Raw genomic sequence first — 217682 nt, forward strand, 5'->3', positions numbered from 1 at the left:
GGACCTTCGCCGACCTCGGAGCGGAAGCCGAGATCGCGTGGTTCGCCGTCGAGGAGCCGACCTCGTGGGAGGGGCTCATCACCCTCGTCGAACCCGACCCCGCCCGTTTCCCCGGTCGTGTGCCGCCGTTCGTCGTGACCCTGCAACCGGGACGCGGGGCTCTGCTGCCCGACGCGCATCTGCTGTTCTCCACCCTCGCCACGGATGCCTGGACGGTGCTCGCCGCCGTGTCCGAACGCTGCCGCACGCCGCCTCCACGGGCGTCCTTCCTGTGCGGCTGGGAGGACCACCGCAGCGTGCGCATCGGGCGGGGCGGCCTCGGGGTCTCCACCATGCGCGCGGACGACGGCACCGAGCGGATCGGGGAGATCCACGTGTTCCGCGGCACGGGCTGGGGCGGCAACCCCGGGCTGAGGCTGCGGCTGGACGGGATCGATCTGCTGGACGAGCCCGCCCGGGACGTCGCCGAGCTTCTGCGCGGCCTCGGCCACGAGGTCGTCCCGTACGGCAGGAACGGCATCAAGATCACCGAGCTGGGGTGATCCTGCACGCCCCCGGCCCGGGTTTCGTCACGCAGACGGCCGAGACGGCCCCTGAGACAAGCGGAGAGCGCTTCACAGACGCCACCCTGGCCCTTCCCCCCACCCTCGGCCCCTGGCGCCGCCACGGCTGATCTGCGGCCCAGCGGGCCGTCCCGGGACCGCGCCACAAACCGGCCGGAACCAGCGAACTCCATCGGCGTCCAAGTAGTCGTAAACTGCGCCGCAAGCGATGCGCTTGAGGCGAACCCCACAAGCGGACTCCGAGAGGAAACGCACCATGGCCTACGGGCCTCCCCCGTCGCCAGGTCACGGCCCAGGCTGGCAGCAGCCCGCCTGGCAGCAGCCCGCGCCGAGCCACTACGGGCCCACAAGCGGCGAAGACACCACCTGGGCGCTGATGGCGTACATCGGCCAGTTCTTGGTGGGCGCCATCGCACCGGTGGTCGTGTTCTTCGGGAAGGGCCGCTCGCCCTTCGTCCGCCGCCACGCCGCCCAGGGCCTCAACATGGGCGTGGCCGCCATCGCGGTCTGGCTGGTGGGCGGCCTGCTCTCCCTGGTCGTCCCCGAGCTCATCTGGGTGCCCCTGGGCTTCACCGCCGCCGTCATGTTCTACCTGGTCTACGCGGGCCGGGCGGCCAACCGCGGCGAGTTCAGAAGGGTGCCCAAGTTCGTGGCCTGGCCCCTCCTCAAAGCCCGCTGAGCCTCAAAGCCCGCTGAGCCTCAAGGCCCGCTGAGCCTCAAGGCCCGCTGAACCGGGCCGAGGGCCGGCTCACTTCGACGTGGGACTCAGCTCACTTTGACGTGGGACTTCGAGGCTCGCGCGTCATGACCGGTCGCCGCCTCCGCGTCCTGCCCGGCATCCCGCTCGGCGCGTTCCGCGGTGTCCGCGGGGCGGGTGGCGCGGAGGGCGCGGCGCGCCGGGTCCGGTCCGGGCAGGACGGTCATGGTGCCCGGCTCCCCCGGCTCCTGGTCGAGGCGGACGACGCGTCCCGGGTACGCGCGGGAGGCGATCTCGATGTCGCGTTCGTCCCAGGCGCCGTAGAAGACCGGGCAGCCGTCCCAGAGCTCGACCTTCTCCGCGCCGGTCGGCCAGCGCCGGCCGAAGGCGTCGATCAGGATCGGCTCCTCGCTGTGCGGAAGGTCCGGCCCCAGCTCCTGGACGCGGGACGGGTCGGATGCGTGGTCGGGCACGGAGATCGTCCTCCTGGGCGCGGGTAGGGGCCGCCTGGGCAGCCGGGCGAAGACCTGGTCGGCCTCGAGCTCGATCGGGAACGGGCGGGCCAGCGTGGCCGTCCGGCCCCGCGGCAGCCGCGCGCGCTCGGTGTAGCGGCCGGCGTCGCCGAGCTCGTACACCCTGATCTCCGACAGGTCGCCCCGGCTGTCCACCACCCAGTACGCGGGGACGCCGTACCGCTCGTACAGGGCCTTCTTGGCGCCGAGGTCGGCGGCGCGGGAGACCGCGGAGGTCACCTCCACGACCAGCAGCGGCGGCCCGTCCACCGAGGCGCGCGGATCGCCGGGGCGGCCCGGGTGGCGCCTCGTGTCGCGGTGGCACACCACGAGGTCGCAGCGGAGCCAGGTGTCATCGCCGAGCCGGACCCCGGTGGAGGTCGCCGACCACTGCTCCGCGGTCTCGGCCAGCCCGACCGGCACCACCAGCCCGGAGACCAGAACCTGATGCAGCAACGAATGACTCACGACGCCCAGTGTCCTCCCGCGGACGCTGCGTCACCGTGACTTTACCGATTCGAGAACAACGCCCGCGAGGCGGCCCGTTCCCGCTGAGGTGCGGGGACTTGGGACGGCTGTTACCGCTTGCCCTTGTCGGCGGAGGATTCGCCGGTCGACAGGGCCGCGACGAACGCCTCCTGCGGCACGTCCACCCGCCCGATCGTCTTCATCCGCTTCTTGCCTTCCTTTTGCCTCTCCAGCAGTTTGCGCTTGCGGGAGATGTCGCCGCCGTAGCACTTGGCCAGGACGTCCTTGCGGATGGCGCGGATGTTCTCGCGGGCGATGATGCGCGCGCCGATCGCGGCCTGGATCGGCACCTCGAACTGCTGCCGCGGGATGAGCTCCTTGAGCTTGGCCGTCATCATCAGCCCGTACTCGCGCGACTTGTCGCGGTGCACGATCTGGCTGAACGCGTCCACCGACTCGCCCTGCAGCAGGATGTCCACCTTGACCAGGTCGGACTCCTGCTCGCCGCTCGGCTCGTAGTCGAGCGAGGCATAGCCGCGGGTCCGCGACTTCAGCTGGTCGAAGAAATCGAAGATGATCTCCGCCAGCGGCAGCGTGTAGCGGATCTCCACCCGGTCGGCCGACAGGTAGTCCATGCCGAGCAGCACCCCGCGCCGCCCCTGGCACAGCTCCATGATCGCGCCGATGTGCTCGCTCGGGGACAGCAGCGTGGCCTTCACCACCGGCTCGAACACCGCCGCGATCTTGCCCTCAGGAAACTCGCTGGGGTTGGTGACGGTGTGCTCGGTGCCGTCCTCCATCACCACCCGGTAGATCACGTTCGGCGCGGTGGAGATCAGCGACAGGTTCGACTCGCGCTCCAGCCGTTCCCGGACGATCTCCATGTGCAGCAGCCCGAGGAAGCCGCAGCGGAACCCGAAGCCCAGCGCCGCCGAGGTCTCCGGCTCGTAGACGAGCGCGGCGTCGTTGAGCCGCAGCTTGTCCAGGGCGTCCCGCAGCTCGGGGTACTGGTCGCCGTCCACCGGATACAGCCCCGAGTACACCATCGGCTTGGGGTCCTGGTAGCCGCCCAGCGGCTCCTGCGCGGGCCTGGACGCGCTGGTCACGGTGTCGCCGACGCGCGCCTGCCGCACGTCCTTCACGCCCGTGATCAGGTACCCGACCTCGCCGACGCCCAGCCCGTCCACCGGCTTGGGCTCAGGCGAGATCACGCCGACCTCCAGCGTGTCGTGCGCGGTGCCGGTCGACATCATCAGGCTCTTCTCGCGCCGGGACAGGTGCCCGTCCACGATCCGGACGTAGGTCACCACGCCTCGGTAGGTGTCGTACACCGAGTCGAAGATCAGCGCCCGTGCCGGGCCCGAGGGGTCGCCGACCGGGGCCGGCACCGTCTCGACGATCCGGTTGAGCAGCTCCGGCACGCCCTCGCCGGTCTTGCCCGACACCCGCAGCACGTCGGACGGCTCACAGCCGATGACCCCGGCGAGCTCCTCGGCGTACCGGTCCGGCTGCGCGGCGGGCAGGTCGATCTTGTTGAGCACGGGGATCAGGTGCAGGTCCGCCTCGATCGCCAGGTAGAGGTTGGCCAGCGTCTGCGCCTCGATGCCCTGCGCCGCGTCCACCAGCAGCACCGCGCCCTCGCACGCCGCCAGCGACCGGGACACCTCGTAGGAGAAGTCCACGTGCCCCGGGGTGTCGATCAGGTTGAGGACGTGGTCGGTGCCGTCCGGGCCCGTCCAGGGCAGCCGCACGGCCTGGCTCTTGATCGTGATGCCGCGCTCGCGCTCGATGTCCATCCGGTCGAGGTACTGCGCGCGCATCTGGCGTTCCTCGACCACCCCGGTCAGCTGCAGCATCCGGTCGGCGAGCGTCGACTTGCCATGGTCGATGTGCGCGATGATGCAGAAGTTCCTGATGATCGCGGGATCGGTCGTGTTCGGCTCAGTCGGAGGCACCGGGGTCCGTTCGCAAACTCGCTGGTGGGCAGTTGTCTACTGGCATGGACTGCCGTCTCCATGGTCCCATGCCCGGCCGGATGCTCTGTACTTGGCGGTTCTGTCCTCCGTCGTCGAGTGCAAGTCGGGTGCAGCCGAGTGCGCCCGTGCGACCGGGTTTGGGGCCGGGGCCGGTGATTGGTAGGCTGTGCGACTGCGTGTGGCGTACCGTCGTGCCTCGGGGCACCGTCGCCCCGTCTACCACCGAACGTTATGGGCCTGCCGCCCGCTGCGCGGCAGGCGAGGATCGCGAACCAAGGCTGAGGCACTACGACGTGGCTAACATCAAGTCCCAGATCAAGCGCAACAAGCAGAACGAGAAGGCCCGGCTGCGCAACAAGGCCGTCAAGTCCGAGCTGAAGACGGCGATCCGCAAGTTCCGCGAGGCCGCCGAGGCCGGCGAGGTCGACAAGGCGATCGAGCTGCAGCGCGCCGCGGCCCGCAAGCTGGACAAGGCCGCCAGCAAGGGCGTCATCCACAAGAACCAGGCCGCCAACCGCAAGTCGGCCATCGCCAAGCGCGCGGCCGCTCTGCAGAGCACCAAGTAAGCCCGCGCTCAGGTAAACGCGACCGAAGACAACGGCCGGGCCTCCTTCGTCACGGCCCGGCCGTTTCCCGTTGCCCGGAACCCGCCACGGCGTGCATCGCGGGCACATCAGTACTCTCCCCGGCGACCGCCCCGGTACCGTGACTTTTCATGAACGAGCGCCGCATGGTGAAGGTCTCCAAGTACCTCGCCAGGCATCTGCGGCACCAGCCCGAGCGGATCGGCCTGACCCTCGACCCGGCCGGCTGGGTCGAGGTCGATGAACTACTGAAGGCGGCCGCGGCGCACGGCTTCCCCATCACCCGCGACGAGCTCGACCAGGTCGTGGCGGCCAACGACAAGAAGCGCTACGCGTACGACGAATCGGGCAAGCGGATCCGCGCCAGCCAGGGCCACTCCATCCCGGTCGACCTCGGCCTGCCGGTGACTCCTTCGCCCGAGGTCCTCTACCACGGCACCGTCGGCCGCTTTCTGCCCATGATCTGGCGGGAGGGCCTGAAGCCGATGACCCGGCACGCCGTCCACCTGTCCCCCGACCGCGAGACCGCCACCAGGGTCGGGACGCGCCGCGGCAAGCCGGTCATCCTCGCCGTCGACGCGGCGGGCATGGCCGCCGCCGGCCACGAGTTCCGCGTCAGCGCCAACGGGGTCTGGCTCGTGGACGCGGTCCCCCCAAGCTTCCTCACCATCACGTGATCTTCGAGGGACGAACCGGTATGCGCTTCGTGACCACCATCGACATCGACGCCGCCGCCGACAAGGTCTGGTCCGTCCTCGTCGACGTCGGGCGCTGGCCGGAGATGACGCCGTCCGTCACCCGTGTCGAACGGCTGGACGACGACTTCGGCGACGGCTCCCGGACCCGTCTCCACCAGCCCAGGCTCCGCCCCGCCATCTGGACGGTCACCGAGTTCGACCCGGGACGCTCCTTCGTCTGGGAGTCACGCGCACCCGGTGTGGTGACGACGGCCGGTCACCACCTGACCCCCGGCGACGGCAAGGTCACCGTCCGCCTCACCCTCGACCAGCGGGGCCCGGCCGCTCCGCTGATCGGCCTCCTGTACGGCCGCCTGACCCGCCGCTACATGACCCAGGAGGCGGAGGGCCTGAAACGCCTCTCCGAGTCCTGACCCCGCTCAGCGCACCTGACGGGCCGCCACGACCTCCGCGACCGCCTTCTCCAAGGCGTAGGCGGCATCGGCCGCGCCGCCCTTGACCTGCTCGTCCGCCTCCGCCACAGCGGTCAGGGCCCGCGCCACGCCCTCCCCGGACCAGCCCCGAAGCTGCCGTTGCACACGGTCGATCTTCCAGGACGGCATACCGAGCTCCTTGGCCAGGGCCGCGCCCCTCGCCCCGCGCGGGGCCGCCCCCACCTTCGCCAGGCTCCGCACGCCCTGCGCCAGCGCGCTCACGATGAGCACGGGCGCGACCCCCGTGGCGAGGGCCCACCGCAACTGCTCCAGCGCGTCCGCGAGCTGCCCTTCGATCGCCTTGTCGGCCACGGTGAAGCCGCTCACCTCCGCGCGTCCCCGGTAGTACCGGGCGACCGCCGCGTCGTCGATCCGGCCTCCCGTGTCTGCCACGAGCTGGCTGCACGCACCGGCCAGTTCGCGCAGGTCGTTGCCCACCGCGTCGAGCAGCACGCGCGCGCCGTCCGGCGAGATCCTGCCGCCCGCCCGCCGGACCTCGTTCCGGACGAAGTCGATCCGCTCCCCCACCTTCGTGACCTTGGGGCAGGCCACCTTCCGCGCCCCGGCCTTGGCCAGCCCGTCCACGAGCGCCTTCCCCTTGGCACCGCCGTGGTGGACGGCTACCAGCGCCACGTCATCGGCCGGGTCCTTCGCGTACGCCAGCACCTCGGCCGTCAGGTCCTTCCCGAGATCCTGAACCGACCGCAGCACCAGCACCTTCCCACCGCCGAACAGCGAGGGCGAGGTCAGCTCCGCCAGCCTCCCCGGCTCCAGTCCCCCCGGAACCAGATCGATCACCTCGGTCTCCGGGTCGTCCGCCCGCGCCGAGGCCACCACCTCCCCGATGGCCCGCTCCACGAGCAGCTCTTCGTCCCCCACGATCAGCGTGATCCCGTCCCCAGCCACCCCAGCAGCATGCCACGCCCGCACCCCCCATGCCGCACCGCCCTCTCACCGAGCGCATCCGCCATCCAGAGATGCCCGACAGGACTGTGTCCGGCGACATCGTCATTGGCGGAAGATATGCGATCATCAGCGCATGTACCGCCGCAGGCTGACCTTCCGCATCGGGTTCCTCCGCTTTATGGGACCTCTGGTCGCTCTGGGAATCGGTGCCGCGCTGGTCATCGTCTGGGCCTATGTCATCGCCTACGACATAGGCCACGGATTGAACTGGGTTCTCTTCCTGGTGCTGTTCTTTCCGGTCGCCGGGCTGTGCGGGCTTTTGTTCTTCTGGTCGAGCTGGCCTTGGGCCGGAATGGTGGCGGCGGCGCTGCTCTTCCTGAGCGTGTGGCCCGCGCAGTCCGCCATCCAGAACGCGGCTCTCGACCTGCACGGGCAGTCCGGAGTCTGCCAGGTACTGGACGTCTTCAAGCGCACCTACCAGGAATACGTGAGCGACGGCGACAGTGGTGGCCACTGGGAAACCCGCACCGTGTACCGGCATTCCCTGCGCTGCCCCGAAGGAGGGCCGAGCCAGCTGTCCCGGGGACGCGCTCTCGCGTACAAAGGCGAGACACTCGAGGTGGTGTGGGATCGCAAGGGCCGAGTCGCCCCCCTCGCCACCTCGGAACGGCGCACCGCGTGGTCGGCATGGAAACTCTTCCTCGCCATGCAGGCCATCGCCCTCCTCGCCCTGTGGGTCGAGGCATGCGTCGATCTGTTCCGCTATCCCCGGCGCTCCTCATGGGACATGGGAACGAACTTCATGGGACTAGCCGAAGCCCCGATCCCCCTACTCCGCAACCGAAAAAGCTTATGGAGGTGATAGCCGAATCTCTCCTGCCGCAGAGGCCACATCCGGCCCTCGACACCGGTTCTTAACGATCAGGCGCGTTTCACCGTTCATGTGCGATCGCTGAGGGCGCCCGATACCCCGCGGAACTGCTCGAGCGGCGTGTGCGCGTGGTGGCCGCGCGGGGGGCAAGAACCACCACTACTGGGCGAATGTCCAGATCGCCATCGACGCCGACACCCGCCTGGTGGCCGCGACCGGCGATCCACCGCCGGGTAACCGCAGCGACTGCCAGGCCCACCGGACTCGGGCATCGACCAGGCCCTGGCCGGAGGGCACGTCATGGCCGATGGCGCCTACCAGGGCAACCCCGGCGTGATCACCCGTACCGCAGGCCCCGCGGCGGCGAGTGCCTGTGGCGCCCCAGACCTCGCCCATCCCGCCTTCGCCGAGTGAAAGGCGCCCAGTTCGTCATGGCCCGCGATGGTGGTCACCGGCTCACATCCGTTCGAGGGTCCCGTTCGCGCACAGTGCGTCGAAATGCTCTGCGGCTCGTTCGGGTGCGGGACCACCGCGCACCAGCAGCCCTGCCTCGATGTTGTTCTCCACGCCCGGCTGAGTGAGGTCGGCGCTGGACACCAGCAGTTCCCGGCGGTCCGCCACCACGATCCTGGCGTGCATCACCCCCCGCCGGTCGGGACGCCGCGTCATCGGCCAATGCCACAGCTCGAAGCCCAGTTCGCGAAAGGCGGCGGGTTCCTCACCGGAAGGCACGCTCCCCGCTCCCTGGTACGTCTCGACGGCGATGTGGACACGTACCCCGCGTTCGACGGCCGCGACAAGCGCCGCCCGCAACGGCGGGTACAGCCCTGCCGAGTACGTCATCAGGAGCAGTTCACGACCTGCCCGCTCGACGACACCGGTGAGCGCCTGAGCGGTCGAGCGCACGGGCACCGCTTGGCTGGTGGGCCCGCTCCACACCGACTCGACGTGGACCGTGGACCCCTGCTGTTCGAGCGCCGTCGCGGCGCCGTTCAGGTACGCGGCCACGGCGACCAACGGAAGGTCGTCCTCGTGGAACGCGGCATCGCGGATGGCGTCGACTTCGGCGCGGAAGTCCTGCTCGAGATCCCCGTAGCTGACGTAAGCCCCGCCCTCGAAGCGTTGGGCGAGCCTCCGCAGCCGCGCCGGTCCCAGTACTGCGGAGGGCGCGGCGGCGGCCCGCTCGAACCGCTCAAGTGGGGTGCTCACGGCACCTCCGGGCACAGCGCCGGGTCCGCGTCGCCGATGGGGACGACGAACCGCCGGTCGGGAACTTGTCGCCTCGCTCGCACGTGGTCTCCTCTTTTCTCGTGGACGACTACAGGTGGAAGATAAACCGAATCTACGACTCTTCTCACGAGTATCCAAAAACTGCGAAGAGTCGCGAATTTAATCTTCCATGTCGACCCCACTAGGGGCCGTCGACATGGGCCGAGACATCACATCCGCGCCTCACATTTCCGAAATGTTCAAACCGTTCTCCCATTCTGGACGATTCACCGCTGATCGCCGCAGAGCTCCTGTCGAACGCCACCACAGCGACGCCTGACCAGGGGATCATTTTCTAGCTTGTCGGGACGTCTACGGATTCGTGATCGCCATCTGGGATTTCAGCCCTTGTATGCCTGAAACCTGTCAGCCGTCGAAATCACCCTCGAAGACCTCGACCTCTCCGAGGAGAACTTCGACGACTACGGCGACCGGGGTCCCGACCTCATCCGCTACCCCAGACGCTCATCCTGGGACATGGGAACAAACTTCATGGAAGTAGCCGAAGCTCCGATCCCCCTACTCCACAACCAAAAAGGCTTATGGAGGTGATAGCCGAAATCTCTCCTACCGCTGGCCACATCCGGCCCTCGACACCGGCTCTTAACGATCAGGCGCGTTTCACCGTTCATGTGCGAGCGCTGAAAACGCCCAACACCCCGCGGCACTGCTCGAGCGCCTTGAACGCCAGCGTGTCTGAAGGCTGTCCCGTAACACCGACCGTGGTGGCCGCGCGGGAGGCAAGAACCACCACACTGGGCAAATGTGGAGATCGCCATCGACGCCGGTACCCGCATGGTGGCCGCGACCGGCGATCCACCGCCGGGTAACGCAGCGACCGCCCGGCCCACAGGGATTCGGGCATCAACCAGGCCCCGGCCGGAGGGCACGTCATGGCCGATGGCGCCTACGGGGGCGACCCCGGCGTGATCACCCCGTACCGCAAGCCCCGCGGCGGCGAGTGCCGGTGGCGCCCAGACCTCGCCCATCCCGTCTTTGCCGAGTGAAAGGCGTTCAGTGCCCAACGGCCCGCGATGGGGGTCACCGGCTCACATCCGTTCGAGGGTCCCGTCCGCGCACAGCGCATCGAAATGCTCGGCGGCCCGTTCGGGTGCGGAGCCACCGCGCACCAGCAGGCCTGCCTCGATGTTGTTCTCCACGCCTGACTGCGTCAGGTTGGCGCTGGACACCAGCAGCTCCCGGCGGTCCGCCACCGCGATCTTGGCATGCATCCGGCCCTGCTGGTCGGGACGCCGCGTCACCGGCCAGTGCCACAGCTCCACGCGCAACCCGCGGAAGGCGGCGGCGGGCTCCTCACCGGAGATCGCGCTTCCCGCTCCCTGAAGGGTTTCGACGACGACGCGGACGCGTACCCCGCGTTCGACGGCCGCGCCGAGCGCCGCCCGCAACGGCGGGTAGGGCCTGGCCGAGTACGTCATCAGCAGCAGTTCACGACCGGCACGCTCGACGACACCGGTGAGCACCTGGGCGGTCGAGCGCACGGGCACCGCGTGGCTGGTGGGCCCGCTCCAGACGGACTCGACGTGCACCGCGGACTCCTGGTGCGCGAGCGCCGCCGCCGCGCCGCGCAGGTATGCGGCCACGGCCACCCCTGGAAGGTCGTCCTCGGCGAACGCGGCCTCGCGGATGGCCTCGACTTCGGCAGGGAACTCTTGCTCGAGATCCCCGTAACTGACGTAGACCCCGCGTGCGAATCGATCGGCGAGCGTCCGCAATCGTGCCGGTCCCAGCCGGGCGGCGTGCGCGGCGGCGGCGGTCTCGAACCGCTCCAGCGGGGTGGTCACGGCACCTCCGGGTAGAGCGCCAGGTCCGGGTCGCCGATGGGGACGACGAACCGCCGGTCGAGGAACTTGTTGCCGCGTTCGCAGGTGGTCTCCGAGACGAACAGGCAGATGTGGCAGGCCGCGCCGTGCAGGAAGTCGGCGGGCGCCTGCGGGAGCCGGTCCGCGCACAACGGGTCGGACGAGCAGTGCCGGGCGTCGGCCAGCGCCCGCCGGGTGAGCCGGACGAGTTGGTCCGGTTCGGCCAGCGAGACCAGCCCGCCGAGAGTGCCCTCGGCGTCGGGGACGGCCGTGTAAATCAGGATCCCGCCGCGGTGCGGATCGTCATCGGTGGAGGAGTAGATCCGTTCGGACAGGCTGGCCGAGCTGTAGCCGCATTCCAGTGAGATCGTGCGGATCAGCAGGTGGGACAGGGTGTGGAGGGCGATGAAGCGGGCCCCCGGCCAGTGCGCCATGGGGTCGAAGTCCGACATCGTGGCGATGCGGTCGGAGTAGCGGTTCTTCCGGTGACGCGCGTACGCCTCCTGATGCAGCCGTAGCGCCTCCGAATCGGCAACCCTTTTCTCCCAGGCGATCAGCAGGTCCTCGGGCGGCCGCAGGAAGATCCCTTCTCCGCGTACCTCGCTGGCCGGCACCCAGGTCGGCCGGTCGCGGGCGAGCTGGACGATGCGGACCAGCTCGGGGTCCTCGGGGTCGGGGGCGTCCAGCCGGGTGAAGCCGATCAGCGCACGTACCTCGCGCAGCCGCTCCGCCTGCACCACGTCGCCGTAGATTCCGGTGAGGGGTTCGGGCACGCCATCGATGTCGCGCCGGAGGGCGAAATCCAGGTCGGGGTCGGGTAGCCGCTGGGCGGAGAACACTTCCCACTCGGGGGTGCGCAGGTCGATGTGCCCGCTCGGCCGTTCGCCGCCGCCCGCTCCGGCCAGCTTGTCCTTGCGCCGTTCGACCGCCTCGGCGATCTCCTCGTCGCTCCACTGGTCGAGCTCCCGGAAGGCGGGCGCGTTCTCGCGTGCCCACGGATACATCGCCGGCGGGAGCGACTCGATGATCCCCCAGTGCTGCTCGATCTTGGCGTCCAGGGCGCTGGCCCCGGACCGCGGGACGGCCAGCGCCGAGAGCGTCTTGGCGAACCACTGATTCGACGCGCCGACCACCAGCAGTTTCGGCGCTCTGTCGCAGCCCTGCGGGTCGAAGACGGCCAGATGCGGGTGGCGTCCGCGACAGCGCGGCAGGTTCTCCTCGCCGCGCCTGCCCTGCGCCTGGCGGATGTTGCGGTGCTCACCGCAATTGACGCACTTGATGTTGACGTTGGCGCCGAGGTTGCCGCCGTGGTCCTCCATGCGCAGCCGAGGGTGGGTCGCCTTCGTACAGGCCTCACCGCGGTGCACGAAGTGGCTGTAGGGGAACTCGTCAAGGTGCCCGTTCGTGCAGGTCAGGACGAAGCGCGCGGCCACCGCCAGCGGCTTGTTGCGCTTGCACCTGTCGTGGAAGAACCGGGCCTCGTGCGGCTTGCGGGGCTTGGAGTTCTCGAACTTGAAGATCCCCGAGTCGAGCGCGCCCAGCTCGTTGCAGGCCGTGCAGCGGAACCAGCTCGGGAACGGCACGACGGGCACGCCGACCCTGGACGCCGGGCCGGTGGCGTCCTGGTCGAGCCCCTCCATCCATGGAGCGGGCATGAGCTTCTGCACGCTCTTGCCCACGCTGCGCTGGACCTCCTCCAGCAGGCGCGGCTCGGCGATCGGCATGGCGTCGGGCAGGCCCCGGTGGCTCCAGTCGTCCAGCCCCTTGATCAGGACCGAGAAGTTGGGCAGGTCGACCAGCGCCGCCACGCCGCTGGTGAACATCAGGTGGCTGGGCCGGACGCTGCCGACGCGGCGGCGGAAGGGTGCGGTCTCGGCCATGGGTCAGGCTCCCTTCGCCTCGGTCGTGCCGTCGTTCCCGGCTTCGTTCGTATCGTCGAAGGCGGACTGGCCGAGCTCGTCGCCCGCCGGTTCCTCCTCCTCCGGGTCGGCGGGCGGGCCGAACGACCACTCCGGCTCGTGATGCGGCGGGGCGAAGATCTGGTCCCCGCCCGGGAACAGCAGGTTGATCTCGTTCTCGGTCTCCCGCATGGACATCCCGGTGGTCATGGTCTCCCACCGGCCGTCCCCGGCATGCTTGAGCAGCCCGACGACCCGCTGCCGGTTCCAGGTGCCGTCCTCGTAACCAAGCCGGGCGGTGCCCGCGGACCTGCGCTCCTGCCACTTGTCCAGGACGACCTTGAGCCGTTCCTCCAGATAGCTGCGGCCGCGCTCGTGGGCGACGGCCTCGGCCCGCGCCAGCATCCGCTCGGTGATCTTCTGGACGTGGGCGCCGCCCAGGTCGACGGTGTAGGCGTCCGGATTGCGCGAGTACTCCTCCTCGGCGTGCCGGACGGCGGCGACCAGCGTGCCCGCCGTGCCCCGGTCCAGCGACCTGCGGGTGAACGGGGTGACCGACAGCGCCTCGACCTGCCGGTAGAAGGTGGCGTGGTAGTGCTCGAAGTCCTCGTAGTGGGCGAGGTCGCGTGGCCGGGACCAGTTGTAGAGGGTCACGACCAGGCCCGGCCGTCCGGCGTCACGACCGACACGAGAGGACGCCTGAATGTACTCGGCGGTGTTCTTCGGCTGGCCCACCACCATCATCAGCCCGAACCGGGGCACGTCCACACCGACCTGGAGCATCGAGGTCGCCAGCACCGCGTCCACGGGCTGTAGCCCGGCACGCGCCCGGTCGCTGAACCGCTGCGCGATCGGATGCGCGGGGACGACCTTGTCGCCGGACCTGGCCTTCCTGCGTTCCTTGATGAACCTGGCCATCTCCGCCGGTGCGTCGTAGCGCCGCCGGGAGGTGTCCAGCTCGGGGTCGAAGCCGTGGTCCAGCCGTTTCAGCACATCGCTGATGTCACCGGAGGAGATCCTGGACGTCAGCTCCTGGATGACGAGCATGCCGCTGCGGGTGACGATCCGGTCGGACATGCCGCGTGCCCTGCCGTGCCTGCGGACACGGGTCGTGACGTCGTCGTCGAGATAGCGGCGCATCCCCGCGAGCTCACGGGTGGCGTTGAAGTAGCCGACCAGCGTCATGTACGGATCGGCGGCCTCCCCATAGGAGTCGAAGAGGGTCTGCCCGGCCAGCAGCAGGATCTCGGCCACCCGTATCTCCGCTGACTTGATCCGCACACCGTGCGCGCAGACGCCCAGGTAGCGACGACCCGGAGTGGCCGGGGTGACCGGCTCCTGCCGGGAGAAGAACGTGTCGGCGACATCGGTGACCTGCGGCGGGAACACCGCGAGCCCGCGGCCGAAGACGCCGAGGACCTGCTGGCGGGCCCGCTTGGTGGTGGCGGTGGACGCGACGATCTTCGGGCCGGTGAGCCCGTCCCGGTACGGCCAGGTGGACAGCTCTTCGACGGCCGTCTCGAACAGGCCCACCGTGGTGCCCAGCGCGCCGGAGATGAGGTGCAGCTCGTCCTGGATGATCAGGTCCGGGGGGCGCAGCCGGACGACGGGATACGCCGTCACCGCCGGAAGCACGCCCTTCTTGTTGTGGCGGGTCGCGCACCCGGTCCGCTCGTCCAGGTCGTCGTGGCGGAAGCCGTGCCGGTCGCAACGGCTGCGGGCGCGGCCGAACAGGATGCCCGCGTACCCCTTCCAGGGGAGCTGGGCCAGCTTGTCGACGGTGGCGATGACCAGGCTGGGCGCGTACCTGTAGATCTCCTCGTCCACGGTGAGGATGGGCAGGCCCTCGTTCCGGGCGACCCGCCGGGAGAAGCGGCAGGCGTCCTGGCCCTCGCCGCGCGGGCAGTAGAGCAGGATGCGGCGCCGGTCCTCGTCGATGTGCAGGTCGAATTCGGCGCGCAACGGCTCCCCGCACCAGGGGCAGGCCAGGGTCTGCAGGACGTTGGCCCGGTCGCCGCGGCCGGCGTCGTGCGCCTCGATGACCTGGTTCTTGGCTTCCGTGAACCAGTTGGGCGACACCTTCGCGCCCACCCACAGGCCGATCCGGAACGGCTCGTCCCCCCAAAGGTCGGGGTCGTCCTGACGCAGTACCTCGGCCGCGCAGACGAGCGCGGCGGCGCGCTGGAACTGCTGGGCGGTGAGCAGCCGCAGCGTGTACCGCATGAGCACGGCCACACCCGCGAGTCCGTCCCGTGCGTTCTCTCCCGTTCCGAGGGTGCCCTGCAACCGGCGGATCGCGAACGTGTACGCGGTCAGGCCCAGGTACGCCTCGGTCTTGCCTCCTCCGGTCGGGAAAAACAACAGGTCGACGAGCGCGGTGTGGTCGGCGGCGCGCTCGGGGTGGCCCGGGTCGGTGAGGGACGGCATGTTCAGCAGGACGAACGCGAGCTGGAACGGCCGCCAGCTCGCGGCCGCCGCTCCCCTGGCGTCCACCTGCGCCATGGCCTCCTCGTAACTTTTGCCGTCCTGTCGAAGCGGCGCGAGCGCGGTACGGCGGCGTTGCAGGGCCATCGCCTCGTTGGTGAAGTGGAACGCCTTCAACGCGTCCGCGTGGAAGGGAGCAGACGGGTCGGTGAGCAGCCTGACCCCGGCGGCGATGCGCTCGGCCGCCCGCCTCGCCTCGCGGACGGCTTTGGACGCGACCGGCTGGAGCGGCCCCGGCAAGGAAGGGATCTCCGCCTCTCGCTCGGCCAGCCAGGCGCGGTAGCCATCGACGAGCGGTTGCAACCCTTCCTTGAGGCGTTCAGGGGAGGCGGCGGCAAGGACGTCCATCGAAAGCTCGACGTGTTCCAACGGCGTGCCCGGCCCGGTCGGGGCGACGGTGGCCGGGACGTTGTGGATGGGAAGCCATGTGGTGGTGAGCCGGTGCGCGACCCGCTCCCCGTCCGCGACGTCGGCGTGCACGGCCACGTTCCGGCCCGCGGCGTAACGGCGCTCGTTGCGGTAGAGCAGCCGAAGATGCAGTTCCTCCTCGTCGTCGCCGACGGCGGCCAGATCGTCGACGGGGTCGTCCACCGGCAGGAACACCGCTTTCGCCCCGTCGAGCGCCGTCACGACCAGCTCCGGCTGGAACAGCCAGGCGGTGTCCTTGCTGCTCACCGGTTCCTGCTGCTGATTGACCAGCGCGACCTCCACGACGCGCCGCCCGGACCGCGTCCGGACGTTCACCGCGAGCAGGACACCGGGCGCGTCCACGGGCTCCCCCGTCAACGGGAGCCTGTACGACCCCTCGGCGTCCAGCCGCACCTCGACGTCCTTGCTGATCGGCTCGCGTTTCCAGACCCGCACTTTCCTGCCGGTCTCGGTTTCCTCCTCGTGCTGCCTGTACTGGCCCCAGGACACGCGCACCGACACGGCGTCCACATGCTCGGGTACGCAGAAGGACAGCCCCATAGAGGACGCCCACATCCGTCCCAGCGCCTGCGGGCTCATGACATCCGGCAGCTCCGCCTCGGAGGCGTCCCCGCCGACGCCGCTCTCGGTGTCGGGCACCTCCCCCGCCGCCTGGATCACCGACTCCGGATCGTGCTTGGGCCCGAGCATGCCGACGAGGTACCGCTCGCGAGGCCCCATCGCCTTCGGCGCGAAAACCTCCTCGGGCCCGTCCCAGGGGCCGAGCAGGTCGCGCCGGATGAACTCCTCCAGCTCCTCACGCACCTGGAAGGACGTCGCAGCGGCGAACGTCTGCGGCACATCCAGCGGCGCCGGCCGGGGTACGGAGTTCGCCGTCACGCCCAAAGCAAGCTGCTCGCCATCAAGATCCGGGAACAGCCCATCGGCACTCTCGGACACAGGTGCGCCTCCCCGTACGTCATGTTGGCTGCGTATCGAGTACACGACCATAGACGTCTGACAGAACGGACCCCGAGACCACAAGCGGCAACGGCACTCCAGGCTATGGGCGCCCCTTCCTCTTCTTGTCGTGCAGTCCGGCCGCCACCTCGGCCGCGTATCGCTCATGGTTCAGCTCAAGCAGCCGGTCGACCAGCTCCCGCTGGACAGCCGGACCCACCGTGTAGCGCGTCTCCCGCCCGACGCGATGGTGCCCGTGGTCGAGCTGGGGGATCAGATCATCCCACTGATAGGCCCGGCACACGGCCTCGTCGATCCTCCTGTGGATATCCCGCAACTCCACGACGCCCCAGTCGGTGCAGTTCGGATCATGCACCATGTTGTACGTCTTGGTCAGCCCAGCTTGGCGGGCCAGCATGAACCCTCGCCGAAACTCATCCAGCCGTTGTCCGAGCTCCCGCATCTCCGGTGTCATCGCCGGCAACGGCAACGTCTCAAAGACGTCTGAAGGCGTGTAGCGGAGGTCGGCCTTCATAGAGGAGGCTCGTGAGAGTGCCCACCAGTAATGGTGCGCACTGCTGAGCAGAGCCAGCTTCGACCTGTCCTCTGTTGGGAACACGGCCAGCATGTGGGAGAATACTTGACCAGTCGGGACCGTTACAGGCATGACGGTTTTACTCACGAGCGCTATCACTATGACCTCGTCCAGCCCCGTGAGCGCTAGGAGTAATTCGGGACGCCGAGCCTCAAATTGCCACCAAACATCCCGAGCTCGCTGACTATATGATACTAGCGACCGTTCGGGCTTTACCAATCGCGTCACTTGATCATAGCACCTACCATAGCCCTTTGCCCGACCCTCCGACCAATCATGAAAGTTGATTACCCAACGACTAGCAGAGCAGTCAGGCCTAGCATTTACATCCTGTCCAATTAGGTAGGGCTGCAGGACATCGCCGTTTCGAGCATCCTCAGCTATAAGTTCTTTAGCTTCCGAAGGCGTAAGAGTAAACCCCCGCCCCCAAATCTTTGTTCCATGAATACACATACCAAAATTAGTAGCGAGCCGATAGGGATTGCCACTTACGCGAGACAGCCCATCCAGGGACGGCGTGATACCAGGAACCACGATACGACCGAGCTGGAAAATAGAATTTTTCCCCAAGGTAGCCCGGCTGATCCAGACTGCACAGAACTCCAAGACAGCACTTCGCGACGGCCATGGCTCACTCTTGATAGCTCGACGAATGACCGCATCGTCGGAAACGATCTGGTCCAGTCCAACACGGCGACTATCACCTTGCGCAAGAGTGTTTGTTGCAAGGATACCCGTCTGGCCAGAGTCACCCAGCAGCGCCACAATACGTAGCAAGAAATAGGCGACCAGGTCAGCAGTACCGCGCGTACCTCGGACGCCACGACCAATATATTTCACCAAGTAGTCACGATAAGCCTGGCCAACAGCGGGCCCAAGTTTGGTACCCCCCAGGAAAGGTGGGTTACCGAAGATCGCATCGAAGCCACCCTTATGGAAGACTTCCGGGAAGGCGAGAGGCCAGTGAACAAGTCGGCGAAGAGAAAGAGACTCTTCATGGGGAAGGTCAGTGCGAACCCAGCGAGCGAGCTTCTCTCGGGCGGACGATCCACCATCCGACATCCATTGGGCAGCCGCTTGCACGGCATGGCCGGAGGCTCGGTCCAGGCCGGTCCTGCCTTGCTTGGCGTAGTGCAAGGCCGCGCCAACGGTAAGGTTTGCAAGGAAGCGGGCAGCCTCGGTTTCCTGCTCGATCTCGGCGAGTCTTTTGCGCTTAGCTTCCAGTTTCGCGAGGTCGGTCCCGTCGACGCGTGACAGGTCCCGGCGCATAGCCGCGATGGTTGGAAGCATGCCACGCAGGCGGTGGACCAAATCACGGATGGGTGCGGAGAGGTCGAAGAGGGCTCGCTCGTCGCTGTGCAGTTGACGGCCGCGTTCGGCGTCCATGTGCATGACTTCGAGCTGGTCGAGGGACGTGATGCCGAGAAGCGAGTCTCCGCAGATAAGGCGGTCGTCGAGAAACGCGAAGGGGCGGTTCGGGTCCATGGAGATCAGCCAGAGCGACAGCTTGGCCATCTCCACGGCCATATCGTTGATGTCCACCCCGTAGAGGCAGTTCTCAATGATGTGGCGACGGGCGTTGATGACGACCGGGTCCAGGTCAGCGTCGGTCTGCGGATCGATGGATTCGGCACGGTGGCCGGTGGCGCGTTCGTCGCCCTCGACAAGCCATGCGTTGACCAGGTGGTTGGCGAGATAGCGGCATGCGGCCACCAGGAACGCTCCTGAGCCCATGGCTATGTCGGCGACCTTCAGCGACAGGATTTCAGCGGACGATCTCGGCTTCCATTCGTTCCTGTCGGCCGTTTGGAGCGGTCCCGGTGAATAGACGAGTGGTTCCAGGGCACCTTCGACGACCTTCTCGGCGAGGTTCCTTGGTGTGTAGTGGGTGCCGGTGTTCTTACGGAGGGGTGATTCGGTGACGAAGAGTTCATCCGTCAGGATGACCACGGGCAGGTTGCGGAGGTCGCGGCGGATGAGGTTGAAGAACGGAAGCAGCCGCTCGGTCAGCGGGTAATCGCCGCGGGTGACGGCGAGGAGCTTGCGGCGTGCCTCCTGCTTGTCCGCGTCCTTGAGTGGTGCCAGTCGCTTTTCAAGGGCCTTGGGAGAGCCGATCCGGGAGTCTTTGAACTCGACGGCGAGCCGGTCGGACAGCGACTGGACGTCCGAGGCGGACGCGGCGAACTCCTCAAGCTTGCTGAGCGGGACCTCCGCCTCGTGGCCGGCCTTGCCGACGAGCCCGACGTAGGTCTCTTCCGCGTGGAAGCCTGAGTAGCTGAGTAGCCCCTCGTACACATAGCCGATCTGCTCGACGTCGAGAGTCCGGAATGAGAGCTTGCGGCGCTCGCGGGACTTGCCGGTCCCGGTCTCTACGTATTGCACCGCCTGGAGGATGTGCAGGATCGTGCGGTCGTCTATTTCATGGGGTAGCCACGGGAAGCGGTCGGCTTGGAAGATTGAGCCGTCCTGGCCCCGCATCCGCATATCGGGGTGGTCGACGCCGTCGTGGACGGCGTTGAACAGGGCGAGCAGGCGGTGCCAGCCGTCGTAGGTGTGCTCCAGGTCCTCTTCGCTGCCGATCCGTGCGCGCCGTTCCAGTTCCGTGCACAGCAGCCCCGCGGAGTAGGCCGTCCGGTACAGCACCTTGTCGGAGGGCAGCAGGCGCCGTTCCTCGGCGTAGAGAATGAAGATGATGCGCATCAGTACGGTGACGGCACCGCGGTAGACGTCGTGGGCTTTGACGTCCCCGATGCCGGGGCCGTCTCGGTCCTTGTCGGCGGTGTGGGCGCGTCCGATCGCGGCGACCAGCAGTTCCACGGCCTGCCGGACCTGGACGCCCAGCGCCTCGGTGATCTCCTCGCCGTTGTCGGCGCTCGCCTCGAAAAGGCGGGGCAGCGTCTCGTCCTCTGGGACGGCGAAGAAGCGAGATCGGCCGAGAAGGGACATGAACGCGCGCACCACGTCTCGTTCGGCGGCCTCGTGCCAGCCGAGCGAGTCGAACATCGCGGTGGCGGTCGGGCGTTCTCGTGGCGCCCACACCAGGACGAACCAGCGTCCGTCCGTGGCCAGGCCGAGCGGAACGTCATGGTGGCGGCACAGCCTGGCGAGACGGTCGACGGGGGTGGCCGGCCAGATGGAGCCCTTGATGCGCCGTGTCGGAGCGTCATCGCTGATCAGGCCGAGGAGCCTGATGGCCTTCGTGTCCAGCTCGTCCTCGGTCCCCGGGTCGCGCAGGACGAAGGACGGCTCGATGGTGGTCTGGTGCTCGGGCACCTCAATCGCCAGAGAGGCGCCGTCGAATCGAACGAGGTCGTCCCAGCCGAGCAGATCGCGGAGTACCCAGTCGCACCAGGACCGTCCGGGAAGTTCGGTGTGTTCCAGGCGGAGCCGTTCACGGGTCCGAGTATCGATCGTCTCCAGTGTCGGCCAGGTCCGGCGGATGACGGGAAGGCTGAGGAAGGGCCCCGAGAATTCGATCAGCTCCAGCCATCGAGTGTGGTCGAAACCGTCTCTGCGTCTCGGAACTCGCGCCATTCGCCGACCCCTCTCGGCTCGCCGCCCATGAAGGCGGTCGTCGGCGGAGGAAGCACGGCTCGCGTACCCTCACCACAGAGAAAGGTGATCTTCTGGCATGGAACGTCGGGTCGGACTTCGCTCTACCGGTGGCCGATCCGTCCGCCCGGGGCATCGGTGGTGCCGTCCGCATGCGCGATGGTGGTTCCGCGCGAAACGTTCGCAGATCATGGTCACCAGCACGGGCGACACTCCAGGGGAAGGATCTGTCGTTTCCCTGTTGAATCGTCAATCCCTGTTCGATCCAAACATCCTGACTCTGTCCGTAACCGGCCGCACGGATCGGCGCAACTCGTGGCTTCCCGAGGGGGCGCTCAGGATTCCGCCGCCCGGTCCCTCGCCATATCCGCTGCGAGCGTCCTGGGCGTTACGGTGTACGCGGTGTCGTCCACGCGACCGGAGGCTTCGTGCATAGGTTCGAATGGGGGGAGTGCCTTCGTGACGTGGCGCGGCTTGCGCGGCTCGTCCTGGCGGGCGGGCATGAGATCGATCTGATCGTGGCGGTGGCGCGTGGTGTCTGGTTCCGGGCCGGTTGCTGTCGGGGTATCTCGGAGTCACCAAGGTGACCAGTGTGGGCATCGCCTATGCCGACGCCGATCGGAGCCTGCACGACTTCTATGCGTTTCCGGAGCCCATCCGGGCGGGGGTGCGGGTGCTTCTGGTCGAGGATCTGCTGGAGTCCGGCAATAGACTGCTCGCGGCGACGCGGAGGCTGGAAGGCAGGAGAGCCCAGGTCGTCACGGCCGCGCTGTATTACCAGAGCCGGTCGCAGATGATACCAGATGTCACGCTTGGGGTGTTGGACGAACCGGTGACCTTCCCCTGGGAGGTCCGGCCGATCCATAGCCGCTCATCTGGAGGGGAAGTCGAAGCCTGAGTTTCGCGATGGCGAGCAGGTGGTCGGAGAAGTTGTGCACGAAATCGACCTTGGGCCTGGCCGCGGGAGGGACGCTCAGGGCGATGTCGTCCAAGGCCAGCCCGGAGAGGGTGGTCTTCTTCCCCGGTATGCAGAAATGCCAGTCCCGTGCGCTCCACAGTCTGCCGCCTCGACCCGCGTCTCATGGTTGAAGTCACCGGCGGGGACGATCACGCGGTCGTCGGAGAGGCCGTCGGCGCGGTGCCAGAACTCCTTCCACATTGCGTCGACCCTGGCGTCCTCCTCGCCGATAACAAATTCGTGGAACGGGAAAAGTTGCAGCGAGTAGATCGAGACACGGTGGCCGTCCGGGGTGATGAGATCGCAAAACCGATCATGCCTTTGTCATGGAGGACCCAGTTCTGCCCGCGCACCACCGCCCTGACTCCCGGATTTGTCAATCTGATCTCATCACGACCGTCGATGGGCAGGCGCGAGGCGATGGCGATGCCCAGTTCAGCGGCATCGTCCAGATGCGATCTGGACAGCGGCAACCCGATGAACTGGGAGAGCCCGGCCTTCCTCAGTTCTTTCAATAGTTGCTCATCGGGTACACCGTCGTAGAAGTGGACTTCCTGGAGACAGAGTACATCGATATTTTGATTGACGAGCAACATTGGGACCGCGTTCCGGCCGACCGGACGGTGCGTCCGGTAACCACGCCGACCCAAAATATCTCACGTCGCGATCGTGATCTCACTGAGAACGCTTACGGCATCCTATCCAATTCTCTCCGGTATATCGCCATGCAGGACTTCTCGTCCTCACCGCGTCTGATGGCGCTGATCAACCGGTAGGACGGCGGGGCATCGAGGGTCGGTTTCAGTGCGCCGTCGGCGCCGGATCCGACAGGTCGAGGAAATTCAACCTGTTGCATCAACAGGACCTCTGCCAACGATTATCAGATGATTAGAATCGATCAAGCGCGACGCTCGATTTCCTCGAAGATGTCGGCGTCGGTCTGTTGCTGCCAGTCTGGAAGCGCATCCCAGTCGGCGATATAGGATGGTTTCGGTTCAGCAATATGCTTGTGAATCTGAGCAATCCAGCATAGTGCAACGAAACGCCCCTTCTGCTCCCGGGTCAGCTTGGCGGTGGCTCCGGCGGACACCTCTACGAAGTCTGCCACTTGGCGGTAGACAGCGCCTGCGGCCTGCCGTTCCCATTCTGGAGTGTCATCCCAGGAGGCGACGTATCCCGGCTTGGGGTCGCCCGGGTAGTGCCGGCGTACTCCGGTAATCCACGCCTCCCGGAAAATGCGGCCGGGTTCGCTTTGCCGAGTGTCCGGCTCTGTCTGCATATCGTCTCCTCAGAGTTGGGCTATTCGGTCACTGAGTTGGGCCGCCCGGCTGTCGGAGATCAACGGGGCAAGCTGGGTACGCAATCGAAGGAGCTTACGCCCGACGTACCCCGACGATCGGGTCTGTTCTGCCAGTTCGACGGCTTGCCCGCCGTATTCGACAACCCGATCAAGGTCCTTGGTCTGGACGCCCAGGGCGGCGAGATCGGTCAGGATGCTTCCGCGTCGGCGCGGCGATGCGGTGGCGCCGAGAGCCTTGGTCAGTGCTTCCGAAGCCAGGTCGGCCCGTCCCAGCACGGCGTAACAGCTACCGCGCTCTTCGGCCAGTCGTGAGCCGTCGAAGCGGAGCCAACCACCCGGCATCACGGGTCCGCTCAGGGTCTTTACTTTTTCGGCCTCGTCCAGTGCACGCTCGCACGCGTCATAATCCCCCAGTCCGGCGTATGCCTCTGCCCGCACTGCAGCGACCCAATGCCGGGTGGCCAGTTGCCCGTCGCCACGCCCGGCGACCTGGGCCGCTCCGTCCAGGATCGGGATCACGTACTCGAAGCGGCGTTCGTACATGCCGATGTAGGCGTGCCGGGTCAAGGCGCACGCCCACATGTCGAACGCGCCAGCCTCTTTGCCCGCGTCGGCGGCGAGCTTGTAACAGTGTGCGGCGTCGGTGTACCGGTCGACGTCAAAGAAGATCTCTCCGGCGAGTTGAAGGAGATCGGCGGTCGCGACGCAGAGACGTTTATGCACGGCGGAAGAGCGTGCCCGATGGAGGCTTCCGGTGAGCAGGTCGAGTTGCCGCCGGACGACGGGGTAGACGGTCCGCTTGGACTCTGCCAGCGCGTACACCCGCCAGAGGTAGGAGTTCAACTGTTCGTGCTGGCTGATGTGTTCGAAGTCGGCAGCGTACGCATCGGCGGTGAGGTCGGGCACGGAGAGGGCCGTTCCCGCGATGCTCAACAGGCGAAGCAACTCCCGGCGATTCATGTCCTCCAGTTCACCAGAGGAGACATCGGGAATGACCACCGTGGGGCCGATGACGCGGCCCTGCGGCACCCGCCCCGGGCCGGGCGATTCGCCGCCCCATGTGATAGCCGCGTCAGCCTCCAGCAACCCGTCCAGTTCGTCCGGGCCGACCCGGAGAAGCTCGCAGAGCTTGGATCTGTGGTAAGGCTGCGGGGCGCATTGACCGCGTTCCCAGCGGGCGACCGTTGAGCGGTCGGCCCCCAAGGCATCGGCAAGAGACTCCTGGGTGAACCCGAGCGTTCTCCGGCGCCTGGCCAACCCGGGCCGTCGCCCAGCCGTCATCGAAGATCCTCCGCAATGAGGCGCCCCGCCATCGTCGGGCTATGCCAACGTCAGCGTACGGCGTCAACGCGCAATGCAGCGCGAACACACCAGAGATGCGCCACGAGTGCACCAACACCGCTTCACAGATGCCCTGGGGTGCAGGCGTCCGCCCGGCTTCCCTGAAAGGGACCGCACCTGAGAAGGGAGACCGGCGACATGACCGCCACAACCGACAGCACCGACCTCCGAAGCCTGATCACCCCGGACTTGTTCGGCAGGCTCACCGAACGGATCACCAGTGATCACGGCATCGAAGCACCCATGGCCGAACGCATCGTGCATCAGGCACTCGCGTTCCTGGTCACCTGTGCCCGCACCCCCGGGGCCGGACTCGCTCCCAGCACGAGCGTGGACACCGGCTGGCACGTGTTCTTGATGTATACGCGTGAGTACGCCGAATTCTGCCACCGCGTAGCGGGCCGGTTCATCCACCACCGCCCAAACGATCGCAAGGACTCCGGCGAGGCAGGCAGCGGACCTGAACGCATCGGAGCTACGGTCGCCGCCATGCGCGCGGCGGGAATGCCCGTCGACACCGGCCTATGGATACCCGCCACAAAGTGCAGTCAGTGCTACGCCGGTTGCGCTGACGACCCCAGAACCACCGACCACCCGAGCGGAGTGTGACCCATGCCCGCCCTTGCCTGGGAAGACCTTCACGCCGACATCCAGCACGGCATACAGGAGCACGCCGGACAAGTCGTCAAGGCCGAACCGCTCACCCAGGGGCTCATGCCCGGGATCGCCGCACGGCTGCACACGACCAACGGCGACGCCTTCGTCAAGGCCGTCCCCGTCGGCAGCCCGGCCGCCGGCCTGTACCGGCGGGAGCTGGAAGCCAACGGCGCTCTCCCGGCCGACGCCCCCGCTCCGCGGCTGCGGTGGGGAGCCGAGACGGCCGGATGGGTCGTGATGCTTTTCGACTACCTTCCCGGCCGCGACGCCGACCTGTCACCCGGCTCCCCCAATCTTCCCGCCGTGCTCACCACCCTGGGACGGCTGGGGGACACCCTCACCCCGTCCCCGTGGCCGGACGCCCCCACCGTCGCGGACAACGTGGCCGCTCTTCAGGAAAAGGCGCACCGACTACTGTCCCATCCGTCCGCGACGGTGCCCGCCCGGGAGCGCTACGCCCGAGCCCTGGAGTCCTTCGACCTCGCCCTCCTGGCCGGGAACGCGATGCTCCATTACGACCTGCACCCCGGCAACCTCCGCATGTCCGGCAGGTGCGTCCACGTCCTCGACTGGTCGTTCGCCTGCCAGGGGGCCGCATGGGTGGACGCGGCGATGCTCGCTCCCCGGCTGATCGAAGCCGGACACACCCCACAGCAGGCCGAAGACCTGATCTCCCAGCTTCCCGCCTGGGAACACGCCCCCGAAGCCGCCGTGACCGGACTCGCGGCGCTGTGGACCATGTTCCGCGAATACAAATCGCTGTACGGGCCGGAAAACGTCCGGGATCACCGGGCCCAAGCCGCGAACGCGGGCCGCGCCTGGATGGACCACCGGGCCGCATGACAGCCCACGCCCACGGCCCCCGGGAATCCACACCCGGGGGCCAGGCGCCGGATCGGGAGTGCCCGTGGCGGTCGTGGGGGTGGAGGGACGTCCGAGCCCTTCGCGCGCGCCGCCTCCCGCTTTGAAGCAGCGGCTACGTGAGGGCGTGATCTTCGCGGACGTGCCAAGCCGGTGTAGAAATCGGCACTCCCAGCGATGAAAGATCGCATCCGTGGGCGCGAGGCCCCACCCGTTGATCAGAATGGACGGTATGCGTAGGTCAAACCGCTGATCGTTCACCGTCCTGGGCGTCGGTATCGTCGCGACCTGCGGCGGCATCCGGTTGACGGCCATGCTGGGCGAGACACCCCCGGCGCTGGAGCCGAGGAGCGAATGCTGCCCCGACCGTCCCGGCGGGGTGGCGCGGCCCGACACCCATTACAGGGAGCTGTCGGAGCCCTATCGAGGCGACGGGCCGCACCGAATGGAACTCAATGCGAGGCATGCCCCGGACGGTCTCGTGGACCTCCCCGCCCAGTGGAAGGCGGACACAGCAGCCGGCGGTCCCAGGTCCCGGTTGGTGGCCTGCGTCTACCAGGAAAGCGTGGGCACGCGGCGGAGAGTCAAAGACCGCCTGTACACCCATCAATCCCTGAACGTCCGGGCCGACCCCGCCGACGCAACGAAGGTCGCGCTGTTGAAGGCCACGCACATCTTCGAGCTGTACGAGGCCAAGACCGGCAAACCGGTAGGCCGGGTCCGGGTACCAGGGGACGTGCCGTGCCCGGCCCACTACAAGGAGAACTCTGGCGTCTCCATCTTCCAAGAGCCCGACGTCGAGAAACTGCGTGCCGCCCTCCGCCCCTACGTTGAGCGCTCGGTCGGCGCGTAGCGTCTGGTCGGTCTGTGCTGTCGTCCGCTCAGGCGGTGAGGGTCATCGGGCGCCGCTGGACGGACGACGCTACCGCTCCGGGTGTCGCTTGATCCAGCTCACCAGGGCACCGAACTCGGCGGACGTGAAGCTGAGGTGCCCACCGTCCGGGTTCTTGGAGTCCCGCACCCAGATTCCCTGCTCAAGACGCCCAAGCTCAACGCAGACCTTGTCATCCCCGACGCCGCTGCGGGAACTCTTCCGCCACTGAACGGTCATGAGCATCTCTCCGGGTGTCGCTTGATCCAGCTCACCAGGGCACCGAACTCGGCGGACGTGAAGCTGAGGTGCCCACCGTCCGGGTTCTTGGAGTCCCGCACCCAGATTCCCTGCTCATGAGGTGCCAGCTCAACGCAGTGCTCGTCGTTCGCTCCACCCGTGTGGGAACTTTTGCGCCACTGGACGATCATGCGTACCGCTCCAAGTACTGCTTGAGGATCTCGCGGGAGGCGTCCACGGAGGCAGCCTTCGCGCTGATGCGATCGAACGTAACCGACATCTCGCGGACCTCGCCAGGAGTCTCGATCAAGCGTCCGCCGTTCTGGGCGCCAGAGTAGGCGACATCGCGGGCCTCTAGGCTGAGGACCCAAAGCGCCCCGTCCACTCCGACATGCGCACCCGAATCGAATGGGACGACGCGCACGCTCACCTGCGAGGTATCCGTCATCTTGATCAGGTGCTCGATCTGCGCCCTCATGATCTCACGACTGCCTACCACACGTGCGAGAACGCTCTCATCGATCACGGCCCACATCTCGACATCGCAGCCCCGGTCGAGGAAGGACTGCTTGCGGGCGACTCGTCGAGCCAATGCCAGATCGGGGTCCTTCGCGTGGCCAGCCTGGACGTACGCCCAGGTGTAGTCGTCGGTCTGAAGCGCGAGCGGAACGACCTGACCATGGTACGCCTTGATCAGGGTCGCCTCTTCCTCGTACTTGATGAGCTGACGCCCCCAGTCCGGGTCGTGCGCCATTCGGGCGAACCACAACAAGACCTGAAAAAGTATTCCGGTCTCGTAGTGGTTGTCCAGCAGCCGCATGTGCTCATCATGGGGTCGCCGCCGTCCCGCCTCGAAGTTGGAAACAGTGGACCTCTGACACCCGATGATCTGACCGCACTGGGTGAGCGACAGCCCCGCCCTCTCCCTGAAGAACCGCATGACGTGCGCGAGGAAGTGCCACATCGAGAGCTTGGGATCGAGGGGGTCGCGGACGATAGGCATCGTACCTCCCGCTGTTTTCGCTTTGGCTGACTACAGGCGGAAGGTAGAGCGCATCGGTGATCCTCCTCAATGGTATTCGAAATCTGTAGCGAGGAGGTTACGGTGACAATCGCGAAGAAACGCGAATACACCTTCCCCATGCTCGCCTCACCAGCGGCTGTTGGCGTGGCGCGAGACCTCTGCGATGCCCATCTTCGAAAATGGGACTGTTTTCCCATTTTGGACGACTCACTGCTAATCGTCACTGAGCTCCTGACGAACGCCATGGCCGCAACGCCCCACAAGGAGATCGTCTTCCAGCTGGCTCGTGACACTCACGGGGTCGTGATCGCCGTCTGGGATTCCAGCCCCCGTATGCCTGAGCCTCAGCCGGTCGTCGAACTTACCCTCGAAGACCTCGACCTCTCAGAGGAAAACTTTGACAACAACGGCGGCTGGGGCCTCAGCCTCGTCCGAACGCTGGCCACAACGAGCGGCGCCACCCGCGACCCCAAGAAGGGTGGAAAGTGGGTCTGGGCTCAGATGACCCCGTGACGCGGCCCACTTCCCCAAGGTCAGAAGAGCCCGTCCTGCTCACCAGCTTTTCGGCGCTTCTTCCCCTTCTTGTCATGCAGGCCAGCGGCGACCTCGGCCGCATACCGCTCATGATTCAGCTCAAGCAGCCGGTCAACCAGCTCCCGCTGAACAGCCGGCCCCACGGTGTACCGAGTCTCCCGCCCAACAGGGTGATGCCCATGGCCAAGCTGCGGGATCAGGTCGTCCCATCCATACGCCCGGCACACGGCCTCGTCGATCGCCCGGTGGATCTCCCGCAACTCAACGATGTCCGCATCGCTACACTCCGGGTCGTTCACCATGTTGTACGTCTTGGTGAGCCCAGCCTGCCGCGCCAACATGAGATCCCGCCGGAAGCCGTCCAGCCGCTCCCCCAGATCCCGCACCTCTTGTGTCATCTCCGGCAATACCAAAGTCTCGAACACGTCTGATGGTGTGTAACGCAGATCCGTCTTCATTGAAGACGCTCGCGACACTGCCCACCAATAGTGCGGCGCACTGCTCAGAAAGGCAAGCATAGCGGTATCATCGGTAGCAAACACTCCAAGCATATGAGAGAAGACCTGGCCAGTTGGCACCATCACCGGCATTACGGTCTTACTGACCGATGCAATGATGACGACTCGTTTCAGGTCACGTATGGCTCTACGCATTGTCATTTGGTTCTCGGCGTATTGCCACCAACGCTCGCGATATACTTTTCGCGCAACTTTATCGCGAACGGGTTTAACCAGGCGAAGTACTATATCGAAGCATTCCGGATATTCTCGAGCCTTATCAAGTGACCAGTCTCTGAAGTCGATGATCCATCGACTGGCGGATAGTTCCGGATGAGAGTTTACATCCTGCCCATTGAGATAGGGATATAGCACTTCTCCATTGCGAGGATTAGCGGCGACCAATTGCCGGGCACGCTCGGGCTCCATAGTAAAGCCCTTTCCATTAACGAGCGAGCCAATGTGAGCAATCCCCCGACTAGCGTGAATCCTACGAGCCTTCCCCGTAACTCGAGACTTAGGCTCAAGGGACGAGGTTATTCCTTTAACTACCACACCATCAGCGATATATGCGGCATTCTCATTCAAAGGTTGTTTGCTGACCCAAATTGCACAATACTCGAGAACTGCCCCTTTGGACGGCCACGGCTGCGTCTTGACCGACTGCCGGATCGTTACACCAGCGTTGACGAGCTGATCCAGTCCGACTTCGCGCGTATCACCTTGCGCTAGGGTGTTTGTGGCGATGAGGCCACCCTGCCCGACAGGGTTGAGGAGGGCATTAGCACGCAGCACGAAGTAGGCCACAAGATCCGCCACACCCTTTTCATTGCTAGCGATAATCGCTACAAGATGCTCACGATAAGAAGAGCCAATTGAGCCGCTTATCTTCTTACCACCAAGGAAAGGAGGGTTGCCGATGATGGCGTCGAAGCCGCCCTTTTCGAAGACCTCCGGGAAGATCAAGGGCCAGTGGAGGGGCTTGCGAGGGAAGCCTCCGTCCGGCAGGTCCGTCCTGAGCCAGAGGGCGAGCTGGTCGCGGGCGGCGAGTTCGTCTTCGGGCTTGCCGGACATGACGCGTCCGGCGACCTGTACGGCCTGGCCGGAGGCCAGGTCCAGGCCCGTCTCTCCCCGCTTGGCGTAGGCCAGGGCCGCGCCGGTCGCCAGGTCGGCCAGCAGGCGGGCGCGTTCGGTCTCGTGCTCGACCTCGTTAAGGATCTTGCGTTTGGCGGCCAGGCCGTCCAGGCCCGTTCCGTCGACCTCCACCAGTTCGCGGCGCTTGTCGGCGACGCGGCCCACCAATTCTCGGATGCCGGTGGTCAGGTCGAAGATGGCGCCTTCGTCCTCGTGGAGTTTTCGGCCGCGCTTGGCGTTCATGTGCATGACTTCGAGCTGGTCCAGGCTCGTGATGCCCAGGAGGGAGTCGCCGACGACGAGGCGGTCGTCCAGGAAGGTGAAGGGGCGGTGCGGGTCCATGGAGACGAGCCAGAGCGACAGCTTGGCCATTTCCACGGCCATCTCGTTGATGTCCGCGCCATAGAGGCAGTGCTCGATGATGTGGCGGCGGGCGTTGATGATGACGGGGTCCGCGTCGGCGTCGGCCGCCTCGTCGGTGGAACTCGCCTTGTAGCCATGGGCTCGTTCGTCGCCTTCGCGGATCCAGGCGGCGACGAGATGGTCCGCCAGGTAGCGGCATGCGGCCACCAGGAACGCGCCTGAGCCCATGGCTATGTCGGCGACTTTCAGCGACAGGATTTCGTCCGAGGATCTGGGCTTCCACTCGTTCTTGTCGGCCGTCTGGAGTGGGCCGGGCGAGTACACGAGGGGTTCCAGCGCGCCTTCGACGACCTGTTCCGCGAGGAACTTCGGCGTGTAGTGGGTGCCGGTGTTCTTGCGGAGCGACGACTCGGTGACGTACAGCGAGTCCGTCAGGATGACCACCGGCAGGTCGCGGAGGTCGCGGCGGATGAGGTTGAAGAAGGGCAGCAGGCGCTCGGTCAGTGGGTAGTCGCCCCGGGTGACGGCGAGAAGTTTGCGGCGGGCTTCCTGCTTGTCCGCTTCCTTCAACGGCGCGAGGTGCTTTTCGAGTGCTCTGGGGGAGCCGATCCGGGAGTCCTTGTATTCGGCGGCGAGCTTGGCCGCCAGGGACGGGACGTCCGGGCAGGACGCGGCGAATTCCTCAAGGGTGCTGAGGGTTACCTCTTTCTCCAGGCCGGCTTTGCCGATGAGGCCCACATAGGTCTCGTCCGCGTAGAAGCCCTCGAAGGACAGCAGGCCCTCGTAGACGTAGCCGATCTGTTCCACGTCCAGGGCGCGGAAGGACAGCTTGCGGCGTTCGCGGGACTTTCCGGTGCCGATCTGCACGTACTGCACGGCTTTAAGCATGTGCAGGACGGTGCGGTCGTCGATGGAGTGCGGCAGCCACGCGAACTCGTCCGGGTTGAAGATCGAGCCGTCGTGGGCGTGGATCGGCATGTCGGGGTGGTCGACGCCGTAGTACACGGCGTTGAACAAGGCCAGGAGGCGATGCCAGCCCGTGTAGGTGTGCTCCAGGTTCTCCTCGCTGCCGTCGCGGGCGCGTTCCTCCAGTTCGGCGCACAGGAGGCCGACGGAGTAGGCCGTCCGGTACAGCTCGCGGTCGGCGGGGAGAAGGCCGCGTTCCTCGGCGAACAGCAGGAACACCACGCGCATCATGACGGCGACCGCCCCGCGATACACCTCGTGGGGGTGGACGTCGCCGATGCCGGGGCCGCCGCGGTCGAGGTCCGCGGTGTGGGCGCGTCCGATGGCGGCCACCAGCAGCTCGACGGCCTGGCGGACCTGGACGCCCAGGGCCTCGGTGATGTCCTCCTGGTTGTCCAGGCTGGCCTTCAGCAGCGCGGGCAGGGTCTCTTCGTCGGGGACACCGAAGAACCGCGTCCGGCAGAGAATGGACACGAACGCGCGGACCACGTCCCGTTCGGCGGCCTCGTGCCAGTTGACCGAGTCGAACGTGGCGGTGGTGGTGACGCCTCCGCGGGGCGCCCACACCAGCGTCCACCAGCGCCCGTCGGTGGCCAGGCCGAGCTGGACGTCGTGATGGCGGCAGAGTTGCGCGAGCCGGTCGACGGGCGTGGCGGCCCAGGCGGAGTCCTTGATCCGCTGGTTCGGGTGGTCGTCGCTGATGATGCCGAGGAGCCGGACGGACTTGGCGTCGCCGTCGTGCCCCGCGCCGGGCTCGCGCAGGACGAACGACGGCATGATGGTGGTGTCGTGTTCGGGGACGTCCAGGCTCAGGCCCTCGACGCCGCCCTCGAACTGCACCAGCTCGTCCCAGCCGAGCAGGTCGCACAGGACGTAGTCGATCCATGCGCGTCCGGGCATGGCCGCGTGCTCCTGGCGGAGGCGTTCCCGTGTGGGCTTGTCGATCGCGTCCAGCGCGGGCCAGGTACGGCGCAGGACGGGAACGCTGAGGAACGGTCCCGACACGTCGATGAGGGCGAGCCAGTCGTTGTGGTCGTAGCCGTCCCGGTTCTGGGGACGGCGGCGGGTGCTCGGTGCGGCCATCTCAGATCGCCTCCCGCTTCGGCACGACGAAGATCACGGCAACCGGGAAGGAATGCGGCTGTGGGTTCGCGTAGCGGGCCTCAATCTGTGCGAGTTCCAGGTCGCGCTCCTCGTCCAGGCGTCGCAGGCGTTCCTCCCAGGATCTGCGGTCGCTGTGGTACTGGCGGATCTCGTCGCGGCTGCGCACCTCGAACTCGGAGAACAGCGCGTCCTCCTCATCTCCCTTGTCGAGCTGGCGGCGCAGCGTGTCCGCGAACTGCTCGATGTTGGCGCTGATGCGCCGGGACTCGGCCTCGCGGCGCTGGGCGAGCTGGCGTTCCAGCGAGTCGCGGCGGGTGTTGGAGCGCCATGCGATGGCGCCTTCGAGTCCCGGGCGCAGCGACTCGAAGCGTCCGGCCAGGCGTGCCTGGATACGCGGTGTCGCCGGTGTCCCCTGGGTGAGGGCACGGTCGAGCGCGTTCCCAAGGTTATGGAGGTGCTCCCAGCGGCGGAACCTACCGCCCTCGGGTGCCCAGCCGCCGGCGTGCAGGACCTCCTCATGCAGCCGGACGCCGTCCGCGCCGACCAGGACGAAGCGGGAGAACGCGGCGACCAGCGTCGTCTCCAGGGCGGGGTCGTCGCTGACGACGGCGGCGACCCGGTTCAACTCGATGCGGTCGTTGGAGACGGCGGCGCGCAGCAGCCTGGTGGACATCGCGACGAGCGGGTGCCCCAGGTGGGCGAGAACGACGTCGTCCCTGTGCTTGGCGATGCTCTGGTCGAAGGTCACCGGAAGTTGCCGGGGCTCCTGGCCCTCCTGCGGCAGCTTCTCCAGGAGCCCGGCGGAGGCTCGTTCCCACGAACCGGTCAGGACGGGCACCTCGAAGACACCGTCGTCCGAGGTGTCCCGGAGGCCCTGCTGGCGGGCCAGCTCGAGGGCGGTGTCGACGACGCGCTTGACGCCGGCCGGGGTGATACGAAGCGCCTCGATGGTCTGGTTCACGGAGTCGCGGAGTCTGCGGACCTGCTCGCCGACATTGCTCTCGGACGGAACCCGCTCCTTGGTGGCGACCTTGGCGGTCTCGGCGTCAAGGGAGATCCGGTCGCCCAGCAGCCTGCGCTTGACCGCGTCGGCGATGACGGCGTTGACTGCCCCGAGGTCCTCCTCCATCTGCTCGACCTTCCGCGCCACCCGGGAGAGAAATTCCAGGTCGGCCTCGTAGCCGTCCACCTGCTTGTCCCAGCCCGTGCCGACGAAGTGGCGGATCTCGGGGGTGTGCTTCTGGCCGTAGCGGTCGATGCGGCCGATCCGCTGCTCCAGCTTGTTCGGGTTGAACGGGATGTCGTAGTTGACCAGCCGGTGGCAGTGGTTCTGCAGGTCGATGCCCTCACTGGCGGCGTCGGTGGCGAGCAGGATCCGCACCGGATGCTCGGCCGGGGACTTCTGAAAGGCGAGGCGTAGTTTTTCGCGGTCCTGGGCGTTCATGCCGCCGTCCAGCTCGGCCACGCGGTCGGCGGTGAAGCCTTGGTCGCGCAGAAGGCCGCGCAGCCAGTCCTTGGTGTCGCGGTACTCGGTGAAGACGATGACGCGTTCGTCCGTCCAGTCGCCGTCAGGGCGGCAAATGCCGGTGAGGTATTCGATGAGCTTGGCCGCCTTGGCGTCCGGCTGCGCCTCGTGCGCCGCCGCCCAGTCGTGCATGCGCTGCAGCAGCGCCAGTTCGTCGCTGTGCGGGACGTCGGGAGCGGAGTCGTCGTCGCGGACAAGCGGCTCGGTACGGACCAGGGCGTCGGTCTCGGCCTCGTCCAGCGCCTCGTCGTCGAGGGTGGCGGTGTCGTTGAAGAAGTCCTCAAGCCACGCGTCCTCGGGCGGCAGGACGTACGACCTGCCGCTTCTGGACTGGAGCGTCTGCATGTAGACGTCCACGGTGTGCGCGAACGCGGCAGGGCTGGAGAACAAACGCTTCTTGAGCAGGAGGGTGACGAGGTCGGCTGCCTTGCGTCCCTTCGCCTTGGTGAGACGCTTGCGGCGGATCTCCGCGAATCGCTGGAGGAGCCCGTGGACCTCCCGCTCGTCCTCGGGATACCGAACGGGAATCTCGCGGGCGTCGCGGGCGGTGAAGCGGCGCTCGCCGTCCCGCGTGAGGATCTGGCGCTTGAGGCGGCGGACGACGGTGTCCTTGACGGCCTGCTTGTCCGGTGGGACGCCTCGCGCGAAGCGCTGGTCGTCCAGAATTTCCAGCAGCGCGGTGAAACTGGCCTGGTAGCCGTTGTGCGGGGTGGCCGACAGAAACAGCCGGTGCGTGAAGTGCGGGGCGAGGCGGCGGATGAGGCGTGTCTGCTGCGAGTCGACGGCGTACACCTGCTTGGGCGCGGCCGGGGCGACATGGTGCGCCTCGTCCAGGATGAGCAGGTCGAAGGTGCGAGGGTAGGTGGGGCCGCCGGGCGGAAGCACCTCGTCCAGAAGGCGCTGGGCCTTGGGGCCGCGCAGCCAGGGCAGCGACACGATGGCGAGGGGGTGCACCTCGAACGGGTTGGCTGCGCTGCCGTGTGTTCTTCTGACCTCGGCGCAGCGTTCGGAGTCGATGACGGTGAAGTCCAGGCCGAACTTCTCGGCCATCTCGTCGCGCCACTTCACGGTCAGGCCCGCCGGACAGATGATCATGATTTTGCGGCTGCGCTGGCGGAGGATGAGCTCCTGCGCCACCAGCCCGGCCTCGATCGTCTTCCCCAGGCCCACGTCGTCGGCGAGAAGGAGGTTGACGCGGGGGGCGTCCAGTGCGCGGGCGACGGGTTCGAGCTGGTAGTCCTCGATCGCCACACCGGAACGGAACGGCGCCTGGAGGGTCTTCACGTCGGCGGAAGCGACGGCGCCCCAGCGGACCGCGTCCAGGAACGCCGCCAACTTCTCCGGAGCGTCGAAGCAGCCGGGCGCCACGTCCGGCAGGGAACTGGACGGAAGCAGTCTGCGCGCCGGCTCGATCTCCCAGATGACGTCGAGCGTGTCGCCGTACCGGCCGTCCTCGACGCTCTGCAGGGTGACCCGTGTGCTCGCGCCCTGCTCGTCCACGGATCCCACGACCCACCGCTGTCCCCGCACCTGTACGAGCGCCCCGGTGACAGGACGCTCCGCGGTCGCGCTCTCCGGCACGTCTCTCCTCATGTGGATCGGTCTTGCTGGGTCCTTGAGAGCCGTTGCGGGGACACGGCCTGCGGTCACTTCGTAGCACACTGACCGGCGACGTGAGTACTCATGGCGTGCGGCGGCCCGATCCGGCCTAGCCTCCACACGGGAAGACTCTACGACATCCCGAATTTATGGTTGACACCATCGCTATAGGTCCGAATTTGATTTACAATCCGCTGGCCGATCTTGCCTTCCCGCGTTCCGCGTACGGAGATGTGCGAGAAACCGTGCGCGGTCGAAGGAGGACACTCGTGAGCATGGCCGTCACCGCGAGGGAGGCGTCCGACGGACGTCGCCTTGTCCAGTACGACGGGCAGGCCTTCGAGCTGACGCCATCACCGCTTTGAATTCGGGACCCACGCTCACCGCCAAGGCCATCTCCTGCTACTTCCCCGACGCGATCATCCTGATCAACGCCCGGGACCACGTCCGCGCCTTCCTGTTCCACCTCACCGGTGAGGACGCCTCGTCCCTGGGGACGTTCGCCGCCCACGAACGCTGAAGCGCACGATCGAAGCCGACGAGCGGTTTGCGGGTGGCGTCCCCACGAGGTCATGATCTTCCTTTCTGGATGGGTCGACCCCCGGCCGGGCACCGCCACCATCCTCAAGGTCGCCCCCGGGGACGGAGCCAGGTACTGGGGGGACTGCCTTGCGGGCGGCTCCATCTTCGTCGGCTCTTCCAGCTCGTACCAGGTGACCTGGTCGTGGCAGCGCGGCGGCTCAGCGACGGGCCACCACGGATAGGCCGGTGGCGGTTCTGGTTATGGCGATGTCTCCCTGCTGGTCGGTGCGGTGGACGCGGGTGCCCTGGTGGTTCAGGAGGGCGAGGGTGGCCGGGGACGGGTGGCCGTAGTCGTTCTCCTTGCCCACGGAGATGATCGAAATGGCGGGGCGGGCGGCGGCGAAGAAGGGGGCGGACTGGGAGCGTGAGCCGTGGTGGGGGACCTTGAGGACGTGGACGGGCGGGATGTTCGGGGAGAGCGCACGTTGGGCCTCCTCCTCGACGTCTCCGGCCAGGAGCGCGCTGAAGCCGGGCGCTCGGGCCACCAGGACGATGCTTGCGTTGTTGAGCAAGGTTCCGTCGTCGGACGCGGACAGGCGTGGGGCTGTTGGGGGCGGGGCCAGGACGGTGAGGGTGAGACTTCCGATGCTCCAGCGCTGGCCTGTCACCGCTGTGCGAACGGTGAGACCGAGCGTGTGCCGGGCCTCCCGGCCGAAGCTCGACGGCGTGACCAGCACGGTATGAATGACGCGGCCCTGTCGGACACCGGCGGTGCCTTCGATGTGGTCCGCGTGCGAGTGGGTCAGGACCAGCAAGGGGACCTTGCGTACGCCAAGGCGGTCCAGGCAGGCGTCGACGAGGGCGGGTTCGGGGCCGGCATCGACCACGACAGCGGACGCTCGCCCGGTGGCGAGAACCAGGGCGTCGCCCTGGCCGACGTCGCAGGCGACCATGGCCCAGTTCGGTGGTGGCCATCCGGGAGCGAACACGCGCAAGGCCACCACGGCGATGAGCACACCTGCCATGGCGGCGATGGCGATGAGACGCAGCCGGCGGGAGCGCAGGATGAGCACCGCCACGGCCGCCGCCAAGAGCAGGCTCACCGCGCCCAAGGCACCGCCCCGCCACGGGATGGTGGCGTATGGGAGGTCCGCTGCGGTGCGGGCGATGGCCGCGATCCAGCCCACGCAGAGTCCGGCAGGCCACGCCAGGAGCCGGGCCGGCGGCAGGGCCACCAGTGCGACCAGGGTGGCGAGCGCACCGAGCAGGGTGGCCGGGGCGACGACCGGCGCCGCGAGGAGGTTCGCCGCGATGGCCACTACTCCCAACTCGCCCGACAGCATGACCAGCACCGGGGCGACGGCGACCTGGGCCGCCGCGGTGACGGCGAGCGCATCGGCCAGGGGGCCGGGCATCCGGCGGCGCCACCTGTCTCTCCAGATGGGTGCCAGGACGAGCAATCCGGCTGTGGCCAGCACGGAGAGCACGAACCCGTACGAGCGGGCCAGCGAGGGATCGATCAGCACCAGGGCCAGGACGGCGGCGGCGAGGGCGGGCAGGCCCTGGCGTTGCCGTCCGGTGACCAGTGCCAGCAGGCCGATCAGGCCCATGACCGCCGCCCGCAGCACGCTGGGCTCGGGCCGCGCCACCACCACGAACGCCAGCACGGCGGGGACCGCGACGAGGGGAGCCCGTACCCGACCGAGGCCGGCGAGCCGGCACAGCCCCAGCACCGCGCCGATGACGATCGCCAGGTTGGCTCCCGAGACCACCAGCAGATGCGTGAGGCCCGCCGTCTTGAAGTCCTCCGACAGGTCGGGGGTGAGGCGCGAGGTGTCCCCCACGACCATGCCGGGAAGCACACCGCGCTGGTCGGGCGGCAGATGGTCGGTCGCCAGCCGAAGCCGGGCACGCACGGTCTCGGCCGCCCGCTGGACCGCCGACGGGCGGCCAAGGGAGAGCGGCGGGCCACGCACGAAGAGCACGGCCGCCAGTAGATTGGCCCGGCGAGGCGGAGCGAGACGGCCGCTCACCCGGGCCTTCTGGCTTGGCAGCAGTCCCAGCCACCGCCGGTCGTCCGCTATCAACAGGACGGGCACGCGCACCTGGAGGCGGCGTCCGCGCAGCAGGACGGCTTCGGCCCTCGCCCGTGCCAGGATGGTCGACCGTCCGGGCCGGACCACGGGCTGTGGGTCAGTGGTGAGAACGACCTCGACGACCGCGCGTTCCCGCGCCTCGGCGAGGTCGCGCACCGGCCCGGTATCGACGGCGGAGACCCGCAAACCCGCGGCAAGGGATGTCGCCGCCACGCAAGCCAGCACCACGCCGACGAGCATCCGCCCCGAACGTCCCCGCTCGCTGTGGGATCGACCTTTGCGGGGGTTGAGGAGGAGCAGGGCGGCGGCCGTGGTGGTGGCGGCGATGGTGTAGGTGAGGGGTGGTGGGAGGCCGATGGTCAGGTAGGCGGACAGCCAGGTCGCCAGGGCTGGGGGGATGAGGCGGAGGTCGTGGCGCGGCGGTGGGTTTTGGTTCATACGCGGACCATCGATTTCAGGTCGTTGTAGCGCCGGGAGCCGATGCCGGAAACCTCCTGGAGTTGCTCTACGGAGCGGAAGGGGCCGTGCTGGGTGCGGTAGTCGATGATGCGCTGGGCCAGGACGGGGCCTACGCCGGGTAGCCGGTCCAGGTGGTCGGCCGTTGCCGTGTTGAGGTCCAAGGGGCCTGCCGTGCTCGTGGAGCCTGAGACGGACGGGGCCGAGGCTCCCCTGACGCCGACGGAGATCTGTTCGCCGTCGATGAGCTTGCGGGCCAGGTTGAGGGGGCCGGTACCGGTGCCGGGACGGGCTCCGCCGGCGGCTTTGATCGCGTCCGCGACACGGGAGCCGGTGGGGAGGGTGACGATGCCGGGGCGTCTGACCTTGCCGTGGACGTGGACGACCACCGTGCCGCCCTGTGAGGGGGAAGGGGGCGCGGAGGAGGTGAGGGACGGGACTCCGGCTGGTGCCGGGACGGGCTGGGGGTCGGGGCGGGCCGCCCAGAAGTAGGCGCCGGCCATGAGTGATGCCACCAGGCCGAAAAGGACGAGGACTCGGCCGCCCGCGATTCCCGGGTCGAGGCGTTCACGCAGGTGGGAGAGCTTGGGGTGATCTGCGAAGGTCCGTCCGGCGGGACGGTCGGAGTCTGCTCTGATATGGGCGTCAGAAGGAGATTTTTCAGTGTTTCTCGAAAAGAGCGGAGTGGGGGGTGAATGGCCGTTCTCCGCGGCCGGGCGCGGCCGTGCGGAAAGCACGCGGAGCCGGTCGGTCTCCCTGCCGTAACGCTTCATGCGTCCGACGTTAGGAAGGTGGATGTCCGGACGGTAGGCGCTTCCGGGACTGTGGATAACGTGCCGGTCAGAGGCGTGGGGCTACCACGACGCCTAGCATGCCGGGGCCTACGTGGGCGCCGATGACCGGGCCGACCTCGCCGATGTGGAGGTCCCTGACGTTGGGGATGCGGTCGCGCAGTTCGTCGGCCAGGGCCTCGGCGCGGGCGGCCGCGGCCAGGTGCTGGACTCCCAGGTCGACCTCGCGGTCGGCCGCCTCCGAGACGGCGAGGTCGGCGAGCCTGGCCAGGGCGCGGGACGTGGTGCGCACCTTCTCGACCGGCGCGATCGCCCCGTCCTGGATGCCGAGCAGGGGCTTGACCATGAGCGCGGATCCCAGCAGCGTCGCGGCGGCGCCGATGCGCCCGCCGCGACGCAGGTGTTCCAGGGTGTGGACGTAGAACAGCGAGCGCGAGAGCTCGGCACGGCGTTCCGCGGCGGCGACGACGTCCTCAGGGGAGGCGCCGTCGAGTGCCGCCTCGGCGGCGGAGAGCGCGGCGAAGCCCAGGCCGAGGCCGATGGTGCCGGAGTCGACGACGTGCACCGGTACGGGCGCGTCCTCCGCGGCGAGCCGGGCCGCCTCCAGCGTGCCGGAGATGGCCGCGGAGAGGTGGACGGAGACGACGGCGGGCGCGCCCGCTCCAGCGGCCGCCTTGAACGCGTGCGCGAACCGTTCGGGGGACGGGCGGGACGTGGTGACGGGGCGCCATTCCTTCAGCGCCTGCGCCGCCTGCTCGGTGGTGACGTCGCCCTCGTCCCGTGTCTCACCGCCGATGGCGATCTGCAGGGGGACGATCGTGAGCCCGTGCCGTTCGACGAGGCTTGGGGGGAGGTACGCGCTGGAATCCGTGACAACCGCGACCGTGCTTCCCATAGCAGGAGACTACTCCGGCGCCGGGCCGCGAGGGTGACCATGATGTATCGCTGTGTAACAAGCCTGTGTAACGACCGGGTCCGGTCATCCCGAGGGGCGGGTCAGGGCTGGACGGGGACTCCGCCGCGCCACACCCGCAGGGCGCGCAGGCCGAACGCCCAGGCGAAGGCGCCCTCGTGGTCGGCGTCCCACAGGACGATGTCGGCGAGCATGCCGGGTGCGAGCGAGCCGCGGTCGCCGACGCGCAGGGCGGAGGCGCCGCCGAGGGTGGCGGCGCGCAGCGCCTCGGTGACGCTGAGGCCGAACATGGCGACCGACAGGCCGATCACGAGCGGCATGGACGTGATGCCGCACTGACCCGGGTTGTGGTCGGTGCCGAGCGCGACGGGCACGCCGCGGTCGAGCATGGCGCGGACCGGTGCGGGCGGACGGGCGCTGTTAAGCGCGCTGCCTGGGCACACGGTCGCGGTGACGCCGGCGTGCGCGAGCGCCTTGATGTCGTCCTCGTTGGCCTGGGTGAGCAGGTCGGCGGACGCGCAGCCCACTTCGGCGGCGACCTGGGCGGCGCCGATGCGCTCGTTGGCGCAGGCGTGCATGCGGGCCTTGAGCCCGGCGCGCTTGCCCGCCAGGAGGAGGGCGCGGGCCTCCTCGGCGGTGAAGTGGCCCTCGTCGCAGTAGACGTCGATGCTGTCGGCGCCCGCGACGGCCGCGTCACCGGCCCACTGGCGGACGGCCTCGATGTAGTCGCGGCGGCGTCCGAAGAACTCGGGCGGCAGGATGTGCGCGGCCAGGAACGTGGCGTGGATCCTGGGCATGGACGGCTCGCCCTCGAGGGAGCGCAGCATGCGGATGTCGGCCAGCTCGCCGTCGCGGGTGAGGTGGTAGCCGGTCTTGGCCTCGACCGTGGTGGTGCCCGCGAGGATCCACTGCCGGAGCCGTTCGCGGACGCCGTTGCACAGCGTCCAGGGGTCGGTGCCCCGGGTGACGGTCACCGTGGAGTTGACGCCGCCACCGGCCGCGGCGATCGCGGAGTGGGACGAGCCGCTGGTGCGCATCGCCAGCTCGGCCCAGCGGTTGCCCGCGTACACCGGGTGCGAGTGCGCGTCGATCAGGCCGGGCGTGACGAGCCCGCCGCCGAGGTTCTCCACGTGGTCGACGTCGACGATGTCGTCGATGATGCCGGGCACGCTCTGCGGCAGGTCGGAGGCGGGACCGGCCCACACGATCCGGTCGTCGTGGATGAGCACGGCGGCGTTGCTGCAGACGTCGGTGCCCGTCCAGAGCCTGCCGATGTTCGTCAACAGCCGTACGGTCATAGGGTCACCGGCCCGGGACGGTCGGCGCGCCCCAGGGCGCGGCACCGGACGGGACGGGAGTCGACGCGGGGGTGGCGTTCGTGGGCGTCACTGGGGCGGCGGGCGTCCACGCGGCAGGCGGGGTGGCACTTCCGGTGCTCCGCGGGGCGGTGGCCTGCGCCGATGCGGAGTGGAACGGGCCATTCATCGACCGGTGGGGCGGCGCGCTCGTGGTCGAGCGGCGGGGCGGGCCGGCCTCTCCCGGACCCGGACAAGCCATGGCGTGCGGGGGCGAGCCACCTGCGCTGGTGTACGGGTCTGCCATGACGTGGGCCACCTGCTCTCGTTCCGGAACGCCGACTGGGTGCCGGCGATTCACCGATGGAGGGTCTGGTGATCGCGTGATCACCAGGAGCAACGAGACCGGAGATATCGGTTTCGTCACGGTAGTGCACTGGCGGCCCGGCCGACAACCTCTGCTCGGCGAACGCGACCGCCACGGGAAAGGTTCCAGGGAGCCGATGGCGGGAGGCGGCCCGCGGTCGCACGTCCACGCTGGTCACCGAACTCCGGCAACCGGACAATGCCCGCACAATGCCAAATACTCCATGCAACAACCGGTCACCGTGCATCGCCGCCCTCGCCCCGCCCTGGTCCTATGACCGTACGGATTCCACGGGCGGCGTCAAGCGGAATGCAGAAGCTGTCACCGTTCGGCGACCACCATTCGCCATTTCCCCCGCCCGCTTACCCGTATTTGGGCGAGACGTAGGGCAGCCGTTGGCCAGCCCGAAAAGAGTCCGAGCACGCCGGGGCGAGTGTCCGATTCGCCCATATTGCCCTAGCACCATCACGCACAGTCACGACCAGCCGAGGGGAAGGACATGAGAAGGGGCGCCTTCCCGGCATTCCCGCCATGACGACGGGCCTGCCCAGGGAAGGCGCCCCTGCCCCGAAGCGAAGACCTGCGCAACCGGCTCACGCCCCCTCAAGGCGTGAGCGCGGCATCAAGACGTCGAGGCCAGGCTTTCGTAGCGCTGGAGTTCCCCAGCCAGGTCATCCGGAACGCGGGCGTGCAGCAGGGTGCCCTCCGGCGTGTGCTCCTGCTTGAGGACCTCGCCGCGGTCGTGGACCTTGGCGACCAGATCGCCACGGTCGTACGGGACAAGGGCACGCAGTTCGCGCTGCAGCACGGGCAGGTCGGCCTCGATGGCGGCGCGGAGCCGCTCGATGCCGAAGCCCGTCCGGGCCGAGACGACCACGCTGTGCGGTTCGCGGAGCTGGAGCCGGGCGAGGGTGAGCTCGTCCGCCGCGTCCGCCTTGTTGATCACGATGATCTCGGGGATCGTGTCCGCGCCGATCTCGCGCAGGACCTCCCGCACGGCGTCGATCTGCGCCTCGGGGTCGGGGTCGGAGCCGTCCACCACGTGCAGGATCAGGCCGGCGTCGCTGACCTCCTCCAGCGTGGACCGGAACGCCTCCACCAGCTGGTGCGGCAGGTGCCGGACGAATCCGACGGTGTCGGCCAGCGTGTAGGTGCGGCCGCCCGGCGTCTCGGCCCGCCGTACGGTCGGGTCGAGGGTGGCGAACAGCGCGTCCTCCACCAGGACGCCGGCGCCGGTGAGCCGGTTGAGCAGGGACGACTTGCCCGCGTTGGTGTAGCCGGCGATGGCCACGGCCGGGACCTGGTGGCGGCGGCGCTCGCCGCGCTTGGTGTCGCGGGCCTTGGACATCCCGTCGATCTGGCGGCGCAGCTTGGCCATCCGGGTGCGGATCCGGCGCCGGTCCAGCTCGATCTTGGTCTCGCCGGGGCCGCGCCCGCCGATGCCGACGCCGCCCGCGGCGCGCCCGCCGACCTGGCGGGACAGGTTGCCGCCCCAGCCGCGCAGCCTCGGCAGCAGGTAGTCGAGCTGGGCCAGCTCGACCTGGGCCTTGCCCTCGCGACTCTTGGCGTGCTGGGCGAAGATGTCGAGGATCAGCGCGGTCCGGTCGATCACCTTGACCTTGACGGTCTCCTCCAGGTGCCGGAGCTGGCTCGGGGTCAGCTCGCCGTCGCAGATGACGGTGTCGGCGCCGGTGGCGATGACGACGTCGCGCAGCTCCTCGACCTTGCCCGAGCCGATGTAGGTGGCCGGGTCGGGACGGCCGCGCCGCTGCACGAGGCCCTCCAGGACCTGCGAGCCGGCCGTCTCGGCGAGCAGGGCCAGCTCGCGCAGGGAGTTCTCGGCCATCTCGGCCGTGCCGTCGGTCCAGACGCCGACCAGGACGACGCGCTCCAGCCGGAGCGCGCGGTACTCGACCTCGGTGACGTCGGTCAGCTCGGTGGACAGCCCCGCGACGCGGCGCAGGGCCCGGCGGTCCTCCAGGTCGAGTTCGCCGGTCAGCGGCTCGCGATCGGTGTCCGTGCCGGTGTCGATGTCGGTGTCGTACACCTCGGCGGCCAGGGGTCCGTCCTCGGCCCTGTCGGTCATTCGAGGTTCGTGGTCTGCGGAAGAAGGATGAGTCATATGTCCTCGGTAGAACGCCGCGGCGCCGCCGTGTCTTCCCCGAGATCGTCTCATGGCGGGCCCCGGAGGTCATGTGGGTTCTCCCTGAGACCTGCCCGGTGGCCCGCCCCGCCCGCCCTCGGCCGCCCGCCCCCGCGTGATCGAACGCGCCGTGAGGCCCATGACCTGCGTAATGGTTGCGGGACGGCGCGTGGGAAGACCTGGCCCGGGGGTGCTTTGACCGGCATCACGGGCGGCAAGTAGCGTTCTTCACACAACAGAAGTGGAATTTCGCGATACGAAAGGGCAGGCGGATGGCTGCACAGGTCGAGGTCACCGGCACTCCCGGCGATCGGTACGACGAGATCCTGACGCCCGAGGCGCTTGACCTGCTGGCGACGCTCCAGCGCGAGCTGGGCGGGCGCCGCGAGGAACTGCTGCGGGCCAGGGCGGAGCGGCAGGAGCGGCTCTCGGCGGGCGGCACGCTGGACTTCCTGCCCGAGACCGCCTCCGTCCGGGCGGACGAGAGCTGGCGGGTGGCGCCCCCGGCGCCCGGCCTGGAGGACAGGCGGGTGGAGATCACCGGCCCGACGGACCGGAAGATGACCATCAACGCGCTGAACTCGGGCGCCAAGGTGTGGCTGGCCGACTTCGAGGACGCCAACACCCCGCTGTGGGAGAACATGGTCGAGGGCCACCTCAACCTGATGGACGCGCTCGACCGCACCATCGACTTCACCGACCCCAGGACCGGCAAGTCCTACGCGCTCAAGGACGACGAGGAGCTGGCGACCATCGTGGTCCGGCCGCGCGGCTGGCACATGGAGGAGAAGCACGTCCTGGTGGACGGCAAGCCCATGTCGGGGTCGCTGTTCGACTTCGGCCTGTACCTCTTCCACGGGGCGCGGCGGCAGATCGCCAAGGGCAAGGGCCCGTACTACTACCTGCCGAAGATCGAGAGCCATCTGGAGGCGCGGCTCTGGAACGACGCGTTCAACCTGGCCCAGGACGCGCTGGGCATCCCGCGCGGCACCATCCGCGCCACCGTGCTGATCGAGACGATCCCGGCGGCGTTCGAGATGGAGGAGATCCTGTACGAGCTGCGCGAGCACTCCGCCGGGCTGAACGCGGGACGCTGGGACTACCTGTTCTCGGTGATCAAGAAGTTCCGGGACCGCGGCGCCGACTTCGTCCTGCCCGAGCGCAACGCGATCACGATGACGGCGCCGTTCATGCGCGCGTACACCGAGCTGCTGGTGCGGACGTGCCACAAGCGGGCCGCGCACGCGATCGGGGGGATGGCGGCGTTCATCCCGTCCCGCAGGGACCCGGAGGTCAACAAGGTCGCGCTGGAGAAGGTGCGGGCGGACAAGACGCGTGAGTCGAACGACGGGTTCGACGGGTCCTGGGTGGCGCATCCCGACCTGGTCCCGGTGTGCCGGGAGGTCTTCGACGGCGTCCTGGGCGACCGGCCCAACCAGCTCGACCGGCTCCGCGAGGACGTCTCGGTGTCGGCCGCCGACCTGCTGAACGTGTCCGCGACGCCCGGCGAGATCACCGAGGCCGGGCTGCGCAACAACATCGACGTGGCGCTGCGCTACCTGGCGACCTGGCTGGACGGGGCGGGCGCCGTCGCGATCCACAACCTGATGGAGGACGCGGCGACCGCGGAGATCTCCCGTTCCCAGGTGTGGCAGTGGATCTACAACGGGGTGGCGCTGAAGGAGGGCGAGAAGGTCACCAAGGAACTGGTGGAGCGCCTGATGGACGAGGAACTGGCCAAGATCCGCGCGGAGCTGGGCGGGGCGTTCAACGAGCGGCGCTACGACCAGGCGGTGGCGCTGTTCAAGGAGGTCACCCTGGCGGACGAGTACTCGGAGTTCCTGACCACCCCGGCGTACGAGCGGATGCCCTGAGAGGTGCGGGCGGCCGGCGCAATCTTGCGGTAGGGGGTGCGCGGGAGCATGGTGGACGCGATGGAACCGATATCCGAGTCCGAACCCCTGCGGGCGCTGGCCGAGCGCTGTGCGCGGCTGCTCGGGGACGATGCCGTGATCTCCGATCCGGTGCGGCTGCGCACGTACGAGTGCGACGGGCTGACCACGCACCGCGCCACCCCCGGCCTGGTCGTGCTGCCCGGCACGGCCGAGGAGATCGCCGAGATCGTCCGTTTCTGCGGGGCGGCGGGGATCCCGTACGTGGCGCGCGGGTCGGGCACCGGGCTGTCCGGCGGCGCGCTGCCGCGCACCGACGGCGTGCTGATCGTCACCTCCCGGATGCGCCGGATCCTGGAGATCGACATCGAGAACCAGCGCGCCGTCGTCGAGCCCGGCGTGATCAACCTGGACGTGAGCCGCGCGGTGCGCCCGTACGGGTACCATTTCGCGCCCGACCCGTCCAGCCAGCAGATCTGCTCGGTGGGCGGGAACGTCGCGGAGAACTCCGGCGGCGCGCACTGCCTGAAGTACGGGTTCACCGCGCATCACGTCCTGGCCTGCGAGATCGTCACCCCCGACGGGGAGATCACGGAGCTGGCCGCGGACGGGGCGGGCTACGACCTGCTCGGCGTGTTCGTCGGTGCGGAGGGCACGCTCGGCATCGCCACCAAGATCACGGTACGGCTCACCAGGACGCCCGAGGCGGTGCAGACGCTGCTGGCGGCGTTCGGGTCGATCGAGGCGGGCGGCGCCGCGGTCTCGGCGATCATCGGCGCGGGCGTGGTGCCGGCGGCGATCGAGATGATGGACGCGCTGTCGATCGAGGCGGCCGAGGCGGCGGTGTCCTGCGGCTATCCGCCGGGCGCCGGCGCGGTGCTGATCGTGGAGCTGGACGGGCCGGCCGCCGAGGTGGAGCACCAGTTCGCGCAGGTCCAGGAGATCTGCCGGGACGCGGGCGCGTTCGAGATCCGGGTGGCGGCCGACGACGCGGAACGGGCGCTGATCTGGAAGGGCCGCAAGTCGGCGTTCGCGGCGGTCGGCCGGATCAGCCCGTCGTACCTGGTGCAGGACGGCGTCATCCCGCGCACGTCCCTGCCGAGCGTGCTGGCGGGGATCGACGCGCTGTCGGCGGAGTCGGGGGTGCGGGTGGCGAACGTGTTCCACGCGGGCGACGGCAACCTGCACCCGCTGGTGCTGTTCGACGACGCGGTCGAGGGGGCGGAGGAGCGCGCCGAGGAGGTCTCCGGCAAGATCCTCGACCTGTGCATCGAGCATGGCGGTTCCATCACCGGGGAGCACGGGGTGGGTGTCGACAAGTCCCGCTATATGCCGCGCATGTTCACCGACACCGACCTGGACACCATGCAGATGGTGCGCTGCGGCTTCGATCCGGCGGGGCTGTGCAACCCGGGCAAGGTCTTCCCCACCCCGCGGTTGTGCGGCGAGGTACCGGGTGTGCGGAAAGGCGTGCATCCCCTGGTGGAGCAGGGGAAGGCGGAACTGTTCTGATGCCGCCGAAGCAGCAGGCCCGGCGCGGCAAGGCCGCGAACGACGCCGCGTTGAAGGCTCTCGCGAAGGTCTGTGACGACGTCCGTCCGGGGGAACCCGAGGAGGGTGTGCTCGGCGTCGTTCCCGGCGTGGTGGCGGCGCCCGCGACGGTGGCCGAGGCCGCCGAGGTGATGCGGGTGGCCGCTGAGCACGACCTGGCGGTGGTGCCGCGCGGCGCGGAGACCCGGCTGGACTGGGGGACGCCGCCGCACCGCTGCGACCTCCTCCTGGACACCGCCCGGCTGGACCGGGTCGTCGAGCACGCCGCCGGTGACCTGGTGGTCACTGTCGAGGCGGGCCTGGGGACGGACCGGCTCGCCGAGGTCCTCGCCGAGAAGGGGCAGCGGCTCGCGCTCGACGCGCCGCTCCCGGGCTCCACCGTGGGCGGGACGATCGCGACGGCCGCCGCCGGGCCGCTCCGCCTCCGGTACGGGTCGCCGCGCGATCTGGTGATCGGCCTGACCGTGGTCCGCGCGGACGGACGGGTGGCCCGCTCCGGCGGCAAGGTGGTCAAGAACGTGGCGGGATACGACCTGGGCCGGCTGTTCAGCGGGTCCTACGGGACGCTCGGGCTGATCGTCGAGGCGACGTTCCGGCTGCATCCCGTCCCGGCGGCGCGGGCGTACCTGACGTGCGCCGTTCCGGACGGGACGCGCGCCCACGAGGTCGTCCAGGCGGTGCTGCACTCCCCCGCCGCCCCGAGCGCGGTCGAATGCGCCGCGAGGGACGGCGCGCTCACGCTGGGCGTGCTGCTGGAAGGCGTGGACGCGGGCGTGGCGGCGCGCATCGAGCAGGTGTCCGCGCTGATGGGGGACGGGACGACGGTCAGCGAGACCGCCCCTGACGGCTGGGGCGCCTACCCGGACGGCACGACGCTGATCGACATCACGGCGCCGCCCGCCGCGTTCCCCGCCCTGCTGTCCACGGTCGGCGCCGGCGCGTCCCTCACGTGGTCGGCGGCGGGACGCGGGCACCTCGGCCTGCCCGGCGACAGGGCGCCCGAGCAGGTCGCGCAGACTCTGAGCGCCCTGCGGAGCCTGCTCGACGGGAGGCCCCACCGCGGCGGCGCCGTCGTGCGTTACGCGCCCGAGGCGGTTCGGGCGGAGGTCGACGTCTGGGGGCCCGTTCCGGCGCTGTCCCTGATGCGCCGGGTCAAGGAGCAGTTCGACCCCGGCTACCGCATGTCCCCCGGCCGCTTCGCCGGGGGGCTCTGAGTGGAGGACGACCACGTGGAGAACGGCGAGTTCCGCAACCTGCTCGACGACTGCGTGCATTGCGGGTTCTGCCTGCCCACCTGCCCCACGTACGTGCTGTGGGGTGAGGAGATGGACTCCCCGCGCGGGCGTATCCACCTGATGCAGCAGCATTCGCAGGGCGCCCCCATGTCCGGGGCGATGGTGGAGCATTTCGACCGTTGCCTTGGATGCATGGCCTGCGTGACGTCATGCCCGTCCGGTGTCCAGTACGACCGGCTCATCGAACTGACGCGAGCGGAGGTGGAACGCGAGCATCCGCGGCCGACCCCTGAGCGGATGCTGCGCGAGGCGGTCTTCCGGCTGTTCCCGTACCCGAACCGGCTGCGCGCCCTGCGCGGGCCGCTCCGCGCGTACCAGAAGAGCGGGCTGGGCCGCCTGATTCGCCGCACCGGTCTGCTGGAACGCATGTCGCCGTCCCTCGCGGCGATGGAACGCCTCGCGCCGCCGCTCTCCCGCGCCACCAGGCTTCCCGAGCGCGTGGCGGCGCGCGGGGAACGGCGCGCGACCGTGGCGATGCTCACAGGCTGCGTCCAGCGGGAGTTCTTCCCCGGTGTGAACGCGGCCACGGCGCGCGTGCTGGCGATGGAGGGCTGCGACGTCCTGATCCCCCGCGGCCAGGGCTGCTGCGGGGCGCTGTCGCTGCATTCGGGACGCGAGGACGAGGCCAGGGAGTTCGCCCGCCGCACCGTCGTCGCGTTCGAGGCGGCCGACGTGATCGTGGTGAACGCGGCGGGCTGCGGCTCGGCGATGAAGGAGTACCGGCGGCTGCTGGCCGACGAACCCGGATGGGCGGGACGCGCGGAGGCGCTGTCGGCCAAGACCAGGGACCTCGCCGAGTTCCTCGCCGAACTGGGGCCGCGTGCGGAACGGCGTCCGCTTCCGTTCACGGTCGCCTATCACGACGCCTGCCATCTGGCGCACGCGCAGGGCGTCCGCGCCCAGCCCCGCGCGCTGCTCGCCGGGATTCCGGAGCTGACCGTGAAGGAGATCGCCGACCCGGAGATCTGCTGCGGTTCGGCGGGCACGTACAACCTGCTCCAGCCGGAGGCCGCCGCCGAGCTCGGCGACCGGAAGGCGGCCGGGGTACGGGCGACCGGGGCCGACCTGCTGGTCGCGGCCAACCCCGGGTGCTCCATGCAGATCGCGACGGCGCTGGAGCGGCAGGGGGTACGGCTCCCGGTGGCGCACACCGCCGAGGTCCTGGACGCCTCGCTGCGCGGGCTGGGGACGTCCGCGCTGCTCAGAGCCACCGTCTGAGGCGGTGGGCGGGGCCGCCCCGCCCCCCAAGATCCACTCGTTGGCGTGGTGACTCTGTATCGTGGACTTACCGCCAAGGGAGCCATTCCTTACTATCTGGAAAGGGCGCCCGGTCAGATCACCACGGGAACAGCGATGTACGACAGGCAGATGCAGCCACGGCCGATGTCACCGAGGCCGTCGCCGGGAGCCCGCCGTCCGCCGCCCCGGAACCAGCGGCGAAGAAAACGCAGAGCGGCCAGGCTCGGCCTTGCCGGCGCCCTGACGGGCGTGCTCGGCATCGCCCTCATCGCCGCCGCCATCGTCGTCCTCCGTCCCGACTCGCTGGGCGGAAACGCCGGGACGGGCGGGTCCAACGCCAACGGCCCGGGTTCCATCCCGTCGCCCAAGGCGGGCCCCGTGCTCAGCGTCACCACTCCGGAGGGCTACGGGTACGGCCTGGCGGCGGTCAAGGCGGGCACCAGCCTGGCGCCCCTGGGCCAGTCCAAGAACCCGGGCCAGGGCCTGACCTACGCCTACGCCGACTACATCATCACCAACACCCAGCGCCGCCCCGCCCTCCTGGACTACCCGGCGGACCTGTTCATGCCGCGGGCCCAGGTGCCGGCGTCCGCCCGCTCCCGCTGCATGCCCCAGCCGGGCGTCCCCGAGGACATGTGCACGCTGCCGAACCGCAGCCAGATCACCGCCCGCATCGGCGACTCCGAGCCCCCCGTCATCGAGGGCGCCGACAAGATGATCCCGCCCGGCGCCTCCTACCTGGTGCGCGTCGCCACGGACCTGCCGGTCACGGAGGGCGTCCAGGACGAGGACCTCAAGCTGTACGTGTGGGACGCCCGGTTCACCAGCGACCGTAAGGGCATCGAGGTCGCGTTCCCGTAGACACCCGCGCGACCGGCCGGTGACCCCCTGCGGGGCGGCGTCACCGGCCGGAACGGGAGAGGCGGTCAGGAGGCGATGGCGGGCTCCCGTTCCGCCTCCGCGAGGTTCTCGGTCCTGGTGCGGGAGCGCAGGCCCCCGACTCCGAACAGGACGAGCCCCGCCGCCGCCCAGGCGAGCAGCGTGATGAGCGGCGCCGACGCGCCCGCGCCGTCGAAGTACGTCACCGAGCGCACCAGCGTGATCGCCGCGCCGGGCGGGAGGAGCTGGCCCAGCTCGCCCCATGGTTGCGGCAGCAGCTCGGGCGCCGAGGTGGCGGCCGACAGCGGGTTGCCCAGCAACAGGAAGGTCAGCGCGCCCAGGCCGAGGCCCGCCCGTCCGATGGCCGCGGCGAGCCCGGCGACGGTGCCGGCGACCGCGAGCACGGCCAGTCCCATGACGGAGGCGAGGGTCGGGTAGGAGCCGGGCAGCAGCGACAGCCAGCCCTGGGCCAGCCACGCCGCGCCGAGACCGCCCAGGATCGAGAAGATCACCAGGCCGAGGGCGCGTGCGGCCAGGGCCGGGATCGCGAAGGTCAGCAGCACGGCCGCGGCGATGCCGGACATGATCAGCGGCAGCGCCAGGGCGCCGAACCCGGCCCCGCGCGGGTCGTCGGCGTCGGCGGCCACCACGTCCTGGACGGCGGCGGACGGCGCGCCCGACAACTGCTGCGCGACCTGGGTGAGCAGCTGGGCCACCATCGGGGACGCCGCGGAGGCGACCAGCACCTTGGGCCCGGACGGCGTGGTGACGATCGCGCCGTAAGCCTCGTAGTCGGCCAGGACGGCGCGCGCCGCGGCCTCGTCGGCCACCGTGGTCACCTCGAACGCCCCAGGCCGCTCCCGGTCCAGCCGCCCGGCCACGGCGGCGGCCTGCGGGCCGGCGGTCACGATGGGAACGTCGCGCGGGGCGATCCGGGCGGCCGGCCAGGAGAACGCGACGATCATGAGAAGTTGCAGGATGACGGCGCCGAGCGCGACGCCCGCGGCACGCTGGATCAGGGAGGACCGCATCGTCCGCCTCCAGAAAAGCGAATGTCCGTTCTTTTTGACTCCCCCAGGGTCGCATCGGAGCGCCGTCTCGTCAAGAACGAACATTCGTTTTATATTGGGACCATGCCACGAGTGAGCGAGGAGTACCTGGAGCGGCGCCGTCGGCAGATCGTCGAGGCCGCCCGCCGGTGCTTCATCCGCAAGGGCGTGCACGCCACGTCCATGCAGGACATCTTCGCCGAGTCCGGCCTGTCGGCCGGGGCGGTCTACCGGTACTTCAAGAGCAAGAACGAGCTCATCGAGGCCATCACCGGCCAGGTGATCAGCGACCTCCACCTGTACCTGGAGGAGCTGGTGACCCACGAGCCGCTGCTGCCGCTCGACGAGGTCGTCGTGCGGATGACCCGGCGCATCCAGGCCCGGTCGGCGGACGACGGCTTCGTACGCCTCGCTCCGCAGGCATGGGCGCTGGCGATGTACGAGCCGGAGCTACGCGTCTACATCCAGGACAACCTCACGGGACTGCGCCGGCACTGGATCACCTACGCCCGGCGCTGTGCCGAGAACGGCCTGCTCGCCCAGGGCGCCGATGCCGAGTCCACGGGCAAGGCCCTCTTCGGCCTGCTGCCCGGGTTCCTGCTCCAGTGCCTCATCACCGAGGACGCCGAACCCGAAGAGATCGCGGCGGGCGTGCGCGCCCTGGCCAGGACCGCCCTGATCGACCCCGTCGTCCCCACGGGCACCTGACGCTCCCCCGAAGACGACCGGGAACGGCACCCGGCGGCGGTCGCCGAACCCGCCCCCGCCGGGGTTCCGTGACCGCCGCCGGCGGCATTTCCCCCGCTGAGAGGGTTGCCTTGGCGGGGGTGGGTCGTGGTACCTCTTTCTCGTCATCCCACGACATTCCGGGCACTCCCCGCCCGTGCCCGGAGCCCCCGACCTGGACGCCTCCCGCGTCCCCTCCTCCCGTGAGATGTCCTGCATGAAGCCGTCTCTCCACCTCCGCGGGCCCACCCAGCCGACGATCAGGCGATGCGCCGTCCCGTCGCCTCGGCACGCCCGTGTGAGCGAAGGCACCGCCGGTGACCGGAGATGTCCGGAACATCCGGCGTGGCCAGTGTGGCCGGACGGCCGTCCCGGTGTCCTGAGGCGGACGCCCCGCGGACGGCGGGACGGCCATCAGGACGCTTTAACATTCCATTACCTTTGAGGGCCGGGAGCGCGCATGGAGAGCGTGGATCGCGAGGGCAGGGGCGTCCCGTGGGCGTTGATCCTCGCGTTGGGCGCCGTCCTCGCCGTGTTCGGGTCGCTGCTGGCGGGTCTCTGGCTGCCGGCGCCGCGGCGGATGGTGTGGTGGCATCCCGAGATCGTGACCGCGCTGTTCTTCGCGCCGGTGGGGGCCCTGCTCCTGCGTTACCGTCCCGGGCTGCGGGTCGGGCAGGTGATGCTGTTCTGCGGCTTCAGCGCCTCGGTGTACGTGCTGTCGCTCAACCTGGGGCCGCTGTTCGAGACGCGCGGCTGGCCCGGGGCCGGGTTGTGGAACTGGCTCGGCGTGTGGCTGTGGGCGGTCGACACCTTCGGCCTCACCCTGATCCTGCCGCTGATCTTCCCGGACGGGCGGCTGGTGTCGTCGCTGTTCCGGCCGGTGCTGGCGGTGGCCTGCGCGGTGCCGCTGATCGTCTGCGTGCATCTGACCATCGACCCCGGCGCCCGCCGCTTCCACAACGGCGTCTCGGTCTACCCGTTCCAGGACATCCCGCCGCTCATCAGCGTGGTCATCCTGGGGACGCTGGCGCTGTCCATCTGGTCGATGGTCCTGCGCTTCGTCCGGGCCACGCCGGACGTGCGGCGGCAGATCGGCTGGGTGGTGTATCCCGGGGTGTTCGCCCAGACGATCGTCTACGTGGGCGAGACCACCCCGGCGATCGGGGATCCGCTGCGCAGCCTCGCCATCGCCGCCGTTCCGGTGTGCATCGCCATCGCGATCACCCGGTACCGGCTGTACGACATCGACCTGGTGGTCAGCAGGACGCTGGTCTACGCCGGCCTGGTCGTCGTGATCACCGGCGTGTACTTCGCGCTGGTCGCGCTGGCCAGCGGCGTGTTCGCGGGGCAGGGGACCCTGGCGGGGCTGATCGGGGCGATCGCGGCCGGGGCGGTGTTCGAGCCGGCGCGGCGCCGCCTGCAGCGCGCCACCGACCGGCTGATCCACGGCGAGCGGGACCCGTACCGGATCGCCGACCGGCTCAACCGCCGGCTCCAGACCACCTCCGACCCGTCCGCGGCGCTGGCGACCGCGGCCTCGGTGGTGCGGGAGGCGCTGCGCGCGACCGGCGTGCTGATCGAGGTGCTGGACAAGGACGGCCGGGTCACCGCCACCAGCGAGGACGGCACGCTGGGCGAGCGCCCGCAGCTGATCCCGCTGGTCTGGCACGGGGAGCCGGTGGGGCGGCTGCTGTTCGGCGTCACCCGGCGTCCCGACCCCCGGCTGGCCTCGGTGCTGGCGCGCAACCTGGCCGAGCTGACCAGCGCCGCCCGCCTTACCGCGGAGGTGCAACGCTCCAAGGAACGCATCCTGCGCACCCGTGAGGAGGAACGCCGCCGGCTGCGCCGTGACCTGCACGACGGCCTGGGCCCGACGTTGGCGAGCCTGGCCATGACGGTGGACGCGGCGCGCATCACGCTGAAGACCGACCCGGAGGCGGCTGACGAGCTCCTTGAGGAACTGCGCACCACCATGGGTCGCACGATCGGCGACATCCGGGAGCTGGTGTACGGGCTGCGCCCGCCCGCGCTGGACGACCTGGGCCTGGCCGGTGCCGTCCGCGCTCTGGGCGGCGTGGTCGCGACCGAGGACGGCCCGGAGGTGGACGTGCAGGTCGAGGGGGACCTGGACAACCTTCCGGCCGCCGCCGAGGTCGCCGCGTACCGGATCGTGCAGGAGGCGCTCACCAACGTGTACCGCCATGCGAAGGCGGGCAGCGCGGTGGTGCGGCTCGCACTGAACGGCGATCTGCACGTGACGGTCCGTGACGACGGCATCGGCGTGCCACCGGACGCACGCTCGGGGGTGGGCATGTCCTCGATGCGCGAACGGGCCACCGAGATCGGCGGCTCCTGCACGGTCGCCCCGGCCCCGGAAGGCGGCACCCTGGTCAAGGCCAGACTCCCGGTGAACGGAACCGGCACCCCACCCCCCAACTAACGAAAGGGGTGGGCGGGCGGGGGCCGGCGGCATCACCGGGGGGCTCGGGGGGTCGCCCCCCCGATAGATACGGGGGGTTCGGGGGGTCGCGCCCCCGATAGATACGGGGGGTTCGGGGGGTCGCGCCCCCGATAGATACGACGGAATCCCCAAAAAGGAAAGGCGCCCCGACAGGGCGCCGACCGCACCACCCCCAGGGATGGAGTGGAGGGCCGGTGGCCGCCCCCCGCCAAGAAGGAGCCACCGGCCCTCGGCGCCGCTCGGATCGGGGCTCCCATCCCGGTCCGAGCGGGCCTTCACCAGAGGGTGTGCACTACTGAAGGTAGCGCCTTTCGGTCCCAAAGGTGAGGGACACCCGTCCCGAACTTCTCGGGACCTTCCGGGTAGACCCCTCCAGGTCATCGGGTAGACCAGCTACGTCTGGACCGTATGGGCAGATCAGGGGGCCTTGACGCGGCCGGGGCGGCCGTGTCAGGGACCGGTGATGCGGTCCAAAAAAATTTCGCCCTCGGCGACGAGGACGGCGGGTCCGCGGAGGTGCCCGGTGGTTCCGTCGAGGGTGACGTGGACACGGCCGCCCGGAACGTCCACCGTCCACTCTTCGACCTGCCCGGGTCGCGCCGTCCGGGAGGTCCCGCGTGCCTGGTGGGACGCGGCGGCGACGGCGGCGACGGTGCCGGTGCCGCAGGAACGGGTCTCGCCGGAGCCGCGCTCGTAGACCCGCATCTCCAGGTGGCGTTCGCCGATGGCCCGGTAGAACTCGACGTTCACGCCGTCGGGGAACTGGGCGGGGTCGTAGGAGGGGGGCCGGGTGAGGTCGAGCCCGGACAGCGGCTCGTCGATCGCGCACGCCAGGTGCGGGTTGCCCATGGAGATCCGCTCGCCGGTGTACTGGTGTCCTGAGATGCTCGCATGGCCCGTTCCCAGGTATTCGGGCGGTCCCATGTCCACGCTGACGTCACCGGAGGACCCCAGCGTGACGCGCCGCGGCCCGGCGCGGGTGGCGAGGTCCCATTCGCCGGGTGCCGCGAGGCCGGAGTCGACGAGGTAGCGGGCGAACACCCGGGCGCCGTTGCCGCACATCTCGGCGATGCCGCCGTCGGCGTTGCGGTAGTCCATGAACCATTCGGCCCGGCCCGCCATCGCCTCGATGGCGGGGTCGCCGGCGGCCTTGGTGCGGACGACGCGGAGCACGCCGTCGGCGCCGATCCCGGCGCGGCGGTCGCACAGCCGCGCGACGGCCCGCGGCGTCAGGTCGAGGACGCCGTCCGGATCCGGGAGGATCACGAAGTCGTTCTCGGTGCCGTGCCCCTTGACGAACCGCATGTCCCGATCATAGGCGCGCGGTCCGGCGCACCGTTGCGAGGGCCCGTTCGACGAGGTCGGGGGCGTCGTAGGGGAGCCAGCGCACCCGGGGGTCGCGCCGGAACCAGGACTCCTGCCTGCGGGCGAAGCGCCGGGTCGCCCTGACCGTCTCCTCCTTGGCCCGTTCCTCCGTCCACTCTCCGGACAGGAACCGCAGCACCTGGGCGTATCCGAGCGCGCGCCCGGCGGTCAGGCCGTCCCTGAGGCCGGCCCTCTCCAGTTCGCGCACCTCGTCGACGAGCCCGGCCTCCCACATGCGTTCGACGCGCAGCGCGATGCGGGCGTCCAGTTCGGGTCTGGGGACCGACAGCCCGATCTGGACGGCGCCGGCGTACCGGTACTCGTGGGCGGGCATGGACGCGCTGAACGGGCGGCCGGTGATCTCTATGACCTCCAGGGCGCGGACGATCCGCCGCCCGTTGCTGGGGAGGATCGCGGCGGCCGAGGCGGGGTCGCGGGCGCGCAGGCGCTCGTGCAGCGCCGCGGGGCCGTCGGCGGCCAGTTCCGCTTCCAGCCGGGCCCGGACGGCGGGGTCGGTGCCGGGGAACTCCAGGTGGTCGAGTGCGGCCCGAACGTACAGGCCGGAGCCGCCGACCAGCACGGGCACCCGCCCCCTGGCGCGGATCCCGGCGATGGCGGCGTCGCTGAGCCGCTGGTATTCGGCGACGCTGGCGGTGACGGTGACGTCCCAGATGTCCAGGAGATGGTGGGGCACACCGCGCATCTCGTCCGGGGTCAGCTTGGCGGTGCCGATGGACATGCCCCGGTACAGCTGCATGGAGTCGGCGTTGATCGCCTCGCCGTCCAGGCGCAGCGCGAGCTCCACCGCGAGGTCGGATTTGCCCGCCGCGGTGGGCCCCACCACGGCGATCACGAGATCGTCGGTGTCCATCGGGGTCACGGAAGTGCCTGCTCGTTCAGGGCGGTCGTCATGGGCGAAGGGGCAATGGGTAGATATGCGGGGGTAAGGGCGTCGCGGCGGGTTCGCCGCGAACCGGGGGCCGCCGCCCCGCGGCGCCACGGAACACCACGAGACGAGGGATCCGGGGGGAAACCACATGTCCATCGTCGACAGGGTGAAGGAAATGCTCGGCCAGCACGGCGACAAGGCCAAACAGGGCGTCGAGAAGGCCGGTGACATGGTCGACCGGAAGACGGGCGGCAAGTACTCCGAGCAGATCGACAAGGCGCAGCAGAAGGGCTCGGAGTACATCGACCGGCAGCAGGGCCAGGGACAGCAGGGACAGGGACAGCAGGGACAGGAGGAGCGCCGCCGTGACGAGGGCGACGGCGCCTAGCCGCCACCGGGGATGGGGCGCCGGGTCGTTCCCCGCGCGGGGCGCCGGGCGCGGTCATGGCCGCGCCTGGGGGGACGTGTCCGCCGGCGCCGGGGCCGCCGCGAGCCGCCAGGTGGCCACGAGATAGCCGACGCCGTAGGGCGCCTCGTAGGCGAGCAGTTCCGCGTTGGCGACCCGCGCCGGTTCCGTGGGCGTGGTGGCGCCCGCCAGGACTTGCCACGCCGCCCGCCCGGCGGCCTGGAGCTCCAGGGACGTCCGGGGGTCCAGGCCGGCCAGGGCGGCGGTGTCGGCGTGCTTGAACGCCTCGGCCACGGCCGCGTCGTACGCCTCGGCGCGCGGGTCGAGGTAGCCGGGGGCCTTCGTGCTCAGGCAGGCCGAGCCGTCCCCCATCACCAGCAGCGCCACACGTTCGGCTGTACGCGACAGGTCGCGGCCTAGGTCGAGGCAGTCCCGCGTGGCCGCGTCGTAGGCGACCGACTGGAAGAACGCGGGCTGGACGCCGCTTCCGTACTCGTCCAGGAGCCAGCGGCCGATGGTCAGCGACAGCGGCAGCGGCTCCCCGCCTCCGCCGAAAACGAGGTCGAGCCCAAAGGGACGCAGGCTCCCGGCGGAATCGGGAGGGAAGGTCCGCGTGGCCGTATCGCCGCCCACCACGACCAGTTTCGCTCCCCCGCCGTCCGCCGACAGCCCCTTGGTCAGCTCTTGCACGGCCAAGCGGCAGGCCGCCCGCACACCGTCCAGTTCGGGAGCGGCCTCACCGGCCATCTCCGGTACGAGCAAGGGCGGATGCGGACAGACGGCCGCGAAGGTCAACATGCGCGCGACGGCCTACCCGCAGGTGGAGCAACCGGAGGCCGCGGCCTCCAGCGCGACCGGGGTCGTGGGACGTCCGATGGTGGGCATGCCCAGCGAAACGCCCTTCGGCGCACCGCCGCCCTGCCGTGCCTCCCAGGCGTCCCCTGCGCGCGTGCGCCGTACCGACCGGGCGGGCTTGTCGGCGACCAGGTGGTGCGGCGCCGCGTAGGTGACCTCGACCGTGACCATGTCGCCTGGGCGGACGGGCTCGTCCGGCACGCGGAAGTGGACGAGGCGGTTGTCCCGCGCGCGCCCGGACAGGCGGCGGGTGGCGCCGTCCTTCCGGCCCTCGCCCTCGGCCACCAGTACCTCCACGGTGCGGCCGATCTGCTTCTTGTTCTCCTCCCAGGAGATCTCCTCCTGGAGGGCGACCAGCCGCTCGTACCGTTCCTGGACGACCTCCTTGGGCACCTGGTCGTCCATGGTGGCCGCCGGTGTGCCGGGACGCTTGGAGTACTGGAACGTGAACGCCCCGGAGAACCGCGCCTCGCGCACCACGTGCAGGGTCTGCTCGAAGTCCGCCTCGGTCTCGCCGGGGAAGCCCACGATGATGTCGGTGGTGATCGCGGCGTCCGGGATGGCGGCACGCACCTTCTCGATGATGCTTAGATAGCGCTCCTGCCGGTACGAGCGGCGCATGGCCCGCAGCACCGGATCCGCGCCCGACTGCAAGGGCATGTGCAGGGACGGCATGACGTTCGGCGTCTCCGCCATGGCGGCGATGACGTCGTCCGTGAAGTCCCTGGGGTGAGGGGAGGTGAACCGCACCCGCTCAAGGCCGTCCACTTCACCGCACGCGCGCAGCAGTCCCGCGAAGGCGGACTGGCCGCCCGCGGTCATGTCGCGCACCTCCTGCGGCGCGGACGCCAGGGCGCCGAAGCCCGATCCGTAGGCGTTGACGTTCTGGCCGAGCAGCGTCACCTCCAGGACGCCCTCGGCGACCAGCGCCTCCACCTCGGCCAGGATCTCCCCCGGACGGCGGTCCCGCTCCTTGCCGCGCAGCGCCGGGACGATGCAGAACGTGCAGGTGTTGTTACAGCCCACCGAGATCGACACCCACGCGGCGTACGGGGACTCCCGGCGCGTCGGCAGGGTCGAGGGGAAGGTCACCAGGGACTCTTCGATCTCGACCTGCGCCTCGTCCCGGATCCGGGCGCGCTCCAGCAGCGCGGGAAGCGACCCGATGTTGTGCGTACCGAAGACCACATCGACCCAGGGGGCGCGCTTGACGATGGCGTCCCTGTCCTTCTGCGCCAGGCAGCCGCCCACCGCGATCTGCATGCCGGGACGGCCGTCCTTGACGGGACGCAGATGGCCGAGATTGCCGTAGAGGCGGTTGTCGGCGTTCTCCCGTACCGCGCAGGTGTTGAAGACGACGACGTCGGGCTCGGTGTCCTCGGCCCTGACGTACCCCGCGTCCTCCAGCAGGCCCGCCAGCCGCTCGGAATCGTGGACGTTCATCTGGCACCCGTAGGTACGGATCTCGTACGTGCGGGCGGTCTCCATAGGCGCATTCATGACAGTCACCAAGGTTACGCGCCACGGCCCCTATGCGCGCACGCGCCGAAACCCGCCGGGCGCCCGGCGTCGGCCGTTCCGGGCGGAGAAGTGATCAAGCTGGTCAACGGCCGGTTACCCGGCGATCAAGTGTTCACAACGAGCTTCGCGGCCCCTCCCGCCCGGCCGATCACCTTCCGTCCGGAAACCCCGATCGTGGCGCCGACGTGGGGATTCGTGATCGGATCGGTACCGCGCCGAAAGCGGAGGGCAGGAAATGATGACGTAAAGTCCGGCTGCATGACCGACAGCGGAGACGGACCCGAGCTCACCAAGGACGGCGGGTCCCGGGACGACAGCGCGAACGGCGCGCCCCTGGTCGTGATGAAGCATGTCAACAAGCACTTCGGTGATCTGCACGTGCTCAAGGACATCAACCTCACGGTCGACCGGGGCGAGGTGGTGGTGGTCATCGGCCCCTCCGGCGGCGGGAAGTCGACCCTGTGCCGGTCGATCAACCGGCTGGAGCCGATCGACGACGGCGTGATCATGGTGGACGGCAAGGAACTCCCCCGGGAGGGCGGCGAGCTGGCCAAGCTGCGCGCCGACGTGGGGATGGTGTTCCAGTCGTTCAACCTGTTCGCCCACAAGACCATCCTCGACAACGTCACGCTGGGCCCGATCAAGGTCCGCAAGGTCGCCAAGCAGGAGGCCGAGCAGCACGCCATGGAGCTGCTGGAGCGGGTCGGGATCGCCAACCAGGCGCAGAAGTACCCGGCCCAGCTTTCGGGCGGCCAGCAGCAGCGCGCGGCGATCGCCCGCTCGCTGGCGATGAAGCCCAAGCTCATGCTGTTCGACGAGCCGACCTCGGCGCTGGACCCGGAGATGGTCAACGAGGTGCTGGACGTCATGACCGGGCTGGCCGGGGAGGGCATGACGATGATCGTGGTGACCCACGAAATGGGCTTCGCCCGGCGGGCCGCCCAGAAGGTCGTGTTCATGGCCGACGGCCAGATCGTCGAAGAGAACACCCCCGACGAGTTCTTCACCAACGCGCGCACCGACCGCGCCAAGGACTTCCTGTCCAAAATCCTTACCCATTGATCATCTTTATCGATCGGTCGGCTCGAGTGACGTGATGACCCCCGTACGTCGAATACGTCGAAGGATCACCCCGAGCCGCGGCCCAGGCAGTAGGCACCGGCAGAAGCAGAGGGAGAACGAGCAAATGCGAGTACGTCGTTTCGGCGCCGTCATCGGCGCGGCGACCGCGCTGGCGATGGCCCTGACCGCGTGTGGGAGCGACACCGAGAGCACCCAGGCCACGACCGTCGTCCAGAAGGCCAAGGACTCGAAGAAGCTGGTCGTGGGCATCAAATACGACCAGCCGGCGCTCGGCCTGAAGAAGCCCGACGGCACCTTCGAGGGCTTCGACGTCGACGTCGCCAAGTACATCGCCAAGGAGCTGGGCGTCCCCGAGAGCGGCATCACCTTCAAGGAGACGACCTCCGCCAACCGCGAGTCGTTCCTCGGCGGAGGCCAGGTCGACCTGGTGGTCGCCACCTACTCCATCACCGACGCCCGCAAGAAGCAGGTCACCTTCGCCGGCCCGTACTACGTGGCCGCGCAGGACACGATGGTCCTGGCCGACAACGACGACATCAAGACCGCCCAGGACCTCAAGGGCAAGCGGCTGTGCAAGGCCGCCGGGTCCAACTCGTTCCGCCGCGTCACCGAGGGCCCGCCGGACGGCAAGCTGGCCATCTCCGGGGTCAAGCTGGTCGACGCCTCCAGCTACTCCGAGTGCGTCGCCAAGCTCAAGGCCGGCGCGCTGGACGCGGTGAGCACCGACGACCTGATCCTGGCCGGGTTCGCCAACACCCAGAAGGGCCAGTTCAAGGTCATCAACAACCCGATCAGCGAGGAGAAGTACGGCGTCGGGATCAAGAAGGGTGACACCGAGACCTGCGAGGCGGTCAACAAGGCGCTCACCAAGATGTACCAGGACGGCACGGCCAAGACCCTCCTGGAGAAGCACTTCGCCGGCACCGGCCTGCAACTGAAGACCACCGTCCCGCAGTTCGAGGGCTGCGCCTGATCCAGGCCCGTTCCCGGCCGGGCCGTCGTGCCCGCCGCCCGCCCGCAAGCGTCCCGCGGCGGCGCGCACCGGCCGGGACCCGTGCCTGGCGCAGGCGAGGTCCGCCGTTCCGGAGCGCTCCCCGGACGACCCGACCGGGGAGCGCTCCGGGCATCCCGACCCCCGCTGGAACCCCATGGATCAGCTACTCGACCTGTTCAACTTCAGCTCGGTCTTCGACGAGCGCGACCAGCTCCTCGACGGCTTCTGGGCGACCATCCGCCTGGCGGCCCTCTCGGCGGTGCTGTCCCTCATCATCGGCACGATCCTGGCGTCCTTCCGGGTCTCGCCCGTGCCGGTGCTGCGGACGGTCGGCACCGCCTACGTCAACGTCCTGCGCAACACCCCGCTGACCCTGGTGCTGCTGATGTGCAGCCTCGGCCTGAACGACATCCTCGCGCTGACGTTCTCCGACAGCACCTCCACCAGCTACTACTGGTGGGCGGTCCTGGGGTTGTCGGGGTACACCGGCGCGTTCGTCTGCGAGGCGCTGCGCTCGGGCATCAACACGGTGCCGCTCGGCCAGGCGGAGGCGGCGCGCTCGATCGGCCTGTCCTTCTTCCAGTCGCTGCGGCTGATCATCCTGCCCCAGGCGTTCCGCTCGGTGATCGCGCCGCTGGGCAGCATCCTGATCGCGATGATCAAGAACACCACGGTGGCGAGCGCCGCCAGCTACGCCGAGGCCGCCTCGGTGATGAAGACCCTGCTCGACCAGCCGTCCTTCCAGGGCGGGGCGCTCCCGCTGTTCATCGGCGTCGCGATCGCCTTCATGGTCCTGACCCTGCCGACCGGCTTCTTCTTCGGCTGGCTGGCCAAGCGGATGGCGGTGGCGCGATGAACCGCGAGGCGAACGTTCTGTTCGACATCCCGGGCCCGCGGGCGCGGGCCCGCAACCAGGTCCTGACCGTGGTGTCCGGGGTGATCCTGGTCGCCGTGATCGTCGCGCTGGCATGGCGGCTGAACACCCGCGGCCAGTGGGAGGGCTCGCTGTGGAGCCCGTTCCTGGAAGGCGACGTCTGGACGAACCTGATCCTGCCCGGCCTGTGGAACACGGTGAAGGCCGCGGCCGTGGCCTCGGTCCTGGCCCTGCTGTTCGGCGTGGTGTTCGGGCTGGCCAGGCTGTCGGACCACTGGTGGATCCGGATCCCGGCGGGCGCGGTCGTGGAGTTCTTCCGCGCCATCCCGCTGCTGATCCTGATCTTCCTGGCGTTCTTCATCCCGAACAAGATCAGCCCGGTGATCGCCCAGTCCCCCTTCGGCACCTTCCAGCGGGTCATGGTGGACACCTTCGGCTGGATCTTCGGCATCGAGATCACCGCCGGTGTGATCACCGTGCCGGCGTTCGCCGCCGTGGTGTTCGGCCTGGTGCTCTACAACGGGTCGGTGCTGGCCGAGGTGTTCCGGGCCGGGATCAACTCGATCCCCAAGGGCCAGTCCGAGGCGGCCTACTCCATCGGGCTCCGCAAGAACGGCGTGCTGCGGCTGGTGCTGCTCCCGCAGGCCGTCACGGTCATGATGCCGGCGATCGTCAGCCAGCTCGTGGTGCTGCTCAAGGACACCGCGCTCGGCTTCATCATCGCCTACTCCGAGCTGCTCCAGGCCGGGTTCAAGCAGATCCCGCCCAACTACGGCAACAACGTGCTGCAGGCGGGCATCGTGGTCGCGGTCATCTACATCACGATGAACATGCTGATCAGCATGCTGGCGAACCGGCTCGAGGCGCGCAGCCGGCGCAGCCGCAGGACCGCCGCCAAGACGATCGGCACCGGCACCGGGGCGCCGCCCGCCGCCGGCATGTCCGTCGCCGGTCAGACCCCGAGCACCTGATCGGCGCCCGTACGGAACGGCCGGAAGGGGCCACCGCGTGACGCGGTGGCCCCTTCCGTATCCGCGGCCCCCGGGGCCGGTCGTGGCACCGGTCTCTCCCGGTCGCTGAGAAGGCCGCTGGGACGGCGTGGGAAGGGACCTCGGCTCCTCACCCGGCGAGCCGACGGCGAGGCGCCCTGGCCGCCGCTCACCCTGTGAACGGCTTGTATCTTTCCAAGGTCAACTGCCCAGTCATGGCCCCAACGGATCCCCGTATGCGGGACGATTCGCATATGACCGCTCGTGCGACCCTTCCCTACGGCTCCTGGCCCTCCCCCATATCCGCCGCCGACGTCGCTCGCGCCCGGCTGCGCCTCAGTTTTCCCACCGTCCATAACAGCGATGTGTGGTGGCAGGAGACCCGACCAGAGGAAGGCGGCCGGACCACGGTCATCCACCTGCAGGGCGGTCACCGCACCGAGCTCCTGCAGGCGCCGTGGGACGCCCGCACCCGGGTCCATGAGTACGGGGGACGGTCCTATCTGCCCGTCCGCACCGGCGAGGGCTTTGCGATCGTGTTCTCCAACTACGAGGACCAGCGGTTGCATCGCCTTGACCCGGGCGACCCCAAGCCGCGCCCGCTGACCCCCGAGCCGGCTCTTCCCGGCGGGCTTCGCTATGCCGACTACACGCTTTCCCCGGACGGCTCCGAGGTGTGGTGCGTATGCGAGGGGCACACGCCTGACGGGATTCGCCGCGCCATTGTCGCCGTCCCCCTGGACGGCAGCGCCGCCGCTGACGCGTCCGCGATCCGTGAGCTCGTCACCGGCGCCGATTTCTACGCCTCCCCCACCCCGTCCCCCAGCGGCGGGCATCTGGCCTGGGTCCAGTGGAACCACCCGAGGATGCCCTGGGACGGCACGGAGATCCGTGTGGCCGCGCTGGAGAACGGGCAGGCCGTGGCGCCCCGCACCGTCAAGGGCGGTCTCAACGAGTCGGCCCTGGCGCCCCTGTGGCGGGACGACAGCTCGCTTTACGTCATCTCCGACTGGCCCGGCTGGTGGAACATCTACCAGGTCGGTCTCCACGGGGAGTCGCCGCAGGCCCTCTACCCGGCGGAGGAGGAGTTCGCCGGGCCGCTGTGGCAGTTGGGCGGCATGCCCTACGCGCTCCTTGAGGACGGCCGGCTCGCCGTGCTGCACGGGGAGGGCGACCAGCGCCTGGGCATCTACGACCCGGACACCCTGGAGCTGGTCGACCTGGAGGTCCCCTACGACGACTGGCAGTTGTCGTTGTCGGCGCACGGCTCCACCATCGTCGGCATAGCGGGGGGCATGACCGTCCCGCCGTCGGTTGTGCGCATCGACACCACCACGGGACGCGTGGAGGGGCTGCGGCGTGAGCTGGCGGAGCTGCCCGACATCGCCTACCTGCCCAAGGCACGCGCGGAGCAGATCGAAGGCCCCTTCGGACGTCCCGTCCACGCCAACATCTACCCGCCGTCCAACCCGGAGTACGCGGGGCGGGAAGGGGAGCTTCCTCCCTACGTGGTGTTCATCCACGGGGGGCCGACGAGCCGCGCGTCGCGCACGTTGAGCTTGGAGCGTGCCTTCTTCACCAGCCGCGGCATCGGCGTCATCGACGTCAACTACGGCGGCTCCACCGGATACGGCCGCGCGTACCGGGAACGCCTGCGCCGCCAGTGGGGCGTGGTGGACGTCGAGGACGCCGTGGCCGCCGCCAAGGCGCTCGTCGACGGCGGCATCGCCGACCCTGAGCGGCTCGCCATCCGCGGCGGCAGCGCGGGCGGATGGACGACCCTGGCGGCCATCACCACCACCGACGTGTTCAAGGCCGCCACGTCCTACTACGGCATCAGCGACCTGAAGGGCTTCGCCGAGGCCACGCACGACTTCGAGTCGCGTTACCTGTTCGGGCTGATCGGCCCCCTGCCCGGGTTCGAGCGCGCCTATGAGGAGCGTTCGCCGCTCAACCGCGCCGATGACACGTCCTGCCCCGTGCTGCTGTTGCAGGGCCTGGACGACCCGGTCGTCCCGCCGGACCAGTCCGAGCGGTTTGCGCTCGCGCTGGCGTCGAAGAAGACGCCGTACGCGTACCTGACGTTCCAGGGCGAAAGCCATGGGTTCCGGCGCGCCGACACCGTCATCGCCTGCCTGGAGGCGGAGCTCGCCTTCTACGGCCAGACGCTGGGCTTCAAGCCGCAGGGAGTGGACCCCATCGACCTCATCGTGGGCTGATCTCTCGCAGGGGCCTTCACGCGGTCGCGGAAGGCCGTGTGTCAGCCTAGGTTGACGCACCCGCCATGTCAGCCTAGGCTGACAGCATGACGACGATGACCGAACTCGCCCAGGCCGTGGACAGCCGCGATCCGGCCACGGGCCTGGGCGCCGTGGCCGCCCTGCGCCGGCTCGCCGACGAACTGGAAGCGCTCCACGTCGCGAACGCGCGTGCCCAAGGCTGGTCCTGGCAGGCCATAGCGTCCGCGCTGGGCGTGCGGCGCCAGTCCGTCCACAAGAAGCACGCGAGGCGCCTGGCATGATGACGCTCGCCTCGTTCGACCCGTCCGCGCGCCACGCCCTCATCCGCGCGGGCCTGCTCACCGAAGGCCCGACCCTGGGCACCCGCCCTCTGCTGCACGCACTACTCGAAGACGGCCCCATAGCCGGGCTCGACCTCACCCCCGACTTCGCGGGGCGGTCCCAAAGGGACCTTCTCGCGACCCTGGGCATCGACGTCGACGACGTCCACCGGCGTGCGTCCGAGGCGACCTCCCTTCGCCTGGACGACCCGTCCCTGTGGAGACTGAGGCGTTCCCCCTTCCTCCCCTTGCGGGTGACGCTCACGGGCCCTGGGACACAGGTGACCCTCAACGAGGCCGCCCGCAAGACCCTGGAAGTCGCGCTGTGGGCCGCTCGCCGCCGTGGCCATCCCTCGGCGTCCCGTGAAGACCTTCTCTGGGGGCTGCTGGCCGACCGCGGCAACAAGGCGGTCCAGATTCTGCGCAGCCGCAACATCGACCTCCGCACGCTCTGGACCGCCCTCGGCGCCGCTTAGGAGACCATGTAGGAGTTGATGTCGAGCAGGGCGTGGTCGGGGCCGAAGTAGGAGATGGTGTCGCCCCCGGTGTTGTTGAGGAAGCCCGCCGTACGGCCGTTGTAGTAGGCGCCGGGACGGTTCGTCCCAGGACCCACGTACACCCGCAGCAGGCTGCCCGGCGGGATCGTGTAGCCGGCACCGATGGTGAGCAGGTTGCCCGCCTGGTCCCGCAGGTAGCCCCCGCCCACGGCGACCGTGCGGGACGTCGTGTTGCGCAGAACGACGTGTTCCCCCGTCTCGGGCTGCACGTCATCGCCGCCGGGGTCGGGGAACACGATCATTCCTCCGCTCATATCGGAATGATCTTGACGTGCTCCGATGACCCGTTTCGGACGCGCACATGAACATCACAGGACACACCCGCAACATCCCGGGCGGGTCGGCGACGGCGGGATCAGCGGGCGAACTCGATCGCGCGGGACTCGCGGACGACGGTGACGCGGATCTGGCCCGGGTAGGTGAGCTCGCTCTCCACCTGCTTGGCGATGTCCCGGGCGATCACCTGGGCCTGGATGTCGTCCACCGCGTCCGGCTTCACCATGACGCGGATCTCACGGCCGGCCTGCATCGCGAAGACCTTCTCGACGCCCTCGTGCTTCTCCCGGGCGATCTCCTCAAGCCGTTCCAGCCGTTTGACGTACGCCTCCAGCGACTCGCGGCGCGCCCCGGGACGGCTGCCGCTGATCGCGTCGGCGGCCTGGGTGAGCACAGCCTCGACCGTGCGGACCTCGACCTCGTTGTGATGCGCCTCGATGGCGTGCACCACGTCCTCATGCTCGCCGTACCGCCGGGCGATCTCCGCGCCGATCAGCGCGTGGCTGCCCTCCACCTCGTGGGTGAGCGCCTTGCCGATGTCGTGCAGCAGCGTGCAGCGCTTGGCGAGCTCGGCGGGCAGCCGCAGCTCGGCCGCCATGATCCCGGCGATATGGGCGGACTCGATCAGGTGCTTGAGCACGTTCTGCCCGTAGGACGTGCGGTAGCGGAGCTGCCCCAGCAGGGTGATCAGCTCCGGGTGCATCTCGGTGATGCCCAGCTCGACCAGGGCGTCCTCACCGGCCCGCACGCACAGCTGCTCGACGTCCGCGCGGCTGCGCTCGTAGACCTCCTCGATCCGCTGGGGATGGATCCGGCCGTCCAGGACCAGCTTCTCCAGCGTCAGCCGGCCGACCTCGCGGCGCACCGGGTCGAAGCAGCTGAGCAGCACCGCCTCGGGCGTGTCGTCGATGATCAGGTTGACCCCGGTGGTGGACTCGAACGCGCGGATGTTGCGCCCCTCGCGGCCGATGATCCGGCCCTTCATCTCGTCGCCGGGCAGGTGCAGCACCGACACCACCGACTCGGCGGTCTGCTCGCTGGCCACCCGCTGGATGGCCAGGGTGACGATCTTGCGGGCGCGCTTCTCGCCCTCCGCCCTGGCCGCGTTCTCGATCTCCCGGGTGATCGGGATGGCCTCCCGCTTGGCCTGGTTCTCCATGGCGGCGACCAGCTCGGCCTTGGCCTCCTCGGCGGTCAGCCCGGCGGCGCGTTCGAGCACCCGGCGGCGCTCCTCCTCCATCTGGCCGAGTTCGCTCTTGCGGGCCTCCAGCGCCTTCTTGGACTCCACGAGCCGCGCGGACCACTCCTCCAGACGGCGGACCTCGTCGTCCAGCCGCTGCTCGCGCTCGGCGAGCCTGGCCTCCCGGCGTTCCAGGTCCTCGCGGAGGACGCGCAGATCCTCCCGCAGCGCGCGGGCCTCCTTCTCCACCTCGCCGCGCGCGTCGCTGTCGATCCGCCGGGCCTGCGCCTCCGCCTTGGCGAGGATCTCCTGCGCCTGCGACCGGGCGTCCGACCTGATCTCGTCGGCGTCCCGCTGCGCTCGGCCGAGCTCCTCCGGATCGAACCCGGCGGGCGTGCCGGGACGCCGCAACACGACGATGACGAGAGCGACCAGGGTCACCAGAAGCGCGGCACCCAGCAGGACGCTCTCCATGAGGCAGACCCTTCCTCGCCCGCGGGCCCCGCCGAGATCGGAGCCCTGCTCTGCGAGGATTTACCCGCGTTCGGCCGGACCGCCGCACGCCTGACAACGCCCCGCGGCGGGTACGCCACAGCGCCAGGACGGCGGTGAGCCGTACCCGGAGCCCGCGGCCCGTCCTCCACCGAGGTCGGCCAACGTCTGTCCTCTATGCCTCTCAGCTGCGCGAACGTGTTCGGTCGTATGGCAATCCGCAGTGCGCGGAGTAATTCCTCACTGCCGTAACGGTAAGCGGCACGGAGGTAATGAGCAAGCAAACCCCGGGCAATCCGGACTAACCCAACGGACGCGTGAGGAATCGCTTACCGCGCCCCAGGACGCCCCGACCTGGGACGTCCCACGGTCAGAAGCACCACCGCCCCCCGTCGGACACCCCGTCACCTCCCGGCGTGTCGGCTCCCCGCCACGGGCTCACTCCAGATCGACCGCGTCGGGCAGACCCTCCACGTCATCCCCCTCCGCCTCCAAGACCTCCCGGACGACCCGGTACGCCAGCCCGGGCGGGTAACCCTTGCGCGCCAGGACACCGACCAGCCGCCGCATCCGCTTGGCCGGCTCCACCCCCCGCGTCGATGCCGCCCTCCGCTCGATCAGCCGCCGCGCGGTCCGTTCCTCCTCGTCGGCGTCCAGACCCTCCACCGCGTCCCGGACGGTCTCCTCGGCCACCCCGCGCCGCCGCAGCTCCCCCGCCAGCGCCCGCCGCGCCAGCCCGCGCCCGGTGTGCCGCGACCGCACCCACGCCCGCGCGAACGCCTCGTCGTCGATCAGCCCGACATCGCTGAACCTGCCCAGCACCCGCTCGGCGACCTCGTCCGAGATCCCTTTCCGTCGCAGCGCGTCCTCCAACTGAGCCCGGGTACGCGGCGCCGCCCCGAGCAACCGCAGGCAGATCTCCCGAGCCCGCCCCTCCACGTCCCCGTCCGCCACCGCCCCACCCCGGCGCCGCGTCCGCCCGCCACTTCCCGCAACGCCTCCCGCTCCGCCATCCTTCGCGCCACGGCCGTCCCCCGAGGAAACGCCCTGGTCACCTTCCCAAGCACTCCCCGCACCCACCCCAGCCTGCGGAACGCCCTCAGAGCGCCTCGCCCGCGAGCCGGGCGCGCCCGAACCCTCACCTGCCGACTCCCGCTCGTCCCCCGCCGTCCGACCACCGGACACGCGTCCCGAACGCTCGCCCCGCGAACGAACCCCTGGCGACGCACCACCCGCACGATCCTCAGAGGCGCCTGCCTCCGTCACGGAAGCGGGCTCACCCGTCCACGCCTTCCGAGCCCACTCAGCCCCGAAAGGACCACCCCGACCCGCCCCCTCCAACCCGTCCCAAGGAAACCCCCGTTCCCCCACCGACCCACTCTCCCCGGCATCGCTTGCACTGGCGCCCTCACCCGACCCGAACGGTCGCCCCCAAGCCGGCAGCACCTCCGCTCCGGACGACCCGGCCTCGCCGAGCCCGGCACCTCCCCCCAACCACGGGTTCGATGCCACCTCCCCAAACGCACCTGTTCCGCCCTCCGCCGACGACCCACCACGCACGGATGCCTCATCGACCACGGGTCGTTCACCCGGCACCGGAGACCACCGCACCCCGGCTCCCGGCTCCTTCCGCTCCTCTTCTTCCATGGACATCTCCTGAGGCATCTCCCTAGGTGTCTGGCCCGAGGCACTTCGGCGGCGAAGCCCACGGCACGGACATCCTGCGCTCGTTAAGCCTGTTCCATCGGGTGCGGCGCCTGCGATGCGCCCGGGCGAGGTCGGGCAGCCGGGAGCGGCGTGGGGACTCGGGTGGGCGCTGGTTGTCCGGGCGGGTCATGTGGGGCACGTGCCTGGACGGGGGCGCCGCCCGTGGGAGCGGCGGCGGCGCCAAAGGGGAAGGTCCGTGCACCGACCGGCCGGTGCCGGGTAGGGCGCCGCCGCCCTGCACACGAGATCATTCCCCAACCTCCGTCAAGAATCACCCTGATCGGGGGAATCCTCGTCAGGGAGTGACGTCACATGTAGGTTGCCGATCGGCCTCGGTCGCATCCACCTCCGGTGGTGGGTCGCCGTCGTGCCCTTCCCTGGCAACGCCCACACCCTTTGGACCGGGCGCCGTGGGCGAGGCCCGCCCCGGCTTTTGGGGTCGATGCGCTGCGGCCCTTGGACGGACCTGCCCCCCGCGCCTCAGGCATGGACAGTGCGTCTTGGCCCGGATAGACCACCGCTGACCTCCGGGTGCCCGACCTTGCGTGGAAGGGTTGCAGCACCGCACCCGGTGGAACGGGCTGCCCAAGCGTAGACGGGCCGTCCGCGCGCCCCCGGCTTCGGAGACCTGTGTGCCTCCGGGCTCGACACCCGCCTCCTCGGACGCTCCTCGCTCCTGGGCTTCGTCGGCCCACGGGAGGGACGGGCCTGCGATCCCGGGGGCGGCCGGTCCGCGTCCTGGGCGGGTGTGCGGTTGCCGCCGGGGTGGTCGTCAGTCGCCGGGCTTGGGGGTCTTGCCCTTGCGGGTGGGGGCGGGCGCCGGCGGGGTGGCGGCCTCGGCGGGGGCGGGGTCGGCCTCCTTGTCGACGCGGGGGCCGATGCCCAGCTTCTCCTTGATCTTCTTCTCGATCTCGTCGGCCATGTCGGCGTTGGCCTTGAGGAAGTTGCGGGCGTTCTCCTTGCCCTGGCCGAGCTGGTCGCCGTCGTAGGTGTACCAGGCGCCGGACTTGCGCACGAAGCCGTGCTCGACGCCCAGGTCGATCAGGCCGCCCTCGCGGGAGATGCCCTGGCCGTAGAGCAGGTCGAAGTCGGCGACCCGGAAGGGCGGGGCCATCTTGTTCTTGACGACCTTGACCCGGACCCGGTTGCCGACCGCCTCGGTGCCGTCCTTGAGGGTCTCGATCCGGCGCACGTCCAGCCGGACGGAGGCGTAGAACTTCAGCGCGCGGCCGCCGGTGGTGGTCTCGGGCGAGCCGAACATGACGCCGACCTTCTCGCGGAGCTGGTTGATGAAGATGGCGGTGGTCTTGGTCTGGTTGATCGCGCCGGTGAGCTTGCGGAGGGCCTGCGACATGAGGCGGGCCTGGAGGCCGACGTGGCTGTCGCCCATCTCGCCCTCGATCTCGGCGCGCGGCACCAGCGCCGCCACCGAGTCGATCACGACGAGGTCGATCGCGCCGGAGCGGATGAGCATGTCGGTGATCTCGAGGGCCTGCTCGCCGGTGTCGGGCTGGGACACCAGCAGGCTGTCGATGTCGACGCCGAGCTTGCGGGCGTACTCGGGGTCGAGGGCGTGCTCGGCGTCGACGAACGCCGCGATGCCGCCCTTCTTCTGGACGTTGGCCACCGCGTGCAGGGCGAGGGAGGACTTGCCGGAGCCCTCGGGGCCGTAGATCTCCACGACCCGGCCGCGCGGCAGGCCGCCGATGCCGAGGGCGATGTCGAGCGAGATGGACCCGGTGGGGATCACCTCGACCGGTGCCCGCGCCTCGTCGCCCATCCGCATGACCGAGCCCTTGCCGAACTGGCGCTCGATCTGGGCCAGTGCGGTTTCGAGGGCCTTCTCCCGATCGTTCGCTGCCATGAGGTGATCGCCCCTTTGTCGTCTGTCCTTCGGTGTCGGAGGCGACGTTACGGGGCGCCACCGACAGTTCCCGACCCGACTTTACCGAACATCCGTTCGATCATGGTCCGGGACACCGGATCCGCCGCGGATCCGGCCGCCGAATCTCCGTGCGCTCGGCATGGCGGACCCCGTAACCTGGCGCCGTCGACGGAGGGTTCCATCATGACGCTGACCGTCCTTTTCTGCGTCGATCCGCTCAGCCCCCGGCGCGTTGACCCCCATTTCGCCCGCGAGGCCGCCGCCGTACGGGATCATTACGGTGAGATCGCCCTGATCGACCACGAGGCGCTGCGGCGCGGTGACGCCGAGGCGGCGGTACGGGCCGTGCCCAGGGACCTCGGGCCCGTCTGGTACCGCGGCTGGATGCTCACCAGCGCGGAGTACGCGGCGATGGCCGCTCTCCTGAAGAAGCGGGGCACGCTGCTGATGACGCATCCGGACGACTATCGGCGGGCGCACGAGCTGCCCGGCTGGCATGACACGTTCGCGGGTCTGACACCGCAGAGCGTGTGGCGGCCTCTGTCCCCCGGCCAGGACCCGGGTGACTTAGGGGAACTGGTGCGTCCCCTGCGCGGCGGCCCCGGGGTGGTCAAGGACTACGTGAAGTCCCGCAAGCACGAGTGGGACGAGGCGTGCTTCGTCCCGGACGTGAAGAACCTGGCGTTACTGCGGGGCGTCGTGGCCAAGATGCTCGCGTTGCAGGACGAGTTCCTGGCCGGTGGCGTGGTCGTACGGGAGTACGAGCCGTACGACGGGGAGGGCGAGGCGCGCGTGTGGTGGGTGGACGGGGAGCCCGCTCTCATAGGTCCGCACCCCGACAGCCCTGAGGTCGAGCCCGAGCCCCGTGTGGACGCCGTGGCCCCCGCGGTGCGCACGCTCGGGTGCCGGTTCATCACCACCGACCTGGCGCGCAGGGACGACGGCGAGTGGCGCGTGGTCGAGGTGGGTGACGGCCAGGTCAGCGATCTGCCGTCCACGGTCGATCCCATGGACCTGTACGCGCATCTTCCGGTGCCCGATTGAGCCACCGGACGTCGATCACCATCATCGGGACGGGACTGCGCCCACGAAGCCCTTTCGGCATGGGATGATCCAGAAGTTCGTCATTGGCGGGAACGAGGTCTTGGTCCCTTCCGTCCGAGGATCGACCACCTCTAAGCTATGGCTTCGCAACCGACCGTTCTCATTCCGTGAGCGCGCGGCGCCGCCCAGGGGCGATCGGCTGCCAGTGGCCTCGTTGCACAAAAGGACGTGTTCCCCTTGCCCCCTCAGCAGGACAAGCGCCGGCTCAGCTCGCGGGCTGTGAAGATCGGGATGGTCAGCGCCCTGTCGCTGACGGTGGCCGCATGCGGTTCCAAGACCACCACGGCGTGGTGCGTCGACCGGTACGCGCCGGCGGTAGGCAGGACCGCGGGCGGTTACAAGGTCGTCTCCGATGTGTTCTGCGACTCGCGAGACATCGAACGAGGCACCGTGTCCTATGGACGGTACTTCTGGTACTACGGCGGCAAGCGCGACTCCGACGGCTACGTCAGCGGTGGCAGCCGCTTCGGGCCGAGCAAGGGCAAGATCAAGTCGTCCAGCGGGAGGACGCTGAGCCGCGGCGGGTTCGGCGGCAGCGGCAGAAGCGGGAGCTGAGCCGTGCGGCGAGAACGTTCCGCACCGCGTCCTGACTGGCCGCAAAAGGTGGAGATGCACGGCCTGGCCTTCCACCGCGACGCGCACCCCGAGCACCTGACCCGCCCCTATTGGGACGAGTCGGTGCACTACGTGTTCGAGATGGACGAGGTGCTGGCGCTCGAAGAGGTCGTCGAAGAACTGCACCGCATGTGCCTGGACGTCGTCGAGCATGTCGTGAGCACCGGCCGTTACCACGTGCTGGGCATTCCCGACTGGGTGGCGCCCCTCATCGAGGAGTCGTGGCGGCGCCGCGACCCGCATCTGTACGGGCGTTTCGACCTGCGCTACGACGGCACGGGCCCGGCCAAGCTGCTGGAGTACAACGCCGACACCCCCACCGCCCTGGTGGAGAGCGCGATCGTCCAGTGGTACTGGCTGCAGGAGGTCTTTCCCGGAGACGACCAGTGGAACTCCATCCATGAGCGCCTGGTCGACCGGTGGAAGGAGATCGCCGCGCAGCGCCTCGACAAAGGCCCGGCCCATTTCGCGTGGACGCACGGCGACGAGACCGGCGAAGAGGTCATGACGATCGCGTACATGCAGGAGACCGCCGAGGAGGCGGGCCTGCCCGGGATCGCCATCGCCATGGAGGACATCGGCTGGGATTCGCGGCGCGGGCGTTTCGTGGACCTCAAGGAAGACGAGATCCGCACGCTGTGCAAGCTCTACCCCTGGGAATGGATCGTCAACGAGCCGTTCGGCAAGAACATCCCGGGCACTCCCACCCGGTGGATCGAGCCGATCTGGAAGATGATCCTGTCCAACAAGGCGCTGCTGGTCCTGCTGTGGGAGCTGTTTCCGGGGCACCCCAATCTGCTTCCCACCTATCTCAACACGCCGTCCGACCTGACCTCGTACGTGCAGAAGCCGTTGCTGGGACGGGAGGGCGCGAGCATGCGCATCGTCACCCCTGACGGCGACGAGCAGCGCACCGAGGGCGGTTATGGGAGCGAGGGCTTCGTCTTCCAGGAGTTCTGCCCGCTGCCCGACTTCGATGGTGAACACCCGGTGCTGGGGGCCTGGGTGGTCCACGACGAGTCCGCGGGGCTCGGCATCCGTGAGACCTCGGGTCTCATCACCGATGACACGTCGTCATTCGTCCCGCACCGCATTCCCCTGTCAACCCCCTAGTGACGCGTCCGGCGAACCCCTGACCCCTAGAGGACGCGCCTCCCGCTAAGGAGATCAATGAACGACGACAGCCTCGCCCAGATCCTGCTGGACGGGACGGGCGCGATCCTCGCCTACGCCTTGGTCGGCCTGGTGCTGTTCGTGGTCGGCTTCTACATGACCGACCTGGCCACCCCGGGACGGCTGATCACGGTCATCCGTACCCACCGCAACCCGAACGCGACGCTGCTGGCGTGCGCGTCCACCGTCGGGGTGGGCCTGATCGTGGCCGTCTCGATCTTCGCTTCGGGCGGCGATCTGATGGAGGGCCTGACCAGGACGCTGGTGTTCGGCCTCGTGGGCATCGTGGCGATGACCATCGCCACCCTGGTCTTCGACAAGGTGGTGGGTATCAGCATCAGGCACCTGGCCGACGACTCCGAGGACAAGCTGGAGCCCGCCGCGATCCTGCTGGGCGTCGCCAACCTGATGATCGGCTTCGTCACGGCCGTCGCGGTCTACTGAGGCGGTCCGCTCAAGCGGGTCTGCTCAAGCGGGTCTGGCTGAAGGCGCCCGCCGGCACGCCCCCCGTCCCGCCCAGGGGGGCGGGGGATGCTCGCCTGGACGGTCGTTCAGTGGAGGCGCTGGGGGACGTCGAAGGTGTCGACGACCGCCTTCCAGACCTTCTTGGCCGGCTCGCCGTCCGCGAGGGCCTGCTCGATGGTGCGGCCGCCCAGTTCGGCCAGGACGTGGTCCTTGGCGACGCTCTCGGCGTAGCCCTCCCCGAACTGCTCGTTCATCCGTTCCCAGAACTCTGTCAACCGCACCCGTCCACGCTATCCGAGGCCACCGCGACCCGGTCCGGAAGCGCTCGATCACGATGTGACGAGCGCCACCCCGGCGCGTTTTGTCGGTGGCGGGATGCAGGATGGGGACATGAGCGGTGACGTGCTCGAACGCTTCTCCCCCGCCACCCGGGAGTGGTTCAGGGGGGCGTTCGCGGCGCCCACCCCGGCGCAGGCGGGAGCGTGGGAGTCGATCTCCAGCGGCGACAACACCCTGGTCGTCGCGCCGACCGGCTCCGGCAAGACGCTGGCCGCGTTCCTGTGGTCGCTCGACCGCCTCACCGCCTCGCAGCAGGACCCTGAGGCGGAGCCCGCCGACGAGGCCGATCCCAGGCGGCGCTGCCGCGTCCTGTACGTCTCGCCGCTCAAGGCCCTGGCCGTGGACGTCGAGCGCAACCTGCGGGCCCCGCTCACCGGCATCCGCCAGGCCGCCCGCAGGCTCGGCCTCGCCGAGCCGGACGTGCGGGTCGGGATCCGCTCCGGCGACACGCCCGCCGACGAGCGGCGGCGGCTGGCCACCCGGCCGCCGGACATCCTGATCACCACCCCCGAGTCGCTGTTCCTGATCCTCACCTCGCAGGCCCGCGAGTCGCTGCGCGGTGTGCGGACGGTGATCGTGGACGAGGTGCACGCGGTGGCGGGCACCAAGCGCGGCGCGCACCTGGCGCTCAGCCTGGAACGGCTGGACGCGCTGCTGGAGCGTCCCGCGCAGCGGATCGGCCTGTCGGCGACGGTGCGCCCGGTGGACGAGATCGCCGCGTTCCTCGGCGGCACCCGTCCCGCCACGGTGGTGCAGCCGCCGTCGGACAAGGTGTTCGACCTCGACATCGTCGTACCCGTCGAGGATCTCGGGGAGATCGCCCGGTACACCGACGACTCCGGGGCGGCCGACCCCCGGCAGCGCAGCATCTGGCCGCACGTCGAGGACCGCCTGCTCGACCTGATCGGGCGGCACCGGTCCACGCTGGTCTTCGCCAATTCCCGCCGCCTGGCCGAACGGCTGTGCGGGCGGCTCAACGAGCTCGCGTACGAACGCACCACGGGAGCGCTGCCCGAGAACCATGCCCCTGCGGAGACGATGGCGCAGGCCGGCGCGTCCAGGGGCGCTCCGGTCGAGATAGCGCGTGCCCATCACGGCTCGGTCTCCAAGGAAGAGCGCGCCGGCATCGAGGACGCCCTCAAGCAGGGCCGCCTCCCCGCGGTGGTGGCCACGTCCAGCCTGGAGCTGGGCATCGACATGGGCGCGGTGGACCTGGTCGTCCAGGTGGAGTCGCCGCCGTCGGTCGCCAACGGCCTGCAGCGGGTGGGGCGCGCGGGCCATCAGGTGGGCGCGGTGTCCAAGGGCGTCATCTTCCCCAAGTACCGGGGCGACCTCATCCAGACCGCGGTGGTGGCGGAGCGGATGCGCGGCGGCCTGATCGAGGAGACGCGCTACCCCCGCAACCCGCTCGACGTCCTCGCCCAGCAGATCGTCGCGATGGTGGCGATGGACGAGTGGACGGTCGACGAGCTGGAGTCCGTGGTCAAGCGGGCGGCCCCTTACGCCACGCTCCCGCGTTCGGCGCTGGAGGCGACCCTGGACATGCTCGCGGGCCGCTACCCCAGCGACGAGTTCGGGGAGTTGCGTCCCCGCCTCGTGTGGGACCGCGTGACCGGCGTGCTGCGCGATCGTCCCGGGGCGCAACGGCTCGCGGTCACCAGTGGCGGCACCATCCCCGACCGTGGCCTGTTCGGGGTGTTCCTCGTCGGTGAGAAGGCGTCGCGGGTGGGCGAGCTGGACGAGGAGATGGTGTACGAGTCGCGCGTCGGTGACGTCTTCGTCCTGGGGGCCAGCTCTTGGCGCATCGAGGACATCACCCCTGACCGCGTGCTGGTGTCCCCCGCGCCGGGGCAGCCGGGCAAGCTGCCGTTCTGGCATGGCGACACCCTGGGACGCCCGGCCGAGCTGGGGCGCGCGCTGGGCGCGTTCACCCGCGAGCTGGCCGCGTTGCCCGAGGGCGCCGCGCGTGAACGGGTCGCGTCCTTCGGCCTGGACGAGTGGGCCTCCGCCAACCTCGTCTCCTACATCGGCGAGCAGCGCGAGGCGACGGGCCATGTCCCGGACGACCGCACGCTCGTGGTCGAACGGTTCCGCGACGAGCTGGGCGACTGGCGGGTGGTCGTCCACTCGCCCCTGGGCGCGCGCCTGCACGCCCCCTGGGCGCTGGCCATCGCGGGGCGCCTGCGCGAACGGTACGGGGTGGACGCCCAGGCGATGCACGCCGACGACGGCATCGTCATCCGCCTCCCCGACATGGACGAGCCGCCCAATCTGGAGCTGGCCGTCTTCGATCCCGACGACATCGAACGCATCGTCGTCGACGAGCTGGGCGGCTCGGCGCTGTTCGCGGCCCGGTTCCGCGAGTGCGCGGCGCGTTCCCTGCTGCTCCCGCGGCGCCGTCCCGACAAGCGCATGCCCCTGTGGCAGCAGCGCCAGCGGGCGGCGCAACTGCTGGCGGTGGCGAGCAAGTACCCGTCGTTCCCGATCGTCCTGGAGACGATGCGCGAATGCCTCCAGGACGTGTTCGACGTCCCCGGCCTGGTCCAGTTGATGCGCGACCTGTCCGGACGCAAGGTGCGCATGGTCGAGGTGGAGACGAACGAGCCGTCGCCCTATGCGCGCTCCCTGCTGTTCCACTACGTGGGCGCGTTCATGTACGAGGGCGACTCGCCCTTGGCCGAGCGCCGCGCCCAGGCCCTCGCCCTTGACTCCGCGCTGCTCGCCGAGCTGCTGGGCCAGGCCGACCTGAGGGAGCTCCTCGATCCCGAGGTGGTGGCCGACACCGAACGCGAGCTGCAACGCCTCGCCGAAGACCGCCGCGCCCACGGCCTTGAGGGCGTGGCCGATCTGCTGCGCACGCTGGGGCCGCTCACCACGGCCGAGGTGGTCGAACGCACGGCCGTACCCACTCCGGAAGGGGTCGAGCCGGACCTGACCGCAGGAGAACGGGCCGTCGGGCTGTGGCTGGTGGACCTTGAGGCGACACGGCGGGCCGTCCGCGTACGGATCGCGGGCAAGGAGCATTGGGCGGCGATCGAGGACGCTGGGCGCCTGCGTGACGCGCTGGGCGCGCCCCTTCCCGTGGGGATCCCCGAGGCGTTCCTTGAGCCTGTCGACGATCCGCTGGGCGACCTCGTCTCGCGGTACGCCCGTACGCACGGCCCGTTCCGCGTGGGGGACGTGGCCGCGCGCTTCGGCCTGGGCCCCGCCGTGGTGGCCGAGACCCTGCGGCGCCTCGCGGGCGCGGGACGCGTCGTGGAAGGGGAGTTCCTTCCTGTCGAAGCCGTCTCCGGCCCGCTGACCAGCGAATGGTGCGACACCGGCGTGCTGCGTACACTGCGGCGCCGTTCGCTGGCACGGCTGCGCGCGGAGGTGGAGCCCGCCCCACCCGAAGCGCTCGGCCGGTTCCTGCCCGCATGGCACGGCATCACGGGCGGTTCGCGGCTGCGCGGCATCGACGCCCTCGTCCAGGCCATCGAGCAGTTGCAAGGCTGCGCGGTGCCCGCGTCGGCTCTGGAGTCGCTGGTGCTGCCGTCCCGCGTCCCCGGGTACTCGCCCGCCATGCTGGACGAGCTCACGTCCGCCGGAGAGGTCGTCTGGGCCGGCCAGGGCGGTCTGCCGGGAGGGGACGGCTGGGTCTCCCTCTACCTGGCCGAGTCGGCGCACCTGCTCATGCCGGAGCCCGCCGAGATCACCCTGACCCCCGTGCACCACGCTGTGCTCGACGCCCTGTCGGACGGCGGCGCGCTGTTCTTCCGCACGCTCTCCGACCGCGTCGCCTCCGGCGAGACCGGACCCGTCGACGACCAGGACCTGGTCACCGCCGTGTGGGACCTGGTCTGGGCCGGCCATCTCACCAACGACACCCTGGCCCCCCTGCGGTCCGCGCTCGGCTCGGGCCGCCCGTCCCACCGGTCGAGGACGACCCGCCGTGGCCGTCCCGTCCTCCCGTCCCGCACGGGGCCGCCCACGGTGGCGGGACGCTGGTGGCTGCTTCCCGAGCGGGAGAGCCGCGCGACGCTCCGTTCGCACGCGCTGGCGGAGTCGCTGCTCGACCGCTACGGCATCGTCATCCGGGGCGCGGTGGCCGCCGAACGCACGCCCGGCGGCTTCGCGGCCGTCTATCCCGTCCTGCGCGCCTTCGAGGAGAGCGGCCGTTGCAGGCGCGGCTACTTCGTCGAGGGCCTGGGCGCCGCCCAGTTCGCCATGCCCGGCGCCGTCGATCGGCTGCGCGCCCTGCGCCCGGCGCCCCCGCCCGCCGACCCGTGGGAGACGGCCCCGGGGGGAGGGCACGCCGAACGCCGCGCCCTCGTCCTGGCCGCCGCCGACCCGGCCAACCCGTACGGCGCCGCACTGCCCTGGCCCACCCGGGACGACGAGGTCGCCAGCGGCCACAAACCCGGCCGCAAGGCCGGCGCCCTGGTGGTACTGGTCGAAGGCGAACTCGTCCTCTACGTGGAACGCGGCGGCCGCACTCTGCTGACCTGGCACGACGACCACGACTCCCTCCAACCCGCCGTGGACGCCCTCGCCCTGGCCGTCCGCGAGGGCGCCCTGGGCCGCCTCACCGTCGAACGCGCCGACGGCGAAGCCATCGTCAACTCCCCCTTGGCCGCCGCCCTGGAAGCCGCCGGCTTCCACCCCACCCCCCGCGGCCTACGCCTACGCGCCTGACCCACCCAGGGCATACCTCCCGGCCCAGCCGAGAATGACCGCCCGACCGTGGACCCAACCCCCGGATTCCGCTCACATTGGCCGCCGCGCTCAAAGCGGCCAGTCTCCCCACACCCGCAACCTGTGCCTACACGCCTGACGCATCGCGAGGGTTGCCTCGGGGTTCGGCCAAGGTTGGGCGTCCATCCCGCCGCAAAGCACCCCTTCACCGGCACCCGCCCGAACCGGCGTGGACCCACCTCCAGATGGCCGCTGACATTGGCCGCCTTGGAAGCGGCCGGATTCCACGACGCGCTTCGGCGCCTGGGTCTGCGTGTCTGACCCGTCTGGGGGTTGCTTCGGGTTCGGTCGGGGGTGGCGGCTGTCTCGCTGTACGCCCCTTTGCGGCGCTCGCCTGAGCCGGGGTGGGTCTGCTGCCGGGTTTTCTTTGGGCGGTTAGTGGGTTCGGCGTCTCCCTATCACGATGGCGAAGGTCAGGACGGCGTTGACGTAGACCATGGTGCAGAGGGCGGCCTCTACCGTCATTCCCAGTGCCAACAGGACGACGGCCGGTAGCAGCACCAGGAGCGACGGCAGTATCAGCCCCGGGAAGAGGGGGTGTCGCGCCACGAACGACGCGCTGCGTCTGCTCTGCACGGCGAGTGCGTATCCCGCGATCACCATGGCCAGGAGCGCGATGAGGAGGAGGACGGCCAGCGGCAGGATCATCGCTCACCCCGCCGCGGAAGGACGTGGACGAGGACCGCGAGCGGGAGGCAGACGAGCAGGAAGAGCCCCTCGACGATGGCGACCTGTCGCAGGTCGTCCTGGGTCAGCGCGACGTAGACGCCGGTCGCGGCGGCGACCACCACCTGGAGCAGGGTGGCGGCGGCGAAGCGGCCGACGGAGGCCGGTTTCGGGCTTCCCGGGACGCCGGTCGTGCTCGCGGTTCGTGGCGCCGGGACGGGGGCCGGTGGCAGGGCCGTCGGGGTCGTCCGCGGGACGGGTGGCGGGAAGGGCGGGGCCGGGGGCTCGTCGCCTAGGAGTTGCCGGAGGATTTCCGCCATCGTGGGGCGGTCGGCGGGGTTCTTTCGCAGGCAGGCGGCGAGCAGGCCGCTCATCGCCGGGGGCAGGGCCGAGAGGTCGGGGTCGACGTTGAGGACGCGGTGCAGGACGGCCGGGATGCCGTCGGTGCCGAAGATCGGGCTGCCGGTCGCCGCGAACGTCATCGTGACGGCCCAGGAGAACACGTCCGACGGCGGGCCGATGTCGCCGCCCGACACCTGTTCGGGCGACATGTAGGCGGGGGTGCCGACGATGCCGCTGGTCATCGTGGTGGCCGAGGTGACGGCCCGCGCGATGCCGAAGTCGATGACGCGCGGGCCGTCCGGGGACAGCAGCACGTTGGACGGCTTGAAGTCGCGGTGCACGATCCCGGCGCGGTGGATGCCGCGCAGCGCGGCGGCGGTGCCGATCGCGAGCCGTTCCAGGCCGCCGGCGTCGCGCGGCCCGGCGCGGCGGACCAGGTCGCTCAGCGACTCGCCCTCGACGTACTCGCTGACGATGTACGGGCGGTCGCCGTCGACGTCGGCGGCCAGCACGCGGGCCGTGCAGTACGGCTCGACGCTGCGCGCGACGGCGCTCTCGCGGAGGAAGAGGCGGCGGGCCCGCTCGTCCCCGGTGAGCCGCGCGTGCAGGACCTTGACCGCCACGCGCTGCCCGTCGGGGGCCTCGCCGAGGAAGACCGCGCCCTGGCCGCCCTCCCCGAGCAGCCCCAGCAGACGAAACGAACCTATGGCGGAGGGGTCTCCGGCACGCAGCGCCGCCGTAGTGGTCACGTCGTGATCATAAGGAGGTTCGGAGGGTGCCGGGAGGGCCGTCGGCGACCGTTATCGGCGTCGGCTGCGGACCATGGAGATGAGCCCTCTGAGCGCTCGCTGGTCCAGGCTCCCGAACGGGTTGTCGCTCACCACGTACGTCCAGGTGGACGACGGACGCTTGACCCCTGCGGCGGCCAGGTCGAGGCCGTCACCGTCCACGGTGAGCGCGGCGAACGCTTCCGCGGCCCGGTCGCGCGCATCGGGGAGGAGCCTCTTGCCCGCCGGTACGGCCTCGCTGTTGAACTCGATGAGCGGGTCCAAGCCCCGTCCCAGGGAACGCAGGTGGATGCCTTCCCTGAGGTCGGCCAGGTAGGCGAGGTGTTCGGCCCAGCAGCGGTCCATGTGGAAGAGCAGGAGGCGCCGGGCGGCGTCGGCGACGGCCCGCTCCCCCACCGCAGCGACCAGCTCGGCATGGTGGGACGGGTGCCGCTCGGCCATCAGGGTGTCCGCGTCGTCGCCGGTCAGGACGCGGTCGCGGGCGGCGAGCAGGTCGCGGCGCTGCAGGTTGATGAGGTGGTGGTAACGCCAGGTGTTGCGGTGGATCTCCAGGTCCACGCCCTCGGCGACGCGCTGGGCGTGGCCGACGATCCAGTGCGCCCCCTTGCCGTCGATCCGGCCCTCGTCGTCCGGGGACGCGCCGCGCGCCTTCTCGTCGGGCGCGTACCGGGTGACGAGCTCGTCCTCCAGGCTGGCGAAGAACACCGACCGGCCGGGGTCCCCCTGCCTGCCGGCGCGTCCGCGCAACTGGTCGTCCAGCCGGCGGCTGTGGTGCCGTCCCGTCCCGATGACGAGCAGCCCCTCGGTGACGCCTTCGCCGAGGCGGATGTCGGTGCCGCGCCCGGCCATCTGCGTGGAGACGGTGACCGCGCCGCGCTCGCCGGCCCGCGCGATGATCGCCGCCTCTTCGGCGTCGTTCTTGGCGTTGAGCACGACGCAGTCCACCCCGGCGCGCCGCAGCCGCTGCGCCAGCCGTTCGGATTCGGCCACGTCGAGGGTCCCGACCAGGACGGGACGCCCGGTGGCGTGCGCGGCCACGATCTCCTCGACGATCGCGACGTCCTTGTCGACGGCGGTCGCGTACAGCCGGTCCGGCTCGTCCACCCGCACGCAGGGGCGGTTCGGCGGGATCACGGCGATCTCCAGGCCGTAGAACTCGCGGAGCTGGCCGGCCACGCCGAGCGCGGTGCCGGTCATCCCGCACCGCACCGGGTACCGGCCGATCAGCTCCTGGACGGTGATCGAGTCGAGGATCTCCCCTGACGGCGACGCCTCCAGCGCCTCCTTGGCCTCCACCGCCGCCTGGAGCCCGTCCGGCCAGCGCTGGAGCAGCGCGACCCGCCCGCGCGAGGCGTTGATCAGTTTCACCGCGCCGTCCCGGACGATGTAGTCGACGTCGCGGCGCAGCAGCGTCTCGGCGTGCAGGGCCACGTTCACGGCGGTGAGGGTGTCCAGGCGTTCGGGCGCGTACAGGTCGATGCCGCCGAGCGCCCGCTCCACCTCGCGCGCGCCCGCCTGGGTGAGCTGGACGTTCCGGGCCTCGTCGTCGGTGGTGTAGTGCAGCCCGGGACGTAGCCGCCTGACCAGCTCGGCGTATCCGGGGCCCGAGCCGGCGTCGTCGTCGGCGCCGGCCAGCACCAGCGGCACCATCGCCTCGTCCACCAGCACCGAGTCGGCCTCGTCGATCAGCGCGACGCCCGGCTCGGGCAGCACCCCGTCGTCGGGGGAGGTGGCGAGCCGGTCGCGCAGCAGGTCGAACCCGACCTCGCTGACGGGCGCATAGGTGACGTCGGCGCCGTAGGCGGCGCGCCGCTCGTCGGGCGTGGACTCCTGGACGACCCATCCCACGCTGACGCCCATCAGGGCGTAGAACGGCCCCATCCACTCGGCGTCCCGCCGCGCGAGGTAGTCGTTGACCGACAGGACGTGGACGCGCTTGCCGCGCAGCGCGTATCCGGCGGCGGCCAAGGCCCCGGACAGGGTCTTGCCCTCACCGGTCGCCATCTCCGCGACCTGCCCGGCCAGCAGCGCGAGGGTCCCCTGCAACTGGACGTCGTAGGGGCGTTCGCCCAGGGCGCGCCGCGCCGCCTCCCGTGCCGCCGCGCACAGTTCCGCGGGGTCGTCCCGTCCGTCGCGCGCCGCCTGGGCCAGTTCCGCGTCGGTGAGGCCGCGCATGCGCTCCTCACGCTCGCCCGCCTCCGCGGCCACCGCCGCGTACGGCGCCAGGTCCACGCTTCCTGGACGCTGGAGCAGCCGGCGCATCCGGTCACGTAAGGCCACGCGAGTCTCCCCTGAAAGCCGCCTTGTCCTCGCTCAACGCATCACCGCCGATCAACGGTTCCACCGTTCCCGCGGGTGCGGACGGGGTCCATCCTGGCACCTCGCGGGATCTCCTCGGCAAATGGTCCGAGTGTGAATTCATCCCTGGGACGGATCCTCTACGTACTCAATACTGAGATGATCAGGCCCTATGGGGTTGCGGTGGCGATGGTGCCACCGCGGAACGGGGAAATCACCATGACACCGACCACACGTTGGGCCGCCGCCCAGCGGCGCAAGCGTCAGGTCATCAACCAGACGGTCATCGACCGTGCACTGCGTGACCCGCGCCGCGTCCACACGGCGCGGAGGTCCGCGGGCGCTCACGCCGCGTCGCACGCCCCCGCGCGTGCGACCGCCTCGACCACCTGACCGCCGACGACGGCACCGGCCCGTGCCGCGGGGGCGGCACGGGCCGTTCCGGGGCGTCTCAGCGGGTCGAGAAGACCTCGTCACGGGCCTGGATCAGGGCCGCGTGCAGCGCGCCCCGGAGCACCGGGTTGCCCTCCACCTCGGTCACCACGACCTCGGGACGGGTCGGGCTGGCCAGGCCCACGGCGCGCTCGATGCGCCCGGCCAGCGGGCGGCCGCCGGCCCTGCCGAGCTGGCCCGACAGGACGACCAGTCCGGGGTCCAGGACGATGTTCACCGAGGTCACTCCGTAGGAGATGCGGTTGGCGAGCTCGTCCAGGAAGGCCCCGCCGCGTTCTTCGTCGGCCGCGGCGGCGCGGACGCATTCGATGGCGGTGGGCTCGTGCACCCCGTGCGCGTGGGCGAGCTCGCGTACCGCGTCGGCGCCGACCAGCGAGCCGTAACCGCCCGCCAGCGCCAGGATCCCCCAGGTGCTGGACTCGGTGACGCCTTCCTCGCCCTCCTTGGGGCGGCCGATGCCGCGCGGCAGCGGGGCGCCGGGCACGGGCAGGTAGCCGATCTCGCCGGCGCCGCCGGAACGCCCGCGGTGCAGCCGCCCGCCGAGCATGATCGACAGGCCGAGACCGCGGTCGAGCCACATCAGCGCGAAGTCGTCGACGCCGCGGGCGGCCCCGTAGGCGCGCTCGGCGACGGCGGCGAGGTTGGCGTCGTTCTCGATCGTGACGGGCCGGCGCAGGTCGGTGCGCAGGGCGGCGAGCACGCCCTCGTGCCAGGCGGGCAGGTCGAAGGCGAACTTGACGTCCCCGGTGCGCGGGTCCACCACGCCGGGGCTGCCGATCACGAAGGCGTTCAGCCGTCCCAGCGCGACCCTGGCCGAGCGGCACGCCTTCACGACGGCGTTGTGGACGAGCTTGACCGGGTCGCCCGCGCCGTTGGGGTCCACGGTGACCTGGGCGATGATGCTGCCGGTGATGTCGGCGACGCCGCAGACGACGCCGTCGGGGCCGACCTCCAGCCCGGCGACGTAGGCGCTGGACGGGACGACCCCGTACAGGGCGGCGTTGGGACCCCGGCCGCCCGCCTGCTCGCCGGCGATCTCCACCAGCCCGCGCTCCTCGAGCCTGGACAGCAGCTGGGACGCGGTGACCTTGGACAGGCCGGTCAGCTCCCCGATCTGCGCCCGGGTGAGCGGGCCCTGCTCGACCAGCAGGTCAAGCGCCGCGCGGTCGTTCAGCTCGCGCAGCAGCCTGGGTGTTCCTGGACGTTGGGCCATGCTCGCGTTCCTTCAAAGTCTCAATCCGCTAACGGCCGTCGGCGGAATCATTTTATTTAGGAAAGTTTCTTGTTAGTTTACGGCAAGTGTCCTACCGCCCAGGCGCACGGCAGGGACGCGAGCGTCGCACCGGACCGCGGGCCGGGCTCCCGGGGACGGCGCGAGGACGAAGAGACGGAGCGATCGGGCCAGCCCATGGTTGGACCCTAAACTGTCCCGTCCCCGACCTCGCACGTCCCTGGGGGTGACCGCGCACCCGGAACCGTGCCGGAAAAGGAGAACCCCCTTGAAGATCGTGAGATTTGCGGCCCTCGGGGCCGCCCTGGCGATCGGCCTCGCCGCCTGCGGAGGCGGCGGCGATGACGACGGCAAGTCCACGGGCGCGGACCCGGCCAAGATCACCGCATGGTTCATGGGCTCCGCCAACGCGCCGCAGGACAAGGTCCTGGCGCAGGCGAAGGCGGACTTCCAGAAGAAGCACCCCAAGACCGACGTCCAGGTCGTGTACGTGCCCTGGCCGGACGCGACCAAGAAGCTCCAGGACGCGCTCAACACCGGGCAGGGCCCCGACGTCGTGGAGATCGGCAACGACCAGGCGGTCACCTGGGCCGCGCAGGACGCCCTCGCCGACATCACCGAGCGGTTCAAGGGCTGGGACGAGGGCAAGGACGTGGTCTCCGGTTCCCTGGAGCTGGGACAGGTCGACGGGAAGACCTACGCGGTGCCGTGGTACGCGGGCGTCCGGGTGGTGTGGTACCGCAAGGACCTGTTCGCCAAGCACAAGGTGACGCCGCCCAAGACCTGGGACGAGCTGAAGGCCGCGGCCAGGAAGGTGCAGGACGGGGAGGGCGGCAAGGTCAGCGGGATCGCCGCGCCCAGCGACTTCACCAACGGCTTCGCCAGCTTCCTGTGGGGCGCCGGGGGCGACATCGCCGCGCAGGAGGGCGGCAAGTGGGTCGCCAAGCTGGACACCCCGCAGTCCAAGCAGGCCATCGCGTTCTACACCGGCCTGGTCAAGGACGGCGTCGCGCCCAAGAAGTACATCGGCGTGAACGAGCTGGCGGGCCCGCAGCGCGACTTCGCCAACGGCAAGCTCGCGATGTACATCGACGGCGCCTGGACGCTGCCGCAGATCGAGGAGATCAACAAGAGGTACACCCCGCAGATGGGCGCGTTCACGATCCCGACCCCGACCGGGCAGGTCGGCCCGGCGTTCGCGGGCGGCTCGCACCTGGCGGTCTGGAAGGACACCAAGAACGCCGCCGTCGCCTTCGACTACCTGACCTCGGTGACGAGCAAGAAGAACGCCAAGGCGTTCGCGGACGGGCTGAAGTTCTTCCCGCAGTTCAACGACCTGCTGCGGACCGGCGGGTACGCCGACGACCCGATCCAGGGCCCGGCGGCGGTGCAGATGGGCAACGTCAAGGGCGCGCCCAAGACGCCGAACTGGACCGAGGCGGACCAGAACAAGAAGATCATCCCCACCATGCTCAAGGAGATCATGAACGGGACGCCGCTGGACACGGCGGTGGCCAAGGCCAACAAGGACCTGGCCGACACGCTCAACCAGAGCTGACGGGTCCCGTCCCGGAACGAGCGCCGGGCTCCGCGGCCACTCCCCCGGAGCCCGGCGCCGCCCCACCCGCCGTACCCCCGATCACCTGAGGATGGGCCGCCGATGGCGCAGACCGTTCAGGTGCCGGACCGTGCTCAGGACCGGATCGCCGCCGATCCGGAGCGCGGGCACCGTCACCGCCCCCGTACCGGACGCCGCGTGCCGGTTGGGCCGTACCTGCTGATCGCGCCCGCGCTGGCGCTGATCGGGGTGCTGATCCTGTACCCGATCGGCCAGCTCTTCTGGATGTCGTTCCACAAGATCGGCTCGCGCGAGGCACGCGGGGCCGCCCCCGCCGAAAACGTCGGCCTGGAGAACTTCCGCACGATCCTCGGCGACCCGTTCTTCTACCGGGTGCTGGTCAACACGGTGGTGTCGGCCGCCGTGATGGTGCTGGCCACGCTCGTGCTGGGGACGCTGGTGGGGCTGCTGCTGAACCGGCTCGGCCGCAGGATGTCGCTGCTGGTGTCGTCCGGCGCGATGCTGGCCTGGGCCACCCCGGGCATCTCGGCGGCGATCGTCTACAAGTGGCTGTTCACGCCGGGCGGCGGCATCGTCCCGTGGTTCCTGGACGCGCTGCCGGACTGGCTGGCGGGCGGCGGCTGGGACGACTACAACTGGTTCGGCAGCCGCGGCACCACCTACTTCGTGCTGGTGCTGTGCGTGGTGTGGCAGTCGTTCCCGTTCATCGCGGTCGCGGTGCTGGCGGGGCTGAAGAGCATCCCCGACGAACTGTTCGAGGCGGCGCGCTGCGACGGCGCCGGGCCGCTGCGGACCTTCCGGGAGATCACCTTCCCGCTGCTGAAGCCGGTGCTCCTGGTGCTCACCGTGCTGTCGATCATCTGGGACTTCAAGGTGTTCGCGCAGCTGTACTTCCTGTCGGGCGGCACCGCCAACCGGGACTCGTTCAACCTCGCGATGTACGCCTACTCGTCCGCGGTGGCCTTCCCCGCCAAGTACGGCCTGGGCGGGGCGATCGCGCTGATCCTGACGGTGATCCTGCTCGTCTTCACCGGTTTCTACGTACGCGTGATGGTCAGGCAGGGGGAGACCTCATGACCGAGCGGAGGGGGCGTGTCGCGCTGAACGTGGCCGGGGTGCTGGTGTTCCTCTTCTCGGTCTTCCCGGTCTTCTGGATGGTGATGACCGCGTTCAAGACCGACGAGGACATCAACGCCGACACCCCGCTGCCCGTCCCGCTGCACTGGACGCTGGAGCACTTCCGCGCGGTGATCGACGGGCAGGGCCTGGAGTACGGGATCGCCCACTTCTTCCTCAACAGCGCGCTGGTGGGGCTGGTCACCGTGCTGGTGGCGGCGCTGATCTCGCTGCTGGCGGCGTACGCGGTGGCGCGTGGGCGGTTCCGTGGCCGGACGGGCTTCCTCGTCATGCTGATCGTGGTGCAGATGGTGCCGCTGGAGGCGCTGATGCTGCCGCTGATGCTGAACGCGCAGCGGCTGCAACTGCTCAACCATCTCGCCGGGGTGATCGTCGTCTACATCGCCTCGTCCCTGGGTTTCGCGATCCTGATGCTGCGCAACTTCGTGGCCGCGATCCCGGTGGAGCTGGAGGAGGCGGCGGCGCTGGACGGCGCGTCCGGCCGGACGGTCTTCTGGCGGATCACCTTCCCGCTGGTGGCGCCCGGACTGGTGGCGACCAGCATCTTCGCCTTCGTCAACGCCTGGAACGAGTTCGCGATCGCGTTCGCGTTCCTCAAGGATCAGGAGAAGTATCTGCTGCCGCTCACGCTGTCCTACCACTTCGGCCGGACGCAGGTGGAATGGGGCTCGATCATGGCCGCCTCCACGCTGTTCACCATCCCGGTCATGATCTTCTTTCTGGTCGTGCAGCGCCGGATGGCCTCCGGCCTGGTCGCGGGGGCGGTGAAGGGATGAGGCCGGAGAGGGCCGACGGCGAGGTGGCGCGGCTGGCCCGGGGCACGCTGCTGCCCTCGTTCACCGGGGCGGCGCCGCCGCGCTGGCTGCTGGACGAGCTGGAGCGCGGCCTGGCGGGCGTGACGCTGTTCGCGCTGAACGGCAACGTGCCGAGCGCCGAGGGGCTCGCGGCGCTCACGGCGGGGCTGCGCAAGGTGGCGGCGCCGCTGGTGGCGATCGACGAGGAGGGCGGGGACGTCACCCGGCTCGGCGGGCACCTGACCGGCAGCCCGTACCCGGGGAACGCGGCGCTCGGCGCCGTGGACGACCCGGCGCTGACCCGCCGGGTCTACCGCTCGCTCGGGGCGGAGCTGTCGGAGGTCGGCGTCAACCTCAACTTCGCCCCGTCGGTGGACGTCAACACCGAGGCCGGCAACCCGATCATCGGGACCCGGTCGTTCGGCGCGGACGCGGACCTGGTGGCCAGGCACGCGGCGGCGGCCGTGACGGGGACGCAGGAGGCGGGCGTCGCGGCCTGCGCCAAGCACTTCCCCGGGCACGGCGCGACCGTCGAGGACTCACATCTGGGCGTGCCGGTCGTGGCGGCCGGGCTCGACCTGCTGGAGCGGCGCGAGCTGCCGCCCTTCCGGGCCGCGATCGAGGCGGGCAGCCGGGTGGTGATGACCGGCCACCTCGACCTGCCCGAGATCACCGGCGGCGTCCCGGCCACGCTGTCGCACGCCGCCATCACGGGGCTGTTGCGGGAACGGCTGGGCTACGAGGGCGTGATCGTCACCGACGCCCTGGACATGGCCGGGGCCAGCGGGGCCATCGGCATCCCCGAGGCCGGGGTCCGCGCCCTGATCGCGGGGGCGGACCTGCTGTGCCTGGGGCCGCGTGAGCACGAGGCCAGCACCCGCGCCATCGTCGCCGCCGTGGAGGAGGCCGTGCGCGCCGGGCGGCTCCCGCTGGAACGCCTCCAGGACGCGGCGGAGCGCACCGGCCGCCTCAAGGACTGGCTGAGCGGCCGGACGCCCGGCGTGGTCGACCGTGCGTCCGGGCTGGAGGCCGCGCGCCGCGCCGTCCGGATCTCGGGCGCGCTGCCGGAGTGGGCGGCGGGTCCGCACGGGCGGGATCCCGGCGCCGCGCCGCTGGTCGTCCAGCTTGAGGCGACCGGGAACATCGCGGTCGGGCCGACGCCGTGGGGGCTGGGCCCGTGGGTGCCCGACCTGGTCCGGGCCGAGGGGTCGGCGGCCGAGGCGGCGTCGGTGCTGGACCGTGCCGACGGCCGGGGGCTGGTGGTCGTGCTGCGGGACGCGCACCGCCACGCCGGTCAGCGCGCCCTGGCCACCGCCCTGCTGGCGGCCCGTCCCGACGCGGTCCTGGTGGAGATGGGCCTGCCGGTCTGGCGTCCCGAAGGGGCCGTCCATCTGGCCACCTACGGCGCGGCGCACGCCAACGCGCAGGCCGCCGCGGAACGCCTCGGGTTGGCCTGAACGGCCGGTTCCAGCCGCCAATATCGGCGGGCAAGCCTGACCAGTCCGATCGGCAAGGGATAATAAACCCATGCGATTGTCCGCCCGGGTCGACTACGCGTTGCGTGCCGCCGCGGAGCTGGCGGTGGCCGGAAGTCATCCGGTGACCGCGGTGCAGCTCGCCGAGGCTCAGCAGATCCCGCCCAAGTTCCTGGAGAACATCCTCGGACAGCTGCGCCGCTCCGGACTCGTCCGCAGCCAGCGCGGCCCGGAGGGCGGCTACTGGCTGGCCCGGCCGGCCGGCGAGATCTCCATGGCCGACATCATCCGCGCCATCGACGGACCCCTGCTCGGCGTGCGGGGCGAGCGTCCCGAGCGCGTCGGGTACGAGGGGCCGGCGCGGTCCCTGCAGGAGGTGTGGATCGCGCTGCGCGCCAGCGAGCGGGCGATCCTCGAACAGGTGACCCTGGGGCACATCGCCGCCGGTGAGCTGCCTCCCGCCGTCCGCAAGCTCACCGAGGACCCGGCGGCCTGGGAAAGCCCGTCCTTCATCTGATCCGTCGGTATCCGATCGGTCTGGGGCGCCGGAGTTGCCGGAAGGCGATGTCGTCTGGTTGACCGCCCGGCGCCTGCGCGACGCGCTCACCGGGCGGGTCCTGACGCTGTCGGACTTCCGCGTCCCCCGCCACGCCACCGTCGACCTGCGGGGACGCGCCGTCCGGGAGGTCGCCTCGCGCGGCAAGCACCTGCTGATCAGGGTGGAGGGCGGGGTCACCGTCCACTCGCACCTGCTCATGGAGGGGCGCTGGCGCGTCCGGGAGGCCGGGCCGCGCCCGCCGCGCGACCACACGTTGCGCGTCGTCCTGGCGAACGAGGAGTGGCAGGCCCTCGGCTACTCGCTCGGCGTCCTCGAGGTCTTCGCCACCTCCGAGGAGGAGGCCCGGGTCCTCGGCCGGCTGGGGCCCGATCTGCTCGACCCCGGATGGTCGGCCGAGCTCGTGGCCGAGGCGGTGCGGCGGCTGTCCGAGCGGCCGGAACGCGCGATCGGCGAGGCGCTGCTCGACCAGAGCCGCCTGGCGGGGATCGGCAACGTCTACAAGGCCGAGATCCTGTTCCTGCGGGGCGTCCACCCCTGGACGCCGGCGCGGGACGTGCCCGACCTGCCGGGCGTCGTCGGCCTCTCCCATCGCCTCCTGGACGCCAACAAGGACCGGTACGGCCACATCACCACCGGCGACCGGCGTCCGGGACGCGAGCACTGGGTGTACGGGCGCGCGGGCCGTCCCTGCCGGCGCTGCGGGACCCGGATCCGGCGTGCCGACCAGGCGTCGGACGCGGGCGACCGCTCCACGTTCTGGTGCCCCCGCTGCCAGCCGGAACCCTAGGGTCACCGCAGGCCGGATGGGCCGCATCCTGTCGGCGTGGCGCGCGGGGGCGTTGAGCCGCGGGACGGGAGGCGACACAGTGGGGCGATGAGCCAGGAACTCGTGGAAAGGCTCGTGGCCGAGTTGACGGCCGCCGGACGGCTCACCGATCCGCGGTGGGCCGAGGCGCTGCGCGCCGTGCCGAGGCATCTGTTCGTCCCGGACGTGGCGTGGGCCGTGTTCGACCGGCCGGGGGCCGATGGCGCGGCGATCGACCGGAACGCCGACCCGGACCGCTGGCTGGACGTGGTCTACTCCGACACGGCGATCGCCACGCAGGTGGACGACGGCGCGGGCGACCCCGGGACGTGCTCGGGGACCTGGACCAGCTCGTGCTCCACGCCCGGCATCGTGGCGATCTTCCTGGAGCTGCTGCGCCCGCTCGACCATCACCGCGTGCTGGAGATCGGCACGGGGACGGGCTGGACGTCGGCGCTGCTGTCGTGGCGGCTGGGCGGAGGCAACGTCACCTCCGTGGAGATCGACGAGGCGATCGCGGAGCGGGCGGCGGCGAACGTGGCCGCCGCGGGACAGGCGCCCAGGCTGGTGCGCGGGGACGGCGAGCGGGGCCATGCGGACGGCGCGCCCTATGACAGGGTGCATGTGACCTGCGGTGTCGAGCGCGTCCCCTACCCGTGGGTGGAGCAGTGCCGCCCCGGCGGCGTGATCGTCATGCCGTGGCTCCCGGGCTGGAACATGGGGCATATCGCCCGGCTCACCGCGGCCGGGGACGGCACGGCGAGCGGGCGCCTCACCGGCCAGGCCGGGTTCATGATGCTGCGGTCGCAGCGGCGCCCGCCCGGCCCTCCGGCGGACGCGGACACCGGCGCGGCCGAGGAGTCGGCGACACGGCTCGACCCGCGGATCCTGATCGGGGACGCCCAGGGCGCCGATGTGGCGATAACGGCGCTCGTCCCGGGCGTCCGGACGGCTCTCAGCCCGGCGGCGGACGGTTCGATGCGCGTGTGGGCGATCGAGACGGCCGGCGGCTCATGGGCCGCCGTCGACTTCACGCCCGGCCGGGACGACTTCCGCGTCCTCCAGTACGGGCCGCGCCCTCTGGGACGAGATCGGGACCGCCTACACGACCTGGGTCAGGTGGGGGCAGCCGGAACGGGAACGCTTCGGTCTCACCGTCACGCCCGATGAGCAGCGCGTCTGGCTCGACCATCCCGGCAGACCGGTGGGGACGACCGCCCGGTGACCCTCGCGGACGTTGACGCGGCCGTCCGCCGTCCCCCAAGATGAACACATGTTCATGAACGAGTGTTCATTTAGGAGCGGGCGATGACCGTCCACAACACCGAACAGTTCGAGGCGTGGAACGGGGACGAGGGCCAGGTCTGGGCCGCGGGCGGGCCGGGGGGCAGGGACGTCGAGGATCCGGACGCCGAGCTCACCCGCCGCCTCCTGGACGCCGCCCTCGTCGGCGGCCGGGATCGGGTGCTCGACATCGGGTGCGGTACGGGTGACACCACCCTGATGGCCGCGTCCCGTGCACCGGAGGGCCACGCCCTGGGGCTGGACCTGTCCGGCCCGATGCTGGACGAGGCGCGGAAGGCGGCGTCCGGGCGAGGCAACGTCACCTTCGAGCAGGGGGATGCCCAGGTGCACCCGCTGCCCGACGGCGGCTTCGACGTGGCCGTCAGCCGGCACGGCGTGATGTTCTTCGCCGATCCCGTCGCCGCGTTCGCCAACGTCCGGAGGGCGCTGCGCCCCGGCGGGAGGCTCGCCTTCATCTGCCCGCAGCCGCCGGAGTTCTGCGCCTGGTACGTGGTGCCGGTCGCGGCCTTGCTGGGCATGCCACCGGAACCGCCGGAGGGCGTGGTCGCCGCCTACCCCGGCCCCGCGCCCGCGATGTTCTCCCTCTCCGAGCGCGACCGGGTCGGGGACGTGCTGGGCCGCGCCGGTCTCACCCAGGTGTCGATCGAGGCGATCCACGTCCCGCACCGCTTCGGCGCGACGGCCGCCGACGCCGCCGACGCCTTCCTGGCCAGCGGTCCCACCCGCTACATCGTCGAGCGGGACGACACGCTGACCTGGGACGAGGCCCGTCGGCGGCTCCGCGCCGCCCTGGCACCGTACGAGGGGCCGGGCGGGGTGCTGCTGCCCGCCGCGCAATGGCTGGTCACGGCCGGACGCTGAGCCTCCCGTCCGCGACGACGATCTGTGCCTGGGGAGCGCCGGCGCCACACTCCCTGCCGTTCGGGTACGTGACGTGCGGCGTGACGCCGATCTTCCGGTCGAGCAGTTCGGCGCCGGCCGCGTCCCGGAGCACCACGGTGACCTGAACGGGCGTGGTGGGGAGGCCGGTCACGTCGGCGAACCCGTGCTTTCCTCCGTCCGGGGAGGCGATCGCGCCGCACGAGTCCTCCGGCGCGTCACCGGTGCAGCCGGCCGGCACCGCCGTCGTCGACGGCATGAGCTCGATCTCCCGCTCCTGGCACGCCCCATTCCAGCAGACCGTCATGGCGGCTTCGCCGACCTTCGCCGCGTACGGGGCGGGGATGTCGAGCCCGATCCCCTCCCTGGACCCGATGCCCCCGCAGGCGCGTCCGCCCGCGCTCGTACCACCGCACGCGGTCACGACGGCGAGGACCATGGCCGGCCAGGCGGCGGCGCGCAGGCCACCGAGACCCTTACGACGGTACGAGCGCATTCCACTTGGACGCGATGCACGCCCTGAGGGTTCCCCGGGGAGCGAAGCCCTCAGGCGTCGCGATCGCGGGCTCAGTCGGCGATCTGGGCCTGGAACATCCAGTGCTGCTTCTCCAGGGCCGCCACGATCTCGATGAACAGATCCTGGGTGACCTTGTCCGGCTCGTCGGTCACCTCGACCCGCTCCCGGAACCGCTCGACAAGCCGCGCGAGCGTGTCGGTAATCGTGGCCACCACCTTGTCGTCGGCCAGGTAACCCGCCTCCGGCTGCGGGAGGACGGTACGGTCGGCGACGGTGCGGGCACGGCCGTCCGGGTTCACCCCGATCGCGATCGCGCGCTCGGCGACCTCGTCCTGGTACTGGCGGGCGAGGTCGACGACCTCGTCCAGATGCTCGTGGACGACCTTGAAGTTCCGGCCGACGAGGTTCCAGTGCGCCTGCTTGGCCACCAACGCCAGATCGATCAGGTCGACGAGCGAGGTCTGGAGGGCGTCGCCCACCGTCTTCTGGGCCGCTTCCGTGAGAGGGCTCTTGACCGCCACCATGATTCGGCTCCTTCCGCATCGTTGCGTGTTCATGAACAACAACGGAAGGCTCCCCGGTAATACCGGGATCATTCGTGAAGCCGCCCACACGGCGCCGGCACACGGCCGTACGCGCAGGCCACACGGCCGGGCCGGAGGAAAATCCGCCGTCAGGCGGCCACCATGTCGGCCCGGAACTCGTCCGCGATGCCCTCCGGGGTGGCCGGGATGCTCTCGGACATGCTCTCGGACATGGTCTCGTCGATGCGCTCGTCGGCGAGGCGCTCATGCTCGGGCGCGCCGGCCATGACGGGCTCGTGCTGCAGCTCGGCCAGCGCGAGCTGGTCGGCCACCTCCCGCAGAACGTGCGAGAGCGGCACACCCAGCGCCTTGCAGATCGAGGCCAGCAGTTCCGAGGACGCCTCTTTCTGCCCGCGCTCGACCTCGGAGAGATAGCCGAGGGAGACCCGCGCCGCCGCGGACACCTCACGGAGGGTGCGTCCCTGGCGCAGCCGCAGCTGCCGCAGTACATCACCGAGCAGCCCGCGAAGCAGGACCATCGTCTCGCTCCCTCCCTCAGTTCGGACCGTCTTGGGTTCCACCGTACCCGCCTGAGACGTGACCGTGGCAGACCGTGGATTTCGTGTTCGCTGGAAACGTAACGCTGTAATCAGTTGAACCCTTCTCGAAGGTCATCCTTCCGGGGTGGCCCCCGGACCCGCGCCGAGCCCGAGAATCACACGTCTTAGCTGCTCAAGGGCGTGGACGACGGTCATCCTCCGGATCACCCCGCGAATCTCGGCGCCCACCCCGGGTACCGGGAGTAGCGGCCGGATCACCCTGGGATCTCCTGTGGGGGTGGCCACTCCGACGAAAATCGTCCCGACCTCGCGGCCGTCCTGCGCCTCGGGTCCGGCCACACCCGTCACGGCGATCCCATAGGTCGCTCCGAGCCGTTCGCGCGCTCCCGTGGCCATCGCGGCGGCGACGTCCGGGTGCACCGCGCCGTGCTCGTCCAGAAGCCGGGCCGGAACACCGAGCAACTCCTTCTTCAACGCCGTGGCGTAGGCGACCATTCCCCCGGCGTAGGTGGCCGAGGAGCCGGGCATGCGGGTCAGCTCCGCGCCGATCAGACCGCCGGTGAGGGACTCCGCCGTGGCCACGGTCGCGGAACGTTCCGCCAGGAGCCCGTGGACGACGCGGTCGAGGGTCTGGTCCCCGGCGCCGTAGACCGCGTCCCCGAGGAGGTCGCGCGCCGTCCGCTCCGCCTCGTCCAGCCGGGCCGCCGGGTCCGGGCCGGTCGCCGTGATGCGGATCTTGACCTCGGCGGGATCGGGCAGGTAGGCGAGCTTGATCCCGTCCATGGCCTCGACCGGGGCCAGCTTGGTGGCCACCACCGACTCCCACAGCCCCGCGGTGCGCAGGGTACGGCGGGCGGCGCGGTTCTCCCCCGCCAGCTCCGGCAGCACCACTTCCTCGATCATCGTGCGCATCTCGAACGGGACGCCGGGCAGCGCGTACACCACGCCGCCGGGCAGCTCCACCCGCAGGCCGGCGGCGCTGCCCGCCGAGTTGAGCAGGATCCCGGCGCCCTCCGGGACGTCCGCCATCCGCAGCGCCATCGGCTGCAACTCCCGCCCCGCCGCCGCGACCCGCTCCCGCAGCCGCCGCTCCAGGCCGGGGTCCCGGACGAGCTTCACCCCCGCGGCCGCCGCCAGGGCGTCCCTTGTCACATCGTCGTAGGTGGGCCCGAGGCCGCCGGTCGTGATCACCGCGTCGGCGCGGCCCAGCGCCTCCCGCACCGCCTCGGCGATCACGTCCAGCTCGTCGCCCACGACCACGCTGCGGGTGACCTCCAGCCCGTGCTCGGCGAGCCGCTGCCCCATCCAGGCCGCGTTCCCGTTGACCGTGTCGCCGAGAAGCAGCTCGTCCCCGACGGTGACCAGCTCGACCCGCACCGCGTCCTCCTCCGGCCGACCGGGGGCGCCAGGGCGGCGGCCCGTTATGGCCAAGCGTTCCCTACAGATCCCTATGTTCGCGGCTCCGAATGTACGGCAACGCCTGGGACGGCCCCGCGCCGCCTCCCCGCTGTCCACATCAGGCCGTTCGGAAACGTTGAGACCGCGTAACGGCCCGGACTAAGAATTGATCAAGTATGAGTTTTCGCCCCCCACCGAAAACCAGGGGTTACCACCTCGTGACGCATCAAGAGAACATCCCCGCATGGATTCGCTCCCTGCCTCGCGTGGACCGTCTCACCTCACGGCAGCGCGAGGTTTTCCTGCTGCTCGGACACGGCATGTCCAACCGCCAGATCGCGTGCACCCTGGTGGTGAGCGAGCACACGGTCAAGGCCCATATCGCCAAGATCCTCAAGGAGCTGGGCGTCGAGTCGCGCCTTCAGGCGGGGCTCGCCGCGCTGCTCTACCTCCAGGAGCGCCATCCGGAGGTGGTCGCCGTATAGCACCTGACGAGCGACGACGCGAGGGCGGGGCGGACCGGGCACCGGCGCGGCCCCGCCCTCGCCGCGTGACGGGACGCCCCCACCGACCCACCGAACAATTCAATCGTCAAGCAATTCGTCAGAATGCACTTATCCGGAACTCATCCAAAGTGGCAATTGCCGCGCGCCGCTCGCACCGGGCAGTCTTGAAGCGCATAGGCGGGCCGTCCGAATACAAGGGAGGGTGTCCGGACCCCGCCCACGCACACGGATCGGGGAAGTTGAAGAATGAAAGGTCCGGCTGGGAGCGGGCATTTCCCGGATCCGGGGCGGCGCCCGCGGCAGCGGAGCCGGCCGGTGCCGCCCCCCGCGTGGTCATGCGGTCATGCCGCCTCGACCGCATGACCACCACGGGCACGCGCACCCCGGCGGGCCGAGGGCGACCGGCCCGCCGGAACGCGCGCGGCCCTCAGGCACGGGCCAGGCGGCGCAGCACGGCACCGCACCGGCGCGCATAGGCCCGCTGGAACAACCTCCCCAAAGGCCCCGCCGCACGCGCCAGCCGCGTCGCCGGACGGCTGAACGCCGTGACCGTGAGCCAGACATCCCCTTCGTCGTCCATGTGCACCACGAACGCCTCCTCGCCGGACGAGGGATGCCCCGGCAGCGTCCCGTACGCCCAGCCCGCGCGCCGCTCGTCCTCCTCGGCCCAGACCACGCGGCAAGGCGCGCGCAACCGCAACGGCCCCACGCCCAACGAGACCTCTACGGCGACACCGGGCGCCGCCCTGGACGCGGACGCGTTCACCTTGGCGGGCAGGGCCCGGTGCATCCAGAACTCCATCAACGCATCCGCCGCGTTCCGCATCACCTCAGGCCCCGAGCCGACCTCCACACGCACCCGAAGCCACGCGTACCCGGGTGGGACGTCCGCGTTCCGTGTCGCCCCCACCTCCGCGTACGTGAAGCCCTGACCGCCCATCACGCGCCGCTGCGGCGGCGCTCGCCCCGCTTGCGCCACACCTGGAGGACGTAGTCGGCCCCGGTCACCAGCGTCACCACCAGCGCCGCCGCCATCGTCACCCAGCGCACCGGATCCAGCGGACCCGGCAGGATGAAGAACCCGATCGCGACGACCTGAAGCATCGTCTTCAGCTTGCCGCCCTTGCCCGCCGGGATCACCCCGTACCGGATCACCACGAACCGCATCACGGTGATCCCGATCTCCCTGACCATGATCGCGATGGTCACCCACCACCACAGCTCACCCAGCAGCGACAGGCTGACCAGAGCTGCACCGATCAGCGCCTTGTCGGCGATCGGGTCGGCGATCTTGCCGAAGTCGGTGACCAGATTGCGCCTGCGGGCGATATCACCGTCGATCTTGTCGGTGATGGAGGCGACCGCGAACACCGCGAGCGCGGCCAGCCGCCACCCGTCCCCCTCCTCGAACAGCAACCACACGAACAGGGGGACCAGGGCGATCCTGACCAGCGTCAGGATGTTGGCGATGTTCCACAACCCCGCCTGCGGCCGGTCGGAGTCCGCGGTGCCGGCGGTCACGGCCCCTCCACCCGGCCGATCAGATCCACCCCTGCACTGCCCACGACCCGCGCGGTGACGATCTCCCCGAGCGGCAGCCCGTCCCCCTGCACCAGAACCGTCCCGTCCACCTCCGGGGCCTGATGCTCGGCCCGCCCCTCCACACCACCGTCCGCCTTGTCCTCCAGCAGGACACGGACCACCGAACCGACCCGGTCCTCCGCACGCTGCGCCGTCAACTCCTCGGCCAACGCCGTGACCTCCTCCACCCGCGCGGCCACATCCTCCGGGTCGACCTTGCCGGGCAGACCGGCCGCCTCCGTGCCGTCCTCGTCCGAGTAGCCGAACACCCCGATCGCGTCCAGACGCGCCTCCGACAGGAACGCCATCAGCTCCTCCACGTCCTCCTCCGACTCGCCGGGGAACCCGACGATGAAGTTGGACCGCACCCCCGCCTCCGGCGCCAGATCCCGCACCCGATCGAGCAACTGAAGGAACCGCTCACGATCCCCGAACCGCCGCATCGAACGCAACACCGGCCCGCTCGCGTGCTGGAACGACAGGTCGAAGTACGGCACCACCCCATCCGTGCCGCACAGCACCTCGATCAGCCCCGGACGCAGCTCGGCCGGCTGAAGATAACTGGCCCGGACACGCTCGATCCCGTCCACCGCCGCCAGCCGCGGCAGCAACCCCTCCAACGCCCTCAGGTCACCGAAATCCTTGCCGTACGACGTGGAGTTCTCGCTGACCAGCACCAGCTCCCGCACACCGTGATCCGCCAGCCACCGCGCCTCCGCCAGCACCTCCTCCGGCCGCCGCGACACGTACGCGCCACGGAACGCCGGAATCGCGCAGAACGCGCAACGCCGGTCACAACCGGACGCCAGCTTCAACGGCGCCACCGGCCCCCCGCCCAACCGCCTCCGCAACACCCGCGGCCCCGAAGCGGGCGCCACCCCGTCCGGCAACTCACCATGCCCAGGCGTCACCACACCCGCCGACGGCCGCTCCACAGGACTGATCGGCAACAGCGCACGCCGATCCCGCGGCGCATGCGCCGCCCGCCGCCGACCCGCCATCACATCGTCCAGCCGATCCCCGATCGCCGCGTAATCATCGAAGCCCAACACGGCATCGGCCTCCGGCAACTCCGCCGCCAGCTCCGCCCCATACCGCTCAGCCAGACACCCCGCCGCCACCACCTTGGCACCCGAATCATGCGCCGCCAGCAACGTGTCGATCGAATCCTTCTTGGCCGCGTCGATGAACCCGCACGTGTTCACGACCACCACATCAGCATCATCCGCGGACTCGACCAGACCCCACCCCGCCTCCTCCATCCGCGCGGCAAGCTCTTCGGAATCAACCTCGTTACGAGCACAACCAAGCGTGACGAGGGAAACAGTACGACGAGTCGACATGCCCCTAACCGTAACGGGAGTGTCATTGTGGGGGGGCGACCCCCCACACCCCCCGATGCCGGGGCCAGCGGGACCCCGCCGCTCGCCTTGACGGCTCGCGGCGGTGCCCACTGACCCCGGGCGGGGCTCTGCCCCGCGCCCCGGTCAGGGGCTCCGCCCCCGACACCCCCGTTGGGGCTCTTGTCATTGTGGGGGGGCGACCCCCCACAGTGTTACGCGCTGTCGGGGTCTTCTGGGGTGAAGGTGATCCTGTAGACGCTGCCTGGGGAGCCTGGGTAGCCGATGTCCTGGCCGTTGACGGTGACGTGGAGGCCGCCGCCGTTGCCGATCAGGATGCTGAGTTTCTCGGGGTCGGTCCATTCGCGGGACTGGCCTTTGCGGAGCAGGCCGCTGAACAGTTGCCTGCCCTCGTCTCCGCGGACGTTGACCCAGGTCGTGCTGCGCGCTTTGACTTTGAGTTCGACTTCGTCGCGTGGGGCGGCGGCGACGGGGTCCTTGGGCGGTGTGGTGCTGGGTGAGGCGGAGGTCGTGCCGGGCGCGGGGGCGGCGGGTGTGCCGGCGACCTGCTGGGCGGAGCGGCGTTCGCCGTCGCCGACGCTGTTGACGACTTGGACGATGCCGTAGATGAGGACCAGGGCGAGCGCGAACGCCATGGCGGCGCTCCAGTTGGGGGCGCGGCGTTCGCGGAACTCCACCGGGCGTTCCGGTTCGAACGCGGTCACCGCCGACAGCGGCATGGGGGCGCCGCCGTGCGCGTCGTCGTACTCGCGTACGAGCGGTTCCGGATCGATGCCGATGACGCGGGCGACGCTGCGGATGTGGCCGCGGGCGTAGAAGTTGCCGCCGCAGGTGCTGAAGTCGTCCTGCTCCATGGCCCGGATGACCGATTCCCGGATCCGGGTCTGCCTGCTGACCTGGGTCAGGGTGAGACCGGCCCGCTCGCGCTCCCTCGCCAAGGTCTCACCGATGCTCACGCCGAGCCTCCTTCAGAGCGTGTCCAGACCGGAACTGACCGGATGCAACAACTCCAGTGACACCAGTCTAGGAACCGCAATGCCCACTCAGCGAGCGGCAACACGTTCGAAACCGGGCAAGATTTCGCATCATTCCGGTGGCGTGTTCACGCGGACGCGCCGGCGTCGCCGCCCCCGCGCAGTTCGGCCATGACATCGGCCAGGTCGTCGGGTTTCTTGAGGACGTCGCGCGCCTTGGATCCTTCGCTGGGCCCGACGATGCCGCGGCTTTCCATCAGGTCCATGAGCCGGCCCGCTTTGGCGAATCCGACGCGCAGTTTGCGTTGCAGCATCGAGGTCGAGCCGAACTGGGTGGTGACGACGAGTTCGATCGCCTGTGTCAGCAGGTCGAGGTCGTCGCCGATGTCCTCGTCGATCTCGCGTTTGGGTCCGGCGGACCCGGTGACGTCCTCGCGGTACACGGCCTGCATCTGCGACTTGCAGTGCTCGACGACGCCGTGGATCTCCTTCTCGGACACGTAGGCGTTCTGGATCCGCATGGGCTTGCTGGCGCCCATCGGGAGGAACAGCGCGTCGCCCTGTCCGACGAGTTTTTCGGCACCCGGCTGGTCGAGGATGACGCGGCTGTCGGCCAGCGAGGACGTCGCGAACGCGAGCCTGGACGGGACGTTGGCCTTGATGAGCCCGGTGACCACGTCGACGCTGGGACGCTGCGTGGCCAGCACCAGGTGGATACCGGCCGCGCGCGCGAGCTGGGTGATGCGCACGACGGAGTCCTCGACGTCGCGTGGCGCCACCATCATCAGGTCGGCCAGCTCGTCCACGATCACCAGCATGTACGGGTACGGCTGGTAGACGCGTTCGGATCCGGGCGGCGCGGTGAGCCTGCCCGCGCGCACCGCCTTGTTGAAGTCGTCGATGTGCCGGAACCCGGACGCGGCCAGGTCGTCGTAGCGCCGGTCCATCTCGCCGACGACCCATTCCAGCGCCTCGGCGGCCTTCTTCGGGTTGGTGATGATCGGCGTGATGAGGTGGGGGATGCCCTGGTACATCGTCAGCTCGACCCTCTTGGGGTCGACCAGGATCATGCGGACCTCGTCGGGGGTGGCGCGCATCAGCACGGACGTGATGAGCCCGTTGATGCAGGTGGACTTGCCCGCGCCGGTGGCGCCCGCGATGAGGATGTGCGGCATCTTGGCGAGGTTGGCCACGACCGTGCGGCCTTCGACGTCCTTGCCCAGGCCGACGATCATCGGGTGGTGCTCGTTGGTCGCGGCGGGCGAGCGCAGCACGTCGCCGAGGCTGACGATGTCCTTGTCGACGTTGGGGATCTCGACGCCGATCGCGGACTTGCCGGGGATCGGGGAGATGATGCGGACGTCGGCGCTCTTCACCGCGTACGCGATGTTCCTGGTGAGCGCGGTGACCTTCTCGACCTTCACGGCGGGGCCGAGCTCGATCTCGTACCGGGTGATGGTGGGGCCGCGGGTGAACCCGGTGACCTGCGCGTCGATGTCGAACTGTTCCAGCACGCCGGTGAGCGCGCTCACCACCGTGTCGTTGGCCTTGGTGCGCGGCTTGGTGACGCTGCCGGGGCGCAGTATGGAGGGCGCGGGCAGCTCGTAGATCTCCCCGGACGACGACAGCGGCAGTTGCTCCACGCTGCGCGGCGGCGGGGTGGGGTCGGGTGTGCGCGGCGCGGGCGGTGCGGGTTCGGTGATGGCGACGGGTTCGGGGAGCGGCGCGGGCTCGTCCTCGTCGGGGACGGGCGGAGGGGGCTCCTCGCCGGTGAACGGGTCGGGGTCGAAGAGGTCGTCGGCCAGGTCGCGTGCGGGTTTGCCCTTCTTGGGCGCGTCCTCCAGGACGGGGGTGTCGTACGGCCTGGAGTGCTCGCCGACTTCGAGTTCGCCGCCGTCCTCTTCGGCGCGCCTGGACTTGCGGCGGCGCTTGGGCTTGGCCGTGTCCTCCTCTTCCGCCTTGTCGTTCTTCGCGCGTTCGGCGTTCTGGGCGGGACGTCCTTGCAGCGTGGCGACGGACCACAGCTCGGCGAGCCGTTCGGGGACGCGGTTGATCGGCGTCGCGGTGACGACCAGCAGCCCGAAGCCGGACAGCAGGAGCAGCAGCGGCACCGCGACCCAGCCGCTCAGCGCGGCCTCCAGCGGCGCGGAGGCGAGCCAGCCGATGACGCCGCCGGCGCGGCGCACCTCCTCCATCTCGCGCGCGGGGGCGGGTCCTCCGGCGGCGATGTGGATGATGCCGAGCATGCCCACGGCGAGCGCGGTCAGCCCGATCACGATGCGGCCGGTGTCGTCGTTGTGCTCGGGGTGCCGTAGGGTGCGCCACGCGATGACGCCCAGCAGCAGCGGCAGCGCCATCGCCAGGACGCCGAGGCCACCGCGCACAACCTGTTCGAGCGCGATCGTCAACACGCCCTCGGGCCGCCACCAGGTCACCGAGGCGAGCACGATCGCCCCGCCGAGCAGGGCGAGGCCGAGCCCGTCCCGCTGGTGTTCGGGGTCGAGCCCGCGGGCGCCGCGCCCGTACGCGCGGAACACCGAGCCGACCGTGACGGCGGCCAGGTGGTACAGCTTGAACACCAGCTTGAACAGGCCGGTGATCACTTGCATGAACGGGTCGGGTCTCTGCGGGGGGCGTCCCTTGCCGGAACCGCGGCCGCCGCCCTTCGCGCCGCCGCTGGGACGCTTGCGGGGGCCTGAGCCCGCGTCCTTGCGGGCCCCACCGGCGCCGGCCCGGGTACGCGAGGTCGCCTTGGCTCCCCCGGACGCACGCGTGGCCATGCTGACGAGCCTAACCAAGGACCCCGTACGTTCCCGGCAATCCACCCCTCGGGCGTGTTGCCCCTCCGCCCCGGCCGCCCTGACGGCGGGTCAGATCTCGACCACCACGGGAACGATCATGGGGCGGCGGCGGTAGTTCTCGTTGACCCATTTGCCGACCGTGCGGCGGACCAGGCGGCTCATCTGGTTGGTGTCGTTGACCCCGTCGGCCCCCGCCTCCTGCAGCGCGGCCTCGATGCGCTCGATGACCTCGTCGAAGTCCTCGTTCATGATGCCGGCGCCGCGGGCGTGGATCTCCGGGCCGGCGACCAGCTTGCCCGAGGTGGAGTCGACGCCGACGACGATGGAGACGAAGCCCTCCTCGCCGAGGATGCGGCGGTCCTTGAGGGAGGTCTCGGTGACCTCGCCGACCGACAGGCCGTCGACGTACACGTATCCGGCGGGGACGGCGCCGACGATGGACGCCTTGCCGTCGACCAGGTCGACCACGACGCCGTCCTCGGCGATGACGATGTTCTCGTCCGGGATGCCGGTGAGCGCGGCCAGCTTCGCGTGCGCGCGCAGGTGGCGCCACTCGCCGTGGATCGGCATGAAGTTGCCCGGCTTGGTCATGTTGAGCACGTACAGCAGCTCGCCCGCCGACGCGTGCCCGGAGACGTGCACCAGCGCGTTGCCCTTGTGGACGACGCGCGCGCCCCACCGGGTGAGGCCGTTGATGACCGCGTTGATGGCCGTCTCGTTGCCCGGGATCATCGAGGACGCGAGCATGACGGTGTCGCGTTCGGTGATGCGGATCTGGTGGTCGCGGTTGGCCATCCGCGACAGCGCGGACATCGGCTCGCCCTGGGACCCGGTGCACACCAGCACGAGCCGGTCGGGAGGGATGTCGTCGAGCTGGCGGGGCTCGACCATGATGTCCTCGGGCACGTCCAGGTACCCCAGCTCGCGCGCCACGCCCATGTTGCGCACCATCGAACGGCCGATGAAGCACACCTTGCGGCCGCTGGCCACGGCGGCGTCCAGGACCTGCTGGACGCGGTGGACGTGCGAGGCGAAGCAGGCGACGATGATGCGTTCCTGCGCGGTGCGGAAGACGTCGTCCACGACCGGGCCGATGTTGCGCTCGCTGGTGACGAACCCCGGGACCTCGGCGTTGGTGGAGTCCGACAGCAGCAGGTCGATGCCCTCGCTGCCGAGCCTGGCGAACCCGCCCAGGTCGGTCAGCCGTCCGTCCAGCGGAAGCTGGTCCATCTTGAAGTCGCCGGTGTGCAGCACCAGGCCCGCGGGGGTGCGCACCGCCACGGCCAGCGCGTCGGGGATGGAGTGGTTGACCGACAGGAACTCCAGGTCGAACGGGCCGAACGGCCGCCTGTCGCCCTCCTTGACCTCGACCGTGCTGGGCTTGATGCGGTGCTCGGTGAGCTTGGCCTCCAGCAGCGCCAGCGTCAGCTTGGAGCCGGCGATCGGCAGGTCGGGCCGCTCCCGCAGCAGGTACGGGACGGCGCCGATGTGGTCCTCGTGACCGTGGGTGAGCAGGACGGCCTCCACCCGGTCGAGGCGGTCCCTGATGTACTCGAAGTCGGGCAGGATCAGGTCGACGCCCGGCTGCTCGGTCTCGGGGAACAGCACCCCGCAGTCCACGATCAGCAACCTGCCCGCGTATTCGAACACGGTCATGTTGCGGCCGATCTCCCCGAGCCCGCCCAGCGCGACGATGCGCAGGCCGTTCTCGGGGAGTTCGGGAGGTTCCGGCAGCTCCGGGTGAGGGTGACTCACCGGGCGACCTCCGGGATGGTGACCTCAGGCACTTTGACTCCCCCTATCACGAGGTCTTCACGCAGGCGCGCCGCGAACTCCAGCGAGGCGTCCACCAGGGGCGCGCGCACGCTGCCCCCCGGCAGGCCCAGCAGGTTCAGCGCGGCCTTGACGGCGATGGCGCCCTGCGTACGGGTCATGATGGCGGTGACCACGGGGATCAGCCTGCGGTGGATGTCCAGCGCCCGCTCCCGGTCACCGGCCAGGTGCGCCTCGATCATCTCATGCAGATCGGCCCCGACGACATGACCGACCACGCTGACGAACCCGCAGGCGCCCACCGACAGCCAGGGCAGGTTGAGGGCGTCGTCGCCGGAGTAGAAGGCCAGGTCGGTGTCCGCCATGACCGCCGAACCCGCGAACAGGTCGCCCTTGGCGTCCTTGACCGCGACGATCCGCGGGTGCTCGCCCAGCTTCAGCAGCGTGTCGGTGAGGATCGGCACCCCGGTGCGGCCCGGGATGTCGTACAGGAGGCACGGCAGGCCCGACGCGTCCGCCACCGTGGTGAAGTGGTGCAGCAACCCCTCCTGCGGGGGTTTGTTGTAGTACGGGGTGACGACGAGCGCGCCGTCGGCGCCCGCCTCCTCCGCCGCCCGTGCGAGCTCGCAGCTGTGCGCGGTGTCGTTGGTGCCGACACCGGCGACGACCACCGCGCGGTCCCCCACGGCGTCGATCACCGTGCGCAGCAGGCGGTCCTTCTCGGCGTCGCTCGTCGTCGGCGACTCCCCCGTCGTCCCGCTGATGACGAGGCCGTCGTTGCGCTGCTCGTCGACCAGGTAGGTCGCGAGCCGGGCGGCTCCGTCGTAGTCGACCCCTCCGTCGGGCCGGAACGGCGTGACCATCGCGGTCAGCATCCTCCCGAAGGGAGCGCCGCTTGTAGTGCTGGGTGCCATGCATCGAACGGTACCGTTCCGCACGCCCGGCTTGGACCCGCAGGTCCCCACAATTACCCTCTTGTCTTGCAACTTTGCCGTGCCCTGCCGGCGCGTCGATCGACACAGCAGAAGCCGCCCGCCACACGCTCGGGGGTACGTGTGGCGGGCGGCTTCTTACCTCCACATCGTGGCACGCAAATGCCTCGTTACAGGGCCAGTCCGGCTACGTCCCGGACTCGGTTGGGTAACGCGCCCGCTGCGGACCGCCCCGGAGATCATCGGTCCCGGTCGCGTTCCCAGGGTCTCGCCGTCCGGTGCCGCCCGCCGGGCCGCGGCCCGGCCTCTCCGGCGGTCCGGCTAGCGGGACTCGCTCAGCTCGCTGAGGCGCGCCCGCAGCTCGTTCACATCGGGAGTGCGCACGAGCTCGTTGCCGCGCACCGCCCACCAGTGGCCGGAGCCACCACGGCCGATCCGCCATCCGGCGAACTCGGCCGACAGCTCGGTCAGCTTGTCGGACTCATGCCACCCGGTCCGATTGACGCTCATCGGCCTCGTTCCCCCACTCCTAGATCCGCACTACTAGATCCGCACGACGGGATCCGGGCCCCGCCCGGCCCCGACCGATCCTGACTCCGGATGCCTACCCCTGGGGGACGCCTCTCCAACACACCCTTTGAGCTGCGAAAACCCAGAAATGGGAAGGTTCTGGCCAGGCTGGCGTGGAGGCCGTTCTATCCTGGCCCGCCCGGAAGCCAGGTAGCCCGGTAAAGCGCCCATTCAGCGGGTATGGACGTCCATTCAGCATAGATCCCGACTCCAAATGGACGCTTCGGCGGCCGGTCGAGCGCGTCCACCCCGCGGCGGACGCCCCGCAGCGCCACCTCCAGCCCCTCGGCCCAGTCGAACAACGGCCGGTAGGTCGGGATTCCCATGAACACGGTGGTGCGGTCGCCGATCAGCCGGAGGGTCCGCTCGGTGTGCCAGGCGAAGTGCCATCCGGCCAGCGACCGCGTCGGCAGCGACGCGTCATAGGTCATGATCGCGACTTGGTCGGCCCGGTCGGCGAGCGCGCGCAGGTAGTCCGCGGTCGGGCGTGGCGGGTAGTGGACGCGCCTGTGCCCTTGAGGGATCAGCGCCTTGTAGAGCGGCTGCGCCCCGTCCACCAGGGTCAGTTGCTCGATCGCGACCGACAGCACCTTGCCCCGGGAGCGCGTCAGCTCCCGGGTGCGGTCCATCAGCTCCAGGAACGCCGTGTCGCCGGTGTAGATGGGCTCGAAGTCGTAGTGGATCCCGTCGAACCCCTGATCGAGCATGAGCGCGTCGGTGCGCAGGACCCTCTGCCGTACGGCCGGGTCGTCGAGGTCGGTGATGCCGTGGCCGTCGATCTTGCGGATCTGCCCGAGGTACGCCTGGGCGCGGACGCCGGGAGCGTGGCGGCGCATCGCCTGGATCAGCGCGCGTGCGTACCGGTACTTGGACGGGGGCACGGTCCCGTCCGCCTCGAAGGGTCCGGCGTGGAAGAACACGTCGGTGATGCGGTTCTCCTTGAGGAGCCTGCCGAGGGCGCGGTACTCCTCCTCGGTATGCGCCTCCCCCACCCACTGGTGCCGTGCCCAGAGGGCGTTCACCACCGTCCCGCGTGACACGGGTTCGGGCTGCCACCACACCCATGCCCCGGCCAGGACGAGCGCGACCAGCCCTGACACATACGCGGCCGTCCAGCCCGCCCATCGCAGGCCCCGCCTCGCCCATCGCCCCGCTGTACGCGCCATGGGGACATGATCGGGCAAAGCGGGGTGTTTCCGGGCCGGGAGCGCGGATCGGGCACCAGGACCATCGGCACCCGGTGGCCGCCCTCACCACCTTGTGACGCTCTCCTTTCCATCCTTCGAGTGCGTGTCACATCCCGCAAGGCCCGCGTCCACGCGTCCTGGGACGTCCCATGCGCGTTGGACGCGGGCGCGCTGGGTCACGAGCACGCAGATCAGCACGAGCACGGCCGCCAGCGCGGTGGTGCCGTCGATCAGCTCGCCCACGGCGATCCCCGACCACAGGATGGTGAGCAGCGGCTGGGCGAGCTGGAGTTGCCCGCCGCGTGCGATGCCCGCCCTGGCCAGGCCCTCGTACCAGGCGAAGAAGCCCAGGTACGCGGATAGCGCGGACACGTAGCCGAAGCCGAAGACGGAGCGCCCCGTCCACTCGGGCGAGGTGGTGGCCAGCAGCCACGCCGCGACGGGCACGGAGATCGGGGCGCCCGCCACCGTCGCCCAGGAGATGACCTGCCAGCCGGGCATCTCGCGGGTCATCCGCGCGCCCTCGGTGTAGCCGGCGGCGGCCGCCAGCAGCGCGCCGAACAGGAGCAGGTCGGCGCCGGTGACATGGCCCCCGCCCCGGATCAGGGTGAACCCGGTCACCACGGCCGCCCCGGCCGCCGACGCCGCCCAGAACGCCGCCGAGGGCCGCTCCCCGGCGCGCAGCACCGCGAAGACGGCCGTCGTGGCGGGCAGCAGGCCGACCACCACCGCCGAATGCGCCCCGGTCGCGCCGAGGTCGAGCGCCAGCGTGGTCAGCACCGGGAACCCGAAGACGACGCCTCCGGAGATCACCGCCAGGCGTCCCCACTGGCCGCGGCGGGGCGGGCGCGCCCGCACGGCCGCGAGGACGAGGGCGGCGAGGATCGCGGCCACGGCCGCCCGGCCGACGCCGACCAGATAAGGGTCGATCCCCTCCAACGCCAGGACGGACGCGGGGATGGTCCAGGAGAAGATCAGCACGCCCAGCCCGGCGAGCGCGGGCCCGACGGGGGCGGGACCGCCGAGCGCTATCGGCATCAGTTCAGTAGCGCTATCCTTATCTCTCATGTCCCAGGATAGCAGTGTGGCGGTTCTCGCCGATCGCCTGCGGGCGGAGGTGAGCCGACTCCAGCCCGGCGAGCGGCTGCCCTCCAGCCGCGTCCTGGTACGCCGTCACCAGGTCAGCCCGGTCACGGTGTCCCGGGCGCTGGGACAACTGGTCGCCGAGGGCCTGGTGGTGACCCGTCCCGGCAGCGGCGCCTTCGTCGCCGAGGACGCCCCGTCCCGCACCGCCCCCGGCGGACGCGACGCGGCGGTGGCCGCGGACATGAGCTGGCAGGCCGTCGCGCTCGGCGACCGGGCGGTGCAGTCCGACGACCTGAGCCGGCTGCTCATGCCCGCGCCGGAAGGCGCCATCGCGCTGAGCGGCGGCTACATGCACCCCACGCTCCAGCCGCTGCGCGGTCTCGCCACCGCGGCGGCACGGGCCGCGCGCCGTCCCGACGCCTGGGACGTGCCGCCGCCGGGCGGCATCCCGGAGCTGCGGGCCTGGTTCGCCCGGACGGCGGGCGGCGCGGGCCGTTCCGGCGTGGTCAGCCCGTCCGATGTGCTGATCACCAGCGGCGGGCAGCATGCGCTCACCACGGTGCTCCGCGCCCTGCTGCCGCCCGGCTCACCGCTGCTCGTGGAGTCGCCGACCTACCCGGGCGTGCTCGCCATCGCGCGGGCCGGACGGCTGCACCCGGTGCCGGTCCCCATGGACGACGACGGCGTCCGCCCGGACATGCTCGCCGAGGCGTTCGAGATGACCGGCGCCCGCGCCTTCTACACCCAGCCCGCCTTCCACAACCCGACCGGCGCGGTGCTCAGCCCGGCCCGGCACGCCGGGGTGATCGAGGCGGCGCGGGCGGCCGGCGCCTTCGTGATCGAGGACGACTTCGCCCGCCACCTGGCCATCGACCCCACCCCGCCGCCGCTGGTGCTCGGAGACGGCGAAGGCCGGGTCGTCCACATCGCCTCGCCGACCAAGGCCACCGCGAGCAGCCTGCGGGTCGCCGCGGTGATCGCCCGCGGCCCGGTCGCGGAACGGATCCGCTCCACCCAGCTCGTCGAGAACTTCTTCCCGGCCAGGCCGCTCCAGGAGACGCTCCTCGAACTGGTCAGCTCCCCCGGATGGCAGCGCCATCTGCGCGCCCTCCGTACCGAGCTGCGCGCCCGCCGGGACGCGGTCCGCTCCGCGTTCGCCAGGGAGCTTCCCAAGCTGCGGGCCAACCGCCCGGCCGGCGGGCCGCACCTGTGGGTCAGGCTCCCGGACGGGACGGACGACGTCGCGCTCGCCGAGGCCGCACTGCGCGCCGGGGTGCTGGTCAGCGCGGGACGGGTGTTCTTCCCCGCCGAACCGCCCGCCCCTCACCTGCGGATCAGCTACGGCGCGGCGGCGTCGGCGGCCGAGCTGACCGAGGGCGTCCGGCGCCTCGCCGCCGTGATCCGGTCCGGCTCGTTCTGACCGGCCTTCCGGGACGGCCGGGACGGGTCAGGACCGGTCGGTGACGAAGCAGAACTCGTTGCCCTGGGGATCGAGCCACACCCGGAACGAACGGTCCGGGTCCTTCATGGGCTCCTCCTGCGGGACGGCGCCCAGCTCGCGTGCCCGCTCCCCGGCGGCGTGGATGTCGGGGACGGCCAGGTCCAGATGCAGCCTGTTCTTGACCTGCTTGGGCTCGGGGACGAGCTGGAAGCTGAGCAGCGGGCCGTCCACGCCGAGCCGTTCCATGTCCACCCAGGTGCCGTCCCGGCTGGTCACCTTCATCCCCAGCAGGGCGCCCCAGAACTCGATCATCTGGTCCAGGTCGGTGCAGTCGATCGCGACGCACCACGCCTTCACGCGCATCCCTCGTCCTCCTTCGTCGTGATCCGCCGGGTATGCGACACCGGTGTAAAACGTACGCCGGTGTTGTCGGCGTCCGCAACCATCGACCGGCCGACACCGGTGTCACCCCTGGTACAGTGCGTGCCACACCTGGGAGCAACGGGAAAATGGACGGCGATCGGCACACGGGCCACGGCATCGAGTCCCCAGCCGCGCGGCTGCTGCGCGACTTCGTCAACACCCGTGACGTGGGAACCGGGGCCGACGCGCTCGACACGCCGGACCACCTGGCGACCTGGCTGGTCGAGCACGCTCTCGTCCAGGGTCGCGCCCCGGAGGCGGACGCGGGCGACCTCGCCGACGCGCACGCCCTTCGTGAGGGCCTTCGCGCGGCGATGCTCGCCCACCACCGGCCGTCCCCCGCCCCCGTACTGCCGGACGGCCTGGAACCGGCGCTCGCCCGCCTGCCCCTGAGGCTCTCGCTCTCCGGCGGCCGTCCCGCGCTCGTCCCCTTGGAAGGCGGCGCCGCGGCCGAGGGCCTGGGGCGCCTGGCCGTGGCCATCATGAAGTCGGTGGCCGACGGGAGCTGGACGCGGCTCAAGGTGTGCCAGGAGCCGTCCTGCCTGTGGGCCTTCATCGACACGTCCAAGAACCGCAGCCGTTCCTGGTGCTCGATGCGGGTATGCGGCAACCGCACCAAGACCCGCGCCTACCGTGCCCGCCGCCGGGCGTCCTCGGGCCGCGCCGAGGCAACAGAGAGGAAGCCGGGACTCTAGTCTGGCCGCACGATCCCATTTGGCTCATTCGGCCCCTCGTCGGGCCCGGAGACCGAGGAGAGGACGGGGCACATGGCCGATGTGGGCGTACGGCCCGCCCGCCGCGCGGACGCGGCCGCCGTCGCCGACATCCAGGTGCGTGCCTGGCGCCACGCCTACCGCGACCTGCTGCCCGCCGGCGTCCTGGACGAGGTGACCGCGCCTGCCGCGCGTGAGGTGTGGCGCGAGCGCTGGGCGGACGCGGTGACGTCCCCGCCGGGACCCCGGCACCGGCTGCTGGCCGCCGTGTCGTCCGACCTGGTCGTCGGGTTCGCCGCGCACGGCCCGGCCGAGGACGACCCCGACCGGGACCCCGCCGTCACCGCCGAGCTGCTGACCCTCCTGGTCGACCCGGCGCACGTGGGGGCCGGGCACGGCAGCCGCCTGCTGGCCGCCACGGTCGACCTGCTCCGCGAGGACGGCTTCACCACGCTGATCACCTGGGTGTTCGAGCGGGACGAGGTCCTCCGCGCCTTCCTGGGCTCGGCCGGGTGGGCGCCGGACGGCACGGCCCGCGACCTGGACATGGGCGAGCCCGTCCGCCAGATCCGCCTGCACACCGACATCAGCCCGCCGGACTGACCCGTCCTCTTGAGGCGAGCCATAGGTGCGGTGTAGGTGGGCCTTAGAGGAGCCGTAACGCCCGCGAAGGACGAGGCGGGTTCGCAAGTATGGGGTCGGTGAGGAGACTCCGGAGGGCGGGCTTAGGTTGGAAGCCGTGCCCGTGACCACCTACGCGACGCCGTCCGCAGGCTGGACGGCCGCCCAGGACCCCGGCCGCCGGCGTTGGCTCGGCATGCTCGTGATCAGCCTGGGCGTCTCCCTGATCGTCGTGGACGCCACCATCATGGGCGTCCTGCTGCCCCGGATCGTCACCGAGCTCGGCCTGACCACCACCGACGCCGAATGGGCGGGCTCGGTGTACGCGCTGGTGTTCGCGGCGCTGCTGATCCCGCTCGGGCGGGCCGGCGACCTGTTCGGGCGGCGCCGGGCGTTCCTGCTCGGCGTCACGGTCTTCGCGCTGGCCGGGGCCGGCGTCGCGGCCGCGGGGGACGGCTCGGCGCTCATCGCCGCGCGCGCCCTCCAGGGCGTGGGCGCCGCGATGGTGCTGCCCGCCACCCTCGCCACGGTGAACGCGATGTTCACCGGCCGGGAACGGGCCGTCGCGTTCGGGATCTGGGGCTCGATGATCGCCGGGATGGCCGCGCTGGGCCCGCTGCTCGGCGGCGCCGTGGCGTCCTCCGCGGGCTGGCGCTGGGCGTTCGGGATCAACGTGCCGCTCGGCGCCGCGCTGATCGCCGGCGCGCTCGCGCTCGTCCCGGAGACGCGGGACACGGCCGCGCGGCGGACGCGCCGTCCCGGCGCGCTCGGGGCGCTGCGCGAGATCGACTGGCCCGGCGGCGCGCTGACCGTCCTCGGGCTCGGCGCGCTCGTGTGCGGGCTCATCGAGGGCCAGACGTACGGATGGTGGACGGCGATCCGCCCGTACTCCACGGGGCCGCTGGACTGGCCGGCGGGCGGGCTCTCACCGGTCCCCGTCGTGCTCGGGCTCGGCACCGTGCTGCTGGCCGCGCTGGCCGCCGTGGAACGGGCACGCGCCGCCTCGGGACGTTCCGTGATGCTCGACCCGTCCCTGTTCGCGGTCGCCAACTTCCGGCACGGCGTCCTGGCCTCCGCCCTGATCAACGTGGGCGAGCTGGGACTGGTGTTCGTCGTCCCGCTGTTCCTGCTGGGCGTGCACGGCGCCGCGCCGTTGCAGATCAGCGTGGCGATCCTGCCGCTCGCGGCCGGCGCGATCCTGTCCGGCGGGTACGCGGGCAGGCTCGCGAACCGGCGCGGCGCGCACCGGGTCGTCCGGATCGGCATGGCGATGGAGGTCGCCGCCGTCCTCGCCCTCGCCCTCACCCTGACCGCGTCCACCACCGGGTTCGGGCTGGCGCCCTGGATGCTGCTGTACGGGATCGGGCTGGGGCTCACCTCCGCCCAGCTCACCAACGTCTCGCTCGCCGACGTACCGCCGGAGCGCGCCGGGCAGGCGTCCGGCACCCAGTCGACGGCCAGGCAGGTCGGGGCGGCGCTCGGCATCGCCCTCATCGGGACGGTGTTCGCCACCGGCCTCGGCGGGTCCATGGCCGACCGGCTGCGCGGCTCCGAGCTGCCGCCCGCGCAGCAGGCCGCCATCGCGCGCGAGTTGCGGCAGAGCGCCGGGACGTACGCGCGTGAGCTGCACGACGACGCCGACCGTGCCGCGCAGGCGTCCGCGGCGGACGAGAGCCTGGCCGACGCTACCCGCGGCGCCATGCTCGTCACCGCCGCGATCCTCGCCCTGGGCCTCGCCGTGTCGGCGCGCCTGCGTCCCTCCGGCGCGGCGCAGCGGACGCTTGCGGCGGAAGTGCCGGGTGAGGTCTCAGACCTGGTGACGGGTGAGGTCCCGGGCCTGGTGCCGAGCGGGGTGGCGGGGCGTCCGGGCACTGAGCGGGATCCGGGACAATCGGAAGGTCCGACGCTCTCCGCCTAGACTCCGCTCTCCCTCCGACCCCGGTTTCAGCCCCGAAGAGGACCAACGGTAACCAGTGGCCACGCTCTCCCAATGGGTCGCCGGATCGCGGCCCCGCACGCTTCCCGCCTCCCTCGTCCCCGTCGTCGTCGGCACGGGCGTCGCCCTGGGGGAGGGCCAGGCCGTATGGTGGCGCGCCCTCCTGGCCGCCTTCGTCGCCCTGGCACTGCAGATCGGCGTCAACTACTCCAACGACTACAGCGACGGCGTGAGAGGGACGGACGAGCGGCGCGTGGGCCCGCTGCGGCTCGTCGGCTCCAAGGCCGCCCCGCCCGGACAGGTGCTGGGCGCCGCGCTCGGCTGTTTCCTCGCCGCCGCCGTGGCGGGACTGGTGCTGGCCGCCGTCACCAGTTGGTGGCTGCTCGCCGTGGGAGCGCTGGCCATCCTGGCCGCCTGGTTCTACACCGGGGGCGAGAAGCCCTACGGATATCGCGCGCTCGGCGAAGTCTCGGTGTTCGTCTTCTTCGGGCTGGTGGCCGTTGTCGGGACGGTGTACGTCCAGGTCGAGGGGATCCCGTGGGAGGCGTGGGCGGCGGCGGTGCCGATCGGGCTGCTGGCCTGCGCCCTGCTGGTGGCCAACAACCTGCGCGACATCCCCACCGACGAGGCGTCCGGCAAGCGCACCCTGGCCGTGGTGCTGGGCGACCGCCGTACCCGGCTGCTGTACGCGGCGTGCACCGCCCTGCCGTACACCATCGTGCTGGCCGTCGCGGCGCCGCACCCGTGGGCCCTGCTGGCCCTGCTGTCGGCGCCGCTCTCGCTGCCTCCCACCCAGACCGTGCTGACAGGCGCGACCGGCCCCGCCCTCATTCCCGTTCTGGGCGGCACGGGACGCCTCCAGCTCGCCTACGGGGGCCTGCTGGCCCTCGGCCTAGCCCTCTGACAGGGCGGCGGGACCGGGGACGGTCCAGTCGATCTCAGGCTGCCCCACGTCGGTCAGCGCCTTGTTGATCGTGCTGAACGGGCGGCTCCCGAAGAACTTCTTGGCGCTCAGCGGGCTCGGGTGCGCCGACTCGTGCACGACGTGGTGCTCACCCGTGATCAGCTTCGCCTTCTTGCGGGCGTAGGCGCCCCACAGGACGAACACGACCCGCTCCTCCTTCTCGTTGAGCGCGCGGATCGCGGCGTCGGTGAACTCCTCCCAGCCCCGGTTGGCGTGCGAGCCCGCCTCGGACGCCCGTACGGTCAGCACCGCGTTGAGCAACAGCACCCCTTGGTCGGCCCAGGGGGTGAGGTCACCGGTCTTGGCGACGGGCACGCCCAGGTCCGCTTCCAGCTCCTTGTAGATGTTGCGGAGCGAGGGCGGCAGTTTCACACCGTCCCGGACACTGAAGCTCAGGCCGTGCGCCTGCCCCGGGCCGTGATAGGGGTCCTGGCCGAGGATCAGCACGCGCGCCTTGTCGAACGAGCAGTGACGGAACGCGTTGAACAGGTCTTCCCGGGGCGGGTACACCGTCTGCTCCTCGTACTCCTTGGCGACGAACGCGCCCAGCGCGGCGAGGCCGAGCGGGTCGACGAGCGGGTCGAGCCGCTCGCGCCAATCGCCGGGCAGCAGTTCGAGAAGGTCGAGGGACATGGGGGCCTCCGGGGGAAGATGTCGATCGGCTACGGGAACCCTAGCGGGGGGCACCGACACGCCAGAGCCGAATACGCCCGGACCTCAAACGCTCCCGCGTGACCATTTCATCCCGGACGGAGGCGCGTGTCAGGCCATCCCATGGGATCGCCTGACCCTAGGATCTCGGGCTATGCCCGACTCCCCCCGGTGGCGGCGAATCGTCGCCTGCGTCGTGCTGTCCCTGGTGAGCGTGGGCGGGTGTGGCGGCTCGTCCAGGACCACGACGCTCACCGTCCTGGCGGCCTCGTCCACCCAGGAGGTCCTGCAAGAGCTGGGCCTGGCGTACCAGCACGAGCACCGCGGCACGCGCGTGCGGTCCTCCTTCGGAGGGTCGCAGGAGATGGCCGGGCGCCTGTCGGACCGCGAGCCCGCCGACGTCCTCGTCACGGCGGACGAGACCAGCATGAACGCGGCCGACGAGTACCTCACCGGGCGCCGACGGATCGTCGCGCACAACGCGATGACCATCGCCGTCGGCCCAGGCAACCCGCGCCGCATCCGGGGGTTGCAGGACCTCACCAAGCCTCGGCTGAGGATCGCGGTCGGCGCGGCCAACGTCCCCGCGGGGGCGTATGCGAGGCGGATCTTCCGGGACGCGGGCGTGACCGTACGGTGGACGTCCGAGGAGATCAGCGCACGCGCCGTCCTGGACCGGGTCCGCACGGGTGAGGCGGACGCCGGCCTGGTCTACATCACCGACCTGCGCTCCGCGGGCGCCGCCGTCAGCAGCGTCCCGATCCCCGCGAGCGACAACGTCACCGCGACCTATGTCGCGGCGGCCGTGAAGGAGAGCGACCACGAGAAGGAGGCGGCCTCCTTCGTGGCGTGGCTGACCTCCCCCACGGCCCGCTCGCTCTTCAACAAGTACGGCTTCGTCACGCCGCTCACGTGAACGGCAGGCGTGCCGGGGGCTATGCGGGCTTGGGGACGCTGACGATGGAGAAAGGGATCTCGCCGGAGTCGAGCACCGCTCGGGCCACCGGTTGCAGCAGCGTGACCAGTTCCTCTGGGTCGTCCAGCACCTGGTATGGCGGGGCGGCGAGCCGGTTGGTGCGCTCCTCGATCTCCTGGCGGAAGACCCGGCCCTTCTCGGTGATGGAGCCGTCCCCGTGCAGGAGTCCGCGTGCGGCGAGGCTGTCGACGGCGGCTTGCAGTTCCTCGGGTGTCCAGGCGCGTGTCCTGGTGATCGTGTCGAACGGCGTATCGGCCACCGCGGCCGCCAGCACGAGGGACTCGGCGCCGCCGATGCCCTCCGAGACGAGGATGGCGATATGGCCGTCGCCCCTGTGCTCACGCAAGGTGGCGCACGCCTGCCACAGCGCCTCCACCGGGTCTTCCGGCGTGGGCACGTCACGGTTGGCGCTGAACAGCGTGAACCCCGGGCTGTTCGCGGCCTCGATCACCTTGGACAGGAGCGGGTTCGCCTTGACGGCGACCTCGTCGACCGAGGGCGCGAGGCGGCGGAGCACCTTCGCGGCCGCTGCCTGCCGTGTTCGCAGGATCGTTTCGGGCGAGGCGAACGTCCATGCGTCCGGTATGGCCCGGCGCACCAGCCTCGGGTGGAACCCGTAGAACGTCGCCTCCACGACGCCGGGTGCCACAGGCCCCAAAGGGGCGGCACGGCCACCGAAGTAGCCCATCCAGTAACCCTTCAGGCCCACGTCCTTACTGGCCTGTATGGGCTCGGGGCAGAAGTAGGTGACGATGTGGATGGGTTCGATGGCGGTCCACAGGACGCGCGCGTAGGAGTCCTCCATGAACGGCATTCTGCCGCGCCCGACGCTTCAGAACCAGATTCGGTTTCAAAGTTCGGCGGACGGCAGCGCACCCGTCTCGCACATCCGCACGCAGTCGTCGTGCGCCTTCAGGACGTCCAGTACGGCCGGATGCGGGGCCGCGTAGACCGTGGGATAGTCCTTCTCCCCCAGCTCAGGGTCGGGCGTGTAGGCGAGCCGGTCCTCGTCCGCCGAGAACTCCACCTGGATGCCCGGCTTGTTGCCACGCGGATCGAGACGCACCCAACGGTCGTCTATCAGCGCCGCCGCGAACCCGTGCAGGACGAACGGATCGCTGGGATCCTCACCCGCACGCAGGCGCTGATAGCAGAACCCGGCCTGGATGCCACCCGCCCTCAGCAACGCCACGAACGCGTGCGCCTTCGCGTAGCACAACCCCGTGCCCTCGCTCAGCACATCGGACGCGCGCCAGGTGACACGACGGTCGCCGGCGTCCCTCGAATGGCTGATCCGGTCACGTACCAGCTCGAACGCGGCCTTGGCGTACGCGACGTCGTCCCCGACGCGCAACTCCGAGGCCGTGGACTGCACCACGTCGTGCTCCAGGTCCACGGCCTCGTCCGCGCCGAGGTAGTCCCACGGCTCGCCGTCAAAGACCAGGGCGCTCACAGTCCGAGCAGCGATTCGATGCCCACGGTGAGCCGCTCGGGAAGGTGCGCCACCTTGCGCACGCCCAGGAGCACCCCCGGCATGAAGGACTCGCGGTTCATCGAGTCATGCCGGACGGTGAGGACCTCCCCGTGCCCTCCCAGCAGCACCTCCTGGTGGGCGATGAGGCCGGAAAGCCGCACGGCGTGCACCCGTACCCCGCCGACATCGGTGCCCCGCGCACCGTCCAGCTCGGACGTGGTCGCGTCCGGGGACCCGGACACCCCCGCCTTGGCGCGCGCTTCCGCCACCACTTCGGCGGTGCGGTACGCGGTGCCGCTGGGCGCGTCCACCTTGTTCGGATGGTGCAGCTCCACGATCTCGACCGACTCGAAGAACGGCGCCGCCTTCTCCGCGAAATGCATCATCAGCACGGCGCCGATGCCGAAGTTCGGGGCGATGAGCACGTTGCCGGAGGCGTCCGCGTACTCGGCCTGCCAGGCGCGCACCGCGTCCAGCCGGGAGGGGTCGAACCCGCTCGTCCCCACAACGGCGTGCAGGCCGCGCTGGACGCACCAGCGCAGGTTGTCCATGACCACGCCGGGATGGGTGAAGTCGACCACGACCTCCGCGCCGGTGAGCGGCTCCCGGTCATCGCCCGCATCGACCGCGGCGACCAGCTCCATGTCGTCGGCGCCCTCCACGGCGCGGCACACCTCGCTCCCCATGCGGCCCCGCGCGCCCAGCACCCCAACCTTGATCACAAGCTCCTCCTGACGTGACACCGGCCGAGCCTATCGCGGCTCCCGCCCGGCACGGCGGACGGTTCTGTCGGTGGGTAGCGATACGGTGACCATCAGTGAGAATCAGGAGGTGAAGGATGGCGAGGGGGCGTTCTCCGGCGCTGCCGATCCTGATCGGCGCGGCGGCCACCATGGTGACGCTGGCCGGGCTGCGGGCCGCCTCCTCCGTCGTCGGCCCGATCTTCCTCGCGCTGGTGCTCGTCATCGCGGTCAACCCGCTGCGCGCCTGGCTCGACCGGCACGGCGCCCCGCCCTGGGTCTGCGTCGCGGTACCGCTCACCACGGTGATCCTGCTCCTGCTCGGGCTGGGCGCCGCGCTGGCCGTCTCCCTCGCCGAGCTCGCCAACCTGCTGCCCGGCTATTCCGGCCAGTTCGACCGCCTGGTCGACGGCGCGTCCCGCGCCCTGGCCGAGCACGGCGTCGACGCGCGCAGGCTCCGCGAGTCCGCGGCCCGCCTCGACCCGGACCGGCTGTTCGGGTTCATCCAGGGCCTGCTGAACGGGCTGCTCAACGCCTCGTCGGCGATCCTGCTGATCGTGCTGGTGCTGGTCGGCATGTGCATCGACGCCACCGGCACCATCCGTCAGTTGGAGAAGCTGGCGGACACCCGCCCCGAACTGGTCACCGCGCTCCGCGGCTTCGCCCGCGACACCGCGCGCTACCTGGTCGTCAGCACCGTCTTCGGCGCGATCGTCGCCGCCCTCGACACCGCCGTCCTGTACGGCTTCGACGTGCCGCTCCCGATCCTCTGGGGCCTGCTGGCGTTCCTCACCAACTACATCCCCAACGTGGGCTTCGTGATCGGCCTGGCCCCACCCGCGGCGCTGGCCCTTCTGGACGGCGGGGTGGCCACGATGCTGTGGGTCATCCTGGCCTACTGCGTCATCAACTTCGTCCTCCAGTCCCTGATCCAGCCCAAGTTCCTGGGTGACGCGGTGGGCCTGTCGTTCACCCTGGTCTCCATCTCCCTGATCCTCTGGTCGTGGGTCCTGGGCCCCCTGGGCGCCATCCTCGCCGTCCCCCTCAGCACCCTGGCCCGCGCCCTCCTGGTCGACCTCGACCCCTCGAAACGATGGCTCTACGGCCTCCTGAGCCCCGGAGCCGAACGCCGCCACCAGGACCGCCTGCAAGCCCTGTCCAACCAGCCCACCCAACCCCCCGAGCGAGGCCCACCCCCCGGAGTAGGCAACCGCCGGCACCCGCGCGACCCGCCTACAAGCTGAAGTCGCGGTCGCCGAACGGCCCGATCACGGTGAGGGCCTGGGGCGCGGTGAGAACGGCCTGGGCGACCGCGCGGATGTCGTCGGGCGTGACGGCGTCGACCTTGGAGAGGACCTCGTCCACCGGCAGCAGCGACTCGTACACCAGCTCGCTCTTGCCGATGCGGCTCATCCTGGACCCGCTGTCCTCCAGGCCCAGCACCATCGCGCCGCGCATCTGGCCCTTGCCGCGTTCGAGCTCCTCGCCCTCGATGCCACGGTCGGCGATGCGGGCGATCTCGTCCCGGCAGATCGACAGCACCTCGTCGACCTTGCCGTGCCGGCAGCCCGCGTACACCCCGAAGATCCCCGTGTCGGCGTAGTGGGAGGTGTAGCTGTAGACCGAGTACGCCAGTCCGCGCCGCTCGCGGACCTCCTGGAACAGCCGGGACGACATCCCGCCGCCCAAGGCCGCGTTCAGCACGCCCAAGGCGAACCGCCGGTCGTCGGTCCGGGCGACGCCGACGCCGCCGAGGATCACGTGGGCCTGCTCGGTGTCCTTGTCGACGACCCGCACCGCGGGCGACGCGGGCACCGGCTCACCGCCGATCCGCGGCTCGAAAGGCCGCGCGTCACCGGTCAGATGCTCCTCGAACGCCTCGGCGACCAGCCGGACCACCTGTTCGTGCTGGACGTTGCCGGCGACGGCGACCACCAGGTTCGGAGGGACGTAGTGCCGGCGGTAGTAGTCGTGGATCCGGTCCCGCGTCAGCGCGTTGATCGAGTCGACGGTCCCGAGGATGGGACGGCCCAGCGGCACGTCCCCGTACAGGGCCGTGGAGAACTCGTCGTGGATCAGGTCCCCGGGGTCGTCGTCGCGCATGTGGATCTCTTCGAGGATCACCCCGCGCTCGGCCTCCACGTCCTCGGGCCGGTTCAGCGAGGAGGCCACCATGTCGGAGACCACGTCCACGGCCAGCGGCAGGTCGGCGTCCAGCACCCGCGCGTAGTAGCACGTGTACTCCTTGGCGGTGAACGCGTTGAGGTCCCCGCCGACCGCGTCGATCGCCGCGGAGATCTCCAGCGCGGACCGCCGCCGCGTCCCCTTGAACAGCACGTGCTCCAGGTAATGGCTGGCGCCGGCGTCCTCCACGGACTCGTCCCTGGACCCGACCCCCGCCCAGACCCCGAACGCGGCCGACCGCACGGTCGGCATCGTCTCGGTGATCACCCGCAGCCCGCCGGGCAGCACGGTCCGGCGCACCACGCCGGCACCGCCCTCGCCGGGGTGGATCGTCTCGGTGGTGCCGGGTTCCTGCACCATGGCCGACTGCATCACAGGTGGCTCTCCATCATCGATCGACAAACGCTACCGAACTACCGCCGAACCCCAGCCCGGCCAGCACGAACAGCCCACCCGACCACAGGCCGAAGCACCCCAACCATGGTGCCACCTCCAGCCACCCCACAATCCCACCCACAAAACCCCCGCCCACACCGCAACCCAGCAGCACACCCCATCCCAACCAACCACCATCCGTACACCCACCCCGGCGAACCCACCGGCGAACGCAGCCAGAACCTCCCACATCGCCCCGAGCGCAGACCCGCCCCCACAGTCCGCAGCACCCGTTCCACCGCCACCGCAGGAAGTCGTCCATTGCAGCCACCAGCCCAGCAGCAACGCTGCCTTACCGCCTGCGCCCGCACCACCGCCCAATTCGGAACGGGTAACACGATTGCCAGCGCTTCGCGCAGCAAGCGGGCGACCTCACCCATGGCCAACGCGCGCGGCAGCCGTCAACGTGGTACGGACATGAGCGGAGGAGGCTGATCGACGCGAAGCCCGCACCGGTCGCCGTTGGGCCAGTGACTGACTCGCGCGGCCTAGCCGGGTGAGCAGGGGAGGCAACCTCCGAAAAGGCGACCGGCCTGCGCTCCGCGCAAGTCGGTCGGAAGGGTGGTTACGCGGCTCAGGTATTGCACTGGGCCTCGTCCGTAAGCCACGGCACGGGCGGCGTTCACCGAACTCGCTGCCGCGGACAGGGCGGGACCGTCGTCCTTCGGGAGCCGCGGCTCGTTTGCGCTTCGCGCAGCAAGCGGGCGACCTCACCCATGGCCAACGCGCGCGGCAGCCGCCGACGTGGTCTGGACGCGGGGGAAGTTGAGGGAGGTAAGGGGTGATCGGGCCAGGCGAGGCCGGGGCGGTCGGTGTTGGGGCAGTGGATCGGCTTGCGCGGCGCGATCGGGTGAGAAGGGCGATCCCTGAAAAGGCGACCGGCCTGCGCTGGGCGCGCAGGCCGGCCGGATGGGTGGTTATGCGGCTCAGGTGTTGCGCTGGGCCTCGTCGGTGGAGCCGCGGCGCGTACGGCGGCGGCGCGGGCGGCGTTCGCCGGACTCGCTGTCGCGGGCGGACGGGGCCTCGCCTTCGGCCTCGGCGGACGGGGCGGGACCGTTCTCCGAGGCGGCGGCCTCGCGCTCCACGACCTCGACCGGGACCAGGGAGAGCTTGCCCCGCTGGTCGATCTCGGTGACCTCCACCTGGATCTTCTCGCCCACCGAGATGACGTCCTCCACGTTCTCGATCCGGGCGCCGCCGTGCAGCTTGCGGATCTGCGAGACGTGCAGGAGGCCGTCCTTGCCCGGGAGGAGGGAGACGAAGGCGCCGAAGGTGGTGGTCTTGACGACCGTGCCCAGGTAGCGCTCGCCGACCTCGGGCATGTGCGGGTTGGCGATCGCGTTGATCGCCTGCCGCGCGGCCTCGGCGGACGGGCCGTCGGTGGCGCCGACGTAGATGGTCCCGTCGTCCTCGATCGTGATGTCCGCGCCGGTGTCGTCCTGGATCGAGTTGATCATCTTGCCCTTGGGGCCGATGACCTCGCCGATCTTGTCGACGGGCACCTTGATGGTGATGATCCGCGGCGCGTACTCGCTCATCTCCGCGGGCCCCGAGATCGCCTCGGCCATCACGTCCAGGATCGCCAGGCGGGCGCCCTTGGCCTGCCGCAGCGCGGCCGCCAGCACGGACGCGGGAATGCCGTCCAGCTTGGTGTCCAGTTGCAGCGCGGTGATCAGGTCGCGGGTTCCGGCGACCTTGAAGTCCATGTCGCCGAAGGCGTCCTCGGCGCCGAGGATGTCGGTCAGCGTGACGTACTCGCCGCCCTCGTGGATCAGGCCCATCGCGATGCCCGCCACCATCTGCTTCAGCGGAACGCCCGCGTCCAGCAGGGACATGGTGGACGCGCACACCGAGCCCATCGACGTGGAGCCGTTGGACCCGATCGCCTCCGACACCTGCCGGATCGCGTACGGGAACTCCTCGCGCGACGGCAGCACCGGGATCAGGGCGCGCTCGGCCAGGGCGCCGTGACCGATCTCGCGGCGCTTGGGCGAGCCGACCCGCCCGGTCTCACCGGTGGAGTACGGCGGGAAGTTGTAGTTGTGCATGTAGCGCTTGGTGCGCTCCGGGTTCAGCGTGTCGATCATCTGCTCCATGCGGAGCATGTTCAGCGTGGTGATGCCCATGATCTGGGTCTCGCCCCGCTCGAACAGGGCCGAGCCGTGCACCCGGGGCACCACGTGCGCCTCGGCGGTGAGCTGCCGGATGTCCTTCACGCCACGGCCGTCGATGCGCAGCCCGTCGCGGACGATCCGCTCGCGCACCAGCCTCTTGGTGACCGCGCGGAACGCCGCGGAGATCTCCTTCTCCCGGCCCTCGAAGTCGGCGGCCAGCTTCTCCGCCGCGGACGCCTTGATCTCGTCCAGCCGGGCCTCGCGCTCCTGCTTGCCGGCGATGGTCAGCGCCTCGGCGAGCTCGGCGGAGATCGCCGCGTTGACCGCCTCCAGGACGTCGTCGGTGTAGTCGGGGAACAGCGGGTACTCGGCGGTCGGCTTGGCCGCCACGGCGGCGAGGTCGCTCTGTGCCTTGCACAGGACCTTGATGAACGGCTTGGCCGCCTCCAGGCCCTGCGCCACGACCTCCTCGGTCGGCGCCACGGCGCCCTCGCTCACCAGGCGGAGCGTGTCGCGGGTGGACTCGGCCTCCACCATCATGATCGCGACGTCGCCGTCGGCCAGCACGCGGCCGGCCACGACCATGTCGAACGTCGCGCGCTCCAGCTCGGAATGGGTCGGGAAGCCCACCCACTGGCCGTCGATCAGCGCCACCCGGACGCCGCCGATCGGGCCGGAGAACGGCAGCCCGGCAAGCTGCGTGGACATCGACGCGGCGTTGATCGCGACGACGTCGTACAGGTGGTCGGGGTGCAGCGACAGGATCGTCTCGACGATCTGGATCTCGTTGCGCAGCCCCTTGGTGAAGGACGGGCGCAGCGGCCGGTCGATCAGCCGGCAGGTGAGGATCGCGTCCTCGGAGGGACGGCCCTCGCGGCGGAAGAACGAGCCGGGGATCCGGCCCGCCGCGTACATCCGCTCCTCGACGTCCACGGTCAGCGGGAAGAAGTCCAGGTTCTCCTTGGGCTTCTTGGACGCCGTCGTGGCCGAGAGCACCATCGTCTCGTCGTCGAGGTAGGCGACGGCCGAACCGGCCGCCTGCCGGGCGAGCCGTCCGGTCTCGAACCGTATGGTCCGGGTGCCGAAGGCACCGTTGTCGATCGTTGCTTCGGCGCTCTGCGCGCCGTCGATGCGCACGGCATCTGTCACGGGGAAACCTCCTCAGGTTCCGGTCGTTTCCCGCGGTCTTCTGCCGTGGCTTCGCGCAGTGCCGGTCTTCGATCGAAGCGCCCGGATCCGCGGCCACCGCCGGGACGGGGCATGATCCGGAAGCCACTACCGAGGACCGGCCGCACCAGGGCGGGTATCCGCGGTTTCCGTTTGTCCAGTTGTACGGGATTGAGGTTCAGTTGTACCGGGCCGAGCGTCCGAATGACCGGTCACGGCCCCTCCGGCACCCACGGGTCCCGGGTCTTGCGTACCGGCCCGCCAGCGTCCCTCGCAACCCCACAGGACGCCATAGCGCCGGTTTTGCGGCTTTGGTCTGGCAAAATCCCGCCGACCAAAGCCCACGTTGTCACGGCACCGCCCAACTCCGCCCGCCGGCGAACGCGGCCCTCACAAGCCGCACACCCGGCAGGCCCGGCGGCCACGGATCTCAGATCCGCACCAGGTCCCGACCCGCCCGTGCGCCGTAAAGCCGCCGCGAACCTCCGTTCACCACAGCCTCACGACCGCCGCGTGCCCTGGGACCCGCCACAAACCTCAGCCCGCCGCAGACCCAGCCTGCACCAGATCCCGACCCGCCGCGAACCTCGGCCCACAGCGTGACGCGACCTGCCACAAGCCGCCGGCCGCCACAGACCCAGCCTGCACCACATCCCGGCCCGCCGCGCACCGCGAAACCGCCGCGAACATCCGTCCGCCACAGCCCCACGGCCACCGTAAGACGCTACGGATCTCGGCCCGCCGCGTGCTGCGGTCAACCACCGACCGCGACCCGCCGCAAATCCAGCCTGTGCCGGACCCCGACCCGCCGCGAACCGTGAAGCCGCAGCGAACATCCGTCCGCCGCAACCCCGCGACCGCCGCGAGCCCCGGATCCAGGACGGACCCCGGTCCACCGCACGCCGCGATCGATCACCGACCGCGATCTGCCACAGACCCAGCCTGCACCAGATCCCGACCCGCCGCGAACCTCGGCCCACGGCGTGACGCGACCTGCCACAAGCCGCCGGCCGCCACAGACCCAGCCTGTGCCGGAGCCTGACCCGCCGCGCGCCGCATGGCCGCTGCGAACATTCGTCCGCCACAGCCCCACGGCCGCCGCGAGCCCAGGATCCAGAACGGACCCCGGTCCGCCGCATGCCGCGGTCAACCACCCACCGCGACCCGCCACAGGTCCAGCCTGCACCAGACCCTGACCCGCCGCGTGCCGCGAAGCCGCCGCGAACATCCATCCGCCACGGCCGCCGCGAGCCCAGGATCCAGAACGGACCCCGGTCCGCCGCATGCCGCGATCGATCACCGACCGCGATCTGCCACAGACCCAGCCTGCACCAGATCCCGACCCGCCGCGCGCCGCATGGCCGCTGCGAACATTCGTTCGCTGCAACCCCACGACCGCTACGAGCCCTGGACCGGCCGCGAACATTGGCCCACGGCGTGACGCGACCTGCCGCGAGCCGCTGGTCGCCGCAGATCCAGGCCGCGCCGAGCCCTGACCCACCGCACGCCGCGAAGCCGCTGCGGACTTTCGTTCGCCGTGGCCTTGCGACCGCTGTGCGTTCCGGGATCCGCCGCCGCTTGGACCCAGAGCCGCCGCGTGCCCGGATCTATGGCGGACCTCCGTCCGCCACGGATTCTGTCGCGGGCGTCCGTGTGGACGCCGGGCTCTTATGAGTCCTACCCGGAGAGCCGTGGCCCTACAAACACCGCCTTGGCTGAACGCGACGGTGTTGCGAAGCCGCAACCTGGGCGGTTCATAGGGTTCGCCCGAACAGGCACATGCCGCGCGGGTTGGCGGTCGACCGGCCCTTGGCCTGTCCACGGCGTTGCCGCGAATGCCGTAACTCTGTTTTGCGCAATCTTACGCGGCGTGGGGCGTTGTGCGTCACAACCCTGGCGGCTGGGGACGCCTCTGTGTGGCGTACGGAAAAGGGAGCGGCCCCGGGGTCGCTCCCTTGTTCGCTACCGGCGCAGGCCCAGGCGTTCGATCAGGCGGCGGTAGCGGTTGATGTCCTTGTTGGCGAGGTACTTCAGGAGACGGCGACGCTGGCCGACCAGCAGCAGGAGGCCGCGGCGGCTGTGGTGGTCGTGCTTGTGCTCCTTGAGGTGCTCGGTGAGATCGTTGATCCGCCGGGTCAGCAGCGCGACCTGGACCTCCGGGGATCCGGTGTCACCCTCACTGGTCGCGTACTCGGCGATGATCTGCTTCTTGGTGGCGGTGTCGAGCGACACGAGGCTCCTTCGATGGGTCGTCAACCCGCAGATCCCGCGCGGTGGGGCACGGCGGTCCGCGTGGTGCGTGGAAGATGGGGCGGCCGCATGAGGGTGCAGCACGCCAAAGCCGGGGCCTTCCCCGGCGACTCTTCACCGTACCATGGCGGCGCCGCGGGTCAGGACGAGGTGATCTCGCGGGCCCGGACGACGTCGCGGTGCATCTCCTCGATCAGGGCGTCGATCGAGTCGAACTTCAGCGTGTCGCGGATCCGCGCCTGGAAGTCGACCGCCATGTGCTCGCCGTACAGGTCCAGGTCGTCACGGTCCAGGGCGTACGCCTCGACGGTGCGCTCGCCGCCCTCGAAGGTCGGGTTGGTGCCGATGGAGATCGCGGCGGGCCAGCTGAAGTCGGGATAGCGGGCGGAGTCGCATACCAGGCGGCCCGCGTAGACCCCGTCGGCGGGGATGGCGGTGTGCGGAAGCGTCTCGAGGTTGGCGGTGGGGAACCCGAGAGCCCGCCCCCTCTGGTGGCCGCGCACCACCACGCCCTCGACCCGGTGGGGACGGCCCAGCGCGTGCGCGGCGTCCTCCACGGCACCGGCGTTGAGCCTGGAGCGGATGTAGGTGGAGGAGATCGTGTCGCCGTTGGCGACCAGCGGCATGCCCACGGCGGTGAAGTCGTACTTCTCGCCGAGCTGGATCAACAGCGCCACGTCGCCCTTGGCGCGGTGCCCGAAGCGGAAGTCCTCCCCCACGATCACGTGTGCCGCGTGCAGCCGGTCGACCAGGACCGACTGGACGAACTCGTCCGGCGGCACCTTGGACAGCTGCAGCGTGAACGGGACGACGGCCACGGCGTCGGTGCCCAGACCTTCGAGGAGTTCGACGCGGCGGCGGGTGGAGGTCAGCAGCGGCGGGTGGGTGCCGGGACGCACCACCTCGTCCGGATGCGGGTCAAAGGTGATCACCACCGAGCGCAGCCCGCGCTCGCGGGCCGTCTGGGCGGCGCTGCGGACGATCCGCTGGTGCCCGCGGTGCACACCGTCGAACACTCCGATCGTCACGACCGATCTGCCCCAGTCGGCGGGAACCTCGTCGAGGCCATGCCAGCGCCGCACCATGCTCTCCCTGAGTTCGACCTGCCTGCCGGTCTGTCTCGTCTTCAGACGCCTTAAAGACTGCCATGCGGCTCGGTTGCGGGGTGTACGCGGGGCGGGTGTCTTGATTCTACCCGCCGGTAACGGCCCCGATGCTCAGGCCGACTGGTAGATGACCAAAGACACGGCGATGTACTGCATGATGTACGCGGCCAGCGTGCAGGCGTGGAAGACCTCATGGAAGCCGAACCACCGCGGGGACGGGTCGGGACGGCGAAGCCCGTAGACGACACCGCCCACGCTGTACGCGACGCCTCCCAAGGCCACCAGGACACAGGCCGCGACCCCGGCGCCCTCCAGGAACTGGGGCATGAACAGCACCGCGACCCAGCCCAGCGCGATGTAGAGGGTGACGTACAGCCAGCGCGGCGCGGCGACCCAGGTGATGCGGAAGACGACGCCGGCGATCGCGCCCGTCCAGATGACGGTGAGCACGACGGCGCGGACGGCGCCGTCCAGGGCGACGACGGCGAACGGGGTGTAGGTGCCCGCGATGATCAGGTAGATGTTGGCGTGGTCGAAGCGCCGCAGTACCTCCAGGAGCCGGGTGGACCGTTGCCGGTGGTAGGTGCCGGAGATCCCGAAGAGCAGGCCGGACGTCGCGACGTACACGGCGGAGGCCAGCCGGGCGGACAGCGTGGGCCCGAGCGCGATCAGGACGAGCCCCGCGAGCAGGACGGCGGGGAAGGCGCCCAGGTGAAGCCAGCCGCGCAGGCGGGGCCTGGTCGGCGACGCGGCCTCCGGTTCCGGGCCGGGCATGGCGCGGACGGCGGCGGGGGGTTCGGCCTCTCGCGCGTCCCGGTCGCCGGTCTGGGCCTCGGTCGAAGACGCAGTGAATCGGTGGCTGTGCGGTGTCACTGGCGACCTCCTCACTCAACAACCTACGGTAACGTAGGTTACGCGACCGTAGGTTAGGGGGAAGGGACCGACCGCGTGAGCCCTGCCACGTAACCCGGGGGGAACACGCCGATGACTCGGATCGTGCCATGTGAGCGGCGTCCGAAACCAGTTGTCGGCGAGGTCCCCGGCATCGGGCGCCCGCCGCGACGGCCTGAGAGCGTCCCTTACGGGACGAAGACGGCCAGCGGTTTGGCGGCCTTTCCCTGCTCCTCCACCAAGGCCAGCAGGGTGCCGTCGGGGGCGAACACGCCGACCGGGCCCGGTCCCTGGCCGATGGCGGGCAGGCGGCCGCCGTGCATGACCTTGCGTGCGTCCTCGGCGTCCACCTCGCGGCGCGGGAACACCGCCGCCACGGCCTCCCCGATCGGGAGGATGTCCAGCTTCTCTTCGAGCTGCTCGATCGTGCGGGCCATGCTCAGGTCGTACGGGCCCACACGGGTGCGGCGCAGGTAGGTCAGATGCCCTCCGGTGCCGAGCCGCGCGCCGAGATCGCGGGCCAGCGCCCGGATGTAGGTGCCGGACGAGCAGGCGATGGAGGCGTCCACGTCCAGCAGGTCGCCCTCACGGCGCATCCCGGTGATCGTGAAGGAGTGCACCGTGACCGGCCGCTCCTCCAGGGCGACCCGCTCCCCCTTGCGGACCATCGTGTACGCCCGCCGCCCGGCCACCTTGATCGCGCTGACCTGCGGCGGGACCTGCCGGATCTCGCCGGTCAGCGCGGCCGCCCCGGCGCGCACCTCGGCCTCGGTGACGGACGCGGCGGACGCGGTGGCGGTGACCTCGCCCTCGGCGTCGTCGGTGTTGGTGGACCGGCCGAGCCGGATGGTGGCGTCGTACCCCTTCTCCGTCAGCGCCAGATGGCCCAGCAGCCGGGTCGCCTTCTCCACCCCGACGACCAGCACCCCGGTCGCCATGGGGTCGAGCGTCCCGGCGTGCCCGACCCGCCGGGTCCCGGCCAGGCGGCGCAGCTTCCCCACCACGTCGTGGGACGTCCACTCCGCGGGCTTGTCCACGATGACCAGCCCCGACGGCGGCCCCTGTCCCCGCCCCGCCGCACGCCGACCGGTCACGGCGTGCCTCGCAGGGCGGCGCGGAAGCGGTCCAGGATGTCGGCGGGCTCGCCGGTCGCGGTGAAGGCCGCGGCGGTGCGGTGGCCGCCTCCCCCCAGGGCCACGCAGGCGCGCCCCACGTCGACGGTGCCCTTGGAACGGGTGGAGACGTACCAGTCACCCTGGTCGTTCTGCTTGCAGACGACCGCGACCTCGGCCTCGTCGGTGCGGCGGAGCTGGTCGATGACGCCTTCGAGCTGGTCGTAGGGGACGCCGCGGCTGTCGCGCTCGGCGCGTTCGACGGTCGTCCAGACCAGGCCCAGGCCGCCCGCGGCGTCACGTTCCAAACGGGCCCGGCCGAGCGCGCCGGCCAGCACCATCAGGTAGCCGAACGGGGCGCGGTCCCACAGCTCGCGGCTGACCGCGTCGGGCCGGACGCCCACGGCCAGGAGCCGTCCCGCCATGTCATGGACCTGCGGCGTGGTGCACGGGTACTTGAACGAGCCGGTGTCGCTGGCCAGCCCCGCGTACAGGCACTGCGCGACGTCGCGGGTGAGCGGCACGCCCAGCCTGCGGATCAGCTCGTCCACCAGCACGGCGGTGGCGGCGGCGGCCGGGTCGACCAGCCGCACCGCGCCGAAGCCGGTGTTGGACGCGTGATGGTCGATGACGACCAGCGACCCTGCCCGTGCGGCGCGGCCGGCCAGCGAGCCGAGCCGTTCGGCGCCCGCCGCGTCCAGCGTGATCATCACCTCGGGGGCGGCGGGCATCCGCGCGGGCTCGATCAGAAGTTCCTGGCCGGGCAGGAAGCGCAGGCTGGCCGGGACGGTGAACGGCTCGCCGAACGAGGCCACGCAGCGCTTGCCGAGGGAGCGCAGGGCCTGGGCGAGGGCGAGCATGGACCCGAGCGCGTCGCCGTCCGGGGAGATGTGACAGACCAGGCAGATGTCGTCGGCGGCCCGGATGGTCTCCACGGCCCCGTCCCAGTCGAGGTCGGCCCAGCGGGCGCCGCCTCCGCCCCCCGAACGGTCACGGGGGTCGTCCAGGCCGCCCGGCCCGTCGGCCTGGCGCCGGTCGCCGCCGCCCGGCCATGCCTCGGCTGAGCCGGGCGGCACCGGGCCGGGTGAGCCCGGTGAGAAGACGGCGGGGACCAGGACGCCATGCGGGACGGGGCCTCGCGCCCGTGCCCGCGCGTGGTCGACGGCGGCCCCTCGCGCCGCCGCGGCCCGGGCCGGTCCCGTGGCCTCGTGATCGCTGGTCCAGACGGGCCCCGCCGCCCGCGTCCGGCCAGTCACCGGCTCGTTCACGATGACGAGTGTCCCAAGTCGCCATCCTCGTCGTCGTCTGTTTCGCCGACTTCGTCGCTATCCGTATCCCCGTCGACACGGTAAGGGTTGGCGTCGCCGGCGTGGGTGGCGCCCCGCGCCGCCCTGGCGACCTCCTCGTCCCTGGCGCGGGCCTTGGCGAGCAGGTCGTCGATGTGGGCCGCGTTCTCCATGAGGGAGTCCTGGACGAAGGTGATGCTCGGGGTGTGCCGGACGCCCGTCTTGCGGCCCACCTCGCTCCGGATGACGCCCTTGGCGCTCTCCAGGGCGGCCGCCGTCTCGGCCCGCTCGCCGTCCGACCCGTACACCGTGTAGTACACGGTGGCGTCACGCAGGTCGTTGGTGATGCGGGTGTCCGTCACGGTCACGAAGCCGAGCCGCGGATCCTTGATCCGCCGCTCCAGCATCTCCGCCACGATCTGCTGGATGCGGTCAGCGAGCTTCCGCGCGCGCGCTGCGTCCACCATGATCGCACTCCCTTTCCATGGTCCTGGCGAGAAGGTCAGTCCTCGCCGTTGTAGAGCCGCCGCCGTGCCGACAGCAGCTCGATCTCGGGGCGACCGGCCACCAGCCGCTCGCACTGGTCCAGTACCTCGGTGCAGTTGCCCGCGCTGCCCGACACCACGGCCACCCCGATCTCCGCGCGGCGGTACAGGTCGTTGTCGCCGGTCTCGGCGACGGCCACGCCCGGGAACCGCTTGCGGACCTCGGCGATGACGGGACGGACGACCGAGCGCTTCTCCTTGAGCGAGCGGACGTCCCCCAGCAGCAGGTCGAGTGTCAGCGCACCCACGTACACCTGATGGATCACCTCTGATTCAGTTGGGCGCCTCACCGGGAGGCGGCACGGCGGACGAGCGGCCCGGAACGTTCGCGGCCGTCCCGGACGGGGAAGGGGCGCGCCCTGCCTGGCAGGGTATGCCGAACCGGCCTCTCCGGACGAACGGGATCTCCCCGGCCGCACACGGCCATCCGCGTCCCTGGACACCGCGGACCCGGCCTGCCGTACCGGCACGGGCCACGCCCGATCGGGATCGCCGGGTTCCGCGAGGCCGCGGTGGCACGGGCCGGGGACCCCGCGCCGAGAGCGCCGGAACGGGCACGTCCGCGGCGCGGCGCCGAGGCGTGGATCGGGGATCCCGCCCGGCGCCGCGCCGCGGCCCGTCACGACGCTCCCGGACGGGTCGTCCCGTCCGTCCCGCGGCGGACGAGTGCTCAGTCGCGGGGCTTCTCCCGCATCTCGAAGCACTCGATCACGTCGCCGAGCTTGATGTCGTTGTAGCCGATGCCGATTCCGCACTCGAAGCCCTCGCGGACCTCGGTGGCGTCGTCCTTGAACCGGCGCAGGGACGTCACCGTGAGGTTGTCGGCCACCACCGTGCCGTCGCGGACGAGCCGCGCCTTGGCGTTGCGCTGGATGACGCCCGAGGTGACCATCGAGCCGGCCACGTTGCCGATCCGCGGCACCTTGAAGATCTCGCGGATCTCCGCGGTGCCGAGCTGGACCTCCTCGAACTCCGGCTTCAGCATGCCCTTGAGGGCCGCCTCGACCTCCTCGATCGCCTGGTAGATGACCGAGTAGAAGCGGATGTCCACGCCCTCGCGGTCGGCCAGCTCCTGCGCGTTGCGCTCGGGCCGCACGTTGAAGCCGATGATCACCGCGCCGTTGGAGGCCAGCGACAGGTTGACGTCGTCCTGCGTGATCGCGCCGACGCCGCGGCGGATGACCCGCAGGCTGACGTCCTCGCCGACGTCGATCTTCGACAGCGAGTCCTCCAGGGCCTCCACCGAGCCGGACACGTCGCCCTTGAGGATGAGCAGCAGCTCCTGCCGCTCGCCCCTCTTCATGAAGTCCTCGAGGGTGACGCTCGGGCGGCTGCGGATCAGCTCGGCGTTGCGCTTGCGCGTGCTGCGCCGGTCGGCGATCTGGCGGGCCACCCGGTCGTCCTCGACGACCAGGAAGCTGTCGCCGGCGTCCGGCACCGCGGTCAGGCCGAGCACCTCCACCGGGCGGGACGGGGGCGCTTCGTCGACGTTGTTGCCGTTCTCGTCCAGCATCGCCCTGACCCGGCCGTGCGCCACGCCGCAGACGATCGAGTCGCCGACCCGCAGCGTGCCGCGCTGCACCAGCACGGTCGCCACGGTGCCGCGGCCCCGGTCGAGCCGGCCCTCGATGGCCGAGCCCTGGGCCGGCATGTCCGGGTTGGCCTTGAGGTCCAGCTCGGCGTCGGCGGTCAGGATGATCGCCTCGAGCAGCCCGTCGATGTTGGTGCCCTGGCGGGCGGAGACGTCGACGAACAGGGTCTGGCCGCCGAACTCCTCCGCGACCAGGCCGTACTCGGTGAGCTGGGCCCGGACCCGCTGCGGGTCCGCGCCGGGCACGTCGATCTTGTTGACCGCCACCACGATCGGCACCCCGGCCGCCGTGGCGTGGTCGATCGCCTCGGTGGTCTGCGGCTTGACGCCGTCGTCCGCGGCGACCACCAGCACCACCAGGTCGGTGGTGTCGGCACCGCGGGCACGCATGGCGGTGAACGCCTCGTGACCCGGGGTGTCGATGAAGGTGATCCTGCGGTCCTCGCCGTCGACCTCGGTGTGCACCTGGTAGGCGCCGATGTGCTGGGTGATGCCGCCGGCCTCGCCGGCCTGCACGTTGGCGTGCCGGATGGCGTCCAGCAGCTTGGTCTTACCGTGGTCGACGTGACCCATGACGGTCACCACCGGCGGGCGCGGACGCAGGTGGCTCTCGTCGCCGTCGTCCTCGCCGTACTCGATGTCGAAGGACTCGAGCAGCTCGCGGTCCTCGTCCTCGGGGCTGACGACCTGGACGTCGAAGTCCAGCTCGAGCCCCAGCGCCTGGAGGTCGTCCTCCTCCACCGACTGGGTGGCGGTGACCATCTTGCCCAGGTGCAGCATGATCTGGACCAGCGAGGCCGGGTTCGCCCCGATCTTCTCGGCGAAGTCGGTGAGCGTGGCGCCCTGCGGCAGCCGGATCACCTTGCCGTTACCGCGCGGTGCCTGGACGCCACCGATCGCCGGCGCCTGCATCTGGTCGAACTCTTGACGCCGCTGCTTCTTCGACTTGCGCCCGCGTGCGGGACGCCCACCGGGACGCCCGAAGGCACCCTGCGTGCCGCCGCGGCCACGGCCACCGCCGCCCGGACGGGGACCGCCGAAGCCGCCACCGCCACCAGGACGGCCGCCACCGGGACGCGGGCCGCCGAAGCCGCCACCGCCGCCGCCGGGACGCCCGGCACCGGCCGGACGACCGCCGCCGGGACGGCCACCGCCGCCCGGACGCGGGCCGCCGGGGCCACCGCCACGCCCTGGGGCGGACGGCCGCGAGGACGGCATGTTCATCGGGCTGGGCCGCGGGCCGCCCGCGGGGCGCGGCGGCATGTTGCCCGGGCTCGGGCGGGGGCCGCCGGCACCGGGACCGCCGGGACGCGGGCCCGCCGGACGCGGGCCGCCGGGACGGTCGCCGGAGCGCTCGCCGCCCGGACGCGGGCCGGGACGCGGACCCTGACCCGGCCTGGGCGCCTGGCCCATGCCGGTGTTGGTCGAGCTGAACGGGTTGTTGCCCGGACGCGGGCCACCGGGGCCGCGGCCGCCGCCACCGGCACCCGGCCGGGGGCCGGGACGCGGGCCCGGCTTGGGCGCGCGCGGGCCGGGACGCGGGCCGCCGTCGCGGGGGCCGCCGTCACGGCCGCCCACAGGGCCGCCACCGGGCGCCTTCGGTACGGGCGGCGCGGGGGAAGCCGAAGCGGCGGGCGTCACAGGCTGGCTGGGCGCGGGCGGGACCGGACCAGGACGCGGCCCCGGACGGGGCGCGGCGCCCTGGCCGCCGCCCTGGCCTCCCGGACCGGCGGGGCCGGGCCTGGGCGCGGACGGACGCGGGGCCTGCGGCTTGGGCGGTGCCGGACGGGCACCGCGCTGGGCGCCCGAAGGCGCCGAAGCGGCCGCGCCGCCCTGTCCCTGCCGCGGCGCCTGCGGGCGCGGGGCGGGACGCTTGGACGCGACCTTCTTATCCCCCTGCTTGGCGGGGGCGGATGAAGAATTGGAGAAAGCTTCTGTGAGCCTGCGAACGACCGGCGCCTCGATCGTGGAGGACGCCGACCGCACGAACTCGCCCATTTCGTTGAGCTTGGCCATGACGACCTTGCTCTCTACACCGAACTCCTTGGCGAGCTCGTAAACCCGGACCTTCGCCACTGCACTCCCTACTCGGCCCGGGGGTGCGGCCTCCGGGCCGTCGCTAACTTGCCGTACTCATCGCGGCGTGCTCATCGAGCGCTCATAGCAATCTCGACCTGCTTCCGACTAGACGTCGCTTACCATTCGGCCATCCTGCTGCCGCGGCGCCGGGGCCGCAAGTCCGTCGCGCAGCACACCGGTGTCGAGCGGCCCCGCCAGGCGAAAGGCCCGGGGGAACGCCCGACGTCGCTCAGCGAGCTCGAGACATCCCAGGTCGGGATGCAGATGCGCACCCCGGCCCGGCAGCCGTCCCGCGGGATCGGGGACGATCACGCCCTCGACCACCACCAGACGCAGCAGGTCGGTCTTGGCCGCGCGGACCCGGCAGCCCACACAGGTGCGCTGGGGGACCGTACGGCCACGTGAGGGAAGTCTACCGCGCCGAGGCGTCGGCGTGACCTGTCGCATGCGCTCCTCATGATCCAATTTCGCCGGATCCGGCCGTTTCATTCCGTTTAGGATCGCCGACGACCGTATAACGCCTCGTGCGGCCCCGCTATGCCCGGGGCCGGACCGGGAGCGGACGCGTCCGGCCCTGCGCGGCACGTACCACCAGGCGCGGTAGGGCCAGGCGGTAGGGCCACGCGGGGACGGCTAGGACTGGGCCTGGGCGGTGCCGTCGCCGGTGGCGGCCTCGGATGGGGACGGGGACGCCTGGGCGGGCCGCTCGACCTGCCGCTCGACCTGTTCGGTGTCGGACCGGATGTCGATCCGCCAGCCGGTCAGCCGGGCGGCCAGCCGGGCGTTCTGCCCCTCCTTGCCGATCGCCAGCGAGAGCTGGTAGTCGGGCACGATCACCCGGGCGACCCGCGCGTCGGGATCGACCACCTCGACCGCGGAGACCCGCGCCGGGGACAGCGCGTTGCCCACGAACTCGGCCGGGTCCTCGGACCAGTCCACGATGTCGATCTTCTCGCCGCGCAGCTCGTGCATCACGTTGCGGACGCGGCTGCCGAGCGGGCCGATGCAGGCGCCCTTGGCGTTCACCCCCGGCTTGCGGGAGCGCACCGCGATCTTGGTGCGGTGTCCCGCCTCGCGGGCGATCGCGGCGATCTCGACGGTGCCGTCGGCGATCTCGGGCACCTCCAGGGCGAACAGCTTGCGGACCAGGTTGGGGTGGGTCCGCGACAACTGCACCGAGGGGCCGCGGTGGCCCTTGCGCACCTGCACGACGTAGGCCCTCAGGCGATCGCCGTGGTCGTAGGACTCGCCGGGCACCTGCTCCTGCGGAGGCACCACCGCCTCGATCTTGCCGAGGTCCACCAGCACGTTCCGCGGGTCCTTGCCCTGCTGGATGATGCCGGAGACGATGTCGCCCTCGCGGCCGGCGTACTCGCCGAAGGTGAGCTCGTCCTCGGCGTCCCGCAGCCGCTGCAGGATCACCTGCTTGGCCGTGGTCGCCGCGATCCGGCCGAACCCCGTCGGGGTGTCGTCGTATTCCCTGATGGGCTCGCCCGACTCGTCGGTCTCGGTCGCCCACACGGTGACGTGGCCGGTGTCGCGGTCGAGCTCGACCCGCGCCTTAGGGGCCGCGCCCTCGGTGCGGTTGTAGGCGATCAGCAGGGCGTCTTCGATGGCCTTGACGGCCACGTCGAGCGAGATGTCCTTCTCGCTCTCCAGGCTCCGCAAAGCGGTCATGTCGATGTCCACGAGGTTCCCCCCTCTAATCCGGCCTGGCCGGCGAACAGGTATCCGGCCTGGCCGGCGAACAGGTGTCCGGCTCGGCCGGAGAACGCGGTTCCGCGGCGTCACCGGCGGCCGCGCCGGCGGCGGGGCGGAACTCCACCTGCACCCTGCCGCGGCCCAGCTCACCGAGAGCGAACCGGCGCCTGGTCGTCTTCGGCTGCGGGCCGCCCTTGCCGGGCCCCTTGCCGGGCCCCTTGCCAGGTCCCTGGGAGCCCTTCGGCCCGCCCTTGGCGGTCGTGACGACGTCGATCACGACTCCCTCGTCGTCGGCCTCGACCACCCGGCCCTCGATCTGGCCGCCCTCGGCCAGCGGGGCCACCACCAGCCGCCCGGCGGCGCGGCGCCAGTGCCGGGGCTCGGTGAGGGGGCGGTCGACGCCGGGCGAGGTCACCTCGAGCACGTACGGCCCGGCGCCCATGACGTCGGAGGCGTCGAGCAGGTCGGAGGCTGTCCGGCTGAGCACGGTGATGTCGTCGAGGCTCACGCCGCCGTCGGCGTCCACCACGATCCGCACCAGCCGCCGCCTCCCGGCGGGCCGCACGTCGACCTCCTCCAGGTCGAAGCCGGCTTCGGTGACGGCGGGCGCCAGCAGCCTCCGCAGCGCGGCCACCGTCTCCGCCCGGCCCACGGCGGCGGAGGCGCCGTTGCCGCTCCGGTGGTCGCGGTGGTCGCGGCTCCGGCCGTCGTGGCCCCGGTGAGCGCGTCCACCGCCGGACTCCCCGCCCATGGGACCTCCTCTGAGTTGTGCGGGCATCGCCGCGTATTGCCTGCCCTTCGCGTCGCTCTTCAAGACTATCGACAGCCGGGCACCTCAGCGGCCTTTCGGAGAGGTCACCGGCGCGCCGGATATGGAATGCTTGAGCTGGCCCGATGGGCGCATCGCTCGTCGCGGCCCGGCAGCGCCACGAAGTCGATCAGGAGCCAGGTTGCCAGGGGCGGGACCGCGGGACGGCCCGGCGTCCGCCGCCGTGTCCCGGCGCGCGGTCGTGGGAGGCGGTGCCGCACTGGCCGTGCCGCTGCTCGCCGGTTGCGAAGGCGGCGACGGTGACCCGGGGGACGGGCGCGCCCAAGCGCCCGACCCGGCCGTACCGCTTCTCTTAGGGGTCATGGCTGCCGAGCGGGATCTCATCGCTTTGTACGAGGCGGCCCGCCGCTCTCATGCGTCGCTGGCGCGGCATCTCGACCGTCCGCTCGCCCACCACCGGGAGCATCTGGCCGTGCTGCGCCGCCACTACGTCCCCGGGAGGGGCGCCCGCGCACACGAGGGCGGCGCGCTCCCGGCGCCGCGCGTCGTCCAGGCACCGGGTAAGGCGTCCGAGGCGTTGAAGGAGTTACGCGAAGCGGAGGCCAGGGCCGCCGCCGCCCGGGTGGCCGAGGTCTCCAGGGCCACGCCGGGCCTGGCCCAGCTCCTGGCGAGCATCGGTGCGTGCGAGGCCGGCCACGCGGCGGTTCTTTCCAGGGTGAAGCCGTGACTTCGGTGGACGCGCTACAGGCCGCTCTGCGCGCCGAACACGCGGCGGTGTACGGGTACGGGGTCGTGGGCGCACGGGTGCGGGGCGCGCTCCAGCGCAGGGCCAGGACGCTCTGGAACATCCACCGCGCCCAACGGGACGCCTTGGCCGCCCGCATCACCGCACTGGGCGCCGAGCCGGAAGCGGCGGCGGTCGCCTACACGCTGCCGGCGCCGGTCACGTCCACCCGTAGCGCCGCGCGGGTCGCCGCCGTCCTGGAGGACGACCTTGTGACCGCCTACGCGGGCTTGGCGGGGTCGCCCGATGCGGCGCTCCGTACGCTCGCGGCGCGCGCCATGCAGGACGCCATGGCCAGGGCCGTGCGCTGGCGGGCCGATGCGGGACGGCCCACCTCGCCGTCGTCCGCGTTCCCAGGTCTGCCGCCGCACGCCCTGGGCGGCTGAGTTCAGGCGAGGCCGCGGTTCATCGCGATGAGGCGGTCGAGCACCTTCGGGTCGAGGGACAGGCCGTTGTGGGCGTACTCGTTGGTGACCCAGGTGCGCAGGCCCTTGATGGACGCGGCCGTCCGCATCGACTGCTCCCGGTCCACGTACATGTCGTCGTAGTACACCGCCGCCACGACCGGGACGGTGTTGGCGGCGAGTCGCCCCACGTCGTACAGGGCGGGCCAGTCCTCGTACCGGGCCAGGAGTTCCGCGCACTCCTTGAGGGGGCGCAGCGCCGGGTCCTCGTCGAAGAACCAGGGGTAGATCATCTCGCCGTAGAGGAGCGACTCGTCCTCGAACTCGGGGAACTCGCCCAGGACGCGCTGGGCGGACCAGTTCGAGGCCGTTCCCTGGCAGTAGATCGCCTCGTGGAGCAGCGCGTACAGGGGGTGGTGCGCGTAGGTGACCCACTCGTCCACGGTGCGCAGGAACGTGTCGGACAGCTCCGTCCCGGCGAACGCCTCTTCCAGGAGGTAGTGCAGGCCGTCGAACCGGGCGGACGAGCCGAGGGCGATCCCGACCGTGCGCAGCCTGCGGGGCGTGAGCCGTTCACCGCCGGGGAGCCGCACGTCGTTGCCGTCCAGGTGCTCCAGCACCCGGTCGAGCGCCGCGCGGTCGCCGGGGTAGCGCGCGAAGTACCGCTCGGCGGCGGCCCGGACCCGCGGGTAGGCGGCCCGGTAGACCTCGTCCGGCCCGCCGGTCAGGTTGGGCAGGCCGCCGGTGATGAACGCCTCCCGCAGCCCGTCCGGTGCCAGGGACAGGTAGGTGACCGTGCAGAAGCCGCCGTAGCTCTGGCCCAGGACGCTCCACGGGCGGTCGCCGTTCAGGGTGCGGCGCAGCAGTTCGGCGTCCCGGACGATCGAGTCGGCCCGGAAATGCCGGAGGTAGTCGGCCGCCTCGGCCGGGTCGGCGGGCAGGGTCCGCCGGTTGGCCGGGGTGCTGCGCCCGGTGCCGCGCTGGTCGAGGAGGAGCACCCGGTAGTCGCGCAGGGCCCGTTCAAGCCAGGCCCCGCCCTCCCCTGGGCGCGTCGCCTTGTGCCCAGGCCCGCCCTGGAGGAACAGCAGCCAGGGCAGGTCCTCCCCCTCCTTGTCGGGGGCCACGACTTCCCGTGCGTAGACCTCGATCGTCCGTCCGTGGGGGTCGTCGTGGTCGAGGGGGACCTCCAGGACGTGGTCGGTGCACACGAAGCCGGGGCGGCGGAACGTAACAGGCATGCCTCAACTATCGCGGCACGCGGGCCGTGCCCAGCCCTGCGGCCCCTCAAGCGTGCTCAGCCCCCTCGGGCGTGCTCAGGCCCCTGACGACCAGCGGTCCACATGGTGGAGCAGCTCGTCCAGGCTCTTGATGACCGCGTCGGGGGTGACCGTGTCCCAGGCCGGAACGCGGCTGTTGGGGACGAGCACGCCCCGCAGCCCCGCCGACTTGGCGCCGTGGATGTCGTCGTAGGGACGGTCTCCGACGTACACGCAGGCGGATGGGTCGTCCACGCCGACGGCGGCCATCGCGGCGCGGAACGCCTCGGCGTGCGGCTTGGTCCACGGTATCTCGCTGGAGTAGACGGCCCCGTCGAGGAGGTCGAGCACCCCGTCCCTGGCGAAGATGCGCTCGTGCCAGTCGCGTGACCACATCGTGTTGGACAGCACCCCGACCTTGATGCCGCGCTCGCGCAGCTCGCGGAGGACGCCGGGCGCCGCCGGATCGGTGAACGTGTGCGGGGTCCAGACCTCGAACTGGGTGGCCAGCATGGCCTCGGTGGGCTCCACTCCGGCGAGCGCGAACACCTCGTCCAGGGTCGCGCTGCGATGCTCGTCCCTGCCGCGCCGCCACAGCTCGTCCTCCGCGTCCAGGAGCGCCTTGGCCACCTCCTCGACACGGTCGGGGTCGAGGTGCGCGGCGCAGATCCGCCGCCACATCTCGCCGAGCTCGATGTCGTGCCAGGGGGTGAGGGTGCCACCCCAGTCGAAGATCACCGCCGATACCGCCATGCCCGGATGGTAACGGCGGTTTCCACCGATTCCGGACGGGTTTTCGGCGGGGCCGCGGCACCCCGGAGGCCGCGCGACGACTTGTTGCCGTGGTCGGCTGCTGATAATCTCCCAAGCGAGCGCTTGGTCATATGGTCGCACAGCATCACCGGAGGCTCGATTGACGTCCCTACGGGTCAGCCTTGGCTACGAACTTGAGGTGCGCGGGCGGTCCCGCGAGATCGAACGGCGGGCGTTCGAGAACGTGATGAACCAGGTGGTGCTGGCCGACCAGCTGGGCTTCGACACAGCCTGGTTCGTCGAGCACCACTTCACCCGCGGGTTCTCCCACTCCTCCGCGCCCGACCTGGTGCTGGCGGGCATCTCGCAGCGGACCGAGCGCATCCGCCTCGGCCTCGGCGTGGTGCTGCTGCCGTTCCAGTCCCCGATCCGCACCGCGGAGCGGGTGGGGACGCTGGACGTGATCAGCGGCGGCCGGGTCGAGTTCGGAACGGGACGCGGCGCCTCCCCGCTGGAGTACCAGGCGTTCCAGCGTCCGTTCGAGCAGTCCAGGAAGCTGTGGGAGGAGTCGCTGGAGGCCGTCCTGGCGATCTGGAACGCCGACGGGCAGCCGGTCACGCGCTCCAGCGAGTACTTCGAGATCCCCGACGTGGGCGTCTACCCGCGTCCCACCCAGGAGCCGCACCCCCCGGTGTGGGTCGCCTCCACCTCGCTGGACGGGTACCTCGCGGCCGCGCGGCAGGGCTACAACCTGCTCGGCATGACCATGCTCAAGGGCCTGGACGACGTCGCGGAGGACATCGCCAAGTACAAGGAGTGCCTGGCCGAGAACGGGTTCGACCCGGCCACGCGCCGGATCGGGCTGATGATCCCCTGGCATGTGGCGCCCACCCAGCAGGAGGCCGTGGACACCGCGGCCGACCCCGTCCTGTGGTATCTGCGGCGCCAGATCAACCTGGTCGCGCCGCCCGACTACACCGACGCGCGGCACGCCACGCACCGCGTGCTGGGCCAGCAGGCCGTCGGCATGCCGCCCGAGGAGGCGATGGCCATCCTCCGCGAGGAGACCATGGTCGTCATCGACGACGTGGCGGGGTCGCGCAAGGCCGTCGAGCGGATCGAGGCCGCCGGAGCCACCGATCTGATCCTCCAGGTCCAGGTCGGCGGCCTCGGCCATGAGGACGTCTGCAACTCCATGAAGCTCTTCATGAGCGAGGTCGTCCCCGCGGGTGAGCGCGCGGCCTCCGAAGCGCGGGAGGCGAAGTGAGCTGGCCGACCCGTAGCACGTTCCCCGCCGGGCGTACCGCACAGGGACTCTTGCTGGTGTCCCCGGACGGCGGGCCGGTCGTCCCGCTGGCCGCGTCCGACCGTAAGGCGGCGTTGGAGCTGGCATCGGACACGCTGACCGCAGCCGGGCTCGGCCCAAGCGACCGCGTCGTCGTCGCGCTCAACAACGACGGCGAGCAAAGCGGCCCCTTGCTCGCCGAGGCCGCCGCCGGGGTCGCGCAGGCCGCGGCCAGCGTCGGCCCACGTGGACGCCTGCGCCTGCACACCGCGCTGGAGAGCGTGCAAGCCACGGCGCTCATCACCACCCCGACCGGGGCCATGGACTTCCTGGCGCGGCTGCACCTGGAGTTCCTGCTCGATCCCCTCGACCTTGAGCTGCGCCACATCCTGCTGGTGGGCGAGGTGCCATCGCCCAACAGCTACCGGCAGCTCGCCGCGGAGTTCGAGGCGTCCGTCCGGGAGCTGTACGCGGATCCCTTCTTCGGCGTGCCGATCGCGCACCGCGCCCCGTCCGAGTCCTCGCTGACCCCCGTACGGGACGGACTGCTGGCGCTCGCGCCCGTGGACAAGGACGTCATGCTCGACGCCCCCTACGGTGACGGGCTCGCAGAGGTCGTGCTCACACCGTCCTGGCACTCGTCACTAGGCGAGACGCCGCTGCGCACAGGCCAGGCAGTGCGGCTCGAAGGCGGAGAGAAGAACATCCCGGCACCGGCGCACACCGTGGGCGACCACGTGCTGGTGCGGGGACGCTGGCTGTCGGTGTCCAAGGTGGGTGCCGCGCTCGCCCGCATCGACGGGGTCAGCCAGTGGGACCTGCGCATCAGCCGCGAAGGCACGCTCGACGCCGCGGCGCTGCACATCACCTTCAACCGTGACACCCTCGTCAAGAACCCCATGTGGAAGTCGCGCATCGCGCAGGCCCTCTACGCGCTCACCCCCGTCTCGATCGACGTCGTCATCGAAGAGCGGGTCTCCGAGGAACGCCGTCCCGGCACGGTCACCGACCTGCGCGGCCACCACCTGGGACAGGACCGCTCCGAGCTCTCATAGTCACCGGCGTACGCACTCCAGGAGGCGCGATGGACGAGAGGGAGTTGCAGCCCGTACCCGACTGGCACACGATCCCCCGCATGCTGCGGGACCAGGCCGCGCGGCACGGGGACGTGGAGGTCGTCGTCTCGGACGGTGCCACGCTGACCCTCAGCGGGCTGGCGCGGAAGGCGAGCGAGGTCGCACGCGCGCTGATGGCCCTGGGCGTGACCCCCGGCGACCGCGTGTCGGTGTGGGCGCCCAACACCCCCGACTGGGTGGTGGCCGCGTACGGGATCTGGGATGCGGGCGCCATCATCGCCCCGCTGTCCACCCGCTTCAAAGGCATCGAGGCGGGCGCGATGCTCCAGAGGGTCGGCGCCAAAGTGCTGCTGGTCGCCGAAGGCTTCATGGACACGTCCTACCTCGACATGCTCGCCGAGGTACGCGACACCCTTCCGGAACTGGAGCACGTCGTCGTCCTGGGCGACGCGGACCCGGGCACGAGCGGAGCGCTGCGCTGGGACGACTTCGCCGCGGGCGCCTCGTCCATCTCCCCGGAGGCCGCCGAGGAACGCGCCCTCTCGGTCGGCCCGGAAGACCTGGCCGAGATCATGGCGACGTCCGGCACCACCGGAACGCCCAAGGGCGTCATGCTGCACCATGAGCAGCTTCTGCGCGGCTACTGGGACTGGTCGGAGATCGTGACGCTGCGCGAGGGCGACCGCTACCCGATCATCGCGCCGTTCTCGCACGGCTTCGGCATCAACGCCGGCCTGCTCGCCTGCGTGCTGCGCCAGGCCACGATGATGCCCATCCCGCTGTTCGTCCCCGACAAGCTGATGGACCTGATCGAGGAGCATCGGATCAGCGTCCTGGCCGGGGCGCCGCCGATGTTCTTCAAGATCCTGGACGAGCTGGACGGCCCCGGCCCCCGGGACGTCTCCTCGCTGCGCGTCGCGATCTGCGGGGCCGCCGCCGTCCCGCCCGAGCTGATCCGCCGGCTGCTGGACCGCGCCGGACTGGACCGGATGATCAACGCCTACGGGATGATGGAGGGCACCGTCATCTCGATGACCCGGGCCGGCGACCCGGTCGAGGTGATCGCGTCCTCCACCGGCCGCGCGGTGCCCGGCGTGAGCGTGCGGATCGTGGACGACGACGGCAAGGACCTGCCGCCCGGCGAGCGCGGCGAGATCCTCGTCGGTGGGTACGGCGTGATGCGCGGCTACTGGCGCGACCCGGAGCGGACCGCCGAGGCCGTGGACGAGGACGGCTGGCTGCACACGGGCGACATCGGGGAGCTCGACGAGGCGGGCAACCTCTCGATCGTCGACCGTAAGAAGGAGATGTTCATCGTCTCCGGCTTCAACGCGTACCCCGCCGAGATCGAAGGGCTCCTGCTCCAGTGCCCGGGGGTCGCGGAGGTCGCGGTGATCGGCGTCCCGGACGAGCGGCAGGGCGAGGTCGGCCGGGCCTACGTCGTCCCGGCCCCCGGCGGCGACGTGACCCCGGAGGGGATCATCGAGTGGGCGCGCGCCAACATGTCCAACTACAAGGTCCCGCGCCGGGTCATCCTGGTGGACGCGCTGCCCGTCAACCCCAACGGTAAAATCGACAAACCAGCCCTCCACGCGCGCGCCGCCACGGAGCCGGGCTGAACCCGAGCCGGGCTGAACCCGACGTTATCCACAGGGCCCGGTTCTCCTGCGCCACCACCTCCACCCGAGAGATGATCGAATCGGGGGGCGCCCCCGCGGGGCCTTTGATCAGATTTCGCAGGGCCTCTGATCAGCGGCCCCTTGAGGCAGGGGCTCCTTGGGGCAGTTGGCCCTTGAGTAGGGGTCCTTGGGTCAGGGGTGCTCAACTGTGCGCGAAAACGTGAGCAAACGTGATCGAATGTGTGTTTGAATGATTGCGTGAAGCTCGCTGAGTGGGCGCGGTCCCAGGGGATCCACCCGCAGACCGCATATCGGTGGTTCCGCAACGGCACTATGCCGGTCCCGGCCCGCCGCCTGCCCACGGGCACGATCATGGTTGAGGTTCCCCGTGGCGGTACGGCCGAGTGCGCGGTGTTGTACGCCCGCGTGTCCTCACACGACCAGCGCGCCGACCTAGACCGGCAGATCGCCCGGCTTACAGGGTTCGCCGCAGACAACGGCCTGCGGGTGACCGAATCGGTCACCGAGATCGGATCCGGGCTGAACGGGAGACGTCCCAAGCTGATGCGGCTGCTATCGGATGCGTCGGTATCGACGATCGTGGTCGAGCACCGGGACAGGCTTGCGCGGTTCGGCGTGGAGTACATCGAGGCGGCACTGGCCGCCCAGGGGCGTGGGCTGGTGGTCGCAGACTCCGGCCAGACCGCCGATGATCTGGCCGGCGACATGATCGACGTGCTGACGTCGATGTGTGCGCGGTTGTACGGGCGGCAAGGCGCGCGGAATCGGGCGATGCGCGCGGTCACGGCTGCCAAAGCCGACCCCGGGGATGCCGAATGAGGGTTCATCAGGCATACCGGTTCGCGCTCGATCCGACGCCCGTGCAGGAGCGTGCGCTGGCTTCGCACGCGGGTGCGGCGCGGTTCGCGTGGAACTGGGGCCTGGCCGCCTGCAAGGACCGCTACCAAGCCGAGGGTAGGTGGTGGTCGGGTGCCGAGCTGCACCGGCAGTGGAACGCGGTGAAAAAGACCGACCCCGCGCTTGCCTGGTGGCGTGAGAACTCCAAATGCGTCTACCAGGAGGCATTCCGCGACCTTGACCGGGCGCTGCGCGAGTTCGTCCGGTCCCGCACAGGGGCGCGAAAGGGCCGCCGCTTGGGGTTCCCCCGGTTCAAAAAGCGCGGCCGGTGCCGTGACTCCTTCCGGTTCTCCACCGGCGTGATGCGATGCTCAGGGCGGGCGGTGACACTGCCGCGCCTGGGGGTGATCGCCACGCACGAGTCCACCCGCAAACTGGCCCGCCGTCTGGAGAACGGGACGGCGCGGATCCTGTCGGCCACGGTGTCACGGACCGCGCACCGCTGGCACGTGTCCTTCACCGTCGAGGTCGACCGCAACGTTTGCGGGCGGCACGCTCAACCCGGTTCGGTCGTCGGTGTCGACCTGGGCGTCACGACGATGCTGACAGCCGTCGACAACCACGGCACCGCGATCGAGATCACCGGGCCGAAAGCACTGCGGGCCGGACTGCGGAAACTGGCACGGCTCAGCAAGGCCCACTTGCGCACCCAGCGCGGGTCGGCCAACCGCGCCAAAGCCGCCGCGCGGCTGGCCCGCCACCACGCCCGCATCGCCAACGTGCGCACCGATGCGCTCCACAAGGCCACTACACACCTGGCCACCCGGTACGAAACCGTCGTGATCGAAGACCTCAACGTCACCGGCATGCTCGCCAACCGGCGGCTCGCCCGAGCCGTCGCCGATCAGGGTTTCAGGACCGTGCGGCGGATGCTGGACTACAAGACCGGATGGAACGGCGGTCGGCTGCTGGTCGCCGACCGCTGGTTCCCCTCATCCAAGACCTGCTCGGGCTGCGGCAGGCAAAAGCCAAGCCTCCCCCTGTCCGAGCGGACCTACCGGTGCCACACCTGCGGTCTGGTCCTGGGCCGCGACCTCAACGCCGCGATCAACCTGTGCCAACTCGCCGCCAGTGGGGCGGAGAGCCTAAACGCCTGTGGAGGCGATGTAAGACCCGGCCCCGCCGGGCAACCGCCTGCGAAGCAGGAACCCGGCACCGCCACCAGCGCGGGTCAGGCCGGGACCGCCGACGGGCAACCGTCGGCTGCCTGAACTGTGCGTACTCACGTTCGCTCACATTTCAGGTAACGGTTGGGCGCCAGTTGATCAGGGTGGTCTGGTCGTCCACGTCCTCGAAGACGGCCTCCACGCGGAGCCCTGGGCGCAGGAGGTCGGGGGACGCTTCGGCCAGGTTGCCGTACATCAGCAGGTCGTCGCCGTCGTCGAGGCGCACCAGCAGGACGGGGAACGGCACCAGATCGCGCATGCCCGGCATGAAGACCTGGTGGTTGACGATCCAGCTGTAGACGCGGCCGGTGCCGCGCGCCGGTACCCATTCGGACGCGCGGCTCCGGCAGCGGTTGCACACCGCTCGCGCCGGGAAGCGCAGCGTGCCGCAGCCGCCGCACTTCTGCACCGTCAGCTCATGCCGACGGACGGCCTCCCACCATGGCGCCGAGTCCCGGTCGGGTTCCGGCCGCACTCCGAGGTTCACCGGTCACTCCTCAGGATCAGGGCGGACGTGCCGGCGAGGACGTAGCCGGGCTGGGACGTCGACAGGCCCACCTCGGCGCCGGGCACCTGCCGGTCCCCCGCCGTTCCGCGTAGCTGCGCCACGGCCTCGGCGATGTGGTTGATGCCGTGGACGTAGCCCTCCGACAGGAAGCCGCCGTGCGTGTTCACGGGCAGGTCGCCGTCCAGGGCGAGGGCGCCCGAGGCGGCGAACGGCCCGCCCTCCCCCTTGGCGCAGAACCCGTAGTCCTCGAGCTGGACGAGCACCGAGTAGGTGAAGCAGTCGTACAGCTCGGCGAAGTCGATGTCGTCCGGCCCCACGCCCGCCATCGCGTACAGGCGCGGCGCGAGCCGGGCGGCCTCGGTCACGGTGAAGTCGGTGCCGGACGGGCCGCTTCCGGCGCCGGAGAAGAAGCTGTCGCCGCCGCCCCACGCGGCGCCGGAGATCAGCACCGGGGGGTGCCGCAGGTCGCGGGCGCGTTCCCGTGAGGTGACGACGACCGCGCACGCGCCGTCGGTCTCCAGGCAGCAGTCCAGCAGCCGGAACGGCTCGGCGATCCAGCGGGACGCGAGGTAGTCGTCGAGGGTGATCGGGTCGCGTTTGAGGGCCCGCGGGTTCTTCACCGCGTTGGCGCGCTGCCCGACCGCGATGTGGCCGAGGTGTTCGCTGGTCGTCCCGTAGGCGTTCATGTGGGCCCGCGCGTACATGGCGAACTGCTGCGGGGGCGCGAAGTATCCGTAGGGCGCCTGGTATTGGACGTCGAAGATCTGGGCGGGGCCGCGTCCGGTGCCGCCCATGCGGAATTCGGAACGGGCGTTGATGGCGCGGTAGCACACGACGGTCCGGGCGGCTCCCGAGGCGACGGCCATCGCGGCCTGCCCGACCACGGAGTGCGAGACGCTGCCTCCGCCGAACTGGTCGAGGTACCAGGTGACCTCGGGGACGCCGAGCGCGGGTGCCACGACCCAGGGCGGGGTGGAGTCGCCTACCCGGTGCGTGGCGAGGGCGTCCACGTCGTCCACGGTCAGTCCGGCGTCGTCGAGCGCCGCGAGGATGGCGTCGACGGCGAGGGTGAGGGTGGAGACCCCCGAGTTCTTGCTGAACGGGGTGTAGCCGACGCCGGCGATCGCGGTGCGGTCGCGGAAGGTTCCCAATCCGTCCTCCGAATCACCAAGCAAGCGCTTGTCTTACAAGCTAGGCGCCCACAGGCGGCCCTGTCAACGCGGCCCTCATCACCCGAACGGCGCTCGGAACCGGCTTGACACCCGGAACGGGGCGCGCCTATCGTCCAAGCAAGCGCTTGGCTAAGAGAAGGGAGCCGGGTCCGATGGCCCACGCACCGACCGCCGCCGCGGTCACCGTGGCCGGTCCGGCCGATCGGCACCTCGGCCACGGAACGGAACGCCGCATGCACGGATCCCCGAACGGATCGTCAAGGGCCACGACCGACGCGCAGGTGACCGGCATCGACGGCGCTCGCTTCCGGTCGGTGCTGGGCAGGTTCGCCACCGGGGTGGTGGCCATCACCGCCATCGACCCGGCCACCGGAGGGCCCACCGGCCTGGCCGCCAACTCCTTCACCTCGGTCTCGCTGGAGCCGCCGCTGGTGGCCTTCTGTGTCGCGCACACCAGCACCACCTGGCCGCGGCTGCGCGGCGCCCGGCGGATCTGCATCAACATCCTCAGCGAGCCGCAGCTCCGGATCTGCAAGCAGCTCGCGCTCAAGGGCGGCGACAAGTTCGCCGACATCGGCTGGACCGAGTCCCCCAGCGGCAGCCCCGTCATCGACGGCGCCCTGGCCTGGCTCGACTGCGAGATAGAGAACACGCACGTGGCCGGCGACCACGTCATCGTCGTGGCCCGCGTCCACCACCTCGACCAGCACCACGACGGCGACCCGCTGCTGTTCTACCGGGGCACCTACGGCCGCTTCTCCGGCTGAGGCCCGGCCTTCCACCTACACAGGCGTGTCCTCGGGCGCCCTGAGCCGCGCCAGCACCTGCACGGGGTCGGCCAGCACCTCGGCGAACGCGAACTCCGCCGCGCCCACCAGCGTCGTGTCGTCCCCCAGGGCCGCCGTGCGGAGCCGGACGTGTTCCCTGGGAGCCGCCAGAGCGCCGGTGGCCACGACGCTGCGCACCTGGGCGGCGGCGCCCAGGTAGATGTCGCGCAGCGTGCCGCCGAAGATGACCAGGCCCGGGTTGAAGATGTTGACGAGGTTGGCGACTCCCCAGCCGAGCCAGGTGCCGACGCGCTGCAGCGCGTCGCGGGCGGCGATGTCGCCGCGGTCGGCGGCGTCCACCACGGCGCGGACGGCGTCGCGCCCCACCAGGTCGGGCGACTCCTCCCGGCCGGCGTGGTCGAGCAGCGTCCGCTCCCCCACCTCGGCTTCGAGGCAGCCGCGCGACCCGCAGCCGCAGAGCCTGCCGCCGGGGTTGACCATCATGTGGCCGATCTCGCCGCCGTAGCCGTCCTGGCCCCCGAGCAGCTGGCCGCCCATGATGATGCCGCCGCCGACGCCCACGTCCCCGTGCAGGTAGATGAGGTTGTCGCAGCCGACGCCCGCGCCGCGCTCGTGCTCGGCCAGCGCGCCCAGGTTCGCGTCGTTGCACACCGAGACCGGGATGCCCAGGCCCAGGCGGCGCGACAGGGCGACGCCGAGCGCGGGGTCGCCGATGTCGAGGTTCGGGCCGAACATGATCTGGTCGTCGGAGCGGCGCACCGTGCCGGGGAAGGCCAGCGCCGCGCCGACGCAGACGGCGTCGCGTCCCGCCTTGCGCATCAGCGAGCGGGCGGCGGCGGCGAGCGCGCCGACGATCTCGCCCGGGTCCGACGGGCCGCGGGTGCGGGACGCCTCGCGGCGTTCCAGGATGGTGCCGCCCAGGCCGACACGGGCCACGCCGAGGCGGTCGACGCCCACGTCGAACGCCAGCACGTACACCCGGGTGGATTCGGGACGCACGACCAGCGACGGCCGTCCCGCGCGCCGTCCCGGGCTCCGCGGCAGTTCCTCGCGCACCAGCCCGGCCGCGGTCAGGTCGGTGGTCAGCGCCATGATCGTGCTGCGGTTGAGGCCCAGCGACTCGGCCAGCGTCGCCCGCGACGCCGGCCCGCGCAGGTGGACGAAGCGCAGCAGCGTCCCCAGGTTGTGGCGGCGGATCTCCTCTTGTGACGGCCCGGCCCTCATCATGCGGGCGGTCCCGCCGCCTGGCCCGGGAAGCGTCCCCCGGCCGAGTGGGAGGTCCGTGGACGGGCCGGCGCCGGCGGGGTGCCGGCGTCCCTCGGCAGCCCCAGGTCGCCGCTGCGGCCGGAGGTGATCAGCTCCACCACCTGGGCGTGCGTCACGTCCGTCGCCGGCACCTGCGCGACCATCCGGCCCAGGTACAGCGCGGCGATCCGGTCGGACACCGCGAACACGTCGTTCATGTTGTGCGAGATCAGCACCACCGCGAGGCCCCGGTCGGCCAGCCGCCTGACCAGTTCCAGCACCTGCTGGGTCTGCGCGACGCCGAGCGCCGCGGCGGGCTCGTCCAGGATGACCAGCCGGCTGTCCCACAGCACGGCGCGGGCGATCGCGACGGTCTGCCGCTGCCCGCCCGACAGCGTCGCCACCGGCCGCCGCACCGATCCGACCGTCCGCACCGACAGGGACGACAGCGTGCTGATCGCCATCTCCTCCATCGCCGGCTCGTCGAGGACGATGCCGCGGCGGCGTTCCCTGCCGAGGAACATGTTCTGCACGATGTCGAGGTTCTCGCAGAGCGACAGGTCCTGGTGGACGACCTCGATGCCCAGCGCCGACGCGGCGCGCGGGCTGTCGACGCGGACCGGGCGCCCGTCCCACAGGTACCGGCCGGAGTCGAACGGGTGGATGCCGCCGATGCACTTGACCAGGGTGCTCTTCCCCGCGCCGTTGTCGCCGACCAGCGCGGTGACCTCGCCGGGGCGCGCGGTGAACGACACGTCGTGCAGCACCTTGACCGGACCGAAGCTCTTGTTGATACCGCGCAGGTCCAGAACGGGTGTCGCTGACATTCCGAGGGGCTCCCACCGTGCCGCAGCGCGATCGCGCGGAACCAGGTCCTGGCCGGTGAGCGTAGCAGGTGAGAGCCGGTCCGGGAACGCGGCGGCGGGAAGAGCGGCGGCCATGGGGGCCGCCGGCTCCTCCGGTACCGGCGCGCCGCGCATCATCGTCCCGCCGGGCTCCCGCGGCGCCGAGCGGGGACCCGGGCGTGGGCCCGGGGTGAGGCGCCGCGGGAGCGGAACGGCCGGCCGCTCATCATCTGCCCGCCGACACCCGGCGGCGCCGGGCCAGCGCGTCGATGCTCGCCGCCAGCAGCAGGACGCCGCCGGTGACCAGGAAGTTGACGTACGCCTTGGCGCCGAGCAGGCCGAGCCCGTTCTCGATGGTGGCCACGACCAGGCCGCCCAGGATGGCGTCGCGGGCCTTGCCGCGGCCGCCGAACAGGCTGGTGCCGCCGATGACGGCGGCGCCGACCGCGAACAGCAGCGTGTTGCCCGCGCCCGCGTCGGGGGTGACCGAGTTGAGGCGGGACGCGGCGAAGATGCCCGAGATCGCGGCCGTGCCGGAGCAGATCATGAAGACCGACATCCGCAGCCGGACCACGTTGATCCCGGCGCGGCGGGCGGCCTCGGTGTTGCCGCCGATCGCGTACAGGTGCCGCCCGTAGGCGGTGCGGCCCAGCACGAAGGTCGCCACGATCAGCAGCACGCCGATGAGCGGCACGCCCCAGGGGATGCCGGCCAGCGTGACCAGCGGGCTGGGCGCGCGGTCGAGGCTGAGCAGGTAGGTGCCGAACAGCAGCGCCAGCGCCACCACGCCGACCTGGGCGGCCACGAGCTGGACCGGTTTGGTGGCCAGCCCGCGCTTGGACTGCTGCCGCCATCGCCACAGCTGGACGAACGCGTACGCCACGGCGACCACCACCGCCATCGTCCAGCCGAGCCAGACCGGCATGTTGCGGTTGGCCAGCGCGACGATGACCTCGTCGCGCACGGGGACGGTGCCGCCCTGGCCGATCAGGCGCAGGGTGATGCCCTGGAGGCCGAGGAACAGCGCCAGCGTCACCACGAACGACGGGATCCGGATCACCGACACCAGCCAGCCGATCGCGGTGCCGATGACGATGCCGGTGGCGATCGCCGACAGCACCGCCACGTACCAGGGCTGGCCCGAGTCGACGATGATCTTGGCCATGACCGCGCCGCACACGCCGCTGGCCACGCCCGCCGACAGGTCGATCTCGCCGAGCAGCAGCACGAACACCAGGCCCATCGCCAGGATCGTCACCGGCATGGCCTGGGTGAACAGGTTGGCGATGTTGCGCTCGGACAGGAAGGTCTCCGGGCGCAGCGCGGTGAACAGCACGACCAGGCCGAGCAGTCCGAGGATCGCGGGCATCGCGCCGAGATCGCCGGCCCGCACCCGGTTCCAGTAGTCGCGCAGCGCCCCGGGGACGTCCTGGACGCGCCGGTCGACGGCGAAGTCCGAGTCCGCCAGCCGCACGGCGGCCTCCTTGCCCACGGATTTGTCGATGGACATCGAAGCTCCCTCAGATGCTCTCGGCGGTCGCCCGTGCGAGCCCGAGATCGCCGGACCGGCCGGCGGTGATCAGCTCCACGACCTGGCCGGTGGTGACGTCCTCGCGGCGCACGTCCGCGGCCACCCTGCCGAGGAAGAGAGCGGTGATGCGGTCGGCCACCTCGAAGACGTCGACCATGTTGTGCGAGATCAGCACGACCGCGTGCCCGGTGTCGGCCAGCCGCCTGACCAGGTCGAGCACCTGGCGGGTCTGCGCGACGCCCAGCGCGGCGGTGGGCTCGTCCAGGATCACGACCTTGGACTCCCACAGCGCGGCCTTGGCGATCGCGACGGTCTGCCGCTGCCCGCCGGACAGGCTGGCGACCTGCTGGCGCACCGACTTGACGGTGCGCACCGACAGCCGCGCCAGCGTCTCGCGGGCGGCCTGCTCCATCGAGTCCTCGTCCAGGACGATGCCGCGGCGGCGCTCGCGGCCGAGGAACATGTTCTGGACGATGTCGAGGTTGTCGGCCAGCGCCAGGTCCTGGTACACCACCTCGATGCCGAGCGCGGCGGCGTCCCGCGGGCCGTTGATCTCCACCGGCCGGCCCTCGAACTCGATCGTGCCCGAGTCGATCGGGTGGATCCCCGCGATGCACTTGATGAGCGTGGACTTGCCCGCGCCGTTGTCGCCGACCAGTGCCATGACCTCGCCCGTACGCACGGCGAAGTCCACATCGTGCAGGACGTGGACGGCGCCGAAGCTCTTGTTGAGCCCGGTCAGGCGGAGGACGGGGTCGCCGTTGAGGGGCTCGCCTTTGTCTGCCACGAGATTCCTTCTTCCACGGGGGACACCCGTGGCGGGTCCCAGACGCCCGGATTCCGGGCGCCGCAGCGGCGGGACCCGCCACGGGAGGTCACAGAACCGATGTCATCCGTACATCGGGGGGCCGGAACCGTCCACCCGGAGCCGTCCGCCCGAGGCCGGATGAGAACGGCTCACTGGATGCCGGCCTCGGTGCACTTCGCGGCGTAGGCGCCGGTGCAGAGCTCCTCCTTCTTCACGAAGCCGTCGGTGATGACCTGCTTGATGTTGGACTTGTCCATGCCGATCGGCGTGAGCAGCACCGACGGGACCTGGCGCTTGCCCTGCGGGTCGTTGGTGGTGCCGTTGGTCTGCGCCTTCTCGCCCTTGAGGACCGCGACGGCCGCCTTGGCCACCGCGTCGGCCTCCTGCTTGACCGGCTTGTACACGGTCATGCACTGGGTGCCGTCCAGGATGTTCTGCAGGCCCTGGACGGTGGCGTCCTGCCCGGTCACCGGGACCTTGCCGGCCTGGTTGTTCTTCTTCAGGATCGAGATGACCGAGTTGCCGAGGCCGTCGTTGGCGGCCAGCACCCCGTCGATCTTCCCGCCCTGCTGGGTGTACATCTGCTCGAAGATGGTCGCGGCGCGCTGGTTGTCCCAGTCGGGAACGGCCTGCTCGGCGACCTTCTTGTACTTGGTGACCTTGTCGAGGATGTTGTGGGCGCCCTGCGAGAACAGGGTGGCGTTGTTGTCGGTGGGCGCGCCGTTGAGGTAGGCGATGTTGGCGTCCTTGTCGCCCAGGCACTTCTGCAGGCCCTTGCCGAGCTCTTCGCCGACCTTCACGTTGTCGAAGGAGACGTAGTAGTCGGCCACTCCGCCGAGGGTGAGGCGGTCGTAGTCGATGGTCTTGACGCCCTGCTGCTGCGCCTTGCGCTGCACCGCCGCCGCCGAGTTGGAGTCGAGCCCGGTCAGCACCAGGACCGAGACGCCGCTGGTGAGCATCTGGTCGGCGATGGTCTGGAAGCGCTGGGTGGAGCCTTCGGCGTTCTGGATGTCGTACTGGACGCCCGCCGCCTTGAACGACTGCTCCAGGAACGGACGGTCGAAGCTCTCCCAGCGCACCGAGGACTTGGTGTCGGGCAGGATCACGCCGATCTTGCCCTGGGCGGCGCCCTGGCCGTCGCCGTCGTCGGCGCCTTCGTCTCCGCAGGCCGCGAGGGTGAGCACCGCGGCCGCCGACAGGGCGGTGAGGCTGAGGATCCCCTTGCGCATGGGCCCGGGTCCTTTCTAGGGGGTGGGACCACCGGTGAGCGAGGTCACACCGGGTGAATGTTGTGCCTCGCAACTTATGTCCCGCCCGAGTCGCGCGCCAGAGCCGGAGACCGGATGAGCCGTAACAATCCAGTAACGCGCTGATCAATTAGGGCGTGACCGACATGGGAGGAGACGCCGGGACGCCGGTCGCGGGCCACCCGATATGTTCGGCGCCTCAACATTCGGCCGCCACCGGCCACCCGTGTCGAGACCGGCCGGCGCGCGCCCGGGCGCCGCGCGGGGCGCGGCTCCTCTCCTACCCCGGATGGCCGCAGCCCATCCGGGATATCTTGCGCGTAGCACGCGGAGGGAAGGGGAGCAGGGAGAATGACGGCGCAAGCGGGCTCCGGCCCGGACAGGCACCGGGACCTGACCAGGCCCGATCTGCCGCTCCCCCGGCCCCTTTCCGGCCAGGCGCCCGCGCCGCCCCCGCCACTGGCGCCGCCCGTCCCGCCCGAGCCCGCCCCGCCGCGGTCCGTCCCGTCACGCGGTCGGAACTGGCACCGCATGCACTACCCGATCGGCGTGTTCCTGGTCGCGTACGGGGTCACCGGCCTCGTCACCGGCCTGATCGGCTGGGACGACCGGCGCGAGGAACTGGCCGGGTACGTCGGCGCCGGGGCGGCCACCGCCGTGCTCGCCGTGGTCAAGGCGATCGAGCTGGCGCTGGTCGCGCTGGCCGTGGCCGGTATCGGACGGCGCCGGGACGTGTGGTTCCTGCCCGCCCTGGCCGGATGGCTGGCCGGGTTCGGCGTGTTCACCCTCCTCGACCTCGTCAAGGGCAACTGGGGCGCGCTGCTGGAACACGTGGTGTTCCTGGCCGCGTTCGCGCTGCTGCTCTTCCTGTCGTACGGGCTGAGCGTGAAGGCCCGCGTCGGCAGGGCCGCCGCCGCCCGTACGGCGCCACCGCCGCCGGACGCGCCCGCGCCCGCCGCGCCGGGCGTTCCGGCTCCCGTGGCCGCCCCGTCCGCGAACCTGAGCCGGACGCAGGAGTTCGCGCTGGCCGCGCTCAACCGCTTGCAGCAGCGCGTCACACCGGCCTTCGGAGCGCCGCGCCCCCGGCCGCCCGCGCCGCCCTCCCCGTCCCCCTCGCCCGCGGCCGCATCCGCGTCTGCGCCCGATCCCGCCCCGGCACCCGCTCCCGCGCCGCCGTCCGAGGACGCCTCGCCGCAGACCGTGGTCGACGCCGAGGCTCCGGAACCGGCCGCGGGGGACGGCGACCGGACCGTCCAGGCACCGCTGCCCGCGAAACGGCCCGCGCCACCGGACGCCACCCGGCCGCTCCCCCTGCCCGACTCCTCTGACCAGGAGTAACGGCGGGACGATCGGCCGCGCCCCGCCCAGGCGCCGAACGGGCGGACCCGACCACGGCGACCGGAGCCCGACACACCACGGTGATCTTGGCAAGTGTTGCCGTTGGTGAACGATTCGGGCGCTGACAGCTTGGCGCCCATGAGAGCGCGAAAACTCGCATGGTCGGTGGCGCTGGCCACGTCGCTGACGGTCCCGGCGGCGCTCGCGGCACCGGCCGCCGCGCATCCTCCGGCCCCCGGTGCGGCCCCGGGCGCCTGCGACCCCTTCCAGACCACGCCGGTCTTCCGCGGCAAGGTCCCCTCCCCCAAGCAGGTGCTGGGCATCGAGCTCGGCGAGCGCGCCGTGACGTCCGCCGAGTCCGACCGGTACCTGGAGACGGTCGCCGCCAAGAGCGAGCGCGTCGTCTCCGGCACCCTGGCCACCAGCGCCCAGGGCCGTCCCCTCAAGTACGCCATCATCGGCAAGCCCCAGTTGCTGACCAGGGCGGGACTGGCCAAGGTACGAGCCGAGGCCGCGCTGCTGCGCGACCCCCGCACCCCCGACGGCATCGCCAAGGCGCTCACCCGGACCGGCGTGCCGATCCTGTGGGTGGCGGGCAACGTCCACGGCGACGAGCCCAGCGGCACCGACGCCGCGTTGCGGGTGCTGCGCGACCTCGGCGACCGCGCCGACTGCGCCGCGTCCAACGTCCTGAACAACGCGCTGGTCGTCCTCCTGCCCACGCAGAACCCGGACGGGCGGGAGGCCGGCATCCGGCAGAACGCCTACGGGTTCGACATGAACCGGGACTGGTTCGCCCGTACCCAGCCGGAGACCGACGGCAAGATCTCGATGCTGAACCAGTACCCGCCGGCGCTGTTCATCGACGCGCACGAGATGGGCGGCGACTCCTACTTCTTCCCGCCCAACGCCGACCCGATCTACCACGAGACGCCCGAAGAGGCCGTCGGCTGGATCAACGACGTCTACTCGCCGTCGGTCGCCGCCGAGTTCGGCCGGCAGGGCGTCGACTTCTTCAACCGCGACGTCTACGACCTCTTCTACCAGGGGTACGGCGACACGGTCCCGGCCACCGGGTTCCACGCCGCCGGGATGACCTACGAGAAGGGCGGCGACAGCCCGTACCCGGACAAGGTCCGCGAGCAGTACATCGCGCAGTGGGCGTCGCTGTCGGCGGGCGCGGCCAACCGCCACAAGATCCTCACCGAGTGGCGCAAGATGACCGTGGACGCCTACAAGCAGGGCAAGGCGGGGCAACTGGAGCCCAACCAGATCTACAACCCGCCCAACGAGATCGACCGCCCCGTCCCCGACCGTAAGGTGCGGCACTACTTCCTGCGCGCGGACGACAAGGCCAAGGCCGACGAGGCGCAAACCATCGTGCGGCGGCTACAGCGGATGGGCGTCACCGTGCATCGTCTCGTTCGGCCTCTGACGGTGAAGGACTTCAAGCCGTACGGGCGTCCCGTGGCGCGGACGACGCTGTCCAAGGGCACGTACTGGATTCCGATGGCGCAGGGCCAGAAGCACTGGATCCAGGCCATGCTCAACGAGGACTCCTACACGCCGTTCCCGTATTTCTACGACGTGACGGCGTGGAGCCTGCCGCTGCTGGCCAACGTGCCGGGCGGCTCGTCGGGCGCCGACCTGCGTCCCGCCGCCGTTCCCCTGCCGACCCTGCCCGCTGTGCGCGTTCCGCGTCCGGGCAAGAAGCCGAGGATCGGCGTCCTGGCGCTGTCGGCGACGTCGTCGTCGGCCCGGCAGTCGGTGGGCTGGCTGCGGCACCGCCTCGACCGCGAATGGAAGCTGCCGTACACGCTGCTGAGCCCGGCCGACGTGGCGGCGGGCAAGCTCGCGGGCGCCGAGGTGCTGCTGGTGCCCAACGGCCCGGCCGGGACGGCCTACGACCGGCTCGGCGACGCCGGCCGCACCGCCCTGCGGCAGTGGACGCAGGGCGGCGGGCGGTACATCGGCTGGCAGGGCGGGACCGAGCTCGCCGCGCGGCTCGGCCTGACCACGACCTCGCTGAGCGAGCCGACCTCCGACGTCCCCGGCACCCTGTTCCGCGTCACGGTGGACGCCTCCAGCCCGCTGGCACGGAACGTCGGGCCCACGGTGTGGCAGTTCTACTCCTATGACCTGATCATGAAGCAGCCGGACCCGGCCAAGGTCGCGGTCGCCTACCCGGCCGTCACCTCGCCCGACTGGTTCGTGTCCGGGTTCGAGCGGGGCGCGGCCGAGCTCGGCGGCACCGCCGCGGTCGTGGACGAACCGGTCGGCGAGGGCCGCGCCGTGCTGTTCGGCGGCGAGCCCAACTTCAGGGCCTTCACCGACGGCACCGCGGAACTGCTGGTCAACGCGATCCTCGGCCCGGACCCGTCCGCGCGGGTCTCCGGCCTGGCCGAGGCGGCGCCGTCCCAGGAGGCGGCCCGGCGCGCCGCGGCGCTGCCGCGGGCCGAGTCGCCCATCCGCGTCTCGGTCGAGGCCGCCGACGCCGCCCGTACGGGGGCTCTGCTCCGCTCGGTGGGCGCCACGTGGACCGAACGCCGCTCCGGCGACGCGGTGCGCTACGTCATCGACAACCCGCAGGGCCTGCCGGTCGACCACCACCCGTTCGCGGGGCGTCTGGCGTCCCTGATCCGGCGATCCGGCATCACCCCGATAGCGGTGACCCTGCCCTGAACCGCCGAACACCCCGACCGGGGGGCGTCTCAGGACACCTGAGGCGCCCCCCGTTCCGTCAGCGGACGATCCAGGCGATGGCGGTCATGGTTCCGGGAGGGACCTCGGTGAAGCCCGCGTCCCTGACCGCGACGGTGGCGTGCCGGACGCAGCGCCGCCAGGGGATGTCACGGGGGATGTGGACGCGCAGACCCGCCTCGATCCACGGCATCACGTCCGCCGGGCGCGCCTGGCGCAGGAGCAACTGGGCGGCGTGACCGGATTGGGCCGCCGCCTTGCCGGTGGTCATCGGGACGCCCGGGTTCAGGGCGATCGCCGCGTACGGGGCCTCCGGCGGCGGCTTGGGCTCCTCGTCGGGGAGGTCCAGCCCGGCCACCTGCAACTTGGCCAGGACGGGCGGGACCTGGTCGACGGGACCGGGGACGAACGCGCGGACCTCGGCGCCGTCCACGTCCACGGTCACGCCCGGCAGCGCCTGCACCTCGGGCCAGCGCACCCCCCGGGCGCGGCGCGTCACCTTACGGATCCGTCCCGACTCCCAGCGGCGGACGTAGGGGTGCCACTCGCCCTCCGGGTCGGCGGCGCGCGGATCGGTGAGCAAACTCACCACCGCCGTCGCCGCCGCCGCGCACACCGCCGAATGCGCCGGTGGGGCGGCCTTCTCCGCCCGTACCACCAGCTGCATCGCCCACGGCGGCTCGTCACGGGGATCATCGGGAACACGCACGGTCTGGAGTATTCCATTCGTGGCCGGTGACTTTCCCGGGGCCGATGTGGGTACGCAACTCCTGACGTTTCCGGATCGTTCAACCGGACGCGAAGGGAGCGATCAAGGGGACGGACACGGCGGGAGAGGTCGGGTCGGAGGTCGCCGGTGACCAGTGGTGCCTGGAGCAACTCCATTCCGGGGATCGGGACGTTCTTCGTGGGGATCGACGTCGCGCCCGGACGTTACCGGTGCGAGGACGGCAAGGGCGGCTGGTGGGTCAGGTTCACCGGTCCGGGCGGGGGCGACCCGGTCGGCTCCTGGCCGCTGCCCGCCGGCCCCACCGAGATCGAGATCGCGCCCACGGACTTCGCGTTCGAGACCCATGTGGGCACCTACTGGCGGCGGGTCGCGCCCGCGAAGGGCGAGGACGGCGCGCCGTTCGAGCTGCGCCCGGTCGCCGATCCGACGCTGCGGGCCGAGCTGGACACGATCGTGGCGCGGCGCCGCCCGCTGGTCTGGCTGGCCCCGCTGACCGTGCTGGGCATGGGCCTGCTGGGCGCGCCGGTGCTGGGGTCGCTGTGGCTGCTTGGCCTGGCGATGATGGCCGTGCTGGTCGCGCTGGGCTCCCCGTCGGTGTCGCTGGACCTGCAACGCGCCCGCGAGCTGGCCAAGCGCCGCGACCGGTACCTGACACCCGAGGACTTCGACGACGAGGCCCGCGCCCTGCTGGCCCGCGCGCAGGCGGCCGTGGACACCGTACGGGACTCGCAGGTCAACCAGGAGGGCCTGCTGGACGCGGTCGACAACGCCGTCACCCTGCCGCGCCAGGAGTGGGAGATCGCCCAGGTCCTGGCGCGCCAGTCGAAGCTGCGGGTCGAGCAGGACGAGGCGGCCTCGCCGTCCCTGCCCGAGGTCGAGGCGGCGCTGCGGCCGTTCAGGGAGAAGCTGGACCTGTCCGTCCAGGCCGTGACCCGGCGGATCGAGGCCCTGGAACGGTACGCGGAACGGGTCAGGGCCGCCGACGAGGCGCTGATCGCGCACCGCCGGGTGGAGGCCCTCGCCGAGCGCGCGCACGAGTACGACGAGCTGCTCGCCGACACCGTGCGGGACGATCTCGCCCTGCCCGCGATCGAACGCCTCACCGAGCAGAGCGAGGACCTGGTCCGGATGCTGCGCCACCGCCTCGCCGAGGCCGCCGAGGCGGGCGGCCGGGCCGAGGGCGAGCTGCCGCCCTCACCGCCCGGCTGACGGGCCCTCAGGCCGCGACGAGCGCGCGGACCTGGTCGGCGGAGGTGAAGACCTCCGCCCGCATCCCCGTCTCACGGGCGGCGAGCACGTTGCGCTCGGTGTCGTCGAAGAAGAGCGCCTCGGACGGGGACACGCCCAGCCGCTCGCAGCAGATCCGGTACGCCCGCGGGTCCGGCTTGGCCACGCCGATGTCGCACGAGTAGGTGAGGGCGTCGAACCGGCCCAGCCAGCCGCCATGGCGGGCCTCGAAGCGCGGGACCAGGTCGCCGATGATGTTGGAGAGCAGCCCGAGCGTCCTGCCCTGGTCGGCCAGCGCGGTGACCAGGGCGACCATCTCGGGGTCGGCCTCGGACCAGCTGTCCAGGTCGGCCTCGATCAGCGCGGGCACGTCCGGGAACCGCGTCCCCAGCCGGTCGGCGACCGACGCCCAGTACGCGGCGCTGTCCTGGCCCGCGTCGTAGGCGGGACGGCAGGCCCAGTACGCGTCCCAGAACGGCGCCCCGGAGATCCCGGCGAGGTCCTCCAGGCGCCGCCTGGCCGCCTCGCTCTGGGTACGGGCGATGACGCCGAACAGATCGAAGATGATCACTTGAGCCATGCCTTGAAGGCTACAAGCGGGAACCGGGCGCCGATCCGGCCGTCAGCGCCCGGCGATCTCCTGCCGCAGGCCGGCGGCGGCCTTGCGGACCGTGGCCGGATCGGCGCCGCGGAGCAGGACGTCCGCCATCAGCCGCGCGGTCACCGTCAGGTCGTCCGGGGTGAAGCCGCGGCGGACGATCTCCTGGGTGCCGATGCGCAGCCCGCGGTCGGGCTCGCCGGGCGCCTGCCAGGGAAGGCCGATGGCGCTGAGGTAGACGCCCGCCTCGGCGAGCCTGCCCATGGCCGCGTGCCCGCCGCCGAGCGCCGCCGCGTCCACGGCCACGTGGTGGGAGTCGGTGAACCCGCGGTCCGCGCCCGCGACCGTGAACCCCTCGTCCTGGAGCGCGGCGGCGAGGGTGCGGGCGGCGGCGACGCAGGCGTCGGCGTACGCGCCGCCGTCCGCCATGATCTCGGCGGCGGTGACCGCGAGCGGGGCGAGCCGGCCGGCGTCGTAGTTCGCGGTGAGGCCGGGGAAGACGGCGGCCGACAGCCGTTCGGCCAGCGCCGGGTCGTCGGTGGCGATCACGCCGCCGGGCGGGCCGCCGAACGACTTGTAGGTCGAGAAGGTGAGCACCTGGGCGCCCTCGGCGAGCGGCCGCTGGAACCTTCCGGCGGCGACCAGTCCCGCCATGTGGGACGCGTCGTACAGCAGCACGGCACCGGCGTCCGCGACGGCCCCCGCGATCTCGGCGACCCTGTGCGGGAACAGCAGCAGGCTGGCGCCGATCACCACCAGGCGGGGACGCTCGGCCGCCAGGAAACCGGGCAGCGCGTCCAGGTCCACGTCGTAGGCGTCCACGTCGTAGGGGAGGTCCACCACGCGCAGGCCGCGCACGCCGGGCGCTCCGACGGCGTGGTGGCTGGTGTGGCCGCCCGCCCGTTCCGGGAGCACCGCGATCGTGTCACCGGGCGCGGTGAGGGCGGTGTAGACGGCGAGGTTGGCCATGGTGGCGCTGTGGCTGCGCACTTCGGCGAACCGCGCCCCGACCAGCCCGGCGATCAGTCTCGGGGTCAGGACCTCCAGGGTGTCGAGCGCGTCCAGGCCCGACTGGTACTTCTCGCCCGGCCAGCCCATGCTGGGCCGGCTGCTCACCAGCGGCTCGCTCACCGAGCGCGCCGCCGGGCTCATCACGTTGGTGCCCGCGTAGAGGACGATCCCCTCGGCGTCGAAACGCCTGGCGTGGTCGCGCAGCGCGTCCCGCACGGTCTCGGTCACGCGCTCGGGCGCCAGCCCGTCCAGCGCCCCCGCGACCTCGGCGATCCGCGCCCTGGCCACGGAGGACGCCCAAGGCGCCAGTTCCTCGCTCATCCCGTCCTCCCCCTCGGTCCGTGGGTTCCGGGGCCGGCCCGGAATCGGGATCGGTGGTCCCGCCCAGAATGTCATGACCGAAACTAGAGAAGCTCATGGCATGGGCGCCAGTGGGGTTGCGCATCACGGCCCCGTCCGCCACCATCTCCACCAAGCGCTTGCTACGCCACGTTAACCTGGTGTTGACAGAGAGCGTGAACAAGCGATTGGCCGTGCACGGCATACTTGGGAGGGTGACGACCACGAGCACCAACACCGGACGACCCAGGGCCCGTACCGCCGGCGAGGGCGGCACCCGCCGGCGCGGCAAGGGCACTCCCGCCCTCGCCTCCGAGCGGCGGGAGCACCTGGTCAGGCTCGCGGCCGAACTCTTCGCTGAGAAGGGCTTCCAGGCGACCACCGTCCGAAACATCGCCGACGAGGCCGGGATCCTCTCGGGCAGCCTCTACCACCACTTCGACTCCAAGGAGTCGATCGTCGATGAGATCCTCTCGGGGTTCTTCCACGAGATCATGACCGCGTACCAGCGGACCATCGACGAGGGCAAGGACCCGCGCGAGACCATCGCCGGGCTCGTCCGTATCGCGTTCGGCACCCTGGAGCCGCACCGCGCGGCCATCACGGTGATGCAGAACGACTGGAACTACCTCAAGGGGATGGAGCGGTTCGCCTACCTCACCAAGTCCGAGGACGAGGTGGAGAAGATGTGGGTGGGCACCATCAAGGCCGGCCAGGAGCAGGGCCTGTTCCGCCCCGACATCGACCCCAAGCTCACCTACCGGATGATCCGCGACACCGTCTGGGTCGCGGTGCGCTGGTTCAAGCCGGGCGGCCGGCTCGACTCCAGCGAGCTCGCCGAGCATTACCTCAAGGTCATGTTCGACGGGATCAACGTTCACTGAGCGCCGCGCCCGGCCCGCGCCGGGCGCCGCTCGCGACCACTCGCCCCCGCCGCTCTCGCTTCCTCCCCGTCTCGGGCTGGGCATGGCGTCCGCGTCTTCCCAGGAAGCCCGGCGTGCCTTTCATCACTTTTTGACGAACCGGGCGATGTTCCGGGCGGGACGGACGCTGTTACCGGTGAGATGGAGGGGGAGGCGACGATGACGGGGCAACGGGGCGCCGCCGGGCACGAGGAACCGACACCGGCGGAAGCGAGGGCGGCCACCGTCCGCAGCCTCCAAAGTCAGTTCCCCGGAGTGCGCGTCTGGTACGGCGAGGCGACCGGATCGTGGTGGGCGATGGTCCCGCTGCGGAGCGGGCCGAGGCTGGTCGAGGCGCCGACACCGCAGGAGATCCGCGACATCATCCTGCACCTGCGCAACATGATCTGAGCGGGGGCCGTGAGCGGCCTTACGAGGGCTTGGTGAGGAGGGCCGCGCTTCCATAGCTGCCCCCGAAACCCGTGCACAGGGCGACGGACGCCCCCGCCACCTGGCCGGTGCCCTGCCCGTCGGTGCCGGTTCCGCGTAGCTGGCGTACGGCCTCGGCCACGTTGTTGAGGCCGTGCACGTAGCCCTCCGACAGCAGCCCCCCATGCGGGTTGACGGGAACGTCCCCGTCCCACGCGATTCCCCTGGCGCGGAGCACGGCGCCCAAGTCCTCGCGCGGCACAAGCCCGAAGTCCTCCAACTGGCGTGGGACGAGCCAGCTATAGGCGTCGTAGAGCAGCGCCACGTCGACATGGTCCGGCTTCATGCCCGCGGCCGCGTACAGGGACGGGGCGAGGTAGGAGGAGAACAGCCTGGTGACGTCCTCCGCCTTGTCCATGGTGGACGCGCCCGGCCCTCCCCCGCGTACGACCGCGTGGATGCGCGGCGACGCAGGAGCGCGGTCGGCCCCGGTGATCACGAGGGCGCACGCGCCGTCCGTCTCCTGGCAGCAGTCCAGGCGGCGCAGCGGTGAGGCCACCATGCGGTCGTCCAGGTACGTCTGGAGGTCCAGCGGCTCGCGCCGCAACGCGCGGGGGTTCGCGGCCGCATGCGCCCTGGACTGGGACACGACGGCGAAGGTGTGCTCCTCGCCGAGCCCGGTGTCGTACAGGTAGCGCTGCCCGGCCAGCGCGAACTGGTGGACGGGACCGGCCATGCCGTACGGATGGGTGAACTGCTCCTCCGTCCCCTCCCCCAGTTTCAGCCCCAGCGCGTTCATGCGCTTGCCGGAACGGCCGTTGAGCGCCCGGTAGATCAGGACGGTCTCGGCCAGCCCCGCGTCGATGAGCATCGCGGCGTCGGCGAGGATGGACGCGCTCTGCGTCCCGCCGCCGTAGATCTCGTTGTGCCAGCCCACCTGGTGGAGGCCGAGCTCCCGCGCCACGTACAGGACGGGGGCCGAGTCGCCGAGGTGGTAGCTGAGGATCGCGTCGGGACGCACGTCCTCGCCCAGCTCGCGCGCGGCGTCGGCGAGCGCGGCCCTGGACGCCTCGGCCGCGAGGTCCAGTTCGGTACGGCCGGAGGCGCGCGAGAGAGCGGTCATCCCGATGCCCGCGATCGCCGCCCTGCCGGAGAATCCCTGCCTGCCGGTCACGCGTGCGTCCGTCCCCTCTTCGCAGGTCCCTGCCCCAAGCCGCTCGCCGGGAACGGGGCGCGATCCGTCCCCGGCGAGAGGCGCCGGCGGCGCCGCCGGACGGGGAGACGGGAGGGGCTCCCCGTCCGGTGCGGCACCTTCAGGTGAACCTAACCCGCCCGATGCGTTATAGACAAGCGCTTGCTCGGCAGGCTGCCGGGCGGCCCCCGACGGGACGCGCCGGCCGGACATGACCGCCGCGGGCCTCACATCTCGTACTGGATGGCGGCCCGGCGGGCCAGGATCGGCGTGATGTAGCCGTCCACGACGGCGCGGTGGGCGGGATGGTCGCGGTAGGCGATGTAGTCGTCCCTGCTGGCGAAGTCCCCGACGACCACGAAGTCGTAGTTGCCCGGATTGACGCCCGCGTCGGTGCCCAGGCTGAGCGCGCCGACCTCCGGGATCACCGCGGGCAGCTCCGAGAGCTTGGCCGCGACCTCCTGCTGCTGGCCGGTCGTCGTCCCCTCGGCCCACGCGAACATCGCGATATGCCGGAAACCGCTCATGGGATCACCGTAGCGGCACCGCCCCCGAGCGGCCGGGCGATCTCACACCGTGCCGAGCTCGGCGGCCACGGTGGCACCGAGCTCCCAGCACTCCTCCAGCGCTTCCCTGCCCGGCTCGCCGGTCACCACCACGGGCGGGCGGGCGGCACGCCACTTCAACCCCGTCGTGATCGATTCCAGCGCGCGCAGGGCGCCGGTGGCGTCGCTGTTGCCGTGCAGGTAGGCCCCGAACGGGCGGCGCACGGTCTCTTCCAGGCACGGGTAATAGACCTGGTCGAAGAAATGCTTGAGGGCGCCGGACAGGTAGCCGAGGTTCACCGGCGTGCCCAGCAGGTACCCGTCCGCCTCCAGCACGTCCACGGCCGTCGCCGTCAGCGCGGGACGGGCCGCCACCTCCACGCCCTCGATCTCGTCGGTGGTGGCGCCCGCGCGCACCGCCTCGTACATCGCCTGCAACGCCGGTGACGGGGTGTGGTGGACGATCAGCAGCCTCTTCATCGCCCCCGAGCCTAGCCACGAGCCCGGACGGAACGCGGAAGCGGCGAGCTGTTAGGCTTCCCAAGCGAGCGCTTGTTACGCAATGATGGTATCGGGCGGGACCGCCGGGGCCGGTCCCGCCAGGACCGGTGAAGAAGGAGCCGTACACGTGGCCGACCGCCCGATGAAGTTCTCGACCTTCCACCTCTTCCACCAGTTCGCGGGACAGACCGCGAAGGAGGTGTACGACTACCAGATCGAGATCGTCGAACTGCTCGAGGAGCTCGGCTTCGACGGGGTGTGGGTCGCCGAGCACCATTTCCGCGACTACGGCGTGGTGCCGAACATCTTCAACCTGCTGTCCAACCTCGCCGCCCGTACCGAACGGCTGCGCCTGGGCACCGGCATCGTCGTGCTGCCGCTGCACAACCCGATCCACGTGGCCGAGGAGGCCGCGATGGTCGACCTGCTGTCGGGCGGCCGGCTGGAGCTGGGCATCGGCCGCGGCTACCAGAGCATCGAGTTCGAGAACTTCGGGCTCGACCTCGCCGAGGCCCGCGACCGGTTCAACGAGTCGCTGGAGATGATCCTCGGCCTGTGGACCCAGGACGACTTCGAGTTCAAGGGCCGCTTCCACGAGACCCGGCACCCGCTGACGCTGATGCCCAAGCCGGTGCAGCGCCCGTACCCGCCGCTGCACGTGGCCGCGGTCAGCCCGGAGACGGTGGAGATCTACGCGGGACGCGGGCTGCCCATCCTCGCCGACCCGGCCGCGCCGTTCAGCAAGATCGCCAAGGCGGCGCGGACCTGGCACGAGAAGGCGGAGGCCGCGGGCGTCGACACCACCGGCGTCGAGCTGGTCGCCAGCCGTTCGGTGTACGTGGCGCCGACGCTGGAGCAGGCCCGCGAGGACCAGGCCAGGTTCGAGGCGAACTTCGACCGGTCGCGGATCTTCAACGTGCGCAGCGCGCCCATCGACTCCAGCACGGGCCAGACCGCCAAGGGCTTCGAGTTCTACCAGGACCGCTACCTCAAGGGCGGGAAGGTCGACAACGAGTTCCGCTGGAACCAGCTCGAGATCATCGGCGATCCCGAGCGGGTGATCGGCCAGATCCAGATGGTCCGCGACATGGGCTTCGGCAACCTGATGTGCGACTTCGGCAGCACCCGCCCGCTGCCCATCGAGGAGATGCGCAAGGTCCTGCGCTTCTTCGCCAAGGAGGTCATGCCGGCCTTCCGCTGACACCGGCTCCCCCGTTCAGGACGCTGGGAACCCCACCTAGGAGGCGCGATGTCCGTACACCGGCTCACACTCGGCGACGTACTCGGCGAGCACCGGCGTGGCCGGCCGCACGGCACCGCCGTCGTCGACGGCGACGTACGGCTCACCTATCCCGAGCTCGACGACCGAGTGGACAGGCTGGCAGGGGCGCTCGCCGCGGACGGCGTCACGTCCGGCGGGCGGGTGCTGTGGCTCGGCCAGAACTCCTTCCGCGTGCTGGAGCTGCTGCTGGCCTGCGGGCGGCTCGGCGCGATCTTCTGCCCCGCCAACTGGCGGCAGACCGCCGACGAGCTGGCCCACGTCCTGGACGACCTCACTCCCACGGTCGTCGTGTGGGAGGAGTCCGAGGCGGTAGAGAAGGCGCGCGGGCAGGTCTCCTTGGACGCGCGCTGGGTGCGTTCGGGCGAGGAGTACGAGTCGTACGTCGCGGCGGCCGTCCCGGCGCCCGAGGCCGAGGTCGCGGCGGACGCACCCGTTCTCGCGCTCTACACGGCCGCGTTCGATGGGCGTCCCAACGCGGCGCTGCTGAGCCACTCCGCGCTGATCGCCCACAGCATGTCGCTGCTGCACGTCCGCCAGATGGAGGACGGCTTCACCTTCCTGGCCTGCGGGCCGCTGTTCCATGTGGGCACGATGATGTTCACGCTGGCGACGTTCCAGATCGGCGGGAAGCTGGTCTTCACGCCCGCGTTCGATCCCGCCGAGGTCTGCCGGCTGATCGACGCCGAGAAGTGCACGCAGGCGTTCCTGTTCGGCCCCATGATCGACGGTCTGGTGGAGGCCAACAAGGACCGGACCTACGACCTGTCGTCCCTGCGCTTCGTCTCGCACTCCCCCGAGTGGGACGCGATGATCACTGTGGACGACAGCCCGTGGTGCGCGTCCAAGATGGGCGGGTACGGGCAGACCGAGGTCGGCGGCATGCTCACCTTCCTCGGCCTGGGCATGGGCGGCAAGGGCTTCGCCGGCCGGAGCTCACCCCTGGTCCACGTCCGGATCCTGGACGCCTCGGGCGAGGAGGTCGCGCCGGGCGAGGTCGGCGAGATCTGCGCGCGCGGGCAGAGCCTGTTCTCCGGCTACTGGAACCGCCCCGAGCTGAACGCGGCGAAGACCGCCGGCGGCTGGCACCACACCGGCGACCTGGGCCGCCGCGAGGAGGACGGCACGATCACCTTCATCGGCCCGAAGCTGCGGATGATCAAGTCGGCCAACGAGAACATCTACCCGGCCGAGGTGGAGCGCGCCCTCAAGTCCCACCCGTCCGTGACGGACGCCGCCGTGATCGGCGTCCCGGACGACCGCTTCGGCCAGTCCCCGAAGGCCATCGTGGTGCTCGCGGAGGGCGCGAAGGCCACCGCCGAGGAGATCATCGAGCATGTGCGCGGCCAGATCGCCTCGTACAAGAAGCCGAGGGACGTGGAGTTCGCCGATTCCATCCCCAAGAAGGGCTTCACCCCCGACTACGACGCCCTGGACGCCCAATACGGCGGCGGCGCCTACCCAGGCACCTGACCCCACCCAAGGAGCATCAAGCCAGCCCCGAACGGCGCCCAGGCGTTGCGATCGCGACCGAAGGCAGGGGCGAGCGCCAGCGAGACCCTGATCGCGGAGCGAGCCCCCTGGGCGAGTCGAAGCGATGCAGCGACCGCCGCAAGCACGACAAGCGAGGAGCGCCAGCGACGAGCGCAGCTCGCGCCTGCAACAAACACAGCCGCAACCACCCCAGCCCCCAACCCCAACCCCGAACGGCGGCCAAGCGTTGCGATCGCGACCGAAGGCAGGTTCCGAGCCTGCGAGGAACCTGATCGCGAAGCGAGCCCCCAGGCGAGTCGAAGCGATGCAGCGATCGCCGCAGGCGCGACAAGCGAGGAGCGCCAGCGACGAGCGCAGCTCGCGCCTGCAACAAACACAGCCGCAACCACCCCAGCCCCCAACCCCAACCCCGAACGGCGGCCAAGCGTTGCGATCGCGACCGAAGGCAGGGGCGAGCGCCAGCGAGACCCTGATCGCGCAGCGAGCCCCTAGGCGAGTCGAAGCGATGCAGCGATCGCCGCAAGCACGACAAGCGACGAGCCGTCAAGGCGAGGAGCGCAGCTCGTGCTTGCAATAAGAACTACACCACGGCGATCGGGTTGATGGGGCTGGCGGTTCCGCCTTCGATGAGGAGGGGGGCCGCGGCGAACAGGAAGTCGCCGCGGCCCGTTTCCGCGAGTCCTTCGAGCCAGAGCATTTCGGCCAGGTGGATGCCGTGCCGCCACAGGAGGATCATGTGCAGGTCGTCGGTGAGGTCTTCGTCGGCGAGCTGGCGGGCGTTGAGGCCGCCGATGGCGGCGTTGTCGCTGGCCACCATGGAGACGTCGCGTGCGGCGAGCCAGCGGCCGGCGTCGGCGGAGAGGCCCGGCTGCCCGGACCAGTAGGCGTCGGGTCCTTCGGTGTGCCATACCTGCGGCCAGCCTGTACGGATCACGGCTATGTCGCCTGCGCGCAGTTCGATCCCTGTTCCTTCCAGGCATGCCTCAAGGTCGTCCGGGGTGATGCGGTCGTCGGCGTTCAGGTGCGGGACGTTTTTGGACGCCGGTACGTCGAAGAGGACGCCTCTGCCGACGACGGGGCCGGCTTTGTCGATGCCGCAGCGTCCTGCCCCGTACGAGCGGACGCGGTTGGCCGGATGCCCGTTGTAGATCGCGTCCCCGGTCCACATGTGGCACAAGGCGTCCATGTGGGTGGTGGTTCCGTGCGGGGTCACGACCAAGGCATCGTCGGCCACGCGCAAGCCGACGCCCACGGCCCTTGCCCCGGCCGCGTAGTCTCCACCGTCCACCGACATGAAGTGCTGCGGCAGGGGGCGTCCGCGCAGGTGCGGCACGGTCGTCGGGGCGGGCGAGGACGTGGCCCCCCGTATGGGCAGGGACAGGCTGAGGACGCGTCCTTCCTTGACGCACCGGGCCGCCGCCAGGACCGCTTCGGGAGTCAGCAGGTTGAGGGCACCGCGTTCGTCTTCGGCACCCCAGCGTCCCCAGTTGTTGGGTTCATCGAGCATCATTCGGTTTCAGACCTTCCATCGAGAGGACCGCAGGATGACCACAGTCGAAGGCACATGCGACCCGGCCTTCTCCGGTGTACGGGACGTCTTCGAGCGCAATTTCGCCGAGGGCCGCGAGCTGGGCGCCGCCGTGGCGGTGTACGTGGGTGGGCGCAAGGTGGTCGACCTGTGGGGCGGGGTGGCCGACCACCGCACGGGCCGGGAGTGGACTGCTAAGACGCCCTGTTTCGGTTTCTCGTGCACCAAGGCGGTGACGGCGACGGCCGCTCTGCTGCTCGCCGAGCGCGGCGCGTATGACGTGGACGGCCCGGTCACGGCTTGGTGGCCCGAGTACGGGACGCACGGCAAGGAGGGGACGACGGCCGCCCATCTGCTGTCGCACCAGTCGGGGCTGCCCGCGTTCGCCCGTCCGGTCTCCGCGGAGGAGGCGGCGGACGCGCCGGCGCGGGCCGCCGAGCTGGCGGCGCAGGAGCCCGAGTGGACGCCGGGCGAGGGCCACGGCTACCACGCGCTGACGTACGGGTGGCTGGCAGGCGAGATCGTGCGGCGGCTGTCGGGTGGGCGGACGGTCGGCGAGTTCGTGCGGGACGAGTTCACCGGTGACCTGGACCTGTGGATCGGCGCTCCGGACGAGGTGATCGAACGTGCGGCGAAGCTGCGCGCGAGCCGTCCCAGAAGGCCCTCGGAGAGCGCTGACGAGCCCGCTCAGGGCGCGACATCCGATGCCCGCGAGGAGAAGGCGGCCGCGCGTGATGAGAGCGTCCTGAGCCGTATGGCGAGCGCGTACACCGACCCTGCGAGCCGCCTCAACCGGGCGCTCAACAACCCCAGCCCCGGGAAGGGCGGTTACAACAACCCGGTGGTGCTGCGCGCCGGCTGGCCGTCCGCGGGGATGGTCGCCACCGCGCCGGGGCTCGCCGGTTTCTACCGCGATCTCGTGGCGGGGCGGATTCTCAAGCCGGAGACGCTCCGGGAGGCCATCAAGCCGAGGGTGAGCGGCCCGGACCTCACCTTGCTGGTCGACAGTTCTTTCGGGCTCGGCTACATGCGCCCCTCGAAGACGTTCTTCACTCCTGCGGCGGGACGCAAGTCCGCGTTCGGCCATACGGGTGCGGGCGGCTCCATCGGCATGGGAGACATGGAGGCCGGCCTGGCCGTCGCCTACCTTCCCAACCTGATGGGCGACCAGCTTTCGGGAGACCTTCGCGCCTACGGCCTGGTCGAAGCGGTCTACGCGTCGCTGTAGAAGAGGGGTCATCACTGCATCGTGATGCCGCCGCTGACCGAGAGGGTCTGGCCGGTGATGTACTCGGCGCGGTCGGTGCAGAGGAAGGCGACGATGCCGGCGATGTCGTCGGGGCGCCCGATGCGGCGCAAGGGGATCTGCTTGGCGAGCTTGTCCAGGAGCCCCGGATGGCTTTCGGACACCTTGCGGACCATGGGGGTGTCGGTGGGGCCGGGGCAGACGACGTTGCTCGTGACTCCGCCTTCCGCGGCTTCGCGGGCAAGGGTCTTGGCGAGGCCGAACAGCCCCGATTTCGTCGCCGCGTAGGCGCCTTCCCCGCCCGAGCCCGCGCGCGCCCCGTCAGAGGAGATGAAGACGAGGCGTCCCCACCCGCGTTCGGTCATGCCGGGGAGCAGCGCGCGGGTGAGTTGCATCGGGGCACGCAGGTTGATGCGCCACATGAGGTCCCAGTGGGCTGGGTCGCTGTCCACGAACGGCTCGACGATGCTGACCCCTGCGTTGTGGACGAGGATGTCGATGTCCCCGACCTCTGCGGTGAAGCGGTCGATGTCGTTTGGGTCGCCCAAGTCGACCTTCAGCGGGGTGCAGGTGTCGCCGAGTGACGTGGCGGTTTCCTGGGCGGCGGCGAGGTCGAGGTCGGCGACCACGACACGGGCGCCGAGCGCGGCGAGGTCGGCGCATATGGCACGGCCGATGCCTCCTGCTCCGCCCGTGACCACGGCGGTACGTCCTGCGAGGCTCATTCCGTCCATGGCGTTCACCGTGCTCACCGTGGACCTTCCCATGCCGCGATGAGGTCGTCCGTCGTCACTCGTGCGGCGAGGAGGCTGATGGTGTTGGCCATGACGGCGTCACCGTACTCGGCGGGCATGCCCGCGACGGCGTCGGTGAGGACGACGACGCGATAGCCGAGGTTGACCGCCTCCAAGCACAGGCCGGGGATGCCCAGGTTGAGGGACACCCCGATCGCGACGACCGTGCGTACGTCCAGAGAACGCAGGGTCTGGTCCAGGGACGTGCCGGTGAACGGGGAGAACCCGTGGTACCGGCGGGCCTCGATGTCGGACGGGTCGGCCAGCTCCGGGACGACCTCGATGGCCCCTGTGCCCTCCAGCATGTGCTGTGGGTCGCGCAGGAGCGCTTTGATGAAGGGGGCGTTGCCGGTATGGCTTCCCGCCCGGTCGGGGCGGAAGGCGGCCGTGCATTGGATGACCCGTACGCCTGCGAGGCGGGCGGCGGCGGCAGCGCGGGCGGCGTTGTCCACCACCCGGCGTTCCGCGCAGGACTTCACCAGCTCTGGGAACTTGGCGAGGTCGCCGATGACGCCGCGCTGCATCTCCATCACCAGCAGCGCGGTGTGCCCGGGACCGGCCAGTTCGGCAAGATCGATCGCCACGCTTGTCAATCTAGCACTTGCTTGGGCGCGGCCTCCGGGGACGGGCTGTAGCGTTCCGGCCCATGGAGGTACGCGATCTGCACCCGTGGCCGGACACGGCCGCGGAGGCCATGGCCGTCCAGGACCGGCTCCGCCCGCTGCTCGTCCTGGACGGGCCCGGCCCCGCGTCCCCTCGCACCGTCGCGGGCCTGGACGTGTCCTACGCGGACGGCGACGGCCCCAGCCGCCTCGCCGCCGCCGTCGTGGTCCTGGAGACCCGGACGCTCTCGGTCGTCGAGACCTCGGTCGTGACGGGCACAGCGGCGTTCCCGTACGTCCCGGGGCTCTTCGCGTTCCGCGAGCTGCCCGCCCTCATCGAGGCGCTCAGGCGGCTCACCGTCGTGCCGGACGTGCTGGTCTGCGACGGCTACGGCGTGGCCCATCCGCGCCGCTTCGGCCTCGCCTGCCACCTCGGGGTCCTGACCGGGCTGCCCTCGTTCGGCGTCGCCAAGACCCCGTTCACCGGTTCGTACGACCCGCCGGGCGAGGAGCGCGGCGCGTCCGCCCCGCTGCGGGACCCGGGCACCGGCGAGGTCGTCGGACGGGTGCTGCGCACGCGTGAGGGCGTCAGGCCGGTGTTCGTCTCCGTGGGCCACCGGATCGGCCTGGACGCCGCCTGCGAGCTCGCACTCGCCCTCTCCCCGCGCTACCGGCTGCCGGAGACCACCCGCCGGGCCGACCGCCTCTCCCGGGACGCCCTGGCCGGCCTCCTGGCCTCGTAGGGCCCTGACAGGGGTATTGTTCGCTAACCAAGCGTGCGCTAGGTTGGCTCGCGATGGACCAGCCGCGCCCCGTACCCGCGCCGAGCCCGCAGACCGAGCCTTACTGGGCCGCCTGCGGGCGTGGTGAGCTCGCGCTCCAGCGGTGCGGCGGGTGCGCGCGGTTCGTCCACTTCCCCGAGGTCCGCTGCCCCTTCTGCGGCGGCACCGACCTCGCCTACACCAAGGTCGGCGGACGCGGCACGGTGCACACCTTCAGCGTCATCCACCGCTCGTTCCTGCCCGGCTTCGAGCCCCCGTACGTCATCGCATGGATCGACCTGCCCGAAGGCGCCCGCGTCTTCGGCGACGTGACGGATTGCCCGCACGAGGCCGTACGGGTGGGCATGCCGGTCGAGGTGCATTTCGCAGAGCTCGATGGGTTCGGCCCTATCCCCCACTGGAGGCCCGCAGCATGACCCGGATCGGCAATGTCCTCTATGGCGCCAAGGACGTGGGCGAGATGGTCCGCTTCTACCGCGACGCCCTGGGCCTCGACGTGAAGTTCCAGGACGGAGACCGGTTCGCGGCTCTCGACGGTGGCGGCACCACGTTCGCCTTGGCCGGGCCTGAGGAGGACGTGACCGGGGGCGAACCGGCCGTGTCGTTCAAGGTCGACGACGTGGCCGCCATGACGGACAAGCTCACCGCGGCCGGGGCCACCCTCGTACGCGGACCTGAGGAAGGGCCCCATGAGATACGCGCGGTCCTGCGCGACCCCTCTGGCAATCCCTTCATCCTCTACGCCGGTCGCAGCTGATCCCTAGCCATCCCCACCCGTTGCAACGAGGAGACGAACGAGCCATGGCGCGAGCGAACCCCCCGTCCGAGTCCCCGTTCAGTAACTACGCGTACGCGATCCTCACGGCGAACGCGCTCCGCACCCCGGACAAGGTGGCGCTGACCTACTGCGGCGAGCAGAGCTTCACCTACGACGAGCTCAACCGGAAGGTCAACCGGGTCGCGCATGCGCTGCTGGCGGCAGGGGTCACGCCGGGCACCAGGGTGGCCTCGCTGATGAACGAGACCCTGCACGTCGCCGAGGTGTACCTGGCGCAGATGAAGATCGGGTCCATCGTGGCCGCGCTCAACCCGTACTGGCCCGCCGACACCCTGCGGCAGGTCGTGGAGCACTCGGAGTGCACCGCGTTCGTGTACGACGCGACCGTCGAGAAGCTCATCGACGAGATCCGCCCGGACCTTCCCGGGGTGAAGCTGTGGCTGCGCGTGGGCGGGCCGGGAGAGGGCTCGGTCGACCTGGACGCGCTCACCGAGGGAGCGAGCGAGGCGGAGCCTCCCCTGGGCGGGTTCGGCGACGACCTGCTCGCGCTGTTCTACACCTCGGGAACGACCGGCCTGCCCAAGGCGGTCATGCACAGCCACCACAGCTCGCTGGCCAGCGCGCAGATCTGGCTGGACATCGACCGCGACCACGACTCGGTGATGGGCACCGGAGCCATCATCTGGGGCATCGGCTTCCCCGCACTGGTCGGCCCCGCGTTCTATGCGGGAATGACGCTCGTCCTGGAGCAGGACTGGGGCCCGTCCAACTTCCTCAAGGTCGTGCCCAGGGAGAAGGTCACCCACGTCAGCCTGATCCCCAGCTTCTTCTCCGCGCTGCTCGGATCGGACGAGCACGCCGACGCGGACCTGTCGTCCCTCAAGGCGATCGTGCTGGGCGGCGAGCCGCTGCTGCCCGCACTGCGCGAGCGCATCATGAAGCGGCTCCCGGGCGCGGCCATCTACAGCTACTACGGGCAGACCGAGGCCCCCTACACCTGCATCGGACGGCAGGACGACGGCAGCCAGGACCTCGCCTCGGTCGGGCGGGCCCGGATGTCCTGCGCGGTCCGCATCACCGACCCGTCGGGGAACCGGGTGGTCGGCGAGGTCGGCGAGATCAACCTGACCGGGCCGAACGTGATGCTCGGCTACGACAAGCTGCCCGACAAGACCGCCGACGTACTGCGGGACGGCTGGTACGTGGGCGGCGACCTGGGACGCATGGACGAGGACGGCTTCCTGTACGTGCTCGGCCGCCGCGAGGACTCCATCCTCAAGGGCGGCCAGTGGTCGCAGCCCGCGCAGATCGAGGAGGCGGCGCTGGAGGTCGACGGCGTCGCCGAGGCCGGTGTCGTCGGCGTCCCCGCGCACCCCGAGGGCCAGGACGCGGTCGAGCAGAAGATCCTCGTCGCGGTCGTCCCGCGCGCGGGCACGTCCCTGGACGCCGACGCGGTCAAGGCCGCGCTCGCCGACCGCCTGCCGGGGCACCAGGCGCCCGACGCCGTCGTGGTCGCCGACGAGCTGCCGCACACCCAGGACGCGTCCGGCGGACCGGGCAAGCTGCTGCGCCGTGGCATCCGCGACCTCTACGCCGACCGCGTATGAGCGCTTCCAATGCTTCGGGCGCTGCGGCGTTGCACGAGCACGAGGTCAAGAGCCGGATCTCCGGTCACGGCATAGTCGTGCCGCGTGGTGCGACCGCCGCGTCCCCCGATGCGGTCGAGGGCGCCGCGAGCGGCCTCACCCCTCCTCTGGTGGTGAAGGCGTACGGTCCCGGGCTGTTGCACAAGAGCGACGCCGGTGCCGTACGCCTCGGCCTGGAGTCCGCGACTGCGGCTCGTGCGGCCGCGGCCGAGATGCTTGGCTCATTGCAGGCTCAGGGGTACGTCCCAGAGGGCTTCCTGGTGGAGGAGCAGGCGCCACCCGGTGTCGAGGTCATCGTGGGGGCCGTCCGGGATCCCGCGTTCGGCCCGGTGCTGCTCGCCGGGCTCGGCGGCATCTGGACGGAGGTCCTGCGCGACACGGCGCTGCGCCTGTGCCCCATCACCGAGGCGGACGCGCGCGCGATGCTGGACGAGTTGCGCGGGCGCGCGATCCTGGACGGCTTCCGGGGCGGCCCGGCCATCGACCGGGACGCCCTTGTGAAGGTTCTTCTCGCGGTTGGAGGCGAGGGCGGGTTCGTAGAGTCGCTGGGCGACCGCCTTGAGGAGTTCGAGCTGAACCCCGTCATCTGCGGCCCGTCCGGGGCGATCGCAGTGGACGCGCGCCTGCTGGAGGCCGCGCCCTCGCCCACCGTGTCCGCGTATGGGGACACGCCGTCCACGGACTTCGACCGGCTCTTCGCGCCGCGAAGCGTGGCGGTCGTGGGCGCGTCCACCAAGAAGCCCAACTTCGGCAACATGTTCCTCGGCTTCTACAAGGCCGCCGGTTTCAAGGGACGGGTCGTGGCCGTGCACCCGACCGCGCCCGAAATCGACGGCGTGCTCTGCGTTCCGTCCCTTGCCGGTTCGGAGGTGGACTACGCGCTGGTGGCGGTCCCCGCCGCGCGCTGCCCTGCGGTGGTACGGGAGTCGGCGGGCATCCCGTTCGTCCAAGTGATGAGCGGCGGCTTCCGTGAGATGGGCGAACCCGCGCTGGAAGAGGAACTTCTCGCGGCGGCGCGTGAAACCGGTGTGCGGCTGCTCGGCCCCAACTGCATGGGCGTGTACTCCCCTGCCGGTGGCCAGACGTTCCTTGGGGGCGAGCAGGGACGCCCTGGCCGCATCGCCCTGGTGTCGCAGAGCGGCGGGCTGGCCGGGGAGGTCATCAAGGTGGGCGAGCGACGCGGACTCGCCTTCTCCAAGGTCGCCACGGTCGGCAACAGCGCCGACGTCACGCCCGCCGAGCTGCTGCGCTACCTGGCGGACGACGCCGAGACCTCCGTCATCGGCCTCTACCTCGAAGACCCTCGGGACGGCCGCGGGCTCTTCGACACCCTGCGCTCGGTGCGCAAGCCCGTCGCCGTCCTCGTCGGAGGACGCAGCGGGCAGGGCAGGAAGGCCGCCGCGTCGCACACCGGCGGCATGATCAGCGACGCCCGGGTGTGGCCCGCGCTGGCCGCGCAGACCGGGATCACCCTGGTCACCAGCCAGGACGACCTCATCGGCGCCCTGGACTTCCTCGACTTGCACGCCGGTCGTCCCGTCCCTGCCGGGCCCGGCCTGCTCGTCATCGGCCCGAGCGGCGGCGCGGGCGTGCTGGCCGCCGACGTCTTCGACGCGGCGGGCCTGGACCTGACCCCGCTCCCGGACTCCATCCGCGACGCCCTACGGGAACTCGGCCTCGGCGCCGGCAGCTCCCTGGCCAACCCCCTGGAAATACCCGTGGGACCTATGGGCAGGCCGGAGCTGGTAAGGCGCGCGGCGCAGGTGATTCTGGCTCAACACCCGTACCCGGATGTCATCATCCACATCAACGCGCAGAGCTTCTTCACCTTCGGCGACACCGCCGACCCCCTGCTCGCCTATATCCACACCATCGGCGCCCTACAGCAGGAGCTGCGCAACACCCGGGTGACCCTGGTCCTCCGTAACTCCGAGTGCGCACCACCGGGCGTAGAGGATGCCGTACGGGACGTGGCACGGTCAGCGGGAATCCCCCTCTACCGGACCATGGAAGCCGCCGCGGTCGCGGTGAACGCGGGTAAGAGGAGTTCGCGTGGGACGGCTTGACGGCAAGGTGGCGCTCATCACCGGGGGCGCGCGCGGCATGGGCAAGGCCCATGTGCGGCGGTTCGTGGAGGAAGGCGCTCAGGTCGTCTTCGGCGACGTCTTGGACGAGGAGGGCGCCAAGCTCGCCGCCGACACCGCCAACGCGCGCTACGTCCATCTGGACGTCACGTCGGAGGCCGACTGGGAAAGCGCCGTCCGTACGACGCTGGACGCCCACGGGGCCTTGCACGTCCTGGTCAACAACGCCGGGATCATGCGGCACAAGACCATCGAGGAGATGACCCTGGAGGAGTGCCGCCGCATCATCGAGGTCAACCTGATCGGCCAGTGGCTCGGCATCAAGGCGGTCACCCAGGCGATGCGCGACTCCGGCGGCGGCTCCATCGTCAACGTCTCGTCCACCGAGGGCTTCAACGGCGCCGCCGGCCTGTCCGCCTACAGCGCCAGCAAGTTCGGCGTACGCGGCCTCACCAAGTCGGCGGCCCGCGAACTCGGCCCGGACGGGATCCGCGTCAACTCGATCCACCCCGGCGCCATCGTCACCGCCATGTCGATGCAACAGGACGTCGTCGAGGCCACCGCAGACCGTGCCCAAGCCATCATGGACGGCCTCCCCCTGCGCCGCCTCGGCAGCGCCGGCGAGGTCACCGGCCTGGTCGCGTTCCTGGCCTCCGACGACTCCTCGTACTGCACCGGAAGCGAGGTCACGGTGGACGGCGGCCTCCTCATCAGCGGCTTCTAACCCGGCCTGCGCTCCGTCCACTTCTCAACGGCCTCAAGCTGGGCCGCCAGGGAGATGAGCGTGGCCTCGTCGGAGTCGTGCCCCAAAAGCTGCGCCCCTATGGGCAGCCCTTCTTCGCTCAACCCCGCGGGTACGTTCACCCCAGGCCACCCGAGCACATTCCAGGGCCACGCATAGGGGCAGGCCGCGGCGGAGGCACCCTGCGTCTTCCGCCACCCCGCCCCATCGAACGCGCCCACCTTGAACGGCAGCCAGGCCGTAGTAGGCGTCAGCACCACATCCGCGTACCGGAAAATCCTGCCGACCCTCCTCTGCAACCCCGGCTCCAACCTCTTCGCCAAGGGAAGCAGCCGGCGCCCCAGCACCCTCCCGATACGAGCCTCGACCAGCGTCCGGGGCTCGAAAACACCCTCCACCATGCCGTCCACCCAGTCGGCGACACCCGCCGTCCCACGCGGCACCAGCCCCAGCCCCACGAGCCCATAGTCAGGGTCGGCCGGGAACACCTTGTGCCCCAACGCGGTCAACCGCCGCGCCACCCGTTCCACAGCGGCCCGGATCTGCGAGTCCAACCTCCCCCCGGACCCGAACGCCGTCTTGAACGAGACCGCCACCCTCAACCGCCGAGGCTCGACCCGCGCCGCCTCCTCGAACGACGAAACCGGGGCGTCCAGCCGATAGACGTCCTCGGGATGACTCCCGCTGAGCACGTCCAACAGCAACGCCGCATCCCCCACACTCCGCGCCAGCGGCCCCCACACCGTCAGCCCGTAGAACGGATCCGTGTGTGGATACCCCGAAACCCTCCCCCGCTGCGGCTTGATCCCCACCAGCCCCGTCCAGGCCGCCGGTATCCGTATGGACCCGGCCCCATCCGAGCCCACGGCCCCTGCGACCATCCCCGCCGCCACGGCCGCGGCACTCCCCCCAGACGACCCCCCGGGGCTGTACCTCACATCCCAAGGATTACGAGCACACCCCGTAGAGGACTCACTGAACGGCCAGAGCCCGATCTCGCACGTAGTGGTCTTCCCCACCACCACGGCCCCCGCCGCTCTCAGCTTCCGCACGACCTCCGCGTCCTTCACCGCAACCGGATGCCGTCCCCCCACAGCGAACGGCGTGGTCTCCCCCGCGAGATCCGTGTCGTCCTTTATCGCAACCGGCACCCCCAACAGAGGCAGCCGTTCCCCATCCCGCAACCGCTTGTCCGCGAGCCGCGCCTCCCCCAGCGCCCCCTCCCGCACCACCCGGAAGGCCCCCAGCTCACGCCCTTCCTCGATCCGCCGCAACGCCTCCCCGACAAGCTCCTCCGAGGAGACCTCCCCGCCCCGCAGCAACGCCACCTGCTCCCGCAAGCCCCGCATGCCACCTCCCACACGCAGAACGATACAGAGACACCCCCCGAAAAGACTCTGGCCCGCACGGCCCCCGAGCGGGGTATTACGGGCCGTACGAGCCAGAACCAGTCTCAATCAGGAACCTCAGTCGGAACCACAGCCGACGTTCGCTCTGCTCTCCGCCTATGCACCTCCGCCGATGTCTTGTAGTTGACACCGAGAACGCTAGGACCCCACCCACCCCACCGGAACCCCTTTAAGCCTGCCTTAGGGAACCGCTGAGGACCCCTTATCCAGTGATCGTCCAGACAAGTCCGACATAGCCAACCCAAGAGCCGCCCACCTGCACAAACACAGGGAGAGACCCAAAAGAGCCGTCCGGGCAGCCAGCCCTCGTCGACCCGAACCGACATGCGTTGACTCCCCGGATCGGCTCCCTGGCTTCCCTCCCGAGACCCAGCAAGGAGGACACCCCACGGTCCCCACGCGGCCCTGGGGGCCGCCCAGCGGTGCGGGTAGACGGTGATGACCTCGCTGTCGGAGATCCGCAAGTCCGCGTAGGCGCGCTCCCCGATCGGCCCCTTTCGACTTCGGGCAGAACTGGAAATGACTTCCCACCTGCATCAATACAAGATTGGCTCGTGGGCCCGCCTTAGGGAACCGCTGAGGACCCCTCATCCAGTGATCGTCCGGACAAGTCAGACATAGCCCGGCCGACGACCCGCTCACCTGCAAGAACACGTCCGCACGCGACCACTCGCGTGCGGGCCGGTCACCTCAACGCGAGTCGAGCTCGCCGTTCTTCACCCGCCGTGAGAAGACACTCCAGGCGGCGGCCCCGAAGACCAGCTTGGGCCCGTCCGGATCCTTGGAGTCTCGCACCGCCACCGCGGGCCACACCCCGGCCACCTCAACACACTGTCCACCACTACCGCCGCTGTGGCTGCTCTTGAGCCACGTCCCAACCTCAACGCACTGTCCGCCGCTACCGTCCGTGTAGCTGCTTTTCCGCCACTGGATGGTGGAGAAGTCTGCCGCGTTCATAGGCTCTCCAAGATCGACTTGATCAGCTGAAGTGACAGCTCAACGGGCAACGCGTGCCCGCGTATCAAGTCGTACCTTATGTGACAGCCGGCGATTTCGGTGTCGCCCTCGAGCACCTGCCCGACTCCTGCCGCCTCGATGTATGCGACCTCAGAGCCATCAGGGAAGCCAAGAATGGTGAAGCTTCCTCCTGACCCGGCATAGCCGCCAATGCCTTCGGGCACCACTTGGAGCATGATGTTCGGGTGGCGGCTCACCTCGACGAGATGTTCGAGCTGGCTTCGCATCACATCCGCAGTCCCAAGCCCGCAGCGGAGTGCTCGTTCGTCCAGTGTTACCCACATACGCGGCGGCTTCTCGCTGGTCAGAATCGATTGGCGCTGTAGGCGATCGGCCAGGAGCTGGTCAACATCCTCGGGTCGCTGGACTGTCAGCAACACCGCACGCGCGTAATCTTCCGTTTGCAGAAGTCCTGTGATCAACAACGCCTCGAATGTATGCATCACAGACGCCTTACGCTCCAGTTCCGCAAACTTCGGAAAATTTCTGGGAACTCTCGGGCGCTTGAGTTCGCGTTCGTGGGAGTCCAGGAGGCGGACGAACATGCCGTCGGTCTTGAAGTAGGTGTCCAGGTCGTCGGCGAACTCGTGAGAGGGCTTCTCGTCGCCGAGCTCGACCGCACCGATCCACGCGTGCGTGTAGCCGATGGCCTCGCCCAGTTGGTGCATGGGGAGGCCCTGCGCCTCCCGTAGGCGGCGCAGCTCGGCGCCGAAGTGGGTGAGGAGCGAGTACGGGTAGAGCTGTCGTCCGCGCCTGGCCATGGGGGGATCCGAGATTCGTGGTGAGGGTTCCTTGAAAGAGGGCTCCGATCACCTGTTGACGGCTTGAGATCGATCCGTAGCCGAGGGTAACCCGATTCGTCAGGCTGGTCAGGTCATCTCGCAAGCAAGACCGGACGACGAGGAGTGTTTCCGGCTATGAATAGCGCGAACACGGACGATCAGAAACTCGCAGAACTTCGCGAGGCGTTCAACGGGCACCGGATCTGGCGGTCGGTCCGATCGGACGGACGACTGGGCGACTGGGTGGCTACGCTGCACGATCCCGCGGTCGGCGTGGATCCGACCGTCATCGGCTCCACCGCCGCGGAACTGCACGACGCGCTAATCCGCGAAGGCGGTCGGGCCCGGGTCAAGCGGCAGGGCTGGTAAGTGCCACACCCGGTGTCGCTCGCCGTGCCAGCCCGTTGCACATCGCGCAGAAGCAGCCTCTTCGAGGCCGAGGGGCTTGAGGTCCTTCAGGCTTTCCGTTGGCGGACGTCGGCCTGACGATCGCCTTTGGACGGTGTGGGAGCCCGAAACGCTGTGGGCCGGGGGCGGGTCACAGGCGGGAGTGGCGGCGGCGGACCAGGCGGCGGGAGCGGCGTTGGGGTGGGAGCCACTTGGTGCGGAACCACATCTGGATCTGGGCGCCGCCCAGGACGGAGCGGTGGATGCGGAGGTGGCCGCCGGTGGCCTCGGCGGCGCGGCGGGCGATGTCGAGGCCCAGGCCGGTGGAGCCGCCGCCGCTGCTGCCGCGTTTCAAGGCGGCCTCGGGGTCGGAGATGCCGGGGCCCGCGTCCGCCACGAGGATGCCGGTGAGGCCCTTGCCGACGTGGAGGGTGACGGCGAAGTCGGTGCCCTCGGCGGTGTGGCGGAAGACGTTGCCGAGGAGGGCGTCCAGCGCGGCGGCCAGCTCGGTGGCGGGGATGGGCAGGGGGGCGGGCTCGTCCGCGCCGATGAGTTCGCAGGAGCGGCCCTCGTCCTCGGCCAGCACCGACCAGAAGGCGACGCGTTCCCGCAGGACCTTGGAGGCGTCGCAGCTCCCGCGTGCGGTGGGTTTGCGGACGGTGCGGATGATCTGGTCGACCTCCTGCTCGATGCGGCTGACCGCCTCGCGGGTCTGGTCGGCGACGGGGCCGTTGCCCAGCGCCTCGGCGTTGAGCCTGAGCGCGGCCAGGGGGGTGCGGAGACGGTGCGAGAGGTCGGCGGCCATCTCCCGTTCGGCGGCCAGGAGCTGGACGACGTGGTCGGCCATGGCGTTGAAGGCCAGGCCCGCCTCCATCAGCTCGGGCGGGCCGTCGGGGTCGATGCGGACGCGCAGGTCGCCCTCGCCGAACGCGGCGGCGGCCTCGGCGAGCCTGCGGGTGGAGCGGATCATGCGGGCGCCGAGCCGGTCGGCGACCGCGACGGAGCCGGCCACCAGGGCGGCGGCGACGGCGGTCATGACCAGCCAGGCGCTGGTGACGCCGCGGGTCAGGTCCTCGTCGGGGATGAAGACCTCGACGACGGCGGTGCGGCCGGCGTCGAGGGAGACGGGCTGGAGCAGGACGTGGCCGCCCTCGACCCTGGTGGTGTAGGAGCGGCCGCGGCGGGCCGCCTCGGTGATCTGTTCGAGCCGGGCCCTCGACCCGCTGCGCGGCCCCTGGGGGACGACGGTGTTGTCGGGCATGTGGACGGCCATCCGGCGCGCCGCGCCCGCCGTGGTGCTGAGGACGGCCCGTTCCAGGGCGTCCGGGTCCTCGGTGACGACCAGGACGGGGCCAAGCGCGCTGGCCTGCCGTTCGGCGGTGGTGAGCGCCCGGTCGCGGGCGATCTCCCGCACGGTCAGCGCCAGCGGGATCAGGAACGCCAGCGCCACCATCGAGGTGACGGCCAGCGAGACCAGGACGAGCGTGCGCCTCATGACTTGTCCGGGTCGGCGAGGCGGACCCCGACTCCGCGGACGGTGTGCAGGTAGCGGGGGGAGGCGGCGGTCTCGCCGAGCTTGCGGCGCAGCCAGGACAGGTGCACGTCGATGGTCTGGTCGTCGCCGTACGCCTGCCGCCACACCTCGGCGAGCAGCTCGCGGCGCGCCACGACCCGTCCGGGACGGGCGGCGAGGTAGGCGAGCAGGTCGAACTCGCGCCTGGTGAGTTCCAGCGGGGCGCCGTCTAAGGAAGCCTCACGCCGGTCCAGGTCGATGTGCAGGCCGCCGACGCGGATCTCCGCGGTGGGCCCGGACCGGGACGAGCGGCGCAGCACGGCGGCCAGCCGGGCGCTGAGGTGCTCGGCGGAGAACGGCTTGATCAGGTAGTCGTCGGCACCGGCGTTGAGCAGCCGGACGATCTCGGGTTCGTCGTCCCGCGCGGTCGCGATGATCACGGGGACGTCGGAGATGCCGCGCAGCATCTTCAGCACCTCGGCGCCGTCCAGGTCGGGCAGTCCGAGATCGAGGATCACCACGTCGGGGGGCGACTGGGTGACCTCTCTCAGGGCGTCCATGGCGGTCCCGACGCTGCGCACCACGTGCGACCGTGCGCTGAGTTCACGGATGAGGGCCGTCCGGACGTTCGGGTCGTCCTCCACCACGAGCACACTCGACATGCCCGCACCGTATGCCACGATGTGGGCCATGCGTGGCGCAATGTCGTACGTTGCCCCGTGGTTGATCGTGACGGCGGTGGCCGTCGCGCTCTCCTGGCTGGGCGTACGGGACGTCGTGCGCGGCGCGATCTTCGACCGTGCGGCGCCGGAGCCCTGGTCAGGCCCGGTGATCTACGCCAGCCCGTCCACGCCGCCGGGCAGCGTCGGCACCCCCGCGGCCCGGGACGGCCACGGAGACGACCAGTCGGCCTCGGAGACCCTGTCGCCCTCGCCGTCGCCGTCCCGCGACCGCAAGGCCGCCCACGATGGGGACCAGGAACGGCGGGGCGAGATCCGGGGTTTCTCCACCCGCGGTGGCCGGGCGGTGCTGGCGATCTGCGAGAAGGGCAGGCGGCGCGGCGTGCGGCTGGTGTCGGCGACGCCGAACCCCGGGTACGAGACGCGGGTGTGGGGCAACCAGGGCTGGCTGCGGGTGGACTTCATCGACGACGACCGCTCCTCCTCGGTGATCGCCACCTGGCACGACGGCCCTCCCGCGGTGAGGATCTACGAGTACCGCGGCAACCGGTAGGCGGCGGCGAAGTCGCCGAGCTTCTGGAGGGCCTCGCCGGTGCGCCGCCACGGCCGCACGATCAGCCGGTCCACGCCCAGCGCCTCCCATTCGGCGACCTCGTCCGGGCCGGACAGCTCGTAGGCGTGGACGGTGATCTCGAACGGCTCGTCCGCCAGTCCCGCGTCCTTCCGGTACGCGCGCAGGCGGTCCAGTTGAGGCCCGATGGTCTCCAGGTTCTGCGGCATGCTGATCCAGCCGTCGCACAGGGTCGCGGCGCGGCGCAGCGCCGCCTTGGACTCGCCGCCCGCGATGATCGGGAGGCGTGCCTGGACGGGTTTGGGCTCGAACGCGACCTCGGGGAAGTCGAAGAACTCGCCGTGATGCTCGACGGCGTCCTCCGTCCACAGGCGCCGGGAGACCTTGATCGCCTCGTCCAGCCGGGGCCCGCGCGTCGCGAAGTCGATCCCGGCGGCCCGCCACTCCCCCTCGTACCAGCCGGCGCCGATCCCGGCGATCGCCCGGCCGCCGGAGACGTGGTCGAGGGTCGCGAACGCGCGCGCGGCCACGAACGGGTGCCGCAGCGCGTAGAGGTAGACGGCGGTGCCGAGCCGTACGCGCTCCGTGACGGCGGCGATGGCGCACAGGTAGGCGGGCGCGTCGAACAGCGGCGTCGCGGGCTTGATGCCGGGACGGTCGGTTCCCGGGTACACGGCGGTGGACAGGTCGGTCGCGAAGACCAGGTGCTCGGGCAGCCACACCGACTCGAACCCGAGCCGGTCCGCCTCCACGGCGAGGTCCCGCCAGATCCCCGGGTGGACGAGCCCCAGCGGGACACCGAACTTCACGCGCCCTCCTTGGTGACACGGCCGTCGGCCAGGTCGCGCCGGATCGCCTCGGGGTCGCGTTCGGCCGGGTCGCCGTACCCGCCACCGCCGGACGTCTCGACGACCAGGGCTTCGCCCGCGGCGAGGGGCTGGCGGGTGGCCTTGGCGCCGAGTGGTTCGCGCGTCCCGTCCGGACGTTCGCGGTAGTAGCCGCCGGCGCGTCCCGGCTCGCCGCCCGCCGCGCCCGGTGGCGGTCGCAGCAGCCGGTCGCCCCGGGTGTCGACGCGGGCGTCGTCCAGCATGCGGATCACGGTGCGGGTGCCGAGCCCGCCGCGGTGGCGTCCGGCGCCGCCGGAGCCGGGGATGAGGGAGACCTCCTCGATCCTGACGGGCAGCCGCGCCTCGATGGGCTCGGCCTGCGGGATGATGTTGCGGCCGCCGCCGAACAGGGCGCCCGTCGCGTCGGGGCCGTCGTACCCGTCGCGGGCGCCCATGCCGCCCAGGTCGAACGACATGTGCAGCCACGGCCGGCGCGCCCCGCTGATGCTGAACGCCTGCAGAATGCCGGACGCCGCGACCCCGCCGCTGCCGGGGGACGCGCTGGTCAGTGCGGCGAAGATGGCCTCCTCCGCCGCTGCGACCGTCCCGAACCGGCCGCCGCCGGGGAACGGAGGGGTGCAGTTGACCAGCGAGCCCGCGGGCATCCGGACGTCGACCGGCGCGAAGCAGCCCTCGTTCATCGGCAGGGACGGGTCGACGAAGCAGCGCACCGCGTACATCACGCCGCCGTGCGTCTGGGAGAACCCGGAGTTGATCGGGTGCGGCACCTGCTCGTCGGTCCCGTCGAAGTCGACCACGACGCCGCCGGAGCCGTCGACGGTCACCGCCACCCGGATCGTGTGGCCGCTGTCCAGCCGGTACTCGCCGCGGTGCGTGCCCTGCGGGAGCGCGGCGAGGCCGGTCCGCATGCGGTGCTCGGTGTGCGCGAGGTAGGCGTCGATGCCCCGCGCGAGCCCGTCCGGGGTGTGGGACTCGGCGATCTCCTCCAGGCGCCGGGCGGCGACGTTGACCCCGGCGATCAGCGCGCGCAGGTCGCCCACGAGCTTCTCGGGGGTACGGCTGTTGGCGGCCAGGACGCGGACCAGGTCGTCCACGAGGCCGTCGGCGGTGGCGATCCGGACGGGCGGCAGTTGCAGGCCCTCCAGGTACACGTCGGTGGCGTCGGAGGCCATCCCGCCCGCCGACAGCCCCGACAGGTCGGCCACGTGGATGAGCGTCCCGGTGAAGTAACGGGGCTCCCCGTCCATGAAGACGGGACGGAAGACCAGCAGGTCGTTGGCGTGGATCCCGCCCTGGTAGACGTCGTTGAGGACGAACACGTCGCCGGGCGCCATGGTGCCGAGCGGATGCGCCTTGATCACGTACGGGAGGGCGCTGCGCAGGCTCGCGCACTGGATGAGGGCGGTGGACAGGGAGTGGGCGATGAGCCGCCCGTCCGCGTCCAGGATCGCGGCGGCGGCGTCCGCCCCCTCGACGATGAACGTCGAGTACGCGGAGCGGACCACCACGATGCTGGCCTCCTCCGCCGCGACGCACAGCGCGTTGCGCAGGATCTCGGCGGTCAGGTCGGCGTCGCGCGGCGCCTCCTGGCGCGCCTTGGCTTCGCTGGTGCTCACGCCGTGCTCCTCTCAAGGACGATGGCGCCGTGGTCGTCGACGGCGCCGTGCCAGCCGGGCGGGATCAGCAGGGAGCATTGCGGTTCGGTGATGACGCAGGGGCCGGACGGTGTGTCGCCCGGCGCGCACGCGTCCCGCGCGAGGGTGGGGATCTCGTGCATCGCGCCGTCCAGCCACACGCGGCGCGTCCCGGTTGTGCCGGATGCGCCGGGTGGCGGCGCGGACGGAGGCGGGCCCTGTGAGCCTGCCGGGAGGACGGCGCGGACGCGGGCGGTGGTGAGTTCGGCCGGGTCGCGCAGCTCGATGCCGTACGACTCGTGGTAGCGCTTGTAGAACTCGTCTGCGGCGTGCCGCAGTGTCCCCGGGGTGATGGGGCCTGTCGGCAGCTCGATGGTGAAGGCGTGGGCTTGGCCTATGAAGCGGATGCCCACGGCCCGGATGCATTCGGCCTTGTCCGTCTCCAGGTCGGCGAGCGCTGCGCGTTCCAGTTCCTCGAAGACCTCCGCCAGTTCGCCCAGTGCGTCACGGCTCTCCGAGCAGGACAGGAGATGGTTCACGGGTGCGAGGAAGGTCTTGGCGCGTTCGATGGCGAGGTCGGCGTGCAACAGCCCCACGGCCGATCCGACCCCGGCCTTGGGCGGGACGAGGACGCGTGAGATGCCGAACCGCTCGGCCAGGCGTGCCACATGGGTGGGCGCGGCACCTCCAAGGGCGACGAGGGTGAAGCCACGCGGGTCGATGCCGCGCCGTACCGTCACCACGTGCACGGCCGCGCCCATCTGCGCGTTGGCGATGTCGTGGATGGCGGCCGCCGCCTCGATCACGTCCACGTTCAGTGGACGGGCGACATGCTCTTCGATGGCGGCGCGCGCCTTCTCCTCCGACAGCGTGAACTCGCCGAAGCCGTCCGGGGCGAGGTAGCCGAGGACCAGGTTGGCGTCGGTCACGGTCGGGTACTCGCCGCCGCGCCCGTAGCAGGCAGGACCGGGGTCGGCGCCCGCCGAACGCGGCCCGACCCTCAGCGTGCCCGTCTCGACCCACGCGATTGACCCGCCGCCGGAGCCGACCTCGGCCAGGTCGATCGCGGGCACCTTGATGGGGACGCCGGTGCCGGGGCGGCGTCCGCCATAGCTGCCCTTGCCCCCGACCTGGAACTCGTGGGTGATGCCTGGACGGCCGCCGCGTACCAGCCCCGCCTTGGCGGTCGTGCCGCCCATGTCGAAGGAGATGAGGTCGGCCAGGCCGCGCCGCGCGCCCTCACGGGCGGCGGCGATGACCCCTGCGGCGGGTCCGGATTCGATCGTGTAGACGGCACGGGACGCCGCGAGCGTGGCGGGCAGCACGCCTCCGGCCGACTCCATCACGTGTACGGGGGCCGTGATGCCCAGGTCTTGCAGGCGCCGCCCCAGCCGCCGGAGGTACGAGGCCATGACCGGCCCCACATAGGCCGACATGAGGGTCGTGGTGGCGCGCTCGTACTCCCCCAGCTCCGGCCAGACCGAGGAGGAGGTCACCACGGTGGTGCCCTCCGGCAGCGCGGCTTGGACGATTTCCGCCAGGCGTTGCTCGTGGACGGGGTTGACGTAGGAGTGGAGCAGGCAGATGGCCACGGCCTCCACTCCCAGCGCGGCGATGTCGGAGGCGATGCGGGCGGCGGCCTCCTCGTCCAGGGGTCGCAGCACCTCGCCGTTGGCCGCGATGCGTTCCGGCACGGCGAAGGTGTGCGACAGGGGAACGGGAGGCTCGGGACGCTCGTACGCCAGGTCGTACCGCTCCTCCTCCACCCGCGCCTGCCGCCCCAGGGCGAGCATGGAACGGAAGCCTTCCGTGGTGATGAACGCCACCGGGACGCCGGTCCGCTCAAGGATGACGTTGGTCGCGAGCGTGGTGGCGTGGACGAACCGCTCTACCTGCTGCGGTTGCACGCCGGTGGCCGCGAGCACCTGCTCCACACCGCGCAGCAGCCCGGTCGTCGGATCGTCCGGGGTAGTGAGGGTCTTCGCTACTTGCACGCGCCCATCGGTCGCCGTGAGAACGACATCGGTGAAGGTGCCGCCGACATCGCTGGCGAGGGTGATGCCCATATATGTTCCTCCCCTATGGCCCTATGGCATGCGCGCAGGCCGGGCCTCGTTGAACAGGGCGGCGCGCAGCCGAGCCCTGTGAAACCCTTCATCGCCCCACGCGGCACGCAACGCCCACACCCGGTTGAGCCACAGGTGCAGGTCGAGTTCGTCGGTGTAGCCGATCGCGCCGTGCACCTGAAGGGCCGTGCGCGCGGCGCGGTGTGCGGCCTGGCTCGCCGCGTTCTTGGCCATGGACACGTCCCGGGACGCCGTGGGCGCGTCATGGCTCAGCGAGTACGCCGCCCGGTAGACGAGCGGGGCGGCGAACTCCAGTCCCACCGCCACGTCGGCGAGCAGGTGCTTGACCGCCTGGAAGGAGCCGATGACCTTCCCGAACTGCCGCCGCTGCCGCGCGTACCCGACGGCGTCCTCGCGCAGCCTGCGGCCGAGGCCGAGCAGTTGCGCGGCCGTCGCCAGCGCCGCGTGGTCGAACGCCGCGCGCCCGCGGGCCGACCGGGTGGGCCCGGGTACGGCGGCGGTGAAGAGCGGACGGGTCTCATCCACGGAGCCGTGCCTGGCCAGCACCGGTCTTTCGATGATCGACGCCTCCTCCTCCGGCCCGGCGACCAGGAGGAGCCCGGCGAGGTCGGCGTCGGGGAAGGCGGGCGCGTCCGCCGGACGGGCCGACACCACGAGCGTGCCGCCGGCGATCTCCTCCAGCCGGGCGGTCCCGTCGTCCCGCAGGAGGACCGGCGCCGCCACGGCCGTCTCGACCAGCGGGCCCGGCGCCGCGAACCAGCCGGTCTCCTCGTAGGCGAGAACGGTGTCGACCGGGGACAGGCCCAGCCCGCCGTGCTCCTCGGCGATGTGCGCGCCGAGCAGGCCCACCTCGGCGAGCGCGCGCCACGCCGGGCCTGGACGATCCCCGGTGGCCGAGGCGCGGACGGCCTCGGGCGGGCAGGTCTTGCCGAGCACCTCACGCACGGTCTCGGCCAGCAGCCGCTGGTCGGCGGTGAACGAGAACCTCATCGCGGCAGCCCCAGGACGCGCTCGGCGATGATGTTGCGCTGGATCTCGTTCGTCCCCGCGTAGATGGGTCCGGCGAGCGCGAACAGGAAGCCGTCCAGCCAGGGGCCCGCGAGCGGGGCGCGCGGGCCGAGCAGGTCGAGGGCCAGCTCGTGCATCCGCAGGTCCAGCTCCGACCAGAAGACCTTCATCAGGCTGGAGTCGGCGCCCAGCTCGCCGCCCTCGGCGAGGCGCGCGGCGGCGTGGAAGGTGTGCAGGCGGTAGGCGTCGCTGTCGCACCATGCCTGTGCCGCCGCGTCCTTCAGCGCCGGGTCGTCGCTGCGGGACGCCAGTTCCAGCAGGCGGTCGGCGGTGGCCATGAACCGGCCGGGGCTGCGCAGCGTCAGGCCGCGCTCGGAGCTGGTGGTGGCCATCGCGACCCGCCACCCCTCGCCGACGCCGCCGAGCACCCCGTCGTCGGGGACGTGCACGTTGTCGAAGAAGATCTCGGCGAAGCCGTGCTCGCCGTCGAGCTGGGCGATCGGCCGGACGGTGACGCCCGCGCTGTCCAGCGGCAGCATGAAGTAGGTCAGCCCGCGGTGCCGCTCGGAGCCGGGGTCGGTGCGGAACAGGCCGAAGCACCAGTCGGCGAACGCCGCCCGCGAGCTCCAGGTCTTCTGGCCGTTGAGGCGCCAGCCGTCCCCGCCCGGGTCGCGCGTCGCCGTGGCGCGCAGGGCGGCCAGGTCGCTTCCGGCCTCGGGTTCCGACCACGCCTGCGCCCAGATGTCGTCGGCGCGAGCCATACGGGGCAGGTGGCGCCGTTTCTGCTCGTCCGTCCCGTAGGCCATGAGGGTCGGGGCGAGCAGGAAGATCCCGTTCTGGCTCACCCGGCCGGGAGCGCCCGCGGCCCAGTACTCCTCCTCGAAGATCAGCCATTCGACGAGGCCGGCGCCGCGTCCCCCGTACTCCTCGGGCCACGACACCGCCGACAGGCGCGCCTCGGCCAGCGTGCGCTCCCACGCGCGGTGCCGCTCGAAGCCCTCCGCGGTGTCCATCGAGGGCAGGGGGTCTGCGGGGACATGGGCGGCGAGCCACTCCCGCACCTCGGCACGGAACGCGCGCTGCCGCGGCGTGAAGGTGAGATCCACACGGCCTCCGGGGTGCCAACCAAACTAGCGATCGCTTGGTACGCTAGCCGCCCGCACCGCCGCCGGGCAAGCCCGGCCAGGCCCGTCGCTCCCCGTCAGGGTCCCGCGACCACCACGGTGACCTCGTCGCGCTCCCGGAACGGCGCGAGGTCGTCCTCGGCGGCCCCGGAGTCGGTGATCAGCGTCCAGGGCCGGTCCAGCGGCGTCCACCAGTGGCTGTCGGCCCGGCCCAGCTTGCTCGCGTCCGCCAGGACGAACACCTCGCGGGCCTGCTCGACCATGAGCCGTTTCAAGGACGCCTGCTCCGCCGTCCCCTCGCACACCCCGCGGCCGGCCACCACCCCGTCCGCGCCCAGGAACACCGCGTCCGCCGTGATCCCGCGCAGCGCGCCCTCAGCGATCGGGCCGATCATGCCGAGGCTGACGTGCCGCACCGCGCCGCCGAGCGAGACCAGCTCCACGCCCTCGCTGTCGGCCAGCGCGTCCAGCGTGGTCAGCCCGTTGGTGACCACCGTGATCCCCGACCAGGACGCCAGCCGCTCGGCCAGCGCGCCGACCGTCGTCCCCGCGTCCAGGAGCAGCACCGCGCCCGGCCGCACCCGGCTCTCGGCGGCCTTGGCGATCGCCGCCTTCTGCGCCGGGGCGAGCCGCTCCCGCTCGTGCAGGGACTGCTCGCCCGGGGCCGCCGACAGCGCGCCGCCGTACGTGCGCACGACCGCGCCCTCGTCGCTGAGCGTCGCCAGGTCGCGCCGGATGGTGGACGGGGACACCTCGAACCGTCCGGCCAGTTCCTCCACCCGCACCGGCTGCTCCCGCAGGATGCGGGCGATCCTGGCGCGGCGTTCCTCGGCTTTCACGGGGGTTATTGTCCCTCTTGTCCCTCTCGGGTGGGAGCGAGATCGACGGCCTGGCGGAGCGCCTCGAGCATGCTCTCGTGGCCGGCGGTGCCGGTGCCCGCGATGTCGAACGCCGTCCCGTGGTCGACGCTGGTACGGATCACCGGCAGGCCCACGGTGATGTTCACCCCGGCCTCCAGGCCCAGCACCTTCACCGGCCCGTGGCCCTGGTCGTGGTACATCGCCACCACCAGGTCGAAGTCGCCCCGCACCGCGCGGAAGAACACCGTGTCGGCGGGCAGCGGGCCGCGCGCGTCGATGCCGTCGGCGCGCAGCCGCTCGATCGCCGGGACGACCTTCTCCTCCTCCTCGCCCTGGCCGAACAGCCCGTTCTCCCCCGCGTGCGGGTTGATCCCGCACACCGCGATGCGCGGCTCGGCGACGCCGGACCCGACCAGCGTGGCGTGCCCGCGCCGCACCGTCCGCTCCACCAGGCCGGAGTCGATGCGGCGGACCGCGTCCACCAGCCCGATATGGGTGGTCACGTGGATCACCTTCAGCTCGGGCGCGCTGAGCATCATCGACACCTCCTCGGTGCCGGTCAGCTCGGCCAGCAGCTCGGTGTGCCCGGGGAAGCGGTGCCCGGCCGCGTGCAGCGCCTCCTTGTTGAGCGGCGCCGTGCAGATCGCGTCGATGCGGCGCGCCGTCGCCAGCTCCACCGCCCGCTCGACGAAGCGGTACGCCCCCTCGCCCGCGACCGCGCTCAACCGCCCGAACGGCAGGTCGTCCGGGATGCAGTCGAGGTCGACGACGTCGATCGTCCCGTGCTGGAAGGCCGCGCCCTCCGGGCCGGCCACGGCGTTCACCGTGACCCGTTCACCGACGATCTCCGCGGCCCTGCGCAGGCGCGCGGCGTCGCCGATCACCACGGGCCGGCTGATCCGGTGCGCCTCCGGGTCGGCCAGCGCCCGGACGACGACCTCCGGCCCGACGCCCGCCGCGTCCCCCATCGTGATCCCGACGATCGGGCGTTCCATGCCTTCACTCACTCCCCTGCTCGTTACGGACGGCGCGCAGCACGCGCGCCGGCGTCTCGGGAACGCCGAATCCGCCCGCCTTCGTGATGAACAACGTCCCCGCCCCCGGCCTGGTGCGCGCGGCCACGACACCGGGCTCCGGCTCCCCCACCGGCCACAGCTCGCCGGCGCCCATCGCCAGCAGGATGGCCCGCGCGGTCTCGCCCCCGGTGGCCAGCAGCACGCCCACCCCCTCGGCGGCGCCCACCGTCACGGCCGCCAGCGAACGGGCGGTGGCCAGGGCCCTGTCACGGTCGACCGGCGCGTCGGGGTCGACGGACAGGACGACGTCGGCGCCCGCGCCGAAGGCCGCCCTGACGGCCTCGACCGCCCTGGCGGGATCGGTCTCGCCGGGGGCCAGGTTCACCGCCGTCCAGCCGTCCGCGATCAGCTTCGCGCGTTGTGCGCGGGCCGTCTCCGAGTAGCTGCCGACCACGACGAGCGCGGGCCCGTCCGGGGGCGGGATCCTGGGCGGACGCGCCGGCCCCAGCGTGCGGGCCAGCGCCGCCGTGACACCGCCGGATCCGGCCAGCAGCATCCCGTCGCCGAGCGCCTCGCAGACCGCCGTCAGGTCGTCGTCGGTCTCGCCGTCGCACACCACGGCGTCCACGCCGTCCCGGGCGGCTTGCGCGAAACGCGCATCCAGTGCGCCGCCGCGGACCGCGTCCAGCCCGATCCGCTCGGCCCGCAGGCCGGCCTCCGCGAGCAGCGCGGCCACGTCACCGCCGTGCCGGCGCTCGGGAAGGGGCTCGCCGCCGACCCGCACGATGCCGCCGACGACCGTCCGTCCCGTCGCGGGGAACGCCGGGGCGACCACGGCGAGGACGCCCTCGCCCGCGGCCGCCGCTATCTCGGCGCCGACGTTCCCCCGCAGCGTGGAGTCGATCTTCTTGACGATCCGCGCGCCGTCCTCGCGCCCGCGCTTCACCGCGTGCGCGACCCGCGCCACCGCGACGTGCTCGGGCGCGTACCGGCTGTCGGTGTCGGCGGCCACGACCCGCGCGTCCGGCCAGGTCTCGCCGAGCGCCACGGCGGTGCTCATCCGCGCCGCGAACGGCACCGCGGCGTCGGCCGCCCCGCTCAGATCGTCCGCGACGATCAGGATCTCCATCACGCGGTCGTCTCCGCCGCCTCGCGCGCGGCCGCGTCGTCGTCATCGCCCTGGACGCGATGCGCCCACCAGGCCGTCACGATCGGGACGAGGATCGCCGTCACCACGACCGACGCCGCCACCAGCACGGTCGCGTGCGCCGCGGCGGCCTTGTAGGCCGGGTTCGCGCTGGCCACGATGGCGGGCACCGCGGCCGCGTTGCCGGCCGTGGACGCCGCCGCCAGCCCGGCCACGCCGTTGCCGCCGGTGAGCCTGTCCGCCGCGAACAGCAGCGTGCCGCTGAACAGGACCACCGCGACACCCAGGCCCAGGCCCAGCAGCCCGGCCGTCCAGACGCTGGTGAGGTCGATGCCAGCGCCGAGCGCGAAGGCGAAGAACGGGATCAGGATCGGCGTCGCCCCGCCCAGCCACCTGCGCAGGTCATGGTCCAGGTTGCCGAGGATCGCGCCGATCAGCAGCGGAAGCAGCGCGCCGACCATCGTCTGCCAGGGGAACGCCGACAGCCCGGCCACGCCCAGCGTCACCATGGTGAGGAACGGCCCGGACTCGATCGTCATGATGGAGTAGGCGGCCACGTCCTTGGGCTTGCCGAACTGCCCCATCAGGGCCATGTACAGCCCGCCGTTGGTGTCGTTGATCGCCGCCACCACGGCCAGCGTGGACAGCCCGGCGAACATCCCGCCGCTCACCGGCAGCTCGCCCAGGAAGTGCCCCAGGACGACGCCGACGATGATCGAGGCGGCCACCTTGGCGGCGAACAGCGCCCCGCCCTTCTTGACGATGTAGGGCGTGGCCCGCACGTCGATGCTCGCGCCCATGCACACGTAGAACACGGCGAGGATCGTCAGCGCCCCGCTGAACAGCGCGCCGGTGAACGACCCGAAGTAGTCGCCGGCCGAGGGGAAGAGCGTATGGATCACCGCTCCCAGCAGCAGCGGAATGATCATCATGCCGCCGGGGATCCGCTCCACGCTCTTCTTGATCGGGATCTGCATCGCACACTCCGTACCCATGGCCCCATCGCTGGGACCCGCTCGTTCCCCCGAAGTACGGTCATGTTACTGCGCGTTTCGCGCAAATCAACACTTTCATGCGCAGAATACGCAAGCAGCATCCCAACCAATCGCTTGGTACGCTCCGCCCATGAACCTGCAGGGCAAGACCGCGGTCATCACCGGCGCCGGTCCCGGGCTCGGCCGCACGCTCGCCGTCCTCCTGGCCCGCGAGGGCGCCGACCTCGTCCTGGCCGCCCGTACCGAGCAGACCCTCGCCGCCATCGCCGGCGAGGTGGAGGCGTGCGGGCGCACCGCGCTCGCCGTCCCCACCGACGTCAGCGAGCCCGCCCAGGTACGCCGCCTGGCCGACGCGGTCGCGGCGCGCTTCCCCCGGGTGGACGTCCTGGTCAACGCCGCCTTCCCCGGCTCCCATCGCAAGAACGTCCTGGACATGGACGAGGCGTACCTGGAACGGTGGCGCGCGTCCGTCGAGATCGCCGCGTACGGCACCCTCCTGGCCTGCCGCTACCTCGCGCCGCTCATGACCGCCGGAGGCTCGATCGTCAACATCACCTCGATGTCCAGCCGCACCGGCTACGCGGGCCGCAGCGACTACGCCGCCGGGAAGGCGGCCGTCCACCTGCTCTCACACTGCCTGGCCGACGAGCTGGGACCGTCCGGCATCCGCGTCAACTGCGTCGCCCCCGGCTGGATCGCCAGCGACGTGCTGGAGGACTGGATGCGCACCCGAGCCGCCGCCGAAGGCGTCGCCTACGAGGACATCCTCGCCCGCGACACCGACGCCATGGCCCTGCGCCGCATCCCCACCGAAGAGGACATCGCCCAGGCCGTCCTGTACCTGGCCTCGGACCGGTCGCGTTCCACCACAGGCGCCACCATCGACGTCAACGGCGGCCAGCTCTTCACGTGAGCCGCCGGGCTCCGCCGCGAGGGCGAAGGCGAGGGGCGAAGGCGGACCAGTGCAAATCCACGGTCTACTTACGGCATATCCGTTTACTTTCGGCTCCTTGGTCAACAAGTCTCACGACCGGCCAGGAGGGCGATCTGTTGATCGAGGAAGATGGACACGCCGGTCGACCACAGTGCGCGCTCAGCATGGAGGCCGACCCCAGATCCGTCCCCACCGCGCGGCAGGTACTGCGGGCGGCGCTCGAAGGGTGGGGTGTTCCCCAGCTCGAGGAGGACGCGACCCTGGTCACCTCCGAGCTGGTGGACAACGCGGTGCGGCATTCCCGCACCCTCACGTTCGTGGTGAAGCCCCGGTCCGAGGGTCATGTCGAGCTGGAGGTGTGGGACGACAACCCCGAGCCCCCGGAGGAGCAGGACTCCGGCCCCGAATCCATCGGCGGGCGCGGCCTGATGATCGTCGGCGCGCTGGCGTCCGACTGGGGTTGGCGCCCCACCAACAACGGCAAGGTCGTCTGGGCCGTCGTCTGACCAGGCGGCGCGGCCCCTTCAGGTCACCCGAGTCCTACTGGTCGCCCGAGTCCTACGCCCAGGGGGCAGGGGCCGGGGGCTTGGGTGAGACGAACATGGCGGTGGCTTCCACCGTGGTCTTGGAGTCGGGAGTCCGGATCCAGCCGTCGGCCCAGGTCTTGCGGCCTTCCGTGCGGGTCACCCTGCCCTCCACGGTCAGGGGGACGTCCCAGGGGGTCGGGCGCCGGTAGCGCAGGTCGAGCGTGGCGGTCATCCCCGGGGTGCCGTTGACGGCCGCCGCCATGCCCAGAAGGTGGTCGAGGATCATGGCGGAGACGCCTCCGTGGACGTAGGACGGCGGGCCCTCGTACACGGCGCTCAGCGTGACCGTGGAGCGGACGGTGCCGTCCGGGTCGGCGGTGAACTCGACCGGCGGCGCGATCGGGTTGAGCGCTCCGGTCACCGGGCTGGCCGGCTGGTACGGCATGCCGTCCGGTCCGAGCACCGCGTCCGGCAGTCCGGGCCTGCGCGACGCGGACAGCCGCGCGGTGAGGGCTTCCAGCTCGGCCGAGACCGCCGCGAGCTCGGCAGGGGGAGCGTCGGTGAAAAGGACCGCCTCGGTCAGCTCGCGTACGCGGTCGGCCAGCGCGGAGAGGGCCGCCACCTGCGCGTCGCCCGTTCCAGCGAGAACCGCGCCGGTGTCCTGTTCGGCCATGCCACCTCCCGTTGATCGGCCGAACTGGATTCTAGATCGGGCGGGCACGTACCGGATCCGGCGGGGGCGTCAGGTCCAGACGACGGTCTCCAGATCCCCCAGGTCGGTGATCGCCACACGGTCTTCATCGGCCAGGGCACGCACGACCCGCGCGGCCTCGTCCAAGCCGGCCCAGCGGCCGTACGAGCAGCGCGCGCCCGTGTCGGGGGTCTCCAGCCAGAAGCGCGGGCCGTCGTCCCACATGCCCTGGACCACCCCGCCCGACCGGCCCTGGCAGGTGACGAAGTTGTCGTTGGACGGGACGAGTTCGTACAGCAGCCCCCGGAACGCCTCGAACGACATCGGTACGGGGTCGTCCTCCTGACGCCCGCGCGTGTAGTCGCAGTAGGTGACCTGGAGCGGGCCGTCCGAGGCGGGCACGTCGGGCGAGGCGGCCAGGTGGGCGTAACGGCGGCGCCGCCAGGTCAGGGGAAGGTGGATGCGGGAGGTGGCCGCGCCGTCCCACTCGGCGGTCAGGCCGCGCGCGCGGAGGGCGTCCATCACGCGGGCGCCGATCTCGGCGGGGTCGCCGTCGGGGCTGAACGCGCCGTAGGAGAGGAACAGCCCCTCGCCCCGCGCGGCGGCGTCCACGTCCTGGCGGTGGCAGAAGACGTACCCGCGGGCGTGCGGGACCGCCAGCCCGGCGATCTCGTTCATGCCGCAGGACTGGCAGCAGGTGAAGTCGGCGCGCGCCACGACACCGTCCAGGTCGAGGTCGCGGAAGGCGGCGAGGAGCCGCTCGGAGTCGAGCAGGTCGCCGTTCCAGCCGCGCTGCTCCTCCCGGTACGCGGCGAACGCGGCCCGTGCCGCCGCGTCGACGGCGTCCCGGTCCACCTCGCCTTCCAGCAGTTCGAGGGCGTCGGCGACGATGGTCTCGAAGTCGTCCTCGCCGCGTGCCAGCGCGACCAGGACATGCTCGCGGAGCAGGCTGTTCATCGATCCGTCGACCATGCCCGCAGTATCGCGGCCCGGTAGGCGAATCGCGAAACGGTTCCGTCGAAGACGGTGGTCAGAGGCTCAGCGGCTCGCCGCGGGCGAGGCGGACGAGCTCGTCCACCCCGAGGGACCTGCCGCGCCGCCAGTGCTCGGCGAACGGCCCGGCGCCCAGCGCCTCGCGCGTTCGGGCCTCCAGCTCGGCCAGGCCGTTGCCCGGTGTCAGGGCGCTGAGCCGCGGCACCTTCGCCGTGTCCTCGTGCCGGGACGCGGCGCCGAGCAGCAGCGCGCCCTCGGCGTACCGGTGCAGCCGCGTGTACGCCCAGGCGAGCAGCTCGTAGCAGTTGGTCAGCCCGGTCTGGTCGTCCATCTGCCGGAACCGCTCGACGCAGGCCCGCAGTTCCCTGACGCAGCCGTCGGCGTCGCCCAGGCGCATGCGGGCCACCGCCTTGACGTACCCCGCCCAGGAACGCAGCCAGCATTCGGTGGGGGCGTTCCGCAGGAGCCGCAGCGCCTCATCGCATTCGGCGAGCGCCGCGTCGTAATCCTCCAGCCCGACGTGCAGGTAGGCGTGCAGGACGTGCAGCAGGACCAGATCCCAGTTCAGGCCGTGCGCGACCAGGATCTGGCGGGCCTCGGTGAAGCAGCGGTGGGCCCGTTCGGCCTCGCCGAGGAACATGGCGGCGGTGCCCAGCGTGCGCAGGGTCCTCGCGTACCCCGGCATGTCGTCGTCGAGCTGCATGATCTGGGCCGCCTCGGCGAGCAGCGGCAGCGCCCCGGTCGAGTCGCCCTGGTTGGTGAGCAGGTACGCGCACTGCCACAGGGCCTCGGCCCGTTCCGGGACGGGCTCGGTCACCAGGGACAGGCCGCGTTCGAGCCAGTGCCGCGCCTCGGTGTAGCGGCCCCGGGACAGCCACGTCCCCCACAGCGTCGACGCCAGGCGCAGCCCCGCCGCCTCCTGGCCGGGCGTGCTGAGGCAGTACTCCAGAGCCGTGTGGATGTTGCCGCGTTCGGTGTCGACGCGGCGCGCCCAGTGGAGCTGGTCGTCGCTCAGCCAGGCCGCCGCGGCGCCCGTGGCCAGCCGCGCGACGCAGTCGTAGTGGCGGGCCATCAGGGGGCCGATGTCCTCGACGGCCTCCAGCCAGACGGCGCCGTACTCGCGGATCGTGTCCAGCATGTCGTACCGGGACGAGGACACCCGCTGCACGACCGACTTCTCCACCAGCCCGCTCAGGCACTCGGCGACGGCGTCCGGGCCGAGCCGCTCGTCGGCGCACACCTCGATCGCCATGGTGAGGTTGAACCCGCCGCTGAAGACCGCCAGCCGCGCCCACAGGAGGCGTTCCAGCGGGGCGCACAGCTCGTGGCTCCAGCCGACGGTGGTGCGCAGCGTCCGGTGGCGGATGTCCTCGTCGGCGGCGTCGTCGCCGGGGGCGCTCTCCAGCGTCCAGAACAGCCCGTCGACCTGGCGGACGAGGCGTTCCAGCGGGGTGCTGCGCAGTTGGGCGGCGGCCAGCTCGATCGCCAGCGGGATGCCGTCCAGGCGGTGGCACAGCAGCGCGACGTCGCGCAGGTTCTCGGGGCCGAGCGTGAACCCGGGGACGGCCTGGGCGGCCCGTTCCGCGAAGAGGGCGAGCGCGTCGCCGCCCGTGGACGCCTCGGGCTCGCCGCGCAGGGCGCCCGGTGCGGGCAGCGGCAGCGGCGGGACGTGCAGCACGAACTCCTCGCGCGTCCCGAGCGGCTGCCTGCCGGTGACCAGCACCCGCAGCTCCGGGCAGGACGCCACCAGGAACCGGACGAACGAGGCGCACGCGTCGACCAGGTGCTCGCAGGTGTCGAGGATCAGCAGGAACCGGCGGCCGCCCAGAGCACCGGCGACCCGTTCGGGCGTGGCGGCGGTCGTGCCGTCGTCCAGGCCGAGGGCGCCGACGACGGTGCCGGTCAGCAGCCGTTCCTCGCGGAGGCCGGACAGCTCCACGAAGCCGATCCCGTCCGGGAACCGCCCGTAGAGCTCGTGCGCGACCCGCAGGGCGAGGCGGCTCTTGCCCACACCGCCGGGACCGGTCAGCGTGACGAGCGGCGACCGTTCGAGGGCGGCGCGCACCGCCTTCAGTTCGTCGTCGCGCCCCACGAAGCCGGTCGGCTCCACGGGAAGCTCTCCCCGGGGCCCACCCAACCCTCTCGCCCTCCAGCCGTGCGTGCGTGCCTCGCGCGGCGTGCGGTCCGCGGCCGCGCGCCGCTGGTCACAGGCTCTCACGAAATCACGCCCTCAGGTGCGCTTGATCAACCGGGGACGCGACCGGACGCAGGTGATCCTCGCCTCCCCGCGCACTCGACCAAGCAAATGCTTGGTGTTACGGTTGGCCCCGCGGACCGGCGGAAAGGTGGAACACGGTGAGCGGAGACGGCGGCACGGGAACGACGACGATGCGGGCGGCGCTGCTGCGCGAGTTCGGCAAGCCCCTGGACGTGGCCGAGGTGGAGGTGCAGGACCCGCGCGCGGGCGAGGTGCTGGTCAAGGTGGCCGCCTCGGGCATCTGCGGCTCCGACATCAAGGCCATCGACGGCAAGAGCCCCGTCGTCACCCACCTGCCGTGCCTGCTCGGCCACGAGAGCGCCGGCGTGGTCGAGAAGACGGGCCCCGGCGTCACCACCGTCCGGCCCGGCGACCATGTCATCGTCGCGATGAACGGCCCGTGCGGGCACTGCCGCAACTGCGCGCGCGCCCGCCCCCACCTGTGCAGCGGCACCTCCCGGATGTCGGCGATCATGGGGCTCGCCGCCGACGGCACCACCCGCCTGTCGGCCGGGGACGAGACCGTCCGCCCCTTCATCGGCATCGGCTCGTTCGCCGAGAAGGTCGTGGTGGGCGAGGCGATGTGCGTCAAGGTCGGCGCGGATCTGCCGCTCGACCTGCTCGCCCTCACCGCCTGTGGCGTGGTCACCGGGGTCGGCGCGGTGCTCAACACCGCGCGGGTCGAGCCGGGCTCCAGCGTGCTGGTGGTCGGCTGCGGCGGCGTCGGGCTGAACGCCGTCCAGGGCGCGGTGCTGGCGGGCGCCACCACGATCATCGCCGCGGACGTGGTGGACGCCAAGCTGCGGCTGGCCGAGGAGTTCGGCGCCACCCACACGATCCTCGCCGACGACCTCCCCGCGCAGGTGAACGAGATCGTCCGCGGCGGGGTCGACTACGCCTTCGACGTCACCGGCGTCGCCGCGGTGCTGGCCAAGGCGTTCGCCGCCACCCAGCCCGGCGGGACGACCGTGATGGTCGGCAGCCCGTCCGCCGGCGAGGACCTGCGGATCCCGCCGGGGCAGCTCTTCGGCTCCAGGAGGCTGATGGGCACGCAGGGCGGCGACGCCACGCCCGCACGCGACCTGCCGATGCTGGCCGACCTGTACCGCCGCGGACGGCTGAACCTGGAAGGGCTGGTCAGCGAGCGCATTCCGCTGGACGCGGTGAACGAGGGCGTGGCCCGCGTCCGCTCCGGGGCGGTGGCCCGCTCGGTGATCGTGTTCGGCTGAACCCTGGCGGCCTGCCCGATTTCCGATAGGTTCCTTCGCGTGAGCGAACAACCATCCCCTCCGCCAGGTGACGACGGACTGCCGCCGCCCCACCCGACCCCCTACGGGCAGCCGCCATCCGCACCGCCCCCGCCGGGGTACGGTCAGGCGCCCCAGTACGGCCAGCAGGGGTACGGCCAGCAGGAGTACGGGCAGGCGCCCAACTACGGGCAGGCGGGCCAGGACCAGCCGCCACCCGGATACGGCGCGCCGGGCGGTCAGTCGTACGACCCGCGCTGGGGCTACGGCCCGCCCGGCGTACCCCAGGGCCCGGGAACGCAGGTCACCAGCGAGGAGACCACCTGGGCGCTGATGTCCTACATCGGGACCCTGCTCGTCAGCTTCATCGCGCCGCTGGTCGTCTACTTCGTGAAGAGGCGCGAGTCGGCGTTCGTCCGGTTCCACGCGGCCCAGTCGCTGAACTACATGCTCACGATCCTGATCCACGTGCTGGCGGTGCTGCTGGTCGCCGTGCCGCTGGCAATCGGGTTCGACCAGCCCGCGTTCCTCGCCCTGCTGGTGCCGGTCTACCTGGTGGACGGGCTCGGGCAGTGGGTGTTCCTCATCCTCGGGGCGGTCAAGGCCGGCAAGGGCCAGTACTACCGCTTCCCGACCTTCTTCTGCTTCCGCATGATCCGCTAGGCGGCGACCGGGTTAGGCGAGCCGGTCCGGGTAGGTCCGCGCGTACTCGTCCAGCACCGGAAGCACCTCGTCGCGCCCGCCCGCGGGCACGCGCAGGACGACCTCCTCGATGCCGAGCGAGTCGTAGTAGTCGAGCTTCTGCGGGTTCGGCACGGTGCCGAACGGGACGACCGGGACCATCTCCCGGCCCGCGGCGGCGCACGCCTCGCGCAGGGCGGGAAGCGCGTCCCGGATCCCCGCACCGCCGATCGGGATCCACCCGTCGCCGTACTCGGCGATGTGCGCGAACAGCGTCGGCCCCGGCGCGCCGCCGAGCAGTACCGGGATGCGCCCCTCGGGCTTGGGCCACGACCAGCACGGCTCGAACGCCACGAACTCGCCCTCGAAGGCCGCCTCGTCCTCCGTCCACAGCTCCCGCATGGCCAGGACGTGCTCGCGCACCATGGCGCGCCGCCGCCTCCACGGGACGCCGTGGTCGGCGGCCTCCTCCTCGTTCCACCCGTAGCCGATGCCGAGGACGAACCGGCCGCCCGCGAGCCGGTCCAGCGTCGCGATCGCCTTGGCGGTGACGATCGGGTCGCGCTGGGCGGGCAGCGCGATGCCCGTCCCGAGGCGGATCCGCTCGGTGACCACCGCGGCGGCGGCCAGCGCGACCAGCGGATCGGGCGTGCGGGCGTACTCGTCGGGCAGCGTCTCCACGCCGGTCGGCGGCGGGGTCTTCCGGGAGACCGGTATGTGGGTGTGCTCCGGGACGTAGAGCGAGACGAAGCCGCGTTCCTCGGCGGCGACCGCGAGCTCGTGCGCCGGCATCGTCCGGTCGGTCGTGAACAGCGTGACGCCCAGTCGCATCCCGCGACACCCCTTTCGTGCAGCGTGCCCGGCCCGCTCCGCAGCAGGCGGGACGCGACCACACTACCTTGAAACCAAGCGATTGCTCGGTAACGCCCCTTGATGTAGCGTGCGCTTGTTCGGAGCCTTCGCTTCGACGGCTCCACGCCGGCCACGGAGGAACGCCATGCCATTCGCCGAGCTCGGGGACGTGAAGATCTTCTACACCGACGACGGTCCTGGTGATGGTGACGGTGGGGTGCCCCTGCTGCTCGTCCATGGGTACGGGGCCGACTCCAACGACTGGGTCTTCCATATCCCCGAGCTGTCGGCCCGGCATCGGGTGATCGCGCCCGACCTGCGCGGGCACGGGTACTCCTCGGCGCCGGAGAGCGGCTACCGCCCCGGCGACTTCGCCGCCGACCTGGTGCGGCTGCTGGACCATCTCGGGATCGACCGGGTGAACGTGATCGGTCACTCCCTCGGCGGCCTGATCGCGAGCGCGCTGGCGGTCGAACACTCCGAACGGGTCAACGCGCTGGTGTGCGTCGACCCCGGCTACGGGCAGACCCCCGAGGTCGCCGCCGCGTTCCCCGCGATGCTCGAAGGGCTGCGCAGCGGCGACCCGTACACGACGGCGATCGCCAGCGACCAGTGGTGCTACACGCCCGCCTCTCCCCCGTGGCTGAGGGAGCTGCACCGGCGCAAGATCCTCGGTACGGCCCCCGCGGCGCTCGTGCAGGCGTTCGCCGGGATGTACGAGGGGGACGAGCAGTTCGGCATCCGCCCCGCCTCGGACGCCTACATCGCCCGCCGCGAGTGCCCGGTCCTGACGCTCTGGTCGGGCGTCCAGGCCGAGTCGGCGGCCTGGGAGCAGGGGCTGTTCAAGCATCCCGCGTCCCGGGCGCTGGTGTGGCCCGGCGGCGGACACCGGCTGCACGCGGAGCGGCCCGCCGAGTTCCTGCTGGTCGTCGGCACCTGGCTGGCGGAACTCGACACACCCGACAGCACGCTCGCCACCCCCGACGACAAGGAGCAGGACGCGTGAAGTTCGCCATCTTCCTCAACCCGCAGATCCCCGGGTCCGGCTACGCCTCGGAGGAGAACGCCAAGGCCAGAAGGCCCATCGGCCGGGACGTCGAGTCGTACCAGATGCTGCTGGACGAGGTCCGCGAAATCGCGGTGCACGCCGACCGGCTCGGCTTCGACGCGCTGATGATGACCGAGCACCACTTCCACTCCGAGGGCTTCGAGTTCTCGGTCAACCCGCTGATGTTCCTGACCGACCTGGCGGCCCGCACCGAGCGGATCCTGCTGGCGCCGCTGGGCATCGTCCTGCCGGCCTGGGACCCGATCCGCGCCGCCGAGGACGTGGCGCTGCTCGACCACTTCTCCAAGGGACGGCTGCGGCTGGGCGTCGCCCGCGGCTACCAGAACCGGTGGATGAACGTGCTGGGGCAGCGCTGGCACGCGGCGGCGGCGCGGTCGGACGGCTCGGCGTCCGACAACCGCAACTTCGACGTGTTCGGCGAGGTCCTCAAGATCATGAAGATGGCCTGGTCGCAGGACACGCTGCGCTACAAGAGCGACGTGCTCGACTACGAGGTGCCCGCGCCCTACAGCGGTATCGAGGGCTGGCCGGCGGCGGAGTGGACGCGCACGTTCGGCGCGCCCGGGGAGATCGACGACCAGGGCGTGATCCGGTCGGTGTCGGTGTGCCCGAAGCCCTACCAGAACCCGCACCCGGAGCTGTGGCAGCCGTTCACCGTGTCGGACCGGTCGGTGATCAAGGCGGCGCAGGAGGGCATCATGCCCTGGCTGTTCACCCCCAACCCCGACGACCACGCCGCGAAGGCCAAGCTCTACCAGGAGGAGAGCGCCCGCCAGGGCCGGCACTACAAGCTGGGCGAGCACACCGGCATCCTGAAGATCATCGGCATGGCGGACTCCCGCGAGGAGGCCCTGGCCACGTACGGCAAGGGCATGCAGAAGGACTTCAGCGCGTTCTTCGGCCCGTTCGGCTACCTGGAGGTGCTGCGCACCCAGGAGGACGAGAGCCACAAGCCCATCTCGCCCGAAAAGGGCAACTTCCAGCGCATGCACGAGGTCGAGATGGCGCTGCTGGGCACGCCGGACGACGTCAAGCGCGGCATCCAGCGGATGCTGGACCGGATGCCCGACCTGGAGTGGTTCGGCCTGTTCATGCAGGGCCAGCAGGGCGTGCTGCCGCTGGACACGGTCAAGCGCAACCTGGAGATCTTCGCCACCAAGGTCATCCCCGAGTTCCACGGCTGAGAGAGGCACGCGCATGGAGTTCTGGCTCAGCGCCGCGTTCGTCGACACCGGCGAGTACGTGGAGCTCGCGAAGGCCGCCGACCGGCTCGGCTTCTCGACGGTCGCGGTGTCGGACCACATCTTCTACGCCGACTACGAGGCCCGGTACCCGTACACCGAGTCGGGCGCGCCGCCGTACGACCCGGACACGCACTGGCCGGACGCGTGGGTGACGATCGGGGCGATGGCGGCGGTGACCGAACGGGTGCGGTTCGCCACCAACGTCTACATCGCCCCGGCCAGGGACCTGTTCACCAGCGCCAAGGCCATCTCGACCGCCGCCGCCCTGTCCGGCGACCGGGTGATCGCCGGGCTCGGCGCGGGCTGGTGCAAGGACGAGTTCCTTCAGACCGGGCAGGACTTCCACACCCGGGGCAGGCGGCTGGACGAGCTGATCCCGGCGCTGCGCGAGCTGTGGAAGGGCGGGATGGTCGAGCACCACGGCACGTACTACGACTACGGGCCGCTGAGGATTATGCCCGTTCCCGGCAAGCCCGTCCCGATCTTCATCGGCGGTGACAGCGACGCGGCGCTGCGCCGTACCGCCCGGCTCGGGGACGGCTGGGTCGGCAACCGCTTCTACAGCGAGGAGCAGTTGGAGGACCTGCTGGTGAGGATGGAGCGCTTCCTCGCCGAGGAGGGCCGCACGCTGGACGACGTGGACGTGATCGCCCCGCTCGCGATGCCGCCCAGCGCCGACCTCTACCGCAAATGGGAGGACCGGGGCGTGCGGGGCATGATGGCGATGCCCTGGTGGACGCCCACCCCCGAGATCAAGGCCGCCAACTCCGGCAACCCGCTCGGCCTGAAGATCGCCACGATGGAGCGGTACGCCGAGGAGATCATCGCCAAGATGTGAGCGGTCACCGGATCCGGGCGACCGCGCGGACCGGCGCGCCGTCCCCGTCCAGCCTGATCGGGAACAGCGACACCTCGATCGCCCGCCCTTCGGCCTGGGCCGCCAGCAGGCGGTCCAGGCCGGTCAGGTTCTCGGCGATCACCGCGTGCGCCCCGCACAGGACGCGGTGGACGTCCAGCGCGAGGCCGCCGGGGTCCTCCCGCGGCGGTGTGCGGTCCACGCTGAGCGCGTCGATCCCGACGGTGCGGACCCCCGCCGCGACGATCGCCTCGGCCAGCTCCACGGACGGGTAGGGATGCGCGAGGTACCCGTCCTCGCCCCAGTACCGCGACCAGCCCGTGGCGATCAGCAGGACCACGCCGGGCTCCAGCCCCTCGGGCAGCGCCGCCGGGCCGATGGCGGTACGCGGGGCGAGACCACGGGCGTCCAGCACGACGGCACGCCCCGTGAATTGCTCCAGCGGAAGCCGTTCGAGTCCGGGCAGCAGATCGTCGATGTGGTAGGGCGCGTCCACGTGTGTGCCCGACTGGGATCCCAGGTGGAGCCGCCGCACGTTCACCCCGGAGGCGGCGACGGTCAGCGCGGGCGTCACCACCACGGACGGGTCGCCCGGGTACACCGGCATGCCGGAGACGATCGGCACCGACAGGTCCACCAGCTCACCGGGCATGCCCGTCATTATCCCGCCGCCGGCAGGCGTGACACGGGCACCCGATAGCGTGAGGGCGTGCTGCCGCTTGTGACCGCCACCCGGTACGTGACGCCGCTGCGCGAGGGCGGGTCGCTGCCGGGGATCGTCGAGGCCGACGACCTCGGGACCTATGTGATGAAGTTCCACGGCGCCGGGCAGGGCCGCAAGGCCCTGATCGCCGAGGTGCTGGCCGGTGAGCTGGGACGGCGGCTCGGGTTCCGCGTGCCCGATCAGGTGATCATGGAGCTGGATCCGGTGATCGGGCGGCACGAGCCGGACCCGGACGTGCAGGACCTGCTCAAGGCCAGCGCCGGCTGGAACCTGGGCATCGACTTCCTGCCCGGCTCCCTGGGCTTCGACCCGCTCGGCTGGCGTCCCGATCCCGAGTTCGCGTCGCGGGTGCTGTGGTTCGACGCGTTCATCGGGAACGTCGACCGGAGCTGGCGCAACCCCAACATGCTGGTCTGGCACGGCGACGTGTGGCTGATCGACCACGGGGCGAGCCTGTACTTCCACCACGCCTGGGCCAACGCGGCGCGGCTGTTCTCCGGCCCGTACGACGTGGACGACCATGTGCTCACGCCGTGGGCGAAGAAGCTGGCCGACGCGGAGGCCGAGCTGCTCCCCAAGATCACCGAGGAGCTGCTGCGGGAGGTGGTGCGGCTCGTCCCGGACCGCTGGCTGGAGGGGGAATCCGGCTTCGACGGCCCCGACGCCGTGCGGGACGCCTACGCCGCCCTGCTGGCGGAACGGGCGAGCAAGCCCCGCGACTGGCTGCCCGAGCTGTCGCTCGGCGACAGGCGCCCGCCGCTGGGGGGCTCCGGCACCTCCGGGCGGCCCCGCGAGAACCGTCCCGACTGGCTGGAAGGTCCCGCATGACCGCCGCGCGGAAGGACCGGCACGTCTTCGAGTACGCGGCGCTGCGGGTGGTGCCCCGGGTGGAGCGGGGCGAGGCGATGAACGTGGGCGTCGTCGTCTACTGCCAGGCGCTGGACTTCCTGGGATGCCGGTCGCATATGGACGAGTCGCGGCTGCTGGCGCTCGATCCCGCGCTGGACCTGGACGGCGTGAGGTCCGCGCTGCGCGCGGTGGACGCGCTGTGCTGCGGAGGCGAACAGGCCGGGCAGGCGGCCGGGGAGTCGCAGGGCAGCCGGTTCCGCTGGCTGACCGCGCCGCGCAGCACGATCGTCCAGCCAGGGCCCGTCCATGCGGGCCTCACCGCGGACCCGAAGGCCGAACTGGACCGCCTGCTGGGCCTGCTCGTCACCTGAGCGTCAGCGGCAGGGTCAGAACAGCACCGACATGAACGTGTCGACCTCAGAGAAGCCGACGCGGCGGTAGGCGGCGCGCGCCCGCGTGTTGAAGTCGTTGACGTACAGGGACACCGTGGGCGCGATCGAGCTCAGCGCCTTCTCCACCAAGGCCGCCATACCGTGCACCGAAAGGCCGTGGCCGCGCAGGTCGGGCGGCACCCAGACCCCCTGCACCTGGCACGCGTACGGGGTCACGGCCCCCACCTCGGCCTTGAACATGACACGGCCGTCCTCGATGCGGGCGTAGGCGCGTCCCGCCCTGATGAGCTCGGCCACGCGCGCCCTGTAGAGGACGCCGCCATCCCCGGAATTCGGGGAGACGCCGACCTCCTCGGTGAACATCGCCACGCACGCGGGGTAGATGATGTCGAACTCGTCCATCCGCACCTGCCGCACCCGTTCGTCGGCCGCGACCGGTGGGACGGTGGACGTCGCCATCACCGGCTGGGAATGACGGATCACCCTGGGCGGCCCCCAGTAAGGGGCCAGCATTTCCCATAGCTCGCTCACGGCGTCGACGGCGCCGACTATGGACGAGCACCGCCTCCCCTGCGCTCGGGCACGTTCCGCGAACGCCCGCAGGGCATCGGACGTGGCGGCCACAGGGACGAGGTTCGCCCCCGAATAGCAGAGCGACGTCAGGTGACCGTCCCTCATGTAGCCCCACATCTGGGCGCCCAGCCGCCGTGGGTCCAGGCCCGCCGAATGGACCCGCGAGCTGACGAACACGTTGGAAACCGGGTCGGCGTCAAGAATGGCCAGGGCCTCGGCCCGGTGACGGTCGTCCAGGACCCGTACCGGCAAGGACCCCAGCATGCGCATGGCTACCGGCCCCCCTCACGGAGGAGCGACCTGGTGAAGGTCACCACTGTCAGCACCACATCATTAAGCCTATGACGTCCCCCTCCAGGACGTACCCGCAGGTTCCCATACCCGCTAGCGCGACTTCTTCGCGGCCTTGGGCCTGGGCGGAGCGCCCGCCGCGCAAACCGCATCCGGCCCTGGACGGGACTCGGGCAGCACGCCGTCCCGCAGGTACGCGATGACGGCCCTGTCGAGGCACTTGTCGCCCCTAACGGAGATGCCGTGGTTCCCGCTGCCGTCCTGGACGACCAGCCGCGAGGTCGGGAACAGGCGGTGGGTCTCCAACGCGCCCGAGTACGGCGTGGCCGCGTCCTCGGTGCTCTGGATCAGCAGCAGCGGGGGCGTCCGCAGGGTTCCCCCGATCCGAGGCGGCGGTCCCCCGGGCACGCCCCAGAACGCGCAGGGTGCGTTGTACCAGGCGTTGCCCCAGGTCTCGAAGCGGTACCCCGAGCGGTACAGGCGCCAGTTGTCCGCATGCCAGACACCCCACCGGCGCGGCCAGGCCGCGTCGCGGCACTGGACGGCGCTGTAGACGCTGTAGTTGTTGAGGTCCGCCCACCCGGGTGGACGGAACGCCTTCAGCAGGGGACGCGGGTCCTTCCTGACGGCGAACGCAGAGAGCGCGTGGGCATGGGACGGCCAAAGCTGGTCGGTGTAGCCGTCGGTGAGGACCATGTCGTCCAGTTCCGTCGGCCCCAGCTTGCCCTTCAGCGGCCTGGCCTTGAGCGCCGCCCTGACCCTCGCGTACGCGGACGCCACGGCCCCACCGGACCTGCCCAGCCCGTACGTCGCGTGGTGCCGGGCGATCCAGCGGTAGAAGGCATGGATGCGCTTCTCGAAGGCCACGTTCTGGTCAAGGTTGTTGGCGTACCAGACACCGCTGGGCCGCACCACGCTGTCGAGCACCATCCGCCGGACCCGCTCCGGGTAGGCCGTGGCGTACGCGGCACCCAGGTAGGTGCCGTACGAGTAACCGAAGTAGTTGATCCGCTTCTCCCCCAAGGCGAAGCGTATGGCCTCCAGGTCACGCACCCAGTCCCGCGTGCCCATGTGCGGCAGCACCTTGCCGTACTTGGCCATGCAGTCGTCCGCGTAGGCACGCGCCTTCATCACCCAGGCTTGCTCCTCCGCCGCGTTGGCGGGGATGGCGTCGGGCTTGGCGTGCCCGGGGTTCTGGTACTTGGGGTCGCACATCAAGGACGGCTTGCTCGCCCCCACGCCACGCGGGTCGTACCCGACCCAGTCGTAGCTCCCCGTAACATCCTTGGGCAGCATTTGCGTGAAGACCGCGGGCATGTCGCGTCCTTGGGCGCCTGGGCCGCCGCGGTTGAGCAGCACCACGCCCTGTGAACGAGGCGCGGTGTGCCTGGCCCGGGTCAGCGCCAGCGTCACCTGCTCGCCATCAGGCCGGGCGTAGTCGAGCGGCACCCGCAGCGTGCCGCACTCCAGCCCTTTAAGAGCCGACCCCGCGAGCGGGTCGTTCTTGGGACAGGGCTTCCAGTCGATCCCCTGCGCGAGAGGCGCCGCACCGGCGGCCCCCGGGAGCATGCCCAGGGCGGTGGTCAAGGTAAGCGCCCCTGCGGTCACAATCTTCGTTCGGACGTTCTGCACTCCGGTTTTCTACCGGGCACCCCCCGTCCCAGCTGCGCAACCGCATAAGCAGCGATTCCTGCTCACACGGCCCTCAACGTCGGCGAAACGCCGGAGGAACAAGCCACGGCGGGCCGCCGTATGCAGCGGCGCGGGCTGCGTACGGACGACCCGCCGTGGAGCGTGAGGACCGGCTACGGACGGCCGATGACGACGTCCTTACCCTTGCCCGGCCCAGCCGACCGCAGGGTGTTCGCGGTCGGGTCCGGGTCGTTCAAGGCCGGCACCGCATCGCAGGTAACGTCCGCGCCCTGCCCCGGCTTGCGCCGCGGCAGCGTCCCGTCGAACAGGTACGCGGCGACCTTGCCGTCCACGCAGGCGTTGCCGTTCAGCGTGTTCGCGTGCGTCTTGCCGCCCAGCTCGGCGAGCAGCGTCGCGGACGGGAACAGCTTGCGCATCTGCGGGCCGCCCGGGTACGGGGTGGCCGCGTCCAGCGTGCTCTGCACCAGCAGGATCGGCGGGGCCGCCTTGCGCTTGTCACCGATCGGGAACGCCTTGCCCGCGTCCGCGCCCCAGAAGTGGATCGGGGCGTTGAACCAGGTGTTGGACCAAGCGTTGAACCGAATGCCCTTCTTGTACTGGCGGGCCGCGTCGTTGTGCCAGGTCCTCCACTTCGGCGGCCACGGCGCGTCCACCGCCTGAACGGCGAGGTAGATGGCGAAGGAGTTGTCACCGCCGCCCTCGGCCACCCAGCCCAGCAGCGGGGCCGGGTCCTTCTTGGTGACCCACGCCGACAGGGCCTCGGCGAACGGGATGTAGAACCCCGTGTGGTACCCGGCGGTGAGCACGATGTCGTCCAGCTCGGACGGGCCGATCTTGCCGCCGATCGGGCTCTTCTCCGCCGCGGCGCGCACCTTGTAGTAGTTCGCCTCCACGGCCGCCTCGGTCCTGCCCAGCCCGTAGAGGGAGTGGTACTTGGCGATCCAGGCCCACCACAGCTTCATGTTGCGCTCGAACGCCTCGTTTTGGCGAAGCTGGGCCTCATACCAGACGTTGCGGGAGTCGACATTGCCGTCCCACACCATCCGCTTGACGTTCTTGGGGAACATCGAGGCGTAAGTGGCCCCAAGGTAGGTGCCGTAGGAGAAGCCGTAGTAACTGATCTGCGGGACGCCCAGGGCCTTGCGGATCGAGTCGAGGTCCCTGGCCGAGTTGGTGGTGCGCATGTGCGGCAACATCCACCCGTACTTCTTCGCGCACGCGTCCGCGTACCGCTTCGAACGGGCCAGCCAGGCCGCCTCTTCACGCGCGTTCGCGGGAACATAGTCCGGCCGCGTCGGGTCGCTGTAGTCCGGAATGCAGCTGATGGCGGGCTTGCTCGACTCCACGCCACGCGGATCGAAGCCGATGATGTCGTACCGAGCCGCGACCTCCGGCGGCAGCCACGAGGCCAGCCCACCGGACAGGTACAAGCCGCTCGCCCCCGGCCCGCCCGGGTTCCCGATCAGAACCCCCTGGTAATTGGCCTTGTCGGTGGCCTTCACCCGCGAAACCGCCAGCGAGATCTTCCGGCCGCCCGGCCTGCCGTAATCCAGCGGCACCTCGACCTGGCCGCACTCCGCGTCCTCCAGGTACTGGCCACCGGTCACATCGGTGGGACACTCACCCCACGCGATCTTCGCCGTCGCCGGCGCCACCTCCGCGGAGACGGCGGCACCCGTACCACCGATCCCCACGGCCACGGCCACCGCGACGAGTAGGAGCCTCTTCACAAACCTCTCCAGTCACCGGCACGGCACGCCATGCCACGAGCCGTCCAGGGGCCGCCGGACGCACGGGAGGACGGGAGCCGATCCGGTATGTGCGATAGATGCGAACGGAGGAGATTGTCGCGCTACATCCCCATTTGACGGCACCACCCACGATCAGTGGATGCACAATCGTTGCTGTGTTTATTGGCAAGCACGAGCTGCGCTCGTCGCTGGCGCTCCTCGCTTGTCGTGCTTGCGGCGATCGCTGCATCGCTCCGACTCGCCCAGGGGCTCGCTACGCGATCAGTTCCTCGCAAGCTCGGAACTGCCTTCGGTCGCGATCGTGTCGGTGGCGGCTGAAGAATGACCCCCTGTGGACGCGCGAACCTTGACCCCCTTCATCCTCTGGAGGGTGATCAAGGTGGAGGACTGGGCAGAGATCCGTCGGCTGTATCGGGCTGAGGGGATGCC

At 70.9% G+C, this 217682-nt stretch carries 190 protein-coding genes and 1 pseudogene (1 of these 191 running past the window's edge); 84 read left to right on the forward strand and 107 right to left on the reverse strand.

The features are described 5' to 3' along the window. Positions 1 to 542, forward strand: the 3' portion of a protein-coding gene (locus QSK21_RS08735; protein ID WP_285694869.1) for a hypothetical protein. It extends 277 nt beyond the left edge of the window; 542 of the gene's 819 nt are visible here — the last part of the coding sequence; its start codon lies off the left edge, out of view; the stop codon is at positions 540 to 542. 277 nt (positions 543 to 819) lie between these two features. Continuing rightward, entirely contained in the window at positions 820 to 1242 is a 423-nt protein-coding gene (locus QSK21_RS08740; RefSeq protein WP_285694870.1) for a DUF4870 domain-containing protein, read from the forward strand. An 86-nt stretch (positions 1243 to 1328) separates the two neighbouring features. On the opposite strand, the gene QSK21_RS08745 is transcribed toward QSK21_RS08740, so the two are convergent. Together QSK21_RS08745 and lepA are read right to left on the reverse strand one after the other, a co-directional pair. Further along, entirely contained in the window at positions 1329 to 2240 is a 912-nt protein-coding gene (locus QSK21_RS08745; protein ID WP_285694871.1) for a Uma2 family endonuclease, read from the reverse strand. 110 nt (positions 2241 to 2350) lie between these two features. Beyond that, positions 2351 to 4195, reverse strand: coding sequence for a translation elongation factor 4 (gene lepA, locus QSK21_RS08750; RefSeq protein ID WP_285694872.1), 1845 nt, complete (start codon positions 4193 to 4195; stop codon positions 2351 to 2353). A 314-nt stretch (positions 4196 to 4509) separates the two neighbouring features. On the opposite strand from lepA, the gene rpsT reads away from it, so the two are divergent. From rpsT to QSK21_RS08765, 3 genes are all read left to right on the forward strand, one after another. Beyond that, a complete protein-coding gene (gene rpsT / locus QSK21_RS08755) occupies positions 4510 to 4782 on the forward strand; it encodes a 30S ribosomal protein S20 (RefSeq protein ID WP_285694874.1) in 273 nt (90 codons plus the stop codon). 149 nt (positions 4783 to 4931) lie between these two features. Then, entirely contained in the window at positions 4932 to 5477 is a 546-nt protein-coding gene (locus QSK21_RS08760) for an RNA 2'-phosphotransferase (RefSeq protein WP_285694875.1), read from the forward strand. A 20-nt stretch (positions 5478 to 5497) separates the two neighbouring features. Next, on the forward strand, positions 5498 to 5911 hold the full coding sequence (locus QSK21_RS08765) for an SRPBCC family protein (RefSeq protein ID WP_285694877.1): 414 nt from the start codon (positions 5498 to 5500) through the stop codon (positions 5909 to 5911). 6 nt (positions 5912 to 5917) lie between these two features. Here the strand turns inward: QSK21_RS08765 and holA are convergent, their stop codons facing one another. After that, a complete protein-coding gene (holA, locus tag QSK21_RS08770; RefSeq protein WP_285694879.1) occupies positions 5918 to 6877 on the reverse strand; it encodes a DNA polymerase III subunit delta in 960 nt (319 codons plus the stop codon). A gap of 133 nt (positions 6878 to 7010) precedes the next feature. On the opposite strand from holA, the gene QSK21_RS08775 reads away from it, so the two are divergent. Next, complete coding sequence (locus tag QSK21_RS08775; RefSeq protein ID WP_285694880.1) at positions 7011 to 7739, forward strand: hypothetical protein; 729 nt, start codon at positions 7011 to 7013, stop codon at positions 7737 to 7739. A 148-nt stretch (positions 7740 to 7887) separates the two neighbouring features. After that, positions 7888 to 8113 (forward strand): annotated as a pseudogene (locus tag QSK21_RS08780) (transposase family protein); the annotation flags it as partial. Between the two features lie 91 nt (positions 8114 to 8204). Here QSK21_RS08780 and drmC (QSK21_RS08785) read toward each other — a convergent pair. The 5 genes from drmC (QSK21_RS08785) to QSK21_RS08805 form a co-directional block, all read right to left on the reverse strand. Then, a complete protein-coding gene (drmC, locus tag QSK21_RS08785) occupies positions 8205 to 8957 on the reverse strand; it encodes a DISARM system phospholipase D-like protein DrmC (RefSeq protein ID WP_285694881.1) in 753 nt (250 codons plus the stop codon). 1109 nt (positions 8958 to 10066) lie between these two features. Continuing rightward, positions 10067 to 10822, reverse strand: a complete 756-nt coding sequence (gene drmC / locus QSK21_RS08790) for a DISARM system phospholipase D-like protein DrmC (RefSeq protein ID WP_285694883.1) — start codon at positions 10820 to 10822, stop codon at positions 10067 to 10069. Then, the gene (drmB, locus tag QSK21_RS08795) at positions 10819 to 12720 is read right to left on the reverse strand and encodes an MrfA Zn-binding domain-containing protein (RefSeq protein WP_285694884.1); all 1902 of its coding nucleotides are present in this window, start codon (positions 12718 to 12720) and stop codon (positions 10819 to 10821) included. The genes drmC (QSK21_RS08790) and drmB overlap by 4 nt, the downstream gene beginning before the upstream one ends. A gap of 3 nt (positions 12721 to 12723) precedes the next feature. After that, the gene (drmA, locus tag QSK21_RS08800; protein ID WP_285694886.1) at positions 12724 to 16590 is read right to left on the reverse strand and encodes a DISARM system helicase DrmA; all 3867 of its coding nucleotides are present in this window, start codon (positions 16588 to 16590) and stop codon (positions 12724 to 12726) included. A 103-nt stretch (positions 16591 to 16693) separates the two neighbouring features. Continuing rightward, entirely contained in the window at positions 16694 to 20719 is a 4026-nt protein-coding gene (locus tag QSK21_RS08805) for an Eco57I restriction-modification methylase domain-containing protein (RefSeq protein ID WP_285694887.1), read from the reverse strand. 610 nt (positions 20720 to 21329) lie between these two features. On the opposite strand from QSK21_RS08805, the gene QSK21_RS08810 reads away from it, so the two are divergent. Then, entirely contained in the window at positions 21330 to 21635 is a 306-nt protein-coding gene (locus QSK21_RS08810) for a phosphoribosyltransferase family protein (RefSeq protein WP_285694888.1), read from the forward strand. 209 nt (positions 21636 to 21844) lie between these two features. On the opposite strand, the gene QSK21_RS36095 is transcribed toward QSK21_RS08810, so the two are convergent. After that, complete coding sequence (locus QSK21_RS36095; protein ID WP_352231264.1) at positions 21845 to 22291, reverse strand: hypothetical protein; 447 nt, start codon at positions 22289 to 22291, stop codon at positions 21845 to 21847. Between QSK21_RS36095 and QSK21_RS08820 the strand changes: the two genes are divergently transcribed. Further along, positions 22241 to 22471: a hypothetical protein gene (locus QSK21_RS08820; RefSeq protein WP_285694890.1), complete on the forward strand. Its 231-nt coding sequence runs from the start codon at positions 22241 to 22243 to the stop codon at positions 22469 to 22471. The two genes, QSK21_RS36095 and QSK21_RS08820, sit on opposite strands and share 51 nt — an antisense overlap. Positions 22472 to 22593: 122 nt before the next feature. Here the strand turns inward: QSK21_RS08820 and QSK21_RS08825 are convergent, their stop codons facing one another. Both QSK21_RS08825 and QSK21_RS08830 read right to left on the reverse strand, forming a co-directional pair. Continuing rightward, positions 22594 to 22974: a hypothetical protein gene (locus QSK21_RS08825; RefSeq protein WP_285694891.1), complete on the reverse strand. Its 381-nt coding sequence runs from the start codon at positions 22972 to 22974 to the stop codon at positions 22594 to 22596. Positions 22975 to 22983: 9 nt separating this feature from the next. Further along, positions 22984 to 24276 carry a helix-turn-helix domain-containing protein gene (locus tag QSK21_RS08830; protein WP_285694893.1) on the reverse strand — a complete coding sequence of 431 codons (1293 nt, stop codon included), beginning with the start codon at positions 24274 to 24276 and terminating at the stop codon, positions 22984 to 22986. Between the two features lie 198 nt (positions 24277 to 24474). Between QSK21_RS08830 and QSK21_RS08835 the strand changes: the two genes are divergently transcribed. The 3 genes from QSK21_RS08835 (at position 24475) to QSK21_RS08845 (ending at position 26707) form a co-directional block, all read left to right on the forward strand. Further along, positions 24475 to 24945 (forward strand): glycine-rich domain-containing protein, encoded by a 471-nt coding sequence (locus QSK21_RS08835; protein WP_285694894.1) that lies wholly within the window; start codon positions 24475 to 24477, stop codon positions 24943 to 24945. A gap of 3 nt (positions 24946 to 24948) precedes the next feature. After that, positions 24949 to 25836, forward strand: coding sequence for a phosphotransferase family protein (locus QSK21_RS08840; protein WP_285694895.1), 888 nt, complete (start codon positions 24949 to 24951; stop codon positions 25834 to 25836). A 331-nt stretch (positions 25837 to 26167) separates the two neighbouring features. Further along, positions 26168 to 26707, forward strand: coding sequence for a hypothetical protein (locus QSK21_RS08845; protein WP_285694896.1), 540 nt, complete (start codon positions 26168 to 26170; stop codon positions 26705 to 26707). 69 nt (positions 26708 to 26776) lie between these two features. Here QSK21_RS08845 and QSK21_RS08850 read toward each other — a convergent pair whose 3' ends face one another. Genes QSK21_RS08850 through QSK21_RS08860 form a run of 3 tightly spaced genes read right to left on the reverse strand, consistent with a single transcriptional unit; the run spans position 26777 to position 27968 of the window. Continuing rightward, positions 26777 to 26971, reverse strand: coding sequence for a DUF397 domain-containing protein (locus tag QSK21_RS08850; RefSeq protein ID WP_352231265.1), 195 nt, complete (start codon positions 26969 to 26971; stop codon positions 26777 to 26779). Further along, positions 26962 to 27156 (reverse strand): DUF397 domain-containing protein, encoded by a 195-nt coding sequence (locus QSK21_RS08855; protein ID WP_285694898.1) that lies wholly within the window; start codon positions 27154 to 27156, stop codon positions 26962 to 26964. The genes QSK21_RS08850 and QSK21_RS08855 overlap by 10 nt, the downstream gene beginning before the upstream one ends. Then, positions 27153 to 27968 (reverse strand): helix-turn-helix domain-containing protein, encoded by an 816-nt coding sequence (locus tag QSK21_RS08860; protein ID WP_285694899.1) that lies wholly within the window; start codon positions 27966 to 27968, stop codon positions 27153 to 27155. The genes QSK21_RS08855 and QSK21_RS08860 overlap by 4 nt, the downstream gene beginning before the upstream one ends. 102 nt (positions 27969 to 28070) lie before the next feature. Here QSK21_RS08860 and QSK21_RS08865 point away from each other — a divergent pair, with 102 nt between their 5' ends. After that, entirely contained in the window at positions 28071 to 28502 is a 432-nt protein-coding gene (locus QSK21_RS08865) for an ATP-binding protein (protein ID WP_285694900.1), read from the forward strand. Between the two features lie 20 nt (positions 28503 to 28522). Here QSK21_RS08865 and QSK21_RS08870 read toward each other — a convergent pair whose 3' ends face one another. Continuing rightward, positions 28523 to 32566, reverse strand: coding sequence for an Eco57I restriction-modification methylase domain-containing protein (locus QSK21_RS08870; RefSeq protein WP_285694901.1), 4044 nt, complete (start codon positions 32564 to 32566; stop codon positions 28523 to 28525). Between the two features lies 1 nt (position 32567). Then, positions 32568 to 35693, reverse strand: coding sequence for a DISARM system SNF2-like helicase DrmD (drmD, locus tag QSK21_RS08875; protein WP_285694902.1), 3126 nt, complete (start codon positions 35691 to 35693; stop codon positions 32568 to 32570). Positions 35694 to 36072: 379 nt separating this feature from the next. Between drmD and QSK21_RS08880 the strand changes: the two genes are divergently transcribed. After that, the gene (locus QSK21_RS08880) at positions 36073 to 36231 is read left to right on the forward strand and encodes a hypothetical protein (protein WP_285694903.1); all 159 of its coding nucleotides are present in this window, start codon (positions 36073 to 36075) and stop codon (positions 36229 to 36231) included. A 220-nt stretch (positions 36232 to 36451) separates the two neighbouring features. Here the strand turns inward: QSK21_RS08880 and QSK21_RS08885 are convergent, their stop codons facing one another. The 5 genes from QSK21_RS08885 to hflX form a co-directional block, all read right to left on the reverse strand. Further along, a complete protein-coding gene (locus tag QSK21_RS08885; protein WP_285694904.1) occupies positions 36452 to 38767 on the reverse strand; it encodes a ComEC/Rec2 family competence protein in 2316 nt (771 codons plus the stop codon). Beyond that, a complete protein-coding gene (locus QSK21_RS08890; RefSeq protein ID WP_285694905.1) occupies positions 38764 to 39300 on the reverse strand; it encodes a ComEA family DNA-binding protein in 537 nt (178 codons plus the stop codon). The genes QSK21_RS08885 and QSK21_RS08890 overlap by 4 nt, the downstream gene beginning before the upstream one ends. Before the next feature lie 325 nt (positions 39301 to 39625). Continuing rightward, on the reverse strand, positions 39626 to 40471 hold the full coding sequence (locus QSK21_RS08895; RefSeq protein ID WP_285694906.1) for a DegV family protein: 846 nt from the start codon (positions 40469 to 40471) through the stop codon (positions 39626 to 39628). 101 nt (positions 40472 to 40572) lie between these two features. Then, on the reverse strand, positions 40573 to 41787 hold the full coding sequence (gene hutI / locus QSK21_RS08900) for an imidazolonepropionase (protein WP_285694907.1): 1215 nt from the start codon (positions 41785 to 41787) through the stop codon (positions 40573 to 40575). Positions 41788 to 42773: 986 nt separating this feature from the next. Then, positions 42774 to 44237 (reverse strand): GTPase HflX, encoded by a 1464-nt coding sequence (hflX, locus tag QSK21_RS08905; RefSeq protein ID WP_285694908.1) that lies wholly within the window; start codon positions 44235 to 44237, stop codon positions 42774 to 42776. Positions 44238 to 44566: 329 nt separating this feature from the next. On the opposite strand from hflX, the gene aceB reads away from it, so the two are divergent. The 5 genes from aceB (at position 44567) to QSK21_RS08930 (ending at position 51132) form a co-directional block, all read left to right on the forward strand. After that, positions 44567 to 46168, forward strand: a complete 1602-nt coding sequence (gene aceB / locus QSK21_RS08910) for a malate synthase A (protein WP_285694909.1) — start codon at positions 44567 to 44569, stop codon at positions 46166 to 46168. A gap of 60 nt (positions 46169 to 46228) precedes the next feature. Further along, a complete protein-coding gene (locus QSK21_RS08915; RefSeq protein WP_285694910.1) occupies positions 46229 to 47698 on the forward strand; it encodes an FAD-linked oxidase C-terminal domain-containing protein in 1470 nt (489 codons plus the stop codon). Further along, a complete protein-coding gene (locus QSK21_RS08920; RefSeq protein WP_285694911.1) occupies positions 47698 to 48951 on the forward strand; it encodes an FAD-binding oxidoreductase in 1254 nt (417 codons plus the stop codon). The genes QSK21_RS08915 and QSK21_RS08920 overlap by 1 nt, the downstream gene beginning before the upstream one ends. Beyond that, positions 48952 to 50250: a (Fe-S)-binding protein gene (locus QSK21_RS08925; protein ID WP_285694912.1), complete on the forward strand. Its 1299-nt coding sequence runs from the start codon at positions 48952 to 48954 to the stop codon at positions 50248 to 50250. Positions 50251 to 50520: 270 nt separating this feature from the next. After that, complete coding sequence (locus tag QSK21_RS08930; protein ID WP_285694913.1) at positions 50521 to 51132, forward strand: hypothetical protein; 612 nt, start codon at positions 50521 to 50523, stop codon at positions 51130 to 51132. A gap of 65 nt (positions 51133 to 51197) precedes the next feature. Here QSK21_RS08930 and QSK21_RS08935 read toward each other — a convergent pair whose 3' ends face one another. Then, on the reverse strand, positions 51198 to 52181 hold the full coding sequence (locus tag QSK21_RS08935) for a hypothetical protein (RefSeq protein ID WP_285694914.1): 984 nt from the start codon (positions 52179 to 52181) through the stop codon (positions 51198 to 51200). A 102-nt stretch (positions 52182 to 52283) separates the two neighbouring features. On the opposite strand from QSK21_RS08935, the gene QSK21_RS08940 reads away from it, so the two are divergent. Together QSK21_RS08940 and QSK21_RS08945 are read left to right on the forward strand one after the other, a co-directional pair. Then, on the forward strand, positions 52284 to 52907 hold the full coding sequence (locus QSK21_RS08940) for a TetR/AcrR family transcriptional regulator (RefSeq protein ID WP_285694915.1): 624 nt from the start codon (positions 52284 to 52286) through the stop codon (positions 52905 to 52907). A 478-nt stretch (positions 52908 to 53385) separates the two neighbouring features. Next, a complete protein-coding gene (locus QSK21_RS08945; RefSeq protein WP_285694916.1) occupies positions 53386 to 55365 on the forward strand; it encodes a sensor histidine kinase in 1980 nt (659 codons plus the stop codon). Between the two features lie 471 nt (positions 55366 to 55836). On the opposite strand, the gene dapF is transcribed toward QSK21_RS08945, so the two are convergent. Together dapF and miaA are read right to left on the reverse strand one after the other, a co-directional pair. Further along, positions 55837 to 56691, reverse strand: a complete 855-nt coding sequence (gene dapF, locus QSK21_RS08950) for a diaminopimelate epimerase (RefSeq protein ID WP_285694918.1) — start codon at positions 56689 to 56691, stop codon at positions 55837 to 55839. 7 nt (positions 56692 to 56698) lie between these two features. Beyond that, positions 56699 to 57622 (reverse strand): tRNA (adenosine(37)-N6)-dimethylallyltransferase MiaA, encoded by a 924-nt coding sequence (gene miaA, locus QSK21_RS08955; protein ID WP_285694919.1) that lies wholly within the window; start codon positions 57620 to 57622, stop codon positions 56699 to 56701. Positions 57623 to 57788: 166 nt separating this feature from the next. Here miaA and QSK21_RS08960 point away from each other — a divergent pair, with 166 nt between their 5' ends. Continuing rightward, positions 57789 to 58028 (forward strand): antitoxin, encoded by a 240-nt coding sequence (locus QSK21_RS08960; protein WP_285694920.1) that lies wholly within the window; start codon positions 57789 to 57791, stop codon positions 58026 to 58028. Positions 58029 to 58082: 54 nt separating this feature from the next. Here QSK21_RS08960 and QSK21_RS08965 read toward each other — a convergent pair whose 3' ends face one another. Next, a complete protein-coding gene (locus QSK21_RS08965) occupies positions 58083 to 58808 on the reverse strand; it encodes a class III extradiol ring-cleavage dioxygenase family protein (RefSeq protein ID WP_352231266.1) in 726 nt (241 codons plus the stop codon). A 48-nt stretch (positions 58809 to 58856) separates the two neighbouring features. Then, positions 58857 to 60401 (reverse strand): tRNA (N6-isopentenyl adenosine(37)-C2)-methylthiotransferase MiaB, encoded by a 1545-nt coding sequence (gene miaB / locus QSK21_RS08970; protein WP_502871529.1) that lies wholly within the window; start codon positions 60399 to 60401, stop codon positions 58857 to 58859. Positions 60402 to 60764: 363 nt separating this feature from the next. Here miaB and QSK21_RS08975 point away from each other — a divergent pair, with 363 nt between their 5' ends. The 7 genes from QSK21_RS08975 (at position 60765) to QSK21_RS09005 (ending at position 67398) form a co-directional block, all read left to right on the forward strand. After that, a complete protein-coding gene (locus tag QSK21_RS08975) occupies positions 60765 to 61484 on the forward strand; it encodes an amino acid ABC transporter ATP-binding protein (RefSeq protein ID WP_502871532.1) in 720 nt (239 codons plus the stop codon). A gap of 124 nt (positions 61485 to 61608) precedes the next feature. After that, positions 61609 to 62478 (forward strand): glutamate ABC transporter substrate-binding protein, encoded by an 870-nt coding sequence (locus QSK21_RS08980; protein ID WP_285694923.1) that lies wholly within the window; start codon positions 61609 to 61611, stop codon positions 62476 to 62478. A 175-nt stretch (positions 62479 to 62653) separates the two neighbouring features. After that, positions 62654 to 63355, forward strand: a complete 702-nt coding sequence (locus QSK21_RS08985; RefSeq protein WP_285694924.1) for an amino acid ABC transporter permease — start codon at positions 62654 to 62656, stop codon at positions 63353 to 63355. Beyond that, complete coding sequence (locus tag QSK21_RS08990) at positions 63352 to 64344, forward strand: amino acid ABC transporter permease (RefSeq protein ID WP_285694925.1); 993 nt, start codon at positions 63352 to 63354, stop codon at positions 64342 to 64344. Before QSK21_RS08985 ends, QSK21_RS08990 begins: the two co-directional genes overlap by 4 nt. Positions 64345 to 64616: 272 nt before the next feature. Beyond that, positions 64617 to 66581: a S9 family peptidase gene (locus QSK21_RS08995; RefSeq protein WP_285694926.1), complete on the forward strand. Its 1965-nt coding sequence runs from the start codon at positions 64617 to 64619 to the stop codon at positions 66579 to 66581. An 86-nt stretch (positions 66582 to 66667) separates the two neighbouring features. Next, a complete protein-coding gene (locus QSK21_RS09000) occupies positions 66668 to 66883 on the forward strand; it encodes a helix-turn-helix domain-containing protein (RefSeq protein ID WP_285694927.1) in 216 nt (71 codons plus the stop codon). Beyond that, on the forward strand, positions 66880 to 67398 hold the full coding sequence (locus QSK21_RS09005; protein WP_285694928.1) for a Clp protease N-terminal domain-containing protein: 519 nt from the start codon (positions 66880 to 66882) through the stop codon (positions 67396 to 67398). Before QSK21_RS09000 ends, QSK21_RS09005 begins: the two co-directional genes overlap by 4 nt. On the opposite strand, the gene QSK21_RS09010 is transcribed toward QSK21_RS09005, so the two are convergent. The 4 genes from QSK21_RS09010 to recA all read right to left on the reverse strand — a co-directional run bounded on the left by QSK21_RS09010 (position 67395) and on the right by recA (position 72998). Beyond that, positions 67395 to 67733 carry a lamin tail domain-containing protein gene (locus QSK21_RS09010; RefSeq protein ID WP_285694930.1) on the reverse strand — a complete coding sequence of 113 codons (339 nt, stop codon included), beginning with the start codon at positions 67731 to 67733 and terminating at the stop codon, positions 67395 to 67397. The genes QSK21_RS09005 and QSK21_RS09010 overlap by 4 nt on opposite strands. 101 nt (positions 67734 to 67834) lie before the next feature. Continuing rightward, on the reverse strand, positions 67835 to 69409 hold the full coding sequence (gene rny, locus QSK21_RS09015) for a ribonuclease Y (protein ID WP_285694931.1): 1575 nt from the start codon (positions 69407 to 69409) through the stop codon (positions 67835 to 67837). A gap of 456 nt (positions 69410 to 69865) precedes the next feature. Beyond that, on the reverse strand, positions 69866 to 70381 hold the full coding sequence (locus tag QSK21_RS09020; protein ID WP_285694932.1) for a regulatory protein RecX: 516 nt from the start codon (positions 70379 to 70381) through the stop codon (positions 69866 to 69868). 1525 nt (positions 70382 to 71906) lie between these two features. Next, entirely contained in the window at positions 71907 to 72998 is a 1092-nt protein-coding gene (gene recA / locus QSK21_RS09025; RefSeq protein WP_285694933.1) for a recombinase RecA, read from the reverse strand. Between the two features lie 204 nt (positions 72999 to 73202). Between recA and QSK21_RS09030 the strand changes: the two genes are divergently transcribed. From QSK21_RS09030 to QSK21_RS09045, 4 genes are all read left to right on the forward strand, one after another. Further along, positions 73203 to 74063 carry an ATP-grasp domain-containing protein gene (locus tag QSK21_RS09030; protein ID WP_285694934.1) on the forward strand — a complete coding sequence of 287 codons (861 nt, stop codon included), beginning with the start codon at positions 73203 to 73205 and terminating at the stop codon, positions 74061 to 74063. Positions 74064 to 74300: 237 nt separating this feature from the next. Further along, a complete protein-coding gene (locus tag QSK21_RS09035; protein WP_285694935.1) occupies positions 74301 to 74678 on the forward strand; it encodes a hypothetical protein in 378 nt (125 codons plus the stop codon). Positions 74679 to 74681: 3 nt separating this feature from the next. Beyond that, entirely contained in the window at positions 74682 to 75851 is a 1170-nt protein-coding gene (locus QSK21_RS09040) for a glutathionylspermidine synthase family protein (protein ID WP_285694936.1), read from the forward strand. 57 nt (positions 75852 to 75908) lie between these two features. Further along, positions 75909 to 76355: a DUF350 domain-containing protein gene (locus tag QSK21_RS09045; protein ID WP_285694937.1), complete on the forward strand. Its 447-nt coding sequence runs from the start codon at positions 75909 to 75911 to the stop codon at positions 76353 to 76355. 107 nt (positions 76356 to 76462) lie between these two features. Here QSK21_RS09045 and QSK21_RS09050 read toward each other — a convergent pair whose 3' ends face one another. Further along, the gene (locus QSK21_RS09050) at positions 76463 to 76657 is read right to left on the reverse strand and encodes a DUF3046 domain-containing protein (RefSeq protein ID WP_285694939.1); all 195 of its coding nucleotides are present in this window, start codon (positions 76655 to 76657) and stop codon (positions 76463 to 76465) included. 109 nt (positions 76658 to 76766) lie between these two features. Between QSK21_RS09050 and QSK21_RS09055 the strand changes: the two genes are divergently transcribed. Beyond that, entirely contained in the window at positions 76767 to 81389 is a 4623-nt protein-coding gene (locus QSK21_RS09055; RefSeq protein ID WP_285694940.1) for an ATP-dependent helicase, read from the forward strand. A 435-nt stretch (positions 81390 to 81824) separates the two neighbouring features. Here the strand turns inward: QSK21_RS09055 and QSK21_RS09060 are convergent, their stop codons facing one another. From QSK21_RS09060 to secA2, 3 genes are read right to left on the reverse strand one after another with little or no spacing between them, the layout of a single operon-like run. Beyond that, positions 81825 to 82097: a hypothetical protein gene (locus QSK21_RS09060; RefSeq protein WP_285694941.1), complete on the reverse strand. Its 273-nt coding sequence runs from the start codon at positions 82095 to 82097 to the stop codon at positions 81825 to 81827. Further along, positions 82094 to 83206, reverse strand: a complete 1113-nt coding sequence (locus tag QSK21_RS09065; protein ID WP_285694942.1) for a serine/threonine-protein kinase — start codon at positions 83204 to 83206, stop codon at positions 82094 to 82096. The genes QSK21_RS09060 and QSK21_RS09065 overlap by 4 nt, the downstream gene beginning before the upstream one ends. A 51-nt stretch (positions 83207 to 83257) precedes the next feature. Beyond that, positions 83258 to 85507 carry an accessory Sec system translocase SecA2 gene (gene secA2, locus QSK21_RS09070; RefSeq protein ID WP_285695094.1) on the reverse strand — a complete coding sequence of 750 codons (2250 nt, stop codon included), beginning with the start codon at positions 85505 to 85507 and terminating at the stop codon, positions 83258 to 83260. A 255-nt stretch (positions 85508 to 85762) separates the two neighbouring features. On the opposite strand from secA2, the gene QSK21_RS09075 reads away from it, so the two are divergent. Beyond that, positions 85763 to 85936, forward strand: coding sequence for a hypothetical protein (locus QSK21_RS09075; RefSeq protein WP_285694943.1), 174 nt, complete (start codon positions 85763 to 85765; stop codon positions 85934 to 85936). A gap of 58 nt (positions 85937 to 85994) precedes the next feature. Here QSK21_RS09075 and QSK21_RS09080 read toward each other — a convergent pair whose 3' ends face one another. Continuing rightward, complete coding sequence (locus tag QSK21_RS09080) at positions 85995 to 87209, reverse strand: ROK family transcriptional regulator (RefSeq protein ID WP_285694944.1); 1215 nt, start codon at positions 87207 to 87209, stop codon at positions 85995 to 85997. A gap of 295 nt (positions 87210 to 87504) precedes the next feature. Between QSK21_RS09080 and QSK21_RS09085 the strand changes: the two genes are divergently transcribed. The 8 genes from QSK21_RS09085 to QSK21_RS09120 all read left to right on the forward strand — a co-directional run bounded on the left by QSK21_RS09085 (position 87505) and on the right by QSK21_RS09120 (position 95742). Next, positions 87505 to 88785, forward strand: coding sequence for an extracellular solute-binding protein (locus QSK21_RS09085; protein ID WP_285695095.1), 1281 nt, complete (start codon positions 87505 to 87507; stop codon positions 88783 to 88785). Between the two features lie 102 nt (positions 88786 to 88887). Then, positions 88888 to 89883 (forward strand): carbohydrate ABC transporter permease, encoded by a 996-nt coding sequence (locus QSK21_RS09090; RefSeq protein ID WP_285694945.1) that lies wholly within the window; start codon positions 88888 to 88890, stop codon positions 89881 to 89883. Next, positions 89880 to 90719, forward strand: a complete 840-nt coding sequence (locus QSK21_RS09095) for a carbohydrate ABC transporter permease (RefSeq protein ID WP_285694946.1) — start codon at positions 89880 to 89882, stop codon at positions 90717 to 90719. Before QSK21_RS09090 ends, QSK21_RS09095 begins: the two co-directional genes overlap by 4 nt. Further along, on the forward strand, positions 90716 to 92194 hold the full coding sequence (locus QSK21_RS09100; protein ID WP_285694947.1) for a glycoside hydrolase family 3 protein: 1479 nt from the start codon (positions 90716 to 90718) through the stop codon (positions 92192 to 92194). Before QSK21_RS09095 ends, QSK21_RS09100 begins: the two co-directional genes overlap by 4 nt. 70 nt (positions 92195 to 92264) lie before the next feature. Next, positions 92265 to 92729, forward strand: coding sequence for an RrF2 family transcriptional regulator (locus QSK21_RS09105; RefSeq protein WP_285694948.1), 465 nt, complete (start codon positions 92265 to 92267; stop codon positions 92727 to 92729). Positions 92730 to 92763: 34 nt separating this feature from the next. Then, complete coding sequence (locus QSK21_RS09110; protein ID WP_285694949.1) at positions 92764 to 93558, forward strand: DNA-formamidopyrimidine glycosylase family protein; 795 nt, start codon at positions 92764 to 92766, stop codon at positions 93556 to 93558. Between the two features lie 87 nt (positions 93559 to 93645). Next, positions 93646 to 94746 carry a methyltransferase domain-containing protein gene (locus QSK21_RS09115; protein WP_285694950.1) on the forward strand — a complete coding sequence of 367 codons (1101 nt, stop codon included), beginning with the start codon at positions 93646 to 93648 and terminating at the stop codon, positions 94744 to 94746. A gap of 138 nt (positions 94747 to 94884) precedes the next feature. Then, entirely contained in the window at positions 94885 to 95742 is an 858-nt protein-coding gene (locus QSK21_RS09120; protein WP_285694951.1) for a class I SAM-dependent methyltransferase, read from the forward strand. Here QSK21_RS09120 and QSK21_RS09125 read toward each other — a convergent pair. From QSK21_RS09125 to QSK21_RS09140, 4 genes are all read right to left on the reverse strand, one after another. Then, positions 95726 to 96256, reverse strand: a complete 531-nt coding sequence (locus QSK21_RS09125) for a hypothetical protein (RefSeq protein WP_285694952.1) — start codon at positions 96254 to 96256, stop codon at positions 95726 to 95728. The genes QSK21_RS09120 and QSK21_RS09125 overlap by 17 nt on opposite strands. 71 nt (positions 96257 to 96327) lie before the next feature. Further along, the gene (locus QSK21_RS09130; RefSeq protein ID WP_285694953.1) at positions 96328 to 96801 is read right to left on the reverse strand and encodes a Dps family protein; all 474 of its coding nucleotides are present in this window, start codon (positions 96799 to 96801) and stop codon (positions 96328 to 96330) included. 149 nt (positions 96802 to 96950) lie between these two features. Then, entirely contained in the window at positions 96951 to 97340 is a 390-nt protein-coding gene (locus tag QSK21_RS09135) for a helix-turn-helix domain-containing protein (protein WP_285694954.1), read from the reverse strand. Positions 97341 to 97472: 132 nt separating this feature from the next. Continuing rightward, on the reverse strand, positions 97473 to 98738 hold the full coding sequence (locus QSK21_RS09140) for a CinA family nicotinamide mononucleotide deamidase-related protein (RefSeq protein WP_285694955.1): 1266 nt from the start codon (positions 98736 to 98738) through the stop codon (positions 97473 to 97475). A 287-nt stretch (positions 98739 to 99025) separates the two neighbouring features. On the opposite strand from QSK21_RS09140, the gene QSK21_RS09145 reads away from it, so the two are divergent. Further along, positions 99026 to 99244 (forward strand): helix-turn-helix domain-containing protein, encoded by a 219-nt coding sequence (locus QSK21_RS09145; protein WP_285694957.1) that lies wholly within the window; start codon positions 99026 to 99028, stop codon positions 99242 to 99244. A gap of 448 nt (positions 99245 to 99692) precedes the next feature. On the opposite strand, the gene QSK21_RS09150 is transcribed toward QSK21_RS09145, so the two are convergent. The 10 genes from QSK21_RS09150 to QSK21_RS09195 form a co-directional block, all read right to left on the reverse strand. Continuing rightward, entirely contained in the window at positions 99693 to 100205 is a 513-nt protein-coding gene (locus tag QSK21_RS09150; protein WP_285694958.1) for a DUF1990 domain-containing protein, read from the reverse strand. Beyond that, on the reverse strand, positions 100205 to 100786 hold the full coding sequence (pgsA, locus tag QSK21_RS09155) for a CDP-diacylglycerol--glycerol-3-phosphate 3-phosphatidyltransferase (protein ID WP_285694960.1): 582 nt from the start codon (positions 100784 to 100786) through the stop codon (positions 100205 to 100207). The genes QSK21_RS09150 and pgsA overlap by 1 nt, the downstream gene beginning before the upstream one ends. Continuing rightward, positions 100783 to 102189, reverse strand: a complete 1407-nt coding sequence (gene rimO, locus QSK21_RS09160) for a 30S ribosomal protein S12 methylthiotransferase RimO (protein WP_285694962.1) — start codon at positions 102187 to 102189, stop codon at positions 100783 to 100785. Before rimO ends, pgsA begins: the two co-directional genes overlap by 4 nt. A gap of 212 nt (positions 102190 to 102401) precedes the next feature. Further along, positions 102402 to 103163 (reverse strand): helix-turn-helix domain-containing protein, encoded by a 762-nt coding sequence (locus tag QSK21_RS09165; RefSeq protein ID WP_285694964.1) that lies wholly within the window; start codon positions 103161 to 103163, stop codon positions 102402 to 102404. Positions 103164 to 103309: 146 nt separating this feature from the next. Then, positions 103310 to 105961, reverse strand: coding sequence for an FtsK/SpoIIIE family DNA translocase (locus tag QSK21_RS09170; RefSeq protein ID WP_285694966.1), 2652 nt, complete (start codon positions 105959 to 105961; stop codon positions 103310 to 103312). A 90-nt stretch (positions 105962 to 106051) separates the two neighbouring features. After that, positions 106052 to 107737: a ribonuclease J gene (locus tag QSK21_RS09175; RefSeq protein WP_285694968.1), complete on the reverse strand. Its 1686-nt coding sequence runs from the start codon at positions 107735 to 107737 to the stop codon at positions 106052 to 106054. Further along, positions 107734 to 108669, reverse strand: coding sequence for a 4-hydroxy-tetrahydrodipicolinate synthase (gene dapA / locus QSK21_RS09180; RefSeq protein WP_285694969.1), 936 nt, complete (start codon positions 108667 to 108669; stop codon positions 107734 to 107736). The genes QSK21_RS09175 and dapA overlap by 4 nt, the downstream gene beginning before the upstream one ends. 339 nt (positions 108670 to 109008) lie before the next feature. Then, complete coding sequence (locus QSK21_RS09185) at positions 109009 to 109197, reverse strand: hypothetical protein (RefSeq protein WP_285694970.1); 189 nt, start codon at positions 109195 to 109197, stop codon at positions 109009 to 109011. Positions 109198 to 109382: 185 nt separating this feature from the next. Then, positions 109383 to 110423 (reverse strand): glycoside hydrolase family 18 protein, encoded by a 1041-nt coding sequence (locus QSK21_RS09190; protein ID WP_285694972.1) that lies wholly within the window; start codon positions 110421 to 110423, stop codon positions 109383 to 109385. A gap of 84 nt (positions 110424 to 110507) precedes the next feature. Beyond that, entirely contained in the window at positions 110508 to 111482 is a 975-nt protein-coding gene (locus QSK21_RS09195; protein WP_285694974.1) for a DMT family transporter, read from the reverse strand. A 28-nt stretch (positions 111483 to 111510) separates the two neighbouring features. On the opposite strand from QSK21_RS09195, the gene QSK21_RS09200 reads away from it, so the two are divergent. Next, entirely contained in the window at positions 111511 to 112950 is a 1440-nt protein-coding gene (locus QSK21_RS09200) for an aminotransferase-like domain-containing protein (RefSeq protein ID WP_285694975.1), read from the forward strand. 27 nt (positions 112951 to 112977) lie between these two features. Here the strand turns inward: QSK21_RS09200 and QSK21_RS09205 are convergent, their stop codons facing one another. Further along, the gene (locus QSK21_RS09205) at positions 112978 to 113334 is read right to left on the reverse strand and encodes a VOC family protein (protein ID WP_285694976.1); all 357 of its coding nucleotides are present in this window, start codon (positions 113332 to 113334) and stop codon (positions 112978 to 112980) included. Positions 113335 to 113480: 146 nt separating this feature from the next. Between QSK21_RS09205 and QSK21_RS09210 the strand changes: the two genes are divergently transcribed. The 4 genes from QSK21_RS09210 to QSK21_RS09225 all read left to right on the forward strand — a co-directional run bounded on the left by QSK21_RS09210 (position 113481) and on the right by QSK21_RS09225 (position 117568). Beyond that, positions 113481 to 114089 carry a CGNR zinc finger domain-containing protein gene (locus tag QSK21_RS09210; protein WP_285694979.1) on the forward strand — a complete coding sequence of 203 codons (609 nt, stop codon included), beginning with the start codon at positions 113481 to 113483 and terminating at the stop codon, positions 114087 to 114089. Positions 114090 to 114161: 72 nt separating this feature from the next. Beyond that, the gene (locus tag QSK21_RS09215) at positions 114162 to 114710 is read left to right on the forward strand and encodes a GNAT family N-acetyltransferase (RefSeq protein WP_285694980.1); all 549 of its coding nucleotides are present in this window, start codon (positions 114162 to 114164) and stop codon (positions 114708 to 114710) included. Positions 114711 to 114846: 136 nt separating this feature from the next. Beyond that, a complete protein-coding gene (locus QSK21_RS09220) occupies positions 114847 to 116646 on the forward strand; it encodes an MFS transporter (protein ID WP_285694982.1) in 1800 nt (599 codons plus the stop codon). 55 nt (positions 116647 to 116701) lie between these two features. Beyond that, on the forward strand, positions 116702 to 117568 hold the full coding sequence (locus QSK21_RS09225) for a 1,4-dihydroxy-2-naphthoate polyprenyltransferase (RefSeq protein ID WP_285694984.1): 867 nt from the start codon (positions 116702 to 116704) through the stop codon (positions 117566 to 117568). Here the strand turns inward: QSK21_RS09225 and QSK21_RS09230 are convergent. After that, the gene (locus tag QSK21_RS09230) at positions 117557 to 118261 is read right to left on the reverse strand and encodes a uracil-DNA glycosylase (RefSeq protein ID WP_285694985.1); all 705 of its coding nucleotides are present in this window, start codon (positions 118259 to 118261) and stop codon (positions 117557 to 117559) included. The two genes, QSK21_RS09225 and QSK21_RS09230, sit on opposite strands and share 12 nt — an antisense overlap. A gap of 172 nt (positions 118262 to 118433) precedes the next feature. Between QSK21_RS09230 and modA the strand changes: the two genes are divergently transcribed. Next, on the forward strand, positions 118434 to 119195 hold the full coding sequence (gene modA / locus QSK21_RS09235) for a molybdate ABC transporter substrate-binding protein (RefSeq protein WP_285694988.1): 762 nt from the start codon (positions 118434 to 118436) through the stop codon (positions 119193 to 119195). Between the two features lie 19 nt (positions 119196 to 119214). On the opposite strand, the gene QSK21_RS09240 is transcribed toward modA, so the two are convergent. From QSK21_RS09240 to dapB, 3 genes are read right to left on the reverse strand one after another with little or no spacing between them, the layout of a single operon-like run. Next, positions 119215 to 120060, reverse strand: coding sequence for an SCO6745 family protein (locus QSK21_RS09240; protein ID WP_285694990.1), 846 nt, complete (start codon positions 120058 to 120060; stop codon positions 119215 to 119217). Positions 120061 to 120105: 45 nt separating this feature from the next. Continuing rightward, positions 120106 to 120708 (reverse strand): transglutaminase-like domain-containing protein, encoded by a 603-nt coding sequence (locus QSK21_RS09245; protein ID WP_285694992.1) that lies wholly within the window; start codon positions 120706 to 120708, stop codon positions 120106 to 120108. After that, positions 120705 to 121451 (reverse strand): 4-hydroxy-tetrahydrodipicolinate reductase, encoded by a 747-nt coding sequence (gene dapB / locus QSK21_RS09250; RefSeq protein ID WP_285694994.1) that lies wholly within the window; start codon positions 121449 to 121451, stop codon positions 120705 to 120707. The genes QSK21_RS09245 and dapB overlap by 4 nt, the downstream gene beginning before the upstream one ends. 116 nt (positions 121452 to 121567) lie before the next feature. Between dapB and QSK21_RS09255 the strand changes: the two genes are divergently transcribed. Then, positions 121568 to 122713 carry an AI-2E family transporter gene (locus QSK21_RS09255; protein WP_285694995.1) on the forward strand — a complete coding sequence of 382 codons (1146 nt, stop codon included), beginning with the start codon at positions 121568 to 121570 and terminating at the stop codon, positions 122711 to 122713. Here QSK21_RS09255 and QSK21_RS09260 read toward each other — a convergent pair. The 13 genes from QSK21_RS09260 to rimP form a co-directional block, all read right to left on the reverse strand. Next, the gene (locus QSK21_RS09260; RefSeq protein WP_285694998.1) at positions 122703 to 124025 is read right to left on the reverse strand and encodes a M16 family metallopeptidase; all 1323 of its coding nucleotides are present in this window, start codon (positions 124023 to 124025) and stop codon (positions 122703 to 122705) included. The two genes, QSK21_RS09255 and QSK21_RS09260, sit on opposite strands and share 11 nt — an antisense overlap. Positions 124026 to 125014: 989 nt before the next feature. Continuing rightward, complete coding sequence (locus QSK21_RS09265; RefSeq protein ID WP_285695096.1) at positions 125015 to 127333, reverse strand: polyribonucleotide nucleotidyltransferase; 2319 nt, start codon at positions 127331 to 127333, stop codon at positions 125015 to 125017. A gap of 1998 nt (positions 127334 to 129331) precedes the next feature. Further along, positions 129332 to 129601, reverse strand: coding sequence for a 30S ribosomal protein S15 (rpsO, locus tag QSK21_RS09270; RefSeq protein WP_285694999.1), 270 nt, complete (start codon positions 129599 to 129601; stop codon positions 129332 to 129334). Between the two features lie 158 nt (positions 129602 to 129759). Beyond that, entirely contained in the window at positions 129760 to 130701 is a 942-nt protein-coding gene (locus tag QSK21_RS09275; protein WP_285695097.1) for a bifunctional riboflavin kinase/FAD synthetase, read from the reverse strand. A gap of 135 nt (positions 130702 to 130836) precedes the next feature. Beyond that, complete coding sequence (gene trhA / locus QSK21_RS09280; RefSeq protein ID WP_285695099.1) at positions 130837 to 131499, reverse strand: PAQR family membrane homeostasis protein TrhA; 663 nt, start codon at positions 131497 to 131499, stop codon at positions 130837 to 130839. A 305-nt stretch (positions 131500 to 131804) separates the two neighbouring features. Then, complete coding sequence (truB, locus tag QSK21_RS09285; protein ID WP_285695000.1) at positions 131805 to 132710, reverse strand: tRNA pseudouridine(55) synthase TruB; 906 nt, start codon at positions 132708 to 132710, stop codon at positions 131805 to 131807. Further along, entirely contained in the window at positions 132707 to 133996 is a 1290-nt protein-coding gene (locus QSK21_RS09290; RefSeq protein ID WP_285695001.1) for a DHH family phosphoesterase, read from the reverse strand. Before QSK21_RS09290 ends, truB begins: the two co-directional genes overlap by 4 nt. Further along, positions 133993 to 134481, reverse strand: a complete 489-nt coding sequence (gene rbfA / locus QSK21_RS09295) for a 30S ribosome-binding factor RbfA (RefSeq protein ID WP_285695002.1) — start codon at positions 134479 to 134481, stop codon at positions 133993 to 133995. Before rbfA ends, QSK21_RS09290 begins: the two co-directional genes overlap by 4 nt. A gap of 35 nt (positions 134482 to 134516) precedes the next feature. Beyond that, a complete protein-coding gene (locus QSK21_RS09300; RefSeq protein WP_285695100.1) occupies positions 134517 to 134813 on the reverse strand; it encodes a DUF503 domain-containing protein in 297 nt (98 codons plus the stop codon). A gap of 416 nt (positions 134814 to 135229) precedes the next feature. Continuing rightward, a complete protein-coding gene (gene infB, locus QSK21_RS09305) occupies positions 135230 to 138226 on the reverse strand; it encodes a translation initiation factor IF-2 (protein ID WP_285695003.1) in 2997 nt (998 codons plus the stop codon). Positions 138227 to 138334: 108 nt separating this feature from the next. Continuing rightward, positions 138335 to 138718, reverse strand: a complete 384-nt coding sequence (locus QSK21_RS09310; RefSeq protein WP_352231267.1) for a YlxR family protein — start codon at positions 138716 to 138718, stop codon at positions 138335 to 138337. A 144-nt stretch (positions 138719 to 138862) separates the two neighbouring features. Beyond that, entirely contained in the window at positions 138863 to 139906 is a 1044-nt protein-coding gene (nusA, locus tag QSK21_RS09315; protein ID WP_285695004.1) for a transcription termination factor NusA, read from the reverse strand. A gap of 25 nt (positions 139907 to 139931) precedes the next feature. Then, on the reverse strand, positions 139932 to 140582 hold the full coding sequence (gene rimP / locus QSK21_RS09320) for a ribosome maturation factor RimP (RefSeq protein WP_352231268.1): 651 nt from the start codon (positions 140580 to 140582) through the stop codon (positions 139932 to 139934). 478 nt (positions 140583 to 141060) lie between these two features. Between rimP and QSK21_RS09325 the strand changes: the two genes are divergently transcribed. Together QSK21_RS09325 and QSK21_RS09330 are read left to right on the forward strand one after the other, a co-directional pair. Further along, positions 141061 to 141426 (forward strand): hypothetical protein, encoded by a 366-nt coding sequence (locus tag QSK21_RS09325; protein ID WP_285695006.1) that lies wholly within the window; start codon positions 141061 to 141063, stop codon positions 141424 to 141426. Beyond that, a complete protein-coding gene (locus tag QSK21_RS09330; RefSeq protein WP_285695008.1) occupies positions 141423 to 141869 on the forward strand; it encodes a ferritin-like domain-containing protein in 447 nt (148 codons plus the stop codon). Before QSK21_RS09325 ends, QSK21_RS09330 begins: the two co-directional genes overlap by 4 nt. Positions 141870 to 141871: 2 nt before the next feature. Here QSK21_RS09330 and QSK21_RS09335 read toward each other — a convergent pair whose 3' ends face one another. Together QSK21_RS09335 and QSK21_RS09340 are read right to left on the reverse strand one after the other, a co-directional pair. After that, positions 141872 to 143125 carry an alpha/beta fold hydrolase gene (locus tag QSK21_RS09335; RefSeq protein WP_285695009.1) on the reverse strand — a complete coding sequence of 418 codons (1254 nt, stop codon included), beginning with the start codon at positions 143123 to 143125 and terminating at the stop codon, positions 141872 to 141874. 75 nt (positions 143126 to 143200) lie between these two features. Continuing rightward, positions 143201 to 143896 (reverse strand): HAD family hydrolase, encoded by a 696-nt coding sequence (locus tag QSK21_RS09340; protein ID WP_285695010.1) that lies wholly within the window; start codon positions 143894 to 143896, stop codon positions 143201 to 143203. 160 nt (positions 143897 to 144056) lie between these two features. On the opposite strand from QSK21_RS09340, the gene QSK21_RS09345 reads away from it, so the two are divergent. The 5 genes from QSK21_RS09345 to tnpB all read left to right on the forward strand — a co-directional run bounded on the left by QSK21_RS09345 (position 144057) and on the right by tnpB (position 150005). Continuing rightward, positions 144057 to 145163, forward strand: coding sequence for an LLM class flavin-dependent oxidoreductase (locus tag QSK21_RS09345; protein WP_285695011.1), 1107 nt, complete (start codon positions 144057 to 144059; stop codon positions 145161 to 145163). Further along, positions 145160 to 146236, forward strand: coding sequence for a phenylacetate--CoA ligase family protein (locus QSK21_RS09350; protein WP_285695013.1), 1077 nt, complete (start codon positions 145160 to 145162; stop codon positions 146234 to 146236). Before QSK21_RS09345 ends, QSK21_RS09350 begins: the two co-directional genes overlap by 4 nt. A 29-nt stretch (positions 146237 to 146265) precedes the next feature. Beyond that, positions 146266 to 147876, forward strand: a complete 1611-nt coding sequence (locus QSK21_RS09355; RefSeq protein WP_285695014.1) for an AMP-binding protein — start codon at positions 146266 to 146268, stop codon at positions 147874 to 147876. Positions 147877 to 148134: 258 nt separating this feature from the next. Then, on the forward strand, positions 148135 to 148716 hold the full coding sequence (locus QSK21_RS09360; RefSeq protein WP_285695015.1) for an IS607 family transposase: 582 nt from the start codon (positions 148135 to 148137) through the stop codon (positions 148714 to 148716). Then, on the forward strand, positions 148713 to 150005 hold the full coding sequence (gene tnpB, locus QSK21_RS09365) for an IS607 family element RNA-guided endonuclease TnpB (protein ID WP_285695016.1): 1293 nt from the start codon (positions 148713 to 148715) through the stop codon (positions 150003 to 150005). Before QSK21_RS09360 ends, tnpB begins: the two co-directional genes overlap by 4 nt. 28 nt (positions 150006 to 150033) lie before the next feature. On the opposite strand, the gene QSK21_RS09370 is transcribed toward tnpB, so the two are convergent. Both QSK21_RS09370 and QSK21_RS09375 read right to left on the reverse strand, forming a co-directional pair. Then, entirely contained in the window at positions 150034 to 150447 is a 414-nt protein-coding gene (locus QSK21_RS09370; RefSeq protein ID WP_285695017.1) for a Zn-ribbon domain-containing OB-fold protein, read from the reverse strand. Further along, complete coding sequence (locus QSK21_RS09375) at positions 150444 to 151619, reverse strand: thiolase C-terminal domain-containing protein (protein WP_285695018.1); 1176 nt, start codon at positions 151617 to 151619, stop codon at positions 150444 to 150446. The genes QSK21_RS09370 and QSK21_RS09375 overlap by 4 nt, the downstream gene beginning before the upstream one ends. Before the next feature lie 254 nt (positions 151620 to 151873). On the opposite strand from QSK21_RS09375, the gene QSK21_RS09380 reads away from it, so the two are divergent. Further along, positions 151874 to 152407: a flavin reductase family protein gene (locus tag QSK21_RS09380; protein ID WP_285695105.1), complete on the forward strand. Its 534-nt coding sequence runs from the start codon at positions 151874 to 151876 to the stop codon at positions 152405 to 152407. Positions 152408 to 152422: 15 nt separating this feature from the next. Here QSK21_RS09380 and QSK21_RS09385 read toward each other — a convergent pair whose 3' ends face one another. The 5 genes from QSK21_RS09385 to QSK21_RS09405 all read right to left on the reverse strand — a co-directional run bounded on the left by QSK21_RS09385 (position 152423) and on the right by QSK21_RS09405 (position 158086). Then, positions 152423 to 153652: an ROK family transcriptional regulator gene (locus QSK21_RS09385; RefSeq protein WP_285695108.1), complete on the reverse strand. Its 1230-nt coding sequence runs from the start codon at positions 153650 to 153652 to the stop codon at positions 152423 to 152425. Further along, entirely contained in the window at positions 153652 to 154500 is an 849-nt protein-coding gene (locus QSK21_RS09390; RefSeq protein WP_285695020.1) for an ATP-binding cassette domain-containing protein, read from the reverse strand. Before QSK21_RS09390 ends, QSK21_RS09385 begins: the two co-directional genes overlap by 1 nt. Before the next feature lie 244 nt (positions 154501 to 154744). Then, entirely contained in the window at positions 154745 to 156028 is a 1284-nt protein-coding gene (locus tag QSK21_RS09395) for a sugar ABC transporter permease (RefSeq protein WP_285695021.1), read from the reverse strand. Between the two features lie 10 nt (positions 156029 to 156038). Further along, complete coding sequence (locus QSK21_RS09400; protein WP_285695022.1) at positions 156039 to 156836, reverse strand: ATP-binding cassette domain-containing protein; 798 nt, start codon at positions 156834 to 156836, stop codon at positions 156039 to 156041. A gap of 170 nt (positions 156837 to 157006) precedes the next feature. Beyond that, positions 157007 to 158086, reverse strand: coding sequence for a sugar ABC transporter substrate-binding protein (locus QSK21_RS09405; RefSeq protein ID WP_285695023.1), 1080 nt, complete (start codon positions 158084 to 158086; stop codon positions 157007 to 157009). A 369-nt stretch (positions 158087 to 158455) separates the two neighbouring features. On the opposite strand from QSK21_RS09405, the gene QSK21_RS09410 reads away from it, so the two are divergent. Together QSK21_RS09410 and QSK21_RS09415 are read left to right on the forward strand one after the other, a co-directional pair. Further along, positions 158456 to 159442, forward strand: a complete 987-nt coding sequence (locus QSK21_RS09410; protein WP_285695024.1) for a hypothetical protein — start codon at positions 158456 to 158458, stop codon at positions 159440 to 159442. A 138-nt stretch (positions 159443 to 159580) separates the two neighbouring features. After that, a complete protein-coding gene (locus tag QSK21_RS09415) occupies positions 159581 to 162124 on the forward strand; it encodes a M14 family zinc carboxypeptidase (protein WP_285695025.1) in 2544 nt (847 codons plus the stop codon). A gap of 58 nt (positions 162125 to 162182) precedes the next feature. Here the strand turns inward: QSK21_RS09415 and QSK21_RS09420 are convergent, their stop codons facing one another. After that, positions 162183 to 162851: an aminoacyl-tRNA hydrolase gene (locus tag QSK21_RS09420; RefSeq protein ID WP_285695026.1), complete on the reverse strand. Its 669-nt coding sequence runs from the start codon at positions 162849 to 162851 to the stop codon at positions 162183 to 162185. A 147-nt stretch (positions 162852 to 162998) separates the two neighbouring features. Here QSK21_RS09420 and QSK21_RS09425 point away from each other — a divergent pair, with 147 nt between their 5' ends. Continuing rightward, positions 162999 to 164081 carry an Rv1352/Rv1906c domain-containing protein gene (locus QSK21_RS09425; RefSeq protein WP_285695027.1) on the forward strand — a complete coding sequence of 361 codons (1083 nt, stop codon included), beginning with the start codon at positions 162999 to 163001 and terminating at the stop codon, positions 164079 to 164081. 7 nt (positions 164082 to 164088) lie between these two features. Here the strand turns inward: QSK21_RS09425 and QSK21_RS09430 are convergent, their stop codons facing one another. After that, a complete protein-coding gene (locus QSK21_RS09430) occupies positions 164089 to 164679 on the reverse strand; it encodes an HAD family hydrolase (RefSeq protein WP_285695028.1) in 591 nt (196 codons plus the stop codon). A gap of 42 nt (positions 164680 to 164721) precedes the next feature. Then, positions 164722 to 166029 (reverse strand): glycine hydroxymethyltransferase, encoded by a 1308-nt coding sequence (locus tag QSK21_RS09435; protein WP_285695029.1) that lies wholly within the window; start codon positions 166027 to 166029, stop codon positions 164722 to 164724. Between the two features lie 233 nt (positions 166030 to 166262). Here QSK21_RS09435 and QSK21_RS09440 point away from each other — a divergent pair, with 233 nt between their 5' ends. Then, entirely contained in the window at positions 166263 to 166931 is a 669-nt protein-coding gene (locus tag QSK21_RS09440) for a TetR/AcrR family transcriptional regulator (RefSeq protein WP_285695030.1), read from the forward strand. Positions 166932 to 167129: 198 nt separating this feature from the next. After that, positions 167130 to 167360, forward strand: coding sequence for a hypothetical protein (locus tag QSK21_RS09445; RefSeq protein WP_285695031.1), 231 nt, complete (start codon positions 167130 to 167132; stop codon positions 167358 to 167360). A 19-nt stretch (positions 167361 to 167379) separates the two neighbouring features. On the opposite strand, the gene QSK21_RS09450 is transcribed toward QSK21_RS09445, so the two are convergent. From QSK21_RS09450 to QSK21_RS09460, 3 genes are all read right to left on the reverse strand, one after another. Further along, on the reverse strand, positions 167380 to 168552 hold the full coding sequence (locus QSK21_RS09450) for a thiolase C-terminal domain-containing protein (protein ID WP_285695032.1): 1173 nt from the start codon (positions 168550 to 168552) through the stop codon (positions 167380 to 167382). Between the two features lie 245 nt (positions 168553 to 168797). Continuing rightward, positions 168798 to 169097 carry a Dabb family protein gene (locus tag QSK21_RS09455; protein ID WP_285695033.1) on the reverse strand — a complete coding sequence of 100 codons (300 nt, stop codon included), beginning with the start codon at positions 169095 to 169097 and terminating at the stop codon, positions 168798 to 168800. Positions 169098 to 169139: 42 nt separating this feature from the next. Continuing rightward, positions 169140 to 169595: a flavodoxin family protein gene (locus tag QSK21_RS09460; protein ID WP_285695034.1), complete on the reverse strand. Its 456-nt coding sequence runs from the start codon at positions 169593 to 169595 to the stop codon at positions 169140 to 169142. Positions 169596 to 169758: 163 nt separating this feature from the next. Here QSK21_RS09460 and QSK21_RS09465 point away from each other — a divergent pair, with 163 nt between their 5' ends. Continuing rightward, the gene (locus QSK21_RS09465) at positions 169759 to 170817 is read left to right on the forward strand and encodes an LLM class flavin-dependent oxidoreductase (protein WP_285695109.1); all 1059 of its coding nucleotides are present in this window, start codon (positions 169759 to 169761) and stop codon (positions 170815 to 170817) included. Positions 170818 to 170865: 48 nt separating this feature from the next. After that, positions 170866 to 172368 carry an AMP-binding protein gene (locus QSK21_RS09470; RefSeq protein ID WP_285695035.1) on the forward strand — a complete coding sequence of 501 codons (1503 nt, stop codon included), beginning with the start codon at positions 170866 to 170868 and terminating at the stop codon, positions 172366 to 172368. Positions 172369 to 172969: 601 nt separating this feature from the next. Here the strand turns inward: QSK21_RS09470 and QSK21_RS09475 are convergent. After that, complete coding sequence (locus QSK21_RS09475; RefSeq protein WP_285695111.1) at positions 172970 to 173896, reverse strand: cyclase family protein; 927 nt, start codon at positions 173894 to 173896, stop codon at positions 172970 to 172972. A 37-nt stretch (positions 173897 to 173933) separates the two neighbouring features. Here QSK21_RS09475 and QSK21_RS09480 point away from each other — a divergent pair, with 37 nt between their 5' ends. Then, positions 173934 to 175145 carry a serine hydrolase domain-containing protein gene (locus QSK21_RS09480; protein ID WP_285695036.1) on the forward strand — a complete coding sequence of 404 codons (1212 nt, stop codon included), beginning with the start codon at positions 173934 to 173936 and terminating at the stop codon, positions 175143 to 175145. Positions 175146 to 175156: 11 nt separating this feature from the next. Here QSK21_RS09480 and QSK21_RS09485 read toward each other — a convergent pair whose 3' ends face one another. Together QSK21_RS09485 and QSK21_RS09490 are read right to left on the reverse strand one after the other, a co-directional pair. Next, positions 175157 to 175897, reverse strand: a complete 741-nt coding sequence (locus tag QSK21_RS09485; protein ID WP_285695112.1) for an SDR family NAD(P)-dependent oxidoreductase — start codon at positions 175895 to 175897, stop codon at positions 175157 to 175159. Positions 175898 to 175911: 14 nt separating this feature from the next. Then, positions 175912 to 176541 (reverse strand): isochorismatase family protein, encoded by a 630-nt coding sequence (locus tag QSK21_RS09490; RefSeq protein WP_285695037.1) that lies wholly within the window; start codon positions 176539 to 176541, stop codon positions 175912 to 175914. A 62-nt stretch (positions 176542 to 176603) separates the two neighbouring features. On the opposite strand from QSK21_RS09490, the gene QSK21_RS09495 reads away from it, so the two are divergent. From QSK21_RS09495 to QSK21_RS09520, 6 genes are read left to right on the forward strand one after another with little or no spacing between them, the layout of a single operon-like run. After that, positions 176604 to 177302 (forward strand): endonuclease V, encoded by a 699-nt coding sequence (locus QSK21_RS09495; RefSeq protein ID WP_285695038.1) that lies wholly within the window; start codon positions 176604 to 176606, stop codon positions 177300 to 177302. Between the two features lie 53 nt (positions 177303 to 177355). Next, the gene (locus QSK21_RS09500) at positions 177356 to 177757 is read left to right on the forward strand and encodes a Zn-ribbon domain-containing OB-fold protein (RefSeq protein ID WP_285695039.1); all 402 of its coding nucleotides are present in this window, start codon (positions 177356 to 177358) and stop codon (positions 177755 to 177757) included. Next, positions 177754 to 178098, forward strand: a complete 345-nt coding sequence (locus QSK21_RS09505; protein WP_285695040.1) for a VOC family protein — start codon at positions 177754 to 177756, stop codon at positions 178096 to 178098. Before QSK21_RS09500 ends, QSK21_RS09505 begins: the two co-directional genes overlap by 4 nt. Positions 178099 to 178142: 44 nt before the next feature. After that, positions 178143 to 179726, forward strand: coding sequence for a class I adenylate-forming enzyme family protein (locus QSK21_RS09510; protein WP_285695041.1), 1584 nt, complete (start codon positions 178143 to 178145; stop codon positions 179724 to 179726). Continuing rightward, positions 179723 to 181831 carry an acetate--CoA ligase family protein gene (locus QSK21_RS09515; RefSeq protein WP_285695042.1) on the forward strand — a complete coding sequence of 703 codons (2109 nt, stop codon included), beginning with the start codon at positions 179723 to 179725 and terminating at the stop codon, positions 181829 to 181831. The genes QSK21_RS09510 and QSK21_RS09515 overlap by 4 nt, the downstream gene beginning before the upstream one ends. Then, the gene (locus QSK21_RS09520) at positions 181818 to 182573 is read left to right on the forward strand and encodes a glucose 1-dehydrogenase (protein WP_285695043.1); all 756 of its coding nucleotides are present in this window, start codon (positions 181818 to 181820) and stop codon (positions 182571 to 182573) included. Before QSK21_RS09515 ends, QSK21_RS09520 begins: the two co-directional genes overlap by 14 nt. On the opposite strand, the gene QSK21_RS09525 is transcribed toward QSK21_RS09520, so the two are convergent. The 3 genes from QSK21_RS09525 to QSK21_RS09535 all read right to left on the reverse strand — a co-directional run bounded on the left by QSK21_RS09525 (position 182570) and on the right by QSK21_RS09535 (position 185778). Then, positions 182570 to 183940: an amidase gene (locus QSK21_RS09525; RefSeq protein WP_285695044.1), complete on the reverse strand. Its 1371-nt coding sequence runs from the start codon at positions 183938 to 183940 to the stop codon at positions 182570 to 182572. The two genes, QSK21_RS09520 and QSK21_RS09525, sit on opposite strands and share 4 nt — an antisense overlap. A 750-nt stretch (positions 183941 to 184690) precedes the next feature. Further along, positions 184691 to 184957, reverse strand: coding sequence for a DUF397 domain-containing protein (locus QSK21_RS09530; RefSeq protein WP_285695045.1), 267 nt, complete (start codon positions 184955 to 184957; stop codon positions 184691 to 184693). Continuing rightward, entirely contained in the window at positions 184954 to 185778 is an 825-nt protein-coding gene (locus QSK21_RS09535; protein WP_285695046.1) for a helix-turn-helix domain-containing protein, read from the reverse strand. The genes QSK21_RS09530 and QSK21_RS09535 overlap by 4 nt, the downstream gene beginning before the upstream one ends. A gap of 156 nt (positions 185779 to 185934) precedes the next feature. Here QSK21_RS09535 and QSK21_RS09540 point away from each other — a divergent pair, with 156 nt between their 5' ends. Next, a complete protein-coding gene (locus tag QSK21_RS09540; protein ID WP_285695048.1) occupies positions 185935 to 186168 on the forward strand; it encodes a hypothetical protein in 234 nt (77 codons plus the stop codon). A gap of 169 nt (positions 186169 to 186337) precedes the next feature. On the opposite strand, the gene QSK21_RS09545 is transcribed toward QSK21_RS09540, so the two are convergent. Next, a complete protein-coding gene (locus QSK21_RS09545; RefSeq protein WP_285695049.1) occupies positions 186338 to 187681 on the reverse strand; it encodes a sensor histidine kinase in 1344 nt (447 codons plus the stop codon). After that, positions 187678 to 188361 carry a response regulator transcription factor gene (locus QSK21_RS09550; RefSeq protein WP_285695051.1) on the reverse strand — a complete coding sequence of 228 codons (684 nt, stop codon included), beginning with the start codon at positions 188359 to 188361 and terminating at the stop codon, positions 187678 to 187680. Before QSK21_RS09550 ends, QSK21_RS09545 begins: the two co-directional genes overlap by 4 nt. 76 nt (positions 188362 to 188437) lie before the next feature. On the opposite strand from QSK21_RS09550, the gene QSK21_RS09555 reads away from it, so the two are divergent. Continuing rightward, positions 188438 to 188932, forward strand: a complete 495-nt coding sequence (locus QSK21_RS09555; protein WP_285695052.1) for a hypothetical protein — start codon at positions 188438 to 188440, stop codon at positions 188930 to 188932. Here QSK21_RS09555 and QSK21_RS09560 read toward each other — a convergent pair. The 9 genes from QSK21_RS09560 to QSK21_RS09600 all read right to left on the reverse strand — a co-directional run bounded on the left by QSK21_RS09560 (position 188908) and on the right by QSK21_RS09600 (position 199651). Beyond that, entirely contained in the window at positions 188908 to 189759 is an 852-nt protein-coding gene (locus tag QSK21_RS09560) for a TIGR03619 family F420-dependent LLM class oxidoreductase (RefSeq protein ID WP_285695053.1), read from the reverse strand. The two genes, QSK21_RS09555 and QSK21_RS09560, sit on opposite strands and share 25 nt — an antisense overlap. Next, positions 189756 to 191414, reverse strand: a complete 1659-nt coding sequence (locus QSK21_RS09565; RefSeq protein ID WP_285695054.1) for a hydantoinase B/oxoprolinase family protein — start codon at positions 191412 to 191414, stop codon at positions 189756 to 189758. The genes QSK21_RS09560 and QSK21_RS09565 overlap by 4 nt, the downstream gene beginning before the upstream one ends. Next, positions 191411 to 193498 (reverse strand): hydantoinase/oxoprolinase family protein, encoded by a 2088-nt coding sequence (locus tag QSK21_RS09570; RefSeq protein ID WP_285695056.1) that lies wholly within the window; start codon positions 193496 to 193498, stop codon positions 191411 to 191413. The genes QSK21_RS09565 and QSK21_RS09570 overlap by 4 nt, the downstream gene beginning before the upstream one ends. 21 nt (positions 193499 to 193519) lie before the next feature. Beyond that, positions 193520 to 194509: an acyl-CoA dehydrogenase family protein gene (locus QSK21_RS09575; protein ID WP_285695057.1), complete on the reverse strand. Its 990-nt coding sequence runs from the start codon at positions 194507 to 194509 to the stop codon at positions 193520 to 193522. After that, entirely contained in the window at positions 194506 to 195633 is a 1128-nt protein-coding gene (locus QSK21_RS09580) for an acyl-CoA dehydrogenase family protein (RefSeq protein ID WP_285695058.1), read from the reverse strand. Before QSK21_RS09580 ends, QSK21_RS09575 begins: the two co-directional genes overlap by 4 nt. A 95-nt stretch (positions 195634 to 195728) precedes the next feature. Then, positions 195729 to 196490, reverse strand: a complete 762-nt coding sequence (locus QSK21_RS09585) for a DeoR/GlpR family DNA-binding transcription regulator (RefSeq protein ID WP_285695059.1) — start codon at positions 196488 to 196490, stop codon at positions 195729 to 195731. A gap of 5 nt (positions 196491 to 196495) precedes the next feature. Then, complete coding sequence (gene pdxA / locus QSK21_RS09590; protein ID WP_285695060.1) at positions 196496 to 197506, reverse strand: 4-hydroxythreonine-4-phosphate dehydrogenase PdxA; 1011 nt, start codon at positions 197504 to 197506, stop codon at positions 196496 to 196498. A 4-nt stretch (positions 197507 to 197510) separates the two neighbouring features. Beyond that, a complete protein-coding gene (locus QSK21_RS09595) occupies positions 197511 to 198656 on the reverse strand; it encodes a four-carbon acid sugar kinase family protein (RefSeq protein WP_285695113.1) in 1146 nt (381 codons plus the stop codon). Next, positions 198656 to 199651, reverse strand: coding sequence for a 2-keto-3-deoxygluconate permease (locus tag QSK21_RS09600; RefSeq protein ID WP_285695061.1), 996 nt, complete (start codon positions 199649 to 199651; stop codon positions 198656 to 198658). Before QSK21_RS09600 ends, QSK21_RS09595 begins: the two co-directional genes overlap by 1 nt. A gap of 148 nt (positions 199652 to 199799) precedes the next feature. Between QSK21_RS09600 and QSK21_RS09605 the strand changes: the two genes are divergently transcribed. Beyond that, on the forward strand, positions 199800 to 200582 hold the full coding sequence (locus QSK21_RS09605) for an SDR family oxidoreductase (protein WP_285695062.1): 783 nt from the start codon (positions 199800 to 199802) through the stop codon (positions 200580 to 200582). 137 nt (positions 200583 to 200719) lie between these two features. Continuing rightward, positions 200720 to 201109: an ATP-binding protein gene (locus QSK21_RS09610; protein ID WP_285695063.1), complete on the forward strand. Its 390-nt coding sequence runs from the start codon at positions 200720 to 200722 to the stop codon at positions 201107 to 201109. A gap of 52 nt (positions 201110 to 201161) precedes the next feature. Here the strand turns inward: QSK21_RS09610 and QSK21_RS09615 are convergent, their stop codons facing one another. The 3 genes from QSK21_RS09615 to QSK21_RS09625 all read right to left on the reverse strand — a co-directional run bounded on the left by QSK21_RS09615 (position 201162) and on the right by QSK21_RS09625 (position 204924). Next, positions 201162 to 201803 (reverse strand): PaaI family thioesterase, encoded by a 642-nt coding sequence (locus tag QSK21_RS09615; protein ID WP_285695064.1) that lies wholly within the window; start codon positions 201801 to 201803, stop codon positions 201162 to 201164. 69 nt (positions 201804 to 201872) lie between these two features. Continuing rightward, entirely contained in the window at positions 201873 to 202793 is a 921-nt protein-coding gene (locus tag QSK21_RS09620; protein WP_285695065.1) for a DUF6891 domain-containing protein, read from the reverse strand. A 58-nt stretch (positions 202794 to 202851) separates the two neighbouring features. After that, positions 202852 to 204924 carry an ATP-binding protein gene (locus QSK21_RS09625; protein WP_285695066.1) on the reverse strand — a complete coding sequence of 691 codons (2073 nt, stop codon included), beginning with the start codon at positions 204922 to 204924 and terminating at the stop codon, positions 202852 to 202854. Positions 204925 to 205202: 278 nt separating this feature from the next. Between QSK21_RS09625 and QSK21_RS09630 the strand changes: the two genes are divergently transcribed. Beyond that, positions 205203 to 206300 (forward strand): zinc-binding dehydrogenase, encoded by a 1098-nt coding sequence (locus tag QSK21_RS09630; RefSeq protein WP_285695114.1) that lies wholly within the window; start codon positions 205203 to 205205, stop codon positions 206298 to 206300. Positions 206301 to 206339: 39 nt separating this feature from the next. Continuing rightward, positions 206340 to 206981, forward strand: coding sequence for a DUF4870 domain-containing protein (locus QSK21_RS09635; protein ID WP_285695067.1), 642 nt, complete (start codon positions 206340 to 206342; stop codon positions 206979 to 206981). Positions 206982 to 206993: 12 nt separating this feature from the next. On the opposite strand, the gene QSK21_RS09640 is transcribed toward QSK21_RS09635, so the two are convergent. After that, a complete protein-coding gene (locus QSK21_RS09640) occupies positions 206994 to 207830 on the reverse strand; it encodes a TIGR03619 family F420-dependent LLM class oxidoreductase (protein ID WP_285695068.1) in 837 nt (278 codons plus the stop codon). Positions 207831 to 207996: 166 nt separating this feature from the next. Between QSK21_RS09640 and QSK21_RS09645 the strand changes: the two genes are divergently transcribed. From QSK21_RS09645 to QSK21_RS09655, 3 genes are read left to right on the forward strand one after another with little or no spacing between them, the layout of a single operon-like run. After that, positions 207997 to 208857, forward strand: coding sequence for an alpha/beta fold hydrolase (locus QSK21_RS09645; protein WP_285695069.1), 861 nt, complete (start codon positions 207997 to 207999; stop codon positions 208855 to 208857). Continuing rightward, entirely contained in the window at positions 208854 to 210104 is a 1251-nt protein-coding gene (locus QSK21_RS09650; protein WP_285695070.1) for an LLM class flavin-dependent oxidoreductase, read from the forward strand. Before QSK21_RS09645 ends, QSK21_RS09650 begins: the two co-directional genes overlap by 4 nt. Positions 210105 to 210117: 13 nt before the next feature. Next, entirely contained in the window at positions 210118 to 211002 is an 885-nt protein-coding gene (locus QSK21_RS09655) for a TIGR03619 family F420-dependent LLM class oxidoreductase (protein WP_285695071.1), read from the forward strand. A 4-nt stretch (positions 211003 to 211006) separates the two neighbouring features. Here the strand turns inward: QSK21_RS09655 and QSK21_RS09660 are convergent, their stop codons facing one another. Continuing rightward, positions 211007 to 211672 carry a cyclase family protein gene (locus QSK21_RS09660; protein WP_285695072.1) on the reverse strand — a complete coding sequence of 222 codons (666 nt, stop codon included), beginning with the start codon at positions 211670 to 211672 and terminating at the stop codon, positions 211007 to 211009. Positions 211673 to 211729: 57 nt separating this feature from the next. Here QSK21_RS09660 and QSK21_RS09665 point away from each other — a divergent pair, with 57 nt between their 5' ends. Together QSK21_RS09665 and QSK21_RS09670 are read left to right on the forward strand one after the other, a co-directional pair. Further along, entirely contained in the window at positions 211730 to 212572 is an 843-nt protein-coding gene (locus QSK21_RS09665; RefSeq protein ID WP_285695073.1) for a HipA family kinase, read from the forward strand. After that, positions 212569 to 212964, forward strand: coding sequence for a DUF3037 domain-containing protein (locus QSK21_RS09670; protein ID WP_285695074.1), 396 nt, complete (start codon positions 212569 to 212571; stop codon positions 212962 to 212964). The genes QSK21_RS09665 and QSK21_RS09670 overlap by 4 nt, the downstream gene beginning before the upstream one ends. 15 nt (positions 212965 to 212979) lie before the next feature. Here the strand turns inward: QSK21_RS09670 and QSK21_RS09675 are convergent, their stop codons facing one another. From QSK21_RS09675 to QSK21_RS09685, 3 genes are all read right to left on the reverse strand, one after another. Next, entirely contained in the window at positions 212980 to 213822 is an 843-nt protein-coding gene (locus QSK21_RS09675; RefSeq protein WP_285695116.1) for a GNAT family N-acetyltransferase, read from the reverse strand. A gap of 120 nt (positions 213823 to 213942) precedes the next feature. Next, the gene (locus tag QSK21_RS09680; RefSeq protein WP_285695075.1) at positions 213943 to 215436 is read right to left on the reverse strand and encodes an alpha/beta hydrolase; all 1494 of its coding nucleotides are present in this window, start codon (positions 215434 to 215436) and stop codon (positions 213943 to 213945) included. A gap of 218 nt (positions 215437 to 215654) precedes the next feature. Further along, a complete protein-coding gene (locus tag QSK21_RS09685) occupies positions 215655 to 217232 on the reverse strand; it encodes an alpha/beta hydrolase (protein ID WP_285695076.1) in 1578 nt (525 codons plus the stop codon). Positions 217233 to 217682: the final 450 nt, after the last annotated feature.

The organism is Actinomadura sp. NBRC 104412, assembly GCF_030269515.1.
Lineage (GTDB): Bacteria > Actinomycetota > Actinomycetes > Streptosporangiales > Streptosporangiaceae > Spirillospora.

What these genes read in the sequence shown, in the direction of transcription:
- QSK21_RS08740 (WP_285694870.1), top strand. Translation starts at nt 820, where the DNA reads ATGGCCTACGGGCCTCCCCCGTCGCCAGGTCACGGCCCAGGCTGGCAG.
- QSK21_RS08760 (WP_285694875.1), top strand. Translation starts at nt 4,932, where the DNA reads ATGAACGAGCGCCGCATGGTGAAGGTCTCCAAGTACCTCGCCAGGCAT.
- QSK21_RS08765 (WP_285694877.1), top strand. Translation starts at nt 5,498, where the DNA reads ATGCGCTTCGTGACCACCATCGACATCGACGCCGCCGCCGACAAGGTC.
- QSK21_RS08775 (WP_285694880.1), top strand. Translation starts at nt 7,011, where the DNA reads ATGTACCGCCGCAGGCTGACCTTCCGCATCGGGTTCCTCCGCTTTATG.
- drmB (WP_285694884.1), bottom strand. Translation starts at nt 12,720, where the DNA reads ATGGCCGAGACCGCACCCTTCCGCCGCCGCGTCGGCAGCGTCCGGCCC.
- QSK21_RS08805 (WP_285694887.1), bottom strand. Translation starts at nt 20,719, where the DNA reads ATGGCGCGAGTTCCGAGACGCAGAGACGGTTTCGACCACACTCGATGG.
- QSK21_RS36095 (WP_352231264.1), bottom strand. Translation starts at nt 22,291, where the DNA reads ATGTTGCTCGTCAATCAAAATATCGATGTACTCTGTCTCCAGGAAGTC.
- QSK21_RS08825 (WP_285694891.1), bottom strand. Translation starts at nt 22,974, where the DNA reads ATGCAGACAGAGCCGGACACTCGGCAAAGCGAACCCGGCCGCATTTTC.
- QSK21_RS08830 (WP_285694893.1), bottom strand. Translation starts at nt 24,276, where the DNA reads ATGACGGCTGGGCGACGGCCCGGGTTGGCCAGGCGCCGGAGAACGCTC.
- QSK21_RS08835 (WP_285694894.1), top strand. Translation starts at nt 24,475, where the DNA reads ATGACCGCCACAACCGACAGCACCGACCTCCGAAGCCTGATCACCCCG.
- QSK21_RS08840 (WP_285694895.1), top strand. Translation starts at nt 24,949, where the DNA reads ATGCCCGCCCTTGCCTGGGAAGACCTTCACGCCGACATCCAGCACGGC.
- QSK21_RS08845 (WP_285694896.1), top strand. Translation starts at nt 26,168, where the DNA reads ATGCTGGGCGAGACACCCCCGGCGCTGGAGCCGAGGAGCGAATGCTGC.
- QSK21_RS08850 (WP_352231265.1), bottom strand. Translation starts at nt 26,971, where the DNA reads ATGCTCATGACCGTTCAGTGGCGGAAGAGTTCCCGCAGCGGCGTCGGG.
- QSK21_RS08855 (WP_285694898.1), bottom strand. Translation starts at nt 27,156, where the DNA reads ATGATCGTCCAGTGGCGCAAAAGTTCCCACACGGGTGGAGCGAACGAC.
- QSK21_RS08860 (WP_285694899.1), bottom strand. Translation starts at nt 27,968, where the DNA reads ATGCCTATCGTCCGCGACCCCCTCGATCCCAAGCTCTCGATGTGGCAC.
- QSK21_RS08870 (WP_285694901.1), bottom strand. Translation starts at nt 32,566, where the DNA reads ATGGCCGCACCGAGCACCCGCCGCCGTCCCCAGAACCGGGACGGCTAC.
- QSK21_RS08885 (WP_285694904.1), bottom strand. Translation starts at nt 38,767, where the DNA reads ATGAACCAAAACCCACCGCCGCGCCACGACCTCCGCCTCATCCCCCCA.
- QSK21_RS08895 (WP_285694906.1), bottom strand. Translation starts at nt 40,471, where the DNA reads ATGGGAAGCACGGTCGCGGTTGTCACGGATTCCAGCGCGTACCTCCCC.
- hutI (WP_285694907.1), bottom strand. Translation starts at nt 41,787, where the DNA reads ATGACCGTACGGCTGTTGACGAACATCGGCAGGCTCTGGACGGGCACC.
- hflX (WP_285694908.1), bottom strand. Translation starts at nt 44,237, where the DNA reads ATGACCGACAGGGCCGAGGACGGACCCCTGGCCGCCGAGGTGTACGAC.
- aceB (WP_285694909.1), top strand. Translation starts at nt 44,567, where the DNA reads ATGGCTGCACAGGTCGAGGTCACCGGCACTCCCGGCGATCGGTACGAC.
- QSK21_RS08915 (WP_285694910.1), top strand. Translation starts at nt 46,229, where the DNA reads ATGGAACCGATATCCGAGTCCGAACCCCTGCGGGCGCTGGCCGAGCGC.
- QSK21_RS08920 (WP_285694911.1), top strand. Translation starts at nt 47,698, where the DNA reads ATGCCGCCGAAGCAGCAGGCCCGGCGCGGCAAGGCCGCGAACGACGCC.
- QSK21_RS08935 (WP_285694914.1), bottom strand. Translation starts at nt 52,181, where the DNA reads ATGCGGTCCTCCCTGATCCAGCGTGCCGCGGGCGTCGCGCTCGGCGCC.
- QSK21_RS08940 (WP_285694915.1), top strand. Translation starts at nt 52,284, where the DNA reads ATGCCACGAGTGAGCGAGGAGTACCTGGAGCGGCGCCGTCGGCAGATC.
- QSK21_RS08945 (WP_285694916.1), top strand. Translation starts at nt 53,386, where the DNA reads ATGGAGAGCGTGGATCGCGAGGGCAGGGGCGTCCCGTGGGCGTTGATC.
- dapF (WP_285694918.1), bottom strand. Translation starts at nt 56,691, where the DNA reads ATGCGGTTCGTCAAGGGGCACGGCACCGAGAACGACTTCGTGATCCTC.
- miaA (WP_285694919.1), bottom strand. Translation starts at nt 57,622, where the DNA reads ATGGACACCGACGATCTCGTGATCGCCGTGGTGGGGCCCACCGCGGCG.
- QSK21_RS08960 (WP_285694920.1), top strand. Translation starts at nt 57,789, where the DNA reads ATGTCCATCGTCGACAGGGTGAAGGAAATGCTCGGCCAGCACGGCGAC.
- miaB (WP_502871529.1), bottom strand. Translation starts at nt 60,401, where the DNA reads ATGAATGCGCCTATGGAGACCGCCCGCACGTACGAGATCCGTACCTAC.
- QSK21_RS08975 (WP_502871532.1), top strand. Translation starts at nt 60,765, where the DNA reads ATGAAGCATGTCAACAAGCACTTCGGTGATCTGCACGTGCTCAAGGAC.
- QSK21_RS08980 (WP_285694923.1), top strand. Translation starts at nt 61,609, where the DNA reads ATGCGAGTACGTCGTTTCGGCGCCGTCATCGGCGCGGCGACCGCGCTG.
- QSK21_RS08985 (WP_285694924.1), top strand. Translation starts at nt 62,654, where the DNA reads ATGGATCAGCTACTCGACCTGTTCAACTTCAGCTCGGTCTTCGACGAG.
- QSK21_RS08990 (WP_285694925.1), top strand. Translation starts at nt 63,352, where the DNA reads ATGAACCGCGAGGCGAACGTTCTGTTCGACATCCCGGGCCCGCGGGCG.
- QSK21_RS08995 (WP_285694926.1), top strand. Translation starts at nt 64,617, where the DNA reads ATGACCGCTCGTGCGACCCTTCCCTACGGCTCCTGGCCCTCCCCCATA.
- QSK21_RS09000 (WP_285694927.1), top strand. Translation starts at nt 66,668, where the DNA reads ATGACGACGATGACCGAACTCGCCCAGGCCGTGGACAGCCGCGATCCG.
- QSK21_RS09005 (WP_285694928.1), top strand. Translation starts at nt 66,880, where the DNA reads ATGATGACGCTCGCCTCGTTCGACCCGTCCGCGCGCCACGCCCTCATC.
- QSK21_RS09010 (WP_285694930.1), bottom strand. Translation starts at nt 67,733, where the DNA reads ATGAGCGGAGGAATGATCGTGTTCCCCGACCCCGGCGGCGATGACGTG.
- rny (WP_285694931.1), bottom strand. Translation starts at nt 69,409, where the DNA reads ATGGAGAGCGTCCTGCTGGGTGCCGCGCTTCTGGTGACCCTGGTCGCT.
- recA (WP_285694933.1), bottom strand. Translation starts at nt 72,998, where the DNA reads ATGGCAGCGAACGATCGGGAGAAGGCCCTCGAAACCGCACTGGCCCAG.
- QSK21_RS09030 (WP_285694934.1), top strand. Translation starts at nt 73,203, where the DNA reads ATGACGCTGACCGTCCTTTTCTGCGTCGATCCGCTCAGCCCCCGGCGC.
- QSK21_RS09045 (WP_285694937.1), top strand. Translation starts at nt 75,909, where the DNA reads ATGAACGACGACAGCCTCGCCCAGATCCTGCTGGACGGGACGGGCGCG.
- QSK21_RS09055 (WP_285694940.1), top strand. Translation starts at nt 76,767, where the DNA reads ATGAGCGGTGACGTGCTCGAACGCTTCTCCCCCGCCACCCGGGAGTGG.
- QSK21_RS09060 (WP_285694941.1), bottom strand. Translation starts at nt 82,097, where the DNA reads ATGATCCTGCCGCTGGCCGTCCTCCTCCTCATCGCGCTCCTGGCCATG.
- secA2 (WP_285695094.1), bottom strand. Translation starts at nt 85,507, where the DNA reads ATGCGCCGGCTGCTCCAGCGTCCAGGAAGCGTGGACCTGGCGCCGTAC.
- QSK21_RS09075 (WP_285694943.1), top strand. Translation starts at nt 85,763, where the DNA reads ATGACACCGACCACACGTTGGGCCGCCGCCCAGCGGCGCAAGCGTCAG.
- QSK21_RS09080 (WP_285694944.1), bottom strand. Translation starts at nt 87,209, where the DNA reads ATGGCCCAACGTCCAGGAACACCCAGGCTGCTGCGCGAGCTGAACGAC.
- QSK21_RS09090 (WP_285694945.1), top strand. Translation starts at nt 88,888, where the DNA reads ATGGCGCAGACCGTTCAGGTGCCGGACCGTGCTCAGGACCGGATCGCC.
- QSK21_RS09095 (WP_285694946.1), top strand. Translation starts at nt 89,880, where the DNA reads ATGACCGAGCGGAGGGGGCGTGTCGCGCTGAACGTGGCCGGGGTGCTG.
- QSK21_RS09100 (WP_285694947.1), top strand. Translation starts at nt 90,716, where the DNA reads ATGAGGCCGGAGAGGGCCGACGGCGAGGTGGCGCGGCTGGCCCGGGGC.
- QSK21_RS09105 (WP_285694948.1), top strand. Translation starts at nt 92,265, where the DNA reads ATGCGATTGTCCGCCCGGGTCGACTACGCGTTGCGTGCCGCCGCGGAG.
- QSK21_RS09115 (WP_285694950.1), top strand. Translation starts at nt 93,646, where the DNA reads ATGAGCCAGGAACTCGTGGAAAGGCTCGTGGCCGAGTTGACGGCCGCC.
- QSK21_RS09120 (WP_285694951.1), top strand. Translation starts at nt 94,885, where the DNA reads ATGACCGTCCACAACACCGAACAGTTCGAGGCGTGGAACGGGGACGAG.
- QSK21_RS09125 (WP_285694952.1), bottom strand. Translation starts at nt 96,256, where the DNA reads ATGCGCTCGTACCGTCGTAAGGGTCTCGGTGGCCTGCGCGCCGCCGCC.
- QSK21_RS09130 (WP_285694953.1), bottom strand. Translation starts at nt 96,801, where the DNA reads ATGGTGGCGGTCAAGAGCCCTCTCACGGAAGCGGCCCAGAAGACGGTG.
- QSK21_RS09135 (WP_285694954.1), bottom strand. Translation starts at nt 97,340, where the DNA reads ATGGTCCTGCTTCGCGGGCTGCTCGGTGATGTACTGCGGCAGCTGCGG.
- QSK21_RS09150 (WP_285694958.1), bottom strand. Translation starts at nt 100,205, where the DNA reads ATGGGCGGTCAGGGCTTCACGTACGCGGAGGTGGGGGCGACACGGAAC.
- rimO (WP_285694962.1), bottom strand. Translation starts at nt 102,189, where the DNA reads ATGTCGACTCGTCGTACTGTTTCCCTCGTCACGCTTGGTTGTGCTCGT.
- QSK21_RS09170 (WP_285694966.1), bottom strand. Translation starts at nt 105,961, where the DNA reads ATGGCCACGCGTGCGTCCGGGGGAGCCAAGGCGACCTCGCGTACCCGG.
- dapA (WP_285694969.1), bottom strand. Translation starts at nt 108,669, where the DNA reads ATGGCACCCAGCACTACAAGCGGCGCTCCCTTCGGGAGGATGCTGACC.
- QSK21_RS09185 (WP_285694970.1), bottom strand. Translation starts at nt 109,197, where the DNA reads ATGAGCGTCAATCGGACCGGGTGGCATGAGTCCGACAAGCTGACCGAG.
- QSK21_RS09190 (WP_285694972.1), bottom strand. Translation starts at nt 110,423, where the DNA reads ATGGCGCGTACAGCGGGGCGATGGGCGAGGCGGGGCCTGCGATGGGCG.
- QSK21_RS09195 (WP_285694974.1), bottom strand. Translation starts at nt 111,482, where the DNA reads ATGCCGATAGCGCTCGGCGGTCCCGCCCCCGTCGGGCCCGCGCTCGCC.
- QSK21_RS09200 (WP_285694975.1), top strand. Translation starts at nt 111,511, where the DNA reads ATGTCCCAGGATAGCAGTGTGGCGGTTCTCGCCGATCGCCTGCGGGCG.
- QSK21_RS09205 (WP_285694976.1), bottom strand. Translation starts at nt 113,334, where the DNA reads ATGCGCGTGAAGGCGTGGTGCGTCGCGATCGACTGCACCGACCTGGAC.
- QSK21_RS09210 (WP_285694979.1), top strand. Translation starts at nt 113,481, where the DNA reads ATGGACGGCGATCGGCACACGGGCCACGGCATCGAGTCCCCAGCCGCG.
- QSK21_RS09215 (WP_285694980.1), top strand. Translation starts at nt 114,162, where the DNA reads ATGGCCGATGTGGGCGTACGGCCCGCCCGCCGCGCGGACGCGGCCGCC.
- QSK21_RS09230 (WP_285694985.1), bottom strand. Translation starts at nt 118,261, where the DNA reads ATGTCCCTCGACCTTCTCGAACTGCTGCCCGGCGATTGGCGCGAGCGG.
- modA (WP_285694988.1), top strand. Translation starts at nt 118,434, where the DNA reads ATGCCCGACTCCCCCCGGTGGCGGCGAATCGTCGCCTGCGTCGTGCTG.
- QSK21_RS09240 (WP_285694990.1), bottom strand. Translation starts at nt 120,060, where the DNA reads ATGGAGGACTCCTACGCGCGCGTCCTGTGGACCGCCATCGAACCCATC.
- QSK21_RS09255 (WP_285694995.1), top strand. Translation starts at nt 121,568, where the DNA reads ATGGCGAGGGGGCGTTCTCCGGCGCTGCCGATCCTGATCGGCGCGGCG.
- QSK21_RS09260 (WP_285694998.1), bottom strand. Translation starts at nt 124,025, where the DNA reads ATGCAGTCGGCCATGGTGCAGGAACCCGGCACCACCGAGACGATCCAC.
- trhA (WP_285695099.1), bottom strand. Translation starts at nt 131,499, where the DNA reads ATGCCCGGCCCGGAACCGGAGGCCGCGTCGCCGACCAGGCCCCGCCTG.
- rbfA (WP_285695002.1), bottom strand. Translation starts at nt 134,481, where the DNA reads ATGGTGGACGCAGCGCGCGCGCGGAAGCTCGCTGACCGCATCCAGCAG.
- QSK21_RS09310 (WP_352231267.1), bottom strand. Translation starts at nt 138,718, where the DNA reads ATGAAACGGCCGGATCCGGCGAAATTGGATCATGAGGAGCGCATGCGA.
- nusA (WP_285695004.1), bottom strand. Translation starts at nt 139,906, where the DNA reads ATGACCGCTTTGCGGAGCCTGGAGAGCGAGAAGGACATCTCGCTCGAC.
- QSK21_RS09325 (WP_285695006.1), top strand. Translation starts at nt 141,061, where the DNA reads ATGGCTGCCGAGCGGGATCTCATCGCTTTGTACGAGGCGGCCCGCCGC.
- QSK21_RS09335 (WP_285695009.1), bottom strand. Translation starts at nt 143,125, where the DNA reads ATGCCTGTTACGTTCCGCCGCCCCGGCTTCGTGTGCACCGACCACGTC.
- QSK21_RS09340 (WP_285695010.1), bottom strand. Translation starts at nt 143,896, where the DNA reads ATGGCGGTATCGGCGGTGATCTTCGACTGGGGTGGCACCCTCACCCCC.
- QSK21_RS09355 (WP_285695014.1), top strand. Translation starts at nt 146,266, where the DNA reads ATGGACGAGAGGGAGTTGCAGCCCGTACCCGACTGGCACACGATCCCC.
- tnpB (WP_285695016.1), top strand. Translation starts at nt 148,713, where the DNA reads ATGAGGGTTCATCAGGCATACCGGTTCGCGCTCGATCCGACGCCCGTG.
- QSK21_RS09380 (WP_285695105.1), top strand. Translation starts at nt 151,874, where the DNA reads ATGCACGGATCCCCGAACGGATCGTCAAGGGCCACGACCGACGCGCAG.
- QSK21_RS09385 (WP_285695108.1), bottom strand. Translation starts at nt 153,652, where the DNA reads ATGAGGGCCGGGCCGTCACAAGAGGAGATCCGCCGCCACAACCTGGGG.
- QSK21_RS09390 (WP_285695020.1), bottom strand. Translation starts at nt 154,500, where the DNA reads ATGTCAGCGACACCCGTTCTGGACCTGCGCGGTATCAACAAGAGCTTC.
- QSK21_RS09395 (WP_285695021.1), bottom strand. Translation starts at nt 156,028, where the DNA reads ATGTCCATCGACAAATCCGTGGGCAAGGAGGCCGCCGTGCGGCTGGCG.
- QSK21_RS09405 (WP_285695023.1), bottom strand. Translation starts at nt 158,086, where the DNA reads ATGCGCAAGGGGATCCTCAGCCTCACCGCCCTGTCGGCGGCCGCGGTG.
- QSK21_RS09410 (WP_285695024.1), top strand. Translation starts at nt 158,456, where the DNA reads ATGACGGCGCAAGCGGGCTCCGGCCCGGACAGGCACCGGGACCTGACC.
- QSK21_RS09415 (WP_285695025.1), top strand. Translation starts at nt 159,581, where the DNA reads ATGAGAGCGCGAAAACTCGCATGGTCGGTGGCGCTGGCCACGTCGCTG.
- QSK21_RS09430 (WP_285695028.1), bottom strand. Translation starts at nt 164,679, where the DNA reads ATGGCTCAAGTGATCATCTTCGATCTGTTCGGCGTCATCGCCCGTACC.
- QSK21_RS09435 (WP_285695029.1), bottom strand. Translation starts at nt 166,029, where the DNA reads ATGAGCGAGGAACTGGCGCCTTGGGCGTCCTCCGTGGCCAGGGCGCGG.
- QSK21_RS09445 (WP_285695031.1), top strand. Translation starts at nt 167,130, where the DNA reads ATGACGGGGCAACGGGGCGCCGCCGGGCACGAGGAACCGACACCGGCG.
- QSK21_RS09455 (WP_285695033.1), bottom strand. Translation starts at nt 169,097, where the DNA reads ATGAGCGGTTTCCGGCATATCGCGATGTTCGCGTGGGCCGAGGGGACG.
- QSK21_RS09460 (WP_285695034.1), bottom strand. Translation starts at nt 169,595, where the DNA reads ATGAAGAGGCTGCTGATCGTCCACCACACCCCGTCACCGGCGTTGCAG.
- QSK21_RS09465 (WP_285695109.1), top strand. Translation starts at nt 169,759, where the DNA reads ATGAAGTTCTCGACCTTCCACCTCTTCCACCAGTTCGCGGGACAGACC.
- QSK21_RS09470 (WP_285695035.1), top strand. Translation starts at nt 170,866, where the DNA reads ATGTCCGTACACCGGCTCACACTCGGCGACGTACTCGGCGAGCACCGG.
- QSK21_RS09475 (WP_285695111.1), bottom strand. Translation starts at nt 173,896, where the DNA reads ATGCTCGATGAACCCAACAACTGGGGACGCTGGGGTGCCGAAGACGAA.
- QSK21_RS09480 (WP_285695036.1), top strand. Translation starts at nt 173,934, where the DNA reads ATGACCACAGTCGAAGGCACATGCGACCCGGCCTTCTCCGGTGTACGG.
- QSK21_RS09485 (WP_285695112.1), bottom strand. Translation starts at nt 175,897, where the DNA reads ATGGACGGAATGAGCCTCGCAGGACGTACCGCCGTGGTCACGGGCGGA.
- QSK21_RS09495 (WP_285695038.1), top strand. Translation starts at nt 176,604, where the DNA reads ATGGAGGTACGCGATCTGCACCCGTGGCCGGACACGGCCGCGGAGGCC.
- QSK21_RS09500 (WP_285695039.1), top strand. Translation starts at nt 177,356, where the DNA reads ATGGACCAGCCGCGCCCCGTACCCGCGCCGAGCCCGCAGACCGAGCCT.
- QSK21_RS09505 (WP_285695040.1), top strand. Translation starts at nt 177,754, where the DNA reads ATGACCCGGATCGGCAATGTCCTCTATGGCGCCAAGGACGTGGGCGAG.
- QSK21_RS09510 (WP_285695041.1), top strand. Translation starts at nt 178,143, where the DNA reads ATGGCGCGAGCGAACCCCCCGTCCGAGTCCCCGTTCAGTAACTACGCG.
- QSK21_RS09515 (WP_285695042.1), top strand. Translation starts at nt 179,723, where the DNA reads ATGAGCGCTTCCAATGCTTCGGGCGCTGCGGCGTTGCACGAGCACGAG.
- QSK21_RS09525 (WP_285695044.1), bottom strand. Translation starts at nt 183,940, where the DNA reads ATGCGGGGCTTGCGGGAGCAGGTGGCGTTGCTGCGGGGCGGGGAGGTC.
- QSK21_RS09530 (WP_285695045.1), bottom strand. Translation starts at nt 184,957, where the DNA reads ATGAACGCGGCAGACTTCTCCACCATCCAGTGGCGGAAAAGCAGCTAC.
- QSK21_RS09535 (WP_285695046.1), bottom strand. Translation starts at nt 185,778, where the DNA reads ATGGCCAGGCGCGGACGACAGCTCTACCCGTACTCGCTCCTCACCCAC.
- QSK21_RS09540 (WP_285695048.1), top strand. Translation starts at nt 185,935, where the DNA reads ATGAATAGCGCGAACACGGACGATCAGAAACTCGCAGAACTTCGCGAG.
- QSK21_RS09545 (WP_285695049.1), bottom strand. Translation starts at nt 187,681, where the DNA reads ATGAGGCGCACGCTCGTCCTGGTCTCGCTGGCCGTCACCTCGATGGTG.
- QSK21_RS09550 (WP_285695051.1), bottom strand. Translation starts at nt 188,361, where the DNA reads ATGTCGAGTGTGCTCGTGGTGGAGGACGACCCGAACGTCCGGACGGCC.
- QSK21_RS09570 (WP_285695056.1), bottom strand. Translation starts at nt 193,498, where the DNA reads ATGGGCATCACCCTCGCCAGCGATGTCGGCGGCACCTTCACCGATGTC.
- QSK21_RS09575 (WP_285695057.1), bottom strand. Translation starts at nt 194,509, where the DNA reads ATGAGGTTCTCGTTCACCGCCGACCAGCGGCTGCTGGCCGAGACCGTG.
- pdxA (WP_285695060.1), bottom strand. Translation starts at nt 197,506, where the DNA reads ATGGAACGCCCGATCGTCGGGATCACGATGGGGGACGCGGCGGGCGTC.
- QSK21_RS09595 (WP_285695113.1), bottom strand. Translation starts at nt 198,656, where the DNA reads ATGGAGATCCTGATCGTCGCGGACGATCTGAGCGGGGCGGCCGACGCC.
- QSK21_RS09600 (WP_285695061.1), bottom strand. Translation starts at nt 199,651, where the DNA reads ATGCAGATCCCGATCAAGAAGAGCGTGGAGCGGATCCCCGGCGGCATG.
- QSK21_RS09605 (WP_285695062.1), top strand. Translation starts at nt 199,800, where the DNA reads ATGAACCTGCAGGGCAAGACCGCGGTCATCACCGGCGCCGGTCCCGGG.
- QSK21_RS09615 (WP_285695064.1), bottom strand. Translation starts at nt 201,803, where the DNA reads ATGGCCGAACAGGACACCGGCGCGGTTCTCGCTGGAACGGGCGACGCG.
- QSK21_RS09620 (WP_285695065.1), bottom strand. Translation starts at nt 202,793, where the DNA reads ATGGTCGACGGATCGATGAACAGCCTGCTCCGCGAGCATGTCCTGGTC.
- QSK21_RS09630 (WP_285695114.1), top strand. Translation starts at nt 205,203, where the DNA reads ATGCGGGCGGCGCTGCTGCGCGAGTTCGGCAAGCCCCTGGACGTGGCC.
- QSK21_RS09640 (WP_285695068.1), bottom strand. Translation starts at nt 207,830, where the DNA reads ATGCGACTGGGCGTCACGCTGTTCACGACCGACCGGACGATGCCGGCG.
- QSK21_RS09645 (WP_285695069.1), top strand. Translation starts at nt 207,997, where the DNA reads ATGCCATTCGCCGAGCTCGGGGACGTGAAGATCTTCTACACCGACGAC.
- QSK21_RS09655 (WP_285695071.1), top strand. Translation starts at nt 210,118, where the DNA reads ATGGAGTTCTGGCTCAGCGCCGCGTTCGTCGACACCGGCGAGTACGTG.
- QSK21_RS09660 (WP_285695072.1), bottom strand. Translation starts at nt 211,672, where the DNA reads ATGCCCGGTGAGCTGGTGGACCTGTCGGTGCCGATCGTCTCCGGCATG.
- QSK21_RS09670 (WP_285695074.1), top strand. Translation starts at nt 212,569, where the DNA reads ATGACCGCCGCGCGGAAGGACCGGCACGTCTTCGAGTACGCGGCGCTG.
- QSK21_RS09675 (WP_285695116.1), bottom strand. Translation starts at nt 213,822, where the DNA reads ATGCTGGGGTCCTTGCCGGTACGGGTCCTGGACGACCGTCACCGGGCC.